We start from the raw sequence: 230,686 nt of genomic DNA, 5'->3' as shown, positions 1-230,686 counted from the left end.
TAGGTAATATCTTAGTTGAGGAACAACATTTATTAGGAGTAGTTGATAATGCGCAGTATCCTGAACTTTCTGTGGAAATTGAGGTTCTCTTGGGAATACCAAAAACGCAGGATACTATAGCCACTCCCGTGGTAATACAGCTTGGGTTTATTCATTCTCCATTTTACCGGATTCAGGAACCTAAAAGTTATTTTATTTCACCCTTTGAACCTCTTTTCAAACAGCAATTAACGACACAAGGTTGGGGGTATGCCGTGGTTGATGTTAACAGTATACAGGCAGATCATGGAGCAGGGCTTTTGTCAGGCATCATAGGTTTAATAAACCGAGGAAAACGTCGTTCTAGTACTGATTGGGGTGTCCTTAGAGCTTGGGGGTGGGGAGTCAGTTCTTTAATTGATTATTTTGAAACCCGTTCAGCGGTAGATCACAATAGGATTGCGGTAGAGGGCACCTCACGATACGGAAAGGCAGCTCTTGTGGCAATGGCATTTGACACTAGAATTTCCTTAGGTTTTATAGGCTCTGCTGGAGCAGGAGGCTCCTCGATTTTACGTAGGAATTTTGGGGAAACCCTTGAAAATTTGGCCTCACCAGGGGAATATCATTGGTTCAGTGGAAATTTTTTAAAATATGCTTCTATAATGACCGTCAATGATCTTCCCTTTGATGCACATTCAGTAATAGCACTTTGTGCACCCCGACCTGTCTTTATAAGTGCTGGTTCTTCAAATATAGAAGGGCACTGGGTTGATGCTAAAGGAATGTTTCTTGGAGGTAAGTTTGCGAGTCCAGTATACGAACTTTATGGTCTTCAAGGTTATGCCAATGAAGAGTTCCCAGTAATGGGAAAAGCGATAACCGATGGCGAAATTGCATTTCGACAACACAGTGGCGGGCATTCTACAGGCCCTAACTGGAGTACTTGGATTGCTTGGGCACGTAAGTATTGGGATAAATGACGAGTTCACTACTCGTCCGATTATTGTCAATGCAGTAGCTCTGAATTAGTACTCTATGATAATTTGCTTCACTATTTCAAATGTTTATCTTGAAATTTTTTAGGCGATTCTCCGTGAAGATTTTTAAAATTAGTAGAAAACGTGGATAAATTTGAAAATCCTACTGCATATGCTACTTCAGATACACTTATTTGTTTTGATTTTAATAAATCAGCTGCTTGCTGAAGCCGTATATTTTTTATCAGATCACTTGCACTTTGATTGGTAAGATCCTTGAGCTTTCGATATAAATGAACCCTACTAATCCCAACCGCATTTGCAATCATTTCAACATTAAGATCGGAATTACTCAAATTTTCATTGATAAAGGATATTATTTTTTTTAGTAGAATTTCATCCGATGATTCAAGTGCTACCTGTTTGACCTTATCTTTTTGTAGTTGACTTCCATCAAACGTATTTTTTAATAGTTTTCGATTCTGAATTAGATTTAAAGCGGTTTTTTGAAGGATAGTAATATCGAAAGGTTTAGGGATATAGGCATCAGCACCGAGATTTAAACTTTCCATATTACGTTCAGGAGTTGATTTAGCAGTTAACAGGATAATAGGAATGTGATTGATATTGATATTTTTCTTTATTCTTCGACACAGTTCTAAACCATCCATCTCCGGCATCATAATATCACTGATAACGAGGTTGAAATTCTTTTTCAAAATGAGTTCCAATGCTTCTCTTCCATTGCCAGCTAGGGTGACATTAAATTTTGGAGAAAATTCTTTTTTGATATAGTTGCGGATTTCAAGATCATCATCCACTACTAGTATCTGCCTACCTGAAGAACTAAGATCTATTTCATTTGCACGATTTTCAATCTGATTCTTACCGCTATTGTGAGACAATGAAGTTTCATCATGTGATGCTATATTCAAATCTTGTGCAGTTAGATGTTCGCAACCTAAAGGGATTCGAATTATAAATGTGCAACCTTTCCCATTTGCGTTATTTTGAGCATAGATAGTCCCGTGATGTAACTCAGCAATAGAGCGCGTGAGATTCAACCCTATACCAGTTCCTTCAATATGATATGGAGTGCTTTTGTCTTGATAAAATCGCTCGAAAATCAATTGCTCCATTCCAGGCTCAATCCCTATACCGTTATCAATCACACTTATTTGAAAATAAGGACGATCATAGGCTTGTGTTTGCGGATCCAATTGTTCTAATACTAATGTAACAGCGCCTCCCTTTGGCACGAATTTTAGCGAATTGGCTACAAGATTTTGAATGATTTTATCAAAATAGTTTGGATCAACCCAAGCATGAAGTACGTCGTTTGAATGCTTGAAATTAAATTTAATTTCTTTAGCCTCTATTTGATCCTCAAAAAGTGCACAAATCGATTCGATATAAGAAATCAACTCAATTTCTTCAAATTTTAATTCTAATTGACCTTTATCTATTTTTCTTACATCAAGTAATTGGTTAGTCAGATGTAGAATACGATCAGTATTTCGCATCATTATCTGGTAAGATTTTGATCGCAAGGGATTTGTATCGGTGCTTAGAAGTTTTTTTAAGGGATTGATTATTAAAGTTAATGGTGTGCGAATATCATGCGATATATTTGTTAGGAATTGAAGTTTGGCTTCGTTGATTAGCCTTACTTTAGAATATTCTTGAAGACGCTTTTGATTATTATGGCGTTGTCTGAGATGATAACTGATTAGAAGAATAAAAAATAGTATCAAGAGTATATAAATTATCTTGGCTATTTTTGATAGATACCACAACGGATGGATAATTACTGTAAAGGCTTTTATACTAGAATATTTATCATAATCTTTCGAACGCAACTCAAAATTATAAGTCCCAGCTTCTAAATTCTCAAACGCTATACTATTGACACCAGGACTAAGGTCAATCCATGGACCTTCATTGACGGCATAAGAATAAGAGATTCGCTTAGGGTTACGGTATTCTAAGGATGAAAACTCTAAACTAAATGAATTATCTTGATAAGAAAGATTAATGGAATCGGCCTCAATTATTGGTTTATTCAGTATATTATAATTACCACTAACCATACCTTGACGAATAGGTGTGTTTTGTAAATATACATCCGTAATAAGGATTTTAGGTTTTGTATCATCATCTATGATTTCGGAGGGGTTGAAATAGGTAATTCCGTTCATACCTCCAAAATAAAGTTCATTTCCAGCATAAAGAAATGAGGCGTTTTTGCTGAACTCATTTCCTTGTAGTCCATCATTGAAATAGTAATTTAGAAAACTTTCGCTTTCCGGAATAAATTCAGATAAGCCATGATTAGTAGCGATCCATAATTGACGGCGTGGAGTCTCCTCAATAGAATAGATCGTATTACTTGGTAAACCATTATTTATAGTGTATTTGGCCAATTGCTTAAAATCAGTATCAATTTTAATAAGGCCATTAGCAGTACCCATCCATAAGTGATCATCGTTATCACTATGAATTGTATAAACAATTTCGCCGCCAAAATGTCTAATTCCCTGAGGAAAACTTTGAAATTTTTCTTGTTTGAGGTTGTAACGACTAATACCATCATATGAGGCAACATAGAGCCATTCTTCTGAAGCGTCGAGCAAAAGTTTATTAATCCATTTGTTGTTGAAGAATGTAGGGCCTTTTGGAGCATCTGAAATTTGTATGTTACAAGATTTAATATTCTCTGAGGGGAGATGAAGTTTAAAAAGTCCAGAACCCATTGATCCTAACCAGAGATTTTTGTTAGAATCCTCTACAATGCTATAAATACTTTTAACAGGATTGTTTTGCTCATCCACAAGCTTGTTCAAAAAGCTCATTTTAAGCGATTTTCGATCAATTTTAGCAAGGCCATTTAAATAAGTACCTATCCACAAATTATGATTACTGTCTTCAAAAATTGAAACTACTGTATTGAGCTGCTTACCTGACGATTTTTCGTTTTTATAATGCTTTAAAACTGTCTGATCTGGACCGATGCTATAAAGACCATCACCATCTGTTCCTACCCATAAAATACCTTCGGAATCTTTGAAGACAGACATAACACAATTTGACCCAATAATGTCAAGCGTGTTCGATTCATAACCGATATAATTAAAATTATTTTTTTTTTCAGGAATTATGACCACACCCTTTTGATAAAGTCCAAGCCAGATATTGTGGCTATTGTCTTCAATGATTTCGTGCACTTTGGATTTGGAAGCATCAAAACGGGCTATTGTTATTTGATAAGGCGCTAACACCTCTTCCTTGGGATTATAAATATATAAGCCATCGCCATCTGTTCCGACAAGTAATTCACCACGAGAATTAATAAAAAGGCTATGAATAACGTATTTCTGTGTGTTTGGTATTGATCGAAATGTTGATGTTTGAGTATCATACTTAAATAACCCTTTAGTATAACTGCCAACATAGATCGTACCTTCATCATCCTGTACAACAGCTGAAAGGGTCGAGCGCAGTTCTGCATTTTGAAAAAAAGCAGAGGCTTTATTTTTAGCATTGATTCTGTATAAGCCTGATTCTGGAGTTAACACCCATAAATGACCATTTTTATCTTGATAGATGTCATTTATAAATGCAGTTGGTACAAAATCTGGCAAATGCTCAGTATAGAAGCTTTGAGATTTTCTTTTTAAGCTGAAAACTCCGCGACCTGAGGTCCCAATTAAGATTTCTCCTGAATTTCGTTGAATAATTTTAGTGACATGGGCATCATAGGTATAAGATTCATCGATTGAAAGATGTATCTGTTGAAAGGAATCTCTACCGTGATCATAAATTTGAAGACCATTAAAAAAGCCAAAGTATAGATTGTGCTCTTTGTCTTCGTAAATACTTTTTACATAATTATTCAGGATTGAAGTAGAATCCTTTTCACTGTGTTTGTAGGTTACAAATTTAGCTCCGTCGTATTTATTTAGACCATCCTCAGTAGCAATCCACACATACCCTTTTTGATCCTGAAAAATAGCATTGATTAAGCTACTAGATAATTCAGAATCTGCAGAAAAAATTTTTCCATTTTGCCCATAACTTAAGGAAGTGAATATGAGTTGGAATAGAATGAAGGTTTTAATGTAGTTTACCAAAATTAAGGAATTATCAATATTAAATTTTATTAGGCATTAGCATTAAATCATTAAAATTTCTTTTAATGAACTTTATAAAATTACTTGTGCATCAGTATTTGTATTCGTAAAATTAAAAGCGCTCTATTTTTAATATTTAAATGATTTTGATTAATAAGATTACTCTTCTATTAAATTTGCAGCATTTGGGACAAGATAACTCTCTTGTAGGTTTTCATTGGATTGAATCAAAATTTGTTGCAATACTATTCCTGGATCTTCGCCTATAATTTTAAGAGAATGAGCTCCTTGAGACAAGTGAATACTAGCCTGTACTCGAGTAGCATTATTACTTACAGAGGTTCCCCAGTCATCCTTTGTATCCTTATGTATATTCACATGCTTTATAGGTCCATTATCAATTTGATATTTGAAAACCAAACCACCTTGATTTTTAAAATCAAGAGTAGGGGATACATAGAAAGTAATTGTTCCTTGTAGTTCTTGCCCGGTATACATTTGATATACCAATTTAGTATTGTCATAATTGATGTGCTCCGAGAATTTGTGTTCTGGTCTTAAGGCAGAATTTTGTCTGCCCAAATGCGCTATTTCTTCCCAACCTACATTCTCTTGAAAATTATCAGAAGGTATAGCAATTATTCCGTTGTATTCCCTATTACTAAATAATTGATCATCTTTTAGAATATAATTCACTTCTATTTTAGCGGCCTTACCATTAGACCCTATTTTAAACATTGCAGATGTACTCTCTAGGGGTAATTTTATAGGGTTTAATTTAATCTCAATGGTATGTTCTTGATTAAAGCTACCTCGACTTGTATCTACCAATAACCAATCCGGTAAGTTCTCAATGCGAAATTCGCGTTGATCCAAGCCGGTATTAAATAATTCAACCTTTTGAGTTTGATGATTATCATCAAAAGGCAAAAGTTTTAAAGTTGATACTTTAGGGAAATAATCATCCGTACCCTCAATGGCAATTCCTAAATTCCCTTTTTGGGGAATTTCTATCTTTTCAGTTAGCGGTTGAATATTTTTTTTAGGTTCTTGCCAAGAGGTATACCCAATATGTGTCTGATCCATAAAATGATTCCACTTAGAATTATTCAAACTATGATACGTATCCGTTAGTGTTTGATCCATTTCAAACAACTCAGAAACTTTGTTAGCGTAATCATTCGTAGTATTTCTTCCTTGATTTGCAAATTGTCTGTTCTTTGCTGTAGCGATATATAGCCGATTTAAGTTGGCTAAAGCCTTAATGGGGTATAACACTAATTGATAAAATGCCGATTTATAAGATTTGGATAGTTTTTTTTCTATCGCGGTAGCTTGCAATTCAAGGTTCTTATATTCCTTTAAAACCCTATTAGCTTCGTTAAAATGATTTAAACTCCAAGTTTCAGGCCCAAGTAATTCTGGTTTCCTGCGGCTAACCATAGTTGAATAAGATTGCATTAAGGCTGCAACTTCAACTGCATGGGCATTACCAAATTGTTTTTTTACCCAGTTGATGGTATAGCTTTCAAGATTACTAAGATTAAAATTTTCAGGATCCCAAGCATAGTCTAGAAAAAAACTTATTGGAAATTCCATAGGCTTTATATCCCCAACATTTACGATCCAAATTTTCTTGGCATTATAAGCATAAGCAAGAGACATTTGTTCATAAACCCTTGCGATTTGAGTGGTATTTAACCATTTATAATTTCTAGGACCCCCCACATAATCAAAATGATAATATATACCATACCCACCAGTACGCGTGAAGTCTTTTGGGTCTGGAAGCTTTCTTATATTTCCCCAATTGTCATCAGCAAGTAACAAAGTTACATCATCAGGAACACGCATACCTTGATCATAATAATCTTGAACTTCTTTATATAATGCCCAAATCTGTGGGGTTTCTTCAGCGGGTTTTCGAGTAATGTCTTGGATAATTTTGCGCTGATCTTTAACAACCGTTTCAAGTAATTCAATAGCAGTACCTTCAGTCATTGGCTCGTCACCATCACCGCGCATACCGATGGTGACTATACTTTCATTAGTTCCCATACGCTTAATTCCTTCACCCCAAAATTTACGCAGTGTTTTTGCATTAGTGGTATAATTCCAAGGACCATTTCCATATTTTCCCCATTCCGAATGAGCACGCATTAAGGGTTCATGATGAGAGGTGCCAATTACAACACCATAGGTATCGGCTAATTTTGGATTGAGTGGATCGTCATCATAAAATGCACGACCCCACATCGCAGGCCAGAGGTAATTACCTTTTAAGCGTAATATTAATTCAAAGACGTGCTCATAGAACTGGTGATTAAAAGATCCAAATTTTTCTCCGACCCAACCTGATAATGCTGGAGCTTCATCATTAATAAAAATTCCTCGATACTGAACTTTAGGGCCGGGATTAATCACATTGTTAGCTGTTATATACAGTTTATTAGATTGCTCTACAGGAACATCTGCCCACCAATACCAAGGAGAAACACCTATAAGTTCCGACAGGGTATAAATTCCATAGATAGTACCTCGTTTATCACTTCCAGCGATTACTAAATTGCCGTCAATCTGCTGAATCGTATAAGCCTCCCATTTGTTTTCAATGCTATCGAGGTTTATTTTGTCAGCAATTATCAATTCCTCGAGATATTTACTTTTACCTAATGTGCCAATAATAACATTTCCACCATTTTTAATTACTTGGTCATATTCAGGCTTTACGGCACTAACACGCTCAATATCATTCCTCAAGTTTTCAGCAGCAATGTGAACACCCTCATAATCTTGATTGTCAATTATAAATTTTGCAACATTAGTGTTATCTACCAATCTAAAAGCTTGATTCTTAAACTTTTTGTAAACTGCTATATTTTGTCCACGCAGGGCTATTGTATTAGATAGCAAAATAATAATGAAAAAACAGAGATTCAGTTTAAATGAAATTGAGGTATTGCGCATAATTTTGATTTATTGGAAATTGGATTTAAAAATCGTGCAGACCTAGTTCAAGACCGGTTAGTTCTGCTAGCCCTTTTAGGCGTCCTATAAAGGAGTACCCCGCATAGTAATTCTTATGTTCTTCTAAGCTATGGAGATAACCATGGTCAGGTCGCATAGGTATTTTAATACCAGTATGTGAAGTGTAATCAATTATACATTGCATAATACTTTTCATAGGAACATCACCTTCTAAATGATCTGCCTCTAAAAAAGTTCCATCCTCAAATTTTTTTACATTTCTTAAGTGTAAGAAATGTATCCGCTCTTTGAATTTATCATATATCTCTATCAATTGATTTTCTGAATGAGAACCCAAGGATCCTGTGCAATAGCAAAGTCCACAGGCCATAGATTCTATGGATGAAAAAATAAATTCTAAGTCAGTAAGGTTACTGACAATTCTGGGGAGTCCTAAAACGGAAAATGGCGGATCATCGGGGTGGATGGCTAATTTCGATCCTACATCATCGGCGGTAGGTGTAATGGCCTTTAAAAAGGAAATTAAGTGTTCTCTAAGTTTGGTTTTATCTATGGTTTTATAGTCCTCTAATTGCATTAATAACTCTTGAGTAGTAAAATCTTCAGTACTACCAGGAAGACCTAACAAAACATTTTTTTTTAATTGAACTATTTCTTTGTCCGTGTAGTTTTCGAAGCTTTGTTTTGCTTGCGTTATTTGTAAGACACTATAATCCAATTCCGCATTAGGCCTTTTCAAAATGTACAAATCAAAAATGCGAAGTTTTATTGGATCAAATTTTAAAACTGATGCTCCAGTATTGGTTAGATGACGATGATCGGTGCGTACCCAATCCAAAATTGGCATAAAGTTGAAAGTGATAGTATGAATACCTTGTTTAGCAAGATTCTCTATACTTAACTTGTAATTTTCAATGAGCTCTTGGAAGTTTCCGGTACGTTTTTTAATATTTTCATGAACGGGTAGACTTTCAACAACTTCCCAAACTAATCCTGCACCTTCAATACGATCCTTTGTCTCTTTGATGGCTTCAGAAGTCCAAATATCGCCTACGGGAATATGATGTAATGCTGTAACAATGCCAGTGATACCTGCTTGTTTTAAGTCCGCTAAACTTAAAAGATCTCGCTCACCATACCAGCGCATCGTTTTGATAATAAAACTTTCCATTTAAAATCCAATTGAGTTGCCACCATCTACACATAGTATAGTGCCGGTGGTAAATTTTGACATATTTGAGGCATAATAAAAGACAGTATCAGCAATGTCTTCAGGATCACCTAGTTTGGCCATCGGTGTTCTATTCAATACTTTGTTTTTTCGCTCAGGATCGCTATCCAAAGCTTTACTTGACATTTTTGTTTTGATAAAACCAGGAGCTACACAATTCACACGTATACCATACGGGGCAAGGTCAACCGCCATAGATCGCGTCATTCCTTCGATGGCAGCTTTGCTAGCAGTATACGCCACAACCTTAGGAATTCCATATTTTGCTGCCATGGAACTGATGTTAATAATACTGCCTGAGTTTTGCTCTTTCATCACTTTGGTCACCTCTCTCGTTATTACAAAAACACTGGTTAGGTTGGTATGAATGATACTCTGAAATTCCTGATCTTCTACTTCTAGAAAATTTTTTTTCATATTTATTCCTGCATTGTTTACTAAAATATCAATGCCACCTGCTTCCTCGGCAATTTGCTTGACAGCAGAAGGAATTTTTTCCAGCTCAGACAGGTCTAAAATATAAGATCTGGCATTAGGGCCTAATTGCGTTTGTGCTTTTTCAGTTTTATCATAGGTTCTACCGATGATATAGGTAATGATATTTTCGTCACAGAATTTTTTTGCAGTAGCAAAACCAAGTCCGGAATTTCCTCCAGTAATAAGTGCTATTTTTTTTCTCATATTAGTCCCACGAAGGTTTAATGCCAGGAGCATAAGGTCTCTGGATAGATTTATAATAATCAAGAGCGTGTTTTGCATGAGGAATAAATGCGGGCATCTCCATATTTGAAAATTGTTGAAAATATAACAAACAAGCATCTCGCCACCATTTAGACTCTTTCAATTGTATGTTTAAAAGCATTTGCGTTTGACGAAAAACGTATTCATCAACATAAGGTTGCATTTGCTCCCAAGTACTAATCATATCCTCAACTTTCAGAACCCCATCCTGATAATGTCTAGCAAGATTATACCAGAGAGAATGTCCATTCTTTAATTTATAATCCCAAGGGACGTGATGAAACCAAAGCAAATATTTTTCTGGTGTTGTTTCTATTTTTGAATAGGCTTTCTCAATCTCAGTCCCATATTGAGATAAAGCATCACTTCCTGATGCTGTACGATCAAATCCTAGTCCCAAGCTGTCTGCTTTGTGATAATAAACAGAGGTCCAATCTTCTCGTGCTAAACCATCAACCCAAGGCCCTGGGCCCTGATGATGCCCTTCGGCCATAATATGATGCAATCCTAAAGGAGTCATATAATTTACAACCGCCTCTCTAGAATTTAAGAGTAACGTGCTCATTGGTTCAACAAAATCAGGGTCGGTTGAAAAAGTCATTTTTAACCATTCTTCAGCAATAGCTTTGGCTGATAGATCAGGGTTCCAAGCTAGGCGGCCAAAACCAAACCAATTGGCTTGTGCAAAGGGGTGTCCCGTCCAATTACGTGCGGTGCCAATATTGGATACCCCTGCAATTCCTGTTACTTTTTGGCCGCTTAAGTCACCAACTAATACTTTCGAAACCGTACTGTTTTTACCTTTTATAAAAGTGTCGGACTGTAATGTTTCTTCAAATAATTGAGGTAAAAAAACCAAATGCGACATACCTCCTAAATATTCTTGAGTAATTTGGAATTCCATCATTAATGGTGTCTTTTGCATACCACTGAACAAAGGATGAAATGGCTCTCTTGGCTGAAAATCAATAGGACCATTTTTTACCTGAAGGAGTACATTGTCTTTAAATTCGCCGTCAAATGGAATAAACTCAGTATAAGCCTGTTTTGCCCTGTCCTCAGGTTTTTCGTCTGAATAGACAAAAGCCCGCCACATAACAACGCCCTGGTGTGGTGCTAGCGCATCAGCCAACATATTCGCTCCTTCTACGTGAGATCGCCCATAATTATTCGGACCAGGTTGACCTTCTGAATTTGCTTTGACTAAAAATCCTCCAAAATCTGGAATTAAATTGTAAATTTCATCTGCTTTGTCTTTCCACCAACGCTGAACTTCACTTGATAATGGATCTGCAGTATCTAAGCCTCCTATTTCTATAGGTGCAGAAAACCTTGCTGTTAAATACACTTTGATACCGTATGGTCTAAACACATCAGCTAGTGCCTTAACTTTGTCTAAATATTCATCTTGTAAGATATATGCGCTTGCATTTACATTGTTTAAGACGGTTCCGTTCAGACCTATTGAAGCATTCGCGCGAGCGTATTCAATATATTCTTTTTTGATTAAACCAGGTAAATGATGCCAATCCCAAATGGAGAACCCAGCGTAGCCTCGCTCAACAGTACGATCCAAATTATCCCAATGATTTAATATCCTTATACTAAGCTTTGGATTTTCAACTAAGTCTAAATCGCTTAAGGATTCGTGCAGTTGAAGCAACCTAAGAAAATGAAAAGTTCCATATAATAATGAATTATCAGATAGGCCCGAGATAAGAATTACATCCTTAGAGCCTTTAGGAATAGTTTTTATAATATAGCCATCAGATTCTAATTTAGGAGTTTTAGATACTTGCTGTTTTTCATTAGCGTCTAAATCTTTAAGCTTTGCAATTACCACTTCAGCATTAGAAGAAGTAAATGATAGATGCTTACCAAGCATAGATAAGATTCCCGTTTGTAATTCATCCTGAATTACTTGCTTATTTAGTGCGGCTGATCTTATGTCTACAGCATTTAACTGTTCTTTGTAAGTTCTCAGTACTACAGGGTCTGTAACTAGGTCATATTGCAACCATAAATTCCTTGTATTTTGTGCGTTTCCTAGATTAAAAAGCAATAATAATAGAAGAAAACTGAATTTTGGCATAGGTTTTAAGATTAGGTGAGTAACGAGCGATAACGATTTCGTTTTTATAATAATGTTTTCTGCAAATTGTTTTAATTCTGTCAAATTTAGTTATTTTTGATAACATATAGTACAATAGACCATAACTATATTAGACAAAATGCATCTTGATCTTGGATTAAGTCAATGGTATTAAAATATCCTTAGTATCTAAACATTACTATTATGACAACAGAACAACAGAAGACTAAACAACTCTATGTTATTTTAATATTTTTCTTTATAGTAACCCTACAAGGACTTGAGGCCAATATTAGATTGCCTAAGCTCATAAGCGACGGAATGATTTTACAGCGTAATACCAATGTTGCCATTTGGGGATATTCCGATACGAATACCTTGATAAGTATTACTTTTCTAAATAGTACAAAAACGGTGACTACAGGAGATAAAGGAATTTGGATAGCAAATTTTAATACACCGAATGATCCTGGTCCATATCAGATATCTATAACTTCTAAAGATGAGCAAATTATAATTAAAGACATTCTTTTGGGGGATGTGTATTTATGTTCTGGTCAGTCTAATATGGAATTACCTATGCGCCGAGTAGCACCGCTTTATCAAGATGAAATTCAAAATGCCAACTATCCCAACATTCGTTATTTTGAAGTACCAAAGGAATATGAATTTTCAGCTCCTCGTGATACCTTATCTGGAGGTCAATGGTTAAAGTTGGATGAAAATTCTATTGATGAAATTGCCGCAGTGTCCTATTTTTTTTCGAAGGAAATTCATCAAGACCAAAACGTTCCTGTAGGTATTATAAACTCTAGTCTAGGAGGCTCTCCAATTGAATCTTGGTTAAGTTTAGATGATCTAGCTCCATACCCTTTGGCATTTGAAGAGGCTAAAAATTATCAAAATCAAGAATTTAGAGATAGTATTATTCAAAGTGATCAAAACCGCATTCAGAATTGGTATGCTGATTTAAATCAAAAAGATCTTGGAATAAAACAAAATTGGAAATTAGGAAACATTGATTCGACCCAATGGAATACTATCAATATACCTGACTATTGGTCCAATACTTCTTTAGGCAATAAAAACGGAGTAGTATGGTTCCACAAGCGATTTAAACTGGACAATAATCATAAAGGACAAAAAGCTACGTTAAATCTAGGCCGTATTGTGGATGCAGACTCAGTATTTGTAAATGGGCGTTTTATCGGTAATACGACATATCAATATCCCCCAAGAATTTATACTATTCCTGAGGATGTACTAGAATCTACAAATACTATTATAATTAAGGTTATAAATGAAAGGGGACAAGGAGGATTTGTTGACGATAAGCAATATAATCTACAATTTGCTGATGGAAATGAAGTCGACTTAGTGGGAGCATGGCGCTATAAACTGGGAGCTGAATTACACCCATTAAGACCTCAGACTTTTATACGCTGGAAGGCTAGTGGTCTATACAATGCTATGATACATCCATTGATTCGGTACAGATTTTCAGGTGTATTGTGGTATCAAGGAGAATCCAATGTTGATAATGCTGATGAGTACGATACATTGATAAAAACACTTATAGCAAAATGGAGAGAGGACTGGAATGATGATAATTTACCATTTTTTGTGGTGCAACTTGCAAATTACCTTCAATCCAATGATGAACCAACAGAAAGTGATTGGGCCGTCATGCGCGAAGCACAACAATCGGTTTTGGATCTCGATCATACGGCCATTGCAGTAACTATTGATATAGGAGAATGGAATGATATTCATCCGCTTAATAAAAAAGATGTAGGCCATAGGTTAGCCTTGGCAGCAAAAAACATCGTTTATAAGGAAGACGTTATCTATCAAAGCCCTAGGATTGATTCTGTTATAGTGGAGAAGGATCAAATTCAGGTTCATTTCAACACATTTGGCTCTAATTTAGTGATTCAAGGAGAACATCCAAGAGGCTTTGCGATCGCAGGTAAGGACCGCAAATTTTACTGGGCAAAGGCTGAATTAGTTAAGGATTGCGTTATTTTAAAAAGTCCTAAAGTGATTCATCCACAATTTATTCGTTATGCCTGGGCAGACAACCCGGATACTGCTAATATATTTAATGAAGAAGGACTACCGGCTGCACCTTTCAGAAATGATTCTGATTAACAAATATCTTAATACACGAATTTCAAACCTTTAAAAATTCATCAAGCTTTTGGCTTCTGATATTGTTTTAACTGGAAACTTACAACTGCGCTGTTCACATATGTATATTAGCGTTTCCTTTGGTTGCCACCTATCTTCAAATATAGGAACCTCATTTTGAGTGTTGTTGAAAACAATCAAAGAATTGGGAATGTTTAAGTTTATCATTTCAAAACTCAGGTTTTCGCTGTTTTCGCCCGATATAGCAATATCATAATATGGATAAACGTGATTTTGATATAATGATAACCACAGGGGATAGGATCCAGGCTCTGAAATTATATGCTCATTCATCCCTTCAAGCATCTTTTTAGCTTGATGTTCAAATTCATCTTGATAGAAGAGGTGAGATAATATGAAAAGATTATGAGCCATAACAGAATTTCCAGAAGGGAGTACATCATCATTAGTCTTTATAATTGGTGCTATCAATTCATCAGAGCTGGAATATTTAAAAAAGGGAGAATCTGCACTACTAAAAATTTCATTAACCCGATTGGTGAGATGCAATGCTTGGACTGCATATTCTTGAGATCCTGTTGCCTTATATAGTTTTAAGCAAGCCGCAATCATAAAACTATAGTCGTCTAAAAAGCCTCTAATCTTACTGCTATTTTTTTTATAGGAATGTATTAGATCTTCATTGAAATAAGCCGTTCGCATTAAAGTCTTGAAAGTTGATTCGGCTTGTTGCAAATAATGCTGATTCTTGCTAGCTAAATACGCATCAACAAAAGCCTCTATAGTTAGCGCATTCCACGATATAATGATTTTATCATCTTTAGCAGGCTGTTCATTTTGAGCTCTGAGTTTTAATATGTTTTGTCGCCATTGATCTTTAAGTTCAGTTAATTTTCTCAACTCCATTTTATGGCTTACAATAAATAGAGAATCGGGTTGATCTTGGTATAGATGAAATCTGATAGAACCGTTTCTCTTCTGATTATTGATTTGGAAATAGTCCATAAAAAGATCAGGTCTAACAGTTACATATTTCTTGATTTGGTCATCAGTAATCGTGTAGTATAAACCTTCTATTCCATCAGTTTCTGCATCGATTGAAGATTGAAATACATCTTCTTGAGTTTTTAACTTAGTTGTAAGAAAATTTAAGGTCTGTTCCAGAACATCTTTATATTGAGGCTTGCGAAAGTATTGATATGCTTTAGCATAAACACTTACCATTTGAGCATTGTCATACAACATCTTTTCAAAATGTGGTGTGATCCAATGTTTGTCAGTCGAATACCTGTAAAATCCTCCATCTATATGGTCATTTACACCTTTCGACATTATTTGATCTAAAGTCAATTCAACGAAATCTAAAATATTTTGATCCTTAGTGAGTATGCCGTGATCCAATAAAAAATTTAAGTTAACAGGTAACATAAATTTTTGACTCCCTTGAATTCCGCCATTATAAAAATCCCATTTCACTTGCCATTTGCTTATAAGCTCATTGAAAACCTCAGGAGAATAATTCGATGTTAAGGTATTGCGGATAGCATACTGATTAAGTTCTTTGATTCTTGCGGTTACTTGTCGAGCATAGTTATTAGCGTTGATCGGATCTTTTTTATACAAACTGTCAATTAGCTTAAGAGAGCTTAGCCAATTTTCTTTGGTGTGATACGTTCCACCATATAGAGGTTGGCCGTTAGGTAATACTATAATATTTAAAGGCCAGCCCCCTGAACCATTCATCAATTGTAACGCAGTCATATAGAGTTGATCGATATCTGGACGCTCCTCTCGATCTACCTTTACATTCACAAAGTTAGCATTCATAAAATCAGCTATGGAATCATCAGAAAATGTTTCTTCTTCCATTACTGAACACCAGTGACACGATGAATAGCCGATACTGATTATGATAAGTTTATTTTCCAATTTGGCCTGATCAAATATCGAATCATTCCAAGGTTGCCAATCAACAGGATTATGCGCATGTTTTAAGAGGTATGGACTGGTTTCTCCAACTAAAGAATTGGTGTGTTTAAATGTTTTAGTTTGTTGAGCGTGATCTATACATCCACCAAAGAGTAGTAGGGAGAAAAAATAGAATACAAACGATTTTAGGAAAGGTATCATAGCAATGAAATTGCGAATAAATTTTAAAAATATTCAAAAATTATTCTGTTTATATTAGATAAGCAAAATTAATCTATCTAAAAATTCAATTATCTTCAATAATTGAATGTACATATTGCTATTTGCAACAATAATGATATAGGTTGCTTCATTTGTTGTAGGGTAATGTGCTGAACACCAAATACATTTGTGATATTAAGTCAAATTTGATTCACTCACGAAATCGATGTATTTATGCTTAGTCTCATTTTAAAACCAGCTTTTAATTCAAAATTTTTGCAATATGAATAAAATTAGATTCATTTATTTAACCCTGTTAATCCTTTTTGTAGGTTATTCTGGATATAGCCAAACGATGACTGTAACAGGAGTTGTTAAAGATCCAACAGGTTTGCCTTTGCCGGGAGCCTCAGTGGCAGTTATAGGTACCACAAAAGGTGCTTCAACTGACTTTGACGGCCAATTCGCTATTGATGGAGTTAGTGCTTCAGATGTACTACTAATTAGTTATGTTGGATTCGAAGAACAGCAAATTACAGTGGGTAGCCAAACTACCTTTAATATAACGCTTCAAGAGTCGGCACAAGCTTTAGAGGATGTCGTAGTAGTTGCCTATGGTTCTCAAAGTAGAACTAAAGTTACTGGAGCTATCTCAACGGTGGGATCTGAAGCCGTTGAAGCTTTACCTGTAACAAATGCAGAACAGGCCCTGCAAGGTAGAGCACCTGGGGTTACTGTGACAAATGCTGGTGCTCCAGGTACCACCCCTAATGTACGTATTAGAGGTTTAGGCACCTTTGGTAATAATGACCCTTTATATGTTGTAGATGGGGTTATTGTAGGGAACCTTTCCGGTATTAGTCCATCAGACATTGAATCATATTCCATTTTAAAGGATGCCTCAACTACTGCATTATATGGATCTTTGGGATCTAACGGGGTTGTTTTGGTAACTACTAAAAAAGGTAAGTCAGGTCGCGGAACCCTCAGTGTAAGTGCATACTCAGGATTTCAAACAATTTATAAGCGCTATAATACACTAAATACCGAGCAATATTTACAATTTGCTAATGAAATAGGTACAACCATTGATAGGCCGGCAGATTTCTTAAACAATTATACCGACTTTCAAGACGCTATTTTTGAATCAGGTCTCATTCAAAATTATAACGTAGCGTATGCTGGAGGTAATGAACACGGTACTTATCGTTTTTCTGCAAACTATCAGGATCAGGAAGGAGCTGTGATTAATTCAGGTTTTGAAAGATTGGCTTTTAGAGCTAATTCTGAATACAAGGCAGGTAAATTCAAAATTGGAGAAACCATGTCTGTTGCTTTTAGCAAAACCAAGCCTATTTTAGAAAGTGGTGGTCGCTCACTTATTGAACACGCCATCAAGGTTGCTCCATATTTAAATATTTACAATCCGAATAACTTGGGAGGTTTCCAAGGGCCGAATAGCGCTGCTGATGGCCAGGACGCCGAAAACCCTGTTCGAGTACAAACACTCAGTGATTTTGAAACTAGAAATGTCTCTGTAATTGGAAATATATATGCCGAATATGAAATATTGGATGGGCTAAGCTTCAGATCTCAGGTAGGTCTTGACTTTTTTGACGGATTAACTAACCAATTTACACCTGCTTATAACGATGATAATATCGGCGCGACGCATTTCCAAAATTTCGCCTTTGCATTAAGAGGAAGTACTCGAGGTCAAGCCATTACTTTTGATAACAGTATTACTTATAATAAGACCTTTGATGATGTCCATAATCTTGAAGTTTTGGCGTTGGCAGAACGATATACTAGTAAAACTGAAAATTTTAGTGCTGAAGCCCGTAATACCATATCAAATGATATCAAAGAATTAGGTAGTGAGCAGCAATCGGCTGGGAGTTCAACTTTTGAAAATAACCGTTTAAGTTACCTCGCACGCGTAAATTATGATTATGATAATAGATACATTTTATCAGCATCTTTTAGACGTGATGCTTCCTCCCGATTTGGAGCCAATAATCGATGGGGAAATTTTCCTGCTTTTTCGGCAGGCTGGAATATAGCGGGTGAAGAGTTTATGAGCGACAGTGAAATAGGCACATTAAAACTTAGAGGTAGTTATGGTATAACTGGTAGTGACCGCATAGCCGATTATAGATATTCAACAACATTATTTAGTGATTTCGTGTATCCAATTGATGGTCAGGCAGCAATTGGAACTACCCCAAATGGTCTTGCTAATCCAGATTTAAAATGGGAGGAAACCAGTATGTTGAATGTAGGTCTAGATTTTGGGGCTTTTAATAATCAATTTACAGCATCACTTGAATACTATAAAAACCGAAGTGATGAATTATTGGTAGATATACAGCTACCGCTTTCTTTTGGATACAGCTCTTCTACCTTTGCTTCGAATGCCGGTTCTGTTGAAACACAAGGAGTAGAATTGGCATTAGGATATAATGATTATGAGGGGGATTTTACTTGGTCTGTAAATTTAAACCTGGGAACCAGTTCCAATAAAGTATTAAATCTTGGAGGGAGCTCTGAACAATTTTTCTTTGATGGTTTTGAAGGAGAGCGAATTATAAGAGCTGAACCCGGTGAACCTTTATTCCATTTTTATGGTCTTGTAACTGATGGTATTTACCAGAATCAAGCTGAAGTTGATGCTGTTTTTACAGCTAATCCAGAACAGAACGTTGTACAACCTGGTGATATACGTTATATAGACACCAATAATGATGGTACTATCAACTCTGCTGATCGACAGATTATAGGTAACCCTTATCCTGATTTAACCTACGGTTTAAATTTTGATGCACGTTACAAAAACTTTGACTTCAATTTATTTATAAATGGGGTTACAGGTAATGATATATACAATACAAATATCTACGATTTACAAGGTATGACCCGATTATTTAATGCTGGGGTGGAGGTTTTAGATCGTTGGACTCCAACAAATCCATCGAATTCTATACCACGTTATGATGGGGCACCACAGAATGTAGTAGCCTCGGATAGGTTTGTTGAAGATGGTTCTTTCATGCGTCTGAAAAACATCAGTGTTGGGTATACATTTGAAGAAGGAACTATTGACTTTATTCAGAGATTGAGAGTCTATCTAAGTGGCCAAAACTTGATAACACTAACAAATTATTCTGGTCTAGATCCTGAGGTAGTAAGTAGAGCAGGAGAAGTTGGTTTTGATCGCGGAGACTATCCTCAACCTGTATCGATGCTATTAGGTTTGGACGTATCATTTTAAAAAAAAAGAAATTATGAAAAACTATAAAATTTACGCACTTTTTGCCCTTGTATTTGTGATGACACAGTCTTGCGATGAGAGTAACTTGGAACTTGTAAATCCCAACGCCTTGAGTCCTGAAACATTTTTTACAAATGAAGAACAATTAAGGTCTGCAGTAAACGCCTCCTATGCTCAGAATCAAACCAATGCTCTTTACAGTAGGCTTTTATTTTACATGTATGATAATATGGGGCAAGATAATAGCCCTAACCCACAGCAGGAAGCTAATAAATTGACCTATAGCAGATTTACATTTGATTCTAGTAATACGGAAATTGCTGACTTTTGGGACAGCTGTTTTAAAGGAATAAACAAAGCAAATTTTGTAATCTCAAATATAGAACGCATAAATGAAATACCAGAATCCATAATGTCAGAGCGACTGAAAAACAAGTATATCGCCGAGGCTCGTTTTTTAAGAGGCCACTATTACTATTTACTGGCGACCCGTTTTGGCGGAGTTCCATTGTTTTCCGGACTACCTGAAAGTTCAGAAGGCATACCACGAGCTACACGTGACGAAGTTTTTGCTCAGATCATTGAAGATTTTCGTTTTGCAGCAGAAAATTTGTTTGAGAGAGGCGAGGAGTTAAATGGACGCGCAACTAAAGGTGCTGCTTTAGCCTATCTAGGTAAGGCTCTACTGTTTCAAAAACAATACGATCTTGCATATGATGCGTTTGATGATATTGTCGGTTATGATCTAGAAGATAATTATTTTGATAATTTCAAAGAAGAAACTGAACATGGTATTGAGTCTCTTTTTGAAATTGAATTTGATCGGGCTATAGGTACAGCCAATAAATGGGATTCCAATGTGAGCGCTCAAGGCTTTAATGAATCTACATTTAGAGGTCAAGATTACGGTGTCTTAGACTGGTTTAATGTCTATCCGTCTCTGGATTTATTAGAAGAATATGAAGAAGGAGATATTCGATTAGAAGAAAACTTTTATTTTGAAGGGGATACTTATAATAATGGAGAGGGTGTTATTGTAGCAAGTGATTTATCGACGACTGCAGGAATTCGTCCTGCTGGATGGAGAAAGTATCAAAACTACTACCGACGTACTGCCGAAGAGCAGGAATCTGGGATTAATTTCAAAGTGATTCGTTATGCAGATGTATTATTGATGAAAGCTGAGGCAGCAAATGAAACTAGCCGTACTCCAGAAGCTATTACTCTTATCAACCGTGTAAGAGAGCGTGCAGAACTCAATCCTATAGCTGATAACCTTAGTCAGCAACAAGTTTTTGATGCCATTGTTCACGAGCGAAAAGTAGAACTAGCGGGCGAACAGGTTCGATTTGATGATATTATTAGATGGGGTATCGCAAGTACGGAACTTGCAGGAACCGGTTTCCAACAAGGTAAACATGAACTTTGGCCTATTCCTGATCGGGAAATTAGTGCCAATGATGCAATTAATCAGGAAGATCAGAATCCTGGTTATTAATTTGAATTGGTTTTCCATTGAAGCAACACTATCTCTTAGTGTTGCTTCTTTGTTTATATAAATTATATTTTTTTGACCCCTTAGACGTATGATTATTAGAATACAGATTATATCAAAGATTTTGATTATCGGCCTAGTGGCCCAGTTTATATGTTCTTGTGCAGAGACTGAGAAAAATCAAACTCCGGAGTTTGATACCGATTTTAAAGTCTTTGAAAGCCTCAGTGCAGAAACTACTGGAATCTCATTTATAAACGCCTTGACCGAAAATGATTCGCTTAACTATTTCACCTACAATTATATTTATATGGGAGGTGGCGTTGCAGCTGGAGACATCAATAATGATGGACTTATAGATCTGTATTTTACCGGAAATCAGGTGCAGAATAAACTGTATCTGAATAAAGGTAATTTACACTTTGAAGATATTACGATCCCTGCAGGAATAGCCGGGGATGAACGCTGGTACACGGGTGTGACTATGGCAGATGTCAATGGTGATGGTTATCTTGATATATACTGCTCTGTAAGCGGAAAGTTTGAACCGCGCACCAACCAGTTATTCATCAATAATCAGGATAATACCTTTACAGAAAGTGCTGCTGAATATGGTTTGGCTGATAAAGGTAGTAGTATACAGGCCACCTTTTTTGACTACGATAAAGACGGCGATTTAGATATGTATCAGGCTAATTATCCGCCTACTAAATTCAGTTCACCAACTTGGGTTTATGAGCAGTATATGCGCGATCCTTCAGACCTGCAGACAGATCACCTCTACGAAAATACTACCAATGGCTTTGTAGATGTAACCGATAAAGCCGGTCTGAGATCCTATAGTCTTTCCCTTAGTGCCACTATAGGAGATTTAAACAATGATGGCTGGCCTGATATTTATGTATCAAGCGATTTCAACTCACCCGATATGATGTTTCTCAATAAAGGCGACGGCACATTTACTGAAGTCATTAAAGAGGCTACCGCACAAACCGCCTTTTACGGTATGGGAGTTGATATTGCCGATTTCAATAATGATGGTCTGCTGGATTTCTTTCAGGCGGATATGGATGCTAAGATAAACCGGCGCAAAAAGGCCAATATGGCTAGTATGAATATTGATTTATTCTGGAGCGTGGTGGATGCAGGATTTCACTATCAGTACATGCATAATTGTATGCAAATGAATAACGGAGTTTTTAATGCGGAAGGTATACCTGATTTTTCCAACATATCTCGTATTACCGGAACTTCATCTACTGACTGGAGCTGGGGACCTTTATTTGCTGATTTTGACAACGATGGTCTTAAAGATTTGTTTATTACAAACGGTACACGTCGCGAAATTAATGATAACGACTATTTCAACCGTATTGAAGAGCAGGGAGGAATCGCTCAGGATAGTTTATTATTTTGGAGCCAAAATATTCCTGAAGAAAAGCTCGACAATTTTATGTTTAAAAATAAAGGAGATTACGCTTTCGAAAAGGCCAATGATTCCTGGAATATAAGTTTTAATGGATTTTCAAACGGTGGCATTTACGCTGACCTTGATAATGATGGCGATCTAGAACTGGTCACCAATAACATTGACGATCCGGCTTCGATATTTAAGAATAAATCTTCAGAGCGCTCAAACCATTTAAGAATTAAATTTAAAGGTGAAACTGCTAATGCTATGGGTATTGGTAATCGTGTTTATCTTAAAACAGGGGATTTGACTCAGATGCAGGAACTTACTCTTACCAGAGGTTTTCAATCTTCGGTAGCACCTGTGCTGTATTTTGGCCTTGACAATACAGAGACCATTGATGAGATCCGTGTGATTTGGACTGGTGGTAAAGAAGAAGTACTCCAGAATGTTGCAGTAAATCAGGAGTTGATTTTTGATGAAAAGAATGCTTCAGAATCAGATACGAGCACTCAAAAATCGAATGAAAACAGACTTTTTGCTCAGGCCGATGGTGAGCTGTTTCCAATCTATTTACATACAGAAAATAGCTATGATGACTTTAAAAATCAGGTTTTATTACCTCATAAAATGTCTGAATTTGGTCCTGCACTTGCTGTGGGTGATGTTAATAATGATGGGTTACAGGACTATTTTGTAGGAGCTGCTAAAGATCAAACAGCATCCCTTTTTATTCAGAATTCTCAGGGAATAAGTCAAAAAAACCTAGCCGCTTTTACCGAGGACAAAAGCTACGAAGACATTGATGCTACATTTTTTGATGCCGACGGCGATGGGGATCAGGATTTATATGTGGTTAGCGGCGGGTACGAATTTTTTAAAAATTCTAATTTGCTCAATGATCGGCTGTACCTCAATGACGGCAAGGGGAATTTTACAGTAGCAGGAAACGCTTTGCCTGATTTACAAATTAGCGGCGCTAAAGTGTATGCCGAAGATTTTGATGGTGACGGAAAGCAAGATCTACTTGTTCTGGGACGTCAGACACCGGGAAAATATCCGCTTCCGGCCTCCTCATTTCTCCTGAAAAATAATGGAACTCCCGGTAACCCTAAATTTGAAGTAGCTAAAGATTTGCAACCCAAAGAATTCAAAGACTTAGGCATGGCGACGGCTGCTGCGGTTTCTGACTTCAATGGAGATAACAGACCGGACATCATTGTTGTAGGGGAGTGGATGCCGATTCGTTTTTTTGAAAATACTACAAAGGGCTTTGTTGAGGTTACCCAGATGATTCTATCAAATCAGGATACTACGGGCTGGTGGTGGAGTATCGCTTCGGGCGATTTTGATGGCGATGGCGATACCGATTATATGCTGGGCAATAATGGCTTGAATTACAAATACAAAGCCTCTGAAGACGAGCCTTTCGATATGTATGCAGGAGACTTTGACGACAATGAAAATGAAGATATCGTATTGGGCTATTACAACGATGGTAAGCAATACCCCTTACGCGGTAGACAATGCTCATCACAGCAAATTCCGGGTATCAAGCAAAAATTTAAAGATTACGCGAGTTTTTCGGAAGCAACGCTGGGAGAGGTGTATTCTGAAAAATTATTAAACAGTTCGTTGCATTATCAGGTAAAATCATTTGCAAGTATTTATCTGGAAAATAGAAATGGTAAGATGGTGATACATGAATTGCCTAGAGCAGCACAACTTTCTAGTGTAAATGGAATTGTAGTAAATGATTTTAATAATGACGGTTTTCTGGATGCAGTATTTGCGGGTAATCTCTACCAGTCCGAAATTGAAACCCCACGTAATGATGCATCGCGAGGAATTTTTCTTGCGGGCGATGGTAAGGGGAATTTCAAAGCACTCAGTGCTGCAAAAAGTGGGGTTTTTATACCGGGGGATGTAAAGAACCTTAGGACCTTTCAATTTGGGAAGACGTCCTATATTTTGGCGGCGAAGAACTCAGATTATTTGCAGGTTTTAAAACTGAATGAGGCTGATCAAAAAAATTAAATGTGTTTGATTCACACTAAGTATATTATTTCCTTACATTCTCTTTATTAAGATTATAGTATGAATATTTCAAATTGCAAAACGGGTTTTTTAATGCTTGTTTTATTGGTTTATAGCGTTCCTTTTTATGCGCAGGAATACGTTCCGGTAATGAAAGTTGAAGACCGTCTGGAAGCTATTAAAGATCAAAATGTAGCCTATCAATGGTCTGAAATGGCAATACTTGGTACCGCAAACGATACTGACCGTATTGCCCCGAGACCCACGGTTACCTCCAGATTTTTGGCTTTGGTTTTTGTGGCTGTTTTTGATGCGTGGTCGGCCTTTAATGATGCAGCCATTCCGGTTTATATGGAAGCCTATGATAAATTTCCTGGTGACAAACAAACTCGGGCAAATAAAGAAAAGGCGATTAGTTATGCGGCGTATCACACCTTGCGGGAATACTATCCTTATGACAGCCTTCAGTTTAAAAAATTTATGCTGCATCTGGGGTATGACCCAAATGATGATTCTTTAGACTCAACTACACCCGCGGGAATAGGCAATCTGGCGGCACAGGCTACGATTAAGGCGCGGTATAATGATGGTTCTAATCAATATGGGGAAGTAGAAGGATTTTCGAAACCTTATTCAGATTATACAAACTATAAACCGGTAAATACGGTAGATCAGCTAAACGATTACGATCGCTGGCAACCAAAATATTTTACTAGTGATACCGGGGAAAAATTTGCGCCGGCATGCTTAACTCCCTATTGGCAACTGGTCAAACCCATTGCGCTAAGCAGTGCAGACCAATTTAGACCGGGACCACCGCCCAAAGTAGGATCAAAACGACTTCAAAAGGAAGTTGAAGAGGTCGTGGAATTACAGGCAAATCTGACGGATGAACAACGCGCTTTGATTGAGTTTATGCGGGACGGACCGCAGTCTGTACAGCAGGCAGGGCACTGGCTTAAGTTTGCTCAGCAAGTATCTCAACGCGATAATCATATACTTGATGAAGATGTAAAAATGTTTTTTGCCAATCAGGTCACTGCTATGGACGCATTTATAGCTTCCTGGGATTCCAAAATGTTCTACGACTCCGCCAGACCTTTTGCTTTGGTACATCACTATTTTAAAGATAAAGAAATCAAAGGCTGGAAAGGCCCCGGTTTAGGTACCGGAACCATTAACGGTGAAGACTGGAGACCTTATTCCCCATCAGCATTTCTTTGCCCTCCCTTTCCTAGTTACACATCCGGTCATAGTACCATTAGCGGAGCCTGCGCTGAGCTTTTAAAATTATGGACAGGGAATGATTATCTCGATGTACAAGTAGAAATAATGCCGGGCGCTTTGACAGAGCCTCAGGCGTTAGGAGAACCGATTGTACTTGATTTCCCCACATTTACCCAAGCAGCAGAAATGGCAGGAATCTCACGAGTTATGGGTGGATATCATATTCAGTCCGATAATATCGCAGGTCTCGAACTAGGGCGCAACGTAGCACATAAGGTTTGGGATTTTTATAACTATCACATTGGAAAAAATAACTAATAACAAAAATATTGAGCAATGCAGAATACCATCCAAATGATTAAAACATTACTCTTTTTAATTCTTGCACTATTAACTGGTTGTGTTTCAAAACCATTAGATGATAAGGGACTCAAAGAAATTGCTTCCTTTCCTATTGGCGGAGCTATCGAGATCAGTCAGGTAACAAAAGATAGTGCTTTGCGGAATATTATTATTAGAAACTTTAATAGTATTACGGCTACCTCAGATATGAAGATGTATGCTATTGCTCCCACAGATAGTGTTTACAACTGGGAGAAGGCAGATAGTTTGGTAGATTTTAGCCAAAGGAATGATTTACGCCTTTTTGGTCACACGCTGGTCTGGCATTCGGGAACTCCACGTTGGGTTTTTCAGAAAGCTTCGCAAGACAGTGTATGGCTGAGCAACTTCCTCAAAATTTATATTCAGGATTATGTAGGGCGTTATAAAGGAAAGGTTGCTGCCTGGGATGTGGTCAATGAAGGTTTAGAAACTCAGGGCGGTGCATATAGAGAAACGCTTTGGTACAACAAATTAGGAAAGGAATATATCGCGAACGCATTTAGGTACGCTCACGAGGCAGATCCTGATGCAGACTTATTTTACAATGATTTTAATCTGGAGCGGGATACAGCAAAATTAAACGGAGTTCTTAGAATGATCGAAGAACTAAAAGCTGATGAAGTACCCATTACAGGTTTAGGTGTACAAATGCATTTACGAATGGATATACCAGAAAAACTCATTCGTGAGAGTGTTCGTAAAATGGCCGCAACAGGACTTAAAATTCATTTTTCCGAATTGGATATAATTTTTAATACTCACGATGATTCCCGCGGCGGTGGCGAGCAAATATATAGCGTGGTAACTTCGGAAATGTTAGAACAACAAGCGCAGAAATATGAAATCGTAGCAAAAATCTATCGAGAAGAAGTTCCCAAAGAGCAGCAATTTGGTATCACATTTTGGGATTTTACAGACCGTGATACTTGGATCAATCCATTTTTTGGTCTGAATGATTGGCCGACTATTTTTAATAAAGAGCTCAAGCCTAAGCCTGCGTATTATGGCTTTCAAAAGGGATTGGCTGAATGATATTACTTCACCTCTGTAGGCAGTTTTCCAAATTCGGCCTTAAAGCATCGTGTAAAGTAAGATGGAGTTGAGAATCCAACCTTATATCCAACTTCACTCACAGATGCTACTCCTTGTTCAAGTAGTTCCTTAGCTTTTTCAAGACGGATTTTGCGAATAAACTCATTAGCTGTTTGACCGGTGAGTGCTTTTATTTTACGATACAATTGGCTCCGACTCAAGTGGAGTTCATCTGCAAGATTCTCAACATTTAATTTTGGGTCATCTATATTGTCATAAATATAGGTGATCACCCTCGAAATAAACCTTTTATCAACTGAAGTACTGTTAGATTTAAATTTAGTATTACTGAGCTCATTAAAGTATTTATTAAAAAGTTTTTGCCTACTTTCAATAAGTTGTTTTAATTGGGAGCGTACAATCTTAATGTTAAAGGGTTTATTGATATATACATCCGCTCCAGCATCAAGACCTGCCAGCCAATCATCAGTTTGAGCCTTCGCGGTAAGCATCAAAACAGGTATGTGGCTGGTTTTTAAATCATTTTTAAGTTTTTTACAAAAAGTAACTCCATCCATAGCAGGCATCAATACATCGGTGAGAATAACATCAGGAATCGTTTTTGAAGCGAGGTCCAATCCCTCTTGACCATTAACGGCTTCGATTATCCGATACTGGTCTTTTAGTTCCTCCTTGAGATATTTCCGTAATTCAAAATTATCCTCTACTATAAGCAAAGTAAAATTATGAGCTGAGGAATCGCTTGATAATTTGTTTTGTTCTTTACCCATTGAGGTAAAAGAGCGTTGGTGTTCTGGTTTTTCTAGCTTAGGAAGAATAGTAACAGTATCAGCCAATTCTTCAGCTGTAAAATGTGAATTGCCTAAAGCTAGATATATTTTAAAAGTAGTACCTAGATTTACTTCGCTCTCCACCTCAATTTTACCCTTATTCATTATTAAGAAACTACGAACGACCTCAAGGCCAATTCCTGTACCTCCATAATATTGCTTATTCATACCTTCCACTTGATAAAAAGGATCGAATACTTTATTAATTTCTGTTTTAGGTATTCCAATACCACTATCCTGAACTTGAATTTCAACTGCGTTTACAGGAGTTTGGGTAGAAATCTCCGGAAGAATTATAGGAACTTCGGTAGTTTTTAAATAAATCGAAACTATACCCTCATCTGGTGTGGCTTTAAATGCATTAGATAGTAAATTAAAAATGATTTTTTCAAGCATACCAGGATCTGCATAGACATAGAAGTCCTCGCGTTCTGCCGTTACATTAAGTGTAATATTTCGCTGATGCGCCTCCTCTTCAAAGTGTGAAACAATTTGTTCACAAAAAGCATTGATTGCAATTTTTTCAACCTTTAAACGGGTTTTATTAAACTGAAGTTTTCTAAAATCCATCAGTTCGTTGATCAACCGTATAAGTCGCTCCGTATTTCTAAAAATACTCTTGTGCTTTTCTTCAATGGCCTGAGGAAAAGAGAAGGCCTTATTGGTAATTAGGTCTTCAATGGGATTTTTTATCAATGTTAGCGGAGTTCTAAATTCGTGAGAGATGTTTGTAAAGAACTGTAGTTTTCTATTGTTTAACTCTTCTTCTTGCTGACGCTTATCACGCTCATATTGAATAAGCCGCTTCTCAGCAAGTCTTTTTTGGGTGATCTTATAAGTGATAAATGTCAATATTAAACCTAAAACTACATATATTACGATCGCCCAGCCTTGTTTATACCATGGATATAGTATATTGATCTTTAAGCTAATAGGGCTTTGAGTCCAAACGCCCTCATTATTAGCAGCTCGTACTTTAAAGGTATACTTACCCGGAGGGATGTTGGTATACGTCGCACTTTTAGAAGTTCCTACATAATTCCAGGAATTATCAAATCCTTCTAATAGGTAAGCATAATTAATATCTGAGGGTCTAGTGAAATCAATAGCTGCATATTCAATAGTGAAAACAGATTGATCGGATTTTAAAGTAAGTTCATCAGTTGAAAATAAAATTTCCTTTAATGGAGAGTTTTCCTTTTTTGGTAATACTTTTTCATTGAAAAGGCGAAGCTCTGAAAAATACAATAAAGGTTGTTGCAGATTAAGATTTAAGCTTGTTGGATCGAAGAAATTAATTCCATTATAACTTCCAAAATATAATAGGTTATCACCACTATTTAATACAGCATTGTTGTGAAAATCATTGGCTAGCAAACCATCATTTACTGTATAATTAATTACCTCATTATTTTTAGGATTAAATTTGGTTATGCCGTTATTTCCCGCTAACCACAAGATACCCTCCGAATCACTTATAATAGAAGATATGGTCTGTTTTGAAATCTTTTCTTCAAACCATTGATAGGTGTTTGAACTAACATCATACTTACATAACCCTCCACCATCAGTTCCTATCCATAAATTGTTTTGTGCATCCATGTATAAGGACAATATATAGTACAGTAAACTATTGCTTTGCCTGGTGGCATACATCGCTTTATTCTTTGATTTTACCTCATATACATCTCCTCTTTTTTTTACGGTAAATAAACCTTTAGTAGTGCCTACCCAAAGAACATCATTTTTATCAATTAGTATTTTGCGCACATCACAATTTGCAATTCCGGCATTTCTAAATACTTCACTGTCTAATCGCGTAAATTTGGAAGTCTTAGGATTATAGCTTTGTAATCCGGCATTAAATGTTCCTATATAAATAGTGCCTTGAGAATCTTCGGCAAAACAAATTGTACTTCTAGACGCTAACCCATCATTTGAAGTATAATTAATGAATTTGGAGGCTCCTTTCTCAAGATAAAATATGCCTGAATTCCAAGAACTTGCCCATAGGTTATTTTTACTGTCAAAAAATATGTTTTGAATATCACTACTGGTTAATCCGCTTGCAACAGAATTATTGGGATCAATTAAGTGCGTATATTCTTGATTCTTTGGATTAAGGACATCTATTCCCCCACCATCCATGCTTATCCACAAGTTAGACTCTGGATCCTCTAAAATGCCGGTAACTGATGAATTTTGTAGGGATTCATTTTTATAAGGAATACTCTCAATATCTCTGAATTTATCATAATTAGCGTCATAAAAGCTAATACCGTCACTATAATAACCTATCCATATACGTTGTTCTGAATCAACATATAAACTCCAAATAGAATTTGACTGTATTCTATTATCACCAAATTTATTGTAAGTATAGTTAGCTAAGGTCTTACCAGCGCTATCTAATATAAACAGGCCATCATTTTCAGTTCCAATTAAAAGTTTGTTGTGCTCAATTTCAGCAATGGATAAAATCCGCTTGTCAGTAATATGTAGTGCTCGGGAATCCGCTTGATGATTCCGTACATTAAGTCTAATAAGACCATCACTATAAGTTCCAATCCAAAGGGTACCTTTAGAAACAGTAAATAATTTACTCACGTGGGCCTTAATTGTAAATTCTTTATTGTTAACTAAGAATTTACTCCGATTAATAATTGCTCCATTTTTGTTCAATTCAAATAGGCCAGAGGAAGTACCAATGTAAAGTTTGTCATCAACAACACTCATACTATTGAATCGTAACCAATCACGATCTAATGAATGATCAAATGGAATAGTACTTAATCTATTAGTTGTTGTATTTAATTTATAAACCCCATTATTATGTGATCCCAAGATTAAGGTAGAATCATCAAGTCTAGCAATACTATGTATGGCTAATGGTTTAAAATTATCGCTGGAGGATAAATTTATATTTTCAAAATCATCAGTTTCCGGTCTATAACGATTTAGACCTTTCTCTGTACCGATCCAAATTGTGCCATCCTGATCTTTGTAAATAACGTGTACTAAGGAACTATTTAAGGAGTGCTTATTACTCCAAGATTCTTTATAAGTACTAAACGTACTACCGTCATATTTATAAAGTCCAGAACCATAGGTGCTAAACCATAGAAAACCATAATTATCTTGGGTAATCGCCGTTATAGCTCGTTTAACTGGTACATCTTTAACCTCTGTAAATCGATAATCACTAGTGCTTGGTTGCGCCTTAAGGGAGATTGATGCTAAGACCGCAATTATAAAGGATCCATATTTTAAATAATCTATCATATTTATGACCGACTTGTTATGACTACTACTTATTACCACGCTTGATTAAAGATAGCAAGGAGTATATACCAAAATTTTATACTGTTAGAGAAAATCGTTATTCGTTTTTTAAAAATTCATATTAAGAACTGTGCTTAGTTGTGTTTTGCATACTATGGAAGACAAACAGTTTGGAAATACTAAATCACACGAAATTTGATTTTTTTAAAATAATTTAAATGTAATCTCAACACTTTTTGTAAATTCATCCCATCTATACTTATAGTCTTTTTAACTATTTGGTAAATATAACCGCTAATTTTTAGAAATAAAACTAATACCTCCTTTTAATGAAATCTTTAATATATGTTTCCGTATTTCTATTAGTGTTTATAGCAAGGGCTCAGAATAAGACAATTGCAAGCCCTAACGGTAATTTAAAAGTGATAATAGATGTTATTGATGGGGGGGTAATTTATACAGTAAAATTCGATAATACTATTATAATAGAAAATGCTCCTTTAGGATTCAGAACAAAGAAAGCAGACTTCACAAAAAATCTCACTTTCGTAAATGCCGAAAGCAGAAAGGTTTCTAAAACCTATGAGCAGGATAAAATCAAACAATCTCAGATTACTTATAATGCAAACACCCTTCGTTATACGGTAAAGGATTCTAAAGATCGCCAGTTTTCTGTTTTAGTTCAGGTGAGCGATAACGATATCGCTTTCCGATATGAGATTGATAAATGGGGCGAGACCCGCGCTATAGTTGTAGAAAAGGAACTTACCGGTTTTAGCTTTCCGCAGGAAACTTCTTCTTTTTTATCAAATGCGATGCGGCCTATGACCGGTTTTGCGCGTACCGCTCCCAGTTATGAGTCTGCCTACACGGCAGACAAGCCCATAGCCGAACAAACCGCAGGGGGTGGTTATGTTTTTCCCGCACTCTATAAAGTAAAAGATGAATATTGGGTTTTGCTTTCCGAAACCGGTGTACGCAGTTTATACCCGGCTTCGCACTTAAGCGCGTATCAGGATGGTACTTTTTATATTGAATACCCCAATGAAAAGGAAAACAACGGTTTTGGCAGCAGTGGCGCACAATTAGGCCTCCCTGGTGTAACGCCCTGGCGTACAATTACCATCGGTAAGAGCTTAAAACCTGTGGTAGAAACCACTATCCCCTGGGATGTGGTTGAGCCACTTTACGAGCCTTCGCAGGAATATGAATACGGTAAAGGCAGTTGGAGCTGGATCATCTGGCAGGATGCCAGTATGAATTATAAGGATCAAAAAGCTTATATCGATTTGGCCGCAACGATGGATTTTAAATACATCCTCATCGATGCCTGGTGGGATGAGCGCATCGGTTACGATCGAATGAAAGTACTTATTGACTATGCTGCTTCTAAAGATGTAGGTGTCTTTCTCTGGTACAACTCCAATGGGATTGTAAACGACGCTTTCCAGACTCCGCTTAATAAAATGAATACGTCTATTGAGCGTAAAAAAGAGATGAAATGGCTTCAGGAAGCCGGCGTTAAAGGCCTCAAAGTAGACTTTTTTGGAGGGGATAAGCAGGAAACCATACGCCTGTATGAAGATATTCTTTCAGACGCTAACGATTATGGATTGATGATCATTTTTCACGGCACCACTCTGCCTCGTGGATGGGAGCGGATGTATCCCAATTTTGTAGGGAGTGAAGCAGTTGTAGCTTCAGAAATGCTGGTTTTTGTAGAAGATGTGCGTAAAAAGGAGGCCTATAACGCTACTTTGCATCCCTTCATTCGCAACGCTGTTGCCAGTATGGAATTTGGCGGCGTGGTGCTCAACGACTACTTAAATAGAGGCAACAAATCCGGACAAAGACGGCTGACTACAGACGCCTTCCAATTGGCAACAGGAGTATTGTTTCAAAACCCGGTACAAATGTTTGCGCTTACGCCGAATAACCTGGACGACGCACCGAAGTTTGAGCTCGATTTTCTGAAAGAATTACCTACAACCTGGGATGAAACCCGCTTTATTGATGGTTATCCCGGAAAGTTTTCGGTACTGGCAAGGCGAAATGGAAACATATGGTATGTTGCGGGAGTTAGTGCCGAATCAGAACCTAAGAAACTGGAGTTGGATCTTTCTTTTTTGGGTGGTAGGATCGCGACCCTTATTAATGATGATAAAAACGCAGAAACTTTTACCAAAGAAATAAAGATTCCTAAAAACGGAAAACTAAACCTGACCATTCAGTCAGGAGGCGGTTTTGTAATTGTAAATGAATAAAACGATGAACCAAAAAAATCTTTTCCAACTGTTTGGCTTACTAGTTTTTTCTACGGTTTTTGCCCAGAATCCCATTATACAAACCAATTACACGGCAGATCCTGCACCTATGGTTTATAACGGAAAGGTATATTTATACACTTCGCACGACGAAGACGATTCTACCTGGTTTACCATGGATGACTGGCGCCTGTATACCACAGAAGATATGGTAAACTGGACCGATCACGGTACTGTGCTGAGCTATAAGGATTTTGACTGGGCGCAGCGCAATGCCTGGGCTCCGGTCGCTACAGAACGTGACGGTAAGTTTTATATGTATGTGCCTATCACAGACCGAAATGGCCAAAACGGAATTGGTGTTGCGGTGAGCGATAGTCCGTACGGCCCATTTATTGACCCTTTAGGCAAACCACTCGTTCAGGAAAGTCAGGCAGATATTGATCCCGCGGTTTTTGTAGATGATGACGGGCAGGCTTATTTGTTCTGGGGAAATCCGGTGTGTTATTACGCAAAGCTTAACGAAGATATGATCACACTGGGAAGCGAAATTCAGCAAATTCCCAATACGATAGAAGCATTTGGGAAGCGGGAAGGGGAACCTAATGAAAGACGTCCTACGACCTATGAAGAAGGGCCCTGGGTGTATAAACGCAACGGGTTATACTATCTTATTTTCGCAGCAGGGCCATTACCAGAGCACCTTAGCTATTCTACAAGCAAAAACATAACCGGACCGTATACCTACCAGGGCAAAGTGATGCCCAGACAGGGCGGGGCATTTACAAACCATCCTGGGGTGATAGATTATAAAGGGAAAACCTATCTGTTTTATCACAATGCGGCACTTCCCGGAGGTAGCGGCTTTACACGTTCGGTGGCTGTTGAAGAATTGAAATTTGATAAAGATGGAAACATCCCCGAGCTTCAAATGACCGAGGGGATTGAGAAAAGTTTGCAGGTTTTAAATCCCTTTATCAAAACCGAAGCGGAAACCATAGCCTGGTCTGAAGGCGTCAAAGCTCACGAAAATGACAACGTTGGTGTTTTTGTGACTGCGATGAAGAATGATGCTTACATCAAAGTAAAAGATGTTGATTTCAGAGCCGAAGGAGCAACCCGTTTTACGGCTCGTGTGGGAACCACCCACAACAGCGATGTAAGTATGGAAGTTCACCTCGACAGCAAAGAGGGGCCGCTGGTAACCGCTTTTAAGGTGCCGATGACCGGAGGTAATGATCGCTGGGCTTTGGTTTCTAAGGAGATTGAAAAAGTAAGCGGCGTGCACGACCTCTATTTCGTTTTTAAAGGAAAAGCAGCAACTAAAATTATGTTCTTCGATTACTGGATGTTTTCAGAAAACTAAATTCAATTAATACTATGAACATCAAGAGCAGCATTTTACTGATTTTTCTAAGCTTATCGGCTTTTGCCCAACAGCCCGATATGACCCTGCGTTATGATGAGCCGGCTAAGCTTTGGGTGGAAGCGCTTCCGGTTGGGAACGGCCGTTTGGGCGCTATGATTTATGGAGATCCGGAGCACGAGATTCTTCAGTTGAATGAAAATACGCTTTGGGCCGGGCAGCCGCATCGAAATGACAACCCAAATGCTAAAGAGGCCCTGCCTCAGGTACGCCAACTTATTTTTGACGGAAACTATGCGGAAGCTCAGGATTTAGTCAATCAAAAATTCTTTAGCGGTAAAAGCGGAATGCCCTATCAAACGTTCGGGAAACTTCATTTAGACTTTAAAAATACAGGAGTGGTAACCGATTACGAGCGCACCTTAGACCTGGAAACGGCTGTGGCAACCACGCAATGGTCGCGAGATGGTGTTGCTTATACAATGGAAGTTTTTTCATCTTTCCCCGATCAGGTTATTGTGGTTCAACTTACCGCAAGTGAATCAGGAAAACTCAATTTTGCAGCTTCTATAACCAGGGAGGAGCGAGCCACTTCTTTTGTTGATGATGAACATATACTTCGCTTACAGGGAACTTCGAGCGATCACGAGGGTATTGCAGGTGCCGTAAAATTTGAAGCTCAGGTAAAAGCAAAAACCAGTGGCGGAAGCCTTTCGCAAAGCGAAAACCAACTGGAAATTACCAACGCAGATGCTGCGACTTTATATATCTCGATGGCTACCAACTTTAAAAGCTATAACGATATCGGCGGGGATGCGGCAGCTAAAGCGAGGACTTTTTTAGACGCCGCTTCTCAAAAGAAATTTGATGGTTTGAAGCGCGCACATATAGCAGATTATCAATCCTATTTTAATCGGGTTCAATTCAGTTTGGAAGAAACCAATTCCAACTCGGAAACTACCGATGTGCGCGTCGCTAATTTTAAGGACGGAAATGATCTTGATCTGGTACCATTGTATTTTCAGTTTGGTCGGTATCTGTTGATTTCGTCTTCACGCCCCGGGACGCAGCCGGCCAATTTGCAGGGGATTTGGGCTGAAGGTTTAAAACCGGCCTGGGACAGCAAGTACACGATAAACATCAATACGGAGATGAATTACTGGCCTTCAGAAAGCACCAACCTTTCAGAACTGCACGAGCCCTTGATTCAAATGATCCGGGAACTTTCAGAAACAGGTAAGCAAACCGCTCGCGATATGTACGGAGCTTCGGGTTGGGTTGCGCATCACAATACAGACATTTGGCGTATTACTGGTCCTGTAGATGGAGCTTTTTGGGGAATGTGGCCTATGGGCGGTGCCTGGCTTTCGCAGCATTTATTTGACAAGTATGAATATACCGGCGATACACAATTTTTAGATTCAGTTTACCCCATTTTGGAAGGTTCAGCGCGCTTTTTAAATGATTTTCTGGTAGAAGAGCCTAAGCATAATTGGTTGGTGATCGCGCCTTCCATATCTCCTGAAAATGCACCCTATAGCGATCATCCCGAGTCGGTTGCTGCTGGAGCTACAATGGACAATCAGTTGGTTTACGATGTGTTTACCAAAACACTTAAAGCAGCAAAAATTTTAAATAAAGAAAGCGAACTCTTAACGCAGATCGAAGCCAGTCTCGAGCGTTTGCCACCGATGCAAATCGGCAAATGGGGGCAGTTGCAGGAGTGGATGTACGATTGGGATAACCCCAAAGACAACCACCGCCATGTATCGCATTTATACGGCTTATATCCTTCCAATCAAATTTCACCCTATCGCACCCCTCAGCTTTTTGAGGCGGCTAAAACTTCGTTAGTGGCACGTGGTGATGAGTCTACCGGCTGGTCAATGGGCTGGAAAGTGAATCTCTGGGCGCGCCTGCTTGACGGAAACCACGCGTATAAACTCATTCAGGATCAGCTCACACCATCCATTCAGCCTGATGGTAAGCAACGCGGTGGTACCTATCCCAATTTATTCGATGCGCACCCGCCCTTTCAGATAGACGGAAATTTTGGTTGCACCGCAGGAATTGCTGAAATGCTGGTGCAAAGTCACGATGGGGCCATTCACATCTTACCGGCCTTGCCCGATGCCTGGGAAACAGGCTCCATTACCGGTCTCAAGACCCGTGGAGGTTTTGAGGTAGATATCGAATGGGAACGCAATAAAGCCAAAACAATCAACATTACTTCCGAATTGGGAGGACTTTGCCGCATCCGTTCCTATGAACCTTTAAAAGGCGAAGGTTTATCAGAATTTAAAGGAGAAGTTGAAAATGGATTTTTCCAAACACCGGAAATCCCTGAACCCCTGAACGCTAATCCGCAGGAATTGACAAAGTCGGAACTCAAACCTGTTTTTGAATACGAATTGAATACGCAACCCGGTAAAACCTATACATTGACAGCCCGATAAAATGAAAAATTTTAAATCTCAAACAAGGATCAAACAAGGTCTTAGCTTCGTGCTTTTCCATTTGGTGTTTGCGTTTATCAGCGCCCAGGATCATCCCTATCAAAATCCGGCGCTTTCGCCCGAAGAACGAGCAGCCGATTTGGTAAACAGGCTCACGATTGAAGAAAAGGCAACCTTGATGTGTGACGTTTCTGAGGCGATACCGCGTTTGGGCATCAAAAAATTCAACTGGTGGAGCGAGGCGCTGCATGGTTTTGCCAATACCAATGATGTTACCGTATTTCCGGAACCGGTAGGGATGGCGGCTTCTTTTGATGATGAGCTCGTCTACAAAATTTTTGACGCTACCTCTGATGAGGTTCGTGCCAAATACCATCAGGCGATGCGCAATGGCGAAGAAAACAGACGCTTTATGAGCCTTTCGGTGTGGACGCCTAATGTGAATATTTTCCGGGATCCGCGTTGGGGTCGTGGCCAAGAAACTTATGGTGAAGACCCATACCTCACTTCACGAATGGGTATACAGGTCGTCAAAGGACTTCAGGGCCCTGAAGATGCCAAATACCGAAAATTACTGGCCTGCGCCAAGCACTATGCAGTACACTCGGGGCCGGAATGGAGCCGTCACGAACTCAACCTAAACACCATTTCACAGCGGGATTTATGGGAAACCTATTTGCCTGCGTTTAAGTCTTTGGTACAGGATGCCGATGTGCGTCAGGTGATGTGCGCTTATCAGCGACTGGATGACGAACCCTGTTGTGGCAGTGACCGTCTTTTGCAACAAATCCTACGCGATCAGTGGGGTTTTGAGCATCTGGTGGTATCGGATTGTGGGGCTATTCAGGATTTTTTTACCTCGCACGGGGTGTCTTCTGATGCCGTTCACGCTGCCGCGAAAGGGGTACTTGCCGGGACCGATGTAGAATGCCAGTGGAACAACCACAACTATAAACTCTTGCCCGAAGCCGTAAAACGTGGTCTGGTGCAGGAAGAAGAAATAGACATCCGCGTTAAGCGGGTCCTGAAAGGCCGTTTTGAGTTGGGCGAAATGGATCCCGATTCCATCGTGCCCTGGGCGCAGATTCCTGCTTCGGTGATCAATAGCGAAAAGCACCGCCAGCTCGCACTGGAGATGGCCCGGAAATCGATGACCTTACTTCAGAATAAGAAAAAGGTACTTCCGCTTAATAAAACCCTAGATAAAATCGCGGTGTTGGGTCCTAATGCTGATGATGAGCCCATGCTTTGGGGAAATTACAACGGTACTCCCGTGCGCACCATTACTATCCTGGACGGAATAAAATCTAAAGTAGGCGAGGAGCGTATCGTGTACGATCAGGCTTGTGACTTAGTGGAAGATAAGGTAACCGAAAGCTATTTTTCGAAAATTGGTATTGATGGTAAAAAGGGCTTTAAAGCCACCTATTGGAATACGCCCGATTACAGCGGACCGGTAATCGCCGAAACTTACATTACCAATCCGCTTAAACTCACCACGGCAGGTCAGCACGAATTTGCTTCAGGTGTAAATCTTGAAGGTTTTTCAGCCAGTTACGCAACCGAATATTCAGCAGATAAAGATGAGGAACTCGCGTTTAAATTTGGTGCTACCGGGCATTTTGAACTGTTTGTCAACGGCAAATCATTAAGACAAACCAACAACTGGCGAACGCTTCCTTCGACGCTGCCATTTCCGGTAGAAAAAGGAAAAACCTATAACATTGAAATCAAGTACGCCCAATTGAATAACTGGGAGGCCAATCTGGAATTTAATTTTGGGAAAGAAATCCCGGTAGACTTTACCGGTCTGATTGCCAAATTAGAGGGTATTAAAACAGTAATTTTCGTAGGCGGACTCTCCACCTTACTGGAAGGGGAGGAGATGCCGGTAAATTATCCCGGTTTTAAAGGTGGTGACCGTACCGATATTGAGCTTCCTGCAGTGCAACGTAACTGTCTAAAGGCTTTAAAAGAGGCCGGTAAAACCGTGGTTTTCGTAAACAATTCGGGTTCTGCTATTGGTTTGGTCCCCGAGACCCAAACCTGTGACGCTATTCTTCAATCCTGGTACGGCGGTGAATCGGGTGGGCAGGCCGTAGCCGATGTACTTTTTGGCGATTACAATCCTTCCGGAAAATTACCGGTTACCTTTTACCGCGATACCACCCAGCTTACAGATTTTGAAGATTATGCTATGGATGGCCGTACCTATAGGTATATGAAGGAAGACCCGCTGTTCAAGTTTGGTTTCGGCTTAAGCTACACCACGTTTGAAATTGGCGAAGCAGCAATTCCAAAAACGGAAATCACAAAAAGTCAGTCTTTGAAATTTACGGTTCCGGTTAAAAATACCGGGGATCGAAGCGGGACCGAAATCCTTCAGGTATACCTGAGAAAAGTAGATGATGCAGATGGACCTATTAAAACTCTGAAGCAGTTTAAACGTGTAGAACTTAAACCTGGCGAGCAGCAACAGGTCGCCCTCGAAATCGTACCGGAATCGTTTCAATTTTACAGTGAAGAAAAGCTCGAAATGGCTGCAGAACCGGGAGAATACCAGATCTTTTACGGCAACAGCTCAGACGAAGCCAACTTAAAAACATTCATCATTAACTTAAAACCGCAAATATGAAAAAACTCGCAGTACTTTTTTTGTGCCTGAATTTCTTATGGTCTTTTGGACAAGAAGATGTCAAGGAAGATTTTAAACCTTCCACCTTAAACCAGCCCGGGCAGGAATACCCGATGGTCAACTCACAGGGCTATGTGCGCTTTAAGATTAAAGCTCCGGCTGCCGATAGCGTTTCGGTAAGTTTAGGTTTGGGAGGCCGTGGCGGTACCAAACTCACTAAAAATGAAGAAGGTTTCTGGACCGGCACCACCGAAGGTCCTATGGATGAAGGCTTTCATTATTACCATCTCACTGTCGATGGCGGTACGTTTAACGATCCCGGAGCAAAAAACTACTACGGTTCGGTACGCTGGGAAAGTGGGATCGAAATTCCCGCACACGATGAAGAATTTTATGCGTTAAAAGATGTACCTCACGGTGCGGTTCAGCAGATTTTGTTTCCTTCTCCCAGCACAAAGACCTCGCGTCGCGCTTTTGTATACACTCCGCCGGACTATCACTTGAATACCGCTACGGAATATCCAGTACTGTACCTGCAACACGGTTGGGGTGAGAATGAAACCGCCTGGATGAATCAGGGGCGTGCCAATTTAATTATGGACAATCTGATTGCAGAAGGAAAAATCGAACCCTTTATCATTGTGAATACCTATGGTATGACCAACGAAATTAAATGGGGAGGCATTCGCGATTTTGACATTAAATACTTTCAAACCGTTCTTACCGAAGAACTGATTCCCTACATAGACTCACACTTCCGTACGCTCGACAATCCTAAAAACCGAGCGATGGCCGGCCTCTCTATGGGTGGAATGGAAACCCGAATGATTACGATGAACAAGCCCGGCCTGTTTCAGTATTACGGTCTCTTAAGCGGCGGAACTTACAGCCCGGAAGATTTAAAAGAGCACGAAGATTTGAAGCTTGTTTTTCTGAGTGCCGGAAGCAAAGAAAATCCGGATCGGGTAAAGCAGGCTGCAAAAGCCCTGAACGATGCCGGAATCAAGGCAGTTTCTTATGTTTCTGAGGGTACCGCGCACGAATTTTTAACCTGGAGACGCAGCCTGTATCAAATGGCTCCGCTTTTATTCAACGAATAACGTATGAAAACACTACAACATATTACCTGTCTTTTTTGGCTTGCCGGTCTCAGTTTAGTTCAGGCTCAGGATTACAAACCATCTACATCCAATCAGGCCGGGAAAGCCTTTCCGCAGGTGAATGCCGAAGGCCAGGTGCGCGCGCAAATTTCAGCTCCCGAAGCAACTTCGGTAAAACTCGATATTGGCGGTGTCAAATACGAGATGACCAAAGACGCAGAAGGCGTCTGGACGGGCGAATCGGCGCCTCAGGATGTGGGCTTCCATTATTACCAGCTTAATATAGACGGGGCTTCGGTACCTGATCCCGGAACCAAATACTTTTACGGTGCAGGCCGTTGGGGTAGCGGTATCGAGATCCCGGCTCAGGACGATGCTATTTTCGCCTTGAGAAAAGTTCCTCACGGAAAAGTGGTGGAAAACCTGTATTTCTCTGAAATCACCCAGCAGTGGAGACGCAATTTTATCTACCTCCCGCCGGGTTATACCACTTCAGATAAAAGTTATCCTGTGCTCTATTTGCAGCACGGAAGCTATGAAGATGAAACCGGCTGGTCTTCACAGGGTCACGCCAATCTTATTTTAGACAACCTGATTGCTGATGGTGAGGCCGAGCCGATGATTATCGTGATGGATAACGGCTACGCGTATAAGCCTGATGCACCCAAAGAAGGCAGACCCGAATCGTTTTTTGAGGAGGTAATGCTTAAAGAAATCATCCCGATGACTGATGCGGAGTTTAGAACACTTGCAGACCGTGAGCATCGCGCCATTGCCGGACTTTCCATGGGAGCTAATCAAACGATGCGCATCATTATGAACAACTTGGATACTTTTTCGTATTACGGTGGGTTTAGTGGTACGGCAAACTTCGGTATGGAAGGCGCCATTGATGTAGATACTTTCTTAAATGCTGCCTTTAGTGATGGTACACAGGTGGATGAGCAGCTTAACCTGTTATGGCTGGGACTGGGCACCAAAGAACCGGAACGTTTTCCGAAGACGATCAATGCTTTTGTTGATATGCTCAAGGCTCAAAAAATAACGTACACGCTTTACGAATCACCGGAAACCGCCCACGAGTGGCACACATGGAGACGCTGTTTACATCAATTTGCTCAACAATTATTTAAAGACTAACCGAAAACCAATTCTATTATGAAAAAACACCTTTTACTATTCGGTTTACTTATTTTGTCTTGCAGCACCGGTTGGTCGCAGGATGAAAACTTTCACATCTATCTGGCTTTTGGTCAGTCTAATATGGAAGGTCACGCTCGTTTTGAACCCAGAGATACCATAGTGGACGAGCGCTTTAAACTGATGCAGGCGGTAGATTGCCCCGATCTGGGTCGTGAAAAAGGCAACTGGTACACCGCCAAACCGCCTCTATGCCGGTGTAAAACCGGCTTAACACCTACAGATTATTTTGGTCGTGAACTCCTTGAAAACCTACCCCAAAAGGTAAATGTAGGGGTGATCAATGTTTCAGTAGGCGGTTGTAAGATTGAATTGTTTGACAAAGACAACTTTGAGTCTTACGTAGAGACTTCGCCAGACTGGCTGAAGAATATGGTGAAAGAATACGATGGGAATCCCTATGCGCGCCTTGTGGAAATGGCTAAACTGGCTCAAAAGGATGGCGTAATCAAAGGTATTTTGTTGCATCAGGGAGAGTCAAACACCGGAGACAGTCTTTGGCCTCAAAAGGTAAAAGGCGTTTACGATAACCTGATCAAAGACCTGCAACTCGATCCTAAAAAGGTTCCGCTTATTGCCGGCGAACTCGTGAGTGAAGAGCAGGGTGGGGCTTGCGCCAGTATGAATCCCATCATCCGGACGCTGCCGGATGTGATACCGAATTCCTATGTAGTTTCTTCAGAAGACTGTGAGGCGATTGCAGATCATTTGCATTTTTCCGCCGCAGGCTACAGAAAACTGGGCAGACGTTACGGCGAACAGATGCTCGAGCATTTGGGCTATCCCAAACTTGTCAAGGAAGCACCCAAAGGTTTTGATGTGCGTCAAAGCGAGATCAAACACGGAACTATAGATACGATTCAGTATCCTTCTAAAACGGTGGGAACAAACCGAAAGGCTTTGGTGTATACGCCTCCCGGCTATGCAAAAGGTAAAAAATTTCCGGTGCTTTATCTGCTGCACGGAATTGGTGGAGATCATTTGGAATGGCTGAAAGGCGGACATCCTGAAGTTATTTTAGATAATTTATACGCAAATGGCGAGGCCGAACCGATGATTGTCGTGATGCCAAACGGACGCGCGATGAAAGACGATCGTGCCGTAGGTAACATTATGGCACCTGATAAGGTGGAAGCTTTTGCCATATTTGAGCAGGATTTACTAAATGATTTGATTCCGTATATCGAAAAGAATTATCCGGTAAAAATAGACCGGGAGCATCGCGCCATCGCCGGTTTATCAATGGGTGGCGGCCAGTCGCTTAACTTCGGTCTAGGTAATCTCGACACATTCTCGTATGTGGGCGGATTTTCTTCGGCGCCTAATACTAAAGCTCCAGAAGTTTTGGTTCCTGACCCAAAAGCAGCTCGTGAAAAACTGAACCTGCTCTGGATTTCCTGTGGAGATGCAGACCGTCTGTTGCGCTTTAGCGAACGCACCCACGAGTATCTGGTTGAAAATGATGTGCCTCACGTGTACTACATCGAGCCGGGTGATCACAATTTTAAGGTTTGGAAAAACGGACTCTACATGTTTGCCAAACTCATTTTCAAACCGGTAGATGAATCGCTTATTACGAAGTATAGTCTGCTGGGTACGCCCGCTTCAACCAATATGCGCAATGCAAAATATCCCCAGTTGATGCCGGATGGTAGCGCGATTTTTAGGCTGAAAGCTCCCGACGCCAAACGCGTGCAGCTTGATCTAGCCAAAAAATACGATATGGATAAGAATACCGAAGGCGTGTGGGAAGTGCGCACCGATTCGCTAACGGAAGGATTACACTACTACTCCCTGTTGATTGATGGGGTTGCCGTTGCAGATCCTGCCAGCAAGACGTTTTACGGCATGGGTCGAATGGCCAGCGGGATTGAAGTGCCGTTTAAAGGCGATGATTATTACGCTTTAAAAGATGTTCCACACGGAGACATCCGAATAAAACAATACTATTCGCCGGTGCTGAACAGCTGGCGCCAGTTTTATATGTATACGCCTCCGGGGTACGAAAGCAGTGATGAAAAATACCCCGTTTTATACATTATGCACGGTGGAGGTGAGGACGAAAGCGGCTGGGCAATGCAGGGTAAAACCAATTTGATCTTTGATAATTTAATTGCTGAAGGCAAAGCAAAATCCATGATCGTAATAATGCCCGATGGTAATATGCCTGCTTCAGCCTTTACGGAAATGGGCCTGCAAATGTTTACAAACGAACTTAAAGACGGTTTAATCCCATTCGTAGAAAAAAACTATAGGATTAAAGAAGGTTCTGAAAATCGTGCATTAGCAGGTCTGAGTATGGGCGGGATCCAAACGCTATTTACAGGTGTGCAAAATACCGATCTGTTTGATTACCTAGGCGTTTTCAGCTCGGGTTGGTTTGCTAATGACGATTCCATTTCTGGGAAGCAATATGAGTTTATGCAAGAAAACGTTGACCAGATCAATGAGAATCTCAAAGAATTCTGGGTTGCTATGGGAGGACAGGAGGATATCGCTTACACCAATTGCAAAGTGATGCTGCAAAAATTTGACGAGATGGGAATAGAGTACACCTATTCAGAATATCCCGGCGGGCATACGTGGCCCGTATGGCGCAATAACCTGTATACTTTTGCGCCTTTACTTTTTCGATAATTAAATGGTTATTAAAACTCGCCCTTCCAAAAATTAGTTTTTATCGTTATCAAATTGAAAATATGAAAAACGTTTTTCTAAATAACTATATCTTTATTTCGGCACTACTCCTCCTGATGTACAGCTGCAAAATACCATCAGTAAATATTGATGATGATATTAGCGCTAGACAATCTACATCCATAGATTCAGGGTGGAAATTTTACAAATATGAGAAGCTCCAAGATGCCGATTCTTTAATATATGACACTAGGCCTGATTATGTAGACACCAAGCAGGTTGTTCCAGCAGATGCTAAACCTACTGAAGCTGTTTTAAAAAAAAATAATAGCAACGCCTTAAAACCTTGGATAATGCCTACAGGAAATGATTTTATTTCCAATCCTAAAAAAAGATTTAAGAGACCAAAAGGTAATCCGGGAAATGATTTTGCATTCGTTCAGAAGGATTTTAAGGATAGTGCTTGGACTACTGTTAGCTTGCCTCACGATTGGGCTATAAGTGAGCCTTTTTTGGAAGGTTGGGATGCCAATGTGGGCGGGGGAATGGGACGACTTCCCAGTCCAGGTATAGCTTGGTATAGAAAGAAAATCTTTATCCCTAAATCAGATCAAGACAAATCGATTTTCTTAGATATTGATGGAATTATGTCTTATGCAATGGTTTGGGTAAATGGTAATCTTGCTGGTGGTTGGCCTTATGGCTATACGTCTTGGAGATTAGATATAACACCTTATATTTCTCCAGGCGAGTATATGCAATTAGCGATACGTGTTGATAACCCGCCTAATTCCTCGAGATGGTATCCTGGCGGTGGTATATATCGTAGTATTAAGTTGACTAAAACAAATTCTGTGCACGTTGCCCATTGGGGAACATTCATAAACACCCCTGAAGTATCAACTAAAAATGCTAAAATTAGTTTTGAGTTAACACTTCAAAACGATTTAAAAGAAAAGGCTAGGGTAAAGGTGAAAACCCAAATTTTTGAATTAGATGCTCGGGGTAATATGCAAGGTACCTCTCTTGCAGAAATGGTTTCAGATCAGTTAATACTGCCTGCAGGTTCAAAAATGACTTGGAAGGATACTACTCATCTTACTAATCCTAAATTGTGGGGACCACCTCCAGCTCAAGTACCAAATCGTTATATGGCTGTTTCAAAAGTTTATAGTGATGAAACAATTATTGATATATATAAAACGCCTTTTGGAATACGATCTTTAAATTTTGACCCTGAGCACGGATTACTTGTAAATGATAAAAAGGTTTATCTAAAAGGCGTTAATCAACATCACGATTTAGGTGCTTTAGGAGCTGCTTTTAACCTAAGTGCTGCAAAAAGGCAATTGGAAGTACTTAAAGAACTAGGGGCGAATGCTATAAGAATGGCACATAACCCTCCTGATCCTAAACTCTTGGAATTAACTGATGAAATGGGCTTTTTAGTCATCGATGAACTATATGATTCTTGGGAGCGTAAAAAAAATCCATTAGACTTTCATTTAATATTTTCTGACTGGAGTGAACAAGATATAAGAGCAATGGTGAGGCGTGATCGTAATCATCCATCAATTATTATGTGGAGTACAGGCAATGAAGTTGGTGAACAATATACAGGGGAAGATGGTGCCGCAATAGCAAAGCGATTGAGAAAATATGTTCTCGATGAAGATCCAACGCGTCCCATCACAGCGTCGATGAATTATGCAAAACCAAATATGCCGTTACCTAAGACAATGGAAGTTTTGAGTTTAAATTATCAAGGGGAGGGTATACGTAACTCTCCAGGATATTCTCATTTACCGGGTATTAATACCCCTCCTTTATATCCTGACTTTCATAAAGCGTTTCCAGATAAAATGATAATAAGCAGTGAAAATGCGGCAGCCTTAAGTACAAGAGGTACTTATATATTTCCTGTAACCAAAGAAATAAGTGCCCCTGTGAGTGATACTACAGGTGGTGATTCTAGGTCTAATTATGTAAGTTCCTATGAGTTATATACAGCACCCTTTGGTTCATCTGCAGATAAGGTTTTTGAATCACTAGATAAGCATCCTTACGTTGCTGGTAGTTTTGTTTGGAGTGGATGGGATTATTTGGGCGAACCTACACCTTATTATTTGGCTCGAAGCTCGTACTTCGGACTCATAGATTTGGCCGGATTCAAAAAAGATAGATTTTATTTGTATCAATCCAGATGGCGACCAAACCTACCTATGGCACACATATTACCACACTGGAATTGGAAAGATCGTCTAGGTAAAATAACTCCAGTTCATGTTTTTACTTCCGGAGATGAGGCTGAACTGTTTTTAAATGGTAAATCTCTAGGAAAAAAATCTAAGAAGGATTTTCAATACCGATTAAGGTGGGATGATGTTCTTTATACTCCAGGGGAATTGAAAGTTGTCACTTATAAAAATGGCCAATTTTGGGCAGAAAATATTGTAGAAACTACTGGAGAACCGTATAAGCTAGAACTTATTCCTGAGCAAAAATCCATCAAAGCAGACGGTAAACAGCTTGCCTTTGTACAGGTTAAAATTGTTGATTCAAATGGTCGCACAGTACCCAATGCAAATAATCTATTGCATTTTAAGCTCAATGGTAGCGCTCAAATTGTAGCTACAGACAATGGAGATCCAACGGATATGACAAGTTTTGTTTCCCATAGTCGTAACGCTTTTAATGGTTCTGCACTGGTTATTTTAAAATCGCGCAACGAAGGTAATTTCAAGCTTACAGTGTCTTCACAAGGACTACAAGAGGGGTCAATGCTACTTGTAGCAAAAAATTAAATTTTAAAGTAATGCTCTTTAAATATTTCAATACATACTAATAATCTCAAGACGTGGTAACTAAAATTGATTGTAAGATGCTCCACTAAAGTTCATTTTGTCAACCAATATAAGTATGCAGGTTGGCTCAATTCTATTTATTAACGCAAGATGCTCTAAGGATATTAAGCTTAGCTAATTAGTTAAAAGGTAAGTTTCCTTGTCAAAGATTCATCATCATAATTATTAAATAATATTACTATAAAAAAATGAAAAACTTTCAATCTATCTGTTCGTATACTCTGAGTTTTTTCCTAATTCTCTTTTTAATTAACGAAGTTCAAGCTCAAGATTCTGTTTCTGATATAGGTGTGTCTAACAATTCTATTTCGTATAAGGCTATGGGAAATCCATATTTACCGCTTTGGGAACATCTACCTGATGGAGAGCCAAGAGTATTTGAAGACCCCGATAATCCCGGAAAGTATCGGGCTTACATCATAGGTTCGCATGATGTGCGATATACTAGTTATTGCGGGCCTGATATTAGAATTTGGTCAGCACCAGTGGAAAATCTATCAGAGTGGAAAGACGAAGGCCCTGTATTTACTTATCAGGTTGATGGAAAATGGGATGTCATGTATGCCCCAGATTTGGTTGAGGTAAAAGATAAAGAGGGTACTAAAACCTATTACTTATATCCCCATAGCCGGGGTTCTAACCGGGAAGCAATGGTGGCCAAAGGGAGTCGTCCCGATGGTCCGTTTACACCTATTAATCTTAGCGAAGATGGAAAAAAAACTGTTCCCGGAAGTATTTTAGGATTTGATCCTGCTATTTATATAGAATATATTGACGACCCTACTGATCCGGATTACGAAATAGGGTATAGAGCTTATGGTTACTGGGGCTTTCAGAAATCATCTGCAGCACAATTGGATCAAAACACGATGTATTCCTTAAGACCTGGTACCGAAGTAATAGAGCGTTTGTTACCGGCCAGCCGCAGATACGGGGTTATTCGTGATCCCGAAGGCACAATATTTCCTAAAATCTATGAGGGAGAGGATTTGGGCAGCTTTAATTTTTTTGAAGCTTCATCCATACGTAAAGTGGGTAATAAATATGTTACTGTTTTTAGCGGGTATTCAGGACCAGACTACGGTGTTGGAAGTTCTAACTCAACTTTACGCTATGCAGTTGCCGATTCGCCCTTAGGTCCTTGGAGAAGTGGTGGTGTTCTTGTTGATTCTCGAGCTCCGGTATTGAATGAGAATGGTACGGCTATAGAGACCACCTATTCCGGTCACAATACCCACGGAAGTATTGAAGAGATAAATAATCAATGGTATGTTTTTTATCACCGTCCACCGCGAGGTTTCGGCTTTGCCCGTCAAGCAATGGTAGCGCCCATCACGGTCTCTTGGGATGAAAAATCAGTAGAAGATGGCGGCTCAGTTTACCTTCGAGGGTATGATCCGTATGCATCAGATGAGATTTGGACAGCAAAAGCTTCAAATGGGTTGGAGTATAATGGTGCTGAAGTTACTTCTGAAGGATTTCATATTTATGGACTGGATCCCTATCAATACTATTCTGCCGGTTATGCATGTTACCTTTCTGATATTGGGATACAACAAGACGCCTGGGATATATGGAATAACCATATGCCGATCTCCGATTTGAAAAACGGTCACATAATTGGCTATAAATACTTTGGATTTGGTGGAGTATCGGAAGACCAGAAAGGAGTAACTGCTTTTGAAGGCACCAAAGAAGGTAATGAAACCAAGTTCAACCTTTTCCTAAAGCCACAATCACAAGAATCATTCAAGGTACAGGTTTGGTTAGATGGTCCATGGGATAACGCTACCTGGAACGGAAAGCGAATAGGAGATATAACGGTTCCCGCTCAAGCTAAAAACGAGATTACTCAATTTACACTTGATGTATCTGAATTTGTGGACAAGCTGGATAAAAAACATGCGATATTTCTCAAAATAGTAGGTGCTGAAGTAGAATCGCTCGGTGAGCTTGTCGGGCTTGGTTTTAGCTCTAAAGATAAGCCGATTAACCGTCCGGTGGTTCCTGAGATATTCATTTCTGCAAATGGTAAAGCTCTTGACCTACCAGAAACACCGGTGAGATCTACCGATGAAAACGGTATCACTGGCTATGCTATTTATGAGACAACTTATAATGTAGAAGATGCTGCTTCTGTACCTGTATTAACTGCAAAATCAGATAATCCTGATGTGAATGTTAATATCACGCAGGCATCATCTCCATCAGAAGAAGCTATTGTTGAGTTTGACTACAAAGGCAAAGTGAAAACCTATCACGTCGCTTTTAAATAGTCTGGACTCAAATAAATTTTAAACACCTTAAACTAAATATTCCTATAATGAAAAAACAAAATTTAATTTTGGTCCCGGCTCTGGCGCTAATTTTGAGCTTAACAAGCTTCGATATAATTAAGGAGCGCATAGACCCTCCAAAAAAAGGCGTACCGGTATTCTCCAATGTAGTTTATGAGGGTAATGATGCGGTATATAATGAAAATCCGTTAGAAGCCAATGAATTTTACAACCCTATTCTTCAGGGGTGTTATCCTGACCCTGCTATAACGCGTAAAGGGGATGACTACTATTTAGTAGTATCATCTTTTGCAATGTTTCCGGGTGTGCCTATTTTCCATTCTAAAGATTTAGTAAACTGGAAGCAAATCGGTCACGTTTTAGATCGCGTATCGCAATTGGATGTGCATGATACCGGGATCAGTCAGGGTGTTTACGCACCGGGAATTACCTACAATGAAAACAACGATACCTTTTATATGATAACGACCGCTTTTGCCGGTGGTTTGGGTAATATCGTGGTCAAAACCAAAGACCCGATGCAGGGCTGGAGTGAACCTATTAAACTTGATTTTCAAGGAATTGATCCGTCTATCTTTTTTGACGATGATGGTAAAGCCTATGTGGTACACAATGATGCGCCTAACGAAGGAGAAGAATTGTATCAGGGGCACCGGGTGATTAAAGTTTGGGAATATGATGTTGAAAAGGATCAGATCATCAAAGGGACCGATAAGATCATCGTAAACGGAGGTGTTGATTTGGCTGATAATCCTATCTGGATTGAAGCACCACATCTCTACAAGAAAGATGGCAAATACTTTTTAATGTGTGCTGAAGGAGGAACCGGTGACTGGCACAGTGAGGTAATCTTTATGAGCGATAATCCAAAAGGGCCATTTGTTCCTGCACCAAGCAATCCCATTTTGACACAACGTTATTTCCCGAAAGATCGCGAAAACAATGTGGACTGGGCAGGACACGCAGACATCATTGAAGGTCCTAACGGTCAATGGTATGGCGTTTTTCTGGGCATAAGACCGAATGCAGCCGGTCAGGTAAATACAGGAAGAGAAACCTTTATTCTGCCGGTTGACTGGTCTGGGACCTATCCGGTTTTTGAAAATGGTTTAGTACCTATAGAACCTACTTTAGAACTTCCGGAAGGAGTAATGAATAAGACTGGTGAAGACGGGAATTTTCCTAATGGGAACTTTACGTTTAAAGAAGATTTCAGCGCAGACAAATTAGATTATCGCTGGATTGGTCTTCGCGGACCTCGTGAGGCTTTTATAAAGCACACCAAAAAAGGTCTGGAAATTGAACCTTTTGAAACAGAAATTACCGAATTGAAACCCACTTCAACGTTATTTCACCGTCAAATGCATAGGACGTTTAGTTTTAAAACTGATTTAACTTATACGCCTAAATCGGATGAAGATTTTGCAGGTATAACAGTTTTACAAAATGAGCGATTTAATTATGCTTTCGGGGTGACAAAAAAAGGCAAGGAGTACTATGTTGTATTGCAGCGCACCGAAAAAGGGAAGTCAACGATTATTGCCAGTGAAAAAATTGATTTAGATGTTAAACTATCATTGAAAGTAGAGGGGGATAGCGCAGACTATAAATTCAGTTATGCCACAGATGGCAATAATTATAAAATTTTAGGTGGAACTGTAAGCGGAGATATTCTATCTACCAATGTAGCCGGTGGTTTTACTGGAGCTTTGATTGGGCTATATGCTACCTCTAATAATTCCATCGAACCTTAAATTTATTTCAATGAATAACTCAATACTTCAGAGATTTTACTTACAGAAGTATTGTGGTTAAATATTATGAGAAAAAATTTTACTATCCATGAATGAGCTATGACCTCAACCCATATTTAGGGACTGGTCATAACAAAATAATCTGGGCTCTTTTCATTGATTTCATTATACTCGTTGGGAGACAAGTTCAGATTGAGTTTCTCATTTTTGAATGCTTATCGATATGCTCGTGATGAAATTTGATATTAATCAAGTTTTATGTATTAAAAGTTTAAATTTGCAGTTAGAAAGCTAAAACCGCTTTCTGTGATGTCTAAATTGATGTCCTTTTTTAAATTTATAAATGTAAATTACTGTATACGAGTGGTTTGATTAGTGTAATTCAATCCTGCCACCCCGATATTTTTTTAAAGCCTTGCATTTTTGCAAGGCTTTTTTGTTTTCTGCCTTTTTCGATATTCAACTAGCGCTTAAAGTACTATTCTACAAGTACTTTTACTATTTATCTACACTAAACTACCATTCGTCTATACTTCGTATTGCGTTCACCGCTTTTAAATATATTTTTTGGGCATTATTGAGACTTTTGTACAGATCATTAATTTTCAGAGTTATGCTTTGGAATTTTTTAGAAGTAAAATGTTTTAGGTCTAGTGAACCTAAAGGGTTTTTCTTGTAAAATAAAATTAATAGGTAATTACCCAATTCAAATAAGATTGAAATGAAAGGAAGAGTCTTAACCATTTTGTTAATCGAAGACGACCGCATTGAGATTATGAAACTCAAACGCGTGCTCGCACAGAGTGCCCTGAAGCATCATTTGATAGAAGCAAAAAATGGCGAAGAAGCATTACATATTTTAGAAGATAAAAGCGCCTTGCCAGATATTATTCTACTAGACCTCAATATGCCTAAAATTAATGGGATCGAGTTCTTAAAGATCTTGAAAGCAGATGCAATGCTTAAATACATTCCTACGATCATTTTGACCACTTCTAGCAATCATAATGATGTAAAGCAATGTTATGAAATAGGAATCGCGGGTTATGTGCTTAAACCTTTAAAATATGAAGATTATGTGAGTAAAATTACTAATCTGCTAAATTACTGGAGTCTTAACGAATTAATTCATACGTGATGAAAGGTGTTGTGTTTACTGAATTTTTAGAGCTTGTAGAAGATAAATTTGGTCTTGAGATGGTTGATGCGATCATTCAGGCGTCTGACCTTGAATCTGGCGGAGCTTATACTGCGGTAGGCACTTATAAATTCGTCGAGATGGTGAGCTTATTAACCGCTTTAAGTGAACGCACACAGCTGAGTATAGACGAACTTTTATATGTTTATGCACAGCATTTTTTTAAAGTCATCGAGACGAGCTATGCGGCGCTTTTAAACAGTTACACAGATCCTTTAGAATTATTGGCTTCCATTGAAGATCACATTCACGTAGAAGTACGCAAAATTTATCCGGACTCCCAGTTACCCACCTTTAAAACCATAAATAAAACAAACCAATCTTTAATTTTAGACTACCATTCTAGTAGAGCTATGTATAGCTTTGGTCTTTGCCTTATGCACGAGACGTTTACTTATTTTGGTTTTGATTCTAAAGTGCGTTTTCAAAAGTTAAAATCAGATGGTACGCACGTACGGTTTTTTATAGAAAAAGGTCATGGAAACAGAAAACGTAGCGCTATATAAAAGACTTATCGCTCGCGAGCGTAGTGCACGTAAAGCTGCAGAGGCTATTTTAGAGCAAAAGTCTACTGAGCTATACGCGCTTTCTGAAGAATTAAAAAAATCTAATGATCAACTTCAATCATTAATTTATCAGAAGAATTCTGAGTTACAAGGCGTTTTTGAAAATCTGGCTGATGCCTATGTCGTCATTGATATTGATGGTCGGGTATTAAAGATGAACGATGCTGCCGTTACATTAATGGGCTATGATGCCACCAAAGAACCCGTTTTTTTACCCTATTTAGTATTAGAGGAAGAACAAAAATCTGTTGAAACGGCCTTTAAAAAATTGCTTAAACAAGGCAGTATCACAGATTTTAAAGTGAGTATACGCACCAAATCTGGTGAGATCAGGCGTGTTCATATAAATGCCAGTACCATTCTTGATGAGAATAATAAAGCAATTGTCGCGCAGGGCATTGTGCGCGATATAACTTTAGAAGAGAGCAAAGCCACAATCATTGAGGAGCAAAAACAACAGCTTGAATTTATTGTAAACAACTCACCTTTAGGCATAGCGCTTGCCATAGATGGTAAGATTCAAAAGTGTAACACAAGCTTTAAAAATATTCTCGCTTTTACCGAGGATCAAATCTTAGGAAAAGACCTAAAAGCCCTAACCTTTGCTGCTGAAAAATCGGATTATAAAGAGCAGCTAGAGGCTTTGCAAGAAGGAGCGGTTAATGCTTTTGTAAGTACTCAAAAGTACATCACAAAAAGCGGCCAGATCATTACTACTAAGATCAATGGCACAGCGATAAAAAATCCTGAAAACGGGATGCAGATTCAAGAGGTGATCACTGTTGAAGATGTGACTAAAGAACTGCTGGCGCGCGAGCAATTGGTAGAATCTGAAAACCGACTTTCTGCCCTTATTTCCCGACTACAAAACGGAATTTTATTAGAAGATGAACAGCGCGACATTGTGCTTACCAATCAGATGTTTTGCGATATGTTTGGTATTTCGGCAAAGCCGGAAGCTTTAAAAGGCCTAAGCTGTATTAATGCGGCGGAAGAAAATAAACCACTATTTAAAGATCCGGAAGCATTTGTGGCGCGTATAAAGGAAATCATTTCTGCGCGCGAACTCGTTACCGGTGATGAGCTTGAACTGAAAGATGGTCGAATTTTGGAACGGGATTTTGTGCCTATTTTCACTAACGGTAACTACAAAGGGCATTTATGGAGCTACACAGATGTTACGCTTCAACGCCGCTATAAGAACGATTTGCAGCAGCAAAAAGAGAAATACAGCAGTATTATCGCTAATATGAATTTAGGCTTGCTCGAAGTAGATAATGAGGATCGTATTCTACTAGCCAATCAGAGTTTTTGTGAAATTAGTGGTTTCAGTAAAGAAGAGCTTATAGGTAAAAAAGCTGCAGCACTTTTTATGAAGCCTAAAAGTCAAGAGATCATTCACAGCAAAACTAAAGTTAGAGCACAAGGTGTTTCTGATTCTTATGAAGTTGAGGTGCTCAACAAAACCGGGCAAAAGCGTAATTGGTTAATTAGTGGAGCTCCCAATTTTGACATCAACGGAAAGCTTGTTGGTTCTATAGGGATTCATCTGGATATTACCGAAATTAAAAATTTAGAAGCTCAAAAAGATTTGCTTTTTGCCAATCTAGAAAAGAGTAACCGCGAATTGCAAGAATACGCTCACGTGGTTTCTCACGATTTAAAAAGTCCGTTGAGAAGTATTAATGCATTGGCCAATTGGATTAAGGAAGATAATTTGCAGCATCTTGACGATCAAAGTCTTGAGAATTTTGAAAATCTAGAAAATACCTTAGAAAAGATGGAAGCTTTAATCACAGGTATTTTAAATTACAGCAGTATTCAGCGCGATCATACTCAGGATGACGCAACAGATATAGGTAGTGTGATAGATGGCGTTACAGAGCTTATTCACATTCCTGATCATATTAAAATTAAGAAAGGCCCTATGCCTGTCATACCTATTGATCGTATACGCATTCAGCAGGTGTTTCAGAATTTGATCAGCAACGCAGTACGCTATTGTGATAAAGCAGAAGGCTGGGTGGAGATCAGGTATACCGAAGAAGCGCATCGCCACGTTTTTGCTGTTGAGGATAATGGGATGGGGATCGAACCGGCATATCACAATAAAATATTTAAAATCTTTCAGTCTTTGACAGATCACGAAGATTCAACAGGTATTGGCCTATCAATTGTAAAGAAAATAATTGATCTTTATCATGGCGATATTTGGTTAGAAAGTACGCCGGGTGATGGAACCACGTTTTATTTCAGTCTAAAAAAGTAAAAAAATGAAAATACAACAAGGCACACGCGATGCATCGGGCAAGTGGCAACATACTGATGTAGCATCGTCTCTCAAAGCCCCGCTTGTACTGGTGTTTTCAAACCGGTTTTTACTTGAAGATGAATCGATTTTCACACAATTGAGAGCGCAGTTTCCTGACGGGCATCTTGTTTTAGGATCCACTGCTGGCGAAATTACAGGGACTAATGTGCTTAGTGATGGTTTGGCGTATACCGCTATAGAATTTGAAAAGTCTGCTTTTGAGATCGTAAGCGCATCCATTTTAGAACAGAATAAAGAAAGTTTTGCTACCGGAAAAGTTCTTGCAGAGCGTATTAATAAAAACGGACTCAAACATGTTTTTGTTCTTTCTGAAGGAAGTTTTGTAAACGGGAGCGAACTCATTAACGGCTTATCATCGGTTTTAGATACTGATATTGCAATTACTGGAGGTTTATGTGGAGATGATGCTCGTTTTGAGAAAACCCTTTGTGGGTATAATCAGCCGGCTAAGGAAGGCGAAGTAGTGCTTATAGGCCTTTATGGCGACTCGCTAGAGATCAGTTTTGCCAATTATGGGGGTTGGTTTTCTTTTGGCCCAGAGCGGCTTATTACAAAATCTTCGGGTAATGTGTTGTACGAGCTTGATCACAGACCTGCGCTGGATCTCTACAAAAAGTATTTAGGCGATAAAGCTTCAGAATTGCCTCAGGCGGCATTGCTTTATCCGCTAAGCGTTCAGTTTGAACATAAAAAAAATCCGTTAGTACGTACGATTCTCAACATAGATGAAGACACCAATGCGATGGTTTTAGCGGGTGACGCTCCAGAAGGTTCACGGGTAAATCTTATGATGGCTACCGTAGACGGTATTGTAGACGGAGCTTCTGAAGCGGCGAAGCGCGCAGTAGAACACCGAAATTCACCCCCTGAATTGGCCATTTTAGTAAGCTGTGTAGGCCGAAAGTTAGTCATGCATCAGCGGGTAGAGGAAGAGTTAGAAGAAGTATGCGAAGTGCTCGGAAAAAATACCACGCTCACAGGATTTTACAGTTATGGAGAGCTCGCTCCATTTGCCGATGATCGCATCTGCGAATTGCACAATCAAACGATGACACTAACGCTAATAAGTGAATAGATGAATAGGCTTTTACAACGACAGATACGGAAGCATTTATTAGAAAAAGGTGTTGAGCTTGACGAGCAACTTCAGGTATTTTTAGATGCTGTGAGCAGTTCGTATACTAATTACGAAGAGCAGTTGACTATGGTGCAGCGTGCCATGTCCTTAAGCTCTGATGAGTTGTTTGAGGCCAATAAAAACTTGCAGAAAGAAACCTCGCAGCAGAAAAACATAATCGAGAGTTTAACACAGACCATTGCGGCACTCTATAAGTATAATAATCAGCTTGAGACGCCTAAAAAAGACAGTATCAATCTGGATGCGCTAGAACTTGCTCGTGTGATTGATAACCAGACACGCGAAATTATAGCTACCAATAAACATCGTGACGAATTACTCGCACAACTGGAAAAGCAAAATGAGGAACTCAATGACTATGCGCATATCGTTTCGCACGATCTAAAATCGCCTCTCAATAATATCAATGCACTTACTAATTTTATTATTGAAGATGACCGCTTATCTGAGGAGAGTATAGAAAATCTAGATCTTATTTTAGAACACGTTGAGCATATGCATAACCTGATTCAGGGGATTTTAGAATATTCGGCTATTGATAAGGCGGTAGATGACAAACACGCTATTGATCTCAATCGGTTAGTGACAGATCTGCTGGCGACAATGCATACACCTAAACATATAGAAATTAGTGTGCTAAAGCACTTGCCTAAAGTTTATGGAAATTCGTTTAGGTTTCAGCAGTTGTTTCAAAATTTAATTCAGAATGCGATTAATTATAATGATAAAGCGCAAGGCGTCGTACGTGTAACTTTTGAAGAGCGTGATGAATGCTATGAATTTAGTATTGCTGATAACGGTAGAGGTATTGATCCTGCCTATCACGATAAGATTTTTCAAGTTTTTCAAACTTTAGAACAAGACGCTAAACACAAGGGAATTGGACTTTCAATTGTATTAAAGATCATAAAATTCTATGGTGGAAAGATTTGGTTAAGTTCAAAACCTAAAGAGGGAACTACCTTTTATTTTACCTTGCCCAAACACTAAAATGACAAAGCCAAATTTAGATAAGATCAAAGAGATCGCCGGCGGAACTGCTAGCTTTGAGCAGGAAATGATCAGTATCATTAAAGAAGAGCTTCCTGCTGAGCTTGAACAGTATCAATTTCATTTAGAGCAAAATAATTTTAAACAAACTGCCGAAAGTGTTCATAAGCTAAAACATAAAATTAGTATCTTGAATATGGAAGAAGCTTATGCAACCGCAGCGGCTTATGAAAATGAGCTTAGAGCCGAAAACCCAACTTCTGCTCCAGCTTTTAAAAAAATCATTGATGAACTTAACGCTTTTGTCAAGAAGCTTTAAAACCTACTTATGAATTGCATTATAATCGACGATGAAGCTTTAGCACGTTCTATAATTCGCAACCACTGTGATAAAACCGCAGATGTTGAAGTGGTAGCTCAATTTGAGAATGCGATTAGTGCGATAAAATACCTGAATCAAAACGAGGTAGACCTTATCTTTCTTGACATTCATATGCCTGATTTTACAGGATTTGATTTTATTCAGACTTTAAAAAATCCGCCTAGAATTGTCTTGACTTCGTCTGATCGCAATTTTGCTATCGAGGCTTTTGAATATGAGTGCATCGTAGATTATTTAGTAAAACCTGTGGCGCTTCCGCGTTTTTTGAAGGCCGTTCAAAAGGCGCAACAATTTGTAGCAAGCACAGAGCCTATTCAGGATACTTCGGTACAAAGTCAGCCGCAACAAGAGACTGAGAACGACCTGTATATCAACATCGATCGTCGTTTGATCAAATTGAATTTTGATAGCATTTTGATCATCGAAGCTAAAGGTGATTACATCTTGATTAAAACCGAAGGTAAAAATTACACCGTCCATTCTACGCTCAAGAAAATAGAAGAAAAACTGCCTGAAAGTAAGTTCTTAAAAATACACCGTTCGTATGTGATCAATTATCATAAGATCATTGATATAGAAGACAATAGTGTATTGATCGCAAAAGATGTGATTCCTATCAGCAGATCCAATAGACCTATTTTAATGAAGCGACTTAACTTGCTTTAACGCAACAGTTTTTCCATTTAACTATACTTAAAACCCATCTACCGAAAATGGATACATTGGGTTCAAGGTTAAAGCCAATTTCAATAGCGATCTTATTTTATTACTTATCTTAAACCCTCCGTATAATCGCAAGCAGCCTCAATACTCAACTTTAGGTTTATATTTTGATAGTTGAGTAACTGCCATTGCGTATCCTTTCGATCATAATAATCTATAAAGTACTTCCGGTAGAAGATTCTGTTAGGGAGGTTTTGCGTGGCTTTCCATTCTTCAAAAGCGGTAGCTTGGGTCAACAGCGGCAAATGAAATGAAGTTTTAGGAGCAATAATGTAAAGTAATGTTCCGGTTTTTTTCTTCTTAGCCCTTCTGGGATTGTTTGCGGCTAGCGTGTAATATTGATATTGAAGACCATCGATCAAGGTATCTTTTGCACGGCTAAAATCATAATGTTTAGTCTGATAGGTATACGCATTGCGATAGCTGCGAACAAATTTACACGGAATCTTAATCGCAATTGCCTGATCAAATTCCGCCTTAAGAAAACTCACCACAAACTGAAGTCCGTTCTCGTCTTTAAAATTTAACAGGTAGTGTAAACTGTCAGGTGCTGTAAGCACTGTGTGATAGCTGTTGTCTTTAGAGTTGGTTAGGTACGTAACCGTGGCAATGCTGTCCTGCGTATAAAAAGCACGGTTTTTTATAGGGATCGAATCTTTAAAAAAAGTTTGCTGGTATTCCAGGCGATAGTCAAAAGTGTAGGCTTTCTGTCCAAAACAAAGGCCGGTACACAGTAAAAGGAAAAATAGCGTATAGTGCATTGAAAGTAAATCGTTTACTTTCTCAATATACACATTAAGAATAAATTTGAATTTATTTATTCTGAAAAGCCTGCGCTATTTGCAGGATCTTTCAAGCACTGCATTTTGTTAAAATATATTCTATATTCCTAAATTAAATTTCATCTGAGCAAATAATTCACTTATCGAAGGCAACTGTTGTTTTATCGAATCAATTTTATTTAAGCTATTTAAAATCAGTAATTTAAAATGAATTTAAAATATAATTATTATGGTTAGTATAGCATCCTACAGACGTATTGAGATTAATGAAACCATCGATTGCATTAATGTTTCAGAAATGCAACGCAAAATTGAATTTGAACTGAATGAATATAAAACAATTATTATCAGTTTAAAAAAGCTAAAACGAATAGACTTATCGGGTCTATATATGATCTATCTACTTAAGCAAAAATCACCCGCTAATACAATAATTCTCGAAGGATTAGAAAATAGTGCTTTTTTAAAGGCAATAGAGAAAACGGGAACAGCTCATCTGCTTTACAAGATACGAGCCTAGTTGTTTGATCTGACCCTGTAATTGGTTCTTCTAAAAAAAGCTTGGGAGGCTAAAATATTTTTGACAAAAAATTAGCATCTTACTAATGAGTAAGACGCTAATTTTTTTATATCCAATAAAAACCGTCACCAATTATTTAAAGGAGGTTCATTTAAGAGTGTAATTATTGTATGCGCTTACCTCTTACGGTATAAATGATTTCAATATTGTTAGTGCTGAGTGCTGGAATATAGGTTGCACTTGAAGCCTTGATTCTAATGTCTAAACTCATGTCTTGTCGGCATCCCACAAACTCATATAATAAATTTGCTTGGGAGCCATCGTTAGGAAGGGCATGAAAACCATCATTACCACCGGGCCGTGAATAAGCATCTCGAGGAATAACTGCTCCAGAAAGATCTGTAATCATAGAGGAAGGAATACCTATACCTCTATTATTTAAACGAGCTTCTAAAGTCACACCTTGTGGTAAACCAATAACATAAGCATAAACCCCATACCTATAAATATTTGCTTCGCAATTAACGGTAGTATAACTTAGAATATTTCCCTCATAAATAATAAAACCTTTGGAGGCATCGTCGCCACCAGCTTCTTGAACTACATCTCCAATTGTTTGATTGAAGTTGAGCGAATTTTCTATGGTTAAGGTGCCTGGAAACATATTGCTTTGCGAAAAACAATTGAATCCAAATACAAAAAGCATCAGTGTAAAAATGTGGTAAATTCTTTCCATAAGCTTATAGAATTTCAAAGTAAATTTCGAATCCATCAGGTAAGCTTGACGGATTTTGAACATCAAATTTGATATGATAACCTTTTCCAAAACCATCACCAGTATAACCATTTTGAAAATCGTAAAGTAATCGACTGGCAGGGTTGCTACCTTGGTTTGTTACGTTGACAGATGAATAAAAGGATGCCGTGTTATAACTTCCATCTGCTAAATTACTTGATACAATATTTACGGTCACTTGCATGCCATCAGGCAGGGGTAGATTAGAATATACATATAAGTTTCCATTAGAGTAATCCACAGATCGAAAAGTAAAATTTAACCATAATTCATCATCAAAAATGGTACTCGCGGCTGTTTGAAGTGATGCTCCGGCTTCTAAGGCTGACAAGTCTATAGTTTGTGCGGTTTGATCCCCTTCTATATCCACTAGATTAATGGGTAGTATTCCTATTTGTATTGGAATTGATCGTTGATCACCCTCTGGTTTTAATACGGTTGTCAAACCTAAAGAAGTTGTAGATTCAGCGGCATAAGAATTAGGATCATATGCATTTATAGTAGTTGGTTCAAAATCGGCTTCGGCCTGTGCTGTTAAACCGGAACTTACTAAACAAAAGATAACGATATATAGGCTTAGTTTTTTCATTTTTAATTGCTGATATACAGTTTCTTGCTCTTAAAAATTACTTGTCTTACTTTTTTTTCAATATCTATCGTAATAGATTTTGTTGAAGTGGCATTTAAAGTAATTTGTTTAGAGGGTATAGCTTTGTAATCCATATTAGTGCCTAGAAATTGAAAATTCAAATCATATGATCCTGGAATTATTTCTTTAAAATGAAAGGTGCCATCAGGATTGCTACGAAGTGTGTAAGCGTTTTTTTCATTTTTCAAATGTATAAGTATCTTAGGTACAATTGAATCTTTTGGTGCTTTATTAAGATTACCACGTAATGAAGCAGCCTCAACCAAAGGTATTATGATATCTTGTGATTGATTTTTAACAATGTCAAGTTCAATAGGGTTTTTAATACCAAGTATAAGATGCTTAGGTAATTTAGATTGATCTATAAATAGAAATTGTTTACCTACCGATACATTATTAATCTCAAAGTAACCATTTTTATCAGCAATTACAGTTTTGCCATTAATACTCAATTGAATTCCTTCTTTCAGCTGATAATTTTTTGGGACTTGAATATACCCTTTTATACCACCGGCACTAATGGTTCGTTTTAAAGGAATACCAAATCGATAAGTATACTTAGCTGATGCAAGAACCTCCTTCGCATTTTGGAATCCAGGATTTTCATAGTAATTAGCCCTAATTTCAAAATGATGATGATTGTTTATGCTATAAAATATACTAGCGTTCAGATAATCTCTTTTAAGATGAAAATATTCTGGGGTAAATCCACTGGTGTAAAGTAAGTTAAACCGTAATGCATTTATTGAAGTCGACAATCCTAATGAGTATCTATAATTATGAGAAGTTTTACCATCTAACGAATACCTACTAGTATAACTATGATTAAAACCTCCACGCACAGAAAATGCCTTGAGAAGGTTATAGTTAATGTTAACCCCATGAAAGTAGTTGTTTAAATAATAGCTTTGGGTTAGGAGCATATTTTTCGTTTTAGCGATTCTACCATTAAAATTTAGGTTTAATCGCGGTAAATTAAGTGAGTATTGATAGTCCATACCCATTTCTTTATAAAAATAGTTTCTTGGCATGAGTCGATCTTCTCGCAGGCGATGATCTAGCCGGATACTTAACAAACTAGCTTGATCAATTTTAAACCCAAGACGTGCGAAATAATTTTTGAAGTACGGTGTAGCACTAGAAAATCTGGGATCTATATTTTGTATAATTTTAGATAAGCTCTGACCTAAAGAAAGATTCCATTTATTTTTAGCATAGGTTATGTTAGTATTTAGCTGTAGTCCATTGCTTACGGTACCAAAATAATTTTTAGCTGCAACCGTAAAATTCCCATTAAATCTAAAATTTCCCAACCTTGTACCGGCATTGAGCATTTGAGTATATTGAATATCTCCTTTAAAATTACTTAAGGAAGTTTCACTGTATAAAAAATGTCTAGCGTTTTGGTAATCAAAATTAATAGTTGCAATTTGACCGAAGTCATTATTGTTAGTCTTCTTTTGACTAAATGATCTATAAACAGATTCTTTAGATTGACTTATTGAAATTCCAGCGCCAAAAGAAGGGCTGAGTAGGTATTGTGCTTTTACACCATAAAAGGATGAATTATTAGAAGTATACAACCTAGGTTTTACATAGAGAGCTGAGAATGTTAATCTAGAATTAATAGAATGATCTAAACTAAAACCAATTCCAAACCTTGACCCAAACCCTAGTCTATTTAATTGATAACCGTGATCACCAGCTTTAACTGTCGTCGCATCTTTATAGCGATATATTAAGCTATACTGATCAGTAATACCAAACCGTCTAACATTAATTTTCTGAGGACCTCTCACAATAAAGCTTAGAAAATGCTCTTTTGGTATATCAAGAAAGCCATTTCCCTTTACCTCTGCTGTCATAATGGAAAAATGATCATTAGAATTCGTAAAGGAATTATAATAAACAGAAGCATCTATCATATATCTAAAAAAAGGATCTTTTTGCTTTATTTTAGAAGGATATATTGTTGTACTGTTGTAAGCGTATTTTTTTACTTGCGTATTGACGTTTTCTACTTCTAAATCGTTAATGACCTTAAGAGGAGCATGAACTAATTTTGGTGTACTTTGCTGAACAACGATAATGGTATCTGCATCAGATTTGAGTTGAATCTCTTTGAATCCATCAATAAACGTACTTGAATTAATTTTTAGAGCAGCTGTTTGGTTTCCCATATTCTTGATTTCAAAAGAACTTTTAAACAAAGTGCCTCCCTCTAGATTTGGTGCAGCAGGAAGTGGCTCAACGCGAATATCTTGGTGCGTAGCGACGTTTATGGTATAATTTTCTGACCTTATGAGCTCATTTTGTGTATTAAGGTTAACAGTAATTGGTGCTTGGCCTGCCGCCTGATATGAAGGAATAAAAAATTGTACAAGAACAAGTTTTTTCTCTGCGGGTGCAAGGTGATTTATAGCGGAAACTGATAGGAGTTGCCAACTTGTAGGAAGGATGGGTAGCACTTTAATTTGTTTTGAAGCTTTACTTTGATTATAAACTTCAAAAACTAAAGTATGTCTTGAATTTGGGTCAAAGCTTTTTTGCGTTGTTTTAAGGGTTAACACTAATTCAGCTTCAGGCTCAGTGTTTAATGACTGTTGGTGTAAATTAAGTAGGCTCAAACTACTGTAGTAACGTTCAACATTAGAGACTAAAGTGCTACTACTTTCAATGAAAGCACCCAAAGATGTTTCTTTTGCAAAGCTCAGAGTTTGACTAAGCAAAATTATGCATATCAGTATTTTATAATTTGAGTGTTGCATTAGTGTAATTTTCAACGCTCTTTTAGGAGCTATTCAATGGTAAGAGACATTTGCGTACCTACATATTCATTTCTTGATTCAGCAATGATTAGACATTCATATTTACCATTAGGAAGGTTAGAAATGTCAAAAAGATATTTGGAACAACTCTCAGGAAAAAGCTTTTGTCTTGAACTGTTTTTAGATAGCATAAGCTTTCCTTCCATATCATATATTTCTAAAGCTACGTTTGGTTCTTCCAAAAAAAATGAAGTATTGATCAAGGCTAGATTTAATTTGGTTTGTTCCTTTTTTGTATCCAGAACCGCTTTCTCAAAATCAATAGCTACTTGTTCAGCTTGACCAATTTGAGTGATTAGGCCTATCCCATAACGAATTTTAGAATCGACCCCTAAGGTTGACGCTAATTTATTTTGTCGCATAGGCTTATCTATTTCAATCATTAGTATATTCCAATAACTGCCCTTGATTGTTTGGTTTCGAGGAATCACTATTTCAAACTGATAAACAAATTTTTCTTTAGGTGCCAATTCATAGTCAGTGAGGTTACCGTTAAACCAGGTTTTGGAGGATCTGGGATGTGTTGTATTTTGTGTAAAATAGCGTGAGCTTTCACAAGAGTAGTGCACATCCTGTAGTTCAAACTTTATAAGCTGTTTGGCATCGGTGGGATTATACAATATAATTTCACCTTGTATAGTTTCCCCTTGATTACCACTATACCGATGTGTTAGACCGTTTAAAACTATTACGCCAGCAGCACTCGATTGAACGAATGCTAAAGCCAATAGTATTATTATAAATATTTTTAATCGCATCAATTCTATTCTGTTTGGTTAGACAATTCACAATATTTTAGCAAGTAAGCTAAGAGTAGATATAGGACGTAACTATGGAGTGCTCTTCAAAGACTTAAAAAGGCTAGGGTATAAGAGGTCTTTTGAGGTAGTACTAAAGACCTCCTATTTTGCCTTTTCACAACTTACATATTGGTCATAGTATAGGTTATGGTAGAATTATAGGTTCCCGCTTCAAAATCGGTGAAACTCCCATTTTGCTGAAGAGAATAATTCATCAGAATTCCATTTTGAGCACCACTTCCTGTAAAAACACTAGCAATATCATCCACGAGGGTGGCGGTAGTATTAGTGGCATTAAATGCCATCGAACTTAACCGAATAGTGCCCGGAGTTCCATTGTTTGATGGGGCATTTTGAAAAGAAGGATCAACGTTCAAAACTAAATCTACACCTGCTGGAATATTACCAGCAAAGGATACATCTATTTTATTGCGATCAGAAGTGTTATCAGTAACAATACTTGTATACTGCAAATATATCGGGTCCGAAACAATTTCATCAAAATTAATTTGTCCAGCTTCCAATTCCGCAGTCATTTTTCTAAAATCAAACTGAAGTTGATTAATCTCTTGGCCCGTCCCATCTTCTAAATCAATGACAATTACTTCTGGAACTACCATTTCTACATTTAAAACTTCTACATTACTATCATAGTCATTAGCCGTAGTACTAAATGAAGTAACGTCAGCTCTTTGCGCTTGTGCCGAAAATAGGATTGCAGCTAAAAAGAGTGTTGAGAATAAAGTTGCTTTTTTCATAATAACATATTTAGGATTAACATTTTACAATGCTAAAATTAGAACCCGTGTTAAATATTAAAAGCTATGATTCGATAGAAGACCTTAATCCTACGGCGGATTGCCATTATTGTACTATAAACAATGTCCTCCATAATGCTAACTTGCTCTGGAGTTTGAAATTCTTAAAAAAATTAAATCAGTGTCTCAATACTAAAATGACTTAGATGTACACTATTTTAAAATATTTTAATAAATAATATTAAACTTTATTTAAAGTCATATTTGGAGTGATGTAGAATGGTTTTCATCTACTAATTTTAAAATAAAAACGATATCATGAAAACTTCTCCAAACAGTCATTTTGCTAATTTAATAGCAACAATTCTAAAACGTTATCGCTGCACTGAGTCAGAAAAACAATGGTTATCTACTTTGTCGATAGATCAAATCATACAGATCTCACAGACAGAGTTTGGCGGCTTTGATAAAGTGACCGGTCAGTTTAATCCTGAAATCAAAAGTGGGACGTACAAGGTTAAGATAGATTACAACGATATGAATGAGGGGCGATGTAAACGGGAATACTTGGTTTCTAATCAGATCAATTAAATCCTATAAAATACTAAGTTGTGAAGGGTAATCATCAGCATATTACTAATTATAAAACAGTGCTCTGGGTGTATCGTTTAGACATTGCTGAATATTATGCTTTAGCACTTAGTGCAACTGATTGCTATCACAAACATATTTATAAGCGTTTAGGAGCACTAAAAACAGCAGTTATAGCTAGTATTTGTCATCAAGAGAAAGATATATCCAGTACTAATGAACATTCTGATGTGAATCTTAAAAATCAACTGTATTTTCCAAAACCTACTACAACCAACCACCTACGAAGCTTTGAGGCAAAACAGTTTAATAAAGTAATCCAATTGCTTGAAGGATGCAGTAAAGCTTCAAGAGATACAAGTCCACAATTGCGATCAAATATGCAGCGATTGCAAGGCTTTTTAAATGCTATGAACTAATTGTGTTCTTGTTGATACCAGTAGGATACGGTAAAGCATGGTCGCTTAAAGATCAATTATACGGTAGCTGCTAGGATTTAGATAAAAACAAACTAAAATTTTTCAATTATGAGTGATAAAAGTAAAAATGATAAAAAAGAGGATAAAAAGGATATAGACAAAGGTCCTATTAAAGATGATCACAAAAACCAATACGGAAGTACTAAAGACCGTAAAAAAAAGAGAAGAGCGTAGATACGCAACTTGCTTATACTCTACGGTAATAAGCAGGCTTTTTCCAATTAAACATTGCTATACAACTAACCAATCAATCTATAAAAATGACAAAGCCCAATCAATTTCCAGAACAAAGTCAAGAACTTCCAGGAAGTGAAGCTCAAATGAATCCGCAGCCTGAAATAGTTAGAGAAAGCTATAAAGGTTCAGAAAAATTAGTGAATAAAATTGCATTGATCACAGGGGGTGATAGTGGAATAGGACGAAGCGTAGCGGTCCATTTTGCAAAAGAAGGTGCTGATGTGGCTATAGTCTATAAATCAGAAACCGAAGATGCTCGATATACTCAAGAACTCGTAGAAAAAGAAGGTAGAACATGTCTTCTTTTAGAAGGAGATGTACGATCCCAAAAATTTTGCGAACAGGTTGTAGATCGAGTAGCGCGAGAATTGGGACCGATCAATATATTAGTGAATAATGCTGCAGTTCAATTTCCTAAAGACCACATTAGCGAAATAGATCAAGATCAACTTGCAGAAACATTTGAAACAAATATTTATCCTTACTTCTACTTTGCCAAGTATTTAGAAAACAAATTGGTTAAAGGGGATTGTATTATTAACTCGACCTCCGTAACTGCTTATAGAGGGTCATCACATTTAATTGATTATAGCAGCACTAAAGGCGCTATTACTACTTTTACACGCTCATTGAGTAAAGCCTGGGCAGAGAAAGGAATTCGAGTAAATGGTGTTGCTCCGGGACCTATTTGGACTCCCTTAATTCCGGCGACCTTTGATGAGGTGGCTCAATTTGGACAAGACGTACCCTTAGGCAGAGCAGGCCAGCCGAGTGAAGTGGCTCCTGCTTATGTATTTTTAGCATCGCAGGATGCTAGCTACATCACCGGGCAAATCATACATGTGAACGGGGGAGAGGTAGTGGGTGCATAATACGCCTCCAAAAATATCTAAATAAAAAGGCTGTCAATGACAGCCTTTTTTTATGGAATAATTGGATAAGCTAAACGGCAATACCTTCAACCTTATCTTTACGCTCCCAGTTTCTGTGTTGCGCTATTGCATCGATAAATGCTTTTGGCTTAGCATCTATGAATACGGCTTTATCTTTTTCATAGTGCTTATATGCACTGTGTTTTAGAAGTGCTTCGCCTTCGCCCAAAGCAGCAACAGCTTTACAATGTTTCAAAGCTTCATTGACAAACTTTTGAAATTTAGCTTTTGCTTGCAAGCTTTTTACTGCTTTTTGACCTCCGGCAATTAATACGGCGTCAAAAAGCACACTTTCTGTTGTTAAAATGGCCGCATCGACCTCGTGTTTCATACCTTGATCACAAGTTATTGAACCTCCGTGCGGTGCTATTATTTTAACCATTGCTCCAGCTTGCTCTAAAGCAGTTTTGTAAGGTTCAAAACGTTTCATATCGAACTGGTCTGCAGCTAAAAATGCTATTTGTCGTGTTGCAATACTGTCAAATTTAGTATTGGCTTGACTTAAACTTGAATCTTTATCTACATATTGTTTTTTAGAATTAGGTTGAAATTTTTCAATTTCTGCATCTGCACCAATCGCTTGATTGACGGGTTCATCTATTTTCTTCGGTACGGTCAATCCAAGGCCGTCAGCAACTTTCTTGGCCAATTCTTGGTCAATCTGGTTGATGATCCATAACATACGCTCTTGAATATGTTTATGATTGCATTTACCAAGTTCAAAAGTATAGGCATCAGCTACGTGTTGTTGCTCCCAAGAAGATAAACTGCGGTAGAAAAGAGCAGGTTGAGAGTAGTGATCGCTAAAGCTAGCACTGCGTCCTCGTATCTTGTGCGCATCAATACGCTCTTGGTGGTGTGTGTATCCGCCTTCAGCCATTTTAGCCAAATGCGGACAACCCATACTTAGGGAATTAGGGAAGTACGCAGTTTGACCTTTAGGGATTTCGGTTTGCATATGTCCATCCCTTTGATTGTTATGATGTGGTGCTACCGAACGATTGATGGGAATTTGATGAAAATTAGGACTTCCGAGTCGCGATAATTGGGTGTCTCTGTATGAGAACAAACGTCCTTGTAATAACGGATCATTAGTAAAATCTATACCCGGAATTATATGACCAGGAAGAAAAGCTACTTGCTCGGTTTCTGCAAAGAAATTTTCAGGATTTTTATTTAAAGTCATTTTCCCAATTATTTCTACCGGAACCAATTCTTCTGGAATCAATTTGGTAGGGTCGAGCAGGTCAAAATCATATTTGTGCTCATCTTCTTCCGGAACCACTTGAATTCCAAACTCCCATTCAGGATATTGACCGGCCTCGATAGCTTCCCAAAGATCTCGACGGTGAAAATCTGAATCAGCACCATTAATTTTAACGGCTTCATCCCAAGTTACGGAATGAACTCCTAGCACTGGTTTCCAATGAAACTTCACAAAATGAGATTTACCGTCTTTATTAATAAATCTAAACGTATGAATACCAAAACCTTCCATCATACGATAACTTCGAGGAATGGCCCGATCACTCATTACCCAAATATGATTGTGTAAGGTTTCAGTCGCCCTAGAAACAAAATCATAAAACGTATCGTGAGCCGAAGCTGCTTGAGGAATTTCATTATTGGGTTCTGGTTTTACCGAATGAATTAAGTCAGGAAATTTCATCGCATCCTGAATAAAGAAAATGGGCATATTATTTCCAACTAAATCCCAAGTTCCTTCATCAGTATAAAATTTTACAGCAAAACCTCGTACATCGCGAGCTAAGTCTGGAGAACCCTTAGAGCCTGCGACGGTAGAGAATCTTACAAATACTGGAGTTTTGCGTTTAGTATCGGTAAAAAGTCCGGCCTTGGTATACTTCTCTATGCTTTTATAGAGTTCAAAATACCCGTGAGCTCCGCTACCGCGTGCATGAACAATTCGTTCTGGAATTCGCTCATGATCAAAACTGGTGATTTTTTCGCGTAATAAGAAATCTTCCAGTAGCGTAGGGCCACGTTCTCCGGCCTTTAGTGAATTGTTTGTGTCATTGACTTTAAGCCCTTGGTTGGTGGTCATGACCTGATCTTGATAATCCTTGGTGGATTGCTCGAGTTGATCAATTTTTTTTGATTTAAACTCGCTAGTTTGCTTTTTACTCATAGCATCAATATTGGTTAGTAACTGTTTAAAATTAGACAGTTGCTTCAAAACATATGCTATCTAAAAGGTTAAAGTATGCCTTTTAATTAATTAAAATTATCTTAAATCATAAGCTTGCAATCGTATTTATAAAAGTGCTAAGGCAGTAGCTGCGAAAAAAATATGTGCGATCAATAAATTGAGGTAATAACGTTGTCTGTCAAAAGTTTCTGAAGGCTTGGAAAACCAAAAAAGAAGTATCCACATCAAGATTCCTAAACCACCTTCTAACCCTCCGAATATTAAAATTTCTAAATACTGAGGAAACGAAAAATAGTTCCTAAGCAGATCGATTAAGTATAGAAAACCAATTCCGGTAATATAATGGGTGATCCATCCGTAAGGGGAACGCCAGCCCTCTCTTTTAAAAAGCAGTCGGTTTAGCCAATAAGGTTCCACTAAATTTTGATGCACTAAACAACTAAAGCCATAGCTGAATAAAGTCATTACTGTAGTACTTGCTAAGGTGATCAAAAATAAGGAGACGATATTCATAACTAGGTTTGTTTTTCTTCTTCTTCAATTTCCTCCTCAGATATCAGGTAATGATCCTTACCCAAACCTACAATCGTTATAATATTGGTGACAGTGGTATAGAGTAGGAGCACAACAGTAACCATCATACCGCTTAATAAAGAGGATGAAAAGAGTGTTGCCCAATAAATATATTTAAACCAAAAGGTGGGTACTTGTTCAGATTCAGTAATTGGAATATTAAAAATCTGAAAAAGCACTAAGGCAAAAATAAATAGTACAGTATCTAATTTTGCAATATTCGCAACCTGCTTATAATGTGCTTTCTTTAATGTAGATCTTGAACTTGTGCTGATACCCAAGAGCGTGAGCAATAAGGTTAAAATGGTAGCTGAGCCCAAAACGATGGTATTGCACAGCATATTAATACCAGAAAGAGAGGCTTCAATAAGCACTTTACCTTCATAACCGCTGATGTTTCCTAATACAAAAACTGCCACTAAAAGAAATACAAAGGTGATCAAACCACCCATTAGAGCACGTTTGTTTGTGCTGATAAAGTTTTTCATCTTGTATACGATTTATCATATTTCAATTTGGTGTAAACCATCATTCCATTAAATAGAAAAGAAAGCCCATTGGTAATAATAATAGGCCAATCTTCTTTGAGAATGCCATAAATGGTCCAAGACCCTACACCTATTAATAGGCACATAAACATTGGTAAGGATATGTCTTTGGCAGATTTAGTGCGTAACACTTTATACACCTGAGGGAGTACTGCTATTGTCGTAAAAATGCTAGCTGTCGTTCCTACAATTGTTTCCATGTCCATGTCTAATATTCCTGATCAAAATTCTCAAATTGATAATCCTCTTGGTACTCAGCAATGCTTAAATTTTGAGCACGCTCAAACAAATGGGCTTCAGTTTCAAAGAAATGCATCATATAACCAGCGGTATTCACAAATAGGACTGCATCTCCAATTTCCGGAAGCTGTGGTAACATGATTTTGCGTTTCAATAAAATATCCCGCTCCAGACAATAGGCTCCTGTAAAATATACAGGAACAGGTTCAGCATTAGATTTTTGATGTTTATAGCTTACAAAAGGATCTAAAAGAAAATCGGCACTTGAACTTTTTAATTGGGACATATTCATTTCTAAACCTATAAGGTGATTTCCTTCTGCATCTATTTTGCGATGCGCTACACGGGCTACGGTAATTCCTACTTGATCCAGTAAACTACGCCCCGGTTCTAGACGTAATTCAATACTATTGGCTTGTAGTCGTTGAACAACAGTTTTATTATTTTGATTAGGCGTTTCCAAAATTTCTTTGAGAAAATTAGCCTTAGTATTCTCATTGTAATAGGGGTACGTTTGCAAATGTCCTTCAAGTTCCCCGTTGCGCATAGTAAAACCTAGACCGTCGTTATTGTAAGTAATTGAAGGATGCTGTTCTAAGACTGCTTGTTTTAGTACGTGTTGAAATGAGTCCCATTCTTGTTGAGATTGCAGGTAGTTCATCAATATTCCTCCACCTATATCAATAAAAGAAATAGGTAATTCAAGAGGTTTCAATATTTCGATAAGATCTAAGGTTTGATGAAGCGCTGTTCCACGTTGAGCGGTACTATAACCATCTAAATGAAAATGAAAACCTTCTAAACGAATTTTGCTTAAAACTGTAGCATCTTTAAAGTAACGTTCTATAAATTGAGTAACGGCTGTGATATCAAACCCGAAACGACTTTTTAATTGAGAACCTTGAAAATCAAATCCTGAAATGCGAATACCAATTTTTACTTTTTTATTAAATTGAGTAGAGAGCGCCAGAACTTGATCGAATTCATCTTGATTATCTATGATAAGTAAAACCTCTTGCTCAATAGCAGTTTGTAACAATTTTTTGTTTTTAATGGCAGCTGTAGAAATAAGTTTGTCTGAGCTGATATTAAGATCTAAACATTGTTGAAGTTCGGGGTAGCTGGCGGTATCAATACCTATATTCATTTGGGCTGCGGCAGGGATGAGATTCTTAAATTTATTTGCTTTTCTGGCAAAAAACAATTGATACTTGATCTGATAGGTATCTAAAATTTTCTGATACTCTTCTATATTTTCTTGAAATGCTTTTAAATGATGCAGATTTATTGGCGAACCATATGCCTCTAAGAGGTGCTCTAGAAGGTCAAAATTGCCTATAAGTTGATGCATCCATTGAGAAGTAATAGGAGTTAGTGCAGGTAAATTAGGATTCATAAGTAAGGTTGTAATTTTTGATTTCTTGAACGTTTTTTACAGTGTTACGCGCCCAGGCACTTGACGTATCGTTATGTGCTCTAGAAAGCGAGTCATTATCAAATAGTATATGTTCTGTGGGTGTACCATATAAAACGATGTTTTTTTCTATGGCTCCGGTAGATGAAATTGGGTGCCCTTCAATGGTACAGTGTAAATTTATCCAATCTTGCTCTTGAGGGGAAGAGAACAAAGAGGTCGTGCTATTTCCGTTAAAAAGTATTGCGGATGATTTGGAGAATTTCCGCGGTATTCGTGCATCAATCATAAAGTCTGCATCCTGCTTACGATCATTTAATATAACCGTCCACCCACGTTTGGTAAATACTGTACTCGGATGTCTTGCAAATGAAAAATTGAGAATTCCGGCCTGATGCAGGGCGAGCATTTTTTTAATATTTTCAATTGGAGGCCCATATGCAATCCGGTTGAAAAGTCCGAAATAAGTATCTTGAAACCGTTTTCTTGATTTAGAAGTTAGAAGCGCTGTTTGGTAAAGTCTATTGAACTCTTTAGAAAGACTCCTCCACGCACTTGCTGCAGCTACCCACGGACTTTGCGCATGATTTAATTCTTCAATCCAAAAATTCCAATAGTTTTCAGGTGAATTAGCGTAGTCTAGATTGGTATGTGCATCGGGGTAGAGGAGTTCATCTGCCTTAAAGGGAGCTATGGCCAAATTCAATCTATGAAAATCAGTTTTTGCTGTGTTAAAGTGTGCTACATCAGAAGGTGTATACTCAAACCCATACATTTTAAAAAGCATCTGATAATACGCTGATTCAATGTCTAGTTTGATCCAAGGCAGTATGTCCCTCTCAAAATCAACACGAGTATGCGAATTTAAAATTGAATCGATCTTATTTTTTAGAAAATGACTAGTTGAATTTAGCATATCTGCTTGATCCCCTCTTGGTACAATAGGAATACCAGAACGTGAATATGCAATTATCAATGCCGGCTCATGTCCAGATTTTAAATAATCGAAAGCCCCTGATGTATTTTTTTTAAATACCCCTCGACGCCCTTCAGTCAACTCAAGAATGGCATCTATGGCTGTAAGTCCCATACCCTTACACAACACGGTGGATTGAGGGGGAATAGGATTAAGGTTTTCGCAAAGTGGATAGACAAAGGGGATATAGCATTGTGATTCTTTCTTTTGCTGCTTACAGCTTTGAATTGCAGGGCTGTGGCCTGTTGTAATTAAAAGCGATTGAAAATGTATATCCCTGCAACAAGTGTTTTCTGTCAGCAATTTATAACCCTCTGTTTCTTTCAGGATATCAGTGACACAAGTAGTGTGTAGTTGAATATTAATTTTAATACGTGCAGCGCTAAGAATACGTTCAAAATAATACTGTAAATACCTTCCCACTACTGCTCTAGGAGCTACCTGTGAATCAACTTGCTCTTTAGGGAGATTATACGTTGAACTTAACCAATCACTAAAAGATTGAATAGGGATAAGCGGTTGCAAGGCATTTGATGGACTACAAGAAATATATTTGTTGGGATAGTTCATCAAAAGATATTCGGGCTGATTAGGATCATAGATCCACCCACTTGCAAAATTTTCAGTTTCGTTGAACATATGAATAGTTATAGCACTACAATTATCGCAACGATCAAGTTCAGCTACGAGCCTTTCAAATCCATAAAAGCCTTTAGGTCCTAAACCTATGATTCCTATGTGAAAATCAGCGAACTCCATTATTTTAGATGACTTTGAACCCAGTTTTGATTATAAAGCGTATCAAGATAACGCTCTCCTCGATCGCAAAGAATTAATACGCTTTTACTATTCTCAGGCAGTTGCTGCTGTAATTTTAAAAAGGCACTTAAGACTGCTCCTGAAGAACCGCCGGCAAGAATGCCTTCGGTATCTAAAAGCTTATGACATCCTTCAACACATTCCATATCTGAGATATGACACGCACTTTCAATAGCTTCTCTTCTCAAAAAATGGGAGGGTAGTCCTGCACCATGGCCTGGAATATGACGTTCTTGAGGTTTATGACCAAAAAGAACGCTTCCGACCGCATCTACCGCAATCATCTTTGTATTCAGTCCGTGCGCTTGAATGTAATTGGCACACCCCATCAGGGTACCGCAAGTGCTGGTTGCGGCGAAAACATAATCTACTTCCGGTAGCTCTTGATATATTTCTCGCATCGTACGATGATGCGCTTTCGGATTGGATTCATTTTGATATTGATTCGTCCATACCGAATTCGGGATTTCCAGAAGTAACTCCTGAATTCGAGCAAGTCGTGCCCCCAGATAGCCGCCATTAGCAATAGGTTTTTGTACATTATTAATTTTAGCCCCATACGCGTTTAATATCTTCAATGTATGCGGATTGGCTTTTGGATCTACTACGATAATTAGAGGAATGTTATAATAACAGCATACTTGTGCCAAACCTACAGCCATATTTCCGCTACTACTCTCAATCAAGGTAGTATCTTTTGTAAAATGACCTTTGCGAATTCCTTCTTCAACTATTGCTAAACTAGTACGATCTTTAATACTGCCACCAGGATTGGCCATTTCCATTTTAGCGTAAACTTCACGACCTGTAATAGAAGACAGTCGCTTGAGATGTATGAGTGGAGTGTTTCCGATAGTATCAAGCACTGAGGATTTTTCAATTCGACGTAGGGGCGGTGTGGGCAATTGCGTGTACATAGAGATTATGGTTAGTTATAGGATTGTTTACTTAAAATTATATTTCGCATCTTGTGTGAACTAGCAGAATAACAAATATTAACAGTAGCCCGTTAAAATGCTCTAAAATCTAGAATTAGTCACTATTAAGAACTTTAATGTTTATAATTTTTAGCAATAACTATTAAAATAGAATGAATATGGAAAATTGGCTTGTTGTTTCAGAGACTACAATAATCAAAGTGGTACTGTCAGTAATTTCTATTTTTACTGTGATGATTGTGATTACGCGTATCAATGGACTGCGTACATTTGCCAAAATGTCGAGTTTTGATTTTGCTGCGACCATAGCAATTGGTTCTGTACTCGCCTCAATTGTTTTAAATACAAATCAATCACTAGTTAAGGGGACAATTGCGCTCGCTTGTATTGTGGCTTTTCAGAGTATTTTTTCGTGGATAAGGCGAAAATCGAAAGCGATGCAACATTTAATATCTAACGATCCTGTGGTATTAATGTATCAAGGAGAGATTTTCTACGAAAATTTAAAGAAAACCAATGTTGGTGAAGATGACCTTATTGCTAAATTGAGAGAGGCCAACGCATTAAATTTTAAAGAAGTGTATGCCGTGATTTTAGAAACTACAGGTGATATGTCTGTATTACACGGACCCGATCATCAAAGCATCGATAAAAAAATTTTAAAGGGAATAAAAGGTTGGCCTACTTCTAGTTCTGATGATACTGTAGCTAAGCCAAATAAAAATTCAAATTTGTAGGAAGCCTTATAAGTTACCGATTAAGTCCCTCACTGTTTTATTAGTTGACGAAAAGTCAAACTTATACGAGGGGTTGTTACCTTTTTAGTTTTGGAAATGTTGTGTTTCCAAAACTGTTGTGTTTCATCTTTCATCACTAACAGACTCCCAGCGTGCAGCTCAATACTCACTTTGTTTTTGGTTTCATTATGCTTCAGATTGAATTTACGTGTAGCTCCAAAACTTAAGGTTGCAATAGTACCCTTGGCAACCAAATCACGCTCATCATCACTATGCCATCCCATAGCGGTAGCACCATCAGGGTAATAGTTTAAAAGGCAACTGTTAAATGTTTCGTGAAGCTGATCTTCCAATTTGGCTTTCAAATTCAGCAAATCTTGATTCCATATTTCGCACTGGCGCTTAGTACCTGAATAGGTATAGGTTAAGTCTGAATCTCCAAATAAAGCAGTTTTTCTTTGGGTGTAAATTGTCTTACCAAAAATTACAATTCGATCAGATTGCCAAGGAATTGTATTGGAGAAAACATCCATATAATATGCTTGCATTGTGACGTCAATGAATGAAGGATCAAATGCCACGCAACCATCATAAGGCAATAGGTTTTCTGTTTTATTTCTTGGAAGCATATTGGAATCTTATTTTGGCAGTATAAGATTTCAAGTTTAGGAAATAGTGGTGAATTATGGTTTTAAAAGTATCTTAAGATTAGTAAACCTTTAATTAACCTCTCCATATTTATGTACTACTCATAACTAGAGCATCTGGGCTATTGACCTCCTCCCATATTTAGGTACTGGTCATAACTAGAGAATCTGGGCTATTTTCATTGATTTTAATGTACTCATTGGGTGACATGTCACCCAATGAGTTGTGTGGTCTAAACCCGTTATAGTCTTCCCTCCAAATATCGAACTTTTCTTGAGCATCTTCCAAAGAGAAGAACCAGTTCGTATTTAAACATTCATCTCTGAAAGATCCATTGAAGCTTTCTATAAAGGGATTATCAGTAGGCTTTTCTGGTCTTGAGAAGTATAATTCCACATTACTTTCATAAGCCCATTTATCCAATACTTTACTGATAAATTCACTTCCATTATCTACTTTTATGCATTTAGGATAAACTCTTGCGCCAGAAACTAAATTATCCATCACCCTAACAACATCAATTCCTTTAAGAGATTTTCCTCTATATTGCTAAACATTTACGACTAGAATTATCCACTACAGTTAAGGCTCTAAAAACGGCTTCCATCGTAGAGCTGATCTGTTACAATCCCGAAAGCTTTCGGGACCATACGCCAGCACTCATGTAAACTAGAGGCATCACTGGGAACAGTTGTCTATGGGCTCCACACCGACTTCTTTTAGACCTCTTAGACCTGAGATTTAAACCTTCTTCGCAATACACGCTATAAACGCGTTTATTATTATCCATAAAGCCTTCCCAGCGAAGTAGGATATAGATCCTCAAATACCCATAGCGTACCCGTGTTGCTGCTATTTCTTTCATTCTCATGCGCATCAATTCATCCCCACGTTCTTTAGGGATATAATAAAAAACGCTTTTGTGCAACAATATTAGGCGTACACAACGGTTGATGGAAATATTATATTCCATTCGAATAGTGCTGATCATCTCCCGTTTTCGAGACGGCCTCAGAACTTTTTTTAATACATCCTGAAGAATCTGCTTGTCAAGACTTAAATCGGCTACAAGCTTTTTAAGCTGAGCATTCTCCTCCTCCAAGTTTTGAGCCTTCTCAGTTCAGAGACACCTAGACCATCGTATTTTTTATTCCAATTGTAAAAGGTAGCCTCGCTGATTCCAATCTTGCGACGGATCTCAGAAAGACGTGTTCCAGTCTCAACCTGTTAGATCGCAAATACAATCGGCGACTCGGTAAATTTTGATCGTTTAATAAACAAATAATCTATTTAAAGTTAACATTTATTTGCCCGAAATACTCTAGTTTTTATCAGTCCGATTTAATGGGGGGAGGTCAGGAGGAGGTCATTTTTAATGAAGCCTACAAATCAGAATAATAAATTACTCTATAATACTTTTCTAGCCAATAAAATTCATGACTGAATTTGAGCTAAAGGCTTGAAACACTCAAAACCGCAGCATTTTTGCTAGCGGTTTTTGTTTTAGAACTCAAATATTTGTTTATCGCACAAGTTATGCAAAGGGTTCATTTGTCACTCTATATTTTTCGATGCTATGATCATCTGGTAAATGGGTTATAGAATAAGTATTTGTACTGGTATCAAACGTAATAAATCCTGCATTATCAAAAGCTTTCAGAGCTTTTTCCATAGGCCAGATATCCCATTTTTTATGAAAGTAATTTGCATTATTAACTATTCCTTCAATTTTGTCTAATGGTGGTCGTACAAAACTATGTTGTTGGTGAAATGCGATAGCTGGTGATAAGCAAAATTTCATCCCAGCAGCTTTTGCTTTAAAAGCAAAGTCTGTATCCTCTGCTCCATATCCTTTGTATTCTTCATCAAAACCTTGAAGCGCTTTAAAATCTTGTTTAGTCATCGCAAAACATAAACTCCAGAATAGTTCATAATGGTCTATAAGAGTAACCTTAGAATATGCTGGACGTCGTGGATGCAATGTGCTTTTATCAATTAAATCTATTGTTTCAACCCGAGTTACTGGCTTCTTTAGATATCTTGGAGTTGCCATTATTAAACCTTTATATATATCCAATTGATCATTGAGGTTTTGGATATAATTATCCTCTGGTATACAATCTACATCTAGAAATAATAAATGATTAGTTTCGGCTAATTCAGCCCCTAGATTACGCGCATTAGCTATGGGTAATAAATTAGCTCTATCACTTAGTATATTATTTAAATTGATAGTCAGCGGGCCATTATAATCAAGTTTTAACTTGGGATCCATATTAATAATTATAAGCTCTTTGGGATGTATTGAATTGCGTTCAATACCAAGTATTAAATTATTAAGATGCTCTTGTCGGCCATAATGAATTGTTATTATACTACATTCTGCTATTGGTTTCATATTCTTTTTCTTTTGAAGCATTAATAACGGTTTTAAAAAAAACCTCAACTTGACCTGTCAGTTTGTTAACTGTAGTAAAATAATGCTCGGGTGTTTTATAAGGTTGAAAAGTTTTGGCCACCTTTATAAGATGATTTAAGTTATGTACATCAACTTTTTGGGCTATATTCAGTTTTTCAAGTATTCCAGCTGTAGTTTTTTGTTCTAAATAAGGGCGTTCTTCTGGAAATGCTAAAAATCTTTTTCCAAGACTTATCATCTTTAAAACCATATTTGTTCCACAACTTGCGATAACAATAGTTTTCTCGTGAATAAAATCTTCTACTCGATCTACAACACCTTGATAGGTTACATTTTCATTCTGAATACTATTTTCTACAGGTCCTAATACTTGTACACTGTAATCTGGATATTGGTTCAATAGTACTGGTAATAAATTTGTTATAGTTGTACCGCCAAAACCGGTAACAATAGTTATGTCGTAATAGGGTTTTACCGCTTGTATAGATTGAATTCCGGGTTTATTAATAAAACCTAAATAACATGTTTTAGCCACTATCCAGGCAGGTGTATCAATACTTTCAAAATCTCTAGGATAGTATGCCAGTAAAAAGAGCGCTCCCCGGTATGCTTCAACATGCGCAAGATCTGAGCGATTCCCGGGCATTCTTCGATATACATAAGGGACAGAAGATACTCGGGCTAATGCTGCAATTTCTACGCTTACATCAACAATTAGAAAATCTATTGAGAATTTTTGTAGTGCCTGTAGAATATACATGTTGCGTTTTAAAATCTTAGACAGACCTACAGGGGAATGATGTAAATAGCTCGGTTTATTGTAAGAATTTGGCATTAGCTCAGTGCCATCAAGATCCTCATTTGGTAATTGCTGCACCTCAGCATGATCCGGGAAATTATAATCAGAATCTGTAAGTATTAGACAATTTGAACCATAACCGTCGGCAAACCTACTTGCATAACGAGAATGCCCACTCCCGTGACTATGTGCGTAATACGCTATTCTGTGTGTCATATAAAAATTGGCTTATTTCTAAAATATGGTCATACAAGGCTATATAATCATCTACCATACGCTCATAAGACATATGCCCTTCTGCATAAGCTCTACAAATACTTGGATCTATATCCTTTACTTTATCTAGTGCTTTTGCAAGCTGATTGACATTTCCCTTTTCTACAATTACCGCTACTTTTTCACTTAAAATTTCGTTGACTGCTCCGGTATCAAAAGCGATTAATGGTGTTCCGGTTGCAAGAGTTTCTGCTAATACAAGACCATAAGGTTCATCCCATAAACTGGTAAATAAACAACATTCACTTTTCAATAATTCTTTATTTAATTCAGATTGACTTAAATGCCCTAAGAACGTCACAAGAGGATTATTTATATATTTTTTTATATAAGTATCATAATACTCTTGGGCTTCCTGATCTATAGGTCCTGCAATCCTAATTTCTTTGTTTTTTAATAGGGCAGCTTCAATAGCTAGATGTGGCGCCTTTTCTTTACATATACGTCCATACCAGAATACAAAAGAAGAAGACTTCTGAGTAACATACTCCCAGCGACTAACATCAATACCATTCCGAATAGTTGTACACGAGGGGATAAATTTTTTCCATTGCTTACAAAGACTATTACTCACTGAGGTATAATATTGATTGTGTAGATCTTTTAAAATAAGGTTTGCTACTTTTAAATCGGTTAAAGGTGGTGTATGCAAAGAGGTTATCACTTGTTGTGGTAGCATATTACCAAGCAATAAAGCCTGTATATTCAATGAATGATTGTGTACAATATCGTACTCCTTAGATTTAATTTGATTAAATACGCGACTATAGTTTATAAGATGTCCCAATTGTAAATTATTAAATATGGGATAATCTTCACTATTTAAATCTTCTATTACATCTCCTTTAAAATGATCTATCGCAATCAAGTTTGCTTTCGTCTGACTTTTATGATGTGCATATAAATCTACCTGATGACCACGATCTACTAATGCATCTACCAGAAGGTGAGTAATCATTTCTAATCCACCAGCATAAGGTTCTGCAATAGGAAATTTAGCGTGGGCAATTATTGCTATTTTCATAAATTTATTGATATAGTGTTAGCTAGTTGATTGTAAGAGTTTTTATACAGTTTTATATTAAAAAAATACATTCCGTAAGTCAGTAGTAAGCTGTAGCATAAAATTGAAAGTCCTAATAACTGCAGTTGATGATCAATAAATATCAATGCAATACACTGTATGGGTATTATTAGATAAAGACTATCATAAACAGGTTTGAAACGAGATTGAACTTTTGAAGTTCTTCTAAAAGGAAGTCTTGTATCTATAAAATAGGTGAGCCAGTATATACTTGACTGAAATGCTAAGCCTTGGTGCAATAAAAAAGCTTTTACTGCTAAGTAAAAAGTGGCTGTAGATTGTAAAAAACTATAAAATTTAGAAAGATGACTTGTAAGAAGTGAGACAATTGTTATGGGAACAATATAAAGCACTGATGCAGCGGTAACCAGATTAAAAGAAATTGATATCGCACTAGTTAAAAGAATTAAATACGAAAAGAAATTAAAATTAAACCAGCAGGTGAGTTGAGGTATAAGCTTTGCCTTTATCGCTAAGGGAAGCTTCTTAGACTTCAGTAAATAAATTAGATTTTGAAAATTTCCATAAATCCAACGTTCGCGTTGTTTAATAAACTCTGCAGGTGCATTTGGTGCTGTTCCAGCACCAATAACACGATCTATATATATAGCACTAAAGTTATTTTCAAATAATTGAATGCCAAGTTGAGCATCTTCTGTTATAGAAACAGTTGGCCAACCACCCAGTTTTTCTAATGATTTTTTATCTATTGCAGATAACGTTCCGGTAGGAAGACTTAGACTTTCGTTGGCTGCAAATTTTGAGTAAAACTCAAAATAATGATTAAATTCTGCATTGACAGGACAGTCTGTATCTAAGTTGTTGTAGTGTTGGGGGTATTGTATTAAATTATGCTTATTATGAATAAAATCACTATTTACAAATTTTAAAGCGTTTCTGCTAAGCTCATAATCTGCGTCTACAGTAAGTATCAAATCTGTCTGTGGTTGTATATACGGTAATGCTTTATTTAATGCCCCGGCTTTATAATCTTTTACATTTAAAAAATTTAAAAATTTAACCTGCTCTGAAAACTGCTCACAAAAGTTTTGTACAGGTTTCCAGTAATTAATATCTGGAGTATTGTTATATATAACTAAAACTTCAAAGTTTGAATAATTTTGATTTATAGCCGCTTGTATAGTTTTTAAAACAGTAGATACGGGTTCTTTATATATAGGAATGTGAATACTTATAAAGAGATCGTCTTCCACTACTTTTTTTTGCTCTAGACTTGAATTTGATCTCTTATTTCTAGTTTTGATAAATGCCAGTAGTGCAATAAATACAAAATTCAGGATTGCAAATATGTACAGATAAACTACACTAAAAAGCATCAAAATGATTATCCCTATTAAAAGGCTTATTAGTATTAATAGTTTGAAATACCGTAAAGTCATGGCTCAAGATTTTTGACCAATTTAGACTTAAATGGTTTATAATTATTAATAATTAAAGGTTAAAACATTGTAATACTTTCCCAATTATTATTTCATTAAGAATCATATTATTTTGACTTACCTATCAAAATAATGGTAATGTAACTGTATAATACCTCAATTTGTTTAGACCACTTTTGATTGATTCTTAATCTAATTTAAGCTGCATTCTGGTATTTTTCTATAGGTTTTTATTCTATTAATTCCTTGGGATCCCTATGGTGATATCTGTTTATCATGGCTTTATTCCTTTATAAAGCGTGATTCCGTTTTCTTCTATATTTTGGCAAATGTGCTAATATTTAATATACTTCTAGCAACGTTCAAAATAGATATTGTCAAGCGCCCATCCTTTTGCATCTATACTGAACTTTATTCTATTCTTTTTTAAATAGGATATATTCTAAACAGGTGAACTGGCTCCCTTGATCTGAATTAAGAATTTTTGACTACCCGTGCTATGACAATGCTTATTTCACTATTCCCAAACTACTATTGCTATCTAGTGTGTTGAATAGTTCCCAGCCAATATTTACTCGGCTAAAAACATCGATCACAGCCGTAAGATATATAAATCCCTATTGCAATGGGATATAAGTAATGTCAACTTCTCATACCTGATGGGTGCATACAATCTCTAAATTCTTTAAAAGCTAAGGGAAGATAATTTTTATCGCCTAGACAGGTCAGGTGACGCCTTGGATAGATGGAACTTATATTGGCTTTACGCATTATTCGCCTTACCTGTTTGTATCAGGCGTTATACCGTTTATCCTTAAGCATTGATTGTATAGTTACAACACCCGTAGTAGGCTCTTCTAGAATATGTTTATCCAGGAGTTTCATCATTTCAAGGCTCTCTAGTTTTTCTCCTTTTGGGTTATAGTAAAATGTGCTACGGTTAATTGCTACAAGCTTACACTATTCTTTGATACGTCAGCCTGTCTTTCCTTTGGTTGAAATAAGGCTAGGCCTTATTTCATCAGATCCAGTTTATTCAAGTTTTTTTAAGTCACGCTCGATCTCAAGCTTCCCTATTTTGCACAAAGCTTATTAAGATCAACGTCTTTTTCAGCAGGTATGTCTGTCTTTTTTCTTATCAAAAACATCGCTTGATTTCTCTAGAAATTCTTGTTTCCACAGGCTAAACTAATTAGGGTGAAGTTCAAACCGTTAGACAAGTTCAAAAAGGCTATAGCGCTCCTTTAAAGCTTCGATAGCTGCTATTAACTAGAGCTCAGAACTGAAATTTCTATGCATATTTCTTATTAAAGTTATTATTTAAAGTTATTAATTTTTCAACTAAAACACTGGTTCAGTTTTGTCGAGGTGATATATACCAATATAGTTATCAATACTTAAGGTTATGGTTTTTCCTGATAATTTGATTTTAGCAGAAATAACTGATTTACCACTACTGTTCTGTATGTTTGCTATGAGGTAGCAATAAGTTCTAATTATAGTTTTACTAATTAATTGGTTGACGAAATTATATGTAAACGTTAGCTGTAGCTAGGGATTCCACATTAATCCCTAAGAATTTGTTACCCTGAAAATATCCAATTACAGGGGGTAACCAATAGGGTAACTGTATTTTGACCTTTAAAGTGTATTTTGCTACAGGTTTAAAACAAAAAAACCCTCTAAACACTGAGTTTAAAGGGTTTTAACTTTTAAAGTGTCATTTGACATCTTCATCAGCGGAGAAAGAGGGATTCGAACCCCCGGAGGTGTGACCCTCAACGGTTTTCAAGACCGCCGCATTCGACCACTCTGCCATTTCTCCTTGAGTGTCTCATCAGCTATTTGCTGATTGCGGGTGCAAATATAGAAACATTTTTCTATTTGACAATGCACTTTTTTAAGGATTTTTTCGCTTAATTGTTTTTTCCGGTAATGGGAATTTTATCTCCCTTAAAATGAGGCTCTTTATTGATCAAAAGTTCGAGCCAGGCTTTTACATTTGCTGCAACTTCTCTAAATCTATTGCGGGATTCCAACTCATATTCGCGGCGATCACCGTTGTAACCATAAAAATTAAGGCCCATACGACGGGCAATGTAAACAGCTCGCGGCAGGTGAAAACGCTGCGAAACAACAATTGCATTATCTACCTCAAAAATATACGATGCGCGGTACACCGAATCATAGGTGTCAAACCCTGCAAAATCCATAAAAATATCTTCTTCGGGAACGCCGCGATCTAAAAGATAGTTCTTCATAGCAACGGGTTCATTGTAATTGGTTGTTCGGTTGTCACCGGAAACCAGAAAGCGTTTTATTTTTCCGCGTTTGTACAGTAGTAGGGCAGACTCAACACGGTCTCTAAGCATTGTAGATAGTTCGCCATTACGTCGCACGCTGGCGCCCAAAACAAGACCGGTATAGGTCTCAGGCAATGCATCTACCGAATCATAAATATAGGCTTCGGTTTCGTCATTGATATGATAGGCGAGAAAAGAGGTGAGCAGTAAGATCAATAATCCGAATAGGACTAAATAGCGCAACACACGTAAAGCAAGTAATTTCTTAATCGGCATAAATAAAAAGCATAGCAACTTCTAAACTGTAAACTTATCATTTGTTTTAATGCAAACGTAATCTAGAGGTAACAACGTATGTAATAAATGAGGTAAAGTCTCTTAAATAGTTGAGATTTTTAATGGTTAGATAAGAATTCCTTAGCTTTTTATAAGCCAAGAGCAAAAGTAAGACAGTATCTTTACATAAAATTGTACCCAAATGAATGTGATCTCCAGTCTAAAATGGCGCTACGCAACTAAAAAATTCAATGATTCTAAAATCCTTTCGGAGGATAAGCTTGATATCTTAAAGGAAGCATTTAACCTTACAGCGACGTCTTACGGATTGCAACCGGTGCGTTTGGTAGTAATTTCAAATAAAACACTTCAGCAGCGCTTAAAAGAAGCCGCAATGAATCAAAGTCAGGTGCTAGATGCCTCTCACGTATTAGTAATTTGCGTTGAGCGTAAAGTTGAAGCACCTTTTGTAACTAACTATTTTGACAGGGTGAAAGAAGTGCGGGAAACTCCCGATGCCATTCTCAAACCCTTTAGAGAAATGCTAGAGCAAAAATTTGATAAACAGCCTAAGGCTGATACTCGGGAATGGGCTATTCGTCAGGCTTATTTAACTTTAGGGAACTTACTCACCGTTTGTGCATTAGAAAAGATAGATGCCTGCCCTATGGAAGGCTTTGAACCAGAAAAATTTGACGAAATCCTCGAACTCAAAAAACACAATCTTGCTTCTGCTTTAGTGTTGCCGGTGGGATACCGCGCCACTGACGATATGTTTGCCGACTTTAAAAAAGTGCGCCGTCCTCAAAAGGAAACTATAATCCACTTATGATTGATAAAACCTGTTAATCATAATTGGTTCTAAAATGGGCATATTGTATTGATAGGGATCTTCGTGATCTAAATAGCGCATTTTGTATTCAAAAGAATCGTCAGGCTTTAAAATGGGCATTAATGGTTTAAATCCGTTGGGTTTTTGCTGAAGGAATTCAAAAGTTTCAAACCGGTCTTCAAAATCATTTAAATCAGAAATTGAAAAATCCTGTTCATTAAGATTTAAAGGTTGATTAGTGACCAAAGAATCAGGCTCGGTCAGATGCATTTGAGATGCTATCTGGGCTTGCATGAGACTTCCGAAGCCAAAAATGAGTAAAACCGAAGCGTAACGTTGTGTGCTCATAAAATCGTTTTTTGAATGCTTGTATTCAAAATACGAAAAAAGAGAAGCAGCGTGACAGTTCTTTCTGAAAATTAAGCGTTTAATAATGTACGCGATCAGCAATTTCAAGTCCGTAGCCTATCATACCTACGCGTTTGTGCTCCTCGCTGTTGGATAATAATTTGATCTTAGAAATACCTAAATCGTGTAAAATCTGCGCACCAATACCAAAATCCTTCAAATCCATTTTAGGATGTGGATTGGGTTGGCGTCCTGATTCTTGACGTTCTTTAAGATCAGCAAGACGATACAAAAGTTTACTTGCAAAGTTTTCCTGATTGATGAACACCACAGCGCCCTTTCCTTCCTTATTGATCACTTCAAAAATCTGATCTAGTTTGGTATCCGGTTGTTCGGTAAGTGTGCTTAGGATGTCATTGTTCACAAAAGTTGAATTTACGCGTACAAGCACCGGCTCATCATTAACCCAAGTGCCTTTGGTAAGCGCAATATGAATTTGGTCATTTGTGGTTTGCTGGTACGCACGCAGTCTAAATTCACCATAATGCGTTTGAATCGTAAAATCTTCTTTCTTAACAATCAGCGAATCGTGCTGCATGCGATAGGCAACAAGATCAGCAATAGAAACGATTTTTAGATCAAATTTTTTAGCGATCTCAGCAAGTTGAGGCAATCTAGCCATCGTCCCGTCTTCATTCATTACTTCGACGATCACCCCGGCAGGAGCAAATCCTGCTAAACGGGCAAAGTCAATTGCAGCCTCGGTATGACCGGTTCTGCGTAAAACTCCACCTTCTTTGGCTTTTAATGGAAAAATATGTCCGGGTTTTGTGAAATCCCAAGGTTTCATTTCAGGATTGGTAAAGGCTTTAACTGCTTTTGCCCGATCTAAAGCACTTATACCTGTGGTAACGCCGTGACCTTTTAAATCAACCGAAACCGTAAATGCAGTTTCCATAGGGTCGCTATTGGTGCCTACCATCATTTCGAGTTTCAGTTCTTTACAACGTTCTTCGGTGATAGGCGCACATATAAGGCCGCGGCCGTGCGTCGCCATAAAGTTTATAGTTTCGGCAGTAACCATTTCAGAGGCAGCTAGAAAATCACCTTCATTTTCCCGATCTTCATCGTCAACAACAATGATTACTTTTCCCTTTTTGATATCTTCTATCGCTTCAGGAATGGTATTTAATTGTATTTCTTTGGTAAGCGTTTGCGCTGCCATAATTGAATTTTTAATGGTAAAAGAATGCTAACTCTATATTTAAAAATCGAAGCATTTCTTATCAATTTTCACATCGTTAGGCGCTAACTTAACGATAACGTAAAGGTACGATTTAGGCAGCTTTTAATTGGCACCGCCAAAGGCTTTAATACTTCGTCCCGATAGCTATCGGGATGCCTCAAAATTGAAAATATGTTTCCAACTAATGTCTCACGGCCTAACCCTGAGGTAGTTTACTGAAAATCTTAAGCAAAATTAATACTGCTTAAATGTTTTTGTGTAAGGTTTCTGCTGCTTCTTTAAAAGTGGAAGAGTAGCCGTATGCTTTGTAGTTAGCGATAATATCTTCTAATTCCCGTTTTGTTTTTGTTTTAAGAATCGCTTTTTCTGAATTGCTTAGATTGAAATCAGCCAGCGGTTGCTCAGGATCAACTTTTTGATCTTTTTTCTTTTGGAATAATTTTTTAACCGGATCTAAAAATCCGTCAAGGTCAAAGAGTCCTTGGTCAGTTGTAGCTCTATAGGTTAAATAAACGCCTAACGGAAATAGAATTAAGGTGCTTAACCAACTTGCCAACCAAGCGGCAACGCTGCCGTCTTCGGCGCTGTTTTTGGCGAAAATTCCTATGAAATGATACGTGAGGAAGAGCACCACTCCCACAACAATAGGAAGTCCAAGACCACCTTTTCTGATGATTGCACCTAACGGAGCCCCCACAAAAAATAAGATTACGCAACCAAAGGCTAGCACAAACTTTTCGTGCAGTGCGATCTCATATTTGCTCAAGGTTTTCACTTTAACCGAATTATCGGTTTTTCGATTTTTAATAGAAGTGATGGTGTTCTTAACCGTGGTTTTTGCATAATCTAACACTTGAATTTGCTCAGAAAACTCAAAATTTTCAATAAGATCAAGATTGAGCGTTCGCGTAGTATCTCGCGGAATATTTTTAAGATATGAAGTGTCTAGTTTGCGCAACTGCATTTCGCGTACCTGAGCTTTTCCTAAGGAAGCTAGATAGGTGTTGTAATTTTTTGAAATATCAACCAGAGTATCATTTAGCTGCCTCACTGTAAGCATAGTGTAGGCATTGTCTATACTCTTTTCATCCATATCTACATTATCAATCTCAGAGAGGTCAATATTGATCGTGTAGGTCTCAAAATAACTTTTGACGAAAGGTTCGCGTTTTTGTTTTCTAAAATCTTTTTGCTCGACCTCGTCATAGTAATTTCCGTCAATCAGTTTTAACGAAAGCACGTTGTCGCCTTCAGCACTAATGAGTTCGCCTTCACGCGCTTTGATCACCGTGTAATTACCCACGCGGCTGGGATCTTTTTGATAGATGATCACATCTTTTAAAAACTGACCTTTGTCTCCTTGTTTATCGGCGACTTTCATCACATAATCTTCACCAATCGTGGTGTATTGCCCTTTTGTGATCGCCATCGCAGGTTTTACCTGAGCGATGTTTCGGCGGAGGTTAAGCGACTCAAACTCTGCAGCAGGAATCACATAGTTTGCAAACAAAAAGGAGATTCCTGCCAGAGCTAAAATGAAAATTGTGAGACTGCGCATAGCGCGCTGTAACGAGATTCCGGTAGATTTCATCGCGGCAAACTCATAATTCTCAGCAAAGTTTCCGAAGGTCATAATACTGGTAAGCAAAACCGTTAACGGCAGTACCAATGTAACCAGGCGGGGAGAGAAATAGAGCAGGAATTTTACGATGATCACGAGATCAAGATCTTTGCCGGCCAGCTCTTTTATATAAAGCCATACCGTCTGAAGCACAAATATGAACATCAAAATGATGAACGTGCTTAAAAAATTCTTGATAAAAGTGAGTAGTATGTACCGGTCAAGGATCTTCAAGAGGAAACTAGTCTAAATTATTGATGTAATAATCTCCGTATTTTGAAGCGTCAAAGGTAAAAAGATTACCCGGTAAAGGTTGGTCTGTCTTAAACGAGTTGACCGTAATGGTGATCTTACTTCCGTTGTTTTGGGTCATAATCAAGCGATAAATGTGCTTGGTTTGTGCGTCAACGCCCAATAAAGCCGATTTTAATTCGCTGTTAGAATCCATAGGCGTAAGCTTCACATATTGAATTTTACGACCATTTACATTTTGCTCAATATCCCATTTATAGGTGTAGCCCTCGTTAAAAAATGTAAGCATTTTAGAAGGCGTAATGGCATCGTCATCTCCCGGATCTTGAGTAGAAATGGTGATCTCTTCATCTTCAGGAACGATAGTGTATAATTTTTTACCATCATACATTTGTGTAGTTCCCATCAGATTTAATTTGTATTTATCACCATCTAAGGTCACATCACCACGCGTTTCCTGATTGATTCCGGCGGCATCATTAGACAAACCGTACTTAAAATCAATAAACATATTGTCATAGGTTTTTACCTTAGCAGAAACCTGATCTAGAAGTTTTTTGGCTTTAGCATCCTGTGCAGATGCACTGCTTACAGAAACCAATGCAATTAGGGCAAGCGTAAAAATCTTTATTTTAGAAAAATTCATGTTATTCATTGTTTAATTGTTGATGTAATGCATTCATATCAGACACGAGTACCTGTCTTGCTTTACTACCTTCAAACGGACCAACAATACCGGCAGCTTCTAGCTGATCTATAATTCTTCCGGCACGGTTATATCCTAATTTTAATTTCCGTTGTAATAAAGACGCACTTCCTTGTTGCGCTGTTACAATAACTTCGGCAGCTTCCATAAACAAGGCATCCCGGTCGCTTGCATCTATATCAAGACTTGTGCCACCTTCTTCACCTACATATTCAGGAAGTTGATGAGCCTCAGGATACGCTTTCTGCGAGCCGATAAAATCTGTGATTTTTTCAACTTCAGGAGTGTCTACAAATGCGCACTGCACACGTATTAAACTATTTCCTTGGGTAAACAACATATCACCTCGACCTATTAACTGATCTGCACCCTGACTGTCAAGAATGGTACGCGAGTCAATCTTTGATGTCACTCTAAAGGCAATTCTGGCAGGGAAATTGGCTTTAATAATCCCCGTGATCACATTCACCGAAGGTCTTTGGGTGGCTACGATCAAGTGAATGCCAATAGCCCGTGCCAGCTGTGCAAGACGTGCAATAGGTGTTTCAACTTCTTTACCGGCGGTCATAATTAAATCGGCAAACTCGTCAATTACCAAAACGATATACGGCAGAAATTTATGTCCGTCGTTAGGATTGAGTTTGCGCCGCTTAAACTTGGCGTTGTATTCCTTAATGTTACGCGCCATCGCATCTTTGAGCAGGTCGTAACGTTTATCCATCTCAATACACAACGAGTTGAGCGTATTGATCACTTTAGTATTATCAGTGATGATCGCGTCTTCAGAATCTGGTAATTTCGCCAGATAATGGCGTTCAATTTTATTAAATAGAGTAAGTTCAACTTTCTTGGGATCAACCAATACAAATTTGACTTCCGCAGGATGCTTTTTGTACAGTAACGAAGTAAGAATCGCATTCAATCCTACCGATTTACCCTGACCGGTAGCACCCGCCATAAGTAAGTGCGGCATTTTTGCCAGATCGACCACAAAGGTTTCGTTAGAAATGGTTTTACCTAATGTAAGCGGGAGTTCCATTTCTGCATTTTGAAACTTTGGCGAGGCGATGGCTGAACGCATAGAAACAATACGCGCATTCTTATTAGGAACTTCAATACCAATGGTACCTTTTCCGGGGATAGGAGCAATGATACGAATACCCAATGCAGCTAACGAAAGCGCGATATCATCTTCAAGATTTTTGATTTTTGAAATACGTATTCCGGCCTCCGGAACGATCTCGTATAGCGTTACCGTAGGACCAACGGTCGCTTTAATATGCGCAATATCAATCTTGTAGTTTTTAAGCGTATCTACAATGCGATTTTTATTTTCTTCAAGTTCTTCCTGATCTACGGTAATGCTTTGACCTTTGGTATAATCTTTAAGCAATTCGATCGTAGGGAAGCGGTAATTGCTGAGTTCTAGGGTTGGGTCAAACTCTCCAAAATCCTGTACGAGTTTTGTACTTAAATTTTCAACGACTTCCTCTTCCTCGACAGTTTCTTCAATTTCGATTTCAAAATCTTCGTCTGCATCTTTTGGAGTTTCTTTTTCCTTAACCGGAGTAGGAGCCGGAGCAGGCTGAGCAGGAGTTGTTTTTAACTGTGGTTCTTCAAGTTCTTCCTCTGGAGCTTCTTTTGGTAATTCGATATTATCCTTATCAAACGCCGTATCTACAAACTCATTATCTTCATCGTCTTGAGAATTAAATTCTGAGGCAAAGGCTTGCTTTCGCTTTGCGAAAAAGTGCGCAATATGCTCAGGGGTCAGTTTTAGCCTTACGGCGAAATATACAATCGCAACAAACGCAAGGACCAAAATGGTACCAATCAGCCCGATAAAATCCTGAAGAAAATCATTGAGTTCAAAACCTACCATTCCACCAAGTAACGGACTCGTTTCTGAGAAAAAACCTAAAAAGGTTGCAAACCAAAGCATCACAATGATGCCCCAAAACCAAAAAGATTGAAGTCGTTTTTTAGGCTTGTCAAAAAAGTAATAGAATCCGGTTAAGGTAACCAGAACTGCAATGGTAAACGCGGCAAGCCCGAAGCCTTGATAAATAAAGAAATCTCCTAAGGCTGCACCAAATTTGTTTAGCCAATTTTGAGATTGCAAACTGCGATCGCTTAGATCGTTGAGCGTACTCTGATCTGCCTGCCAGCTGAAAAAATAGGAGATAAAAGAAAACAACAATGCTAGTCCCAGTAGGAATAGAAAACTTCCCAGAACGATCTTTTGTTGTTTAGACAGTACAAAAGAGATTTTTTTGGACTGCTTAGTCGTTTTAGATTTTGCTTTAGTTTTAGTCTTTTTTCTGGCCATTATAAGCGTAAACTCTAGAGTCGCGGTTGGGCTTCAAGAAGCAACTTGAAGCTTCAAAAATTTTTAAAGTATGGTAGCAAAGCCAAAATTTACTCTAAGAGCTTGATTTTGCTACGATTAATAGGTGTAATGCTAGCGCTAACTAATTCATATAAATTGATTAGCGCGTAAAAGTACAAATATCAAACGGTACTAAACTTATAAAATTTTAGAACAGTTTAGGGATATAAATGATACCGCCTATAATTGCCGCGATAACAGCAGCAAAGGTGACCGCTCCCGCAGAAACATCTTTGATCACTCCAATTTTTTTATGGTAATCCGGGTGAATGAAATCGGCTATTTTTTCAATAGCTGTATTGAGTCCCTCAACCGCCAGAACTAAGCCAATGGCCAGTAATTGAATACACCATTCTACCGAAGATATCTCGTAAACAAAGCCTAAAACGGTTACCACTAGCGCACACAAACTCTGCACCTGAATGCTAGGTTCGTTTTTGAGGAGTAACCAAGCGCCCTTAAAAGCATATTTAAAGGCCTTGATTCTATTTACTACAAAATGTTCTTTGGTTTCCGGGTCAGTCATACTTTAGTTGAGAACGCTTAAGGCAGCTTCGTAGTCGGGTTCTTGACCAATTTCGGGCACTTGTTCTTCATAAATGATGTTGTGGTCAGCATCTAAAACAAGCACAACGCGCGAATGCAGTCCGGCAAAAGCACCATCGGCAATTTCTAGCCCGTAGTCTTTACCAAAACTACCATCTTTAAAGTCAGAGAGTGTTTCTACGTTGTCTAGACCTTCGGCACCACAAAAACGTGCTTGAGCAAATGGTAAATCGCGTGAGATACACAGTACCGCGGTATCATCAAGAGCTGCAGCATCTTTATTAAAATGTCGTACTGAAGCAGCGCAAACCCCGGTATCTACACTTGGGAAAATATTCATCACAATGCGTTTGCCTTTGTAATGCTCAAGACTTACTTGAGCAAGGTCTTTTGAAGCAAGTTTAAAGTCAGGAGCAGCGGTGCCCACTTTAGGGAGTTCACCAGAAGTATGCGTAGTATTGCCGCCTAGGGTAATAGTAGCCATAGTTTTTAAATTGAAATTAGATCGCCCAATCTTTGGGACTTCAATTGTGTTAGTAAAGTGGAATCTTTTTAGCAATTAATGCGCCCACAATTGCAACGTAAATGTACTTATAAGCAAATGGACCTACAATTAAAGGAATGCTAAATTGAAGCGGTGAGCACTATTTAAGAGGTAGGAGCGCGCAATTTGGTTTCCGTGCATAAAAAAAGTCCTCAAATCAACAGACTTGAGGACTCTTTTCAATAAAAAAATCTAACCTACATTATTTATTGGCATCGCCAAAGGGTAACATCTTGATGCACAAACTCTAATCAAAATGATTTTGAACCTGTGTCTCGTGAGCCAATCTATTCAGACGGGCGTACCCAATGGCAATTTATCTGTCGATAGAACCTAGAACCTTTTGCGCAAAACCGTTTGCTGCATCACGTTCAGACATTCCATCTGCTATCATTTGGTGCATTTCTACTGCTCCACAAAGGTTGGTGATCAATTCACCTACAACATCCATATCGTTATCTGTACACGAGCGGTGCTCGGTAAAAGATTCTAAAACATCAATGGTGTTTTGTAAAGCTTCAGCACTGTTATTTTTCTGTAAATGTTTAATTACTGGTAACTTCATCTACGAGTTCTTTTAGGTTTTCAAACTTGTTGGTTTGTACCTGATTAACAAAAGTTCCGTTTTTAAACGTGGCAAAAGTGGGTAGGTTGTCTACCGTTGCCAATTTTCGGCTTTCGGGATATTTCTCTGCATCTACTAAGTAAAACTTAGCATTTTCATTTTCTGAAGCCAGCTTTTTGAATTTAGGCTTCATCAATCTGCAGTTTCCACACCAGCTTGCCATATATTGAACCACAACAGTTTCGTTATCGCTAACTAATTCTGAAAGGTTGTCTTGATCAAGTTCTTGAATCATAAGAATTGAATTTTAAGGTGATTAATTTCTTTTATAAATGAAGTTGGGTGAAAGAAATTAATTTGATGCTAGGTAAGAAGCAACACCATCACGGTTAGCATTCATTGCGTCTTTACCTTCTTCCCAGTTTGCAGGACATACTTCACCGTTTTTCTGTACGTGTGCATAGGCGTCAATTAAGCGTAAAAATTCTTTTACGTTACGACCTACCGGCATATGGTTTACACCTTCGTGAAATACAGTACCTTCTTCGTCGATCAAATAGGTAGCTCTATAGGTTACGTTATCACCGTCAACAGTTAATACACCGCTTTCTTCGTCATAACGCTCGTTAGTTACATCAAGAATACCAAGGCGGTTTGCCAAGTTACGGTTAGTGTCTGCAAGAATTGGGTATGTTACACCTTCGATACCACCGTTATCTTTAGGAGTGTTTAACCAAGCAAAGTGTACTTCTGGAGTATCGCAAGAAGCACCAATAACAATAGTATTGCGCTTTTCAAATTCATCCATAGCAGCCTGAAAAGCGTGAAGCTCTGTAGGGCATACGAATGTAAAATCTTTCGGATACCAGAAAAGCAATACTTTTTTGTTTTTGCTCTTTGCTTCTTCAAGGATGTTTACTTTAAAAGTATCTCCCATCTCGTTCATAGCATCAACTGCAAGATTTGGAAATTCTTTACCTACTAATGTCATATTGTTTGTTTTTAATGATTTATTTCTACTGCAAAAATAGCAGGGAAAAACCAGTATTTACAAGATATAAATGCAAACAAATTATTTCAGTATAAGAAATGCTTATGCTTAGTAAAGGAAATCTATTTTTTTAAGATTGTGCTAAATTTTAGTTGTGGAAACTGTCAAAATACTAATATATCTGAAGCTATTTTACGAGGTTGATAACGCAGTGTTTTCAACTAATCTCCGTAGCTATTAAATTTAACAGTTTAGGAAGCTTTAGCCTCTTTTAAACTGCGGATTTTGATACGGAAAGCTGCAAAAATTAAGGTCATAAACGGACTCAGCCAATTGAAGATCGCATACACAAAATAATCAGCTACCGAAACTCCTAAAACACCACTTTGGTAGGCGCCACAAGTATTGTAAGGCACCAAGACCGAAGTTACTGTACCGCTATCTTCTAGGGCTCGGCTTAAATTTTCAGGAGCCAGACCTTTGTCTCTATAGGCTTTTGCATACATTTTTCCGGGAACGACGATCGCAAGATATTGATCACTCGCAGTAGCGTTGAGACCTATACACGTAGCCACCGTACTGGCAAAAAGGCCAAAGGTACTTTCAAAAAGATTCAACATAAATTTACTGATGCGTGCCAAGGCTCCAATGGCATCCATCACGCCTCCAAAGGTCATTGCACAAATGATGAGCCAGATGGTGCCCAGCATACCTGCCATTCCGCTTGCGGCGAACAGATCATTAAGATTTTCGTTAGTGGTTTCTATAGCCGTATCTACAGTAATAGCATTCATTATTCCTTTATATCCGCTTTCTAGACTCAAGGTTTCGCTACCACCAAGGGTAGCGACGATTTCCGGCTGAAAAATAAGAGCGGCAATTCCGCCTAAAAGTGTACCAATCAATAGCGCAATTAGTGGAGCGGTTTTTTTAACGATCATAAAAATGACGATCGCAGGAACTAGAAAAAGCCACGGACTAATAGTAAATGCGTCATCAATAGCTGTCAAAATCACTGAAGTGTCGGCGTCACCGCTAGTCTCTATATTGAAGCCAATGATGATAAATACAATTAATGTTATAGTCACCGTAGGCACAGTGGTATATAACATATATTGAATGTGCGTGAACAAATCTGTGCCTGCCATTGCAGGAGCAAGGTTTGTTGTGTCGCTCAAAGGTGAAAGTTTATCTCCAAAATATGCTCCAGATAAAATAGCTCCGGCAGTCATTCCTAAAGAGATGCCTAAAGCATTAGCAATACCTATTAATGCAATACCTACGGTAGCAGAGGTCGTCCAACTGCTTCCGGTGGCCACCGATATTATTGCGCAGATCACAACACAAGCGGCTAAAAATATAGACGGATTTAAAATTTGGAGTCCGTAATAAATCATTGTAGGGATGATCCCGCTAATGAGCCAGGTTCCAGCAAGGGCACCCACCATTAGGAGGATTAAAATGGCCCCTGCGGTAGATTTAATATTCTGCGCAACTTCTTCCATCATCGTATCAAAAGAAGTTTTATTAAAAATCCCCACTAAGGCAGCTACGGCTGCTCCCAATAGCAAGATGAACTGATTAGAACCGCTGAGCGCATCATCACCAAAAACAAATACATTATAGGCCAGCATCCCAACAAGAGCTATAATAGGAATTAAAGCTTCCCATATTGATAATTCTCTGTTTTCTAAAATCTCTTGATTTTTTGGATCCTGATCCTGATTGCTCATAGGTGTATTTTAAGATGCTTACAATAATAAACATTCTTTGGGATATAACTTTATTGTATAGCATAGTTGAACATAGGAAATACAAAAAACGAAAATAGCATTTTGAAGTAGGCAAAAGACAAGCGGCAGTAGCAGTTTGCAGTTTAGGATTAGCAGTTTTGGTTTCAAATATTCAAGATCCAAAGGTGGTATTAACTAGCAGCTTTTTTACCAATTGGTCATTTCGACCATCGAGTCTAATCCCATCATCATTGACTTTCCTATATTTGGCTGATCCCCAAAGGAAGGGAGTGTTTTCGCTAAACTTGAAGCCTCCCTTTGAAGGGAGGTTTGAAGGGATGTCTTTATGCTTTCTAGTTCAGGTTCAAATCTCATAAACCCAGAATCCCATTACAGTTCATCTCCATTTACCTCTTCAAGCAATTGTGCAAGGTCATCTATAAGTTCCAGCTCTTCTACAGGGATTAATTGTAACGCATGAAGCAGTACTTGCAGCACATTGTATTGCGGATCCGGTAGTTCCTGCGCGGCGACCCCCTCATTTTTTTCTAAAGCCAGGACGGATACTTTAATCAGGTTGGTTACTAAAAACATCAGGTCGCTGTAACTGCTCACCCGGTAGGTGCCTTCATAATAGCGCCCGGTTCTTCCGGTTTTGGGCGTCAGGTGTACCAGCTTTTGGGCTCTAAGTGCATTCAGCCGTTCCCGTATCTGTTTCTTTTTCATAGGAGCTTGTTTTAGAAGGTGTATGGTGTAGTTTCTTTAATTCGCGGAGTTTCTCCTCCGCCCGTTGACGCGCCGCTTTGATAAACCGGTAGGTAAGCTGTTCCGCTTTGTAGGCATCAGTATCTATAGTATCCCTTCCCGTTTTCTCGTGCAGGTTGTAAGATGCATGACACAACAGCGTATAAACCTGATGGGAGCGGAAAGAGCGTTTGGGATAGAGGATTTGGGGCAGATCGCAAAAGTGTTCGCACAGGTGCAACAGGTAAGGAAGCGCAAAGCAGGACGGCTGGTACTCCCAGAACACATAGATGAGGCCTAGACAGGCCTGTTGCACCGCCTGTTGGAGCAAGAGGTATTTCCCGTAATTGCTTTGAGGGTCTTCACAGTCTACCGCCTTCGTTTCAAAATACCTGGCGCGTTGTAGGCGAGTGTTCCAGTGGTTTGCGATACGGATATACACCTGCGGATGCTGCAGGTAGCCTGATGGAAGCTCCAGCCGCTGGTCTTCCCGGTACAGCAGTAGGCATTCCCGGAGCACCCGGTTTAAAAAAGCACTGCCCCAGTGGATACGACTGTTGGCTTCTCGTAGCGTAAGGTGTATGCTAAAGACTTCATAGCGGCCCTGCGTCTTATTCAATAGGCTGTGCTGTATGTGCATAGGGTCGGCTACCTCCTCGTGACTGATCACTAGCAGGCTGAGTACCTCCCGCGTTTCAGGTTTAATCGAGATACTTAAGCCGCCCGTATACGTTTGGGTGCGGTTTGTGCTTACCTGCCGCATCAAATAGACCGTATGTACCCGACTCAGGGAGCAGAGGAGGCGGATAAGGTCGTGGAGCTTAGAATCTGGGGTAAATGCAGTGTTCATAATCCCGGGTTTTAACGAATTGCCTAAAATCCCTTTAGATTAGGGCGGTAGAGCACCTATTAAAGAGAAAAAGTCTTACTTTTGAATAGCTTTTGGCAATACAGGTTTGTGTTATGCATTAAAAGTAATATGCTCGCCTTGCGTATCCTACCCGTATGCTTGGTAACTTACGCTTTACGGCTGGTAGTTTACCCGTATATATACCCGACAGGTTAACTAAAGAATTCTTATTTTTGAGACTATGACCACAACCAAACCCAATCACATCGGTAGAAAGATCGCCCGCATTCGCGAACTGCGCGGGATGAAGCAGGAAGCCTTGGCGCACGAACTCGGCATCAGCCAGCAAAGCGTGTCGCATATGGAGCAAAGCGAAAGCCTGGAAGACAGCAAGCTGGAGGAAGTGGCTAAGGTGTTGGGGGTAACCAAGGAAGGGATTGAGAATTTTTCTGAAGAGGCAATCTTTAATATCATATCAAACACATATCATAATACGAGTAATGATAATTCATCATTAATAGCAAGTTCACTTAATTATCAACCTACTTTTAACACAGTCGAAAAAATTGTGGAATTGTATGAACGTTTGGTACAGGCGGAAAAGGATAAAGTGAGTTATTTGGAGGAATTGCTTAAAAAGAAGTAAACTGCATTTTTTATAATAATTAGATGAAACCTCAGGCTTTAGTGTTTGAGGTTTTTTTTGTTCTTTTTTTAGAACTTACGATACTGTTATGGGCTTTTACAGAATTCTGTAAACTAGTTTAAAGACAAATGGTTACATTTAAAAAATTAACTATAAGGTATTGATATCCTATAAATTTTGAGGGGATATTAATATATTTAGCTTTGATATAACAAGTTGGAGTTAATGCTGAAAAAATAGAATGGCAGAGATTGAGAACATAAAATATTTTGCAATTCTAGAGGAGTTTGAAACTTCTGACAAGTTGATAAAGTTAGGTTTAGGAGAACTGCAAAATATTAATCTCGATAACGATTTCTACTTTCTTCCTTTTCAACTTTTATCTCAAGGATTTGAGAGATTTATGAAGGCCTACATTTGTTTAGGTCACTTTCATAAACACGGTAAACTTCCAAACTTTAAATACCTAAAAAATCTCGGACACGATTTGGAGAAGTTGCTCAATGAAATAGTTGAAAATTATTATATAGATTTTAACAGACCGCAATTTGACTTGGATAATGATTTTATTCAAAATGATTCAGATTTAAAGAGACTCCTATATATTCTGTCGGAATTTGGAAAATTATCAAGATATCACAATTTTGACTTAATTACTGATAACAAGAAGATTGGAGTAAATACAAAGAAACTGTGGCAAGAATTTGAAAACACGATTCTCAATAAAAATGACTATGATAAACTTATGGACTTTAATTTAAGTCAAGAGGTTTATCAAAAAATAACTAATCACATCATAGTAGTATTTGAAAAGTTTGTTTCTGCTTTATCAAGGCAATTTATTTTCAAATGTTTAGGTCAAAAAGGAATACAATTATCAGCGATAACTGCTTTTGATTTTGGCATGCTTTACGATAAGGACTTTGGTAAAAAAGACTACAGAAGTCAAACCACAAGATATAAAGAAACCCCTAAAAAAGTACATAAGCGAACTGTAATTGATGAAGTTCAACGAAAAGTAAACCCGGATTATAAATCGAAGAAAATAAGGAAAAAGGAGTACGAAGGAGATTGGCCTTTTTATGCAGAGGAAATTATTATTGAGAGCAGACAAAAACATTGGTGTACAGTGACAATTGACGGATTTGACTATGCTTTAAATGGTTCTGCTAAAGGAAGATATAAATTGGAAAATCCTCACGATGCAGGAATGGCAATTTTAGGAAAAAGCCTTGCCGATTTTATAAAAATGGCATTGGATTTAAACAAGGATAAAAAGCACTAAAGCGCTACATTGGTTATACTTAATGAGATTTTTAGTGCTAAATTGGAGGTAAATGAACGTAAACAAACATATCGGTAGGCTTAAAGAGTTGTGGTATTTAATCCCGCACCACGCATAGCCGGGCCGTTACCCTTAATGCTGAGAAAAACTTTGAACAATAAAAAATCAAGAAAATAAATGGGAGAATGGTCAAAAAAAATTGGAGAACAAGGAGAGAATATTGTCAAATATTTTTTTGAGGAGCTAATAGGTTTTAAGGACATATATAGAACAGGAATTGAAATTCCTTGCAGTTTTAGTGAACAGCATAAAAAAGAACAAGCAAAAAAAAGATTAACACATGGAATAGATGGGCTAGTCTCATATACTTGTCCACTTGTTGAAGAATTATTGGAGATTGAGCTTGTATCTGTCAAGTATACAGCGGACAAATATCCAACCAACTTGAAAGATAAATTTAAAGATTGGTTTATAGAATTGGCATATACTATGAAATGCTTTAGTAATTCCGAAGTTTATCAAAGTATTAATTCTTCAATTTCAGATGTTTCGGACACGTCGGTTTCAGGTCTTTTATTTTGGTTATCGAATAACGACGAACATAAAGAATATAATATTCTACCTGAAATCGCCAATTCAACATTTTCAGGGAACGAATTGGTTTATGACAAGATTATTGTTGTTGATAATGCGAGAATGAACTTTCTGTTCAATCTCATTCAACCCATAAAGAATATCTTCGGCGAAGACAATTTTGACTTCGTTTATCATAAGACCGGTATGAATAATGCAATTACTCAAAATTTGAGTTTTGGAAAAAAAATGCCTCTTCAATATATATGTTCTGACATTATACCAATTCGATTAACAAAAAGCGATGATGTTATTTTAGTAATAGGCTCAAGAGACAATTTTGAGAAAAACGATTTATTGCGACTAATTGCGCTTTCAAAAGAATTCAACCATTTGGAGGCAACTTCAAAAACTCTGATAAGTTTTCCAGACTATAACAAATTAGAACATCAAGATATTGTTACAAGTGTACTGGCTCAAATTGAAAATTTATCTTACAAAAACCAAATTGAAGTTGTGAGACACGATTTTGATTTCAGAAATTTATAATTATGGGAGTAGAAAAAGATCAGATTAAAGAAATATTACCGATTGGTGACCAACTTAGGGCAATGATTTCACAATCGTTTTTGACAGGGAAACATCTAAGAGACTTACTTAGCAGTAAAGGAATATTTATAGATGAAAACGATAAAAATAAGTCTGTTCCGCTTTTAATGAATTCAATTTTGAGCCCGAAAGAGTTTTTGAGATTAGTGGAAAATCAAAAAACAAAGGAAGAAAAGTTTAAAGTAAACACGTTAACTCTTCCTTGTCAAACCGATAAACCATTGTTAGATATAATTCCTCCAAATTTCTCAATAAATAAAATAATCAAAGAAAATATTGTCTATAAACCAAATTACAAGGTTAAAGCCAATCCACAATTCACTTATTCTAGCAAAGACAAAAAAAGTATCCAGCTCGAATATGAAATTGAGCGTGAAAACAGAACAAAAGATTGGGTAAACACCAAAACAACCCACAAAGCAGTAATAACAATTGAGAAAAAAGCTAATAATGAAATTAGCTTGGTACTTACGAAAAGTTATACATCAAAAGAAACGAACGATATTAATGAGATGGTTTTGCGAAACTTAAAAGGCCATTTTAAAAATGTCAATATCGTAAAAGAAGAAGTTGATTTTGTAAGAATTTTATTTAAGGATTTTACTAATCAAAATAGGATACAATTCTTATACAGTTTTACTTCACCAGCTCTAAGCAGGCATTTGGAATTTGTAGAGATAACAGACTTAAACGTTCATATTGACCCTGATATTGATACGCCGCAAGAAATTAAAGAGTTTATTTCGGGAATTGATAAACTAAAAATAAATGGAAAGGAGCTACAAGAGCATATATTTATTACCAAAAATGACTATCACGAAAAAATCATTTTCTCGTCAATTTCTCTTAAATATAAATTCATTTTTAATGGGATTGAAGGAAACTGCATAATCGAATATTCTTTTCCAGCTTATTTACTTAAACAAAATACAAACGCTGAATTCCAGTTTGATATAGTAATTAACGTTGATAGAAAGGTCAAAGAATTTGCAAACATTAGTGAGTTACATAAGAATATTTCTAAAATAATTGAAAACCAAAAATTGGAACAATTCGAGAAATATAAAAAATAGGGAGTAAGTACTACAGGTAACAATAGCCATTGCACAAGACTGTAAAACATAATACTACTTACTCAAATAAGCCTCCCGAAGCTTGGAGATCGAGCGGAACAATTCATTGTTGCATATCGCTTGCACTTCAACTACTGTTATAACATAAACAGGTAGTTTTGTAGCCTACTGCCGTTAGCAACAATTTGAGAATGAACCTGCGAAAACTATTCGAAATTAAACCAAAAGAGCAAAAGCCATATGAGTTTGCTAACGTATTGCATATGTGGGAAGATGACTATTTAATGATTGAATTACTTCCAAAAGACAATTTGGAATTCATCAACAAGGAGTCGCATAGAATCAACGAATTTGGAAAAGAACATTTTGACGGTTATGGATTTACGGATATAACCGTAATCGGTGAAATACCGATCAAGACGATTGATAAAAAAATTGACTTTAAATCTGTTGCGGAAATTTTTGAGAAAAATGGAATGCAGAGAATTAAAGAAGTGGTTTATCAGAATGTTGGACATTTAACTGGAGAAAAAGTTCCGTTTGGATTTGGCTCAAATAAGTTCGCTATTTTACTGGACGAAGCGCATGGAAAACTAAAATATATTTGGACTACTGGCCGCATAGAAAACGAAGAACTGGAAAGTAAATTCAAAAAAGGACTTTCTGAATTTGTAGAGACTTATAATTTTCTGGCTATCGACTGGTACAAATGCCAATCTTTCGATTTACATTCTGAAAATGGAATTGAGGAATTTATAAAATACAGTTGCTAATAACTAAGTGTTCATGCGGCCGGTACATCCTGTCCCGTTGCATAATGGGAACACAGTATGGACCCCCCGCTCCCGCAAGTCTTTGACTTGTGGTGCAGGTAAACAAAAAAGTTCTCAACTAAGAAAGCTTCTCGATACACCGGTCTCGGTCGCAGACCTCGTCCGGCACTCGAAGTGACAGTATCGATAACCATATGTTTTGTATTATTATGCTTAATGTAAAATGACCTACCATCAAGACATAGCGAATAGTTTGAAGTCATATGTTTGCAACATAGAGAACATTGGTGAAGAAGGAGTCCGACCCCAGAACGTGAACACTTATTTAGATAAAGCCAATACGATTTTACACATAATTGACCGTCAGCGACCAGAAGACTACAGACAACTTATAGAATGGCTAAATCAGCAAGGACGAAATTTCGGTTGGTCATTTCCAAAAAATTCAGATGAAGACACGTTCGAAACTGAATTTTGGAGACTAAAAGATTCGATTAAAAGAATAACACAAGGAATGACGTTAAACGAACGACTTTACTTCTTTGGCTATTTAGATGAGTATGAAAAATTGAGGCCAATTGAGCGATCAGCCCGTGAGGAAATTGAACTGAAATTATTCATGAAATAAAGAGAAAAGACTAAGGTTCCGCTCCCGCAAGTCTTGGACATTTGACGCTACTAAAAAACCACTGTTCGCGCGCGATTGCATCGCGTGCAGGTAGTACTTCTTCTTCTAACTTAAGAACTTTTGATGTTTGAGGTTTACGAGCTCCCGTGAAATAGAAATCACGCGAGTAAAGAAAATGATTAAAACATGATATGGCAACGTAAAACACCTTGCCATATGTTTTATAATTTAAAAACTAAGGCCGTTAAACCTCCCTCCGACTGTAAGGGAGGTCATTAAATTTAAACTTAAAAAGATCACGTCTTAAACACCTTCAGCACCTGCATTGGATTAAAGGCTTTTGAATTCATACCTACTTTGCCCAAACGCATGGCTGCAGTATAATACAGCACCCCCGTCGTGACCAAAACCAAAGCTTCGGGCGGCAGTGCCGTAGCGGTAAAACGGCTAGCAGGGATGCTTCGCGATTTGTGTGGGATAGGGACTTGAAAGAGTTCGTAACTTAAAAGCCGGTACGTCTTCGAATCATAGACGCTCACCCAGTAGCAGAGTTCGGCCTCGGCGGCCGTTGAAGGCCAATAGAGGAGATTATTGTTGGCTTTAAATTCAGGTATGTTGATATTCAGAGTTCCTGCTTCAAGGCTCAACTGCAAGCCGGGCAGCTGTACGTACTGCGGAAACTGATGTTTAAGGTCAGTTTCTAGCCCTTCCAATACGGTGGGTTCTCCCTGCCACAAATCCAGACGGCCCTGAGGCAAGCTATCGTTCATTTTCATCCCCTGATACACCGCTTTGCGAAACCGGTTAAAAAATTGTGGGTCATAATGGGTGCCAATAAAAGGTCGTAATCCTCGCACCAAAGCACTGGTGGTTTGGGAGGCCTTCCCAAAATCGGTCGCCGTTTGCCGCGAACGTCCCGCTGGGAATTTGCCCGTTTTTTCTGGCTTGGCCTGTACGATGGTTTTTCCGTTAACATTTCGAAATACGAGTGGGCCTACACGGCCTACAATACCCAGTTTAGAATCTAAATACGCCATAATCTTTACACTTGAGTTGATAATGCTCCCCCAATACTCCCATACTGACCCACAATAAGTGTGGGAAAGTGTGGATTTAGTGTGGGGTGAGTGTGGACTCACTGTGGGAGCATTATATTGAACTAAGATACAGCTATATCTCCAAAAAGGGTTATTTATAACATTGATAATCAATAATTTATAAAATTTGGTTAAAGGGTACAAGTGAATTGCTGCGCTAACCTAGGTCTTAATGGCAAAAATGCTCCACCTTCAGCTCCTTTGATTTTCCCTTAATGACAGTCGTATAAACCTATTAAATCGTTGAAAAATAAATAAACAAGGCTGAAATGCACATTCATAACGAATGCTTTGTACTTGTGTTAAATAGCTGTTAAGGGGTAATGCAAGTACTTTTAACAAGTACTTTTGCAAGGCCTCAATTATATGATATGAAACAACAAATACTTGCATTATCTTTTCTTATTTTATCTTTTTCTATTCATGCACAAATAGGAATTGGGACAACTTCACCAGAAGCTACTTTAGATGTTCGTGCAACCAATCATTTAGGTGCAGCTACCGCCACCGATGGAATTCTTATACCTCGAATTAACGATTTAAGCGTTAGTGGTTCAGAGGACGGGCAATTAGTATATTTGATTGCAGCATACGGGTCTTATGGTAAGGGTTTTCATTATTGGGATCAGGACGCATCGGCTTGGGTGCCCATAAATTCAACAGTAGAGCCTTGGTATGATGCCGCAGATCAACAACCTGCAACCTCAAATACAGCTACTATTTATACTTTAGGCCAGGTAGGGATAGGAACCAACAACCCGCTGGGTGCCTTACATGTTTCTACAGAGAACTCTCGCGATGTTTTATTCTTAAGATTTATTGATGGATTAGATGATGATTTAGATCTTGATCTTTTTCGCGCTTTAGGAACACTTGAATCTCCAGCGCTATTACCTGATAATACACGTATAGGAGGTTTGAGAGGTCAAGGTCTAATCAATGCCTCTACCTATGCCTTTAAACCGAGTGCAGAAATCTACTTTCAAGCAGACGGAGCCACCTCCTCTTCATCTAGTGCAGGGAAGATCAAATTTGCGACCACACCCTCTGGAGCTACCTCAACTGTAGATCGTATGGTTATTAGAAATGATGGCAAAGTAGGGATTGGAACTAATGATCCTATAGAACATATTGAGATTAAAAGAGCAGGGGATAACGATATGCAATTTACTAGCGCAAGCAATAACCCTCCTAACCTAATTTTTTATAACACAGGAGGGTCTTTAGAGGCACCTGGACCTACCGGTACAAACCAAGAAATCGGTTCCATGATCTTCAAAACTCATGATGGTGTCGCTGTACGCGAAATAGGTGGAATGCGTTTGTATATAGATGGAACACCTACTAATGGCAGTACTCCATCTAAATTTGTAATCACCACCACTCCATCAGGAACTACAAATCAAGCAGAGGTAGTTACCATAGATAATCAAGGATATATGGGGGTTGGAGTCTCTGATCCACAAGCCAGACTAGATATTTCGGGGAATGTAAAAATTGTAGATGGTACTCAAGGTAACGGAAGAGTACTTACCTCCGATGCCAATGGTAATGCAGGTTGGCAAACACCGCCTAGTTCTCAAGCGATGCTTCGAAACAATATTATTTACACGAGTTCAGGGTCAGATTTTCTAATAAACTATAGCAACGAGCTATTTAGTGCTATACCAGGAGCTTCTTATAATGGTACGACATTGACCCTTCCTCAAGGAATATATGAAATTGAATCCAATATATTTTTGACTGATAATGGTATGGTAGAATGGAATATGAGAGTTAATGGCTCTGTGTCTTCTCAAAGTATAGGAGGTTTAGCTGCACCGGTAACTTACAGTGCCAATGTTAGTCCTCATAAACAAGAAGCCATCATACGCGTTTCTGATACCACTGCGGCTATTGATTTTATAATTACAAGTTACACCGGTAGCATTAACGCAGATCCGGCTCAATGCTGGATGAAAATAAAAAGACTGCAATAATTCAATTATTGCTTAAATTTTTAGATTATTTCTTGTTAGGTCGTACCTTTATACTTCTTAAACAGAAATCAGTATTATGAGTACATACGACGTTGCGGTCATTGGTTCCGGTCCCGGAGGTTATGTGGCTGCCATTCGCTGCGCCCAGTTGGGTCTTAAAACAGCAATCATTGAGAAATATGCAACTATGGGCGGTACCTGCCTAAATGTAGGTTGTATTCCATCTAAAGCCTTGTTAGATTCTTCGCACCATTATGAGGATGCGGTTAAGCATTTTGAAGAGCACGGGATCGAGATCCCGGGCGAGGTAAAGATCAATTTAGAAAAAATGATGGGGCGTAAAGCTTCCGTGGTGGAGCAAACTACTAAGGGAATCGAGTTTTTGATGAGCAAGAACAAGATCGATACCTATCAAGGGGTGGGTAGTTTTAAGGATAAAACCCATATTCATATCGCAGTAGCGGAAGGGGATGATGTGGAGATCGAAGCAAAATATACCATCATCGCGACCGGAAGTAAACCTGCAAGTCTTCCATTTATTGAAATCGATAAGGAGCGTATCATAACGTCAACCGAAGCCTTAAAACTTAAAGAAATACCGAAACATCTTATCGTTATTGGCGGTGGTGTAATCGGTCTTGAATTGGGCCAAGTTTATAAACGCTTAGGTTCTGAAGTAACTGTGGTTGAATATTTAGATCGCATCATCCCAACGATGGATGGCGCGCAAAGTAAAGAATTGACCAAAGTGCTTAAGAAGTCAAAAATGACGATCAATACTTCACATAAGGTGAGCGCTGTAGAGCGCAATGGTGACGAGGTGATCGTAAAAGCGACCGATAAAAAAGACAAAGAAGTAGAATTTAAAGGGGATTATGTCTTGGTTTCTGTGGGACGTAAAGCCTATACAGACGGGTTGAATCTTGACGCGGTTGGTCTTAAAACCGACGATCGTGGTCGAGTGGAAGTCAACGAACACTTGCAGACTTCTGTAGCTAATATTTATGCGATCGGTGATGTCGTGCGTGGCGCTATGCTAGCACATAAGGCGGAAGAAGAAGGCGTATTTGTTGCGGAAACATTAGCTGGTCAAAAACCGCATATCGATTATAATTTGATTCCGGGAGTGGTATACACTTGGCCTGAAGTTGCTTCGGTAGGTAAAACTGAAGAGCAATTGAAAGAAACTGGTACGGCTTATAAATCTGGTCAATTCCCTATGCGTGCTTTAGGACGTTCTAGAGCTTCTGGTGATATTGATGGTTTTGTAAAAATTCTTGCAGATAAAGAAACCGATGAGGTGCTTGGGGTTCACATGGTGGGCGCTCGTGTAGCCGATTTGATTGCTGAAGGTGTAACGGCTATGGAATTCCGTGCTAGTGCCGAAGATATAGCGATTATGTCGCACGCACATCCTACGTATGCCGAAGCAGTAAAAGAAGCGGCGCTCGCTGCTACTGAAGATAGAGCATTACATATCTAATACTATTAGAATTCATTAAAACCCTTTTCAACTGAAAAGGGTTTTTTTATTGGCACCGCCAAAGGGTTTACTACTCCGTCCCGAAAGCTTTAGGGATGCCTCCAAATTAAAAATTTGATCTCAACAAATACCTTAAAGAGGTCACTCAAGTTTACTTAAAAACTATGAAAGCGATTTATATAACTCAAGCCGGTGGCCCCGATGTTTTGCAGCTGCAAGATTTGGAGCTTCCTGTACTAGAACCTAATGAGGTGCGTATTGCGGTAAAAGCTTCTGGCGTCAACCGCAGTGATATTCTTACCCGTCAGAATCCTGATGCGTATGGCGGTGATACCCCTAAAGCGCAAATTCCGGGATTAGAGGTTTCAGGGACTATTACCGCAGTAGGTGCTTCGGTTGAAAATTTTAAAATTGGTGATGCGGTTTGCGCTTTGGTTGCCGGTGGTGGCTATGCGACGCACATTCACGTTGATGCTCGTTTATGTCTTCCAATACCTAAAGGCCTGAGTTTTGTAGAAGCAGCAGCACTTCCTGAAGTGATTTTTACAGTTTGGTTTAATGTGTTTCAGCAGGCCAAAGCGGTAAAAGGCGAAGGTTTACTCATTCACGGCGGCACCAGCGGCATTGGAGTTATGGGATTGCAAATCGCCAAAGCTTTAGGTTTACAAACGTATACCACTGTGGGAACTCAGGAGAAAGTGCATTTTATTGAGAAACACGCCTTGGCCAAGGTGATTAATTATAAGGAAACGGACTTTGAACAAGCTTTTAGCGAAGAGAAAATCGATGTGATTCTAGATATGGTTGGCGGTGATTACACCCAGAAAAACCTGAATATACTTCAGAAAAATGGTCGGCTTGTGCATATCAACGGAATGAAAAGCTTAACGCCTACCATCAATTTATGGACGGTGATGAGCAAACAACTCATAATAACCGGGAGCTTATTAAAACCACAGTCTATTTCCGTCAAGAAACAGATTGCAGAAGAGGTTGCGCAGACTGTTTGGCCATTACTAGCTTCAGGCGAAATTAAACCAGAAGTGTATCGTGTGTACCCTCTTGAAGAGGCTGCTCAAGCCCATCAACTTATGGAAGACAGTGACCACATAGGCAAAATTATTCTAGAACCCCAGCATTAAAATATTGCGATGCCCCATACTAATAAACAAACTCATTATGCGATAGATACTTCTAACGCACCCTTAAGTAAACAACAACTTAAAGAATTAAAAGATCAAGCGTGGCTGAAAGAAGAAGCGGGGCCATTTGGTTTGGTGTTTTCTAATCACACACTCGATGCGTATTTAGACGAGGAATACCGTCACGGTAATTCCATACTGACCAAAGATGGAGACCTTCTAAAAACAAAATCCAGCGGAGAACGTAAACGCTTGTTGCTCGCGTACCAACTTGCGCAGAATCCCGACTTTCTAATATTAGACAATCCTTTTGATGCTCTTGATATACAACGCGTGGCATCATTAAAAAAAGAATTACAAGAATTAGCTAAAAGCACCGTATTGCTTCAGCTTTTTCGCAGAAGCGATGAGGTGCTTCCGTGTTGCACGGTAGGCTTAACGTATCAAGAGGGCCAATTTGTAAAGGTAGATTTAATTACAGAACAGCATACTTCGGTTTCCATAAATCACGAACAAAAACTTCCGGAGCCATTAGAGGCTTTTAAGAATGTGCCAGACGAACTTATTTCATTTAGAAATGTTTCCGTTTCTTTTGATGAAAAGCCTGTGTTGAAGGATATCACTTGGACGGTTAAGCGCGGGAGCTCATGGCATTTAAAAGGTCCTAACGGAGCCGGTAAAACTACCTTGCTGTCTATGGTAACCGGTGACAGTACCAAAGGTTATGGCAAAGAATTATACCTTTTTGGAAGGAAAAAAGGAAGTGGAGAAACGGTTTGGGAAATCAAACAGAAAATAGGCTATTTCACTTCGGCAATGACGGAGCGTTTTGACGGTATGCACGATGTGCAAAGTATGATCATTTCGGGATTGTATGATAGCGTTGGTTTGTATCAAAAACCCACAACCTTAGAACAAGCGCGTGCCGAAGAATGGTTGGTACTCCTAGGGTTAAAACAGTTGAGCGGAGCCCGTTTTAGAACGTTAAACGAAGTTCAAAAACGACTGATTTTAATCGCCAGGGCGATGATAAAACATCCGCCGTTATTGATCTTAGATGAACCCACTGCCGCACTAAACGAGACCGGAGCGGCTTTGATCGTTTCCTTAATCAATAAGATTGCAGCTTCCGGTAGTACCAGTGTGCTTTATGTTTCCCATAAAGAGGAAGTTGGTTTAGAACTATTCAATGAGTTGTTACTTGTACAAGATGATTGTGATTTTGCCGGATATACTGCAAAAATTAGAAGTTCATAAAATTATATAAGTAATTTTAAAAATCTGCATTTTGGTGTGCTTAATTCCCGTATTTTTAATGCAGGACGAATGCGCGTAATTTTTGTGCATTAGATCTTCCCAACTCAGTTCAAATGATTACAAATACCGCGTTAGCGCAGAAGTTTCATAAATTATGTTCAGAAAGTTATGAACTTTCCGAATGGCTACACAGTCAACCTAGCCTAGGATTTTTTTATTCAGAACTTCATACTCAAGCTGACTACTTTGTGAGCCCTTCCTTTTGGGCGGCAATGGGTTACACCTCTTCAACAGTCCACGCTCCGATAGATTTATGGGAGTATGTAATACCTCAGGAAAGTTTGCAACTGCTCACTACAATTAGGCAAACAAGCGTTGATCAAGCTAATCATGATTTTTATTTTAGAAATAGTAAAGGAGCGAAGCAGCGAATAACCGGACAACATTTGCGGCATACCGATTCTAATGGTCAGAGGCATCTCCTTATTCGCTTTTTTAATGAAGAGGAGGGCAGAAAAGCTCCAAAGCTAGATTGCGATAAGATCCGTGAGTTACAAAAATTTAATGAGATCTATGAAGAAACTAATAGATTGGCTCTGGTAGGTGGTTGGGAGGTCGATATAGCTTCAAAAACCGTAAAGTGGACTAATGTTACTAAAGCGATACATGATGTGCCAACAGATTATTTTCCTCAATTGGAAACTGCTATAGCCTTCTATAAAGAAGGGTGGAGTAGAGATCGTATTATGGAGGCCTTTGATAAATGTGTGGAGCAAGGCATTTCTAATGATGGAGAGTATATAATAATTACGGCCACAGGTCAGGAAAAATGGGTTCGTGCTTTTATGAAAGCTGAATTCAAAAACGATACTTGTGTGCGGGTATATGGTGCGTTTCAGGATATTACACAGCAAAAGCAACAGGAGCAATCTATCATTACTACAGAACAGCGTTTTCAAAAGGTTTTTGAAAATTCTGCATTGGGAATTATATTAATTGATGGATCCAATACGATACAGCAAACCAATGCAGTTGCTAAAGAAATTTTTGGTTTAACCAAACTCACTGCCGAAGAGGTTAAATCGTATACCATCAAAAATGTAATAAAAAAAGAATATTTAGCTAAAGCTTTATTAGAGCGCGATCGATTACTCACAGGAGAAATAGATAGTTACAATTTTGAGGCTGAATTCTGGCATACATCAGGCCGAAGTTTATGGTGTAATATTACCTGCTCTTTAGTAAAAGAAATAAATTCTGAAAATAGCTTAATCATAACTCAGGTAGAGGATATTACCAAAAAGAAAAAACTAGAACGCAATGCCTTAGAACATGCCTATCGCTTTAAACGTATTTTTGAATACTCTCCTAATGGAATGGCTCTTGTAGATCTTGAGGGAAATTGGAAGAATATCAATAAAAATTTGGCTGAAATTATCGGCTACACCAAGGAAGAGTTTTTACAATTAACCTTTGCCGATTTCACACATCCTGAAGATCTGTTTAAGGATCAGGAGCTTCTTAAAAAACTGGTAGCTAAAGATATTTCTACCTATCAAGTAGATAAACGCTATATACATAAAAATGGGAGCATAGTTGAGTGTGTGCTAACCGTATCTGCGCTTTATGATCGTGAAGGAAACATTTATTCTATTATAGGACAAGTTGTTGATCTAACCGAATCTAAGGCTGATAAAAGAGCTTTAGAAGAAAGTTTACTAGATCATCAAGCTTTACTAGAAGCGACATCTCAGATCATCATTGTGGAAACCGACCGGAACCATCGTATTAAAAGGTTTAATAAAGGAGCTGAAAACCTTTTGGGATACAAAGCAGATGAAGTCATCGGGCATAAGTATCACGAATTGTTTTTCCTGCAACAAGAGCTCTTAACGTATACGGCATTGTTAAGCGAGGAATATGGGGAAGAGATATCAGCGGAAGAGGTGTTTACCTTTAAATTAAATAAAGGGATTATAACCTCAGAAGAATGGAATCTGCTTAAAAAAAATACTAAACTTTTGCCAGTTCAACTCATTGTGACTCCGGTCAAAAATGAAGATGGGGCTGTTAAAGGCTACTTAAAAATAGCCACTGATATTTCGGCTCTAAAGCGTATGGAGCAATCCTTGATTACTGCTAAAGAACGAGCGGAAACAGCCAACAAATTTAAATCGGAATTTTTGGCCAATATGAGTCACGAAATTCGTACACCGCTCAATGGAGTTATAGGTTTCGCAGATATTCTTTTGAAATCACAACTTTCTGAAAGTCAAGCGAAGTATCTAGAGACTATATATTCATCGGCCATATCGCTTTTAGATTTAATTAATGATATTCTCGATTTTTCAAAAATTGAAGCCGGTAAGCTAAGTCTTAATCAAGAGCGCATTAATATTGCGGAGTTATGTGCACGTTCGGTAGAGATGATCAAAAACCAAGCCCACCAAAAAGGCTTGGAGGTGCTTTTAAATTTACCCAATGCAATCAATCAATATATTATTGGCGATGGATTACGACTGCGACAAATTCTAATCAACTTACTTAGTAATGCGGTAAAATTTACACATCGGGGAGAGATTGAGCTGAAAGTGGAAGCCCATAATTCTTTACAAAAGGATGATGAAGTGGTGTATACCTTTTCCCTGCGTGACACTGGCATTGGAATAGCCCCTCACAACATAGAGCATATTTTCAGTGCCTTTGACCAAGGCGACAGATCAACCACTAGAAAATATGGAGGTACAGGACTGGGATTAACTATTAGCAATAGGCTGCTGGCGTTAATGAATAGTTCGTTGCAAGTTGATAGTGAGTTGGGCGTAGGAACTACCTTTTCTTTTACAGTAACCTTCGCTAAAGGCGCAGGAATTAAAAAAGCCTCCTTGCAACTTGTAAGCGTGCACAACGTTTTGATAGTTGATGATAACAAAAATAATCGTTTGATACTTACAGAAATGTTGGAGTCAAGAGATATGAAAGTTTTTCAAGCGGCCAATGGAATTGATGCAATAGAGGTGCTTGAGCAAGGTCCTAATTTTGATTTGGCACTAATTGACTTCAATATGCCCTATTTGAATGGGTTAGATCTTATTAAACATGTGCGACAGGATCTTCATATTTCGCAGAAAGAACTGCCAATTATTCTGTTGCATAGTTCCGCCGAGGATAGTAAGATCAATAAACAAATAAGATTATTAGAGATTTCAGGGCATCTAGTAAAGCCTGTTATACGAAACACACTTTACGAAACTATAGATAACCTTACCCAAAACAAACCTACTGTTTACAACGATGCTTTGCAGCTCCAAGCGATAAAATCTGCTGCTTTGAACATTTTGATCGCTGAGGATAATCCTGTAAATAAATTTTTAGCGCGTACCATTCTAAATAAACTCTTGGATAAGGCTCAGCTTATAGAAGTAGAAAATGGCGAGCAGGCTGTAGCAGCCTTTAAAAAGAATCACATTGATATCATCTTTATGGATATTCAAATGCCGGTTTTAAGTGGTTACGAAGCTACACAACAAATCAGAGCATTAGAGTCTAAAGAAGAGCGCGTACCAATTATTGCGTTAACCGCTCGTGCTTTAAAAGGGGAGCGGGAGCGCTGCTTGGCGTATGGTATGGACGATTATATTTCAAAACCTCTGGTGATGGACGATGTTCAATCTGTACTTAAAGGATTAGTTAAAAAGAAAAGTATACATTTGATTTAAACCAAGTATTTCTTTTTAAGATTAAATTTTTTTGAAAAATTGAATACAACAAAAAAACGTGTAATTCTTGTAGAAGCAGATTTAAATGCACAACTTCAATTTAAGGCGCAGTTTGCGAAAAGTGAAGTGGAGGTTACGGCATTTACTTCTGGTATGGGAGCCATTCAATATATCAAACAAAACGGTATACCAGAACTTTTAGTGCTCGAAGAAGCTGCCAAACCCTTAGGGGCTGTACAAACCTTAAATTATTTAAAAGATCAAATAGGATTTTCAGCTCCGGTAATTGTCGTAGCTAATCACATCCATAGTGGACTGGACAAGCTGCGCGTTCAAAAAATTATTACCAGGCCGTATCGAAATGCAGATATTCAGTTTATTAAGGAGTTACTCATGCTTGATGCAATAATAAAGAACCCATCATCACAAGCATATAATCTTGATTATCTTATGGAGTTGGCCGATGGAGATGATACCTTTATACAGGAAAGTTTAAAAATCTTTTTAACTTCCGTACCCGCTCAAGTTCATGCTTTAGTTGAAAGTTTTGAAGAAAATCGGTTAGAAGCAGTTTGTCAATACGCGCATGCAATTAAGCCGTCTTATGAAATGTTACAAAGCAAACGGGCAGCAAACTTATGCGATACCATCGCTCATTACGCACAACCTCAGGAACTCCCATCACTTGTCAAGGCCTTAAAAAAAGAACACGAAACTATTGAATACGCGCTTCTACAAGATTTTCCGGAACTATTAAATGGAAAGAAATGTAACAATTAAAAAACACCTGTACAGTGAGAAAACGTATCCTAATAGTCGAAGACAATCAACAGGTAGCCGAAGCTATTGTGCTCAGTTTAGAACAAGCCGGATATACTACTTGTGTATGTGCTGATGGGACTACAGCCATTGAGCAGCTGAAAAGCAACACCTTCCACTTAGTGATTATCGACCTATTATTGCCCTTCACATCAGGGATGAACGTCATTAAATGGTCTAAAACCGAATTTCCTACCCTCCCTATCATCGTGTTATCTTCCATAATTGAAGAGAATATAGTGACCCATACCTTTCTTATGGGAGCTTTTGATTACATCTCTAAGCCCTTTAAACCTTCTGATTTGTTACAAAGTATAAATAAAGCGTTACAACAAAAAAATTGACTGCTGTACATTTGCTATTAATTTTATACCTTTGCTATTCAAGATGAAGCAGGTAGCAAAACAAATAATGGCACTAGTTCTGGCATTCGTGGTCGTGTGTACCACAATGTCATTTACTATAAATATGCATTATTGTGGCGAAACTTTAGTTGATTACACGGTGATCAACAAAGCCAGTTCTTGCGGAATGGATCAGATGGCTAGTTCTTTAGGTAACACTGACTGTGAGCAACAAGTCATTCAAAAGTCGTGCTGTCAAGACAAAACGTTTTCTGCAGCCGGCCAGAACGAATTGAAGCCTAGTTTTAGTTCGTTTTCTTTAGAGCAACAGCTTTTTGTAACCACCTTCTGCTATGCTTATGCGGCGCTCTTGGCCCCACAAACCACCGCTTCAACAGACTTCTTTGCGTATACACCTCCTCAACTCGTCAGGGACATTCAGACCTTAGACGAGGTTTACTTGATTTGATAGGTATTGTTTAGACATTCTTCGTCTAAACTTTAAGGTTTTCGCATTCGCGAAAAAACTGCTGTACTTCAGTTATTAACAGATACATTTTAATGGCGTGACCTTAAAAAGCTATGTACTAAAGGCTACGGTAATTTAAAATGTATTTGTTGCGAGTGCCTCACAGGTTTGCCTGGAATCATTTACGTTCACACAATACCTTCATTTTTATGCTCAACAAAAGCATTAAATTTTTTGTCGAAAATAAGCTAGTCGCTTTTTTACTCTTGGCCCTCTTTTTGGGTTGGGGGATAGCCACGGCACCCTTCAATTGGGATGGTGTTTCAGAAATTGCGGGAATTCCGAGAGCTCCGGTTGCGGTTGATGCAATTCCTGATCTTGGGGAAAATCAGCAAATTGTTTTTACCAAATGGCAAGGGCGCTCGCCGCAGGATATTGAAGATCAAATCACATATCCTTTAACTTCTGCGCTTTTAGGAATTCCCGGAGTAAAAACCATCCGAAGTTCTTCCATGTTTGGTTTTTCGAGTATATATCTCATTTTTGAAGAAGATATCGAATTTTACTGGAGCCGAAGCCGCATTCTTGAAAAGCTCAATTCACTTCCTGCAAATCTTCTGCCGGAAGGGGTTAATCCGTCTTTGGGACCTGATGCTACCGGTTTAGGACAAATCTTTTGGTACACCCTTGAAGGGCGCGATGCAGACGGAAACGTCACTGGCGGCTGGGATTTACAAGAACTGCGCAGCATTCAGGATTATTATGTGAAATACAGTCTAGCTTCGGCTGGTGGTGTTGCTGAGGTGGCATCAATAGGAGGATATGTACAGGAATATCAGATTGATGTAAACCCAGAACTGCTAAAACAATACAATATAAGTCTTGATGCACTGGTCAAGGCGGTGAAGTCGAGTAATGAAGAGATTGGCGCCCAAACCCTAGAGATCAATAAAGCAGAGTATCTGGTGCGGGGTTTAGGTTATATCAAGTCTCTTGAAGATATCGAAAATGCCGTAGTGACCTCAGAAGCTTATACGTCGATCCGTATAAAAGATGTAGCTCGCGTTCATATGGGGCCGGCACCACGCCGCGGAATTTTAGATAAAGAAGGCGCTGAGGTGGTAGGCGGAGTAGTAGTGGCGCGCTACGGTGCTAATCCTATGGAGGTCATCACCAATGTAAAGGCACAGATCAAGGAACTTAGCGCGGGCTTACCCTCTAAAACTTTAGCTGATGGCAGAATCTCTCAGCTTACCATTGTACCATTTTACGATCGTACCCAGTTAATTCATGAGACTTTGGGCACACTTGATGAAGCCCTCACCATGGAAATCCTGATTACCATTCTTGTGATCGTCGTAATGCTTTTTAACTTAAGGGCTTCCCTGTTAATTTCCGGATTGCTTCCCGTGGCGGTCTTTATGGTTTTTATCGCTATGAAGCTTTTTGAGGTTGATGCAAATATTGTTGCGCTCTCCGGGATCGCAATCGCAATCGGGACGATGGTAGACGTAGGGGTAATTCTTACCGAAAATATGATTCGGCACCTTGAAGAGGCTGATAAAAATGACTCAAAACTGTCATACAACACCCTGATCTATAATGCCACGGCAGAAGTTTCGGGCGCTATTGTTACCGCTGTGCTCACTACCATTATAAGTTTTATTCCGGTGTTTACATTGATGGGTGCAGAGGGTAAATTGTTCCGCCCCTTGGCGTTTACTAAAACAGCAGCATTAACCGCGTCACTAATCATCGCACTTTTCTTGATTCCGCCTTTTGCAGCTTTAATTTTTAGGAAACGAAAATTTAAATCTACGACACAAAACCTAGTTTATGCACTTCTCATGCTTACAGGAAGCGCCGCAGTGTTTTACGGTGTTTGGCTGGGACTTGTATTGATCGCTTTTGGAACGCTTTACTTTTTACGCAAAGCGAAAGAACTTCCGTTTCAAAACCTTAAACATGCTGAGATCATAATTACCGTTGTAGCGATCGTTTTTTTGTTGGCAACCTATTGGAGGCCTTTAGGTTTCAACCGAAGCATTTTTATAAACCTCGTGTTCGTAACCCTGATTTGTACATCATTTTTTGGCCTGTTCTGGGTTTTACGGCGGTTTTATGACCGTATTTTAAGATGGGCTTTAGCAAACCGACTCTTGTTTCTAACCCTGCCGGCGACCCTGTTGATCAGTGGCGCGTGGATCTATTCAAAAATGGGTAAGGAGTTTATGCCGGCACTCAACGAAGGAACTTTCTTGCTGATGCCTACTTCGCTACCTCACGCAGGTGTGGAAGAAAATAAACGGGTGTTGCAGCAACTCGATATGGCTGTGGCGAGTATTCCCGAAATAGAAACGGTCGTCGGCAAAGCAGGAAGAGCTGAGTCTGCACTTGACCCCGCGCCTTTGTCAATGTATGAGAATATTATTCAGTACAAACCAGAATATATGTTGAACGCAGCCGGAAGTAAGCAACGGTACAAGGTGGATGAGCAAGGTTATTTTTTGCTACATGATGGTAGCAAAGCGTATAATCCCAATATGCAGACCGGAGCGGTTGCACCTGAAATGAGTATGAAATTTCCGGTGACTGCTGAGGATTTAATAGAAGATGAAGCGGGTGCGTACTATCGCAACTGGCGTCCAGAGATTCAATCTCCTGACGCAATCTGGAAGGAGATCGCGCGCGTAACGCAACTTCCCGGAGTTACTTCGGCACCAAAACTTCAGCCTATAGAAACCCGTTTAGTAATGCTGCAAACAGGGATGCGTGCACCTATGGGAATTAAGATCAAAGGTCAGAATTTACAGCAGATCGAAGCGTTTGGCTTTCAGCTGGAAAAGCATTTAAAACAAGTTGAAGGCGTAAAAGCCGAAGCGGTTTTTGCCGATCGAATCGTGGGAAAACCCTATTTGCTTATAGATATTAAACGCGACCGGCTTGCGCGTTATGGTATTTCGATTGCAGATGTGCAGCAAGTGCTTGAAGTTGCCGTAGGCGGAATGCCCATCACTCAAACTGTAGAAGGTCGCGAGCGGTATTCGGTGCGGGTGCGTTATCCTAGAGCGCTTCGGGAACATCCTGAGGATCTTAAAAATATTTATGTTCCGGTGGCGACGGGAAATCCGGTGCCACTCAATGAACTGGTGGAAATACGCTACGAGCAGGGACCGCAAGTCATTAAAAGTGAAGACACTTTTTTAGTGGGGTATGTTTTGTTTGATAAGCTAGATGCTTATGCTGAAGTTGATGTGGTAGAACAGGCACAAGCAGTGCTTCAGTCTAAGATAGACTCCGGAGAGTTGGTGGTTCCGCAGGGCATCAACTATCAATTTACAGGAACGTATGAGAATCAGTTGCGTGCGGAGAAGACCTTGACCGTTGTGGTGCCCATGGCATTGCTCATCATTTTCTTAATTCTTTACTTTCAGTTTAAATCGGTGAGCACTTCATTTATGGTCTTTACAGGGATCGCAGTGGCATTTGCCGGAGGCTTTATAATGCTTTGGCTGTATGGTCAAGCGTGGTTTTTGAATTTTGAAATTTTTGGAGCGAATCTAAGAGATTTGTTCCATATGAAAACCATAAACCTGAGCGTTGCGGTTTGGGTTGGATTTATCGCGCTCTTTGGGATCGCTACCGATGATGGCGTCGTGATGGCCACCTACTTAACGCAGACTTTTAGTAAAGCGAATCCTTCTGATCGGGAGGGAATTCGGCAAGCTACGCTACGTGCTGCTAACAAGCGCATCAGGCCGTGTTTGATGACCACGGTGACCACAATTTTAGCGTTGTTGCCGGTACTCACATCAACCGGAAGAGGTAGTGACATCATGATCCCAATGGCGATCCCCATATTTGGCGGGATGATCATTGATGTCACCTCGTACTTTATTGTGCCGGTGTTATATAGTTGGAAAAAAGAAATAGCCTTGAACTCATGAAAAATAAAATAATCATAGCAAGCATAATCCTACTGGGCACAACAGTTGTTGCGCCCGCTCAGGATTTAAGTGCATATATCGCACAAGCAGAAGCTCAAAACCCCGCGCTTCAAGCCTATGCATTACGATATGACTTGGCCCAAGAACAGGTAAATGAAGTGAATAGCTTACCGGATACTGAATTTGGTGTTGGATATTTTGTTGAAACTCCTGAAACCCGAGTAGGAGCTCAGCGCGCGCGCTTTTCGGTTAAGCAAATGTTGCCATGGTTTGGTACCATCGCTAAGCGGCAGGGATATCAAAATGCTTTAGCAGACAATGAATATCTGGAATATGTGATCGCAAAGCGAAAGCTTAGCCTTGAGGTGGCACAAAGTTATTACCAACTTTATGGCATCCATGCAGAAGAACAAGTAGTGCAGCAAAATCTAGACTTATTAGACCGTTTTAAAGAACTTGCACTAAATGCGGTTGAGGTGGCTGAAGCTTCGGTGGTAGATGTACTCAAGCTAGAAATGCGTCAAAACGAACTCAACGCACAACTCGCCATTTTAGACGAACGTAAACGCGCTGTAGCTGTTCAGTTTAAAAACATCTTAAACGTGGCTCAGGATACTCCGATACAACTAGTGGATAGTTTGACGATTCCGCAATTAGAAACTAGCGATTCAACGGAAGCGCTTGAAACCAATCCGGAGCTGCTGAAATATGATGCGCTGTATAAAAGTATCACCCAGGCCGAATTACTGAACCAGCAAGAGTCGGCTCCTAAATGGGGTGTGGGACTTGATTACATTCCGGTCAGCGAGCGAACAGATCTATTTCCTGCAGATAACGGCAAAGATATCGTGATGCCAATGGTATCGGTTTCGGTGCCCATTTTCAATTCAAAATATAAGTCGGTTACCCGTCAAAATGAGCTTCGGCAACAGCGCATCACAGCAGAAAAAGAGCAACGCTTAAAGTATTTAGAAAATCTTTTAGCAGAAGCTAAACAGTATAGAAATGCTGCGCGCATTAACTTTAATGCACAACAACAGAACATTGCTCAAGCCCAAGATGCTGAAGCTATTTTACTCAAAAGTTATGAGACCGGTACGATTGACTTTAGTGATGTGCTTGATATTCAAGAATTGCAATTGAGCTTTCAACGTAAACAAATACAGGCTGTTCAAGATTTTTATGAGCAGACTGCTTTAATCAATTATTTAACCAATAACTAAAACCATGAAAAAGACCTTAAATTTTATAAGTATAGCCGTAGTAGCCTTAAGCTTAGTTGCCTGCGGAAATGATAAAAAATCAAGCTCAGAGACAGATGTTAAATTAGAAGACCACCAAGAACAACCTATGCAAATGGAAGAGGTTGATGAAATGGGCGAAAAAAATAAAGCTTCGGCAGAAGCACCGGAGAACAAAGTGGATAATGCGCCGCTTGCCTTTGCAGATAACAACGCCAATGCCGTTTGGGAAGCCTATGCCAAAGTTCAGCAAGCTTTAGTTGCTAGTGATTCAGAAAAAGCAAAACAAGAAGCAGCCCAACTTGCTATGATTTTTGACGAAAGAAATGCAAAACTCAAGACTTTGGCTGAAGGAATAGCCACGACTGATGAATTGCCGGCACAGCGCAAGGCGTTTGCAGCATTCGCTACGGGAGCAAAAGCCTATTTTAAAAGTACAATCAAGGCAGGAACGCTGTACGTGCAGCATTGCCCGATGGCTTTTGATGGTAAGGGAGCCGACTGGCTAGCTAAAGATACCGCAGTGACCAATCCGTATTTTGGAGCTAAAATGCTCAATTGCGGTTCGGTAACGGCAACCATAACCCAATAAACTAGCGTTATGACCGATTTTTTAAAACAATGGGGTGAAGCGGCGTATACCACTGCGGGATTCTTCTGGATGGCGCTGTGGGCATTTGCACTGGGCTACCTCATCAGCAGTATGATTCAAATCTTTGTAACCGAAAAGCGGATGCAAAAAACCATGGGTGGCAACGAGACTAAAGGCGTCTTGCTAGGAACCTTTTTTGGGTTTATCAGCAGTTCGTGCAGTTTTGCAGCACTTGCTTCGACCAAATCGTTGTTTAAAAAAGGAGCGAGTTTTGTAGCAAGTATCGCCTTCTTACTGGCTTCGACCAATTTGGTCATCGAACTTGGGATCATTATTTCCATTTTTCTGGGGTGGCAATTTGTGGTAGGTGAGTATGTAGGTGGCGTGTTGCTCATTTTACTCAGTTGGATTTTGATCAGATTGATCAATCCTAAAAAGTTGATTGAGAATGCCCGAAAAAATCTAGGCGAGAAAGAGGATGACACAGATACAGATTCCAAATCTTGGAAGCAGAAAATGAAATCTGAAGAAAGTTGGGCAAAAGTGGCCAAACAGTACGGGATGGAATGGAAAATGGTCTGGAAAGATGTGACTGTAGGCTTTACCATCGCGGGTATCGTGGCTGCCTTTGTACCCGATGCGTGGTTTCAGACACTATTTATAGGTTCGGGTGACGGGAATACTGACTTTAGTTTTCTTGAGATTTTAGAACATATAATTGTGGGGCCGGTCGCGGCATTCATCACCTTTATCGGATCTATGGGTAACATTCCGCTTGCGGCTTTGCTCTTTGGTAAAGGCGTGAGTTTTGCTGGTGTGATGGCGTTTATTTTCAGTGATCTGGTGGTGTTTCCTATTTTGAGAATCAACGCCAAGTATTATGGCTGGAAGATGTCTCTATTCATCCTGTTTTTACTGTTCACTTCCTTAGTGGGCGCATCGTTGCTGTTGCATTACGGTTTTGAAGCTTTTCAATTACTTCCTGATCCCAGTCAGGTAACAGTTCAAGACACCTCTTATTTTAAACTGAATTACACCTTTTTCTTGAATCTGGCTTTTCTGGCAGGTTCGGGTTACCTCCTCTACCTAGGCTTTTTTAAACATAAAAATATGATGCATATGAAAGAAATGGCGCCCAAAAGCAAAACCTTAGAGCGCACCTTAAAATATGCAGCTTTAGGTTGTTATGTGTGGCTAACCGCAGGTTTATTGATCAAGTTTTTTAACTAAAGCCAATGACAAATCTATAATCAAATTTTAATATTCATATAATGACACATACTTATAAAATTACAGGAATGACGTGTGAAGGATGCAGATCTGGCGTTGAAGCTAAACTGAATGCCGTGCCTGATGTAGCTCACGCCGAAGTCGATTTAAATAATGGTGAAGCTCAGATCACGATGCATAAGCATATTGCTACGCAAACCCTTCAGCAAGCCTTGCCTTCAAAATATAAGATCTTAGAAACGGGAAATCATGCACAGCCAAAATCAAATGTGTTTGAAACTTCAACGGCTGAAACATCACAAAGCAAAATTCAGCAACTTAAACCTTTGTTTTTAATTTTTGCATTCTTGATCGCTGCAGCGATTTTATTGCATAAAGACACTTGGGACTGGCAGGCGATGATGCTCGATTTTATGGGATTGTTTTACATCGTATTCAGCTTTTTTAAATTGTTAGATCTTAAAGGTTTTCCGGATAGCTTTAGCATGTATGATCCTTTGGCTAAGGCGATCCCGGCCTACGGTTGGGTGTATCCATTTATCGAATTGGCACTAGGCCTATGCTTTTTAATGCGGTTTCAGATTGCCGTTGCACTTATATTGACTTTAGTCATTTTAGGCATTACCACAATTGGTGTTACACGCACGCTATTGGACAAAAAAGCGATCACCTGCGCTTGTTTAGGTACCGCTTTAAAACTGCCTATGACCGAAGCTACTTTTATCGAAAATGCATTAATGATCATAATGGCTCTGGTGATGCTGTTTATTTAAAACCTACTTATGAAAAAGATAGTAGCATTCAGTTTAACAACATTGGTTCTTGGTTTGGCGCTTGGGTATCTTCTTTTTAATACTTCGGAAGAAGTGAAAGAAGTACCTATGCACGAGCATAGTGAGGATACTGCGTTATGGACCTGCTCTATGCACCCGCAAATCTTGCGAAATGAACCCGGAGATTGTCCCATTTGTGGGATGGATTTGATCCCGGCACAACAAGAAAACGCAGGATTAGCAGTCAATCAATTTAGAATGACTGAGCGTGCGATCGCTCTTGCTGATATTCAGACGACCGTTGTGGGCAATTCAGGAGAAGCAACCTCTGAATTGAAATTATCAGGAACCATAGCCATAAATGATGATCAAGTGGCCACGCAGCCGGCACATTTTGACGGTAGAGTAGAGCGTTTGATGGTTACTTCTGTAGGGCAACAAGTGCGTAGAGGCCAGCAAGTGGCGACCATCTATTCGCCCGAACTGGTCGCTGCACAGCAAGAATTGGTAACCGCGGCCAAACTTAAAAATAAGCAGCCCAAACTCTATAAGGCGGTGCGCAACAAGTTTAAAAACTGGATGATCTCTGATGCACTTTTAGATGAAATTGAAACTACCGGAAATACGGTGACGCGTTTTCCAATCTATGCACACGTTGCGGGAGTCGTGCGTGAATTGATGGTAAGCGAAGGTGCGCATATTATGGACGGCAATCCTATATTTAAAGTAGCCAATCTGAATACGATTTGGGCCGAATTTGACGCGTATGAGCATCAGATCAATCAGCTTAAAATGGGCCAGGATTTAGAGATCACCACAAATGCTTATCCAGATCAGCGATTTAATGCCAAGATCTCTTACATAGATCCTGTGCTCAACACTGCAACGCGAACGGTGACGGTACGGGCTACCTTGACGAATCCCCAAGAAGTATTAAAACCCGGAATGTTTATTGAAACTAAACTGATGGGAAGCACTTCTGAAGCGAGCACGATCACAGTACCGGCTTCGGCGGTGTTGTGGACGGGTGATCGCTCACTGGTGTATGTGAAACCTAAAAGTGACCAATCAGTTTTTGAAATGCGAGAAGTTACCTTAGGAACCAAATCTGGGGATTATTATGAAGTTCTAAACGGATTGTCGCCCGGCACCGAAATTGTTACCAATGGTACGTTTACCGTTGACGCTGCTGCTCAGCTTAGCGGCAAAAAATCAATGATGCATCAAGGTACCGGTTCTGAATTACAAGAAACAGCACCCAACTTTCAGTTATCCGAAGCATTTCAGAAAAACTTAAACGCGGTGTTACCATCCTATTTTGCACTGAAGGATGCTTTTGTAGCATCAGATGCGCAAGAGGTGCAAAAAGCATCAGAGACCTTCAGAGAGGACATCGAAGTCTTAAAAGTAGACGGTATGCAAACTGAAGTTCAAAAGCTTCTGGCTACTGTTTTAGAACAAGCGGCGAAAATTTCAAATAGTTCCGCTTTAGCAGAGCAACGCGAAAACTTTATCAGTTTGAATGTGCATTTTACTCCATTGGTGCAGAACAGTACAGCGATAAAGCCTTATCTGTTTGTGCAGCGCTGCCCAATGGCCAATAATAGTCAAGGAGCCATTTGGTTAAGCAATTCTGATGAAATTAAAAATCCGTATTACGGCGAAGCGATGCTCACCTGTGGAAGCACCATTGATACTCTGGGAGATTAAGAACTAAGTTATTTCCTTTATAATTATTGAAGTTTTTAGCATTTAATTCCTTCAGAACGTATTTTTTAATTTATTGATTTTGAAATAATTATGTGGTCAGAGTTTGGTTTGGATTTTGTAATAATTTGTAGAGAAGCTTAGGTAAAACGAAATAAGATTGTATTTTAACCGCTTTAGCAAAAAAACAACGTTTTAGAAAATCAAAAATATACAGTTTAGACTGCCCCAACTGCACACAGTACTATGACCACATACAGCGTAATTACCGGAACCGGAATTTATTTACCAAAAAAAAAAGTAAGCAATGAGGACTTCTTAAATTTTGCGTTTTACGAAGCTAACGGAACACCCATTGCAAAAGATAATCGGTATGTGGTAGATAAATTTAAAGAGATTACCACGATTGAAGAGCGCCGTTATGTAGCCGATGATTTGGTAGCTTCTGATATTGCTTATTTTGCTGCAAAAGATGCGATTAAAGATGCGCAACTTGACCCGGAGACGCTGGATTATATTATTGTTGCTCATAATTTTGGAGATGTCAAACACGGTTCAAACCGAAGCGATATGGTGCCGGCTCTGGCTGCCAGAGTTAAGCATAAATTAAAAATCAAGAATCCGGAGTGTGTTGCTTATGACGTTCCTTTTGGTTGTCCCGGCTGGTTACAAGGCATAATCCAGGCAGATTATTATATTAAATCAGGCGACGCTAAAAAAATTCTGGTCATTGGGACTGAAACCTTATCTCGGGTTATTGATTTACACGATAGAGACAGTATGATCTATGCTGATGGGGCAGGAGCAACTATTTTAGAAAGCAGAGAAGCTGATCAGCGCACCGGAATTTTAGCACACAAAACCCGTTCAGACACGTATCGTTATGCCGAAATGCTTACGATGGGATGTTCTTATAATATTACCGAAGAAAATAAGCAGGATCTTTATTTAAAAATGAACGGAAGACGTTTATATCAATATGCCTTAGAAACGGTACCGCTTTCCATAAAAGCTTGTTTAGATAAAGCCGAGGTGCCGATCGAAAAGGTGAAGAAAGTGCTGATACATCAAGCAAACGGCAAAATGGACGATGCGATCATAGACCGACTGTATAAACTTTACGGATATGAAGAAGCGCCAGAAAGCATTATGCCGATGATCATTTCGTGGTTAGGGAATTCTTCTGTAGCCACCGTGCCTACTTTACTCGACTTAATCTTAAAAAATAAAGTGGAAGGCCACAGCATTGAAGCCGGAGACCTAGTAGTTTTTGCTTCGGTAGGAGCGGGAATGAATATTAATGCTGCGGTTTACCAATTTTAAAATGTTTTTGCTTGTCGGTGTAAGTGTTTGATTGTTATAATTTTGGGTGCTTTATTGAATTTTCAGATTTAATTAATATTATTACTGATAATACTTTTCATAATTAAATCTTAAACATTAACATTTAATTGCAAATTTTAGGTTAAAAACCTTACTTTTGAGAGACTGGGCTCACGGTTATTATTTTAAGCAATATTGCTTTTGTGAGTGCTTAACCTCTAAAAAGATTTTGTGAATACAAATACAAAAACTAACAAAGCAACTCACGTAATCGTAGGAATAGGAGCAAGTGCAGGTGGCCTGCAAGCGCTCAATGACTTTTTTGATAATGTTCCTACGGCATCACTATACAGTTATATCGTGGTGCAACACCTTTCTCCAGATCATAAAAGCTTGATGGCAGAGCTTTTAGGGAAGAATACTAAAATTCCTATTGAGGTTATTGAAGATGAAGGAGAGATCAAAGCCAATTGTATTTATCTGATTCCGCCTACTAATAATTTGGTGATTAAGGACGGAAAATTCAGACTTTTAGAAAAACCCAAAGATAAATCGCTTAATCTACCTATAGACCTCTTTTTTGAGTCGCTCGCTAATCATTCTAAAGAACATTGCGCCGGGATCATCTTAAGTGGAACCGGAAGCGATGGTTCGCGCGGAATTAGAGCCATAAAAGAGAAAGGTGGCGTGGTTATGGTGCAACAACCTGAGCAGGCCAAATTTGATGGTATGCCGCGTAACGCCATAAAAACTGGCCTAGCAGATTTTATCGTTCCGGTGGAACGTATAAGTGACGAACTTTCCAATTATTTTGAAGCCCAAAGCAGTATTGACTTTGACGCCGAACTTTACCAATACGATGAGCGTCTTTTAAAAGAGATTTTAAAAGTGCTTAAAACTCATACCGCACTCGATTTTAGTCTTTACAAACGTCCCACCCTATTGCGCCGCATTGGTAGACGGGTACGTGTACTCAAGCTCGATTCTCTTGAAGGTTATTTTGAATATTTGAAGACCCATAAAGAAGAGGTTCAAACGCTATACAAAGAATTTTTGATAGGGGTGACCAAGTTTTTTAGAGATTATAAAGTTTGGGAGCTATTGGCAGAAGGTATTATACCTGAACTGGTCGCTTCAAAAGATGATGGCGATGTGATTAAGGTTTGGGATGTGGGGTGCAGCACAGGAGAAGAGCCGTTTTCTTTGGGGATTTTATTTTTAGAGGAAATCGAAAAACAAGACAAAGATGTTTCGCTTAAGATCTTTGCAACAGATATTTCTCAAGATCATTTAGATATTGCCAGTCGCGGAAGCTATTCAGAAAATGTATTGAGCGATCTTTCTAAGGATCGTCTCAAAAAATATTTTAGAAAGCACGGAGACGATTTTGTGGTAAAAGATAATTTAAGAAAATGCATTATTTTTTCTAATCACGATATCACTAATGATCCGCCATTTAAAAATATGGATGTGGTGATGTGTCGTAATCTTTTGATCTATCTTCAAAACGATGTGCAAACTAAAGTCATTCATCTGCTGCATTATGCGTTGAAGCAAGACGGTATTTTGACGTTAGGCTCCAGCGAATCTCTGGGTGTGCATAAAGATAATTTTGAGGAAATCAATAGAAAGTGGAATATCTACAGAAATATAGAAAGTTCTGAGCGTTTAAAAACCGAAATATTGAATTCTACGGCAGAACGTCAAACGTTTAAACGTCACGAAAACGGAATGAAAAACGGAAACGTGCAAAATTACAGCAACACGCAACGCCTGAAAGAAGAGATCAGTAAGGCGATCATTCAGCAGTATGGGGCTGCAAGTGTGTATATTGATGAGAACTTCCAGATTTTGGAAGCAATGGGCGCTTTTAAAAAATATGCGCAATTACCCGAAGAAGGTTTTACAACAAACCTTATTGATATGCTTCCGGAAGAACTCGCCGGCCCCATTAAAAACACCGTGAATAAAGCAAAAAGAAAGCGCTCACAAATCTTGTATAAAGACGTGGAGGTGTATGGGGATGATGAAGAATTACAAACCCGTCTTGATGTCTTAGTTAAGCCTATTAAAAACGGCGTTGCAGAAGGCGATTTTCATTTTATTATAACGCTTATTGAGCAAGACCGTGAGCATAACAAAGCGATTATCGTTGAGCGCGCTGATATTCATAAATCTTCACAAGAACGCATAAGAGATCTTGAGGAAGAGCTAAAAGAGACACAATACGAGCTGAGTAATGCGCTTGAAGAAGCAGAAACCAGCAACGAAGAATTGCAGGCGTCAAACGAAGAACTTCTGGCGTCTAATGAAGAATTGCAAAGCACCAATGAAGAATTGCAAAGTGTAAATGAAGAGTTACACACCGTAAATGCTGAGCATATTGAAAAGATGGAAGATCTGGCGATGCTTAATGCGGATATGGATAATCTTCTGGATAGTACCCGAATTGGTACAGTTTTCTTAGATAAGAATTTGATTATCAGAAAATTCACACCGGCGATCCGGGAGCATTTTCATTTGGTAAAACAAGATATTGGGCGATCCATAGAGAATTTTGTGGCGAATTTTGGCATTCGTAGACGTAAAACCATTGTAGATAACATTAAATCTGTAATGGAAACCGGGCAGGTTTTTGAAAAGCGTATCAAAAGTAAATCCGGGCGCTATTTTTTACAGCGTATTTCTCCGTTCGTTACAGGCCAGGATAAAATTGATGGGGTGGTCATCACCTTTATTGATATTCACAAGGTCGAACAATCACAGGAGCGTTTGCGTAAAAGTGAAGAGAAATTCAAAGCTTTTTATGAGGATGATCCAGTAATGCACGTTACGATCAATTCGCATACTGGTCTGATCTCTGAGTGCAATAAGCTTTTCGTAGAGACTTTGGGCTTCAAAGAGAAAAATGAAATTATTGGTAAATCTATCTTTGAGTTTTATCCGAAGCGTACGAAGGTTAAAGCAATTGCTTTGTTAGACGAACTCGAAAAATCGGGTAGTATCGCCAATGAAGAATTGATGTTGGAATGTGTTGATGGAGATAAAGTAGATGTATTGTTTAATGCAGAGTTGATGACCACAACTTCTGCGAAAGATACCACCCAATGGCGCTGCACGCTGATGGAGATCACAGATCTTAAAAATGCGCAACAAGAGTTACAAAAGCAAAAAGAAGACCTAGAACGCATCAATACAGATCTAGAACAATTTGTTTCGATTTGTTCGCATGACCTTCAAGAACCGCTTTCGACGATTAGATTCAGTAGTGATTTTCTTTCGAAGAAATTCAGTAGTGAATTGAGTGAAAAAGGTAAAGAATATCTAGGTTATATTCACGAAGCTTCCGGGCGAATGGCAGAGCAGATTAAAGCGCTGCTAGAACACAGCCGCATTGGGGAAGACCTTAAAAAAACCAAAGTAGATGTAGCCGAATTGCTTGAGGTGGTAAAATACGATCTCAACCGAAGCATTAGGGAAGCGAACGCAACTGTAACCGTGGGTAAAATGCCACAAATGATGGCCTACGAAACCGAATTGCGTTTATTGTTTCAGAATTTGATCAGTAATGCTTTAAAATACCGAAAGAAAGACACCAACCCAAGTATTCGAATCTCAACGTTCTCTGATGATGAATACCAGACCTTCGCTATTGCAGATAATGGAATAGGAATTAAAGAAGATGATCTTGAGGCGATCTTTAAGATTTTTGGTCGTGTTCCTACCGAAGAAAAATACGACGGCACCGGTGTAGGTTTAGCGCATTGTAAAAAGATCGTAAAACTGCACGAAGGTAAAATCTGGGTAGATTCAGAGTTTGGTCAAGGAAGTACGTTCTATTTCAAAATTAAAAAATAACTATGGCTCACGGTCCGACGTCACTATATCCCAAAGAAGTTACTTTAACCAATTGCGACAGAGAACCCATTCACATTTTAGGTAAAATTCAAAAGCACGGGTATCTTATTGCCTGTGATGCCATCTCACATATCGTAAATTACTGTAGCGATAATATTGCTCAGATTCTTGCTAAAGGCCCCGAAGCGCTTTTAGGTCAACCTTTAAACGCGGTTTTTGATGAGGTGCAAATGAAACAGCTTCTAGAGACTAAAGTTGCTGAGAAGGCCACGCCTATACATACCACCATAGAGGGTCAACACTATGCGATGTTAGCTCACCTTAATGAAGGCAATCTGGTTGTAGAATTTGAGCCTCTGGAAGTTGATGCCAATGCTTTTGAATATCAAAATCAATTGGCAGAGATCGTAAGCAAACTCAACGGAGCGGGCGAGGAGCAGCATATGTGCGATGTCACTGCAGATTTGATCAAAGAGTTTTTTGGGTACGACCGGGTGATGATCTATCGGTTTGATGAGCATTGGGATGGAATCGTGGTTTCAGAAGCCCGGGAATCGCATTTAGAAAGCTGGTTAGGCTTACGATATCCGGCGTCAGATATTCCGCAGCAAGCGCGTAAATTGTTTTTAAAACAAGGGGTGCGCATCATTGCAGATGTAACGAGTACACCGGTACACATACAAGCTTTAGGTGGTAAAGAGCAAGAAAACCCTATTGATTTATCGTTGAGCGAAACCAGAGCCTCGTCACCAATTCATATTGAATATTTAGAAAATATGAACGTTGGAGCTTCGCTAACCGCAGCTATAATCTCAGAAGGAGCCTTGTGGGGCTTGATCGCTTGTCATCATTATTCACCTAAATTCGTTGACTTTTATAAACGCCAATCCTGTAAATTTCTAACACAAATATTTTCTAGTCAGCTGGTGCTGCTTTCTTCAAATATCCTTTTACAAAAGCTAAATGAAGCCTCAAAAACACGTAGTCTTTTGATGGAAAAGATCACCAAAAACTGGAATGTTCATAAAGGCCTGACCAAAGGATCACATACGATGCTTGATCTTACTCAGGCTCAGGGTGCGGCCGTGTTTTTAGACGGTAAGCTTAAAAGAGTAGGCATCACTCCAGATAAAGAACAGATACTAGCACTGATAAACCGACTCAAACCTCTTGAGCAGGATGAGGTAATCACCACACAGTTAACAAAAGACCTTCCGGAATTACAGGATATAAAAGCGAAAGCTTCTGGAGTGATGTGTTTGTTTTTGTCTAATCTTAAAAAGGATGCGATCCTTTGGTTCAAATCAGAAAAAATAGAGACCGTTAATTGGGCCGGAAATCCTGATAAACTAAGTACGCTAGATAGCAACGAACGCTTAACACCGCGAAAATCATTCGAAGCCTGGTCAATACAAGAAGAAGGTAAATCGGCTCCATGGGAAGATTATGAGATCGTTGCTGCTCGAGCGCTAAAGCAGGATATTTCTCAAATAATTCTTGAGAAATATGATGAGATCAAAGGCTTGCACAATCTGCTCCAGATCGCTTATGAAGACCTAGAAACCTTCAGTTATAGTGTAGCACACGATTTGAGAGCGCCTTTACGCGGGATTGATGGTTTTGCACACATCATCAAGGAAGACTATTTTGAGCAGCTTGATGAATTTGGCAAAAGTTCCATTGATACGATCATAGGTTCGGCGACTAAAATGAATCAGTTAATTGATGATATTTTAGCGTTCTCGATGGTGTCACAATCAGAGATGAATAAAGATAAATTCTCGATGAACAAGCTCGTTGACGACGTGCTTGGGATTTTGCCTATTTCGCAAGATTATCCTTCGGTTTCGATTACTGTGGCTCCGCAAATGCCTCAAGCCTATGGAGATCGTAAAATGATCGCTCAAGTGCTTCAGAATTTATTTACGAATGCATTAAAATACACGAGAGCGGTTGAGCAGCCTCAAATAACCATCGGTTTTAAAGAGCATCAGAATAAAGGATTTTATTTTGTACAGGATAATGGGATTGGGTTTGATCAAAGCCACGAGAAGCGTATTTTTAGACTCTTTAACCGGTTGGTAGGAGACGAGTACGAAGGCTCAGGGATAGGTCTCACTATTGCCAAGCGCATTATAAAAAAACATAAGGGTGCTATAGCGGTGATCAGCAAGCCGGGTGAAGGAAGTACATTTTTATTTAATTTAGGTTAAAATTTAATCCGTGGCAGAAGATTATATTTTATCGATAGAAGACAATAACACTGATATTGCTTTGATGAACAGAATATTTCAAAAGAATATTCCGCATTACGGCATCAAACACATCTCAGATGGGCAGGAAGCGGTGGCTTTTTTAGAGTCTGAAGCATTTAGATTGCAGCAACCAAAACTCGTGTTGTTGGATATCAAAGTACCTCGTTTAAACGGATTGCAGATTTTAAAGAAATTTAGAAAGATCGAGGCATATTTAGGGATTCCGGTGGTAATGATGAGTTCGTCAGACCGAAAGGATGAAATAATAAAAGCGTATAAATTGGGTGCGAATAGTTTTATTGAAAAACCACGCAACTATCCCGAATTATCAAAGGCTTTACCGGCTTTGATTAACTATTGGATTGTTTACAATAAATAATATGATCACAGAAGAATTGAAAATTTTAATGGTTGAGGATAATCCCGCCGATGTGACGCTAATGAGACGAGAGATCTTTAAAGTGGCAGAAAATGCTGAGGTGATTGTATGCAACAACCTAACAGATTTTAGACTGAATCTGGTTAATAATCCGCCAGATCTGATTATATCAGATTACAATCTGCCTACGTGTTCTGGTTTAGAGATTTTAGAAGTTGCCCAAAAGTTGACCCCTTCGGTAACCTTTTTGTTCATCACCGGTACCATAAACGATGAGGAGCTTGCCGCTGATACCATTCTCAGTGGAGCATCTGGTTATATGCTGAAAAAGAATATCAGCAAATTGCATATTCGCCTAGAGCCTTACCTCAACGCCATATCTAAAAACGGACCGATGATGCATCCGGTGCGTAAAAAAATAGTAGAGAGTAAAAAACTCGTACGCGATATTGAAGTTTTTCTGGAGAATTTTTCTCGTGAAAATATGTCGCATCGCGAAGGAATGCTCAAAATTCAAGAAGACCTTAAACGCCTAAAATCAGGATATGATTTTAAAACACTTAAAGACCCAAACAGCAACTTTACACCAGAAGACTGAAGAAGATAATCTTGCAAAATTTATTCTCGATCACAGTATTGATGTTGCTACATACACTCAATTACTTCAACAAAATTACCTGGCTTACGCCCGTATAGATCGTATTTTAGAGGCTAATAGCGCTTCCTTAGATGAGAACTTAAAGATGTACGCTGATGCTGTAAAAAGTAAAGCGCTAGCAGAAGATCTAACCGATCTGGGTGCTGAAATTCCACAGGTTGAGTCAACTGAAGAACAGTTTAGTAGTGCTTATCTTTTAGGTTTGATCTACGTGGTTGAAGGTTCAATGATGGGAGGTTTGCTTATTAGAAAAAATCTTGAATCTTGTGAGCATCTTAAAGATAAAACAAAACATCATTTCTTCGGAAAATCAGCACCTGAGGTTATGCAGCGCTGGAAGAATTTTACCGGTGCGGTAGAAGAGAAGACGTACTCTGAGCAAGAACATCAAGACGCGGTAGATGGCGCGCACGCAGCATTTATGATCTTTAAAGATTCTTACAGCTACGCTTAGATTTTTTCGCAGTCAAGCATAAGGCTTTTACCATTTTCTAAAGTAGTAAAGAAAATATAGCGATCACCACCGCTTTTAATTTTGAATTTTTTCCGTAAATCCGCTACAGAAGCTTTAAAATTACGCGTGGTAATATGCGCTTGTTTTCCTTTAAGCAACCGACTAATAGTCTTTTTGGAATACGGAATACTGTCTTTGATTCTAAAACGCCTGCCCGGAAACTCAATCAATTTTTCTGAAGTATAGAGCTGTGTGTTGACAGCCAATTTGTCTAGGGCGTAATGCTCTGAAATCCAATTGAAGGCTCCTAGCTTAAGCAAAGCTGCATTGGGTTCATAAAGGTAGGTTTGTGGTTCATCAAAGGTGGCTTCAGCAAATTGTAATGCGTCGAAATCCAAAGTTACCGGAGCATCAAAATCACTCGAGAGATTTACAGCAAAAAGGCTTAAAGCTTTAGTATCATCTTTTTTGGAAAGTATCCAAAGTAACTCTTTGACCTCATTTTTAACCGCAATGCTGTGAATTTGTAAAACATGTTTCAGTTCACGTAACCCGGCCGTGATATCCAACAACGGACTCGTTTTAACCATTAGAATATCGGTTTTATCTAATAGCAAGTCCAGGTGTTCAGGAATATCGGGTTCGCAATCCTTCAGCATAAAAACCTTTCCTTTCACCTCATTTCTACGTGATGGATCTGTAAAGATCAGATCAAAATGAGAAGAAGTACCTTTTAAAAGGTCAATGCTGTTTTGATTGAGCGTCTGTATATTCTTTGCGCCTAATACTTCAAAATTATGCTGTGCCAGCGCACTGAGTTTAGGATTTAATTCGCAATGGATTACTTCGTCAAATTGCTGACTGAAATAATAATCATCAATACCAAAGCCACCCGTAAGATCTAAAGCTTTCTTTCCGGAAAATAGGTTCGCTTTATACGCTGCGGTTTCTTCTGATGAAGTCTGTTCTAAATTGAGTTTTGGAGGGTATAGTATTTCCAAGTGCTTAAACCACGTGGGAAGTTTACCTTCAGCTTTTTGTAATCCATTAAGTTGCTGAGCCAGTTCAGGACTGCTTATGGCCTCAAAAGGTGAGGAGCTTAATAAAACTTTTGAAACATCCGTTTTATAATGCGCTCTCAGGTATGCTTGAACTTCGAGCTGAAGCAAATTTTTATTAAGGCTCATACAGGTTTTTAGTAAGCTTTTGTACGATCTTATATTCTGAGAGAAACTCTTTTGCGATTACTTTGATCGCTGTGTAGGCAGGAATGGCAACCACCATCCCAAAAATACCAAAGATTAAACCTGCAATGACAATCACCAGAAAAATCTCTAAAGGATGTGACTTTACGCTGCTCCCAAAAATTAAAGGCTGATTGATAAAATTATCGATCAATTGTGCAATACAGTATCCTATAAATACATAGATCATTTTAGGCAGAATCACCGTTTGAAAGTCGGCAGTAAAATTTCCGCTTATCACAAGCAGCATCATTACCACGCCGCCAACAACCGGACCAATATAAGGAACCACATTGAGCATCGCACAAAACAGCGCTATTGCAAAAGCATTAGGTATTTGAAAGCTCACCAGTAAAATAGCATAGATGCTAAAGAGAATCATCAATTGCAGTAAAATTCCTAAGAAATAACGTGATAATAGTTGTTTGGTTTTATGAAAAACTCTTCGAAATCTTTTTTCTTCTCCTGTATTGGCAAACACGAGAAAACTGTCTAAAAGCAGATGACTGTCTTTTAGCAAGAAGAATGAAATGAAGATCACCGAAAGTAAGCCCACTATTAACGAACTGAAATTACCCAGAATGCTATTGATAAATGTAGGAATCACCGAAATATCAAAATTCTTTATAAAGTCAGATTGTTTTAATCCTTCTATCAGCGTTACCTGATCAACACCCATCGCTCGGCTGAATTCTACATTAAGCCGGTTGATATTGTGTTTTACTTCTTCAAAATTGATTTTACTTATATGCTCACTTTGATCAATTAAAATAGGAATAAACAATGCAAGAATCCCCGAAATTACAATGAGCACCATAATGAGTGTTGCTATTGCGGCTGCAACGGCGCTAAAGCGACACTTGTTTTTTAAGAAATTTACCACCGGTCTTCCTATCAACGAAATGACCGCAGCAATACAGATAAATACAAGTACTGCCTGAATTTTATACAAAAACCATAGTATAAATACAATTCCGGCGATAATCCCCAAGGCTCTGAGAATGCCGTATGCAATGACTTTAGATTTATCTTTCATGTTTCGGGGCATTTAATAATTGGTATGCGGCGATGGCGGCAGCTTGGCTCACGTTCATACTGCTGTTTTTGCCGTGCATCGGGATATAGGTTAAATAGTCTAACTGCTCTAAAATACGCTGGTCAATTCCGTGCCGTTCATTGCCTAAAACTAAGGCTATTTTTTCAAACGCTTGGTGTTTAAATGTTTCCAGCGGAATACTTTGTGTGGTCAGTTCGAGACCTATACACGAAAAACCTTCATTTTTTAATTGCAGAAGAAGGGTTTCAACATCTTCAACGGCGGTGTATGCAACCTGCTTTTCACTGGAACGTGCAGTGCGTTTGAGGCGGGTGCTTTCAAAATTGAGACTTGCCTGGCAAAAATAAATATGCTCAATACCTAAAGCATCTGCAAGCCGAAAAAGACTTCCCGCATTTGCCGGACTATTCACGCGATCACAGACCAGTACAAAAGGTAATGGTTGTGGTGCTAATTGCGTCTCTTCGTGATTGAGTTGTTTAGTTTTCAAAGGCGTATTTTATAATATTAGCGCCCATTTTTAAAGCTTTTTCACGAACTTCAGGAGGATCGTTATGAACAGCCGGACTTTCCCAACCATCACCTAAATCACTTTCTTTTGTGTATAGGATGATCAGGCGTCCTTCTTTAAACAACCCGAATGCCTGAGGTCTTAATCCATCGTGTTCGTGAATTTTGGGTAATCCCTGTGGAAAAGCAAAAGCACTTGAAAACACAGGGTGGTCTGCCGGCAACTCGATCAATTCTTCTTGCGGATATAATTTTTTAAGCTGCGGTCTCAAGTATTCATCAATGCCGTAATTATCGTCTATGTGTAAAAAGCCGCCACTGTTTAAGTAGTCTCTTAAATTGCGCAGCGCATCTTCAGAAAAATAAACATTACCGTGCCCGGTCATATGCACAAAAGGATATTGCATAATGGCAGGATCTGTGGCTTTAATTGTTGCTATATTAGGGTCAATGGCTGTATGAATAGAAGTATTGCAAAACTGAGCTAGATTGGGCAATGAGGTAGGATTAGCATACCAGTCGCCGCCGCCTTCGTATTGCAATACCGCTATTTTTTGAGCACAAAGTACATGAGATCCTGTGAATAGCAGTGTTAATAAAGAGCAAAGCCAAAGCTTAATCACGTAGTTTTAGTTTTTTAAATTGAAAACGAAAATACTTATTTTCTAGCCAACGCACTATTTTTTAAAATTTCATTAGGGCTTGGCGAGCATAAAAGTTAAAACGATAATAACCCCTTCCTAAAAATAAGGTTTATGAGTGCCTCTAATACTGATTATCTCGCTCAGATCATACCCATTCTTCCCGTAAAAGATGTACTGGAAGCCCTAGAGTTCTACATCAAAAAACTTGGCTTTGAATTGGTTTTTATTGATGAAGAACGCCAGCCGCGTTATGCGGGTATTCGTCGCAATAACATCGCATTGCATTTGCAATGGCACGAAGCTTCAGAATGGGAGCAGGATAAAAACAGACCTATGTTGCGCATTCAGGTGCAAGGTATTGAAAACCTTTACAAGAAGTACCAGCTTATGGGTGTATTTCATAACCATACTTCGCTTGAAGAAAAGCCTTGGGGTACTTTAGAATTTGCCTTTTACGATCCCTTTAAAAACGGCCTGATTTTTTATGCCGAAGCTTAAGCTTTGACGGTTTCTTTTAAAGGAATTTGATTTTTGATCAAATCATCAAAAGTTTCGCGCTTACGTATAAGATGTGCTTTTCCGTTCAGGAATAATACTTCAGCCGGGCGATATCTTGAGTTGTAATTGCTCGCCATACTGAAACAATAAGCACCGGCATTACTAAAAGCAAGAATATCACCTTCAGCGATTTCTGCAATTCTTCGGTTTGTCGCAAAAGTATCGGTCTCACAGATGTACCCTACAACCGAGTAAAAGCGCTCACGGCCTTTTGGGTTGCTGATATTTGTGATCTCGTGGCGGCTTCCGTAGAACATTGGGCGAATAAGATGGTTAAAACCACTATCTACTTGTGCAAAAACAGTAGAGGTAGTTTGCTTGATCACATTAACCTGAACTAAAAACTTTCCGGCTTCGCTCACAAGGAATTTTCCGGGCTCGAATACTAAGGTTAGTGACTTGCCATAGTCTTTCTCAAAAGCATTAAAACGCTTACTCAATTTATCACCTAGTTCTTCAATATTGGTTTCAATATCACCTTCTTTATAAGGCACTTTAAAACCGCTACCAAAGTCTAAAAATTCAAGATCCTTAAAATCTTTGGCGGTATCAAATAGGATCTCCGCAGCGTGAAGAAATACATCAATATCAAGAATATCACTACCGGTATGCATGTGAATTCCGTTGATGTTCATTCCGGTATTTTTTACGATACGCAGTAAATGTGGAATCTGGTGAATACTGATCCCAAATTTGCTATCAATATGTCCAACAGAAATATTGGTGTTTCCGCCCGCCATCACGTGCGGATTGATACGTACACAAACCGGAGTTTTAGGATGCTTGGTCCCAAATTGTTCCAGAATAGAAAGGTTGTCAATATTGATTTGCACCCCCATCTTAGCGACTTCTTCTAGTTCGTCTAAAGAAACGCCATTAGGAGTAAACATAATTTTTGATGGATCAATGCCTGCTGCAAGAGCAAGACGTACTTCTTGAATACTTACCGTATCCATCCCGGCTCCAAAACCGTGAATCAATTGAAGCACAGCAAGATTAGACAAAGCCTTCACTGCATAATTGATGCGCAGGTTTTTAACCTTTTTAAAAGCACCGGTAAGACGTTTATATTGAGATTCAATTTTTTCAGCATCATAAACATAAACGGGACTTCCGTGTTCTTTTGCGATCGATAGCAAGTTTTGGTGGGTCATAATCTTAAATTTTAAGCCTACAAATCTAGTATAGATTATTTAGTTACAGGCAGTCTTCACCTAAAAAAATAAGCCTTTCGTCATATTTTAAACGCAATCTGGCCTGCGGTTTTTAATTTGATCCTACACGGCTTACGCAAAGGTTTTAAAATTGCCTCAGGAATAGATAAATCAGAAGTAAATTGCTAGCAGGGTTTGCGCTAAATACTTATTTTTGCTCTGCAAATTTCAAATTTATAGAAACGCCTGATTATGAATCTACACGAATATCAAGGAAAAGAAATACTTAGCAGTTTTGGAGTGCGTATACAGCGCGGTAAAGTAGCAACTACTGCTGCAGAGGCAGTTGAAGCTGCAAAAAAACTTACAGAAGAAACCGGTACCGGTTGGCACGTAATTAAAGCGCAAGTACACGCCGGAGGTAGAGGAAAAGGCGGTGGAGTAAAGCTGGCTAAAAACCTTCAAGAGGTTGAGCAAATTGCAGGAGAGATCATCGGTATGAATCTGGTAACTCCTCAAACTTCAGCCGAAGGTAAAAAAGTACATCAAGTATTGGTTGCTGAAGATGTTTACTATCCTGGAGATAGTGAGCCAGAAGAATATTACATGTCTGTTTTATTAAACAGAGCTACCGGTAAGAATATGATTATGTATTCTACCGAAGGTGGAATGGATATCGAAGAAGTTGCAGAAAAAACTCCACATCTAATTTTTACTGAAGAGATTAATCCTGCAACAGGACTGCTTCCTTTTCAAGCGCGCCGCATCGCTTTTAATCTAGGTCTTAGCGGAACTGCTTTTAAAGAGATGACCAAGTTTGTTGCTGCACTTTATAAAGCGTATTCAGCATCTGATTCTTCACTTTTTGAGATCAACCCTGTGCTTAAGACCAGTGATGATAAGATTATGGCTGTAGATGCTAAAGTATCTTTAGATGATAACGCATTATACCGTCATAAAGATTACGCAGCAATGCGTGACAAGCGTGAAGAAAATCCTGTAGAGGTTGAAGCAAAAGAAGTTGGGCTTAACTATGTGGATCTTGATGGAAACGTAGGGTGTATGGTAAACGGTGCCGGTCTTGCAATGGCAACAATGGACCTTATCAAGCAAGCAGGTGGTGAACCGGCTAACTTCTTAGACGTAGGTGGTACAGCTGATGCAGAGCGTGTAGAAACTGCATTTAACCTGATTCTTAAAGATCCTAACGTAAAAGCCATTCTTGTAAATATCTTTGGAGGTATCGTACGTTGTGATCGTGTTGCTCAAGGTATTGTAGATGCCTACAAAAATATGGGAACAATCAATGTACCTATTATTGTTAGACTTCAAGGGACCAATGCAGATATTGCAAAAGAATTGATTGACAATAGTGGTCTTGATGTACAAAGTGCTATTCAATTTAAAGAAGCAGCAGATAAGGTACAGCAAGTATTGGCTTAGTTGAAAATTTATAAATTCGCTTAGGCGAACTGAAAAGCTTCAGATTTTCTGAAGCTTTTTTTATGCTCAAAATTTTATAATCAAATTTTCATAAAAGACTACCATTCAAATTATTAGCGCTGACTTAAAGGATTTAGCTTGCGTTGTAACTCGCTGATTTTCAAAACATAAAAGCGTTAATAATCTGTTAAACTAAAACGTTTGCTGTAACTGTTTGACACCTGTACCGTCTTTATAGTACATCATTCAAAAATCAAACATTATGAAAACGTTTAAAACAATGCTACTTGCAGTTGCGATCAGCTGCGGTACCGCGCTAAGCGCAAACACCACTGAACCAACCGAGCCAACCGCAAAAACTACCAGTGAGGTGGTGAAGCGGGCAATGAACAAAGAAATTGCAAATCTATTGGCCGAACCTAATTTTAATGTTGAGCAAACGACCTCGGTAAAAGTTTCATTTACGGTAAATAAAGACAACGAGGTTGTGGTGCTTAATGTAGAATCAAAAGATGTGTCTATTGAAAAATACATTCAAGGACGTCTTAATTATCAAAAGTTAGATTCTAAAGCTTTAGTGGGGCAAACTTATCACGTGCCTGTAAAATTAGAAAGCACGTTGTAAATGTGATTTAGTTAGTAGGAGAACCCGGCGTAAGCACCGGGTTTTTTTATGCGGTTTTGTGAATATTTTGCCATTTTGACACCTCGCTTCAGTGTTTTTATGACAAAAAGTCTTTGAAAATGTATTGGTATTCAAATTGCTAAATATTAGGTGTACTAGATTAATAACAATAAAATTAAATAGATATGAGCTTAGTGAAAAGAACAAACGAAAATTGGTTACCATCAATCTTTGATGATATGTTTAAAACCGATTGGCTAGGAGGAACTACAAATGTTAATAGCATTGGTGTGAGTATTCCGGCGGTGAATATCATTGAAAAAGATAGCGGATTTGAAGTAGCTGTTGCTGCTCCCGGTAAGACTAAAGAAGATTTCAATATCGAATTAGATAACGATGTGCTTACCATTTCGGCTCAAGAGCAAAAAGAATCAGAAACTAAAGAAGAAGGAAGATTCACCAGACGTGAGTTTAGCTATAGTACGTTTAAACGTGCCTTTAGCTTACCTGATACGGTGAACAGTGCGAAGATTGAAGCTAGCTATGAGAATGGGGTTCTAAATATTGTAATCCCTAAAAAAGAGGAAGCTCAAGTACAAGCAAAACGCTTGATCGAGATTTCCTAAGTATTAAGTAAGTAAGTTTTTTTGGTTAGTGAAGAGTCCCGAGTCATTAAATTGATTCGGGATTTTTTTTGTTTCATATTATTTTCGCGGAAGATACGTATTCAACACCTCTGCCAGATGCGAGCGATCTACGTGCATATAAACTTCAGTAGTTGTTATACTCTCGTGTCCCAACATTTGTTGAATAGCACGCAAGTCGGCACCATTTTGTAATAGATGAGTCGCAAAACTGTGTCTAAACGTATGCGGACTGATTTTCTTCTTGATTCCGGCCTTTTTAGTATGCTGTTTTACGAGCGTAAAGATCATCGCTCGGGTGAGCTGCGCTCCTCGCCGGTTGAGAAATAGGATATTCTTAAATTCTGGTTTTGGAGATTCGTGTATCCTGATTTCATCTCGATAGATCTCGATGTACTTTTGAGTTACCGGCGCAATAGGTACAAAACGTTGTTTATTACCTTTACCGGTAACGAGAATATATCCTTCATCAAAAAATAAGTCAGAAAGTTTTAGATTCAAAACTTCAGAGACCCGCAAGCCGCAACCGTACAAGGTTTCAAAAATAGCTCGATTGCGTTCTCCTTGTGGTGTACTAAGGTCAATCGCATCAATAATCTGATTTACTTCTTCTTCTGAAAGTGTATCCGGAAGTTTTCGGCCAATCTTTGGCGCTTCGATAAGTTCAGTAGGATTGTCTGTGCGTAGCTCTTCAAATACTAAATATTCAAAATAGCCTTTCAGTCCAGAAATTAAACGTGCTTGTGATGATGCAGTCAATTCTTTGGCGTAGGTATAAATGAATTCTTGAAGCTGCTCTTTAGTGATAGAAATAGGAGACGCTTCTACAGCATTTAAATCCAAATACGAGATGAGTTTAGCGATATCCAGGCCATAATTTATAATGGTATTCTCAGAAAGCCCGCGTTCTATCTTTAAGAATAATTTATAGTCTTTTAACGATTGTTGCCAATTCACAAATCAAATAGGGGTTTTTTAGGAATCTTTTAATTATAGTTTATAAAAGCCTTAATAGTTTGGTATTTCTTCTGCTCCTAGCTTTGTTCCAAATCTAAATATAAAAATCATGAAAAAATTATTTTTAGCAGCAATACTAGTATTTGGAGGAACCTCTTTAATGCAAGCGCAAAGCGAATTGGCATTTGGTATCAAAGGTGGAGTTAACTTTTCAAATTTGACCGGCGACGGTTTTGATGAATTTGACGATGATAGTGCCAGAACATCTTTTAATTTAGGTGCTTTAGTTGAAATTCCTGTAACTGAAAAATTTGCAATTCAGCCAGAGGTATTCTACTCAGGACAAGGTTTTGATTTAGTTCAAAGAGACGACGCAGAAGATACAGAGTTTCAATTAGATTACATTAATGTGCCTGTTTTGGCTAAGTTTTACTTAGTGCAGGGATTATATGTAGAAGCCGGCCCACAATTAGGATTTTTAGTAGATAGTGAAATAGAAGGTCCTAACGCAACTTTAGGCTTAAATGAAGACAACTTTAATGATATCGACTTTGCTGGAGCAGTAGGAGTAGGATATAAATTTAATGGCGGTCTTTATTTAAACGCACGCTACACACAAGGGTTTACAGATATCTACGATGGCGAAACCGGAGACAACGCTACTAAAAATGGAGTGTTTGCAGGATCAGTCGGCTTCATTTTTAACTAGAATAACACACAAGCATTTTGTGAAAAGCACCTTTTTAAGGTGCTTTTTTTTTCTAAGTACTAACGGAATAAAACGCTACTGCCTGTTCAATAATTAAATAGGATTTTCGGCTACCGACTTCATAAAATACCAGTTCAACTCCAATTTGAGCTAGTGTATTAAAACTTCAGCTTGTCAAAATTCTTTTATGTTTAGCGTTAACACTATTTAAGAATTTGAAAAATAATACGAGGTAACACAATAAACTAAAAGTATTTCTCTATCAGTATTTTAAAGTGATTTTCAAGAGGTGCCAAATAGCCGTTTTCTATTAAAAGTCAGAATATCAGGAAGTTTCGTAAAAGCTTTTTGTTGGCAATATTTTAGTGAAAACTTAGAGAATCATTAATACTTGTGAAGCCTTGCAGCATCTAGCTTTGTTCAAAATTTAAACAACAAATTATTCTTATGAAAAAGCTATTTTTAATTGCAAGTTTTATGGTTTTGGGTGGTGCAGCAGCACAAGCTCAAGATGCCTTTCACTTTGGTGCAAAAGGTGGTGTGAATTTCGCGAATATCGCAGGTGATGATGCCGCAGATCAAGAATCAAGAACAAGTTTTTATGCAGGTCTAGTTGCTGAGCTTCCTATTTCAGAAATGTTCTCTATTCAGCCTGAGGTTATTTATTCAGCGCAAGGTTCTACGATCGCTGCTATTGATGAAGACAATACATTTGATGTAGATGATAATGTAGAATATCAACTAGATTACATTCAAGTGCCTTTAATGGCCAAGATTTATCTTGCTGACGGTTTCAGCTTACAAGCTGGTCCTTCTTTGAACTTTTTAGTAAGTGAAGAGATCGATTTTCAACCAACATCTGCTTCAGGAGATATTGATATCGAGGATGGCGCTAACAATTTTGAATTTGGTACCGCTGCTGGTTTAGAATACCAGTTTGATAATGGTTTATTCATTCAAGGGCGTTATACCAGAGGTTTTACTAAGATCTATGATGATGTGAGTGCATACAACTATGCAATTCAAGCAGGTGTAGGTTTTGTATTCTAAAACATTGTAAACAACCAACCAAAAAGTATAGCCTCGCATTGCGGGGCTTTTTTTATAGTCCATTTTTAAATTACCTTTACCTAACAATTTAATCTACCAATGGCTCAAGAACTCAAAATACTCATCATAAACGGACCTAACCTCAACTTATTAGGCAAACGCGAACCTGATGTTTACGGAAATCAATCTTTTGAAGATTATTTTTCTAAGCTTCAGTTTCAGTTTAAGGAGACTGAGCTTTCTTATTTTCAGTCGAATAGCGAAGGTGATCTGATCACCAAAATTCAAGAGGCAGACGCTATTTTTGATGGAATAGTACTTAATGCTGCAGCCTACACGCATACTTCGGTAGGCATTGGTGATGCGATCGCAGCGGTTTCAGTACCGGTGATCGAGGTGCATATTTCTAATACGTTCGCACGGGAAGCCTTCCGTCATCAATCTTATATTTCAAAACACGCTAAGGGTATCATCGTAGGTTTTGGCTTGCAGAGCTACGATTTAGCGATACAATCCTTTCTGTAAATATTTTGCAAAAAGCCTATTTCAATTGGAGTAGCGGTAAGGATTCTGCGTTGGCTTTATATAGAATTTTAGCCGAAAAGGAATTTGAGGTCACTAAACTGGTCACGACTATTAACAGTGATGTAGAGCGAGTTTCTATGCACGGTTTGCGCGAAACTTTATTAGATCGTCAGGCGGAAGCACTCGGTTTTCCATTAGAAAAAATTCTACTTCACGGAGCTATCTCGATGACTGAATATTCTGATGTTTTGGGTGCTGCCGCGCAAAAAGCAGTTGACGAAGGCAATACACACAGCATTTTTGGGGATATCTTTTTAGAAGATTTAAAAGCTTATCGCGATGAGCAGTTGACTAAAGTAAGGTTGAAAGGAGTATACCCACTATGGAAAAAAGACACCAAGCGGTTAATTACTGAATTTATTGACCTGGGCTTTAAAGCGATTACTGTTTGTGTGAATGGAAAGCACCTGGACAAATCTTTTGCCGGAAGAATTATAGATCATCAGTTTATAGCCGATTTGCCTCCGGCAGTTGACCCGTGTGGAGAAAACGGCGAATTTCACACCTTCGTTTTTGACGGACCTATTTTTTCAAAGCCAATTCTTTTTGAAGTGGGCGAGATTGTAAAACGCTCTTACAAACCCAAAGCCGATCAAGAAGACAATTGCTTTTCAGAAGATCAAAAATCTTGGGACACCGAATTCTATTTTTGTGATTTGATACCTGTATAGTGTCTCAACTGCGCTTTAATTTGACGTGAGATAATCTTCAAATTCTTAAAATAAAAAACCTCTGAAATTGATTTCAATTTCAGAGGTTTTAATTTTGTCTAAAGTCTAAAGTCTAAAGTCTAAAGTCTAAAGTCTAAAGTCTTACAAGTGAATTACTTCATCATAAGCTGCTGCTACCGCTTCCATCACCGCCTCACTCATCGTTGGGTGGGGGTGAACTGCTTTAAGCACTTCGTGACCGGTAGTTTCTAATTTTCTACCTAACACAGCTTCTGCGATCATATCGGTAACGCCGGCACCAATCATATGGCAACCTAACCACTCACCGTATTTCGCATCAAAAATAACTTTTACAAAACCATCTTTGTTTCCGGCAGCACTTGCTTTACCAGAAGCTGAGAATGGGAATTTACCGATTTTGAGTTCGTAACCTGCTTCTTTAGCTTGCTTTTCAGTCATTCCTACTGAAGCAATTTCAGGAGAAGCATACGTACAGCCAGGAATATTGCCATAGTCTAATTTCTCTACGTGCATTCCGGCAAGTTTTTCAACACAAATGATTCCTTCTGCAGAAGCAACGTGCGCCAATGCAGGACCAGGAGTAACGTCGCCGATCGCGTAGTAGCCGGGCATATTGGTTTGATACCAATCGTTTACGATCACTTTATCTTTATCGGTAATGATACCTACATCTTCAAGACCAATGCCTTCAATGTTGGTTTTAATACCTACCGCCGAAAGTACAATATCAGCTTCTAATTTTTCTTCGCCTTTTTTAGTTTTTACAGTAGCAACAACGCCTTCACCAGAAGTATCTACAGACTCTACAGATGAACCGGTCATAATGTTGATCCCCGCTTTTTTCAAGCTACGCTCAAACTGTTTAGAAACTTCTTCATCCTCTACAGGAACGATGTTTGGCATATATTCTACAATGGTAACTTCTGTTCCCATCGCATTGTAAAAACTACCAAATTCACACCCTATCGCCCCAGATCCTACAACAATCATTTTCTTAGGCTGCTCTTTTAAAGTCATCGCCTCACGATACCCAATGATTTTCTTACCATCTTGCGGTAAGCTTGGTAACTCACGTGAACGCGCACCGGTCGCGATGATGATGTTGTCTGCGCTATATTCGGTACCATCAACGTCAACTTTTTTACCAGGTTTCAGTTTACCAAAACCTTCAATAACGTCGATCTTATTTTTCTTCATCAAGAATTGAACACCTTTGCTCATTCCTTCTGCAACTCCACGGCTACGCTTAACAACCGCATCAAAATCTTTATCTGCACCTTCTACTTTAAGACCGTAATCTTCGGCGTGCTTGAGGTATTCAAAAACCTGCGCACTTTTTAAAAGCGCTTTGGTAGGAATACATCCCCAATTTAAACAAACGCCTCCAAGGCTTTCTTTTTCTACAATAGCGGTTTTAAAACCTAATTGTGAAGCTCTGATAGCCGTTACATAACCACCGGGTCCACTTCCTAAGATAATAATATCGTATTTACTCATAGTTTTCAGTGAAATTTGAAGGCACGAATTTACGCATTAAAAGTCTAAAAAACGAACGCAGAAGTTGTACAGATTTGTAGCCGCCGTCAACGGTTTTATAGCCTAAATCTTGCCGTTAAGTTGAAGGCGCGTTTTTAAAGAAGGTCGTATCGATTGGCTAACAATTTGTTTAGCGGGTTTCCCTATGCTAGGCGTTGTTGAACTACACGTTTTAAAACCGGAAGCACATCGGTTTCAAACCATTTGTTTTTAGCCATCCAAAAGCGATTAACAGGCGAAGGATGTGGAAGTACAAAATGCTGTGGGAGATAGCTTTCAAAAGCTTTGATTCGGGCGGTAAGCGTCAGATTATCGTTTAAATAATACCGCTGGGAGTGATTACCGATTAAAATATACAACGGATCCGCCTCAAAATGATCGGTTACTTTTTTGTGCCAAAGCGGAGCACATTCCGGGCGAGGTGGAAGATCACCGATTTTGCCTTTACCCGGAAAGCAAAATCCTAGAGGTAGTATGGCAAAATTGTCAGAATCGTAAAAGGTGTCTTCATCAACGCCGAGCCAATCTCGCAATCGACGGCCGCTAGGATCATCCCAAGCGATGGACTTCTCGTGGGCAATTTTCCCGGGTGCCTGGCTGGCTAAAACAATTTTGCTTTTTGGCGATGCCGAAATAATAGGGTTAGCGCCTAAAGGTAAAAAAGGCTTACAAACGGAACAGTGTCGTATTTCCGTGAGTAAGCCTTTCATAAATTTTATGCTAAGTGCTTATTGAAGCGTTTGAACATCAGTTTCGTTCAATTCTAAAGCGCTCATAACTTCATTATAGTTAGAGAAGTCACCATTGAATTGCTCAGCAAATTCGGTAGGAATCAAAACATATCTAAATATTTGATTATCTGTATAATCGGTAGAGATATTAGATAAGTCATAATTTCCATCAATCAAGAATTGAACATCGCCTATTGTATGTGTAAAAACATATTGCATCGTACCTTCTGAAAAGAAAAAATTGTGAGGAAGCTGAGTCCATACATCTAGTCCGTTATCAATATATTCCAATCTATAAGCAATAACAGCATCACCGTCTAAAACTTCAACATTGCTAGGGAATTCGATGATAGGAGATTCCCATATTCCAGAATCAGAATTGTAAGATAAGGTGGTTTCAACTTCTACAACTTTTGAGTATTCAGCATCAAGCCCATCTAATCCAGGAGGGCCTTGTGGTCCTGGGTCTCCTTCACAAGCTGTAAATCCTAAGGCTACGATACTAAGTATTGTAAATAATTTTTTCATCGTTTTTTGTCTTTATGTTTATCGCTAAAAGTAAATCAAGAGTCATTCCGAAACTTTTAAAACTATGCTAAAGCTTTAGTTTTAATAAAACATTAACGCCAATGAAATCTTGATGCCTCTTGGTATATAGTTTTAGTTTTTGTCGTAATCTATTGAGGCTGAGTTCACACAGTAGCGCTGACCGGTCTCTGTAGGGCCGTCGTCAAAAACGTGACCTAAGTGGCTGCCGCAATTAGCGCAGAGAATTTCGGTGCGTATCATTCCGAATGTGGTATCGCGTATATATTCTACAGCTCCGGGTATAGATTCATCAAAACTGGGCCAGCCACAACCACTCTCAAATTTACTATTGGCTTCAAAAAGTTTTGCATCACAAGCGCCACAGTGATAAGTGCCATCTTTTTCAAAATGCAAATTGTATTTACCGGTATGCGGGCGCTCAGTGCCCTTACCGCGTAAAATATGGTAACGCTCAGGACCGAGTTCTTCTTTCCATTGCGCTTCGGTTTTTTGTATTGGGTATTCTTTCATAATATTTTTTATCATTTCCGCGAAAGCGGAAATCTCATGTTAAAAAACTAATGTAGGCTAAATCGGAAATCTTAGTTTAGCAATTCAGCATAGGCTTCGATTGTAACCTTATGGTTTTTCGGTTTAACCTTTAGTAGGTACAAAATTTAAGGCAACTCCATTAATACAGTGGCGTTTACCGGTAGGTTTTGGACCGTCGTTAAAAACGTGTCCCAAATGCCCGCCACAATTAGCACAATGCTCTTCAGTACGGGTGTAGCCTAATTTGTTATCTGAAGAAAAAGCAACATTTCCTTCTATATAATCGTAAAAAGAGGGCCAGCCGGTACCGCTATCAAATTTGGTTTTGCTTTTAAAGACCGGGTTTTGACAGGCAGCACATACATAAGTTCCTTCTTCTTTAATGTTGAGAAGTTCACTGGTAAACGCGCGCTCAGTTCCTTCTTTGCGCAAGACCTGAAATTCTGCATCGGTAAGTTCGGCTTTCCATTCTGCTTCGGTTTTAGAAACCGGAAATTGTTCTTTTTTCTCGTTTTGAGCAGTGCCTTTACAGGCATACAGGCTAACGAGTAGCCCAAGTAGCAATAGCTTTTTCATAGTTCTTTTTTCTAAAATTACGCAATGCGCTAAGCACTGGTTTATAATAGTCGCGGTTTTAACAAAAGACTAACGTGTGACATTTCTGTTAAGCCTTTGTCAAATTCTTATTTCGGCTAGGCTTGTAATTAATTATTGTTATTTTTAAGGGTAATCATTTGAACTTAAACTACCTTCGGGCAAGTCTGTGAGGCATTGCTCGAAAACGAATTTTGAATTTTCAGGCATCCCCAAAGCTTTCGGGAAGGAGTATTAAACCTTTTGGCGGTGCCAATAAAAAACTAACACCCTTGACTAGAGAACGTATTGTTATAGAGAATGTAGAGCCCCAGCTTCAAGGTGGGGATTTTTTTATCAAAAGAGTTGTTGGCGAACTCGTTACTGTTACGGCAGATGTTTTAGGAGACGGTCACGACGTGATCGATGCCGAAGTATGCTACAAAAGCGAGCACGACAAGATGTGGAAAACCGTTCGGCTGGAACCTCAAGGCAATGATCATTTTGCGGCAACTTTTAGGGTAGATCAGCAGGGCTTTTATGAATACAAAGTGCGCGGTTGGGTTGATCACGCATTAAACTGGCAGCATGGTACCGAAGCAAAATTAAAAGACGGGCAATACATAAAGAGTGAATTGCTTGACGGGGTACAATATCTTGAGGCGGTTGAAAAAAAGCTTGACAATGACGGCAAGCAATACGTTAATACTCTAAAAAAATTGTTTCAAGACGAAAAGCGCTATGATGAGGCTTGTGCGTATGCTGTTTCTCACGATTTACATCGCATATTTAAGGACCATCCGGAACGGAAATTTGCACACGAGAGCAAAACGCTACAAGTTTATGTAGATCGTGAGAAGGCACGTTTCAGTACGTGGTATGAGTTTTTTCCAAGATCGGCTAGCGAGCAGCCCGGGCAACACGGTACGTTTAAAGATTGTGAGCGTTTGTTGCCAAGAGTGGCTTCGATGGGATTTGATACGTTGTATTTTCCGCCCATTCATCCTATTGGAGAAGTAAACCGAAAAGGAAAGAATAATGCAACCAATGCAGAAGAGGGCGATAGCGGAGTACCTTGGGGAATTGGTTCGCGTTTTGGCGGACATAAAAGTATTCACCCGGAATTAGGCACTGAAGAAGATTTTAAAAACCTGATCAAACACGCCGAAAGTCTGGGGATCGAAGTTGCGATGGATTTAGCATTTCAGGCCGCTCCTGACCATCCGTACTTAAAGGAGCATCCTGAGTGGTTTAGAAAACGACCGGATGGCACGATGCAATATGCTGAGAATCCACCGAAGAAATACCAGGATATTGTCAATTTCCACTGGGAATCTGAAGATTATAAGAAGCTTTGGGAAGAATTACTCAGCGTTGCTTTTCACTGGATCGATTTTGGAGTAAAAGTTTTTCGAGTTGATAATCCGCATACCAAACCCTATTATTTCTGGAATTGGTTTATCGCCGAAATCAAGAAAAAACATCCCGATGTGTTGTTTTTAGCCGAAGCTTTTTCGCGACCTAAAGTGATGCAACAATTAGCCAAACAAGGCTATACCCAATCCTACACCTATTTTACGTGGCGCACCAGTAAGCACGAGTTGGTTGAATATATGATCGAGCTTACTCAGACTAAAATGCGCGAATATTTTAGACCTAATTTTTGGCCGAATACACCAGATATTAATCCGTATCATCTACAAGGCGCAAATGAAGCACAGCATATCATTCGCTATGCTCTTGCAGCAACCTTGAGCTCAAACATGGGTTTATACGGGCCTGTTTATGAATTTATGGTGAGCGATGCCGTTCCGGGTAAGGAGGAGTATTTCAATTCTGAAAAATATCAAATCAGCCATTGGGATTGGAAGCACGAGAACAAGTTGAGTCGCCTCATTACCAAGATGAATATGATTCGCAAACAGCAGCCTGCGTTGCAACAGACTAATAATATTGAGTTTTGCGAGCTACACCACGATGCACTGATGGCTTACTATAAATGGGATCAGGACCGCAATAACGAATTGCTTATCGTGGTAAGTCTGGACCCGTATTATAAACAATCGGGGCACTTGAGACTTCCTTATGAGAAAATGAACCTCGCGCCGGGTTCTCAAGTTGTCGTAAAAGATCTCATCACAGACAGCACCTATACCTGGAATCAAGAATGGAACTACGTCGAATTACATCCCGCACTTCCGGTGCATATTTTTCAGATCTATAAATAGCAAGAATCCACCACAAACTTCAAAAACAACGAACCATGAATCAGGAGCAGGAAATAGACGGACGCATCGTTTTTAAATATGATACCGGTTGGAAGGAGCTGTTGGAATCAGATCGCTTTAAGAAAGAACTTTGCGAGGATATTCTTGAGCCGTACATTCTCAATCAGCGTTGGTATGGTGGTAAAGCCAGCGCGTTAAAGTATATTGAGGTCATTGATAGCTTTCCGATAGAAGATGAAGTAGATACTTTTTATGGGATCGTGCTTGAAGTGAATTTTAGAGAAGCTTTTGTGCACAATTATTTCTTACCCATTGCTTTTGTGACAGATCAGGAGGTGGTTGGCGATAAATTTATTGCACATTTAAAGCTCAACGGAACCTCAGGTTTTCTTGTAGATGCTTTGCTTTTGGAATCTTTCAGAAAGCAAATTTTTGAGAAAATTTTAGAGGGAGAAAAATACCGCTATAAAGAAGTGGCCTATCGTCGAGGTCGCTCTAATCAATCTCAAGGCTATAAAAGCAGCCGCCTGATGGGCGTAGAACAGAGCAACACGTCTATTATTTATAACGATAAATACATTCTAAAGATTTTTAGAAGGGTTTATGTAGATGAAAATCCCGATTACGAGATCAGTAAATATCTTACGGCCAAAGCACTTTTTAACAATACACCAAAATATTTAGGAAGCATCACTTTAAAGTTTAGTGATAAAAATGTGATCACTTTAGGGCTGATGCAAGAATTAGTACCGAATCAAGGCGATGCCTGGGAATATTTTGTGCATAACCTAAAATTGACGTTTGAAGAACTTTCGCGTCAGCAACCTAAATTAGAAACACTAAGAGCTACTAAATACTTGGAGCAAATCTCCATAACTGATGTGCCTGCTTCGATCTTGGCTTGGTGTCCTATCGAGTTTTTTGAAGATGTTTCGCAGCTAGCGCTTCGTACCGCACAAATGCATATTGCTCTAGGACAAGAGCGCATCAATACAGCGTTTACGCCGCAGGCTTTCAGTAATGATTATTCGGTATGGTTAAAAAACAGATTGATCTATCAATTTGAAAATAGAATCAACTTGGTCGAAAATAATTTACACAAGCTTGACGGTCTTCAGCTTGAATTGGCAAACGAGTTATTGAGTAAGAAAAAGATCATACGTAAACAATTTCTTGATTTTGACGAAACGATGCTTAAAAGTGAGCGTTTGCGTATTCACGGCGATTATCATTTGGGCCAAGTTCTGGTGCAAGACCGGGATTTCTTTATCATAGATTTTGAAGGCGAACCGGAAAGTACCATCAGAGACCGAAAAGTCAAACAACCACCAATTAAAGATATTGCCGGGATTTTTAGATCGTTTAATTACGCGATCTACGCAACGGTTTTTAACAATCACGAGTCTTACGATTTTGAACTTGAAGAGCTTTTTGAGGTTGCAGATGTGCTTTACAGCCACATCATTGGTGTGTTTTTAAAAACCTATATTAACGAAGTACAAACCGCCAATTTAAATATTGGTTACATCAAAGAAATCGAATTTTTATTACAATATTGCTTACTGGAGAAAGCCGTTTATGAGTTGGGTTACGAACTCAATGCGCGTCCGCGATGGGCGATCATTCCATTAAAAGGCATCTCTAACATCCTTAACCAACAACATTATGAGTAGCGTATACGTTCACAGCTTATTTTCAGAATTTGACATCGATCTTTTTAAAGCCGGAAAGCACTTTCGCCTGTATGAAAAGTTAGGTTCACACCCAATGACTTTAGAAGGAGAGAAGGGTACATACTTTGCTGTTTGGGCGCCCAGTGCAAAATCAGTTTCTGTGGTGGGTGATTTTAATTATTGGTTAGAGGGTGATCATAAATTAAATGTACGTTGGGATGGCAGCGGAATCTGGGAAGGTTTTATACCGGGAGTTATGCCGGGCGCTATTTATAAATATAAAATTCAGTCTAATCACAATGATGTCAAGACTGAAAAAGCCGATCCGTTTGCACGTCGCGCTGAGCATCCGCCTAAGACCGCTTCGGTCGTCTATGCCGCAGATTATAAATGGAAAGACAAAAAATGGATGTCTAGCCGGGCGAAATATAATGCGCTTGACACTCCTTTTTCAGTATACGAAATGCATTTAGGCTCCTGGAGAAAAACAGGCGAGGAAAACCGAAGCTTGAGCTACACAGAACTAGCAGACGAACTCGTAGCCTATGTAAAAAAAATGGAATTTACCCATGTGGAGTTTATGCCCATTATGGAATATCCTTACGACCCAAGTTGGGGATATCAATTGACCGGCTATTTTGCACCAACTTCACGCTTTGGTTACCCCGAAGAATTTATGCTGCTGGTAGATAAATTACATCAGGCGGGTATAGGCGTGATCCTTGATTGGGTCCCGTCACATTTTCCTGAAGATGCACACGGTTTGGGTAACTTTGACGGTTCTCATTTATATGAACATCCAGATCCACGTAAAGGATGGCATCCCGATTGGAAATCGCTTATTTTCAATTATGGCCGTAACGAAGTGCGTGCTTTTTTAATTAGCAACGCCTTATTCTGGCTAGATCAATACCATATTGACGGGTTGCGGGTAGATGCGGTCGCTTCGATGTTGTACCTTGATTATTCAAGAGAAGACGGGGAGTGGGAGCCTAACCAGTTTGGAGGCAGAGAAAATCTGGACGCTATTTCGTTTTTAGAAGAGTTAAATAAGACGGTTTATAAAAACTATCCGGATGTGCAAACCATTGCTGAAGAGTCTACTAGTTATACCGGAGTTTCTAAACCGGTATTCTTAGGCGGTTTAGGGTTTGGAATGAAATGGATGATGGGGTGGATGCACGATACCTTAGAGTACTTTAAGAAAGAGCCGGTGCATCGTAAATACCATCAAAACGATATTACCTTCAGTTTGACCTATGCGTTTTCAGAAAACTTTATGTTGCCGCTTTCGCACGATGAGGTGGTTTACGGAAAACGCTCGCTTTTTGACCGTATGCCCGGCCCGGAGTGGGAACGATTTGCCAACCTAAGATTGATGTTTGGGTATATGTTCACCCATCCCGGGACTAAGTTGATCTTTCAAGGAGGCGAATTCGGTCAAAGTGCAGAATGGAATTTTCAAGAAAGTTTAGACTGGCATTTATTGCAATATGATTTTCACACAGGAATTCAAAAATGTGTAAAAGACCTGAATAAACTCTATAAGTCGCAACCGGCATTATATGAGCGACAGTTTCGTCCCGAAGGTTTTGAGTGGATCGAATGGGCTGATGGTGAAAATAGCGTTTTGAGCTATCTTAGAAAGGGTTACGATGCCGAAAACGCAGTTTTGGTGATTTGTAATTTTACTCCGGTGCCACGCGAAAACTACAAAGTAGGAGTTCCGGAAGCGTTTACTAAAGCAGGCTCAAAGGTAAAAGAACTCTTTAATAGTAATGAAAAGAAATACGGCGGAAGCGGTGATTTTATCAGCAAAAAAGTCAAGGTCGAAGCAACTCCATGGAATGGTCGCGAGCACTCGATAACTCTAGATTTAGCACCACTTGCGGTTATGGTTTTCGGTCTTAAATAATGCACTTTTTGCGATCTCGCTAAATGTATAAGTATTTATCAATTTCATAAGGCAAGGCTTGAACAAGTATGCTGTTTTCGAGTAGCAACAAAAAGCACGCAGTGTTAACGTTGTAGTTGATATCTTTTAGTTTTGACCCCTAGATTAACTTCGGAAACCTTTAATTTAGTAATCCTAACACCTTACACAGGCTATTATGATTATTAATACTGAGTTAGAACAAAAAGGAAATCAATTTCCAAACGAGATCAAAAGCGTTCGACAAGAAGTCGACACATTATACTTCACCACCCAAAACAATGTAATCTTAGAATTAACCGTATTGCGTGATAGCGTGATCCGGTTTAGGTATGGGACGAGAGGGATTCTCGAGGATGATTTTTCCTATGCGATAGATTCCGAAAATCACATAGGGTACAACCACTTAGAGCTTTCTGAAAACAAGAATTTCTATATTGTAACCACTTCTAAGTTGATCATTAAGATCGAAAAGATCAGCTTGCAATCAAAGATCTTAGACCGGGAAGGCAACTTGATCAATGAAGATGAAATAGGCTTTCATTATGAAGAAAGTTTTACCCTTGGCGGAAATATCGTCAAAATGAGCAAGCGCTCGCATCCGGGGGAAGCTTTTTACGGGATGGGCGATAAACCGGTGCACCTCAATTTACGCGGAAAACGCGTTTCTAATTGGGCGACAGATTCCTATGCTTTTGGTAAAGATACAGATCCCATTTATAAATCGGTGCCTTTTTATATTGGTTTGAAAGATAAACAAGCCTACGGAATCTTCTTTGATAATACCTTTAAATCAAGTTTTGATTTTTGTCACGAGCGCCTTGATGTTACCAGCTTTTGGGCTCCCGGCGGGGAAATGAATTACTATTTTCTTTATGGCCCTGGAATGAATGAAGTCGTTGAGAATTATACACATTTAACCGGAAAACCTGAGCTTCCGCCTCTATGGACTTTAGGCTTTCAGCAGTGTAAATGGAGCTACTATCCGGAAAGTACAGTCAAAGGAATCGCTAAAAAGTTTAGAGACCTAAAAATACCGTGTGACGGAATTTACCTGGATATCGATTATATGGATGGGTTTCGATGCTTCACTTGGAATAAAGAATATTTCCCCGATCCTAAACGCATGGTCAAAGAACTTCTTGATGATGGGTTTAAAACCATTGTGATCATTGATCCGGGAATAAAGATCGATCCGGAATACTGGGTGTATAAAGAAGCTTTAGAAAATGATTACTTCTGTAAGCGTGCCGATGGTCCTGATATGGTAGGTAAGGTATGGCCGGGAGAATGTGCATTTCCTGATTTTACCAACCCGGAAGTACGGGAGTGGTGGGCAGATTTATTCAAAGAACTGGTGCACGACATTGGTGTGCGCGGGGTTTGGAATGATATGAACGAGCCCGCCGTGATGGAAGTCCCCGGAAAAACCTTTCCTGATGATGTACGTCACGATTATGACGGGCATCCTTGCAGCCACCGAAAGGCTCACAATATCTATGGTACTCAAATGGCACGTGCAACCTATGAAGGTGTAAAACGCTACGTGTACCCTAAACGTCCATTGGTAATCACCCGTTCTGCCTACAGTGGTGCGCAACGTTATACTTCGTCCTGGACCGGCGATAACGTCGCGACTTGGGAACACTTATGGATTGCTAATAATCAAGTGCAGCGCATGTGTCTTTCTGGGATGTCTTTTACAGGAACAGACATTGGCGGATTTGCTGAACAACCTACGGGCGAACTCTTCGTGCGCTGGATTCAACTCGGGGTTTTTCACCCGTTTTGTAGAGTGCACTCTAGCGGTCATCACGGGGACCAGGAGCCTTGGTCTTTTGACGATGAGGTTACCAACGTTACCCGAAAATTCATTGAATTACGTTATACCTTACTTCCCTATTTATACACCGCGTTTTATGAGTATGCGACTGAGGGAGTTCCTATGCTGAAACCTTTAGTGTATTGCGATCAAGACGATGTGCATACGCATTATCGTACTGATGAATTTATCTTCGGAAATCATATTCTGGTGTGTCCTATTTTAGAGCCTAATTCTAAAGGGCGTCGCATGTACTTGGCGCGTGGTCGCTGGTATGATTTCTGGAATAATGAAGTTGTAGAAGGTGGGCGCGAACTTTGGGTGGATGCAGATTTTGACACCATCCCAATTTTTGTAAAAGAAGGTGCAATCATTCCGCGTTATCCGGTGCAACAATACGTAGGTGAAAAGAAAATCGAGGAGCTTAAGCTCGATGTGTACTATGCTGAAGATACCGTTGAATCTCGTGTTTATGAAGATGCGCGCGATGGCTATGATTACAAAAAAGGGCGTTACAGTTTAAGAAATTTTAAACTAACCGGAAAGGCAAAGGACTTAAGTATTCAACAGTTTAAAACAGGAACCTTTGAAACCGAATATGAGTATATTAAACTCAATCTCATTGGGCTGCCTTTCAGTATCAAAAAGATCACGGTTGATAATGTGGCTTACGACTTAAATAATCTGGATAAAAGGGAAAAATATTTAAAACTGCCTAAAGAATTTTCGGTAGTGCATATGATAGGATAATTTTCACAACTTGTACTAAAGTTAAGCTAATTGTTAAAATAGAATTTGGCAGAATTTGTAATTTCAACCCGCTAACCTTTAATAGTTTAAAATGAAAACGAAAAAAATACTCGTCGCACTAGCGACTATATTTCTGATTATAAGTTGTAAAACGAGTCCGTTTACCGGAAAGAAAACACTTAATGCGTACAGCAATGAGACCATTTTTCCAATGGCATTTCAGCAGTACAATGAATTTCTTGCGCAAAATACGGTAGTAAAAGGTACTGCCGAAGCACAAATGGTGCAACGTGTAGGAAACAAGATAGCAAAGGCTGCTGAGCGCTATATGACGGCTTTAGGGTACCCCAATTATCTAGATGAATATAAATGGGAGTACAATTTAGTTCAAGATGAAGCGATCAATGCTTTTTGTATGCCGGGAGGTAAGATTGTGGTTTACACCGGGATTTTACCGGTAGCTCAAGATGAGACCGGTTTAGCGATGATTCTTGGCCACGAGTTGGCACACGCATTGGCAAATCACGGTGCGCAGCGTATGACCGCACAACAAGGACAATCAATTGTGGGTGCTGTTGGTGGCGTAGCACTTGGAGATTCTCGTGCTGGGCAATTGTTCAATCAATATTATGGTACTGCAAGTACCGTAGGAGCGATTTTACCTTTTAGCCGTAGCCACGAAAGTGAAGCAGATGAGATCGGGACCATCATTGCCGCAATCGCCGGTTATGACCCTTATGAAGCACCAAAACTTTGGGAGCGTATGAAGGCACAAGGAAGTTCAGGTACTCCGGAAATCTTAAGTACACACCCTTCGCCAGATACGCGTATTGCAGCACTTACGCAAATTGCACCGCGCGCAGAAGCTGAAGCAAAAAAATTCGGGGTTACTACATTTAAGTAGGATAACGCAAAAATAAAAATGAAAAGCCGCTCTATTGAAGCGGCTTTCTTATTTTAGACGCTTCAATAACAACCTTAAGTTTATGGAAGCTTTACCTAAAGGAAGTAAAAAACTTTTGAACGCCTGGGCGTTTTATGACTGGGCAAACTCGGTGTACAGCTTGGTGATCGCCTCTGCTGTTTTTCCTATTTTTTACGGCGCACTCACACTCGTAAAAGATGAAGAAGGAAAAATCCTAGATGACTCGGTAAATTTTCTTGGATACGATTTTAATAATGATACGCTCATCAGCTACGTCACGGCCGCTGCTTTTTTGGTCGTTTCTTTTTTGAGTCCGTTTTTAAGCGGAATCGCAGATTATGTAGGGAATAAGAAGAGCTTTATGAAGTTTTTCTGCTATCTGGGCGCGCTTTCTTGTATAGGTCTTTTTTGGTTTAATATGAACTATCTCTGGTTTGGGCTGTTGTGTTATTTTCTCGCCTTGATAGGATTTTGGGCTAGTTTGGTTTTTTACAATTCGTATTTGCCGGATATCGCTTTTCCTCACCAGCAGGATAAAATAAGTGCAAAAGGCTATTCTTTAGGTTATATAGGCAGCGTGATCTTACTCATCGTTTGTCTAGCGATGATCTTGATGTATGAGACTTTTGGTTTTGAAGACGAAGGTTTGCCAACACGCCTATCTTTTGTGCTTACGGGATTGTGGTGGATAGGCTTCAGTCAGTATACTTACTATTATTTGCCTAAAGGAAACAAGAAAGAGAAGCTAACCAAAAATGTAATGTTCAACGGTTTTAAAGAACTACGCAAAATTTGGAAAAAGCTGAAAGAAGATAAACCGATGCGCACGTACCTCATGGCATTTTTTGTGTACAGTATGGCGGTTCAAACGATTATGCTTATCGCCACTTATTTTGGGATCGAAGAACTCGACTGGGGAACTACAGACAGCACCACCGGACTTATCGTAAGTATTTTATTGATTCAGTTGGTTGCGGTTCTTGGTGCGTGGCTTACCTCAAAAGCTTCGGCTAAGTTTGGTAATATTCAAACCTTGATCGTGATCAATTGCATTTGGATCGCGATTTGTATTTATGCTTATACGATCACCACGCCGTTTCAGTTTTATTTTACCGCTGCTTTTGTCGGTCTTGTGATGGGTGGGATTCAGTCGTTGTCGCGTTCTACGTACTCTAAATTGATTCCGGAAGGAGAGAAGGACACCGCTTCGTATTTCAGTTTTTATGATGTTTCAGAAAAAATAGGGATTGTGATCGGGATGTCTACTTATGGATTTATAGCAGACCAATACAACATACGTAATGCTATTTTATTCTTTATTGTGTTCTTTATCGTAGGTGTAATTCTATTGTTCTTTGTTCCGCGGAAGCGTATTGTAGAACAAGTAGAATAAGAAAATGGCTGCCCTTTTGGGACAGCCATTTTCCAGATTTGATTGATGAAAATTTTCTTAATTGCTCACGCTTCCTGAGCCTACAACTTTAGAATCTACTTTGTCAGGTTTACCGGTATACACGATATCTCCTGATCCTGCTACGGCTGCCTTTAAGGTTCCGCCATTACAGTTTAAGCTGATGTCACCAGAACCTGCGATGCTGGCCTCAGCATCATTGCTTTTCAAATCTGAAGCGTGTAAGTCACCGCTTCCTGCTACTTTTAAATGAGATTTTTGCGTGCTTCCGCTAAGCGAAAGATCTCCGCTTCCTGCTACTGATGCGGTTACATCTTGCACATTAACTTCAAGAATCATATCGCCACTACCAGAAACCGAACATTTAAAATTTTTTGCATTGATGACATCTTTAGAGGTAACGTCACCGCTTCCGGCTAGGTTTACCGCTTCAAGATCTTTAAAGGGAACTGTAATAATGATATCCTTATTGCGGCTGGTTCTCAAGCTAACGCCATCTTCGGTATAGATTTTAAGCTTATCGCCTTTAACTTCGGTAATAATATACTCCTGAAGATTTTCTTCGGCCTCTACAGTGATTTTTCCTTCGGCTCCTGCCACAAGAATTACATCAAATGAGCCTGAAACGCCTACTTCATCGTAATCGCTTAAGTTGCGGGTGTCAGTAGTAGTATTTCCGTTTCCAGTTATTTTTTTGCCGCCCCACCATTGTGCGTTAACCGTTGAAGAAACGAGCGCAATACCTAAGATTAGAATGATTTTTTTCATTTTTTGATTGATTAGTGATTAATTGACTTTATAAAAACTTACACCCCCGTATTCAGAGTTGATGTTCACGTTATTTTTTGCTGAAGCGCTTCCGTAGTAGCCCTCGTAGTATTTATCTGAAGATTCGATCTGGCGTTTGGTGATCTCAAAATCTTCTTCGCCGTTCAGCCCTGCATAATCCAGTTTTATAATAAAATTGAATTGATAAGCAGCATTGTAACCAATTTTTACTCCGGCGTATTCTGAGTTGATTCTCACATTACCGGCGCTGGCGGTAAGCTCGTCAATGCGTATCGAGCCATAATCCATATTGAGGTCAACCGGGCCGCTGATTTTGCCAAGCTTTACGCTTAAATAGTCTGAACTTCCCTTGATGGCTTCTGCGGCATCCAGATTAAGACCACCGTAATCGCAAGAATATTGCAAGTTCTTTATGCTTCCGAAGGTTGACTTGGTATAATCTGCGTTGAGTTCGATATTCCCTCCTTTTTCCAGCGTAAACGCACTGTAATCTGCTCTGATCTTTCCACTTTTCATATAAGCAATATTGGAGTTGTTAGTGTAATCAAAACTCAGCAGGTTATTGTCTGCAAGCAATTCGCCTAAATCTAAATGTCCATAATCACAAGATATTTTTGCCTGGCCTTTGATCTTGTCTATTGAAATCCCACCATAATCGTTGCTAAGATCAACTTTGTTTGTAACAGGAACTTTGATCTTATAATTGATCTCCATATTTACATTGTTTCCTCCTGAGGTCCAGCTGCTCCACCACGAACTACTTGTGCTTTCAATTTCGGTACGTGCAGCAACCATATCTGCAGAGGCTTCAAAGCTTACTTCGATCTGATTAAGCTTTTTGATCACTTTGTCCTCGTCGTTACCGTTGGTTTTAATGTGCACCTCGATAACCACTTGGTTTTGATCCCAAGAAATGACATCAACGTTGCCGTAGCTGTTGTTAATTTTAAGCAACGCATTAGCATTCACATTGTATTGCTTGTTAATCTTCTTTTCTTTTGTATACCTGCCTTTAAAGCGGTCAGGATCATTGCCGTTTGCAAAAGTTACCGCGCTGGTAACTAGAAAAAGAAAAAGATATTTATAGTAATTGGTCTTCATATACGTCGTTTTTAATTTTTTTGATTGATTCGATTTCTTCTAAAACTGTATTGAGCAGATCTATACGTGACTGAAAGTTGGCGATCATAGCATAAATCACACGCTTGTCTTCACCGCTAGTAGCGAGATCTTCGGTAAGCTCTTGGTAATCCTTTTCTAATGCTTCAAGCTGAACAAGAGCATCCTCTACCAGTTCTTGCGTTTCAGGAGTTCGAGCCTCGTTGATATTATACAGTTCTTCTTCAATAGCTTTGGTGAAAAAATCCTGCGTCTTAGCCATTTCAGGGGAAACTGCAGCCAATTCCGCGCCACTATTTGCAGGCTTAAGGGTTGCGTAGCCTGCAAAAACGATCAGTACGATTGCAGCGGCAGAAGCAAGGGGTTTCCACCAGTCTAGCTTTTTGACGGTTTTTTCTTCTACTTGTGTCTCTTTGAGTTTGTTTAAAAAGCGCAGTTCGTGACCATCGCCGGGCTCGGCAATGTCAAAACAGTCGCGCTGTTCTTCAAACCAGTTTTCTAAATTCGGTTTCATAATTATTCGGTGATTAGCTCACTCAATTTTTTTCTTAAACTTTCTTTTGCTCGGGAAACTGTGGTTCTGCAATTGGCATAACTTATTCCCAGAATGTCGCTCATTTCTTCATAATCGTAACCTTCGATCAAATTCAGGGTAAGCGCCATTCTATAATTTTCTTTAAGATGATTCATCGTCTGTAAAACGCGTTGCACCTCGAGATGGTTAGTGTCGCATTCAGTAATGCCTTGATCTTCTTCTAACTTGTAAAGCGTATCATCGAGATCGTCTTCTTTGAGTCGGTTACGTTTGTTATAACTGCTGATGCTGTTATTGACGACAATACGTTTTAACCAACTACCAAAAGTTGCTTCACCGCTGTACGAATCAAGCTTTGTAAAAGCACTTAAAAACGACTCTTGCATTACATCTTCGGCTTCGGCGCTATCTCTTACAATACGTAGCGAAGTATTGTACATAGCTTTATAATACCTTTTGTAAACCGTAAGCTGCGCGTGCTGATTTCCGTTTTTACATTGCTCTAAAAGCAGATCAATATGATGGTTAGTTGTGTTCAATAGGTTAATGCTTCAGTATAAAGATACGTCGGTAAGCAGTTTGTTACAGTTCTGCGGAATTTTTTTCCATCAACCCTAAAAGTTAAGGTGGCATAGGAATTGAATTATAGAAGTAAAGAAAGATACTAAACAGCTTAAAAGCCCATTATTAAAGGGTTTAAATCAAATAAAAAAGATCGCATTGTTTTCAAAAGAATTGAAATCGTGACAATGTGGCGTTAAATAATATGGCTAGAACAAAATTTACAAATCTTGACAATCTGTCATTGCAGGACTTTGAAGGTGATGCTGAGTTAATTCCGTTGATGACTCCTGAGGATGAAGATGAGATCAATAGAGAAGAATTACCTGAAACCTTACCTATACTTCCTTTAAGAAATACCGTGTTATTTCCCGGTGTTGTGATTCCTATCACTGCGGGTCGTGATATGTCAATCGACTTGATCAACGAAGCAAATAAAGGTTCAAAGATCATTGGTGTGGTTTCTCAGAAAGACGGCGATGTAGAAAATCCATCTGCAGACGATATCAATACTACAGGTGTGGTGGCGCGTATTTTACGTGTGTTGAAAATGCCTGACGGAAATGTTACCGTGATCATTCAGGGTAAAAAGCGCTTTAATATTGCTGAAGTTATCACCGAAAAACCATACTTGGTTGCGACGGTACGCGAAGTTGCTGAAACCAAACCCGAAAAAGATTCTGCTGAATTTAAAGCGATTATCGAGTCGATTAAAGAGCAGGCATTGCAGATCATTAAACAATCCCCTAATATTCCTAGTGAAGCAGGTTTTGCGATCAAAAATATTGAGAGCGAATCGTTTCTCATCAATTTTGTGAGTTCTAATATGAACTTGAGTGTTGATGAAAAACAAGGCCTTTTGGAGATCAATGACCTTCAAGAACGTGCGTTACAGACGTTGCGCTATATGAATACCGAAATGCAAAAACTGGAGCTGAAAAATGACATTCAGAGCCGTGTGCATAATGATATGAGTCAGCAGCAGCGTGAGTATTTCTTGCATCAACAAATGAAAACCATTCAAGAGGAATTGGGTGGTGTTTCTCAGGAAGATGAGATTGAAGAAATGCGTCAGCGTGCGAAAAAGAAAAAGTGGGATGAAAAAGTGGGTAAGCAATTCAAAAAAGAGCTTGCCAAAATGCAGCGAATGAATCCGCAGGTTGCAGAGTACAGTATTCAGCGTAACTATCTGGATCTGTTTTTAGACCTTCCTTGGAATAAATTCAGTAAAGATAAATTCGATTTAAAGCGTGCGAAGAAAATTCTTGACCGCGATCATTACGGATTAGATGATGTTAAGAAGCGAATTATTGAATATCTCGCAGTATTAAAACTGCGAAATGACATGAAGTCTCCTATCTTATGTCTGTACGGACCTCCGGGAGTTGGTAAAACTTCTTTAGGGAAATCGGTTGCTGAGGCGCTTGGACGCGAATATGTGCGTATGAGTTTAGGTGGTTTGCGTGACGAGGCCGAAATCCGCGGACACCGTAAAACCTATATTGGTGCGATGCCGGGTAGAATTCTTCAGAATTTGAAAAAGGCAGGAACCAGCAATCCGGTTTTTGTTTTAGATGAGATTGATAAGTTGAGTAATAGCAATCAGGGAGATCCTTCTTCGGCTTTGCTTGAAGTGTTAGATCCTGAGCAAAATGCAGAGTTTCACGATAACTTCCTAGAACTTGGTTTTGACCTTTCTAAAGTGATGTTTATTGCTACGGCAAACAATCTAGGAAGCATTCAGCCGGCATTGCGTGACCGTATGGAGATCATTAACGTTACTGGTTATACCATTGAAGAAAAAGTAGAAATCGGTAAGCGTCATTTGCTTCCAAAGCAATTAAAAGAGCACGGCGTAACCGCAGATCAACTGAAGATCGCGAAACCTCAATTAGAGAAAATCGTGGAAGGCTATACGCGTGAATCTGGTGTACGTGGCTTAGAAAAACAAATCGCAAAAATGGTGCGTTATGCGGCTAAAAATATTGCGATGGAAGAGAACTACAAGATCAAAATAGACAACCAGACGGTTATTGATGTCTTAGGTTCTCCAAAACTGGAGCGCAATAAATATGAAAATAATGAGGTAGCCGGTGTAGTAACCGGACTAGCCTGGACGCAAGTAGGCGGAGATATTCTCTTTATTGAATCTATACTTTCTAAAGGAAAAGGAAATCTAAGCGTTACCGGAAACTTGGGGAAAGTGATGAAGGAGAGTGCTACCCTTGCAATGGAATACATTAAGTCAAACGCCGAATACCTGGAACTTGATCCTAGCGTTTTTGAAAAGTACAATGTACACATTCACGTACCCGAAGGTGCTACGCCTAAAGACGGGCCGAGTGCAGGGATCACAATGTTGACTTCGTTAGTTTCATTATTTACACAGCGAAAGGTAAAGCAAAGCATCGCGATGACCGGCGAGATCACGCTGCGTGGAAAAGTATTGCCTGTAGGCGGTATTAAAGAGAAGATTCTTGCAGCAAAACGCGCGCACATTAAAGAAATCATTATGTGTGCAGAGAATGAGCGTGATGTTAAAGAGATCAATGAAGATTACTTAAAAGGTCTTACATTCCATTATGTGTATGATATGAGCGAAGTACTTGACATTGCTTTGACCAATGAAAAGGTTAAACGTGCCAAGCAACTTTAAACCTCTAGATACATTTTAATCAAACCCGCTAAGTCACTTAGCGGGTTTTTTAATGGGGTAGAAATAAAGTATACTTGTATACGTTTTGCGATACGGGTTGTTTGATGATTTGATATGATAAAAAAGCTACTTTTAATTTTAGCCTTGTTGACGAGCTTCAGTTTTTGGGCGCAATTGGGAGGTCGTGCGACATATCAATTCCTGAATTTAGTTTCTTCGCCAAAACAAGCTGCGCTAGGCGGAAAACTTTTGACTGATTACAGTTACGATCCCACGAGTGGTCTATTCAATCCGGCGACGATCAATCCAGAAATGCATAATCAACTTTCTTTAAACTATGTCAACTATCTGGCCGATGTAAATTATGGGACTGTAGGCTACGCTTATGAATACGATCGGCGGAGTGGCGTTTTTCACGCCGGGGTCACTTATGTAAATTATGGCACTTTTGAAGGCTATGATGAGCGCGGCAATGCCACAGCAGACTTTAGTGGAGGCGAAGTGGCCTTTTCTGCGGGGTATGCTTATAATATTCCGCGAACAGATTTTTTTGTTGGAGCTAATGTTAAATTGATTTCTTCAAAATTGGAGCAGTACACTTCATTGGGTGGCGCTGTAGATCTAGGATTTATCTACGTTAATGATAAACTCGAACTCAATATTGCCGGAGTGGTGCGCAATATTGGTACGCAGTTTACGGCTTACGATTTTACGTATGAAAGGCTTCCGCTAGAAGTGGATCTTGGAATTTCTCAAAAGTTAGAATACGTTCCGGTGCGATGGCATTTAACTTTAGAAAACCTTCAAAATTGGAATTTGGCCTTTGCTAATCCCGCACGTGCAACTTCAGACCTAAATGGAAATTCTATCCCGGAAAATGTCAATTTCTTTGATGAAGCGCTTCGCCATATGATTTTTGCAGCAGAATTATTTCCAGATAAAGGCTTTAATATTCGGTTGGGGTATAGTGTGCGTAGAGCCGAAGAATTGCGCATCGTCGATCAGCGTAGTTTTGCAGGTCTAAGTGCCGGTTTCTCTGTGAAGTTTAATAAATTGCGCCTGAGTTACAGCTACGCGCGTTACAACACTGCTGCCAGCTCAGGATTCTTTGGTTTGAATATAGATTTGAACTAAAGTCATTAAGATACTATTTAATCTTCAAGCATAAACTTTTGAAAAAAATAACCATTGCCATAGACGGCTATTCTTCTACAGGTAAAAGTACAGTAGCCAAAATGCTAGCTAAAGAATTAGGCTACGTATATGTAGATACCGGTGCGATGTATCGTGCCGTAACATTATATGCGATGCGTAAATTATTTATCAAAGCCGGTCATTTTGATAAAGAAGCGTTGATCAGGCATTTATTTATGGTTTCAGTAAAGTTTCAAATGAATGCAGAGACCGGGATTGCCGACGTTTATCTTAACGGCGAAAATGTAGAACGGGAGATTAGAACACTAGAAGTATCCAACTTTGTAAGTCAGATCGCTGCGATTCCCGAAGTACGAAAACTGCTCGTGCAAAAGCAACACGAGATGGGCAAAGAAAAAGGTATCGTGATGGATGGTCGTGACATTGGTACTGTGGTTTTCCCTGATGCTGAGTTGAAAGTATTTATGACCGCATCTGCAGACGAGCGTGCGCGCCGTAGATTTGAAGAGCTTAAAGCTAAAGGCGATGCCGTAAGTTATGAAGCAGTTTTAGAGAATGTTCAGAAGCGTGATAAACTTGATACATCAAGAGCGGATTCTCCGCTTGTGCAGGCAGAAGATGCGATTTTGCTAGACAATACGCATACTAATATTGAAGACCAGTTTCATATTCTTTTACAACTCGCAAAGGACCGTATCTTCGGCAGATGCTAATCTTTTGAAATCCCTTTTTTATTAATGAAAGCTACCCAACTTGATCGTGGGCTACTCTACTTGATGGCTGCAGGAGCGGGTCTGGTTGTGGCCAACAATTATTACAACCAACCGCTTCTTAATTTAATGGCCAAAACCTTCTCGGTAACTGAAGCGCAGGTGAGCAATATTCCGCTCGCAACACAATTAGGATATGCGTTTGGTTTGCTTTTCATCATTCCGTTAGGGGACAAATTTTCTAGAAGAACCATCATTTTGATCGATTTTGTGGCAATTATTGGTTCCCTGTTGGTGACTGCAATGGCGCCTTCTCTTACCGTGCTTACAATTTCTAGTTTTTGTGTGGGTTTTTCATCTGTAGTGCCTCAGCTGTTTGTGCCGATGGCTGCTCAACTCGCTTCCGAAGAAAACCGAGGTAAAGCCATTGGGATCGTGATGAGCGGTTTGCTGATCGGGATTTTAGGAAGCCGTTTTCTCAGCGGATTAGTAGGAGAGTATTTTGGTTGGCGTTTTATGTATTACGTAGCCGCTGTGATAATGCTTGTTTACGCGGCACTGCTTTATTTTAAATTACCGGATGTCGCCACCAATTTTAAAGGAACGTATTCTCAACTCATGCAATCGCTTTGGAAATTATTTAAAACCAAGCCCGAAGTGCGTATTGCCGGTTTACGAGGTGCATTGGGCTTTGCAGGATTTAGCGCATTCTGGACCACGCTAGTATTTTTGATGGAAACCAATTTTGGTTACGGTAGTGGTGCAGCCGGACTCTTTGGCGTTTTGGGAATGATAGGAGCTTTAGGCGCTACTATTTCGGGTAAGTTGAATGATAAATATCCGCCTAAGAAGCTCATCTATATTTTTACAGCTATTCTCATTGTGTCTTGGATCGTTTTTCAATTTAGCGGAAATTCTATTTTTGGTCTGGTGATAGGAGTTTTGTCGGTTGATTTTGGATTGCAATGTTTACATGTAACCAATCAGAATATAATTTTTAATCAAAACCCAGAAGCGCGCAATAGGGTAAACACCATTTATATGGTGCTTTATTTTATAGGCGGAGCCTTAGGTACGGTTACCGGAGCTTACGCCTGGCAGCATTATCAGTGGGCGGGCGTGGCGACTTTAGGGTTAGTATATTCCATACTCATTATCATACTTCAGCTTTTATTTCAGTGGAAGCATAAACACTAATTTCATACTTCAGTCTTTATTTGAAGAATCATATGCTAAATTCCCCATAAGATGTGCTTAAGGCTTTATTAAAACCCCTTGTTTCGGTTAGGCTACTCATTAACTTTAAAATAAAAATTGTGGTTGCTTACTATTTAAGTAATACCGAAAACTATTTAAAAGAACTATTATGAGTACAGACATTTTAGATAAGCCCAATGCCACGCAAAAGGCTACAAGTAAAGATACCATTCAAACTATAAATCCTTCTACCGGTAAACCTCTTGATCGATATAAGATGATGACCGATCAAGAAGCAAGTGATGCGGTTCAAGCGACGCACAATGCTTTTTTAGAGTGGAAGACCTTTCCGTTAGAAAAACGTGCAGCGTTTATTCAGAAAATAGGTAAAAGTCTTGCTAAGCATAAAGAGCAATTGGTCAAATTGATGACTGAAGAAATGGGGAAACTCATCAGTCAGGGAGAACAAGAAGTTGATTTGTGTGTAGGTATTTGCGAATATACTGCGCAAAATGGGCCTAAAGCTTTACAGGATGAAAAGCGTACCCTGCCGCAAGGCGGAAAAGGTGTGATCACATATTCACCACTTGGTGTAATTTACGGCATCCAACCTTGGAATTTCCCTACCTATCAAGTAATGCGTTATACCATCGCTAATTTAATGGCGGGTAATGGGGTTCTACTGAAGCACGCCGAAAATGTGACCGGTTCTGCATTATTGATCGAAAAAATTATTAGTGAAGCAGGGTTACCGGAAAATATATTTACGGTGTTGAGAATTTCGCACAACCAATCTGACGCTATTATTGAAAATGATTTGGTACGCGGAGTTACCTTAACCGGTAGTGGAGCAGCAGGAAAAGTGGTTGGTGAAAAAGCCGGAAAAGCTTTAAAGAAAACCGTATTGGAATTGGGATCTAACGATGCGTATTTAGTATTAGATGACGCTGATGTTGATACCGCAGTAGAATGGAGTATTAAAGGACGAATTTATAATAACGGGGAAACCTGTGTTGCCGCCAAGCGCTTTGTAGTGACGGAGAAAGTCTACGATGAATTCAAGCAAAAATTCGTTGCCGGAATGGAAAAAATCAAATTTGGTGATCCTACTGATGATACTGTGGATATCGGACCAATGGCGCGTAAGGATTTACGAGAGAAATTGCACGATCAGGTTCAAGAAAGTATTGCTAATGGAGCCGAAGTTTTATGCGGTGGTAATTTGCCCAAAGGTGAAGGCTACTTTTATCCAGCAACAGTTTTAGGTAATGTAAAACCCGGTCAACCGGCTTATGATGATGAGTTGTTTGGTCCTGTTGCCTCGCTGATCAAAGCAAAAGATAATGAGGATGCGATGCGTATCGCAAATGACAGCCGCTTTGGTTTAGGTGGTGGTATATTTTCAAAAGACGAAAAGGCAGCTTTTGAACTTGCCAAAAATCATTTTGACACCGGTATGGTATTTATCAACAGTTTTGGTCTCGCACAACCTAATATGCCTTTTGGTGGTGTAAAAGCTTCCGGGTATGGTAGAGAACACGGTGGTTTTGGTATTAAAGAATTTGTAAATGAAAAAGCAATTATGAGTTTAGATAGTTAATTCAAAAATTGCTTAAAGGAAAAATCCCCGTTCACTACTGAACGGGGATTTTTTTTAGTTACCAATAGGTGGTGGTCCATCGGGGATCATCGCTTTGTAAACATCGTCCCCTTTACGTTCTTTAAATTCAGTTTTTACTTCTTCAACAAGTTTTGCATCTTCAAATAAATCATACATAGTCATTGACATGGCTTTTGAAGCCATTACCATTCCTTTATGGCCTATTGACATTCTGCCGCATGCGACAACCGCCCAGGAATGCCAGGGCGTATCTTTAGGAGCAACGGTTACGCCAAGATTGATATTAGGCACATTCCAACTTACGTCACCCACATCTGTAGAGCCGCCGCCGGGATTTTCTCTGGTTTCCTCAAAGGGATAGATCTTGCTGTCCATTCCTACTTGAGGTTTATCGGTCATTTCTTGAATCTTTTTACCAAAAGCGATTTCTTCTTCCGTATATTCTAAAGGGCCTAAAAGCTCCAGATTCTCTTGCATTACGGCTCCGCCGGTTCTGTTTACCAAAGTTTCACGTATACCGGAAACAAGCGAATATTTGTAGTCTACATTTGCCATAATAGCAGCACCTTCTGCCATTTTCTTTACCTGTTCAAAAACCGGAAGCATTCCTTTAGTATCGGTATTGCGCACGCGTACCCACAATTTGCTGTAATCAGGCACCACGTTAACCACTTGACCACCATCTTGAATATGATAATGAATGCGTACGGTAGGTTTGATATGTTCTCGATAATAATTGATTCCCGTGGTATACAACTCTAACGCATCAGAAGCACTGCGCCCATTCCAAGGATCTGCCGCAGCGTGCGCCGCTTGACCGTTAAATTCTACAATAAAGTCAACCATAGCCAGCGAACTTTGTACATCTGCTTTAGTATCTGCAGAAGGGTGCCAGCTTACATTAACATCTACATCATCCCAAACCCCTGCTTCGAGCATCCATAATTTCCCAAAGAATTTTTCTTCAGCAGGAGTACCTATGAATTTTACGGTGCCTTTAATTTTTCCGGCTTCGATCATCTCTTTAACCGCAATAGCTGCACCCAGACTTGCGGTCCCAAAAAGGTTATGACCACATCCGTGACCTGCTGCGCCAGCTTCCAGGGGTTCTTTAGTAGGCTGCGCCTTTTGAGAGATTCCCGGGAGGGCATCAAATTCACCCAGAACACTTATTACCGGCTTGCCTTCTCCATAGGTCGCAATAAATGCGGTAGGAATATCAGCAACTCCGCGTTCTACGGTAAAACCGTTTGCTTCGGCATAATCGGCAAGTAGTTTTGAAGATTCGGTTTCCTGAAAAGCGATTTCGGCATTTGCCCAAATTTGGTCACTTATCGAAATCAATTCTTCTTTGTGATTTTCAACAGAAGCAATAAGCTGCTTTTTGTCTTTAGGAATTTTTTGCCCGAAAGCAACTAGTCCTATCAGCAGAAATAATAATGTAATTTTTGTATTCATCTAGAAACATTTTAGTTAGTGCTTCTAAAGTTAACAAAATCAACTTGAGCTTTTTGTGAAGTAGTTATTTCTAGATAATTCTAAATTATCAGTCTGGAAATTAGTTGATTCTTTAAAAATCTGAATTGAAATTGTTGATAGTGCAATCTGTCTCAAGAATTTAAACTTATTGTGTTCAGTTTATATTTTAATCAATAGTTTTATATAACTTACTGTAATTATGTGATTTAAGTAGATTATGAGAATAGGTGTTTTATGGTTTTTGACTTTATTAAGTGTTTCATTTGGTCTATTTGCACAAAGCACACAGGAGGTGACCGGTTATGTTACCAGTTTAGGAACACCTGTGGTTAGTGCTAAAGTTACTGTGGTGGGTACAGAAGTTATGACCGCAACAGATAGTAGGGGATACTATACCATCGATGTGGCGCCACGTCAAGAATTACAATTTTCTTATGTAGGACTAGAAACCGTAACGATCATAATAGAAGATGTTACTAGAACGCTCAATGTAAAAATGCTGCCCGAGGTTAATGATCTTGATGAGGTAACCGTCACTACCAAAAACAAGAATCAAAGCGATTTTCAAGAAGAATTTGGTCCAAATGGTAAACCTAGAAAAATGCCAACAGCGATGGGGTATATCAGTACTGGTGGTTCTTCGGCATATGTAAAAGGAGCTAGTTTAAATCAAGCTGCGGTAGATTTAGCAAGAGCTATAGATGGTAGAGCAGCAGGATTAGAAGTAAATAGTGAAGGAGAAATTTATATTAGAGCGGGTAATTCTATAAATAATAACATACCTGCTATATGGGATATCGATGGAACAATTTATACAGAACCGCCATTTATCGATATAGCGAATGTACAGGATATTCTTATTTTAAAATCATTGAGTCAGACTAATAGGTACGGGAGTCTGGCTTCAGGTGGCGTAATTGTAGTGCGTACAAAAGGCGCTTATTTTTCACAGCGTAAAGAAAAAGTCAACAAGACCTACGGAAATCAAAGGATTTACTCTGACGACGCTATTGCAATGGAAAGTCTAATCACAGTAACTCCGGAATATCAGAAGGATTTAGAAAGTTCAAATACTCTGGAAGAAGCTTTTAGTATTTATGAAAAATCGCTTGTTAACAATGCACGAGACGTCGCATTTTATGCTGATGTTGCTCAGTACTTTTATGATAAAAATGCCACCGATAAAGCACATTCGGTTTTAAGCGAAATGGAAACCGCTTTTGAAACCAATGCTGAAGCCTTGAAGGTGCTCGCATATACTTATGAAGCAAACGCTGATCGTGAAAAAGCGCTTTCGGTTTATAAGAAGATATTCAGACTGCGACCGCAATATGCGCAATCGTATCGGGATTTAGGCAATTCGTTTGCTGCTGCTGAAAACTATCAGAAAGCTTGGTTGATGTATATGGGCTATATGAATAACACAGATAGTTTGAGCGGCACAGGAATAGACGCGATTGTTTACCGGGAGATGGAAGCTCTGTATTTTCAGCATAAAGACAAGATCGATGCAGATGCTAAATTCTCACTCCCCGAAAATAAAAGCGAACTCGCTTACGACGTTCGTTTAGTGTTTGAATGGAACACTTCTGAAGCCGAATTTGATCTTGAATTTGTGAATCCGCAAAATCAACCTTATGTGGTGAATCATTCCTTAGAGCAAAGTCCCGAACGCATCAGAGATGAAAAACTTAAAGGCTATACTTCAGAAGAGTTTTTGATTGATGATCTAGGTTCTGGTGACTGGCTGGTGAATCTCAAATATTATGGTAATAAGCAGTTTCAGCCTACATTTTTAAAAGTCACTACCTATTATAATTGGCAGCAACCTAATCAACGGGAAATGGTTGAGGTATTCAAATTAACACGACAAAATATAAAAATGCAATTGCTTAAATTGTATAACCGCAATTTTCGCTATTAAGAATTCGCTTGATCTAAAATCCAATTGCTATAAAACTCAAGAACTTCTTCTTTGTTGAGTTCGTTGTGCGTTTCGTGTCGTAAACCTTCCCAAGATTTAAAATCCATTTGATCAGGATGACGCGAAGCCAAAGTTTTTGAAGCTTGGTATTTTGTGATGTTGTCTTCGGTGCCGTGTGCTAGAAGTAATTTGGTTCTAAAATCAAAAGTTTTATCCATCAGGTAAACGCCATTGTCGTTTAGACCAAAAAATAATTTTATTGAAGCCTTACCGTGTACCAGCGGGTCATTTTGGTAAGCTTTTCCTACTTCAGCATCTCTAGAAAGATCCTCAGGGTTGAGTTTAGTTTCCTTCACTGGATTTAAAGCAAAGGTCAAGGCCATTCTTCCCAGAATAATTTGCAATGCTCCGGGATTGTTGACGAGCTTTAGCCAAGGCGAAGTCACGAGGGCTCCTGCCGGTGGATCTGCAGTCATTAATAAATAGCGTAAAACGATACCGCCGCCCATACTGTGACCATATAAAAATACTGGTGTTTCCGGGTTTTCTTGAATGGCTTTCTCATAAAGAAAGTCCACTGCTAAAATAAAATCCTGTAAGGAGCGTACCACGCCACGTTCACCGCTAGAATTTCCGTGGCCGGGCAGATCGATTGCATAGCAGGTTATGTTTTTAGTATTGAAATATTCGGCAACGTGAGTGTACCTTCCTAAATGCTCTCCAAAACCGTGAATGATGCAAACCACAGCTTTTTGATCGGGAGCTTTCCATACCTTTCCAAAGAGTTCATGTCTAGTGGTTTGCCCCGTAAATGTGGTGTTTGATTTTTCTGCTAACATATTTTTTATTTCAGAATAGAAAATTAGAAAAGTTTATGTAATTTTGCACTCCTTTTGACAACGGTTGGAAACCCAAAAGGATGAGGGACTTAAAATGAATCTCTTGAAACCAAACATGTATTTTAAACCTCTTTTACGATTTTGAGTTGTTTAGTTTCCACAAAAGCGTAAAATACAAACTATTAATCAGCAATGGCTGAAGAAAATAAAAAACCAGAAGCTCAGGAAGAAGTTGAGCTTAAGACAAATGTTGCAGCAGCAGAAGAACTTGCTACTCCTGATGCAATTAAAGAACCAAAAGGTTACGAAAGCGCTGCTCAAGCTAATCCTGAGAAATTTCTTAAAGAATTCAACTGGCACAACTACGAAGAAGGAATTGATCCTATCGATGATGACAAGCTAGATGAGTTTGAAAAGCTGGTTGCAGAAAACTTTGTTGACACTCTTGATGACGAAGTTGTTGAAGGTAAAGTAATCAACATCACAGATCGTGATGCTATTATAGACATCAACGCAAAGTCTGAAGGTGTAATCTCTCTTAACGAGTTCCGTTACAACCCAGATCTTAAAGTTGGTGATACTGTTGAGGTATTAATTGACGTGCGTGAAGACGCAACTGGTCAATTAGTATTATCTCACCGTAAAGCGCGTGTGATCAAAGCTTGGGAGCGTGTAAACAAAGCTCACGAAGATGGTACTATTGTTACCGGTTTTGTAAAAGCACGTACTAAAGGTGGTATGATCGTAGACGTATTTGGTATCGAAGCGTTCTTACCAGGTTCTCAGATCGATGTGAAGCCTATTCGTGATTACGATGCTTATGTAAACAAAACAATGGAATTCAAAGTGGTTAAAATTAACCAAGAATTCAAAAACGTTGTTGTTTCTCACAAAGCCCTTATCGAAGCAGATATCGAAGAGCAGAAAAAAGAAATCATCGGGCAGCTTGAAAAAGGTCAGGTTCTTGAAGGTACCGTTAAAAACATTACTTCTTACGGAGTATTCGTTGACCTTGGTGGCGTAGATGGATTGGTACACATTACAGATCTTTCTTGGTCTCGTATCAACCACCCGAATGAGATCGTTGATCTTGATCAGAAACTTAACGTGGTTATCCTTGACTTTGATGAGGATAAAACACGTATCCAACTTGGTCTTAAGCAGCTTAAGAAGCACCCATGGGATGCTCTTAGCGAGACTTTAAGTGTGGGTGATAAAGTAAAAGGAAAAGTTGTAGTAATCGCAGATTACGGTGCTTTTGTTGAAGTAGAAGAAGGAGTAGAAGGTCTTATCCACGTTAGTGAGATGTCTTGGTCTACGCACTTACGTAGCGCTCAGGATTTCGTAAACGTTGGTGACGAAGTAGAAGCTCAAATTCTTACTATGGATCGTGAAGATCGTAAGATGTCTCTTGGTATCAAGCAATTGACTCAAGATCCTTGGACAGATATTACTTCTAAATATCCTGTAGGTTCTCGTCACACCGGAATTGTACGTAACTTCACTAACTTTGGTGTATTCGTAGAATTAGAAGAAGGTATTGACGGTCTTATCTACATCTCAGACCTTTCTTGGACTAAGAAAATCAAGCACCCATCAGAATTTACAAATATCGGTGATAAACTAGAAGTTGTAGTTCTTGAGCTTGACGTAGAAGGACGCAAATTAAGCTTAGGTCACAAGCAGATTGAAGACAATCCTTGGGATAAATATGAAGCTGATTTTGCAGTAGGAACTAAGCACACCGGTACAATTGGAGAAATTGTAGACAAAGGAGCAACTGTTGAATTCAACGAGGACATCGTGGCATTTATTCCAGGACGTCACTTAGAGAAAGAAGACGGAAGCAAACTTGGTAAAGGTGATGAGGCAGAATTCCAAATCATTGAGTTTAATAAAGACTTTAAACGTGTAGTTGCATCGCATACTGCATTGTTTAAAGAAGAGGAAGCTAAGATTGTTAAGCAGGCAGCTAAGAAAGCAGCTGATTCTGCAGCAGCTAGTGCACCTACTTTAGGAGACGCAAATGATGCTCTTGCAGCATTGAAAAAGCAAATGGAAAAAGGCGGTAACTAAGCCCTAACATTTTCTAATATTAGAAAGCCCTTTAGCACTTGCTAAAGGGCTTTTTTTATTGGGGTTGAAAGGTTATCAATTCCCAAGTGTATCATTTTAACCTTGCGCTATTAGATGGAGCAATAGCTTTTCTCTAAAGATAAATGTTTATTTTCGCTTACCCAGAAACACTACACTTATGAACTATATTCTCTTTGACGGTCCTGCGCGTAAAAAGCTCTTACCCTTTACCTATACTAGACCTGTCGCAGATCTCAGAATCGGAATTTTAACCATACGGGAGAAGTGGGAAAAACACCTGGGAAGTACAACTTCTACAATTACTGAAGAGTATTTGTCTGAAAAATTCCCTATGGTGGAGTTTGAAGAGAATGTAATGATCAATGCATCGTATATTCCTACGGAAGTTCTGGTAGAACAAGTACTGGATCTACAGGAAAATCAAGCCCTTTTTGATGGGGATGATATCGTTGCTTTTTACACTAAAGACACCCAGGAAGAAATAGATTTTGATACCTATGAGCAATTAGAAGTTACGGTTGAAGGTATTTTTAAGATTGAAAATAACTGGGATATTTTTAGTAAAAATCACGAAGCCATTCAGCTGGATTATGATTTGATCACCGAAGGAAGAATTTCTGCTGAAATACCTAAAGGAGTACAAACGCTTCACGCAGAAAATATCTTTATTGAAGAAGGTGCCAAAATCAATTTTTGCACGCTTAATGCTTCGGACGGGCCCATTTACATCGGCAAAGATGCTGAAATTATGGAGGGAGCACTCATTCGCGGGCCGTTTGCACTTTGCGAACACGCTGCCGTAAAGATGGGTGCGAAAATCTATACAGGAACTACTATTGGTCCGTATTGCAAAGTTGGAGGAGAGGTTACCAATTCGGTTTTGATGGCGTATTCAAATAAAGGCCATGATGGTTATCTGGGAAATTCTGTGTTAGGAGAATGGTGCAACATTGGTGCAGATTCTAACAACAGTAACCTTAAAAATAATTACGAAGAAGTGCGTCTTTGGGATTACGAGACCGAAGGTTTTGCAAAAACCGGATTGCAATTTTGTGGTTTAATGATGGGAGATCACAGCAAGTGCGGTATTAATACCATGTTCAATACAGGAACTGTTATAGGTGTAAGTGTCAATATCTTTGGAACAGGTTTTCCACGTAATTTTGTTCCTAGTTTCAGTTGGGGTGGGGCCAGTGGTTTTACCACTTATAAAACCAATAAAGCTTTTGAAACCGCTAAACTAGTGATGGAACGCCGCAACATACCTTTTGATGAGCAGGAAGCGGCGATCTTAGAACATATCTTTGAGGAGTCTGCTAAATACAGAAGGTATTAATGCGCTCCTGATGCCGGTTTGCCCGAACCATTCTTCATCATTAAAACGAAGGGAACACAGACTAAAAACAGAATTCCCAAGTATAGAAATACATCCATATACGTGAGTACCGTGCCTTGAAGGCTAATGCTTCCTTCTAATACTTGGTATGCACGGTCTAAGGCTTCATTAAAACTAAAACCTTTCCCTATAAACATTTGCTGCAAACCGTTTACACGCTGTTGCGTTTGCGGATCAATACTGCTTAAGTTAGGAATCAGATCAACCCGATGCTGCTGATTTAAGCGTGAAATCATCGTTGTGATAATCGCAATACCGAACGAACCTCCTAATTGGCGCATCATTCCGGTAAAGGCTGCTCCTTCACCAATCTCAGCTCCTTTTAATGTAGAAAGTGCTAAGGTGGTAATAGGGACAAATAACAGTCCTAGACCCATTCCGCGAAGCACTAAAGGCCAAAACATAGCCTCTGATGAGGTATCTGGAGTAAGCAGGTTATGCATCCATAGGCTATATAAGAAAAACCCAATAAAACCCAGTGCTACTAGATACTTTGCGGGTATTCCGCGTTCTAGGAGCTTCCCTATTATGGGCATCATTAAACCTGTGGTTATCGAACTCGGGATTAGTAATAAGCCGGCATCGGTTGCTGTCCACCCTAAAATGGACTGGGTGTAAATCGGGATCACGAAGGTAGAGCCGTAAAGACCGAATCCTAGAATAAAGGTCATTATAGTTCCCGTCCATAAATTGGTATTGCGCAGCACTCTTAGGTTTACAATAGGAAATTCATAAACCAGTTCGCGCCAAATAAATGCCACAAGACCAAATAAAGAAACCACACTTAAAATTACGATCATATGATCTTCAAACCAGTCGTCTTGTTGACCGTGTTCAAGTACAAATTGTAACGAACCAATAAAGGAAGCAAGAAATACAATACCCCACCAATCTACTTGATTGGCGCTGAGTTTTTCACCATATTTTGGACTTCTAACAAAGAGAATTGTCAAAAAGGTCGCAATGATCCCAATCGGAATATTGATATAGAAAATATAAGGCCACGAGAAATTATCAACTAGATAGCCACCTAAAGGTGGTCCTAGGGTAGGACCAACGATCACACCCATTCCGTAAATGGCTTGCGCCATACCTCGTTTAGCGACCGGGTAACTTTCGGTTATAATAGTTTGTGCAGTAACCAGCAACGCACCACCACCTAGACCTTGAACAAACCTAAAAGCAACGAGCTCCCAAATGTTTGTAGCATTTCCGCAGAGAAAGGAAGAACACGTAAAAATGACAATGGAAACCGCAAAATAATTCCGCCGACCAAACTGTTTTGATAACCAACTGGTCATAGGTATGATGATCACGTTAGCAATGGCATACGCGGTGATTACCCACGCGACATCAGTCAAGGTGGCGCCAAGGCTTCCACGCATATCATTTAATGCTACGTTTACGATAGTGGTATCTACAATCTCTAAAAGTGCGCAAAGAATTGCGGTGATCGTGATGATCACGCGTCTAAAGCCATACTCAACGAGACTGTCTTCTGCTTCTATAGCCTCAGCCATATTATTCTAGTTTAGATGTACGTCTATTTCTGCATTCATTCCTGCGCGTAACAAAGCCAAGCGTTCCTTACTGTTAGCATCAGTAAAATTGATTTTCACAGGTAGGCGTTGTACGGTTTTTACAAAGTTTCCGGTTGCATTATCGGGTGGAAGTAAAGAGAATCGGGCGCCGGTAGCAGGAGAGAAGTTAGCAATGACTCCTTCAAATTCTTCATCTGGATAAGCATCGATAGCAATGCCTACTTTTTGACCGACTTTCATATCGTTTAATTGCGTTTCTTTAAAGTTGGCAACAATCCATTTATCCTGAGTATTTACAAGATAAAAGAGCGATTGACCGGGTTGAACAAATTGCCCTTCTTGAATCTCTATCGAAGAAAGTTGGCCGTCTATAGGAGCGATCACCACCGTGTAATCCAGATTGAGTTGTGCGGCATCAACCTGTGCTTGAGCGCTTTTAATATTAGCTTCGGCAACAGCGACTTGTTTCTCGGTCACTTCGTTTTGAGAGGTCGCCGCACGGCTTTGACTTTGCATTGCTTTTTGTTGATTCTCTAAAACCGAAAGACGCGCTTCAGCTTCTTGCTTAGCCGCTAAAGCTTGCTCATACTGCTGAGTTGTGATGCTCTTATTGTCGTAGAGATTTTTATATCTGGTATAATCATCTGAAGCTCTTCTCAACTGAATTTTGGCCGACTCAATATTGCCGTAAGTTGAAGAAACCTGTGCATAGGACGCGCTGGCATTTGCCTTAGAGGAACCAATAGAAGACTGCGCAACAGCAAGCTGACTTTCGGCGGCGGCTAAACTTGCTTTGGCTTGCTCTAATTGAACTAAGTAATCGCGCTGATCTATAGTGAACAACGTGTCTCCCGCTTTTACAATAGCATTATCTTCAACAAAAATTTGGTCAACATAACCGCCTACGTGCGGTATAATGGCACTCATATTTGCTTCTACCTGCGCATCATCAGTTTCTTCGTGCGAGAGCGAGTGAATGAACTTAATCGTTCCGTAGGTTGCGCCAATGAGCACTAAAACGGCTGTGATAATGATGAATTTTTTATTGGTTTTTTTCTTCTGTTCCATGATTGTAGAAGGGTTAATTTTGAGAAAATTGCTTGGTAAGTACGCCTTCGGCACTTAAAAGTTGATAATAGGTTTGGGTAATGTCTGCCTTAGCGTACGTCAGATTAATGTTGGCTTGCAGTTGCTGCACATCGGCTTCCAAGAGGTCATTAGTATCAGAAAGTCCGTTATCGTATTTGTCTTTTACGATGCGGTAGTTTTCTTCAGCTTGCTCCTTAGAAACTTCATAAACTTCAAAGGTGTTTAAAGCAAGATTATATTCAGCAAAAGCGTTTTGCGCATTTACTTTAGCTTGGGCAGTAGCTTCGTCAATTTGGTAACGTAACTGCTGAGCCTGACTTTCGGCTAATTTAACGTTAGCCTTAGATTTAAAAAGGGATGCGAGGTTATAAGAAACACCTACCCCTACATTCATCGCATTGGTTACGGTGAGTGCATTATTGAGATCCAACGCGATGTAACCACCCACTAAAGCTAGAGACGGATAATAATCAGCCTTAGCTACTTTAATCTGATCTTGAAGTGCTTCTTCTTGAAAATCTAAAGCTTTAAGATCATTTCTATTTTCGGTGGAAGGAAGTCCGTTTGCAACCGGTGTTACTGCATTTACCTCAGTGCTGATCTGTGTTTCTTCGGGTAATTTTAGAAGGGCATTCAGCCTGTAATTCAAAATTTTGGCGTTCTTTTTTGCTTCCGCCAGAGAGAGCTCAACATTTGCTTGTTGCAGCTGCGCTTTTAATAAATCATTACGTGCCAATAAACCATTTGCTTCCATATTGCTGAAATCGGTCACCCGTTGATTGGCGCTTTTGAGATTATCTTCAAACAGTCCAATAGTCGCATTCGCCTTATACAGATTTAGATAGGTTTGTATCGCACGCAACGCCAGTTCTTCTTGATCATTGGCCGCGTTATAAATTGCAGCCTGTAATTTATTTTCACTTGCAGAAATGCTGTTCTTAAGCTTAAAGCCCGAAAAAAGTGGCATACTTACATTTGCAGAACCTAACCACAGTCCGTTGACATCAGGAGAAGCTGTTGCCTGCTCTTCACTGTTTCCGGCACTTGTAGCACTCACGGGAATCTGCAATTTCACATCTGCATTGGTCAGATATCTGTATTGTCCTGAAATATCAACGTCAGGATACTGATTATTTTTTGAGACCTTAAGCGCTTGTTGTGCCTGAGTCACTTGTGCGGCATTAATTTTTGATGCATCACTTGTGGTTAAAGCCATCTGTACAACATCATCAAGCGAAAGATTTTGGATCTTTTGCGCTTGACTTACAAACAGGCTAAAGAATAAGGGGATAGCTGTGATTATAAATCTAGTCTTCATAGGTAATTAAAGCATTAAGCATTTTTTGAATATGCTTAGTAAGGGTGGTTTCAATGAATAATTCTTTGCTTTCTGGCGTGTTTAAACCGTAGCTTTCTTCGTAAAACCTCTGGTTGTAATGAAAGTGAAAATAAGTGCCAAGAATAGACGGGATCAATAAGGGGATTTCAATATGTTTTTTAAACACATGGGCTTTTTGACCTGCCTCGATAAACTTGGTCACCGAATCAAGGTTTTTCTTTTTCTGAGATAAATAATGTTCAAAGGTGAGGCTACGAGCATTGTTGGTGAGCTCGTTATGCACAATTTTATAAATGCGGTTATTTTTATGAATGCGCTTCACATACAACGCCACAATTTCATTTAAACGATCGTGGTAGGAGCGGTCATCCTGAGCGATAATTTCATCAAGATTCACTTTAAATCCAGACATACGATGTACCACCATATGCTCCAGAAGTTTTTCTTTAGAGCCAAAATAGTAGGAGATCATCGCGATGTTAATCCCGGCTTCTTTTGCGATGAGCCGCACCGAAGTACCGTCAAACCCATATTCAGCAAATAGCTTTTCAGCTACTTGAACAATTTCTTTTTGTTTGTCATTGAGTTCCATGAACGAGTAAAAATTGAGCGCACAAAATTAAACGTTTGTTTAATTTAAACAAACGTTTAATTCCATTCTTAAATTTTTTTAACCTAAAACGATTGAGAAAAACGAGCTGTCGCAGCCGCTAATTGTGAAGAATTGGGATTAAACTAGTGGAGTGCCTGAATCTAGAAATAGCCATAGAATAAGCGCTGCTAGCAGAACCAGACTAATGATCGTTAACACAGCAACTTTCTTATTATGAGCGCTTGCCTTTTGTTGAATTTGCTTTTTGACTTCGTATAAATCCTTATCATTTAATTTTTTGAAAACCAATTTAGAGGAAGCGTTCTGGGAAGTCGTATTCGTTCGATGCTTGCTGTCAAAACGCGAGGTTCTTTCACGCTTGTTATTGTTAAGCGTAGCCAACATTGCCGCAACCGAACCTCCAAATCCCATAATCAACAGTTTAAAAGTAGATCCTATAAAAGTGTGTAGTACCTAAGTGTATTATTGGTTGAGATTTATAGCTTTTTGTTACACCATTTATTGCATTTTAGCGGATTTTCTAACCCTTTTCAATACCAGAAAATCTTGCGGATTGGCTTTAAGTCCGGTGACATTTTTATGGACAAATTTGATTACCTGATCATAATACAAGGTTACAAATGGCGCGTTTTCTAAAATAATAGAATCCATTTTTTCATATAAGACTTTTCGTTTTTCAATATCTGAAAATTTAAAGCTTGCCTCATACAAACTATCGAAAGTTTGATTTTTAAAATGGGTATAATTGGGGCCGTTTGGCGTGAAATTTTTACTGTAATACAGCGAAAGGTAATTTTCAGCATCCGGGTAATCTGCAATCCAGCTGGCTCTAAATGCGTCAAGTTTTCCGGTAGATTTTAATTGCCGAAGGGTAGAAGGAGGCATCACATCTATAATAATATTGAGACCAAGTTTGCCTAATTCGCGCTGAATATATTCGCAAATGTCTAAATATTGACTGTTTGTGCCAATGGTAATGCTAGGCGTTCCGTTGCCGGTTTCTTTAATATATTGATTGATTAAATCTCGGGCTTTTGCCGGATCATACTCAAACCCTGAAGTGCCGTAGCCGGGCAAACCTTTTGGTATAAAGCCGGCGTTTGCCGGAGTACCTATGCCATTTCTGAGGTATTTGATCATTTTTACACGATCAAAACCATAGTTAACAGCTTGGCGCAACAATTTAGATCTGACTTCTTCAGATTTGCTGTCTAAAAAGAAACCTAAGTATTCCGTATTTAAAAAAGGGCCGGTTATGGTTTTTACGCGGTCTTTATAATTGTCTTTGAGCTTTCCGGTGGCGGTGAGCAATTCGTCTTTATAAGAAGGGTCAAGACTGTTCAACATATCGAGATTTCCTTGTGCAAACTGAAGAAACTCACTTTGTTTATCAGGAAGAAAAGTGATCGCGACGGCTTCTAAATACGGAAGTTGATTTCCATCGGCATCGTGTTCAAAGTAGAGTTCGTTTTTCCGAAGCACTAATTTCACGCCTTCTTCCCAACGCTTAAACTTAAAAGGGCCGGTACCCACAGGATTTCTACGAAATTCATTGCCGTAAAACGCTACGATTTCCTTGGGAACCACAGAACAGTAGCGCATAGTCAAAAGGCCTAAAAATGCAGGAAATTCTTTTTGTAAGGTGATGCTAAAGGTGGTATCGTTTACCGCACGATACTGCTCAACATTGTTCAGTACCCAACTTCCTGGTGAGGCTACCGTAGCATTCTTTAAGCGGTTAAAACTGTAAACAAAGTCGCCGGCAACCACGCTGCGGGTACTGTCTTTAGTTTTAAACTGTTCGTGTTTATGGAAATAAACATCATCCCGCAGGATAAATGTGTAGGTTTTGGCATCCTCGCTTACCATCCAAGATTTAGCAATGTCTGCAACAATATTTAATGAATCATCCTGTTGCACTAGACCATTAAATAATTGATTTGTAGGCCATATTATTGGTGGATTTCTGGCGAAAGCCGGATCAAGTGTGGCAACATTATAATGCTCATTGTATCTAAAAACGTTTAGGTCATTCTCGGCTTCTGCTTTTGAATTACATGAAACTAGACATAAAAACAATGTTCCGATAATAAAAGAGTGCGTGTGAGCTAAAGATTTTAAAAAAGAATTAAGCTTCATAAAGGTTAAAGTCATAAACGAGCATTTGGCCAAAGGCTCAGAGCTTTTCAATTTTAAGGCGAGCCTTGAAGGTTATGAATTCCTTCGATGCTGCCAATAAATCTATAAACTTGAGCAAGAGCAAAATTGTAGTTAACTTTGCACTTTTAAATAAACAGGGTACTAGGCGTTTTAAGCAAAACAAAAGTAACCAATTGTGAAGAAGATTGTAATGAACGAAGCAGGGAAAAAAGTAGCGTTTTACACGTTAGGATGTAAACTTAATTTTTCAGAGACGGCGACTATTTCACGCAGCTTTAAAAATGAAGGTTTTGATCGTGTCGATTTTAGTGAGTCGGCTGATATATACGTGATCAATACGTGTAGTGTTACCGAAAATGCAGACAAACGTTTTAAAACAATTGTTAAGCAAGCGCAAAAGGTAAATCCTGATGCTTTTGTAGCGGCAGTAGGTTGTTATGCACAATTAAAACCAGAAGAACTTGCTGATGTTGATGGCGTTGACTTGGTACTTGGAGCCACCGAAAAATTTAAGATCACAGACTACCTCAATGACTTATCTAAAAACGATATGGGTGAGGTACATAGCTGTGAGATCGAAGACGCAGATTTTTATGTAGGTTCTTACTCTATTGGCGATCGTACTCGAGCTTTTTTAAAGGTTCAGGATGGTTGTGACTATAAATGTACGTATTGTACAATTCCGCTTGCACGTGGTATTTCGCGAAGTGATACGCTCGAGAATGTCTTAAATAACGCACGTGAGATTTCGGCTAAAGGGATCAGAGAAATTGTATTAACCGGGGTAAACATCGGAGATTACGGAAAGGGTGAATTTGGAAACAAAAAACACGAGCATACGTTTTTAGACCTGGTTAAAGCATTAGATCAGGTTGAAGGTATCGAGCGACTACGTATTTCAAGTATTGAACCCAATTTGCTGAAAAATGAAACCATTGAGGTGGTAGCAAATTCAAGAGCTTTTGTTCCACATTTTCATATTCCACTGCAAAGTGGAAATAATGAGATGCTAGGTAAAATGCGCCGTCGCTATCAACGCGAACTCTATGTAGATCGTGTGGCCCAGATTAAAAAGTTAATGCCTGATGCGTGTATAGGAGTGGATGTTATTGTTGGTTTTCCTGGAGAGACAGATGAACACTTCTTAGATACTTATAACTTCTTAAATGCTTTAGATATTTCTTACCTCCACGTCTTTACGTATTCTGAAAGAGACAATACCTTAGCAGCAGAGATGGACGGAGTTGTTCCTTTAAAAGTAAGAAAAAAGCGCAGTAAAATGTTGAGAGGGCTTTCAGCTAAAAAGAGACGTGCATTTTATGAATCTCAAATAGGTACGCAGCGAACTGTATTATTTGAGGGCGAAAACAAAAAAGGATACATACACGGTTTTACCGAAAATTATGTGAAAGTAAAAGCTCCTTGGGATCCAGCACTTGTAAATACAACTCATAGTATTGAGCTAAAGGAAATAGATGATGATGGCATGGTGCGATTTGAATATTGTACCGAAACTACTGAAGTTCTAGCATAAAGAAAGCCTGTCTAAATAGACAGGCTTTTTACTTTAATGTAGAAGTGACGTTTAGATATTTATACCTACCGGCAATAAATTTTTGTACTTTCTACGGTTAGACCTCATGAATTTTGCAATTTCAGGACTGGTAGGAACTAGCCTAATATTGCGATCTTCGACTTCTTTAAATACAGCAACGATAAAATCATTCATTCGATCTTCAGTGCCCTCAGGCATATGAATCTTGGTTAGAAAAATCTTCCGATCCTGAAGCGAATATTCAATTTTTGCCAACTTCTCATCAAAGGTGGTTTCAAATTGTCTTAAAAACTCGTTATCTGTTAATTCAATCGCTGTCATTACATCCATATAAATTGTTTTATGAAAAATAGTTTACAATGCTCGATAAGGTTGTAGTTGGGGTGAAATAGGGAGCTTTTGTAATAGGCATATCAGTAAATATACAAAAAATAAGCCAAAATTTTTAGCAGTAGTCTGTTAAACCCTTAATTTTGAATGCTATGATACACGTGTATTTAATGCCGGGAATGGCGGCTAATCCTAGTATTTTTGAGCATATAAAACTGCCCGAAAAAAACTATACGCTTCACGCACTTTCTTGGAAGATCCCACAACCTTCAGAAACCTTAGAAGATTACGCTAAGCGAATGCTTGAAGAGGTTAAAGAGGCTAATCCTGTTTTGTTAGGTGTAAGTTTTGGTGGCGTGCTGGTACAGGAAATGGCAAAATTTATTACGTATCGTAAACTTATTATCGTGAGCAGTGTAAAATCTAAGTTAGAACTGCCTAAACGTATGCGCTTCTGTCGTGCTCTGGGACTTTATCGCATTGCGCCTGTGAGTCTGGCGCGCAATGTAGACACGCTTGCTAACTATGCGATAGGAGATCGGTTAAAACACAAAGTAGAGCTTTATCAAAAATACCTTTCAATCACAGATCCTGTTTACCTTACTTGGGCGCTAGAGCAAATGCTGTGTTGGGATCAAGTAAAATGCAAAGAAGATCTTGTTCATATTCACGGTACCAGTGATCCTGTTTTTCCGTATAGATATATAAATAATTGCATCCCTATTCCGGGAGGAACACACGCGATGATAATTACTAAGTGTAAGTGGTTTAACAAAAACTTGCCTAAGATTATCGAGAATTAATTGCTAATTTGCGATCGAACTTCAATACAAAATTTGCTATGATCAATATAAAAAATATACTCGCCGGTGTTGGGCTTGTTGCCACTACTGCAGTGTGTGTACAAGCTGTACAGCAAGATAACACAACAACAAATACAGATCCTGAAATAAAGAAAACAGATAAACTGGTAAATGATTATAACGTGTATGCTATTCCGTTGCCAGATCAGTTAGAGTTTGCAGGTGAGGCAGTACCTCTTGATAACCCAGATATACGAGAGCGCTTAGATCGTGAACTTTTGGTCAATACTTACTGGCAGTCCAATGGGTTGTTGCTGATTAAAAGAGCCGCAAAATATTTCCCGATTATCGAGCCTATTTTAGAAGAAGAAGGTTTGCCTGATGATTTTAAATATTTAGCTGTTATTGAAAGTGGTTTGACACAAGCAGTTTCTCCTGCACGTGCCACCGGATTTTGGCAAATTTTAAGCAGTACCGGAAAAGAACTTGGTCTTGAAGTAAATGATAATGTAGATGAGCGGTATAATGTGGAATTGTCAACGCGCGCTGCTTGTAAATATTTAAAGAAGTCTAAAGCTAGTTTAGGAAGTTGGACGCTTGCAGCAGCGGGTTACAATGCGGGTAATGCCGGAATGAGCAGAAGATTAAACCAGCAGGATGTTAATGGGTATTACGACTTACTATTAGGCGAAGAGACCGGAAGATATGTGTTTCGAATTTTGGCGTTAAAACAGATTTTATCAGATCCAGAGCGCTATGGGTTCAATTATACCCAGGAGGATTTGTACAAAGATGTTCCGTCATATAAGGTGAAAGTAGATACTGTAGTGACCGATTTTGTAAAGTTTGCACAACAGTTTGGGATCAACTATAAAATTTTAAAGCTTCACAATCCTTGGTTGCGTGAGGATCATCTAAATAACGCTTCGCGAAAAGAATATCATATAGAAATCCCTAAGGAAGGTTATTATAATGCTAATATTGGTCAGTAGAAAACCGAAGCGCAGGTGTAATAAAAAAGCGGGAACTTTTTTAAGTTCCCGCTTTTTTATTGGCGCCGCCAAAGGATTTAATATTTCGTTTTGATAGCTGTCAGGGTGCCGCAAAATTATTTTTTTGCAACTAATGCCTCACTTGGTTATTTGGTAGTTTGCTAGTGCCATTAAAGTTTATGACAAACAGCGCATTACTTTAATCTAGCTTAGAAGGTTGCTAAAGATTCTGGTAGCTCATTAATGTTGATGTTGTGATCAATATTAATAGCTGCGATCTGTCGACTTAAAAAGGTGATATTCTGATTGAATAATTGACTCTCCGAAAGATTCATTTTGTTTGGAGGTCTGCGATTAATATCGAGAATTTCGCCATCTGCACCCATCACAAAACTTAGAGAAAGCCCTAAAGCGTGCTTGAGTAAGTTTACGGTTTGCATATGCTTATTTTTGGTTTCATCCACATATACGATGTGTATGTTCTTATCAAAGCTTTTTGCCAGTTTTCGCACAGTATCTTTAGAATCCCAGAAGAGCACAACAAAATCAACAAGATCACTATAGCGTTCAACCATCTTATTTAAAACCGGAATCTCACCCTCACTAGGAATGCACCAAGAAGCATAAGTAAGTAGAATCGTAGGTTTGTCAAACTCTTCGGTTGAAGCGATACCGCTATTAAAACGTTCAAATTCTAAAGCGTCAATGTAGGACCCTTGTAGATGATCTTTGACCAAAGAATCAAATAAAGATTTTGCATAGTCAAATTCGCCCGACGCTAGAGCAGCATCAACTCTAGAATTATACGTGTTGATCGTTGAATTTAAAGCTTCTGAAAAAAGTATTTTCTCATTTTCCTGAGCGTTTAAATTCCATAGCGATATAAAGAGAAGTATAAGTAAAGTTCTTGGCATATAGTTAGTTTGGTATTTTAACAAAATTAGCTTTTGAAAATACCCTGTAAAAAACTTCTCGTTCAAACGGTGTAAATACTAGATGAAAGTCTAAGAGTTTGGTTTGCAACGTCTTTTGGAATTAAAAAAGCTCCTTGATCAGGAGCTTTTTTATGCTTGTGTGTTGATATTAAAATGTATCAACCTATATCATAATGTATCTATAATTAAGTGTAGCAGTTTTTAAAATAATTAGCGACGGCCACCGCGCCCATATTGTTGGCGTGGCATATTTGCAGCCTGCTTCATTTGCTTTTTCATCATTTTAATCTGCTCGTCAAGCATATTGTGCTTGTCTAACTTTTTAGCTTCTGCTAGCAGTTTATCTGCTTCACGTCTTCTGTTTTTGGTCATTGCGATCCCAGCAAGATTTATTTTTGCCATTGCCAGATCAGCATCCATACTTAAGCCTAGTTGTACTGCCTTTTTGAAGTATTTTTCAGACTGAATCATATTAGTCTGCGAAAGCATTAAACCATTTAGATAGTTATAATAGCCATTTTGTTTACGTACCAACGCTGCTTCAGGGTTCTTGATCTTGTCAAGCCACTTTTGAGCACCGGCAAAATCCTGCTTTCTCAGGCGTAAAAATGCCAGAATTAAAATTTCATTTTTGAAGTAAAGCAATACAAAAATAGCCGAAAGTAGAATGAGCATTATGCCATTACCTATTGAACGATCTATGATTTGCCATACTGCTAAACCGAAAACGAGAACGGCAAGTACTAATTTTATATTTTTGTTGAACATATTGTAGATTCTAAAAACGGAATAATACTCCGATAAACAGGGTGAAAATTGATGTTTTAATTGAGCGTGCAAATGTAATAAAAACAATCTAAAATATTTTATACTTTCTGTTTGTTGAATTAGAAAGTGTTTGTATATTTGCGCCCAGCTTTTGAGAAGGCTATTCTCAAAATTTAAACAGAGAAAAGTAAAAGGAAGATTAAAGAAGATATAAAATGAAAAGAACGTTTCAACCTTCAAAAAGAAAAAGAAGAAATAAGCACGGTTTCCGCGAGCGTATGGCTAGCGCAAATGGTCGTAAAGTCCTTGCTCGTAGAAGAGCTAAGGGAAGAAAGAAAATATCTGTATCTTCTGAACTAAGACATAAAAAATAATTGGTGATTTACCATTGTTAAAATATTAAGGTGTTACTTTTATTAGTAACACCTTTTTTTATAAATACCCCAACCGTATTTTTACATAATACTTCTAATCTGAGACTATAATGCCAAAAAACGAAAACCTTAAATCTATTTTAATTATTGGTTCTGGACCTATTGTAATAGGCCAGGCGTGTGAATTTGATTATTCGGGCTCTCAAGCTTTGCGCTCCTTGCGTGAAGACGGGATCGAAACGATTCTTATAAACTCTAACCCTGCAACGATAATGACTGATCCTGTTATGGCGGATCACGTTTACTTATTGCCGCTGACTACAAAATCTCTGGTTAAGATCTTAAAAGAACACCCTCAAATTGACGCAGTACTTCCTACAATGGGAGGTCAAACCGCTTTGAACCTTTGTATTGAAGCTGATGAAAAAGGAATTTGGGAAGATTTTGGAGTTAAAATTATAGGTGTAGATATTGATGCGATCAACATTACTGAAGATCGTGAGAAATTTCGTGAGTTGATGCTTAAAATAGGTGTTGGTATGGCGCCTCAGGCTACAGCAACATCATTTCTTAAAGGAAAAGAGATCGCGCAAGAATTTGGTTTTCCGTTAGTAATTAGAGCATCATACACTTTGGGTGGGGCAGGAGCTTCAATCGTGTACAAGCCTGAAGATTTTGACAGGCAACTTAGTCACGGTCTGGAGATCTCGCCTATACACGAAGTGATGATCGATAAAGCATTAATGGGTTGGAAAGAGTATGAGTTAGAGCTTTTACGTGATAAAAATGATAATGTAGTTATCATTTGTACCATTGAAAATATGGACCCAATGGGAATTCACACCGGTGACTCAATTACCGTGGCTCCGGCTATGACACTAAGTGATAGTACCTTCCAAAGAATGCGTGATATGGCAATCCATATGATGCGATCTATTGGAGATTTTGCAGGTGGATGTAATGTGCAGTTTGCGGTAAGCCCTGATGAGAAAGAAGACATTATCGCGATTGAGATCAATCCACGGGTATCACGTTCTTCTGCGTTGGCGTCTAAAGCAACCGGTTATCCTATTGCAAAAATCGCTTCTAAACTGGCTATTGGCTATACTTTAGATGAGTTAGATAATCAAATTACCAAATCTACTTCGGCTTTATTTGAGCCAACCTTAGATTATGTAATCGTTAAAATCCCACGATGGAATTTTGACAAGTTTGAAGGTAGCGACCGCACTTTAGGTCTTCAGATGAAGTCTGTGGGAGAAGTAATGGGTATTGGTCGTTCTTTTCAGGAAGCGCTTCACAAGGCAACACAATCTCTTGAAATTAAACGTAACGGTCTTGGAGCAGATGGTAAAGGTTATACCAACTACGATAAGATTATTGAAAAGCTTACTAATGCAAGTTGGGATCGTGTATTTACCATTTATGACGCGATACAAATGGGTATCCCTCTAAGCCGTATCCACGAGATTACCAAAATTGATATGTGGTTCTTGAAGCAATTTGAAGAACTAGATGCGCTTGAAAAAGAGATTTCAAAATATAAAATAGATACGCTTACTAGAGATCTATTACTTGAGGCAAAACAAAAAGGTTTTGCAGATCGTCAAATCGCACATATGCTAGATTGTCTAGAGAGCGATGTTTATAATAAGAGAGACGAACTCAAGATCAATAGAGTTTATAAGTTGGTAGACACTTGTGCGGCAGAATTTGTGGCGCAAACGCCTTATTTCTACTCAACTTTTGAAAGTGATATGGAGCTTGCTTCAGGAGAGCGTTTCTCTCAGAATGAAAGCAAAGTTACAGATAAGAAGAAGGTAGTCGTTTTAGGTTCTGGGCCTAACCGAATAGGTCAAGGGATCGAATTTGATTACTGCTGTGTTCACGGGGTTTTAGCTGCCGCTGAATGTGGTTACGAGACCATTATGATCAACTGTAATCCGGAAACTGTTTCAACTGATTTTGATACTGCAGATAAGCTTTACTTTGAGCCGGTATTCTGGGAGCATATTTATGACATTATTCGTCACGAAAAGCCTGAAGGTGTAATCGTTCAGTTGGGTGGGCAGACTGCTCTTAAACTCGCTGAAAAGTTAGATCGCTACGGAATTAAGATCATCGGAACGAGCTACCAAGCTTTAGACTTGGCTGAAGATAGAGGAAGCTTCTCTAGATTGCTAAAAGAGAATAACATTCCTTATCCAGAGTTTGATACTGCTGAGACTGCTGAAGAAGCACTTGCTGTTGCTGATAGATTAGACTTCCCAATTTTGGTGCGCCCTTCGTACGTATTGGGTGGACAAGGTATGAAGATCGTGATCAATAAGGACGAACTAGAAGAAACGGTTGTTGATCTTTTACGTAAAATACCTAATAACAAACTCTTACTTGACCATTATCTTGATGGAGCAATTGAGGCTGAAGCAGATGCGATCTGCGATGGTGAAAATGTGTATATCATAGGAATTATGGAGCATATTGAACCTTGTGGAATTCACTCTGGGGATTCAAATGCTACGTTGCCTCCTTTTAACCTTGGAGACTTAGTGATTCAGCAGATCAAAGATCACACGCATAAGATCGCTTTAGCGCTTAATACCGTAGGGCTTATAAATATTCAGTTTGCAATAAAAGATGATAAAGTATATATCATTGAAGCTAACCCAAGAGCATCTCGTACTGTTCCGTTTATTGCAAAAGCATATGGCGAACCTTATGTAAATTATGCGACCAAAGTAATGCTAGGCGAGAAAAAGGTTACTGACTTTGATTTCAAACCAAAATTAAACGGATACGCGATCAAGCAGCCTGTTTTCTCTTTCAATAAATTCCCTAATGTGAATAAAGCTTTAGGTCCAGAAATGAAGAGTACCGGTGAAAGTATCTTGTTTATAGATAGTTTGAAGGACGATGAGTTCTATGATCTATATGCTAGAAGAAAAATGTATTTAAGTAAATAATTTTTGCAACATTAAACTGCGTTGAACGTCTTTAAGTAAAGAATAGTATAATTATCACATATTTTTAGCATTTTAATGTGAGAGTTGTTATATTTTTACAATGACCTCAAACACAGTGATATGGCATGAAATTTACTTGGTTTTACATTTTTATATTCATAATTGGGACCACAATTTGTGCTCAGGAAACTCACGTAATTCAGTGGGCTTCTGGCTCTCAAGCGTTGCAATCTACACTAGAGGTTGAAGTAGGAGATAAAGTAAAATGGGTTTTTGATGAGCCTATTCCTCAAAATTTATTGAACACATCTCTTAAGGCTTCTTCAGATTTTGGAACGCGTGAATTGTTGGGCAAAGGTTCGGTTTATGAATATATTTTTTCAGATAAAGGAATTTACACGTTTCAGAGTGGAATAAATAAGGAGTTGAAAGGAACCATTCGCGTTACTGATAATGCTTCGATCTTAAGTCAGACAAAAGATGGCTTTAAAATTTATCCAAATCCTGTAAAGGATAGGATCTATTTTAAAAATCCTGACTTGTCAAATTCAGTCGAAATTACATTTTACGATGTGCTTGGCAAAATGGTAAAGCGAGACGCTATAAACTCAGGAATGATTCAAGGTGGAATGGATGTAAGCCGACTTAAACGCGGCGTTTACCTGGTTCAAATAGATAACGGAGAACGCTCATTTACACAGAAACTGATAAAAGATTAAGAATTTATATTTAGATGAAAAAAAGGAGCCTTAATGGCTCCTTTTTTTATTGGTGCTCCGAAGGGTTTAATACGCTGTCTAGATAGCGATAGGTATGCCTTTTATTAGAAAAATTGTTTCCAATTAACGTTTCACGGGCTTGCTCTAAGGTATTTTGCTTTTAATATTCTAGCTGCACTTTATGTGAATTACGCAGAATTTCTAAATCTTCGATACGCAACTCGGTTTTTTTAGAAGTTTCATTGCGATGATTTTTTTTCATTTCCTGCCTGTTCAGGCTTTTAAGAAAGCGTCTTACTTGTTTTTCTGTTTTTAAAATTAGGCCGGGAACAGGTACACTTTTTCCGGAGTCATCTTTGGCGACCATTGTAAAATAACTCGAATTGCAATGTTTAATGGTTCCGCTGTGAATATCTTCGGCTTCTACACGTATGCCAACCACCATAGAGGTGCGTCCCACAAAATTCACTGATGCCTTCATCACAACGAGTTCGCCAACTTCAATAGGTCTTAAAAAATCAACGGTATCTACTGACGCAGTCACACAATAATTACCAGAATGCTTAGAGGCGCACGCAAACGCAATTTGATCCATTAACGATAAAATATAGCCTCCGTGTATCTTTCCGCTGAAATTAGTATGCGAAGGCAACATGAGTTCGCTAATCGTAACCTGCGACGCTTCAATAGTTTTAAATTGATCCAATGCGATGAGTTTTATGAATTTTTAGTTTCGGTTAAAATGTGGCGAATTTTCTTTGGTTACGTCGGTAACAAAGTACTTGGTATCTCCCCAAAAAATGAAGGTCGCATAACGCTCTACATAAGTAAGCTTCACATAATTCCCTTGATAATCTTTCAGTTTCTGAATCACTTCTTCTTCACCATCCATCACTGAAAAATCAAAGATCTGTGCACCGCTAATCCCTTGACTGATCTGGCCTTCCCAAGTTTTTGAAAGTACACCCTTTCTACTGAATTTTATGAGTTCGCCTGCACGCGTACCTTCACTATAGGGTACAAAATAAATAAAGGAATAATAGAGAATTGCGAGTAGCACAATTCCACCTAAAACAAAACCAAGTAATTTTTTCATAATCTTTTGCTAGCCTTCAAATTTAGTCATTAGCTTTTGCAGTAGCATCGTCTTCTTCAGCAGACTTTAATAATTTTTGATCGAGTTGCTTGCTTGTGATCGCGCCTAATTTTCTTAATTTCTCAACGCGATTGATCAGATTCCCCTTACCGGTAAGTTTAACCATGCTTCGGTCGTAAGTGTTGCGTACCGTATCTAGTTGCAGTCCTATTTTAGTCAATTCTTCGGTAAGCAGGGTAAATGAATCATAAAGCCGTCCCGCGTGGGTTGCGATCTCAATTGCATTTTTCTTCTGCCGGTCATTTTGCCATAAATTTTCAACCAGGCGTAATGCAGCCAGAAGGGTAGAAGGCGTCACAATAATTACATTTTTATTAAAAGCCTCTTCATACAACTGCGGGTGATGCGCCGAGGCCAGTGCAAATGCGGGCTCAATGGGGATGAACATAAAAACCGTATCCGGACTTTCTTCAAGCAGCTGTTGATAATTTTTAGCGCTTAATGTAGCAACGTGCTGTTTGACAGAAGCGATGTGCTGTTTGAGGTAAACTGCTTTCTGAGTTTCTTCAGTTTCTGAAACGTAGCGCTCAAAGGCCGTTAAAGACACTTTACTGTCTATTATCATTTTTTTGCCATCGGGAAGGTGAATCAACACATCGGTTTGCAAGCGTTTTCCTTGTTCATCAAGATGACTGTCCTGTATGGTATATTCTCTGTTTTTCTCAAGTCCCGATTTTTCAAGAATGCGTGTAAGAATCAATTCGCCCCAATTTCCTTGCATTTTTGCATCACCTTTTAAGGCTTTGGTCAGGTTATCTGCATCTTTGCTCATTTGCAGATTGAGCTCTGCCAAGCCTTTAATTTGTTGGCGCAATTCACTGTGTCTTCCCAGACTTTCTTTGTTGGTTTCTTCAACTTTCTTTTCAAAACTTGAAATGCGTTCTTGAAGTGGTTTTAAAAGCGTATCAAGGTTTTCTTTATTCTGAAGGGTGAACTTTGAAGATTTTTCATCAAGTATTTTGTTTGCAATGATCTCAAAATCTTTAGTGAATTTTTCTTGCAGCCGCTCAAGTTCGCTCGTCTTCTCTTTAAACTGATGTTGTAAACTTTCAAAAGCTACATTGCGAGCAGTTAATTCGTTCTGAAAAAACTCTTTATCCTCCTGCAGTTGGTCCTGCTTTTTGAGTAAGTCGGTTCTCGTTTGATCAAAAGTATTCCGCTGATCTTGCAATAAATTGATGCGCTCTTGAAGAATGGCGGTGTTTGTTTTTTGTTTTAAGGAAGCAATAAAATAGCCTAGCACTGTTCCGCCAAGAAGTGCCACAAAAGCTATTATAAGAAAGAGAAAACTTTCAGTCATATTTGAATTGATATAGAGGAAATTAAGCTAGAAAATCAGCATCTAGAAGTTACACTTCCATTTGCTCTTAATATCCAAATATACTATTTGAGCAGGTATTAAGTGATGCCAAAGCACATAATCCTTGAAGCTTGAAATGAACTATAAAGTAATGTTCAAATTGATTTTTTGTGAGCCAAAAAAGATTTTTTACTTTATAAAAAAACGTCGAGAATTCTGATCAAAGCCAATGCTATTGCTTGGGAATAGTTGGTTAAAAACGCCATCAGCAATGAGCTGTTGGGGAGTGTTTTGCTGTGCTTTTTCATTTTGAATTACGATCATTTCATCGCAAAGCGAAAGAACCAATTCTATATCGTGCGTAGTGCACAATACCGTTTTATGGTGCTTATGCGCGATCTCACTCAGCAACGTAAATATAGAGGCTTTATGGTGTAAATCTAGATGTGTTGTAGGTTCGTCAAGCATAATGATGGGAGTATCTTGTGCTAAAGCTCTTGCAATCAAAGCGCGTTGAAATTGCCCATCGCTCAAAGCATAGCAAGGAGTGTGCTGAAGCGCTTCAAGCTGTGTGGACGCAATAGCCTGATCTATATGTGTTTTATCGTGTGCTGAAAGTTTCCCTAGCCAATTGGTATAAGGCTGCCTTCCCAGCGCAACTAATTCTAGAACGCTCAGGTTTTTTGAGATCTGCTGCCCGGTGAGCACAACGCTAATGCACTTTGAACGCGCATCGGGTGAAAGTTTGTTAAGCGGGATATCATTCAAAATTACCGAACCAGAGAATGGTTTTTGTAAACCAGCAAGACTACGCAACAAAGTAGACTTTCCGGAACCATTGATACCAACCAGAGTGGTGAACATACCGGGTTTTAATTGAAGATTGGCCTCTTTGACTATTGGTTTTTCTAATGAGGAAGAGGTATAACCCACTGAAAGCGCTTCGCATTTGAGTAAAACTGATTTAGCTTGTTCCATAGGATTAGAATAATAGTTTTTTCTTCCGTACGAGTAGCCAGATTACAATGGGAGCACCTATAAGCGATGTGATTGCGTTGATAGGAAGTGTAAATTCAAACCACGGCATCTGAGCGATAATGTCGCAAAAAAGCATCAGCACAGCGCCTCCCAAAATACAGGCTGGCATTAAAACCCAATGGTTTGAAGCGGTAAACCACTGCCGAATCAAATGCGGAACAGCAAGACCCACAAACGCGATTGGTCCTACAAAAGCAGTTAAACTTCCGGCTAAAATACTTGTAGCGATCAAAATGATAAACCGGCTTTTTTTTAGGGAAACTCCCAAAGTCTGCGCATAATGGTCTCCTAACAATAAACTATTCAGGCTTTTCGTAATGCTCAGCGCGAGTAAAATGCCAATAACATAGCAAACCGAAAGAATGCCCAAAGCGGGCCACGAAATATCTCCTAAGCTACCAAAGGACCAAAACATATAGCGCTGTAAATCTTCAGCCGGACTAAAATAAGCGAGAATACTTACCACTGCCGATGTAAGGCTGCCAAACATCAGCCCGATGATGAGTAGCGCCATCGCATCGCGCACTCGGGCAGCTACGAGAATCACGATACTCAGTACGGCAAAACTGCCTAAACTCGCCGCGAGAATGGTTCCCCAGCCGTTGGGAGCAAGCATCGCCGTTAGACCCAGAGCACTTCCACCCAAAATAAAAAATGCAACACCAAGACTTGCGCCGCTACTGATCCCCAATACAAACGGGCCGGCAAGTGGATTCTTAAAAAGTGTTTGCATCATCAAACCCGCAACGGCTAGTCCGCTACCGGTCATCACTGCTGCCAAAGCTTTAGGAATACGGTAATCAAGAATGATGTATTTCCAGGCTTCTTTTACGTTCGCTGGATCAAAAAATATATCAAAAATCGCCTCTATAGGAATCTTTACAGAACCTAAGGCAATATTTGCTAAAAACAGCAACAGCACCATTGCGGTTAGCAAAGTAAAGCGGGTGCTATGCTTTTTTTTATTAGTCAAGAGGAAAGAAAAAATGAGGTTTACCGACCTGTTTTAATTCCGGATGAAAAATTCCGATTAAATCTTCTAAAACCCAATCAGGGCGGGAAGGAGCGAGCTCATAATACAGCATTCCGCCGGTAGCACCTTTAGCTTTCGCAAAGCTGTAAATGGTTTTGTTCTTGTATGCATCAAACTGGGTGTACACTTCATTAGCTTCTGCAAGCGCCTCATAACTCGCAAAAGCATTGGGAGCGATCCAGAATGCTGCGGTCTGACTCTTATCTAAAACCGATTCAACACTCAGTGCTGCGCTTCCGGTTCCTTCGGAATCTGCATATAAATACGCAGCATTAGCATCGGCAACCAGTTGGGCGGCCCAGCTGTCGCCTTTGGGTAAATACCAGACATCTTTAAACATTGCTCCACTTAACACAGTGGGTTTATTTTTAGCAACTAATGCTTTTTCTTTAAGATCAGTATAGCGGGTTTCTATATGCTTGAAAATAGAGTCTGCTTCTTTTTCTTTCCCATAAAGTGCAGCAAAAAATTTGATCCATTCCGCTTGGCCTAGCGGTTGGTGCTCCGTCCAATCTCCATTGTAAAGCACAGGGATTCTGGCTCTTTGCAACGAACTTAAAGTTTTATTTTCGCCTTCAACGCCAAAACTTACCACCACATCAGGATCAAGATCAATGGCTTTTTCGGTGTTTATAGATTCGTTTTGGCCTAATTCGGTGATTGCGCCAGAATTAATTAAAGCGCGCGTTTTTTCAGAAGAGATGTAATCGAGATTAGGAAAACCTACCAGAGATTGTTCAACGCCTAAAAGTTCTAAAGCCGGAATATGCGTAGTTGACGTTACCACGATAGATCGAATTGGCACGTGAATCACGGCATCGGCTTGAATGCTGTCTGGAGCTGTCTGACCTTCTTTCAATAATAAATAATTAAAAGTCTTGTCACTTTCAGGCCAGGCATTGGTAACGCTTAGAATTGTATAGGTATTATAGGTTTTAAGTGTGAACCCTTGAGCATATTCAATCGTATTTTGAGACGCAGTCTGAAGTGTTTCAACAGATTTTTCGGTATTCTTTTTACAAGACACTACGTTTAAAAACGCAATGCATATGAATATTGAAAGAAGATTTTTGATCAAAATTTAAAGTTTAAAAGGATCTGGTGTCATTTCTATAAAAATTCAAAAGTAAGATTAATAAAAAAAAGGAATGCAAACTAAGCTATTTGATTAACTTCGCACCACGATTTTTGGTGGCCATTTTCATTGATGAGAATGCCTTAAAAGGGAATCAGGTACGCTAATTTTGAATTGAGAATTCTGAATTCAGAATTAATGGAAGCCTGAGCTGTTCCCGCAACTGTAAGCTTAGTTCTTTTTAGAACGGTAAAGATTGCACTTACACCACTGTCCTTTTTGTGATGGGAAGGTTTAATCTTTATACGCAAGCCAGGAGACCTGCCAGAACGCGTAGTAACAAAAGACTTTCGGGTTAAAGGTCTGGAGCAGTATGAACATAAGAGTTTTCTATTTTTTCTTAGCATTAGGGCTATGCGTTAGTTTTACGTATGGGCAAAACACTGCGTTTACCGCCTTAGATTCTGTCTATATCACAGACCTAAAGCTGAAACATTATTCTACCGGGCGCGCAGTTTTACAATTGTCTGATAGCACTACCCGCCTGAACAGACCGCTGCTGACCAATACGTTAAATTTTAATTCCCCCATCTATTTTAAGGAAAACGGACTAGGGATGGTGTCCTCACCATCTTTTAGAGGAACTACTGCATCTCAGACGGCTGTTATCTGGAATGGGATCAACATCAATTCGCAGTTTAATGGGCAATTAGATTTTAATACGGTAAACAGTGGCGCTTATGATGAGATCGCTGTGCGTGGCGGTGGCGGAAGCGTTGTTTATGGAACGGGAGCAATTGGCGGAAGCGTGCACTTGAATACTAAACTGGAGTTTATAAAACAGCAGGAGCATAATTTGTTTTTGCAGTATGGAAGCTTTAATACTCGTGATGCACGCTATCAATTTAAGTTAGGAACACAAGCTTATAGCTTGAGTATTGCTTTAGCACACAACAGTAGTGATAACGACTACGATTATCCGGATGGCGGGACAAATTTGAATGGAGATTTTCAAAACGCAGCACTTAATGTAGGTTTAGGCTTCAAACTTAGTCGTCAACATAGCCTGCGGTTTTTTAGCGAAGTTTTTGACGGCGAGCGGCATTTTTCGCTGATCAGAGCTTCTGAAACCCGAACTAAATACGATGATCTCAACACGAAGAATTTACTAGAGTGGGAGTATGATTTTTCAAATTTCACGTCCATCGCGCGACTGGCCTATTTAGAAGAATATTATAAGTACTTCGGAAATTTAGATTCTGATAATTTTTCCTTCGGAAAGGCAAAAACCACGATTGCTAAATACGATCTTACCTATGCTTTTTATGAAGGACTCTCGATAAATTCGGTATTGACCAATACGTATACATCAGGAGAAGGGTCAAGCTTAGGTGATAACGATCGCAATATTTTTTCGGCAGCAGTATTAATGAAGCATCAGCTAAAAAATGAGCTGGATTATGAATTGGGTTTTAGAAAAGAAATCACCAATAATTACGAAAGTCCGTTTTTGTTCTCGGTGGCTGCCAGCAAAGCATTTTCAAAGCATTTCAGCCTCAATTTAAGCGGTTCGCGCAATTTTAGGATTCCAACTTATAATGACTTGTACTGGTCAGGCGCAGGGAATGCGGAGTTGCTTCCTGAGAAATCGCTACAAGGTCAGTTAGGGGCGAGCCTCACCATAGCCAATTTTAATCTTGATCTCACGGGTTATTACAATTCGGTTACGGATATGATTCGCTGGTTACCCGGCAGCGATGGCGTTTGGCGTCCTCAAAATGAAGAAGAGGTTAGCATTTATGGTATTGAAAGTATTTTAAATTGGTCGCCAAAATTAGGCAGAAAGCAGCATCTGGAACTCTACGGAACCTATGCCTACACGGTTTCTGAAAACGCGCAAACTGGATATCAACTGATCTATGTGCCCTTTCATAAAGCAACTGCCGGAATCAATTATGACTATAAACGCTTTAATGGCACCGTGCAGGCGATCTATGTAGGAGAGGTGTTTACGCGCAGTGATAATAATAGCCGGTATAATCTGGACGCGTATGCTGTGGCTAATTTTAGCTTAGGATATTCTTTAGGTAAAGAGAAAAATTATGAGTTGGGTACACGCGTAAATAACGTGTTTAATGCCGAATATCAAAGTGTGGTAAACCGCTGGATGCCCGGGCGAAACTTTAATATGTATTTAAATTTAAAACTATAAATCAAGCAACTATGAAAATTAATAAACTAGCACTTTTTGCGCTTTTAGGCGTATTTGTACTGAACTCGTGTTCTAATGATGATGACGCGTCAGAACCACTTCCGGAAGGGGATTACACAGATGGTTTTTTTGTGTTGAATGAGGGAGGAATAGGTACGGTTACCTATATCAGTGATGATCTTAGTACCGTGGAGCAAGACATTTTTGCAAGCGTAAATCCAAATGCAGCTGATTTAGGAGCATATACTCAATCCATATTCTTTGATGATAATGATAGAGCATATATTATCTCTAATGGATCAAATCTAATTACTGTGGTAGATCGTTATACTTTTGAGTTAATTGATGTGATAGATGAAGGTTTAACCGTTCCGAAGTACGGGGTTGTATATAATGGTAAAGCCTATGTAACCAATAATAATACGTTTAATGATTATACTTATGACAATGATAATCCTCCAGCTAGTTATGATGATTTCATTGCGGTAATCAACTTAGAAACATTATCTGTAGAATCAACTATTGAGACAGATAGCTATACCGAACAAATTGAAGAAGAAGATGGACTGATCTATGTAAATGGTTCCTCTTTTGGTTACGGAAATACTATAAATGTGATCAACCCTTCTTCTAACGCTGTTGAAAGAACAATTACTACTGCTTTTGGTGTCAATTCTTTTGATATTGAAGACGGTTCTATTTATGCTCTTTCTAGTAATTCTTATGAAGTGTTTAATAAAGATAATGGAGAGCAACTAAGCGTTTTAGAATTTGCAGATTTGAGCGGAGCATCAAATTTAGTCTTAGAAGATGACCAAGCTTATTTCACCATAGATCGATCTGTTTATGTTATGGAACAAAACAGCATAACTGAGCCTGCTACTGCACTTCTTACCTACAGTTCAACATCTGAATATGGCGCAATGTATGGTTTTGCAGTGGAAGATGGTCGTATATATATCGCTGACGGAGGAGATTTTTCTTCTGATAGCTTTGTTGAAATCTATTCAACAAGTGGAAGTTTATTGAAAAATATAACGGTTGGACTAGGTCCCAACGGTTTCTACTTTAACTAAACATATTAAAGTTTAAAACGCATAAAAAAATCCGCTGAATTCATCAGCGGATTTTTTTTATGCTATATACATCAAACTTTATTTCTTGATTTGAGGTACTTCATTAGCATACATTCTTTGGAATGTAGGCTGGTTCATATCAGTCTCACCTACTAATTCATAAGCAGGACCAGCTTTCCTTTTAGAGCTGGTGTGGCTTCTACCTAGAATTTGATCTAAAGCCAGGCTTAGTAATGGTTCGCTTTCTTCACCTAAAGTACCTAGGTTGGCCAAATCTTCTTCTAACTCAAAATCAGGTACGATTCCCGTTGGAGGACCTACGGTTCCGTTAGCATTAGCATAGGTGTAGATCAAAGGTTGAATTGCGTAATTATGATCTGGATTCACGTTTTGTTTAGTAAAGTTATCTCCATCATAAAGTGTTACAGATGCTTGAAACTTACCAACGGTTGTAGTTCCTATCGTTTTTACGTCAATATAAGGACGAAGACCAATAATCGTTAATTCACTCGCAGAAGCGGTACTTTCGGTTCCTATAACATAAAGTCTGGTAAGGTTTAAGCTGTTAATCGCTTCGCCAGTTCTTATTTGACCATCAAAACGGTCAATTAAGCTTTCAGGACTTTCAGACTCAAAATAAGCTTGAGCCTCTGCATTCCATTGTTGTTTAGTAATTACTTCTCCTTCAAATTGTCCGGTGATCATAGAAGTCAAATCAATGGCACTTGCAACAGAACCACCACCGTTGTAGCGAAGATCTAAAACAAGATCTGTGATTCCATCAGCTTTAAAATCAGCAAAAGCTGCGTTGAGTTCGTCATCATAATCGCCTACATAAGAGTTATACATCAAATACCCAATTTTTTGACCATCAATGTCTAACGTCTTTGCAATTAAAATAGGATTTTCTGAAAAACCTTCTTCTTTAGTAAGTGTAACCGAAGTTCCCGTAGCGCTCACTGTATTATTAGCAATAGTTGCCAAACCTAAAGTATAACTATCTTGAGCAAGTAATGTTTGATAGTTGCTGAGGTTCATTTGTGTACCATCAATTGTTAAGAATAAATCTCCTCTTTTGATTGCTGTAGCCGAAGCATTAGAATTGGGTGCAACATAGCGCACGTAACCAAAAATATCATTGGAGTTTGAAAAGCGAACTAAACTGTATTTAAGTCCATTACTTTTGCTCACTCCGGAAAAACTGTTCTCTAGAGCTACATAATCATCCGTCATAAAACTAAAACGATCTTGCTCTGTAACGAGGTCGTCATAGTAAAAATCTTCAGGAACTGTATTCTCTGCAAGGTACTCTACATAGGTATCTACATCAGTGAAGTAATCATCAGCAAGCTCTGGGATATCTGCCTTGTAGAGATAATAGAGATTCATAGCCAGATACATAAAATCCTGTATGGGGTAGTCTGCACGATCAAGCGTTTCTTCCTCCTGTTCAGGTTCTTCTGGTGTGGGTTCTTCAGTTTCAGGTTCTTCAACCACTTCTGCTACATCATCATCGTTAGAACACGCAGAAATAATCAATACACTTAATAGAAATACAAGAAAGTTCTTTTTCATGTTAAGGGGTTTAAATTAAATTATTGCGGAATATAAGATTTATTTTACATAATTAGGCAGGGCTTCAATATACATACGTTGATAGGTCGCCGTTTGGTTTTTACGCTCTCCAAAAGTTTCAAATACTGTACCAGACTTATTCTTAGAAGCATAGCTTCTTCCTAATATCTGATCAAGCGCCAGGCTCAATAGTGGCTCATCTGCTTCTCCTAGAGTACCCAGATTTGAAATGTCTTCTCGCAACTCAAAATCCGGCGTGATTCCGGCAGGCGGTCCTACTACACCATTCGCATTTGCATATGTATACACTAAAGGTTGAATGGCATAAAAATGGCGTGGGTTCAATGTCTCATCGTTTCTGCGGAAAGTCTCAGAGTCGTAAAGCGTTATCGAAGCCTGAAATTTACCCACGGTGGTGGTACCTACGGTTTGCACGTCAATATAAGGTTGCAATCCTATAATGGTCAACTCACTTGCCGAAGCGGTGCTTCCGGTTCCTATGACAAATAAACGGGACAAGTTAAGACTGTTGATCGCGCTTCCGTCAGAGATAGTGTTGTCAAAACGATCGATTAAAGATTCAGGATCATCAGCTTCAAACGCCGCTTGAATTTCCGGATTCCATTGCTGTTGAGTGATAATTTCGCCATTAAACTGACCCGTGATCATTGAAGTCAAATCAATCGCAGTTTCTACCGAACCTCCACCATTATAACGCAAATCTAAAACTAGATCAGTAACACCATCTGCCTGAAATTGTGCAAAGGCCGCATTAAGATCACTATCAAAATTTCGGCGATAGGCATTATACATCAAATATCCTATTTTGCTACCATTAATGTCTAGTGTTTTGGCGATAAACACTGGGTTTTCGGTGTATTCTTCTTGTACAAGATCAATGGAAACACCCGTAGGTTGCAGGTCTTCGTTGCTGTCAAATTCGGCTAAAGCAATCGTGTAACTGTCAAGATTAAGCAATTCGCGCGATCTGGCACTTAATGAATAGGTACCATCACCATTTGCAGTAGTGGTAAGTCGCTCAGCATTGATGGTGTTAAATAACATTCCGCGGGTTACGCCATTTTGAGATGCCGAAGTGTTGGGCATCACATAACGCACGTAAGCAAAGGCAAAATTAGGATCGTTGCGATCAAGAGCTAGTCCATAATCTATTCCTGAAGTTTTAGTCACTCCGGCAAAACTGTTTTCTAAATCACGATAATCGTCACTTAGAAAACTAAAACGGTCAACATCTGCGACCAGACCGTTGTAAAAAAGATCTTCAGGTCCTGCAAAGCCTGACAAATACGTATTAAGGTCAGCAGTGCTTTCAAAAAAAGTATTGCCTAACTGAGGTATTTCAGGTTTATAGAGGTAATACAACTGCATCCCGTTATAGATAAAATTCTCTATTTCGAGTTCAGCTAGTGGAGCGAGTTCGTCATCGCGGTCCTTACTGCAAGAAGTGAGTATAAGTAGGGTAAGCAATGTAAGCGATAGGGTAATTTTTTTCATTTCAGCAATTTACTAATCAACTCTAAATTTAGCGGTATTATTGTATTTATACTTTTTAATGTAACAAAATTTATAGAGGATCGTCATCCTTGTAATTAACCGCTAGTAAGAATGAATCAAAAAGAGTTTTTAGCACAGGTAACTCCTATTCAGGATCGGCTGTATCGCTTGGCAAAGCGTTTGCTGGTGTCTGAAGATGAAGCGCAAGATGCCACTCAAGAGATTCTTATCAAACTGTGGTCTAACCGTATGAAGATAAAAAAGTTGCGCAGTATTGAAGCTTTTGCGGTAACGATGACTAAAAATTATTGTTACGACAAGCTCAAAGCAAAAAGCAGTAGCAATTTGCAGCTGGTCCACAGCAACTATGAAGATCAGCATTACAATACGGTTAAAACCAGTGAAAATAATGACAGTGTAAATTGGGTACTAGAATTGATGAAAGAATTACCCGAGCAACAACGATTAATATTACATATGCGGGATGTTGAACAATATTCTAATAGTGAAATTGCCAAAGAATTAGATTTAAATGAAACAGCGGTACGTGTTACGCTGTCTAGAGCTCGAAAAACAATACGCGAACAATTGTTAAAAAAACACAACTATGGAATTAAATAAAATAGAACAACTGCTTGAGCTTTACTTTGAGGGGGAAACGACCTTAGAGCAAGAAGCACAGTTGCAGGAGTACTTTACTAGTGATAAAGTGGCTCCGCATCTGGCAGAGTACGTGCCCATCTTTGGGGCTTTTGCCAAAGCTAAAGAGGAGGGCTTTAACCGTACGATAGTACTGCCGGAAACAAAAAGATCTTGGCGCTGGGTGCCTGTGGCCGCAAGTATCATCCTGTGTGTAGGTCTCTTTTTAACCTTTAATCAAAGGCAAGCTTCTGAGCACGATTTGGGTACTTATAAAGATCCTGATGTAGCAGCATTAAAAACAAAACAAGCGCTGTTTATGATGGGTAACTTTATGAATAAAAGCACCGGTCAGCTTGATAAGCTAGACACTTTTGAAGAAACGGCCAATGAAATTAAAAAATAATCAAAATCAAAAAACGATGAATAAATTAGTAATTACCCTAATGTTAGTAGGCTTAAGCTTTAGCACTTATGCCCAAAAGAGCTTTGACAGATTTGAAGATATGAAAGACGTGACCTCATTGGTCATGAATCAAAAGATGTTCAAATTGCTAGGAAAGATGGATCTTGATTCTAACGATCCTGAAATGAAAAATTATATCGATATGGTCAATAGCCTTGAAGATATAAAGTTGTTTTCTACTAAAAATACTAACGCAGCAAAAGCGATGAAAGCAGAATTTAGCTCGTATAAAGCTAGCGAAAAGTTAGAGCAACTTATGAGCGTGAAGGACGATGGTAAGAACGTAAATTTTTACTACAAGCCTGGCAAAAGTGATGACTTTGTAAGCGAATTTTTAATGTTTATTGACGGAGAAACTAATGATGACGATACCGTTCTTATCAAGATCACTGGAAATATAGACCTTAAAGAAATCGGGAAAATTGCCAATAGCATCAACTTTAAGGGAAGCGATGAGTTGAAAAACGTAAAAGTCAATTAAGATGAAATTATTCAAATTTAGTTTGCTGTTTGTAGTTGTTGCGACATTGATGAGCTGCAATAACCAGCAGTCTTTGCAAGAATATTATATAGACAGTAAAGAAAACGACGACTTTATTATGGTTGATCTGCCTACAAGTTTGATCAGTCCTAAGAGTGAAACGCTTTCACCTGAACAAAAAAAGGTGATAGCGTCAGTAAAGAAAATTAATTTGTTGGCATATTCCCTTAAGGATACCGCTTTTTATACTTCGGAAACCGGAAAGGTAAAAGCAATTTTAAAAGGAGATCATTACGATGAGTTGATGAAGCTGGGTAGTACCGAACAACGTATGCGTATTTTTATCAAAGGAGACGAGGACGCAATTGACGAGGTGGTGGTTTTTGCTCAGGATAACAATAAAGGTTTTGTTTTAGCTCGTGTTTTAGGAGATGACATGAACGTAGCAGATATGGTACGCTTCGCAGAAACGATGGATACAAGCAGTGCAGGATTAAACACCGGCCAGTTTGAAGGTATAATGGATGTTTTCAATTAGTGAAAATCCAAAGTAGATTGTAAAAAGAGCTCTAAAGGAGCTCTTTTTTTATTTAGAATTAGTTTAAACAATGACTTAAATCAGGTTCTTCTTTGCTTATGAAATCGTAATTTTACACAAACAATTCTCCTCTCCATGAATAAAGGTATTTATATCGCGACACTCGAACCCAATAGCGGGAAATCTATTATTTCACTGGGTTTGATGCGTACGCTTTTAGGTAAAACTGCAAAGGTGGGTTATTTTAGGCCTATCATTGATGATAGCAAAAGCACGGGTAAAGATAATCACATCAGTACTGTACTTTCTTTTTTTGATATCAAGCTTGATTATGAAGATGCCTATGCGTTTACCAGTAGCCAACTGATCAAAAAACGGAATAAAGGGAAGTCTGGTGAAATTCTTGACACCATTATTACGAAGTATAAAAATCTCGAAGATCGTTTTGATTTTGTGTTGGTAGAGGGTTCAGATTTTACAGGAGAAGGAAGCGTTTTTGAATTTGATACGAATGTTCTTATCGCCAAAAATCTTGGATTGCCGGTCATCCTCGTCGGAAGCGGCGTAAATAAAACCGAAGATGAACTTATGGGCAGTTTGCAGATTGCCTATACTTCTTTTTTAGAGCGTGATGTTTCGGTGTTAGCGGTGGTGGCTAACAAGGTTCAAGAGGAAAATTTAATGGTGGCTAAAAATGGCCTTAGCAACTTTTTGCCGGATTCGGTTGAAGTTTTTGCGATTCCATATACCGAAAAATTAGCGCATCCAACTATTAAAGAGATCGTTGAAGAATTAGATGGTGAAGTTTTATTTGGTGCTGAATTTCTTGATAATCAAACCGGAAATTTCGGTGTGGGAGCGATGCAACTGCGCAACTACTTAACGCATCTTAAGCAAGATAGTCTGGTAATTACGCCCGGAGATCGCGCCGATATTATTCTTGGGGCGCTTCAGGCGAATATTTCTACCAATTATCCGCGTATTTCAGGGATCATCTTAACCGGTGGACTCAAGCCGGAAGAACCTATTTTACAACTTATACAAGGGCTGTCGCAAATTGTTCCGATCGTTTCGGTAAATGACGGAACGTTTTCGGTTACCAACAGGGTCGGGAATATTAAATCTAAGATTTACGCCAGCAGTAAACCAAAGATCGAAACCTCGCTAACGGTGTTTTCTAAAGAAGTTTCTTTTGATAAACTCATAGAGCGTTTGATCAATTTGAAACCTAAGGGAATCACGCCAAGAATGTTTCAATACGGACTGATGAAACGCGCGCGTACGGCTAAAAAACATATCGTGATGCCCGAAGGTACTGATGATCGTATTTTAACCGCGGCCATTCAATTGGTAGAGTTAGATATCGTTCAGATCACGTTGCTTGGCGAAATTGAAAAAGTCAAAGAAAAAGCCGTTCAACTCGGTTTAGTCTTAGACTTAGAGAAAATCACAGTAATCAATCCGGTACAATCTGAACATTTTGATGATTACGTAGAAACTTTTTACGAGCTGCGTAAACATAAAAACGTGAATCGCGATATCGCCCGGGATTGGATGGCTGATGTTTCGTACTACGGTACGATGATGATTTATAAAGGCCACGCCGACGGGATGGTAAGTGGTGCGGCGCATACGACGCAGCATACGATCAGACCAGCGCTTCAGTTCATTAAAACCAAGCCGGGTGTTTCGGTGGTTTCTTCGGTGTTTTTTATGTGTCTTGAGGATCGCGTTTCGGTATTTGGCGATTGTGCGATTAACCCGAATCCTTCGGCTACAGAACTGGCTGAGATCGCTATTTCTTCCGCAGAAAGCAGTCTCGCTTTTGGTATAGAACCTAAAATTGCTATGCTCTCGTATTCTTCCGGTACTTCCGGGAAGGGTGCAGATGTTGATCGCGTACGGGAAGCTACCGAAATTGTAAAAAAAGAACGTCCTGATCTTAAAATCGAAGGGCCTATTCAATATGACGCCGCCGTTGATGCAGCTATTGGGAAAAGCAAATTACCTGATTCTGAAGTTGCGGGGCAGGCAAGCGTTTTGATTTTTCCTGACTTGAATACGGGTAACAATACGTATAAAGCGGTACAGCGAGAAACCGGCGCTTTGGCGATTGGTCCAATGTTGCAAGGGCTCAATAAACCGGTAAATGACTTGAGCCGCGGTTGTACCATTGAAGATGTGTTTAACACTGTGATCATCACTGCTATTCAAGCGCAAGGTTTTAACTAATTTCTCACAAAGAACTTTTTAAATGAATATACTCGTAATCAACTCCGGAAGCTCTTCGATCAAGTTTCAGCTTATTCAAATGCCCGAAACGCACGTCTTGGCTAGTGGAGTAGTTGAGCGCATAGGCATCGAAAACGGAAGCATTTCCTATAAAACCAAAACCGCAGATTTTTCTGAAAAGGTAGATATTAAAGATCACGCTGAAGGACTTCAAAAAGTTGCAAGTCTTTTAATGAGTGCAGAAATCGGAGTTATCAAGAGTGCTGATGAAGTGGATGCGGTGGGGCATCGCGTGGTACACGGTGGAAAGCAGTTTACCAAAACCATAAAAGTGAACGATGAGGTTAAAGCTAACATCAAGCGCTTATTTTCACTGGCACCTTTACATAACCCGGCGAATTTAACCGGTATTGAAGTCGCAGAGCATTTATTTAGTAAAGCGCCGCAAGTCTGCGTTTTTGATACTGCATTTTTTGAGAGTATTCCACAGAAGGCGTATCAATATGCGATTCCGCAACATTTGATGGAAGAATCACGCATTCGCGCTTACGGTTTTCACGGAACAAGTCACAAGTATGTGAGTAATAGAGCCCTTGAATATCTTGATAATCCGTACGCTAAGCTGATCACCATTCATTTAGGAAATGGTTGTAGTATGACCGCGATCAAAGACGGTAAGGCCATTGATACCTCGTTGGGTTTTGGCCCCGCAAACGGACTCATTATGGGTACACGGGCCGGAGATATTGATCAAAGTGTGGTGTTCTTTATGCAAGAACACTTAGGCTATTCTGTCAAAGAAGTCAGCGATTTGCTTAACAAAAAAAGTGGAATGCTAGGTCTTACAGGCCATAGCGATTTGCGTGATATTGAGGCTGCAGCAGCTTCTGGAGATCGTACTTGTGCGCTTGCTTTAGATATGAACGCGTATCGAATCAAAAAATACATCGGTGCGTATGCGGCTGCTTTAAATAGTCTGGATGCTATAGTATTCACCGCCGGAATAGGAGAGAATAGTAGTACGATACGCAGCAAAGCTTGTAAGGAGATGGATTATTTAGGAATTGCTTTAGATGAAAGTTTAAATGGCCAGCGTTCTAAAAATTTACGCGAAATTCAGGCTGAAGCATCTAAAGTGAAAGTACTGGTAATCCCCACAAATGAAGAATTAGAGATCGCCAATCAAGTATATGATTTGATCTAAATAAAAACGAGACGCAGCTTATTTGCGTCTCGTTTTTATTAAGTTGATGATCAAAATCAGAAAAATAAGCGCTAAAACTATAAGCACCGGTGTTTTTGTAAGTATTCCGGTGAGTCCTGCGATGAGTATTCCTGCGTAAAGCAGTACTACCAGAACTAGATTTAGCGAAAATTTATACTGCATTAAATACCGGTATAATTAGCCGGAGTAATCGCTTTTAACTCGTCTTTAATTGCGCTACTCACCTCTAAAGTTTCTATAAAAGCATGCATAGAATTCTGGGTAATCGCCTCATTGGTACGTGTAAGTCCTTTTAGAGCCTCATATGGATTTGCGTATCCTTCTCTACGTAAAATAGTCTGAATCGCTTCAGCAACCACCGCCCAATTATCTTCAAGATCTTCAGCAAACTTACTTTCGTTAAGCAATAATTTGTTCAAGCCTTTTAAGGTGCTTTGTAAACCTATCAAAGTATGCCCGTAAGGCACGCCAATATTTCTTAAAACCGTACTATCTGTAAGATCTCGTTGTAATCTTGATATAGGAAGTTTTGCCGAAAGATGTTCTAAGATCGCATTAGCGATTCCTAAGTTTCCTTCGCTATTTTCAAAATCAATAGGATTCACTTTATGCGGCATCGCCGAAGAACCTACTTCACCTTTTTTAATCTTCTGCTTAAAATATTCCATAGAAATATATTGCCAGAAATCGCGGTTTAGGTCAATCAGAATCGTATTTATACGCTTTACCGAATCAAACAAAGCCGCCATATGATCGTAATGCTCAATTTGTGTAGTAGGGAAGGAGTGATGCAACTTTAGTGTCCCGTTTACAAAAGAATGTCCAAAAGCTTTCCAGTCAATTTGCGGATACGCCACGTGGTGCGCGTTGTAGTTTCCGGTTGCGCCACCAAATTTTGCAGCACTTGGTACTGCTTTTAAAAGTTTTATTTGCTCCTCAAGACGCACGATGAATACCTGAATTTCCTTGCCTAAACGGGTAGGAGAAGCTGGCTGCCCGTGGGTACGCGCAAGCATAGAAATACCATCCCACTCATCTGCAAGTTGTTTTAGATGATCTACAACCTCTAAAAGCTGCGGAAGGTAAACGTGATTAGTGGCGTCTTTTAAACTCAGCGGTATAGCCGTATTATTGATATCCTGAGAGGTCAGACCAAAATGAATAAACTCTTTAGATTCGTTAAGCCCTAAGGCATCAAATTTTTCTTTGATAAAATACTCTACGGCCTTTACATCATGGTTGGTAACGCCTTCAATTTCTTTTACTTTAAGCGCATCTTCGGTAGTGAAGTCTTCATAGATCGCACGCAGTTTAGGATACGTTTCTTTAGGAAATTCGCTAAGTTGTGGCAGCGAAATTTCGCAAAGCGCGATAAAATATTCTATTTCAACTTTTATGCGGTACTTTATAAGCGCTTTTTCTGAAAAGTATGCGGAGAGCGCTTCGGTTTTACTGGCATATCTACCATCTATAGGTGATACGGCTTCTAAAGATAAAGACATAATTGCTTTTTGGTTAAAAGCGCAAATATACACAGCTCATTGCTAGCAACAAACGAGAAACTACAAGAATGTAGCCAGAACGCAGCAGCTAGAGTAGCGCCAGGATTTTTGAAGCTCTCGATTTAAAAGCAGCAGTACTGTTTTCAAATTGAAGCGTTAATTGGGCGTTGAGCTCCGGTTTTATCCAAGGTTCGATGTCCACCAAATTATAAATGCTTTGCATCGCAAAAACCTTGACAGCGACTTTTTCGTCGTTTATTAGCCAATCAAAGCATCGGGTAATCAGTTGCTGTTGCTCTTTTTTGTTTAATGCTATAGAATTGTTTTTTGTGTGAGCAGTGGTTAAAAGTTCGCAGCTTTTAGCCAAGATTCTCGAAACCGTTGCGATGGTATTGCGGTCAAGGACCTCAAGAAACTCCTTTAAATAAGGCTTAAGCAAAGTAATATCTTTTCTGAGGGCGATGTCCAGACCATAAGCGGCGTTAGTGGCTATAAGCGGATCTTGTTGTTGAATCAGTTTTAGCGAAAACTCTATGTAGCTGGGATTGTTGAGTATTTTGTTTCCTAAAGCTTCACGCTCTTTCAGTCGAGCAGAAATCAATGCAACTTCATCTTTCCATTGTGTTTCGGTCATAACTTTATAGCCTAATTAGAGTAGCTTAAAAATAACATTATGATTTGGATTAGACATCTGTTAGTTTTCGCCTTGGTTGCTCTTGTATTGATTCAGTTTATTCCAATCGACAAAAATGAAGGAGGATACGAATCGCTAGAACCTTTTTTAAAAGAGACAAAACCAACTACTGAAGTAGCGGTACTTTTAAAAAGTGCGTGTTACGACTGCCATAGCGATCAAACGGCCTATCCCTGGTATGCTCACGTGGCGCCTGCAAGTTTTTATCTTGATGAACATATACAAAATGCTAAACAACAGCTCAATTTTTCAGAATGGGAGCAGTATTCCGCAAAGCGGAAGAACCGGAAATTGAATCAAATTATATAAGCACTAACGCATAAAACGATGCCGCTAGAATCCTATACTTTAATTCACACCGAAGCGCTACTAGATACTGCTCAAACCGAAGTATTGCTCAACTGGGCCACCACGGCCAGACTTAATTATTTAGGAGCTGCGTTACCACAGTAGGAACACCGGTGGAAGCCTTTTCGGCATAGACCTTTAAATTGGATTGTGAGTGAATATTGGGTTTGGGATCTATAAAAAAGATCTGTGCATCAGGCTTGGCATAGTTGATCAAAGATGCAGCAGGGTACACCTGCATTGAAGTTCCTACAATAAGAATATAATCAACTTGAGCCGTTAACGCAGCAGCGGTATCTAAAAGCGGCACCATCTCACCAAACCAAACAATATGCGGCCGCAGCTGACTTTTTTTAGGACAGAGATCCCCTTCCTTGATATCTTCGTGCCAGTCGAGAACCAGATGTTCGTCTTGAGTACTTCGGGCTTTTAGAAGTTCGCCGTGCAAATGAATCACAGACGAGCTTCCGGCGCGTTCGTGTAAATCGTCAACATTTTGAGTAATAATGTCTACTTTAAACGCATGTTCAAGTTTTACTAAAGCGTCATGCGCAGCATTAGGCTGTACTTCTTTTAACTGTCTTCTACGCTGATTGTAAAAGTCAAGTACAAGAGTTCTGTTTTTATGCCAACCTTCTGGACTTGCCACTTCCATAACATCATGGCCTTCCCAAAGTCCGTTTGCATCTCTAAAAGTTCTGAGTCCGCTCTCGGCGCTAATTCCCGCACCAGTAAGTACAACGATTTTTTTCACGATAGCAATTTTTATCAAAAATAATTAACATTTCGGAAAACCCAAAAGTTAAACTATTCGTAATTATTATAGCCTTAAAATGTGTTTTGATAAATTTTAAGGGTAAATAATTAATAAATAATCAAAAAATTCATTTATGAAGAAGTTTTATTTTTTGCTATTTGTCGCGCTAATCGCAGCATCCTGTGATAATGATGACGATAGCCTTGACGTGATTCCCGGAGAATCTACCGGAAACACCACAACCTATGATCTAAGTGCTGTGGCTGACCCAGACGTTAGCGGGACAGTAACGTTTAGTGAGAAAACAGATGGTTCTACAGACATCAGTATTCTGCTCTCAACACCTACCGAAGGTTCACATCCTGCGCATATTCATTTGAATACAGCCGCAGAAGGAGGTGAGATCGCAATCGATTTAGAAGCCGTAGATGGCCCTACCAGAAGAAGCCTTACCAATGTTACACAAACTAATGCGGGTACTGCGGTTTCGTATGATGATCTGATCGACTTTGATGGATACATCAATGTACACGCAAGTGCAGATGATCTGGGTACACTGTTGGCTCAGGGAGATATTGGACAAAATGACCTTACCGGAACTACAAAATCTTATGATCTCGTAACTAAAGATGTCGAAGGAATTAGTGGTACGGCTACATTTTCTGAACGTATAAACGGAGAAGCGCTGTTAGAAGTTATGCTCGATGGAACCCCAGATGGGGGGATGCATCCGGGACATATTCATAACAATTCTGCTGCCGAGTCAGGTGATATAGCACTTACCCTAACGACTCTTAACGGCACCACCGGAATGAGTAAGACTAATATTAGTGCACTGAATGACGGGACACAAATAGGTTATGCGGGGATTTTGGATTACGATGGGTATATCAATTTCCATTTGAGTGCAGATGAGCTGGCGACTTTAGTTGCTCAGGGGGATATTGGTGAAAACGAGTTGACCGGAGATACTAAAGAATACGAACTGATGACTAAAGATGTTGATGGTATTAGTGGTACGGCGACGTTTGCTGCGCGTAAAAGTGGAGCAGCATTGGTAACAGTTATGTTAGACGGAACTCCTGATGGAGGAATGCATCCGGGACATATCCATCTTAATTCTGCTGCGGAAAGTGGAGGAATTGCTAAAACCTTAACCACTCTTGACGGAACTACCGGAATGAGTGTTACGCATATCGAAGCTTTAAACGATGGTACCGAAATTGGCTACGACGGACTCTTAAATTTTGACGGTTATATCAACTTCCATTTGAGTGCTGATGATCTGGCAACTTTGGTGGCTCAGGGCGATATAGGTGCTAACGAGTTGACCGGAGATACTAAAGAATATGAACTGATGACTAAAGATGTTCCTGGAATTAGTGGTACAGCTACGTTTGCTGCGCGTAAAAGTGGAGCGGCCTTAGTTACGGTAATGTTGAATGGAACTCCTGATGGCGGAATGCACCCGGGGCATATTCATTTAAATTCTGCTGCGGAAGGTGGAGGAATCGCCAAAACTTTGACCACGCTTGACGGAACTACCGGAATGAGTGTTACGCATATCGAAGCCTTAAACGATGGCACCGAAATTGGCTATGAAGGTCTATTAGATTTTGATGGATATATCAATTTTCATCTAAGCGCAGATGATTTGGCAACTTTAGTAGCTCAGGGAGATATAGGTGCTAACGAGTTGACCGGAGAAACTAAAGAATATGACCTGGTAACTAAAGATGTTCCCGGAATTAGCGGTACGGCAACTTTTGCTGCGCGTAAAAGTGGAGCAGCTTTGGTAACGGTGATGTTAGACGGAACACCTGACGGTGGAATGCATCCGGGACATATTCATTTTAACTCAGCAGCTGAAACCGGAGGCATTGCTAAAACCTTAACCACGCTAGACGGCACCACCGGAATGAGTGTTACGCATATTGAAGCTTTAAACGATGGTACTGAAATAGGTTATGAAGGTCTTCTAGATTTTGACGGTTATATCAATTTCCATTTAAGTGCAGATAATTTGGCTACGCTAGTGGCTCAAGGTGATATAGGTCAAAATGAACTTACCGGAGAAAGTATGAGTTATGATCTGGGAACAAAAGATGTACCCGGAATTAGCGGTACGGCAACTTTTGAAGAGCGCCTAAGCGGTGAAACACTTGTAACTTTAGATATTGAAGGGACACCCGTTGACGGAATGCATCCTGCGCATATTCACGCAGGTGCTGTAGCAGATGCACCCGGTGATATTCTAATCACTCTGGCTACTGTTGACGGATCATTAGGAATGAGTCAAACTCATGTTGCAGCTTATAACGCAGCAGACGGAACCGCCAATGGTGGTGCCGCGATTACTTACGATGAATTAATTGGTATTGATGGTTATATCAATGTGCATTTAAGTGCAACTGAGTTAGCAACTATTGTTGCTCAAGGTAACGTAGGCGCAAACGCGCAATAAGTAAATTTTTAATTCTTAAATAAAAACCCGGCCATTTATTGGTCGGGTTTTTATATTTTCGGCGGTTATGAGTGAGGATTTAATCAACTATTTAGAAACCTTTTTAACCCCGCGCAGGCAAGACTTGTTTCAGCAGGTTTTAAAAGAACGTACACGCTTTTTAACGGTTGCTATTGAAGATGTTGGGCATCTGCATAATACAAGTGCGGTTATGCGCAGTTGTGATGCTTTTGGTATACAGGATGTGCACGTAATCGAAGAATTAAAAGGTAAGCGTATAGATAGAGAAATCGCGATGGGCGCACAAAAATGGACGAGCGTTAAGCGTTACGATGCTACCAAAGAAGCTTTAGCTCAATTGAAGCGACTAGGATATCGCATTGTAGCAACCACGCCGCATCATACGGCTCATAAACTTGAAGATTTTAAACTAGACCAGCCTACTGCACTTTTCTTCGGAAGTGAAAAAGATGGGCTCACAGAAACGGTGATCGAGGCCGCTGATGAATATATTTATATCCCGACTTACGGCTTTACACAAAGTTTGAATATTTCGGTTTGCGCTGCCATTTTACTTCAGGAGTTAACGCATCGTATGCGCAATTCTACATTAGATTGGCAATTAAAGCCGGAAGATATAAAGGAAATCAAAACACTTTGGCTACAGCGTAATTTAAAGGACTACGAAGCTCTAGTAAAGAACTATAAAGCTGAAAAAGAATGAATCTAGTAGATTGGTTAGGTGCTATAGGAGTTTTTCAGATATTACTTGCATACATTTTAAATGTTACAGGCAAGATCACACCAGAAAGTTGGAGTTTTATTCTGCTTAATTTTATAGGAGCAACCATCGCTTGTACTGCAAGCGTTCTGTTAGATTATTTGCCGTTTGTGATTCTTGAAGGCGTATGGGCGCTCACTTCACTAATAACTTTGATCAAGAAGATCATTTCTCCAAGAAATACAAATCTTGAAGTTTAGCGATCTCTATTAAGCACTTTGTATTCTTCGTAGCAGCTGCTCAATGCATCTAAAATCTGAAGGTCATTGGCGGTTTTTACAAAGCTTTCAGAATAATCACAACGTCCTAAGATCGCTTCAATATCCTCGCGTGGGATTTGAAGTAAAGCAGATAAAGTTTCGCGATCAAATTTAGTAACCAGAAGATCTCTAATATTATCATCTTCTTTCATCTGACGCAATTTTCGCATTTGCGAACCTTTATTTGAAAATACTTTGTTGAGAAAATCAGCCGGATTGAATATTGCACTCATTACCTTGTCAAAAGCTCCGGGTTGCGAGTTCCCCGCTTCATAGGCGCTTTCTAATCCTGAAATACTATATCGCACGTTTTTGTATACCGGTACATTTTTAGCATCGATCTCAAGATATCCTGTAAGCTCAACATCTTTTACAACCACTTCCTCCAGTGCGATACCTGTTTCAGTCATTTTTACTTTTACATCCCCAAAACGCTTCCAGTCATTGGTTACGCGCACTTGAAGACTTTTAAAACCTAAAAACGAAAAATATAAGGTATCTGTTGAAGTTGCTTTGATTCTAAACGTTCCATCAGGTTTGGTGATGGTTCCTTTTACCGTATTTAGGTTAATGATGTTAACGCCTTCCAGTGGTTCTTCGGTAGAAGAGTTTAAAACGGTTCCTTCTATAAATGAGGCTTCTTCCTGTTGCGCTGAGGTAGGGGTGGTTTCCTGAGCAAAAATGTAAACAGGTGCTGCGATTAAAAGCAGTAGAAATAGGATTTTTTTCATAGAGGATGCCAATTTAGAAAAAGAGACGGAAAAATCATACCAAACGTGACAAATCCGTCTCCTTTTTTTCAATTATTATCGGTCTCTTCTTCGGCGTTTGCCAGAAAACGGACTTTTATTCTCTTTTTTGTTCGGTTTGCTTTTTCCGCGACGTTCACCAGAGCTTTTAGACTTACCTCTAAACCCATTATTGCTATCGCCTTTTTTGCTACGACCACCGCTAAAGCCATCATCGTTTCTTCGGCCTTTGCCTTTTCCGCCACGTTTGCGCTTACCGCCGCCACCGCCACCGCGTGTGTCTTTGGTGATCTCTACGTGAATCTGTCTTCCTTGAAGTTTAAAATCTTCAAACAGCGCAAGAATAGTGTCTTTATGTTCAGTATCCGTATTAAAGAAAGAGAACGAATCTTTACAATCTACTTTATAAATTCCGTCACCAAGACCTGTAGTTTCCTTAAGGAAATCTTTCAGATTCATCCAGTCGAAGCCATCCTTGGCGCCCACATTGATGAAATAGCGCGTAGATTCTCCTGATTCTTCTTTAAGGTCTGCCTGAACGGCAACATTAAGATCTTTAGCTTTCTGATAGTAATTGAAGAAACGCGTAAATTCTACCGAAAATACCTTCTTGATAACCTCTTCACGGCTCAATCCTTCTAATACTTCATTGATGCTGTACAAGTACGGATTGATCTCTTCGTTGATCTTCGTACTGCGAATGTCATTCGCCAGGTGCATCAACTGTACTTCGCAAATTTCCATCCCTGTCGGAATTTCTTTCTGCGTAAATTTCTTGTTGATGATCTTTTCTAAAGTTCTGATCTTTCGCATCTCACTTTTAGAAACGATAACCATCGAAATTCCGGTTTTACCCGCACGACCGGTACGACCGCTTCGGTGGGTATAGGTTTCGATCTCGTCAGGCAACTGGTAGTTGATTACGTGAGTTACGTCATCTACGTCAATTCCTCGTGCAGCAACATCCGTAGCAACCAGCATTTGAATTTGACGATTACGGAAACTTTTCATCACAAGATCACGCTGGTTCTGACTAAGATCTCCGTGAAGCGCCGAAGCATTATAGCCGTCTTCTATAAGGTTTTCTGCAACTTTCTGCGTATCTCTTTTGGTACGACAAAAGATCACCGAGAAAATCTCAGGATTCGCATCAGCAAGACGTTTTAAAGCTTGATAGCGATCTCTGGCGTTTACCATATAGTATTCGTGAGAAACATTCTCAGCACCCATATTTTTGGTGCCTACTGTGATCTCAATAGGTTTTTTCATAAACTGCTTAGCGATCGCAGCTACTTCCTTAGGCATAGTTGCTGAAAACAACCACGTCTTTTTATCTTTTGGGGTGTCAGCAAGAATAGTGGTGATGTCTTCATAAAAACCCATATTGAGCATTTCATCAGCTTCATCAAGCACACAATAATCTATACCGGTAATGTCAACCATATTGCGGCGCATCATATCCTGCATACGCCCCGGAGTTGCAACAATAATCTGAGCACCACGACCTATCTGGCGCGCCTGCTCTTGAATGTTAGCTCCACCGTAAACTGCTACGGTATTTAAGCCTTTAACAAACTTAGAATAGTTTTTAAGTTCGTTGGTGATTTGTAAACAAAGTTCGCGGGTAGGCGAGAGGATCAAGCCTTGGGTGTTGCGGTTGTTTACATCAATTCTTTGAATAAGCGGAAAACCAAATGCGGCCGTCTTACCCGTTCCTGTTTGTGCGAGGGCCACGACATCGGTCTCCTCTCTAAGTAGGACCGGGATGGCTTTTTCTTGCACTTCAGAAGGAGCTGTAAAACCCATATCGGTTACAGCTTGCAAGATGGCATCATTAAGTCCTAACGCTTTAAATGTACTCATATAAAAAAATTATCTCAAATCATCGTCGATTTAAGAGGGCGCAAAGATACAGTTAATTGGCGTAAGAATAAGAGATTGACTAAATTGATTTAAATAATTGTAAATCAAAAATTTAGCAACTTGTTTTGGCTTGATTTTAAGAAGTGTTAACTCCTTGTAAATGAGTAAACCGCGAGTTAAGCTTAGTTTTTTAAAAAATTGAGTAAGAGTTGAGTAGCTTTTCCTCGGTGTCCGATCTTATTTTTTTCAGAAAGTGGCATTTGAGCAAAGGTTTGCTCGTAACCCTCAGGTTTGAAAACCGGATCATAACCAAAGCCTCCTATTCCTGTTCTTTGTTGTGTGATTTCACCTTTACAAATGCCTTCAAAATTGTGCTCCTCTCCATTTAAAATCAAGGTGATTACAGTTTTAAAATGCGCTTTTCTTGCGGGCGCATCTGTGAGTGCTTCTAAGAGTTTGTCAATATTGTCATCTGCGTTTTTTTGCGGACCCGCATACCTTGCGCTGTACACTCCGGGTGCACCGTCTAAGGCATCAACCTCTAAACCGGTATCATCAGCAAAACAATCAAAACCATAGTGTTTTTTTACATAGCGCGCTTTGATCTGCGCATTGCCTTCAATAGTTGCGGCATCTTCAATAATATCTTCTGTGCAGCCAATATCAGTTAAACTTTTCAGCTGAATTTCCGAAGGCATAAGCGCTTGAATTTCTTGGAGTTTATTGGCATTATGTGTGGCAAATACTAAAGTCATGGGCTTTGATTTTAAACGAAGCAAGTTAAGTAAATGCTTAAATTTTGAAGAAGTTTTCGTGAGCAACTGAAACGCTACGGTTAAAATAAAGTATTTTAGAACTATGAACATCGCTATTCTAATTCTTGCTGCGGGAGCTGCCTCGCGTATGGGAACTGTAAAACAGAACCTAGAATTTAATGGAACCACCCTGCTAGGAAATGCCATTGATCAGGCGCTGGCTACCGGGATGCAAAATGTATATTGTGTGCTAGGGGCTCATTTTGAAACAGTAGGAAACAGTATTCAAGATAAGGCTGTAACCGTAATTGAAAATAAGAATTGGAAAAACGGACTGGGTAGTAGCATCGCTTGCGGAATAAAAAATATTGAAGTTAATAATCTGGATGCGGTGTTGGTGATGCTTGCTGATCAACCTTTGATTGATGCGGAATATTTAAAGCAGTTAATTCAAACCGCAACTGAACATCCCCACAGCTGTGTAGCTTCAGACTACGGAAAAAAAAATGGAGTTCCTGCCGTTTTTCCGAAGCAGTATTTTAAAGAATTAGAGAGACTTTCTGGTGATCAAGGAGCAAAAGAGCTGCTCAACAGCCCTGCCGCATCTGTGATCAAACTTGATGCTCGTGATCGCGTTTGGGATATAGATACTCCTGAAGAATATGCGCGATTGCTGAAAAAATAACCCTATTTTTAAGCTCAAATTTTCATAAGCTAAAACAATGACTGCTGATCAGGAAAAAAAGCAAGCCGCACTAGAGGCGGTAAAATATATTAAAGATAATATGGTTGTAGGTCTGGGTACCGGCTCTACGGCTAAGCATATGATCGAAGCGGTGGGCAAACTGGTCGCCGATGGAATGAACCTTACTTGTGTACCCTCGTCTGATGCTACCGAAAAACTTGCAAAACAGCTTGGGATCAAAATCGTTGCGCTTGACGAAATAAAAAAAATTGACATTACCATTGATGGAGCCGATGAATTTGACGGCGATTTTCAGCTTATAAAAGGAGGCGGCGGAGCTTTACTACGCGAAAAAATTCTAGCTTGGAATACCAAGTATAATATTATTATCGCAGATAGCAGTAAAGACGTAAAAAAACTAGGAGCCTTTAAACTTCCTGTGGAAGTGATTCCGTTTGCGACGAAGCAAATAGTAAGCTTTTTAGAGGATGAAGGTTTACAGCCTGTTCAGCGTATGAAAGGTAATGACCCATACCGTACTGATGAAAACAATAATATCATTGATATTGATATTCTTGAGGTTGATGATTTAAAAGCCTTAGAAATAAAACTATTGAAAGTTCCCGGGATTGTGGAAACCGGACTTTTTCTTGATACGACTTCCTTAATCATCGTGGGTAAAGAAGGCGGCCCTGAGACTAAAGAGCGCTAGGTTTAATCATTATAAAATAAAAAGAGCTGTCGTTTTTGTGACAGCTCTTTTGGTATAAGTCCGGTCTAAGCGTACACTTCGCTTAGGAAGCTTTTTAAAGTCTGAGGTTTTCTGCCTAGTAATTTTTCAAGATCTTTTCTCTCAGAATCAAATTCGCCTTGAGCGATTCCTAAAGAAAAAGAAAGCATCATACCAATAGCATCTTCGGGAACTCCGTAAGTAGTCATCGTAGTTTTAAACGTCTCAAGATCAGGAGAAACATAACTTATTTCTTCTCTGGTAATCTTGCTCAAGATAGCAGCGATTTTAGTAAAGTCAACTGCTTCTAAACCATCAAGTGTATAGATCTTATTTTGGTGCGCTTTGTGATTTTTTAATACAAACGCACCTGCTTCAGCTAAATCGTTACGAGACGCAAAGGCGGTTTTGCCCTCTCCCGTAGGTAAGAATACCGTTTTACTGTTTAGTAAAGCTTCTTTGTCACCTAAAAACATAGGTACCACCTCTGCGTATAAATTGTGTCGCAAAATGGTATATATCATTTCTGATTCTTGTAACCATTTTTCGGTTTTGATGTGCGCATCCATAACAGCAGCGACAGGAGATTCTTGGCTTTCGTCTTTACGACCTGCGCTTGTGTAAATCACGTGTTTGATGTTAGCCTCTTCAGCAGCTTCGATAACATTCTTATGCTGAGCGTCTCTTGAAAAAATATCATTTGCGGATACAAAATATAGAACTTCGATTCCTTGAAATGCTTTGGTCAAAGCATCGGCATCGTTGTAATTTGCTATACGAAGATCAAAGCCTTGCGCTTTATATTCTTGGGCTTTTTCGCTTTGCGCATCTCTTACTAGAACCGCGATCTCGTTTGGGTTGACATCTTTAGAAAGTACTTTGATAACGCTACTTCCCAAACCTCCGGTTGCTCCGGTTATTAAAAACGTACTCATTATTTTATTTTTTGGTTATTAACTAACTTTTGGTAAGCAAAGATAAAACGTATCTTTGACCAATGGAAGACTTACGCTTGCGTAGTCAACTAACATTGAAGTAAGTAATGCTGAAAATGAACCTGTTATGAGCGAAAAATCTTTAAACTTTTTTGGTGATGCCGAAAATTGCCCGGTACGTAATGTGATGGATCGATTTGGTGATAAGTGGTCTACCTTGGTATTATTGCTGCTTGAAGACCAAGGAGTCATGCGGTTTAATGAATTACATAAAACCATAAAATCAGTTTCTCAAAAAATGCTTTCAGTCACTTTAAAAAGTCTGGAAGCAGATGGACTGATTCTTAGAAAACAATACCCCGAAATTCCACCACGGGTTGAATATAGACTTTCAGAGCGCGGACAATCTCTTATTCCGCATATTCAAAGTTTGGTGGCGTGGGCCAATCAACATATGCCTGAAATAAAAAAATCAAGAGCCTCTTATTCTTCTTAATGGTAATTTGATCTAAAAGATTTCAGCCTTAGAACCGTAACAAAAACGGCTCAAAAGCTATTTGCTTTGAGCCGTTTTATATTATTTATTTTGCTGTTAACAGCTAAAATAAAACGTGATCGTTTACTGATGATTTTTCTCTGTCGCTTTCGTTTCGCTTGATGAAGTCCAATTGAGATAACCACCTTCAAGATCATAAATCGCTTTAAAACCAAGCTCCTGCATAAGCATTGCAGCTTTTCCGCTGCGATTTCCAGAGCGGCAGTAAATGTAAACCGGCTTTGATTTGTCAAGCGTTTCTATTTGCTCTTTAAAGGTTTCAGGTTCCAAGACATTCATATTGACCGCACCTTCGATCTTGCCCGCTTCAAACTCTTCCGGTCTGCGTACATCTACCAACTGAATATCTCTTTTTAAGTTTTCGGAATTAGTCTGAATGCTTGCTTCAAACAATTCTTTACTGAGAATAACGTGATTGCTTTCTTGGGCAAAAACACCAAGACTCATTAAAAACATAGATAGAAAAAGGATGGTTCTCATAACGTTCAGAAATTAGTTGGTTTTAAGTGCTTCTGGGCTCGTCCAGAGGTGATTTATTTCAGCGTTGAAGGACAAACGTAATTGGTTCTTTTCAATTCAGTTTCTTTAATTGCTTTGTAGCCTCCTTTTACATCAATTAAATTATGAATTCCGCGACTTTTTAAAATACTTGCTGCGATCATACTGCGGTAGCCTCCTGCACAATGCACATAAAAAACTTTATCTGAAGGAAACTCAGTCAAGTGCTTGTTGAGAAAATCCAGAGGAGTGCTTAGGGCTACTTCAAGGTGTTCAGACTCAAATTCGCCAGGTTTGCGCACGTCAAAAACCGGAGTAGTAGCATCAGATTGCACTGTTTTTTCAAGATTAGAGGCCTCAACAGAGGTTACAGTATCAATTTCTTTTCCTGAAGTTTTCCAGGCTTCAAAACCACCATTTAAATAGCCTAAGGTTTGATCAAACCCTACACGAGACAAACGGGTGACGGTTTCTTCTTCACGTCCTTCTGGTGCCACCAAAAGTATAGGCTGGGCAGTATCGGCGATCAAAGCACCAACCCAAGGAGCAAAACTTCCATCAATGCCAATAAAAATAGAACGTGGAATGTGACCCTTTGCAAAATCTGCTGCTTTACGTACATCTAAGATCACGGCGCCGGTCTCATTTGCGGCAGCTTCAAACGCTTCGGGAGTTAGTTGTTGTGTGCCGCGTTCCAGTACCTCGTCAATATGATCGTAGCCCTCTTTGTTCATTTTCACGTTGAGCGGAAAATAGGAGGGAGGCGGAAGCAAACCATCAGTCACTTCTGCGATAAATTCGTCCTTGCTCATATCGGCACGCAGCGCATAGTTGGTTTTCTTTTGGTTACCCAAAGTGTCCACCGTTTCTTTGCTCATATTTTTACCGCAAGCCGAACCTGCACCGTGTGCGGGATATACGATAACCTCATCAGCCAGTGGCATAATTTTATTACGAAGGCTGTCGTATAAATAACCGGCAAGATCTTCTTGTGTGAGTTCTTTTGCCTTTTGGGCGAGATCCGGCCGTCCTACATCTCCCAAGAATAAGGTGTCTCCGCTAAAAATTGCGTGATCTTTTCCTTCTTTATCTTTAAGGAGGTAAGTGGTACTTTCCATAGTGTGACCGGGAGTATGAAGTACTTTTATCGTCACTTCACCTAAAGAGAATTCCTGATTGTCTTTAGCGATCAACGCGTCAAAAGCCGGGTTTGCATTAGGCCCGTAAATGATTTTTGCACCGGTCTCTTTAGCGAGTGTTACGTGACCACTCACAAAATCTGCATGAAAATGAGTTTCAAAAATATATTTGATTTTCGCATCTGCGGCTTCAGCTTTGTCAAGATAGGGTTTTACCTCTCTTAACGGATCTATGATCGCAACTTCACCATTACTTTCTATATAGTAAGCACCTTGGGCTAAGCAGCCGGTATATATTTGTTCAATTTTCATGACTTTATAATTTCAATTATAGAGCAAATATAAGACACCCAAAGCAGTGTTAGGGTAACACGTGTTACATTCCTAAAATGCCTGATTTTTGTTATCGTGCCCCGAGTACAATACTAAACTGAAACCTGCCACCTTCACTACCGGTAAAATAGCCAAAACTACTATTTAAAAATCCGCCCATACTTAAATTAAATCCGCCCCCAAAACTGTCATGCCATACTTCAGAAGATTCTTGATTGTACCAAACTCGACCTAAATCGTAGCCTAGAAAAAGATGAGATTGCAGAGGAAAAATTGCTGTTTTAATCGGTTTGATTTTGTAAAGTAAGTCTGCAGAACCTCGCAAGGCTTGATCACCAGAAAATCTATTTAAGCGATAACTTCGCAATCCGGAATTCCCACCTAAAGAAGCCGACTGGTAAAATGGAATTTCATTTCCGAAGCGCAATTGACCTGCAACTTCACTTTTTAAGACTAAATTTCTAGAGGTGTCTATGGCGTTCCAAAAGGTGATTTTTGGATCGGCGGCGACTACGGTTTCCCGATTTTCCAAATTGTCACTATAATAGCCTGAAGCTTCAAAATGCATCCCGCGTGTAGGAAAATTTAAGTCGTCTTTACTTTTGTAGGAATAAATTGATTTTAAAGTGATATAGTTATTGTTATTCAGTGAATTAAATGTATTTATGTAAAGTGATTGTTCGGGTGTAAAATTTTGATATGCTATCGAAGCTTCAAATGAACTACCGTATTCACCGATGTAATACACACCTGTTTCAGCTTCAAATTGCTGTAAGAAAATGCGATTTTCATCTAAATTGTTGGCAGAATTCACCGTTTCATTTCCGAAGCCAAAAAAGTTTCTGGTGTAATTATGCGTAGTTGCAAGACCGCCTATTTTTAAATTCCACTGCGGGAAAAAATTGGCTGTGTGATATGCTGTTTTGAAAATTGCTGCTTGGGTTAGCGAAAAATATTGCGCATCTAAAACAAATTGTGAAGTAAACGGATGACGTTCAAAACCTAAATTTTGACTGGCAAATTTTAGATGAGGAGCGACTCCCCAATCTGGATTATAAGGTAATTCTATATTTATTTTTTTTGCCTTTTCAGGACGACGTTCTGAGTCATAAATATGATTTTCATAAACACTGCTAAAGCGTTTACGTGCGCCTCCTAAATTTTCAATTGTGTTTCCATCCGGCTGATCAAAAATGGTAATTCCTTTTCCGTTTTTAAGATCATATACATCGTCATTTTGACCACCTGCTATGACAATTTTTATATTTCCGGGGCCAGAACCGGTTGCAGTGAAGAT

The 230,686-nt window shown here is 39.0% G+C and carries 186 protein-coding genes, 1 tRNA gene, 2 pseudogenes and 1 riboswitch (2 of these 190 only partly in view); of the genes and pseudogenes, 100 read left to right on the top strand and 89 right to left on the bottom strand.

From position 1 onward, the window contains the following. Window positions 1-962, top strand: partial view of an alpha/beta hydrolase family protein gene (locus BUA96_RS10375; protein WP_072982801.1) — the 3' portion only. Its footprint begins 409 nt before the window's first position; the window shows 962 of its 1,371 coding nt (coding positions 410-1,371); its start codon lies off the left edge, out of view; it ends in the stop codon at window positions 960-962. Window positions 963-1,033: 71 nt separating this feature from the next. Here BUA96_RS10375 and BUA96_RS10370 read toward each other — a convergent pair whose 3' ends face one another. The 5 genes from BUA96_RS10370 to BUA96_RS10350 form a co-directional block, all read right to left on the bottom strand. Continuing rightward, the gene (locus tag BUA96_RS10370) at window positions 1,034-5,089 is read right to left on the bottom strand and encodes a two-component regulator propeller domain-containing protein (RefSeq protein WP_084673119.1); all 4,056 of its coding nucleotides are present in this window, start codon (window positions 5,087-5,089) and stop codon (window positions 1,034-1,036) included. Between the two features lie 159 nt (window positions 5,090-5,248). Next, window positions 5,249-8,056: a glycosyl hydrolase 115 family protein gene (locus BUA96_RS10365; protein WP_072982799.1), complete on the bottom strand. Its 2,808-nt coding sequence runs from the start codon at window positions 8,054-8,056 to the stop codon at window positions 5,249-5,251. Window positions 8,057-8,081: 25 nt separating this feature from the next. After that, window positions 8,082-9,248 carry a mannonate dehydratase gene (uxuA, locus tag BUA96_RS10360; protein WP_072982797.1) on the bottom strand — a complete coding sequence of 389 codons (1,167 nt, stop codon included), beginning with the start codon at window positions 9,246-9,248 and terminating at the stop codon, window positions 8,082-8,084. Beyond that, window positions 9,249-9,989 carry an SDR family NAD(P)-dependent oxidoreductase gene (locus tag BUA96_RS10355; protein WP_072982796.1) on the bottom strand — a complete coding sequence of 247 codons (741 nt, stop codon included), beginning with the start codon at window positions 9,987-9,989 and terminating at the stop codon, window positions 9,249-9,251. Window position 9,990: 1 nt separating this feature from the next. Next, window positions 9,991-12,225 (bottom strand): alpha-glucuronidase family glycosyl hydrolase, encoded by a 2,235-nt coding sequence (locus BUA96_RS10350; RefSeq protein WP_317041299.1) that lies wholly within the window; start codon window positions 12,223-12,225, stop codon window positions 9,991-9,993. 120 nt (window positions 12,226-12,345) lie between these two features. Between BUA96_RS10350 and BUA96_RS10345 the strand changes: the two genes are divergently transcribed. Then, window positions 12,346-14,292: a sialate O-acetylesterase gene (locus BUA96_RS10345; RefSeq protein WP_072982794.1), complete on the top strand. Its 1,947-nt coding sequence runs from the start codon at window positions 12,346-12,348 to the stop codon at window positions 14,290-14,292. Window positions 14,293-14,322: 30 nt separating this feature from the next. Here BUA96_RS10345 and BUA96_RS10340 read toward each other — a convergent pair whose 3' ends face one another. Beyond that, window positions 14,323-16,422: a thioredoxin domain-containing protein gene (locus BUA96_RS10340; RefSeq protein ID WP_084673118.1), complete on the bottom strand. Its 2,100-nt coding sequence runs from the start codon at window positions 16,420-16,422 to the stop codon at window positions 14,323-14,325. Window positions 16,423-16,705: 283 nt separating this feature from the next. Between BUA96_RS10340 and BUA96_RS10335 the strand changes: the two genes are divergently transcribed. The 5 genes from BUA96_RS10335 (at window position 16,706) to BUA96_RS10315 (ending at window position 27,279) form a co-directional block, all read left to right on the top strand. Beyond that, window positions 16,706-19,693: a SusC/RagA family TonB-linked outer membrane protein gene (locus BUA96_RS10335; protein ID WP_072982793.1), complete on the top strand. Its 2,988-nt coding sequence runs from the start codon at window positions 16,706-16,708 to the stop codon at window positions 19,691-19,693. Window positions 19,694-19,706: 13 nt separating this feature from the next. Then, window positions 19,707-21,191, top strand: coding sequence for a RagB/SusD family nutrient uptake outer membrane protein (locus BUA96_RS10330; protein ID WP_072982791.1), 1,485 nt, complete (start codon window positions 19,707-19,709; stop codon window positions 21,189-21,191). A gap of 136 nt (window positions 21,192-21,327) precedes the next feature. Continuing rightward, entirely contained in the window at window positions 21,328-24,636 is a 3,309-nt protein-coding gene (locus BUA96_RS10325; protein WP_233430632.1) for a VCBS repeat-containing protein, read from the top strand. Between the two features lie 93 nt (window positions 24,637-24,729). Further along, window positions 24,730-26,181 carry a vanadium-dependent haloperoxidase gene (locus tag BUA96_RS10320; RefSeq protein WP_084673127.1) on the top strand — a complete coding sequence of 484 codons (1,452 nt, stop codon included), beginning with the start codon at window positions 24,730-24,732 and terminating at the stop codon, window positions 26,179-26,181. 18 nt (window positions 26,182-26,199) lie between these two features. Further along, complete coding sequence (locus tag BUA96_RS10315) at window positions 26,200-27,279, top strand: endo-1,4-beta-xylanase (protein WP_072982788.1); 1,080 nt, start codon at window positions 26,200-26,202, stop codon at window positions 27,277-27,279. Window positions 27,280-27,281: 2 nt separating this feature from the next. On the opposite strand, the gene BUA96_RS10310 is transcribed toward BUA96_RS10315, so the two are convergent. Beyond that, a complete protein-coding gene (locus BUA96_RS10310) occupies window positions 27,282-31,412 on the bottom strand; it encodes a hybrid sensor histidine kinase/response regulator transcription factor (protein ID WP_072982787.1) in 4,131 nt (1,376 codons plus the stop codon). A 329-nt stretch (window positions 31,413-31,741) separates the two neighbouring features. Here BUA96_RS10310 and BUA96_RS10305 point away from each other — a divergent pair, with 329 nt between their 5' ends. From BUA96_RS10305 to BUA96_RS10220, 17 genes are all read left to right on the top strand, one after another. Next, window positions 31,742-33,676, top strand: coding sequence for a glycoside hydrolase family 97 protein (locus BUA96_RS10305; RefSeq protein ID WP_072982786.1), 1,935 nt, complete (start codon window positions 31,742-31,744; stop codon window positions 33,674-33,676). A gap of 4 nt (window positions 33,677-33,680) precedes the next feature. Then, complete coding sequence (locus tag BUA96_RS10300; RefSeq protein WP_206633733.1) at window positions 33,681-35,042, top strand: glycoside hydrolase family 43 protein; 1,362 nt, start codon at window positions 33,681-33,683, stop codon at window positions 35,040-35,042. Window positions 35,043-35,056: 14 nt separating this feature from the next. Further along, window positions 35,057-37,498 carry a glycoside hydrolase family 95 protein gene (locus tag BUA96_RS10295; protein WP_072982783.1) on the top strand — a complete coding sequence of 814 codons (2,442 nt, stop codon included), beginning with the start codon at window positions 35,057-35,059 and terminating at the stop codon, window positions 37,496-37,498. A gap of 1 nt (window position 37,499) precedes the next feature. Then, entirely contained in the window at window positions 37,500-40,133 is a 2,634-nt protein-coding gene (gene xyl3A, locus BUA96_RS10290) for a xylan 1,4-beta-xylosidase (RefSeq protein WP_128755683.1), read from the top strand. Then, window positions 40,130-41,233 (top strand): alpha/beta hydrolase-fold protein, encoded by a 1,104-nt coding sequence (locus BUA96_RS10285; protein ID WP_072982782.1) that lies wholly within the window; start codon window positions 40,130-40,132, stop codon window positions 41,231-41,233. Before xyl3A ends, BUA96_RS10285 begins: the two co-directional genes overlap by 4 nt. Window positions 41,234-41,236: 3 nt before the next feature. Continuing rightward, on the top strand, window positions 41,237-42,373 hold the full coding sequence (locus BUA96_RS10280) for an alpha/beta hydrolase-fold protein (protein WP_072982780.1): 1,137 nt from the start codon (window positions 41,237-41,239) through the stop codon (window positions 42,371-42,373). Between the two features lie 18 nt (window positions 42,374-42,391). Next, window positions 42,392-45,070, top strand: coding sequence for an alpha/beta hydrolase-fold protein (locus BUA96_RS10275; protein WP_072982779.1), 2,679 nt, complete (start codon window positions 42,392-42,394; stop codon window positions 45,068-45,070). A 62-nt stretch (window positions 45,071-45,132) separates the two neighbouring features. Continuing rightward, window positions 45,133-47,874, top strand: a complete 2,742-nt coding sequence (galB, locus tag BUA96_RS10270) for a beta-galactosidase GalB (RefSeq protein WP_072982777.1) — start codon at window positions 45,133-45,135, stop codon at window positions 47,872-47,874. Window positions 47,875-48,122: 248 nt separating this feature from the next. Further along, window positions 48,123-50,210, top strand: a complete 2,088-nt coding sequence (locus BUA96_RS10265; RefSeq protein ID WP_206633732.1) for a glycoside hydrolase family protein — start codon at window positions 48,123-48,125, stop codon at window positions 50,208-50,210. 47 nt (window positions 50,211-50,257) lie between these two features. Then, complete coding sequence (locus BUA96_RS10260; RefSeq protein ID WP_072982776.1) at window positions 50,258-51,985, top strand: glycoside hydrolase family 43 protein; 1,728 nt, start codon at window positions 50,258-50,260, stop codon at window positions 51,983-51,985. A 721-nt stretch (window positions 51,986-52,706) separates the two neighbouring features. Further along, on the top strand, window positions 52,707-53,123 hold the full coding sequence (locus BUA96_RS10250; protein ID WP_072982772.1) for a response regulator: 417 nt from the start codon (window positions 52,707-52,709) through the stop codon (window positions 53,121-53,123). Then, window positions 53,123-53,689, top strand: a complete 567-nt coding sequence (locus BUA96_RS10245) for a heme NO-binding domain-containing protein (protein ID WP_072982770.1) — start codon at window positions 53,123-53,125, stop codon at window positions 53,687-53,689. Before BUA96_RS10250 ends, BUA96_RS10245 begins: the two co-directional genes overlap by 1 nt. Beyond that, a complete protein-coding gene (locus tag BUA96_RS10240) occupies window positions 53,661-56,018 on the top strand; it encodes a PAS domain-containing sensor histidine kinase (protein WP_072982769.1) in 2,358 nt (785 codons plus the stop codon). Before BUA96_RS10245 ends, BUA96_RS10240 begins: the two co-directional genes overlap by 29 nt. Before the next feature lie 4 nt (window positions 56,019-56,022). Next, window positions 56,023-57,156, top strand: a complete 1,134-nt coding sequence (locus BUA96_RS10235) for an FIST signal transduction protein (protein WP_072982767.1) — start codon at window positions 56,023-56,025, stop codon at window positions 57,154-57,156. After that, complete coding sequence (locus BUA96_RS10230) at window positions 57,157-58,209, top strand: sensor histidine kinase (protein WP_072982766.1); 1,053 nt, start codon at window positions 57,157-57,159, stop codon at window positions 58,207-58,209. Between the two features lies 1 nt (window position 58,210). Next, a complete protein-coding gene (locus BUA96_RS10225) occupies window positions 58,211-58,528 on the top strand; it encodes an Hpt domain-containing protein (protein ID WP_072982764.1) in 318 nt (105 codons plus the stop codon). A gap of 9 nt (window positions 58,529-58,537) precedes the next feature. Then, window positions 58,538-59,257 carry a LytR/AlgR family response regulator transcription factor gene (locus BUA96_RS10220; RefSeq protein WP_072982763.1) on the top strand — a complete coding sequence of 240 codons (720 nt, stop codon included), beginning with the start codon at window positions 58,538-58,540 and terminating at the stop codon, window positions 59,255-59,257. A 104-nt stretch (window positions 59,258-59,361) separates the two neighbouring features. Here the strand turns inward: BUA96_RS10220 and BUA96_RS10215 are convergent, their stop codons facing one another. Next, on the bottom strand, window positions 59,362-60,075 hold the full coding sequence (locus BUA96_RS10215; protein WP_128755682.1) for a hypothetical protein: 714 nt from the start codon (window positions 60,073-60,075) through the stop codon (window positions 59,362-59,364). A 250-nt stretch (window positions 60,076-60,325) separates the two neighbouring features. Between BUA96_RS10215 and BUA96_RS10210 the strand changes: the two genes are divergently transcribed. Continuing rightward, complete coding sequence (locus BUA96_RS10210; RefSeq protein WP_072982760.1) at window positions 60,326-60,616, top strand: STAS domain-containing protein; 291 nt, start codon at window positions 60,326-60,328, stop codon at window positions 60,614-60,616. A gap of 163 nt (window positions 60,617-60,779) precedes the next feature. On the opposite strand, the gene BUA96_RS10205 is transcribed toward BUA96_RS10210, so the two are convergent. The 5 genes from BUA96_RS10205 to BUA96_RS10185 form a co-directional block, all read right to left on the bottom strand. Then, on the bottom strand, window positions 60,780-61,280 hold the full coding sequence (locus BUA96_RS10205; RefSeq protein WP_139248996.1) for a hypothetical protein: 501 nt from the start codon (window positions 61,278-61,280) through the stop codon (window positions 60,780-60,782). 76 nt (window positions 61,281-61,356) lie between these two features. Further along, a complete protein-coding gene (locus BUA96_RS10200) occupies window positions 61,357-62,001 on the bottom strand; it encodes a hypothetical protein (protein WP_072982757.1) in 645 nt (214 codons plus the stop codon). A 2-nt stretch (window positions 62,002-62,003) separates the two neighbouring features. Then, complete coding sequence (locus BUA96_RS10195; RefSeq protein WP_128755680.1) at window positions 62,004-64,829, bottom strand: carboxypeptidase-like regulatory domain-containing protein; 2,826 nt, start codon at window positions 64,827-64,829, stop codon at window positions 62,004-62,006. A 29-nt stretch (window positions 64,830-64,858) separates the two neighbouring features. Further along, window positions 64,859-65,647 carry a hypothetical protein gene (locus BUA96_RS10190; protein WP_128755679.1) on the bottom strand — a complete coding sequence of 263 codons (789 nt, stop codon included), beginning with the start codon at window positions 65,645-65,647 and terminating at the stop codon, window positions 64,859-64,861. A 164-nt stretch (window positions 65,648-65,811) separates the two neighbouring features. Then, window positions 65,812-66,447, bottom strand: coding sequence for a hypothetical protein (locus BUA96_RS10185; RefSeq protein ID WP_072982752.1), 636 nt, complete (start codon window positions 66,445-66,447; stop codon window positions 65,812-65,814). A 318-nt stretch (window positions 66,448-66,765) separates the two neighbouring features. On the opposite strand from BUA96_RS10185, the gene BUA96_RS10180 reads away from it, so the two are divergent. The 4 genes from BUA96_RS10180 (at window position 66,766) to BUA96_RS10170 (ending at window position 68,626) form a co-directional block, all read left to right on the top strand. Beyond that, on the top strand, window positions 66,766-67,038 hold the full coding sequence (locus BUA96_RS10180; RefSeq protein WP_072982750.1) for a hypothetical protein: 273 nt from the start codon (window positions 66,766-66,768) through the stop codon (window positions 67,036-67,038). Window positions 67,039-67,058: 20 nt separating this feature from the next. Continuing rightward, window positions 67,059-67,457 carry a hypothetical protein gene (locus tag BUA96_RS10175; protein WP_072982748.1) on the top strand — a complete coding sequence of 133 codons (399 nt, stop codon included), beginning with the start codon at window positions 67,059-67,061 and terminating at the stop codon, window positions 67,455-67,457. Between the two features lie 108 nt (window positions 67,458-67,565). Beyond that, entirely contained in the window at window positions 67,566-67,691 is a 126-nt protein-coding gene (locus BUA96_RS17440) for a hypothetical protein (protein ID WP_262490504.1), read from the top strand. Window positions 67,692-67,777: 86 nt separating this feature from the next. Continuing rightward, the gene (locus BUA96_RS10170) at window positions 67,778-68,626 is read left to right on the top strand and encodes an SDR family oxidoreductase (protein WP_072982746.1); all 849 of its coding nucleotides are present in this window, start codon (window positions 67,778-67,780) and stop codon (window positions 68,624-68,626) included. A gap of 70 nt (window positions 68,627-68,696) precedes the next feature. Here BUA96_RS10170 and BUA96_RS10165 read toward each other — a convergent pair whose 3' ends face one another. From BUA96_RS10165 to sbnA, 7 genes are all read right to left on the bottom strand, one after another. Then, complete coding sequence (locus BUA96_RS10165) at window positions 68,697-70,835, bottom strand: catalase (protein ID WP_072982892.1); 2,139 nt, start codon at window positions 70,833-70,835, stop codon at window positions 68,697-68,699. 126 nt (window positions 70,836-70,961) lie between these two features. Next, the gene (locus BUA96_RS10160) at window positions 70,962-71,369 is read right to left on the bottom strand and encodes a hypothetical protein (protein WP_072982744.1); all 408 of its coding nucleotides are present in this window, start codon (window positions 71,367-71,369) and stop codon (window positions 70,962-70,964) included. Between the two features lie 2 nt (window positions 71,370-71,371). Next, window positions 71,372-71,917: a hypothetical protein gene (locus tag BUA96_RS10155; RefSeq protein ID WP_072982743.1), complete on the bottom strand. Its 546-nt coding sequence runs from the start codon at window positions 71,915-71,917 to the stop codon at window positions 71,372-71,374. Next, entirely contained in the window at window positions 71,914-72,177 is a 264-nt protein-coding gene (locus BUA96_RS10150; RefSeq protein ID WP_167596704.1) for a SemiSWEET family sugar transporter, read from the bottom strand. Before BUA96_RS10150 ends, BUA96_RS10155 begins: the two co-directional genes overlap by 4 nt. Window positions 72,178-72,185: 8 nt before the next feature. Continuing rightward, a complete protein-coding gene (locus BUA96_RS10145) occupies window positions 72,186-73,613 on the bottom strand; it encodes a Y4yA family PLP-dependent enzyme (protein ID WP_072982739.1) in 1,428 nt (475 codons plus the stop codon). Beyond that, window positions 73,603-75,366, bottom strand: coding sequence for an FAD/NAD(P)-binding protein (locus BUA96_RS10140; protein WP_072982737.1), 1,764 nt, complete (start codon window positions 75,364-75,366; stop codon window positions 73,603-73,605). Before BUA96_RS10140 ends, BUA96_RS10145 begins: the two co-directional genes overlap by 11 nt. After that, complete coding sequence (gene sbnA, locus BUA96_RS10135) at window positions 75,366-76,343, bottom strand: 2,3-diaminopropionate biosynthesis protein SbnA (protein ID WP_072982736.1); 978 nt, start codon at window positions 76,341-76,343, stop codon at window positions 75,366-75,368. The genes BUA96_RS10140 and sbnA overlap by 1 nt, the downstream gene beginning before the upstream one ends. 179 nt (window positions 76,344-76,522) lie before the next feature. On the opposite strand from sbnA, the gene BUA96_RS10130 reads away from it, so the two are divergent. Then, window positions 76,523-77,101, top strand: a complete 579-nt coding sequence (locus BUA96_RS10130; RefSeq protein WP_072982734.1) for a DUF421 domain-containing protein — start codon at window positions 76,523-76,525, stop codon at window positions 77,099-77,101. Between the two features lie 29 nt (window positions 77,102-77,130). Here BUA96_RS10130 and BUA96_RS10125 read toward each other — a convergent pair whose 3' ends face one another. The 10 genes and pseudogenes from BUA96_RS10125 to BUA96_RS10080 all read right to left on the bottom strand — a co-directional run bounded on the left by BUA96_RS10125 (window position 77,131) and on the right by BUA96_RS10080 (window position 86,306). Continuing rightward, window positions 77,131-77,730, bottom strand: a complete 600-nt coding sequence (locus BUA96_RS10125; protein ID WP_072982732.1) for an alpha-ketoglutarate-dependent dioxygenase AlkB family protein — start codon at window positions 77,728-77,730, stop codon at window positions 77,131-77,133. A 160-nt stretch (window positions 77,731-77,890) separates the two neighbouring features. Further along, the gene (locus tag BUA96_RS17480) at window positions 77,891-78,253 is read right to left on the bottom strand and encodes an integrase core domain-containing protein (protein ID WP_394365242.1); all 363 of its coding nucleotides are present in this window, start codon (window positions 78,251-78,253) and stop codon (window positions 77,891-77,893) included. Window positions 78,254-78,371: 118 nt separating this feature from the next. Then, window positions 78,372-78,614, bottom strand: coding sequence for an IS3 family transposase (locus tag BUA96_RS17475; protein ID WP_394365243.1), 243 nt, complete (start codon window positions 78,612-78,614; stop codon window positions 78,372-78,374). Window positions 78,615-78,814: 200 nt separating this feature from the next. Continuing rightward, window positions 78,815-78,961: pseudogene (locus BUA96_RS17470) on the bottom strand (transposase); the annotation flags it as partial. A 322-nt stretch (window positions 78,962-79,283) separates the two neighbouring features. Next, the gene (locus tag BUA96_RS10105; protein ID WP_072982729.1) at window positions 79,284-80,168 is read right to left on the bottom strand and encodes a glycosyltransferase family 2 protein; all 885 of its coding nucleotides are present in this window, start codon (window positions 80,166-80,168) and stop codon (window positions 79,284-79,286) included. After that, window positions 80,125-81,183 carry a hypothetical protein gene (locus tag BUA96_RS10100; RefSeq protein WP_072982727.1) on the bottom strand — a complete coding sequence of 353 codons (1,059 nt, stop codon included), beginning with the start codon at window positions 81,181-81,183 and terminating at the stop codon, window positions 80,125-80,127. The genes BUA96_RS10105 and BUA96_RS10100 overlap by 44 nt, the downstream gene beginning before the upstream one ends. Further along, on the bottom strand, window positions 81,152-82,267 hold the full coding sequence (locus BUA96_RS10095) for a glycosyltransferase (RefSeq protein ID WP_072982725.1): 1,116 nt from the start codon (window positions 82,265-82,267) through the stop codon (window positions 81,152-81,154). Before BUA96_RS10095 ends, BUA96_RS10100 begins: the two co-directional genes overlap by 32 nt. Beyond that, window positions 82,264-83,727: a glycosyltransferase gene (locus tag BUA96_RS10090; protein WP_084673116.1), complete on the bottom strand. Its 1,464-nt coding sequence runs from the start codon at window positions 83,725-83,727 to the stop codon at window positions 82,264-82,266. Before BUA96_RS10090 ends, BUA96_RS10095 begins: the two co-directional genes overlap by 4 nt. 1,740 nt (window positions 83,728-85,467) lie before the next feature. Next, window positions 85,468-85,552, bottom strand: a tRNA-Ser gene (locus tag BUA96_RS10085). Between the two features lie 91 nt (window positions 85,553-85,643). Next, window positions 85,644-86,306, bottom strand: coding sequence for a SanA/YdcF family protein (locus BUA96_RS10080; RefSeq protein WP_072982722.1), 663 nt, complete (start codon window positions 86,304-86,306; stop codon window positions 85,644-85,646). 202 nt (window positions 86,307-86,508) lie between these two features. Here BUA96_RS10080 and BUA96_RS10075 point away from each other — a divergent pair, with 202 nt between their 5' ends. Then, window positions 86,509-87,138: an NAD(P)H-dependent oxidoreductase gene (locus tag BUA96_RS10075; RefSeq protein WP_072982720.1), complete on the top strand. Its 630-nt coding sequence runs from the start codon at window positions 86,509-86,511 to the stop codon at window positions 87,136-87,138. On the opposite strand, the gene BUA96_RS10070 is transcribed toward BUA96_RS10075, so the two are convergent. The 13 genes from BUA96_RS10070 to BUA96_RS10010 all read right to left on the bottom strand — a co-directional run bounded on the left by BUA96_RS10070 (window position 87,133) and on the right by BUA96_RS10010 (window position 99,673). Continuing rightward, the gene (locus tag BUA96_RS10070) at window positions 87,133-87,486 is read right to left on the bottom strand and encodes a hypothetical protein (protein WP_128755678.1); all 354 of its coding nucleotides are present in this window, start codon (window positions 87,484-87,486) and stop codon (window positions 87,133-87,135) included. The two genes, BUA96_RS10075 and BUA96_RS10070, sit on opposite strands and share 6 nt — an antisense overlap. Window positions 87,487-87,565: 79 nt before the next feature. Then, window positions 87,566-88,711 (bottom strand): 3,4-dihydroxy-2-butanone-4-phosphate synthase, encoded by a 1,146-nt coding sequence (gene ribB, locus BUA96_RS10065; protein WP_072982717.1) that lies wholly within the window; start codon window positions 88,709-88,711, stop codon window positions 87,566-87,568. A 265-nt stretch (window positions 88,712-88,976) separates the two neighbouring features. Beyond that, window positions 88,977-90,587, bottom strand: a complete 1,611-nt coding sequence (locus BUA96_RS10060; protein WP_233430631.1) for an LptF/LptG family permease — start codon at window positions 90,585-90,587, stop codon at window positions 88,977-88,979. Window positions 90,588-90,594: 7 nt separating this feature from the next. Then, on the bottom strand, window positions 90,595-91,260 hold the full coding sequence (locus BUA96_RS10055; RefSeq protein ID WP_072982715.1) for an outer membrane lipoprotein periplasmic chaperone LolA1: 666 nt from the start codon (window positions 91,258-91,260) through the stop codon (window positions 90,595-90,597). Further along, window positions 91,253-93,640 (bottom strand): DNA translocase FtsK, encoded by a 2,388-nt coding sequence (locus tag BUA96_RS10050; protein ID WP_072982713.1) that lies wholly within the window; start codon window positions 93,638-93,640, stop codon window positions 91,253-91,255. Before BUA96_RS10050 ends, BUA96_RS10055 begins: the two co-directional genes overlap by 8 nt. A 208-nt stretch (window positions 93,641-93,848) precedes the next feature. After that, window positions 93,849-94,226: a diacylglycerol kinase family protein gene (locus tag BUA96_RS10045; RefSeq protein WP_072982712.1), complete on the bottom strand. Its 378-nt coding sequence runs from the start codon at window positions 94,224-94,226 to the stop codon at window positions 93,849-93,851. A gap of 3 nt (window positions 94,227-94,229) precedes the next feature. After that, window positions 94,230-94,730 carry a thiol peroxidase gene (tpx, locus tag BUA96_RS10040; RefSeq protein WP_072982710.1) on the bottom strand — a complete coding sequence of 167 codons (501 nt, stop codon included), beginning with the start codon at window positions 94,728-94,730 and terminating at the stop codon, window positions 94,230-94,232. A 376-nt stretch (window positions 94,731-95,106) separates the two neighbouring features. Further along, window positions 95,107-95,355 carry a DUF6952 family protein gene (locus BUA96_RS10035; RefSeq protein WP_009779762.1) on the bottom strand — a complete coding sequence of 83 codons (249 nt, stop codon included), beginning with the start codon at window positions 95,353-95,355 and terminating at the stop codon, window positions 95,107-95,109. Then, window positions 95,336-95,650: a thioredoxin family protein gene (locus BUA96_RS10030; RefSeq protein ID WP_009779763.1), complete on the bottom strand. Its 315-nt coding sequence runs from the start codon at window positions 95,648-95,650 to the stop codon at window positions 95,336-95,338. Before BUA96_RS10030 ends, BUA96_RS10035 begins: the two co-directional genes overlap by 20 nt. A 57-nt stretch (window positions 95,651-95,707) precedes the next feature. Then, entirely contained in the window at window positions 95,708-96,346 is a 639-nt protein-coding gene (locus BUA96_RS10025; protein WP_072982709.1) for a peroxiredoxin, read from the bottom strand. A gap of 251 nt (window positions 96,347-96,597) precedes the next feature. Then, window positions 96,598-98,079: a Na+/H+ antiporter NhaC gene (gene nhaC / locus BUA96_RS10020; protein WP_072982707.1), complete on the bottom strand. Its 1,482-nt coding sequence runs from the start codon at window positions 98,077-98,079 to the stop codon at window positions 96,598-96,600. A gap of 390 nt (window positions 98,080-98,469) precedes the next feature. Beyond that, window positions 98,470-98,805 carry a hypothetical protein gene (locus BUA96_RS10015; protein WP_072982705.1) on the bottom strand — a complete coding sequence of 112 codons (336 nt, stop codon included), beginning with the start codon at window positions 98,803-98,805 and terminating at the stop codon, window positions 98,470-98,472. Continuing rightward, window positions 98,765-99,673, bottom strand: a complete 909-nt coding sequence (locus BUA96_RS10010; RefSeq protein ID WP_072982704.1) for a hypothetical protein — start codon at window positions 99,671-99,673, stop codon at window positions 98,765-98,767. The genes BUA96_RS10015 and BUA96_RS10010 overlap by 41 nt, the downstream gene beginning before the upstream one ends. A gap of 241 nt (window positions 99,674-99,914) precedes the next feature. Here BUA96_RS10010 and BUA96_RS10005 point away from each other — a divergent pair, with 241 nt between their 5' ends. From BUA96_RS10005 to BUA96_RS09980, 6 genes are all read left to right on the top strand, one after another. Next, on the top strand, window positions 99,915-100,319 hold the full coding sequence (locus tag BUA96_RS10005) for a helix-turn-helix domain-containing protein (protein WP_072982702.1): 405 nt from the start codon (window positions 99,915-99,917) through the stop codon (window positions 100,317-100,319). A gap of 241 nt (window positions 100,320-100,560) precedes the next feature. Beyond that, window positions 100,561-101,604, top strand: a complete 1,044-nt coding sequence (locus tag BUA96_RS10000; RefSeq protein WP_072982700.1) for a hypothetical protein — start codon at window positions 100,561-100,563, stop codon at window positions 101,602-101,604. A 177-nt stretch (window positions 101,605-101,781) separates the two neighbouring features. Beyond that, window positions 101,782-102,726, top strand: a complete 945-nt coding sequence (gapS4a, locus tag BUA96_RS09995; protein ID WP_072982698.1) for a GapS4a family protein — start codon at window positions 101,782-101,784, stop codon at window positions 102,724-102,726. A 2-nt stretch (window positions 102,727-102,728) separates the two neighbouring features. Beyond that, entirely contained in the window at window positions 102,729-103,859 is a 1,131-nt protein-coding gene (gapS4b, locus tag BUA96_RS09990; RefSeq protein ID WP_072982697.1) for a GapS4b family protein, read from the top strand. Window positions 103,860-104,050: 191 nt separating this feature from the next. Then, window positions 104,051-104,632, top strand: coding sequence for a hypothetical protein (locus BUA96_RS09985; protein WP_072982695.1), 582 nt, complete (start codon window positions 104,051-104,053; stop codon window positions 104,630-104,632). Between the two features lie 313 nt (window positions 104,633-104,945). Then, a complete protein-coding gene (locus BUA96_RS09980) occupies window positions 104,946-105,260 on the top strand; it encodes a hypothetical protein (protein WP_128755677.1) in 315 nt (104 codons plus the stop codon). A gap of 296 nt (window positions 105,261-105,556) precedes the next feature. On the opposite strand, the gene BUA96_RS09970 is transcribed toward BUA96_RS09980, so the two are convergent. Beyond that, entirely contained in the window at window positions 105,557-106,297 is a 741-nt protein-coding gene (locus tag BUA96_RS09970; protein WP_072982691.1) for a hypothetical protein, read from the bottom strand. A gap of 431 nt (window positions 106,298-106,728) precedes the next feature. On the opposite strand from BUA96_RS09970, the gene BUA96_RS09965 reads away from it, so the two are divergent. The 20 genes from BUA96_RS09965 (at window position 106,729) to BUA96_RS09870 (ending at window position 135,986) form a co-directional block, all read left to right on the top strand. Next, entirely contained in the window at window positions 106,729-108,336 is a 1,608-nt protein-coding gene (locus BUA96_RS09965) for a hypothetical protein (RefSeq protein WP_128755676.1), read from the top strand. 76 nt (window positions 108,337-108,412) lie between these two features. Next, entirely contained in the window at window positions 108,413-109,819 is a 1,407-nt protein-coding gene (gene lpdA / locus BUA96_RS09960) for a dihydrolipoyl dehydrogenase (RefSeq protein ID WP_072982688.1), read from the top strand. Window positions 109,820-109,983: 164 nt separating this feature from the next. Continuing rightward, window positions 109,984-110,961 (top strand): NAD(P)H-quinone oxidoreductase, encoded by a 978-nt coding sequence (locus BUA96_RS09955; protein ID WP_072982686.1) that lies wholly within the window; start codon window positions 109,984-109,986, stop codon window positions 110,959-110,961. A 9-nt stretch (window positions 110,962-110,970) separates the two neighbouring features. Then, window positions 110,971-112,218, top strand: a complete 1,248-nt coding sequence (locus BUA96_RS09950) for an ATP-binding cassette domain-containing protein (protein WP_072982685.1) — start codon at window positions 110,971-110,973, stop codon at window positions 112,216-112,218. A gap of 113 nt (window positions 112,219-112,331) precedes the next feature. Next, window positions 112,332-115,937, top strand: a complete 3,606-nt coding sequence (locus BUA96_RS09945) for a PAS domain S-box protein (RefSeq protein ID WP_072982683.1) — start codon at window positions 112,332-112,334, stop codon at window positions 115,935-115,937. A 39-nt stretch (window positions 115,938-115,976) separates the two neighbouring features. After that, complete coding sequence (locus BUA96_RS09940) at window positions 115,977-116,717, top strand: Hpt domain-containing protein (protein ID WP_072982682.1); 741 nt, start codon at window positions 115,977-115,979, stop codon at window positions 116,715-116,717. A gap of 14 nt (window positions 116,718-116,731) precedes the next feature. Further along, the gene (locus BUA96_RS09935; protein WP_072982680.1) at window positions 116,732-117,100 is read left to right on the top strand and encodes a response regulator; all 369 of its coding nucleotides are present in this window, start codon (window positions 116,732-116,734) and stop codon (window positions 117,098-117,100) included. Window positions 117,101-117,167: 67 nt separating this feature from the next. Further along, on the top strand, window positions 117,168-117,569 hold the full coding sequence (locus tag BUA96_RS09930) for an HYC_CC_PP family protein (protein ID WP_084673126.1): 402 nt from the start codon (window positions 117,168-117,170) through the stop codon (window positions 117,567-117,569). A gap of 209 nt (window positions 117,570-117,778) precedes the next feature. After that, entirely contained in the window at window positions 117,779-121,516 is a 3,738-nt protein-coding gene (locus BUA96_RS09925; RefSeq protein WP_072982889.1) for an efflux RND transporter permease subunit, read from the top strand. Next, a complete protein-coding gene (locus BUA96_RS09920; RefSeq protein WP_072982677.1) occupies window positions 121,513-122,739 on the top strand; it encodes a TolC family protein in 1,227 nt (408 codons plus the stop codon). Before BUA96_RS09925 ends, BUA96_RS09920 begins: the two co-directional genes overlap by 4 nt. Window positions 122,740-122,743: 4 nt before the next feature. Next, a complete protein-coding gene (locus BUA96_RS09915; RefSeq protein ID WP_072982675.1) occupies window positions 122,744-123,349 on the top strand; it encodes a DUF3347 domain-containing protein in 606 nt (201 codons plus the stop codon). A 9-nt stretch (window positions 123,350-123,358) separates the two neighbouring features. Next, entirely contained in the window at window positions 123,359-124,579 is a 1,221-nt protein-coding gene (locus BUA96_RS09910) for a permease (protein WP_072982673.1), read from the top strand. A gap of 41 nt (window positions 124,580-124,620) precedes the next feature. After that, window positions 124,621-125,352: a heavy metal translocating P-type ATPase gene (locus tag BUA96_RS09905; protein WP_072982672.1), complete on the top strand. Its 732-nt coding sequence runs from the start codon at window positions 124,621-124,623 to the stop codon at window positions 125,350-125,352. 9 nt (window positions 125,353-125,361) lie between these two features. Continuing rightward, complete coding sequence (locus BUA96_RS09900; RefSeq protein ID WP_072982670.1) at window positions 125,362-127,062, top strand: efflux RND transporter periplasmic adaptor subunit; 1,701 nt, start codon at window positions 125,362-125,364, stop codon at window positions 127,060-127,062. Between the two features lie 243 nt (window positions 127,063-127,305). Then, a complete protein-coding gene (locus BUA96_RS09895; RefSeq protein ID WP_072982668.1) occupies window positions 127,306-128,382 on the top strand; it encodes a 3-oxoacyl-ACP synthase III family protein in 1,077 nt (358 codons plus the stop codon). 231 nt (window positions 128,383-128,613) lie between these two features. Beyond that, window positions 128,614-132,240 (top strand): chemotaxis protein CheB, encoded by a 3,627-nt coding sequence (locus tag BUA96_RS09890; RefSeq protein ID WP_072982667.1) that lies wholly within the window; start codon window positions 128,614-128,616, stop codon window positions 132,238-132,240. A gap of 2 nt (window positions 132,241-132,242) precedes the next feature. After that, entirely contained in the window at window positions 132,243-134,453 is a 2,211-nt protein-coding gene (locus tag BUA96_RS09885; RefSeq protein WP_072982665.1) for an ATP-binding protein, read from the top strand. A 10-nt stretch (window positions 134,454-134,463) separates the two neighbouring features. Then, window positions 134,464-134,874, top strand: coding sequence for a response regulator (locus BUA96_RS09880; protein WP_072982664.1), 411 nt, complete (start codon window positions 134,464-134,466; stop codon window positions 134,872-134,874). 1 nt (window position 134,875) lies between these two features. Further along, window positions 134,876-135,472: a response regulator gene (locus tag BUA96_RS09875; RefSeq protein ID WP_072982662.1), complete on the top strand. Its 597-nt coding sequence runs from the start codon at window positions 134,876-134,878 to the stop codon at window positions 135,470-135,472. After that, window positions 135,420-135,986, top strand: coding sequence for a biliverdin-producing heme oxygenase (locus tag BUA96_RS09870; protein ID WP_072982660.1), 567 nt, complete (start codon window positions 135,420-135,422; stop codon window positions 135,984-135,986). The genes BUA96_RS09875 and BUA96_RS09870 overlap by 53 nt, the downstream gene beginning before the upstream one ends. Here BUA96_RS09870 and BUA96_RS09865 read toward each other — a convergent pair. Genes BUA96_RS09865 through BUA96_RS09850 form a run of 4 tightly spaced genes read right to left on the bottom strand, consistent with a single transcriptional unit; the run spans window position 135,983 to window position 139,417 of the window. Further along, window positions 135,983-137,173 carry a THUMP-like domain-containing protein gene (locus tag BUA96_RS09865; protein WP_072982658.1) on the bottom strand — a complete coding sequence of 397 codons (1,191 nt, stop codon included), beginning with the start codon at window positions 137,171-137,173 and terminating at the stop codon, window positions 135,983-135,985. The genes BUA96_RS09870 and BUA96_RS09865 overlap by 4 nt on opposite strands. Then, window positions 137,163-138,266 carry an AI-2E family transporter gene (locus BUA96_RS09860; RefSeq protein ID WP_072982657.1) on the bottom strand — a complete coding sequence of 368 codons (1,104 nt, stop codon included), beginning with the start codon at window positions 138,264-138,266 and terminating at the stop codon, window positions 137,163-137,165. Before BUA96_RS09860 ends, BUA96_RS09865 begins: the two co-directional genes overlap by 11 nt. Then, window positions 138,256-138,777, bottom strand: a complete 522-nt coding sequence (locus BUA96_RS09855) for a TrmH family RNA methyltransferase (protein ID WP_072982655.1) — start codon at window positions 138,775-138,777, stop codon at window positions 138,256-138,258. Before BUA96_RS09855 ends, BUA96_RS09860 begins: the two co-directional genes overlap by 11 nt. Then, on the bottom strand, window positions 138,767-139,417 hold the full coding sequence (locus tag BUA96_RS09850; protein WP_233430636.1) for a DUF4159 domain-containing protein: 651 nt from the start codon (window positions 139,415-139,417) through the stop codon (window positions 138,767-138,769). Before BUA96_RS09850 ends, BUA96_RS09855 begins: the two co-directional genes overlap by 11 nt. 135 nt (window positions 139,418-139,552) lie before the next feature. On the opposite strand from BUA96_RS09850, the gene BUA96_RS09845 reads away from it, so the two are divergent. Beyond that, complete coding sequence (locus tag BUA96_RS09845) at window positions 139,553-139,939, top strand: glyoxalase superfamily protein (protein ID WP_072982654.1); 387 nt, start codon at window positions 139,553-139,555, stop codon at window positions 139,937-139,939. On the opposite strand, the gene lysA is transcribed toward BUA96_RS09845, so the two are convergent. After that, window positions 139,936-141,153, bottom strand: a complete 1,218-nt coding sequence (gene lysA / locus BUA96_RS09840) for a diaminopimelate decarboxylase (protein ID WP_072982652.1) — start codon at window positions 141,151-141,153, stop codon at window positions 139,936-139,938. The genes BUA96_RS09845 and lysA overlap by 4 nt on opposite strands. A gap of 252 nt (window positions 141,154-141,405) precedes the next feature. Here lysA and sucC point away from each other — a divergent pair, with 252 nt between their 5' ends. The 3 genes from sucC (at window position 141,406) to BUA96_RS09825 (ending at window position 143,847) form a co-directional block, all read left to right on the top strand. After that, window positions 141,406-142,596 carry an ADP-forming succinate--CoA ligase subunit beta gene (gene sucC / locus BUA96_RS09835; protein WP_072982650.1) on the top strand — a complete coding sequence of 397 codons (1,191 nt, stop codon included), beginning with the start codon at window positions 141,406-141,408 and terminating at the stop codon, window positions 142,594-142,596. Window positions 142,597-142,858: 262 nt separating this feature from the next. Continuing rightward, on the top strand, window positions 142,859-143,221 hold the full coding sequence (locus tag BUA96_RS09830; RefSeq protein WP_072982649.1) for a hypothetical protein: 363 nt from the start codon (window positions 142,859-142,861) through the stop codon (window positions 143,219-143,221). A gap of 185 nt (window positions 143,222-143,406) precedes the next feature. Then, window positions 143,407-143,847, top strand: a complete 441-nt coding sequence (locus BUA96_RS09825) for an Hsp20/alpha crystallin family protein (protein ID WP_072982647.1) — start codon at window positions 143,407-143,409, stop codon at window positions 143,845-143,847. A gap of 78 nt (window positions 143,848-143,925) precedes the next feature. Here the strand turns inward: BUA96_RS09825 and xerA are convergent, their stop codons facing one another. After that, entirely contained in the window at window positions 143,926-144,822 is an 897-nt protein-coding gene (xerA, locus tag BUA96_RS09820) for a site-specific tyrosine recombinase/integron integrase (protein WP_072982646.1), read from the bottom strand. Window positions 144,823-144,931: 109 nt separating this feature from the next. Between xerA and BUA96_RS09815 the strand changes: the two genes are divergently transcribed. The 4 genes from BUA96_RS09815 (at window position 144,932) to BUA96_RS09800 (ending at window position 147,837) form a co-directional block, all read left to right on the top strand. Continuing rightward, a complete protein-coding gene (locus BUA96_RS09815; RefSeq protein ID WP_072982644.1) occupies window positions 144,932-145,531 on the top strand; it encodes a porin family protein in 600 nt (199 codons plus the stop codon). A gap of 447 nt (window positions 145,532-145,978) precedes the next feature. Continuing rightward, window positions 145,979-146,581: a porin family protein gene (locus tag BUA96_RS09810; RefSeq protein ID WP_072982643.1), complete on the top strand. Its 603-nt coding sequence runs from the start codon at window positions 145,979-145,981 to the stop codon at window positions 146,579-146,581. Window positions 146,582-146,680: 99 nt separating this feature from the next. Further along, entirely contained in the window at window positions 146,681-147,106 is a 426-nt protein-coding gene (gene aroQ / locus BUA96_RS09805; RefSeq protein WP_072982641.1) for a type II 3-dehydroquinate dehydratase, read from the top strand. A gap of 5 nt (window positions 147,107-147,111) precedes the next feature. Beyond that, window positions 147,112-147,837 carry a Dph6-related ATP pyrophosphatase gene (locus tag BUA96_RS09800; protein WP_072982640.1) on the top strand — a complete coding sequence of 242 codons (726 nt, stop codon included), beginning with the start codon at window positions 147,112-147,114 and terminating at the stop codon, window positions 147,835-147,837. A gap of 141 nt (window positions 147,838-147,978) precedes the next feature. Here the strand turns inward: BUA96_RS09800 and lpdA (BUA96_RS09795) are convergent, their stop codons facing one another. The 5 genes from lpdA (BUA96_RS09795) to msrB (BUA96_RS09775) all read right to left on the bottom strand — a co-directional run bounded on the left by lpdA (BUA96_RS09795) (window position 147,979) and on the right by msrB (BUA96_RS09775) (window position 151,781). After that, the gene (lpdA, locus tag BUA96_RS09795; protein WP_072982638.1) at window positions 147,979-149,355 is read right to left on the bottom strand and encodes a dihydrolipoyl dehydrogenase; all 1,377 of its coding nucleotides are present in this window, start codon (window positions 149,353-149,355) and stop codon (window positions 147,979-147,981) included. 182 nt (window positions 149,356-149,537) lie between these two features. Then, window positions 149,538-150,104 (bottom strand): uracil-DNA glycosylase family protein, encoded by a 567-nt coding sequence (locus tag BUA96_RS09790; RefSeq protein ID WP_072982636.1) that lies wholly within the window; start codon window positions 150,102-150,104, stop codon window positions 149,538-149,540. A gap of 18 nt (window positions 150,105-150,122) precedes the next feature. Next, on the bottom strand, window positions 150,123-150,653 hold the full coding sequence (locus BUA96_RS09785) for a hypothetical protein (RefSeq protein WP_072982635.1): 531 nt from the start codon (window positions 150,651-150,653) through the stop codon (window positions 150,123-150,125). A 132-nt stretch (window positions 150,654-150,785) separates the two neighbouring features. Next, window positions 150,786-151,184, bottom strand: coding sequence for a peptide-methionine (R)-S-oxide reductase MsrB (gene msrB, locus BUA96_RS09780; RefSeq protein ID WP_072982634.1), 399 nt, complete (start codon window positions 151,182-151,184; stop codon window positions 150,786-150,788). A gap of 123 nt (window positions 151,185-151,307) precedes the next feature. Continuing rightward, window positions 151,308-151,781 carry a peptide-methionine (R)-S-oxide reductase MsrB gene (gene msrB / locus BUA96_RS09775; RefSeq protein ID WP_072982632.1) on the bottom strand — a complete coding sequence of 158 codons (474 nt, stop codon included), beginning with the start codon at window positions 151,779-151,781 and terminating at the stop codon, window positions 151,308-151,310. Window positions 151,782-152,071: 290 nt separating this feature from the next. Between msrB (BUA96_RS09775) and BUA96_RS09770 the strand changes: the two genes are divergently transcribed. The 6 genes from BUA96_RS09770 to BUA96_RS09745 all read left to right on the top strand — a co-directional run bounded on the left by BUA96_RS09770 (window position 152,072) and on the right by BUA96_RS09745 (window position 162,502). Continuing rightward, window positions 152,072-154,006, top strand: coding sequence for an alpha-1,4-glucan--maltose-1-phosphate maltosyltransferase (locus tag BUA96_RS09770; RefSeq protein WP_072982886.1), 1,935 nt, complete (start codon window positions 152,072-152,074; stop codon window positions 154,004-154,006). Window positions 154,007-154,041: 35 nt separating this feature from the next. Then, complete coding sequence (locus tag BUA96_RS09765) at window positions 154,042-155,679, top strand: trehalose synthase (RefSeq protein WP_072982630.1); 1,638 nt, start codon at window positions 154,042-154,044, stop codon at window positions 155,677-155,679. Further along, on the top strand, window positions 155,672-157,594 hold the full coding sequence (gene glgB / locus BUA96_RS09760; RefSeq protein ID WP_072982629.1) for a 1,4-alpha-glucan branching protein GlgB: 1,923 nt from the start codon (window positions 155,672-155,674) through the stop codon (window positions 157,592-157,594). Before BUA96_RS09765 ends, glgB begins: the two co-directional genes overlap by 8 nt. Before the next feature lie 196 nt (window positions 157,595-157,790). Next, complete coding sequence (locus BUA96_RS09755; RefSeq protein ID WP_072982627.1) at window positions 157,791-160,184, top strand: glycoside hydrolase family 31 protein; 2,394 nt, start codon at window positions 157,791-157,793, stop codon at window positions 160,182-160,184. 91 nt (window positions 160,185-160,275) lie between these two features. Next, a complete protein-coding gene (locus BUA96_RS09750) occupies window positions 160,276-161,088 on the top strand; it encodes a M48 family metallopeptidase (protein WP_072982625.1) in 813 nt (270 codons plus the stop codon). A gap of 82 nt (window positions 161,089-161,170) precedes the next feature. Next, complete coding sequence (locus tag BUA96_RS09745) at window positions 161,171-162,502, top strand: MFS transporter (RefSeq protein WP_072982623.1); 1,332 nt, start codon at window positions 161,171-161,173, stop codon at window positions 162,500-162,502. A gap of 57 nt (window positions 162,503-162,559) precedes the next feature. On the opposite strand, the gene BUA96_RS09740 is transcribed toward BUA96_RS09745, so the two are convergent. The 4 genes from BUA96_RS09740 to BUA96_RS09725 are packed head-to-tail and all read right to left on the bottom strand — an operon-like array spanning window position 162,560 to window position 165,502. Continuing rightward, window positions 162,560-163,288, bottom strand: a complete 729-nt coding sequence (locus BUA96_RS09740; RefSeq protein ID WP_072982621.1) for a head GIN domain-containing protein — start codon at window positions 163,286-163,288, stop codon at window positions 162,560-162,562. A gap of 18 nt (window positions 163,289-163,306) precedes the next feature. Continuing rightward, window positions 163,307-164,410, bottom strand: coding sequence for a DUF4097 family beta strand repeat-containing protein (locus BUA96_RS09735; RefSeq protein ID WP_072982619.1), 1,104 nt, complete (start codon window positions 164,408-164,410; stop codon window positions 163,307-163,309). Then, complete coding sequence (locus BUA96_RS09730; RefSeq protein ID WP_072982617.1) at window positions 164,391-164,942, bottom strand: hypothetical protein; 552 nt, start codon at window positions 164,940-164,942, stop codon at window positions 164,391-164,393. Before BUA96_RS09730 ends, BUA96_RS09735 begins: the two co-directional genes overlap by 20 nt. Window positions 164,943-164,944: 2 nt before the next feature. Continuing rightward, entirely contained in the window at window positions 164,945-165,502 is a 558-nt protein-coding gene (locus tag BUA96_RS09725; protein ID WP_072982616.1) for an RNA polymerase sigma factor, read from the bottom strand. Window positions 165,503-165,729: 227 nt separating this feature from the next. Between BUA96_RS09725 and lon the strand changes: the two genes are divergently transcribed. From lon to BUA96_RS09700, 5 genes are all read left to right on the top strand, one after another. Continuing rightward, a complete protein-coding gene (lon, locus tag BUA96_RS09720) occupies window positions 165,730-168,180 on the top strand; it encodes an endopeptidase La (RefSeq protein WP_072982614.1) in 2,451 nt (816 codons plus the stop codon). A 114-nt stretch (window positions 168,181-168,294) separates the two neighbouring features. After that, window positions 168,295-169,314, top strand: coding sequence for a type IX secretion system protein PorQ (gene porQ, locus BUA96_RS09715; RefSeq protein WP_072982612.1), 1,020 nt, complete (start codon window positions 168,295-168,297; stop codon window positions 169,312-169,314). Between the two features lie 38 nt (window positions 169,315-169,352). Further along, entirely contained in the window at window positions 169,353-170,048 is a 696-nt protein-coding gene (gene cmk / locus BUA96_RS09710; RefSeq protein ID WP_072982611.1) for a (d)CMP kinase, read from the top strand. 24 nt (window positions 170,049-170,072) lie between these two features. Continuing rightward, complete coding sequence (locus BUA96_RS09705; RefSeq protein ID WP_072982609.1) at window positions 170,073-171,242, top strand: MFS transporter; 1,170 nt, start codon at window positions 170,073-170,075, stop codon at window positions 171,240-171,242. 169 nt (window positions 171,243-171,411) lie between these two features. Continuing rightward, window positions 171,412-172,842: an NAD-dependent succinate-semialdehyde dehydrogenase gene (locus BUA96_RS09700; RefSeq protein ID WP_072982608.1), complete on the top strand. Its 1,431-nt coding sequence runs from the start codon at window positions 171,412-171,414 to the stop codon at window positions 172,840-172,842. 54 nt (window positions 172,843-172,896) lie between these two features. On the opposite strand, the gene BUA96_RS09695 is transcribed toward BUA96_RS09700, so the two are convergent. After that, window positions 172,897-174,321, bottom strand: a complete 1,425-nt coding sequence (locus tag BUA96_RS09695) for an amidohydrolase (RefSeq protein ID WP_072982606.1) — start codon at window positions 174,319-174,321, stop codon at window positions 172,897-172,899. 238 nt (window positions 174,322-174,559) lie between these two features. Here BUA96_RS09695 and BUA96_RS09690 point away from each other — a divergent pair, with 238 nt between their 5' ends. After that, the gene (locus BUA96_RS09690; RefSeq protein ID WP_072982605.1) at window positions 174,560-176,266 is read left to right on the top strand and encodes a carboxypeptidase-like regulatory domain-containing protein; all 1,707 of its coding nucleotides are present in this window, start codon (window positions 174,560-174,562) and stop codon (window positions 176,264-176,266) included. Here BUA96_RS09690 and BUA96_RS09685 read toward each other — a convergent pair. Continuing rightward, window positions 176,263-177,105 (bottom strand): alpha/beta hydrolase, encoded by an 843-nt coding sequence (locus BUA96_RS09685; protein WP_072982603.1) that lies wholly within the window; start codon window positions 177,103-177,105, stop codon window positions 176,263-176,265. The genes BUA96_RS09690 and BUA96_RS09685 overlap by 4 nt on opposite strands. Window positions 177,106-177,297: 192 nt before the next feature. On the opposite strand from BUA96_RS09685, the gene rpsA reads away from it, so the two are divergent. Next, a complete protein-coding gene (gene rpsA, locus BUA96_RS09680; RefSeq protein WP_072982601.1) occupies window positions 177,298-179,181 on the top strand; it encodes a 30S ribosomal protein S1 in 1,884 nt (627 codons plus the stop codon). 178 nt (window positions 179,182-179,359) lie between these two features. After that, window positions 179,360-180,538, top strand: coding sequence for a GlmU family protein (locus BUA96_RS09675; RefSeq protein ID WP_072982600.1), 1,179 nt, complete (start codon window positions 179,360-179,362; stop codon window positions 180,536-180,538). Here the strand turns inward: BUA96_RS09675 and BUA96_RS09670 are convergent. From BUA96_RS09670 to BUA96_RS09645, 6 genes are all read right to left on the bottom strand, one after another. Then, the gene (locus BUA96_RS09670; protein WP_072982598.1) at window positions 180,535-182,118 is read right to left on the bottom strand and encodes a DHA2 family efflux MFS transporter permease subunit; all 1,584 of its coding nucleotides are present in this window, start codon (window positions 182,116-182,118) and stop codon (window positions 180,535-180,537) included. The two genes, BUA96_RS09675 and BUA96_RS09670, sit on opposite strands and share 4 nt — an antisense overlap. A 6-nt stretch (window positions 182,119-182,124) precedes the next feature. Next, window positions 182,125-183,207: an HlyD family secretion protein gene (locus BUA96_RS09665; protein WP_072982596.1), complete on the bottom strand. Its 1,083-nt coding sequence runs from the start codon at window positions 183,205-183,207 to the stop codon at window positions 182,125-182,127. Between the two features lie 13 nt (window positions 183,208-183,220). Beyond that, on the bottom strand, window positions 183,221-184,546 hold the full coding sequence (locus tag BUA96_RS09660) for a TolC family protein (protein ID WP_072982595.1): 1,326 nt from the start codon (window positions 184,544-184,546) through the stop codon (window positions 183,221-183,223). After that, entirely contained in the window at window positions 184,536-185,159 is a 624-nt protein-coding gene (locus BUA96_RS09655) for a TetR family transcriptional regulator (protein ID WP_072982594.1), read from the bottom strand. Before BUA96_RS09655 ends, BUA96_RS09660 begins: the two co-directional genes overlap by 11 nt. 138 nt (window positions 185,160-185,297) lie before the next feature. Next, on the bottom strand, window positions 185,298-185,591 hold the full coding sequence (locus tag BUA96_RS09650) for a hypothetical protein (protein WP_072982592.1): 294 nt from the start codon (window positions 185,589-185,591) through the stop codon (window positions 185,298-185,300). 87 nt (window positions 185,592-185,678) lie between these two features. Continuing rightward, window positions 185,679-187,334 (bottom strand): ABC transporter substrate-binding protein, encoded by a 1,656-nt coding sequence (locus tag BUA96_RS09645; protein WP_233430630.1) that lies wholly within the window; start codon window positions 187,332-187,334, stop codon window positions 185,679-185,681. A 196-nt stretch (window positions 187,335-187,530) separates the two neighbouring features. Here BUA96_RS09645 and mtaB point away from each other — a divergent pair, with 196 nt between their 5' ends. After that, a complete protein-coding gene (mtaB, locus tag BUA96_RS09640) occupies window positions 187,531-188,874 on the top strand; it encodes a tRNA (N(6)-L-threonylcarbamoyladenosine(37)-C(2))-methylthiotransferase MtaB (RefSeq protein ID WP_072982590.1) in 1,344 nt (447 codons plus the stop codon). Window positions 188,875-188,925: 51 nt separating this feature from the next. Here the strand turns inward: mtaB and BUA96_RS09635 are convergent, their stop codons facing one another. Further along, window positions 188,926-189,225: an N-acetyltransferase gene (locus BUA96_RS09635; RefSeq protein ID WP_084673114.1), complete on the bottom strand. Its 300-nt coding sequence runs from the start codon at window positions 189,223-189,225 to the stop codon at window positions 188,926-188,928. A gap of 152 nt (window positions 189,226-189,377) precedes the next feature. Between BUA96_RS09635 and BUA96_RS09630 the strand changes: the two genes are divergently transcribed. Together BUA96_RS09630 and BUA96_RS09625 are read left to right on the top strand one after the other, a co-directional pair. Continuing rightward, a complete protein-coding gene (locus BUA96_RS09630) occupies window positions 189,378-190,028 on the top strand; it encodes an alpha/beta fold hydrolase (protein WP_072982588.1) in 651 nt (216 codons plus the stop codon). A gap of 38 nt (window positions 190,029-190,066) precedes the next feature. After that, a complete protein-coding gene (locus BUA96_RS09625; RefSeq protein ID WP_072982587.1) occupies window positions 190,067-191,020 on the top strand; it encodes a lytic transglycosylase domain-containing protein in 954 nt (317 codons plus the stop codon). A 209-nt stretch (window positions 191,021-191,229) separates the two neighbouring features. Here BUA96_RS09625 and BUA96_RS09620 read toward each other — a convergent pair whose 3' ends face one another. Next, a complete protein-coding gene (locus BUA96_RS09620; RefSeq protein WP_072982585.1) occupies window positions 191,230-191,934 on the bottom strand; it encodes a TlpA family protein disulfide reductase in 705 nt (234 codons plus the stop codon). A gap of 231 nt (window positions 191,935-192,165) precedes the next feature. After that, the gene (locus BUA96_RS09615) at window positions 192,166-192,723 is read right to left on the bottom strand and encodes a hypothetical protein (protein ID WP_072982584.1); all 558 of its coding nucleotides are present in this window, start codon (window positions 192,721-192,723) and stop codon (window positions 192,166-192,168) included. A 215-nt stretch (window positions 192,724-192,938) separates the two neighbouring features. On the opposite strand from BUA96_RS09615, the gene rpmH reads away from it, so the two are divergent. The 3 genes from rpmH to BUA96_RS09600 all read left to right on the top strand — a co-directional run bounded on the left by rpmH (window position 192,939) and on the right by BUA96_RS09600 (window position 196,779). Next, window positions 192,939-193,097 (top strand): 50S ribosomal protein L34, encoded by a 159-nt coding sequence (rpmH, locus tag BUA96_RS09610; protein ID WP_072982582.1) that lies wholly within the window; start codon window positions 192,939-192,941, stop codon window positions 193,095-193,097. A gap of 110 nt (window positions 193,098-193,207) precedes the next feature. Next, window positions 193,208-196,060 carry a carbamoyl-phosphate synthase large subunit gene (gene carB, locus BUA96_RS09605; protein WP_072982581.1) on the top strand — a complete coding sequence of 951 codons (2,853 nt, stop codon included), beginning with the start codon at window positions 193,208-193,210 and terminating at the stop codon, window positions 196,058-196,060. A 125-nt stretch (window positions 196,061-196,185) separates the two neighbouring features. Continuing rightward, window positions 196,186-196,779 carry a T9SS type A sorting domain-containing protein gene (locus BUA96_RS09600; protein ID WP_072982579.1) on the top strand — a complete coding sequence of 198 codons (594 nt, stop codon included), beginning with the start codon at window positions 196,186-196,188 and terminating at the stop codon, window positions 196,777-196,779. A 160-nt stretch (window positions 196,780-196,939) separates the two neighbouring features. Here the strand turns inward: BUA96_RS09600 and BUA96_RS09595 are convergent, their stop codons facing one another. The 6 genes from BUA96_RS09595 to BUA96_RS09570 form a co-directional block, all read right to left on the bottom strand. Then, window positions 196,940-197,434: an acyl-CoA thioesterase gene (locus tag BUA96_RS09595; protein ID WP_072982881.1), complete on the bottom strand. Its 495-nt coding sequence runs from the start codon at window positions 197,432-197,434 to the stop codon at window positions 196,940-196,942. A 72-nt stretch (window positions 197,435-197,506) separates the two neighbouring features. After that, window positions 197,507-197,875, bottom strand: coding sequence for a 6-phosphogluconate dehydrogenase (locus tag BUA96_RS09590; protein ID WP_072982577.1), 369 nt, complete (start codon window positions 197,873-197,875; stop codon window positions 197,507-197,509). Between the two features lie 22 nt (window positions 197,876-197,897). Next, complete coding sequence (locus BUA96_RS09585) at window positions 197,898-199,235, bottom strand: DNA recombination protein RmuC (RefSeq protein ID WP_072982576.1); 1,338 nt, start codon at window positions 199,233-199,235, stop codon at window positions 197,898-197,900. A gap of 189 nt (window positions 199,236-199,424) precedes the next feature. Continuing rightward, window positions 199,425-200,213 (bottom strand): ABC transporter ATP-binding protein, encoded by a 789-nt coding sequence (locus BUA96_RS09580; RefSeq protein WP_072982574.1) that lies wholly within the window; start codon window positions 200,211-200,213, stop codon window positions 199,425-199,427. 4 nt (window positions 200,214-200,217) lie between these two features. Next, window positions 200,218-201,246: a FecCD family ABC transporter permease gene (locus BUA96_RS09575; RefSeq protein ID WP_072982573.1), complete on the bottom strand. Its 1,029-nt coding sequence runs from the start codon at window positions 201,244-201,246 to the stop codon at window positions 200,218-200,220. Next, window positions 201,239-202,384 (bottom strand): ABC transporter substrate-binding protein, encoded by a 1,146-nt coding sequence (locus tag BUA96_RS09570; RefSeq protein ID WP_233430629.1) that lies wholly within the window; start codon window positions 202,382-202,384, stop codon window positions 201,239-201,241. Before BUA96_RS09570 ends, BUA96_RS09575 begins: the two co-directional genes overlap by 8 nt. A gap of 94 nt (window positions 202,385-202,478) precedes the next feature. Next, a riboswitch (cobalamin riboswitch) is annotated at window positions 202,479-202,724 on the top strand. Window positions 202,725-202,754: 30 nt separating this feature from the next. Between BUA96_RS09570 and BUA96_RS09565 the strand changes: the two genes are divergently transcribed. Both BUA96_RS09565 and BUA96_RS09560 read left to right on the top strand, forming a co-directional pair. Continuing rightward, window positions 202,755-204,593, top strand: a complete 1,839-nt coding sequence (locus BUA96_RS09565) for a TonB-dependent receptor plug domain-containing protein (RefSeq protein WP_072982571.1) — start codon at window positions 202,755-202,757, stop codon at window positions 204,591-204,593. An 11-nt stretch (window positions 204,594-204,604) separates the two neighbouring features. Next, window positions 204,605-205,669 carry a YncE family protein gene (locus BUA96_RS09560; RefSeq protein ID WP_072982569.1) on the top strand — a complete coding sequence of 355 codons (1,065 nt, stop codon included), beginning with the start codon at window positions 204,605-204,607 and terminating at the stop codon, window positions 205,667-205,669. Window positions 205,670-205,747: 78 nt separating this feature from the next. Here the strand turns inward: BUA96_RS09560 and BUA96_RS09555 are convergent, their stop codons facing one another. Continuing rightward, window positions 205,748-207,244, bottom strand: coding sequence for a S41 family peptidase (locus tag BUA96_RS09555; RefSeq protein WP_072982568.1), 1,497 nt, complete (start codon window positions 207,242-207,244; stop codon window positions 205,748-205,750). 39 nt (window positions 207,245-207,283) lie between these two features. Continuing rightward, window positions 207,284-208,759: a S41 family peptidase gene (locus tag BUA96_RS09550; protein WP_072982566.1), complete on the bottom strand. Its 1,476-nt coding sequence runs from the start codon at window positions 208,757-208,759 to the stop codon at window positions 207,284-207,286. Window positions 208,760-208,870: 111 nt separating this feature from the next. Here BUA96_RS09550 and BUA96_RS09545 point away from each other — a divergent pair, with 111 nt between their 5' ends. The 6 genes from BUA96_RS09545 (at window position 208,871) to BUA96_RS09520 (ending at window position 214,319) form a co-directional block, all read left to right on the top strand. Further along, complete coding sequence (locus BUA96_RS09545) at window positions 208,871-209,380, top strand: RNA polymerase sigma factor (RefSeq protein WP_072982565.1); 510 nt, start codon at window positions 208,871-208,873, stop codon at window positions 209,378-209,380. After that, complete coding sequence (locus BUA96_RS09540; RefSeq protein WP_072982563.1) at window positions 209,367-209,804, top strand: hypothetical protein; 438 nt, start codon at window positions 209,367-209,369, stop codon at window positions 209,802-209,804. The genes BUA96_RS09545 and BUA96_RS09540 overlap by 14 nt, the downstream gene beginning before the upstream one ends. Window positions 209,805-209,820: 16 nt before the next feature. After that, complete coding sequence (locus BUA96_RS09535; protein ID WP_072982877.1) at window positions 209,821-210,345, top strand: DUF4252 domain-containing protein; 525 nt, start codon at window positions 209,821-209,823, stop codon at window positions 210,343-210,345. Window position 210,346: 1 nt separating this feature from the next. Beyond that, window positions 210,347-210,883, top strand: a complete 537-nt coding sequence (locus BUA96_RS09530) for a DUF4252 domain-containing protein (RefSeq protein WP_072982562.1) — start codon at window positions 210,347-210,349, stop codon at window positions 210,881-210,883. A gap of 135 nt (window positions 210,884-211,018) precedes the next feature. Then, a complete protein-coding gene (pta, locus tag BUA96_RS09525) occupies window positions 211,019-213,115 on the top strand; it encodes a phosphate acetyltransferase (protein ID WP_072982560.1) in 2,097 nt (698 codons plus the stop codon). 22 nt (window positions 213,116-213,137) lie between these two features. Further along, complete coding sequence (locus BUA96_RS09520) at window positions 213,138-214,319, top strand: acetate/propionate family kinase (protein WP_072982558.1); 1,182 nt, start codon at window positions 213,138-213,140, stop codon at window positions 214,317-214,319. A gap of 18 nt (window positions 214,320-214,337) precedes the next feature. Here BUA96_RS09520 and BUA96_RS17290 read toward each other — a convergent pair whose 3' ends face one another. The 3 genes from BUA96_RS17290 to BUA96_RS09510 form a co-directional block, all read right to left on the bottom strand. Next, window positions 214,338-214,502: a hypothetical protein gene (locus BUA96_RS17290; RefSeq protein WP_164916924.1), complete on the bottom strand. Its 165-nt coding sequence runs from the start codon at window positions 214,500-214,502 to the stop codon at window positions 214,338-214,340. Continuing rightward, on the bottom strand, window positions 214,502-215,842 hold the full coding sequence (gene purB / locus BUA96_RS09515) for an adenylosuccinate lyase (RefSeq protein WP_072982557.1): 1,341 nt from the start codon (window positions 215,840-215,842) through the stop codon (window positions 214,502-214,504). Before purB ends, BUA96_RS17290 begins: the two co-directional genes overlap by 1 nt. Before the next feature lie 88 nt (window positions 215,843-215,930). Next, window positions 215,931-216,476: a hypothetical protein gene (locus tag BUA96_RS09510; protein WP_072982555.1), complete on the bottom strand. Its 546-nt coding sequence runs from the start codon at window positions 216,474-216,476 to the stop codon at window positions 215,931-215,933. A 39-nt stretch (window positions 216,477-216,515) separates the two neighbouring features. On the opposite strand from BUA96_RS09510, the pseudogene BUA96_RS09505 reads away from it, so the two are divergent. Continuing rightward, a pseudogene (locus BUA96_RS09505) lies at window positions 216,516-216,989 on the top strand (heme-binding domain-containing protein). Here the strand turns inward: BUA96_RS09505 and BUA96_RS09500 are convergent. Further along, entirely contained in the window at window positions 216,958-217,638 is a 681-nt protein-coding gene (locus tag BUA96_RS09500) for an SIR2 family NAD-dependent protein deacylase (RefSeq protein ID WP_072982553.1), read from the bottom strand. The pseudogene BUA96_RS09505 and the gene BUA96_RS09500 sit on opposite strands and share 32 nt — an antisense overlap. A gap of 136 nt (window positions 217,639-217,774) precedes the next feature. Between BUA96_RS09500 and BUA96_RS17135 the strand changes: the two genes are divergently transcribed. The 3 genes from BUA96_RS17135 (at window position 217,775) to BUA96_RS09485 (ending at window position 221,086) form a co-directional block, all read left to right on the top strand. Next, window positions 217,775-220,105 (top strand): hypothetical protein, encoded by a 2,331-nt coding sequence (locus tag BUA96_RS17135; protein ID WP_072982551.1) that lies wholly within the window; start codon window positions 217,775-217,777, stop codon window positions 220,103-220,105. Between the two features lie 67 nt (window positions 220,106-220,172). Then, window positions 220,173-220,829, top strand: coding sequence for a TrmH family RNA methyltransferase (locus tag BUA96_RS09490; RefSeq protein ID WP_072982549.1), 657 nt, complete (start codon window positions 220,173-220,175; stop codon window positions 220,827-220,829). Next, on the top strand, window positions 220,826-221,086 hold the full coding sequence (locus BUA96_RS09485; RefSeq protein ID WP_072982547.1) for a CBU_0592 family membrane protein: 261 nt from the start codon (window positions 220,826-220,828) through the stop codon (window positions 221,084-221,086). Before BUA96_RS09490 ends, BUA96_RS09485 begins: the two co-directional genes overlap by 4 nt. Here BUA96_RS09485 and BUA96_RS09480 read toward each other — a convergent pair. From BUA96_RS09480 to BUA96_RS09470, 3 genes are all read right to left on the bottom strand, one after another. Beyond that, window positions 221,083-221,877: a carboxypeptidase-like regulatory domain-containing protein gene (locus tag BUA96_RS09480; RefSeq protein ID WP_072982546.1), complete on the bottom strand. Its 795-nt coding sequence runs from the start codon at window positions 221,875-221,877 to the stop codon at window positions 221,083-221,085. The two genes, BUA96_RS09485 and BUA96_RS09480, sit on opposite strands and share 4 nt — an antisense overlap. 75 nt (window positions 221,878-221,952) lie before the next feature. After that, complete coding sequence (locus BUA96_RS09475; RefSeq protein ID WP_072982544.1) at window positions 221,953-223,758, bottom strand: DEAD/DEAH box helicase; 1,806 nt, start codon at window positions 223,756-223,758, stop codon at window positions 221,953-221,955. A gap of 182 nt (window positions 223,759-223,940) precedes the next feature. Beyond that, a complete protein-coding gene (locus tag BUA96_RS09470; RefSeq protein WP_072982876.1) occupies window positions 223,941-224,513 on the bottom strand; it encodes a non-canonical purine NTP diphosphatase in 573 nt (190 codons plus the stop codon). 103 nt (window positions 224,514-224,616) lie between these two features. Between BUA96_RS09470 and BUA96_RS09465 the strand changes: the two genes are divergently transcribed. After that, window positions 224,617-225,198: a nucleotidyltransferase family protein gene (locus tag BUA96_RS09465; protein WP_072982542.1), complete on the top strand. Its 582-nt coding sequence runs from the start codon at window positions 224,617-224,619 to the stop codon at window positions 225,196-225,198. 37 nt (window positions 225,199-225,235) lie between these two features. After that, a complete protein-coding gene (rpiA, locus tag BUA96_RS09460; RefSeq protein WP_072982541.1) occupies window positions 225,236-225,910 on the top strand; it encodes a ribose-5-phosphate isomerase RpiA in 675 nt (224 codons plus the stop codon). 65 nt (window positions 225,911-225,975) lie between these two features. On the opposite strand, the gene BUA96_RS09455 is transcribed toward rpiA, so the two are convergent. After that, window positions 225,976-226,863: an SDR family oxidoreductase gene (locus BUA96_RS09455; RefSeq protein WP_072982539.1), complete on the bottom strand. Its 888-nt coding sequence runs from the start codon at window positions 226,861-226,863 to the stop codon at window positions 225,976-225,978. Between the two features lie 127 nt (window positions 226,864-226,990). Here BUA96_RS09455 and BUA96_RS09450 point away from each other — a divergent pair, with 127 nt between their 5' ends. Next, a complete protein-coding gene (locus BUA96_RS09450; protein WP_072982538.1) occupies window positions 226,991-227,359 on the top strand; it encodes a winged helix-turn-helix transcriptional regulator in 369 nt (122 codons plus the stop codon). 123 nt (window positions 227,360-227,482) lie between these two features. Here BUA96_RS09450 and BUA96_RS09445 read toward each other — a convergent pair whose 3' ends face one another. From BUA96_RS09445 to BUA96_RS09435, 3 genes are all read right to left on the bottom strand, one after another. Then, a complete protein-coding gene (locus BUA96_RS09445; RefSeq protein WP_128755674.1) occupies window positions 227,483-227,899 on the bottom strand; it encodes a rhodanese-like domain-containing protein in 417 nt (138 codons plus the stop codon). Between the two features lie 53 nt (window positions 227,900-227,952). Next, the gene (locus BUA96_RS09440; RefSeq protein ID WP_072982535.1) at window positions 227,953-229,368 is read right to left on the bottom strand and encodes an MBL fold metallo-hydrolase; all 1,416 of its coding nucleotides are present in this window, start codon (window positions 229,366-229,368) and stop codon (window positions 227,953-227,955) included. A gap of 91 nt (window positions 229,369-229,459) precedes the next feature. Beyond that, window positions 229,460-230,686 carry the end of a metallophosphoesterase family protein gene (locus BUA96_RS09435; RefSeq protein ID WP_072982533.1) on the bottom strand. It continues 2,445 nt past the right edge of the window, so the window shows 1,227 of its 3,672 coding nt (coding positions 2,446-3,672); its start codon lies beyond the right edge, outside the window; its stop codon occupies window positions 229,460-229,462.

Origin of the sequence: Leeuwenhoekiella palythoae (genome assembly GCF_900130045.1) — a bacterium.
Classification (GTDB): Bacteria; Bacteroidota; Bacteroidia; order Flavobacteriales; family Flavobacteriaceae; genus Leeuwenhoekiella; species Leeuwenhoekiella palythoae.
The sequence above is the reverse complement of the archived record's forward strand: the minus strand, read 5'-3'. Positions and strand labels throughout refer to the sequence as shown.

What these genes read in the sequence shown, in the direction of transcription:
- tpx (WP_072982710.1), bottom strand. Translation starts at nt 94,730, where the DNA reads ATGGCTACTATTACCCTAGGCGGCAATACTACGCATACTTCTGGTGAA.
- BUA96_RS10145 (WP_072982739.1), bottom strand. Translation starts at nt 73,613, where the DNA reads ATGAATCCTAATTTACCTGCACTAACTCCTATTACTTCTCAATGGATG.
- BUA96_RS09950 (WP_072982685.1), top strand. Translation starts at nt 110,971, where the DNA reads ATGCCCCATACTAATAAACAAACTCATTATGCGATAGATACTTCTAAC.
- BUA96_RS09785 (WP_072982635.1), bottom strand. Translation starts at nt 150,653, where the DNA reads ATGAAAAAATTATTTACAATACTTAGTATCGTAGCCTTAGGATTTACA.
- BUA96_RS09870 (WP_072982660.1), top strand. Translation starts at nt 135,420, where the DNA reads ATGATTTTAAAACACTTAAAGACCCAAACAGCAACTTTACACCAGAAG.
- BUA96_RS10090 (WP_084673116.1), bottom strand. Translation starts at nt 83,727, where the DNA reads ATGACTTTACGGTATTTCAAACTATTAATACTAATAAGCCTTTTAATA.
- BUA96_RS09590 (WP_072982577.1), bottom strand. Translation starts at nt 197,875, where the DNA reads ATGAAAAAATTACTTGGTTTTGTTTTAGGTGGAATTGTGCTACTCGCA.
- BUA96_RS09830 (WP_072982649.1), top strand. Translation starts at nt 142,859, where the DNA reads ATGAAAACGTTTAAAACAATGCTACTTGCAGTTGCGATCAGCTGCGGT.
- BUA96_RS09815 (WP_072982644.1), top strand. Translation starts at nt 144,932, where the DNA reads ATGAAAAAATTATTTTTAGCAGCAATACTAGTATTTGGAGGAACCTCT.
- BUA96_RS09555 (WP_072982568.1), bottom strand. Translation starts at nt 207,244, where the DNA reads ATGAAAAAGAACTTTCTTGTATTTCTATTAAGTGTATTGATTATTTCT.
- BUA96_RS09445 (WP_128755674.1), bottom strand. Translation starts at nt 227,899, where the DNA reads ATGAGAACCATCCTTTTTCTATCTATGTTTTTAATGAGTCTTGGTGTT.
- BUA96_RS09645 (WP_233430630.1), bottom strand. Translation starts at nt 187,334, where the DNA reads ATGACTTTAACCTTTATGAAGCTTAATTCTTTTTTAAAATCTTTAGCT.
- BUA96_RS09755 (WP_072982627.1), top strand. Translation starts at nt 157,791, where the DNA reads ATGATTATTAATACTGAGTTAGAACAAAAAGGAAATCAATTTCCAAAC.
- BUA96_RS09625 (WP_072982587.1), top strand. Translation starts at nt 190,067, where the DNA reads ATGATCAATATAAAAAATATACTCGCCGGTGTTGGGCTTGTTGCCACT.
- BUA96_RS10285 (WP_072982782.1), top strand. Translation starts at nt 40,130, where the DNA reads ATGAAAAAACTCGCAGTACTTTTTTTGTGCCTGAATTTCTTATGGTCT.
- BUA96_RS10185 (WP_072982752.1), bottom strand. Translation starts at nt 66,447, where the DNA reads ATGAAAAAAGCAACTTTATTCTCAACACTCTTTTTAGCTGCAATCCTA.
- BUA96_RS09690 (WP_072982605.1), top strand. Translation starts at nt 174,560, where the DNA reads ATGAGAATAGGTGTTTTATGGTTTTTGACTTTATTAAGTGTTTCATTT.
- BUA96_RS10240 (WP_072982769.1), top strand. Translation starts at nt 53,661, where the DNA reads ATGGAAACAGAAAACGTAGCGCTATATAAAAGACTTATCGCTCGCGAG.
- BUA96_RS17135 (WP_072982551.1), top strand. Translation starts at nt 217,775, where the DNA reads ATGAAGAAGTTTTATTTTTTGCTATTTGTCGCGCTAATCGCAGCATCC.
- pta (WP_072982560.1), top strand. Translation starts at nt 211,019, where the DNA reads ATGAATAAAGGTATTTATATCGCGACACTCGAACCCAATAGCGGGAAA.
- BUA96_RS10195 (WP_128755680.1), bottom strand. Translation starts at nt 64,829, where the DNA reads ATGCAACACTCAAATTATAAAATACTGATATGCATAATTTTGCTTAGT.
- BUA96_RS09900 (WP_072982670.1), top strand. Translation starts at nt 125,362, where the DNA reads ATGAAAAAGATAGTAGCATTCAGTTTAACAACATTGGTTCTTGGTTTG.
- BUA96_RS10140 (WP_072982737.1), bottom strand. Translation starts at nt 75,366, where the DNA reads ATGGAGTTCGCTGATTTTCACATAGGAATCATAGGTTTAGGACCTAAA.
- rpiA (WP_072982541.1), top strand. Translation starts at nt 225,236, where the DNA reads ATGACTGCTGATCAGGAAAAAAAGCAAGCCGCACTAGAGGCGGTAAAA.
- BUA96_RS09920 (WP_072982677.1), top strand. Translation starts at nt 121,513, where the DNA reads ATGAAAAATAAAATAATCATAGCAAGCATAATCCTACTGGGCACAACA.
- BUA96_RS09440 (WP_072982535.1), bottom strand. Translation starts at nt 229,368, where the DNA reads ATGAAAATTGAACAAATATATACCGGCTGCTTAGCCCAAGGTGCTTAC.
- BUA96_RS10105 (WP_072982729.1), bottom strand. Translation starts at nt 80,168, where the DNA reads ATGCTTCAAAAGAAAAAGAATATGAAACCAATAGCAGAATGTAGTATA.
- BUA96_RS09685 (WP_072982603.1), bottom strand. Translation starts at nt 177,105, where the DNA reads ATGTTAGCAGAAAAATCAAACACCACATTTACGGGGCAAACCACTAGA.
- BUA96_RS09740 (WP_072982621.1), bottom strand. Translation starts at nt 163,288, where the DNA reads ATGAAAAAAATCATTCTAATCTTAGGTATTGCGCTCGTTTCTTCAACG.
- BUA96_RS10100 (WP_072982727.1), bottom strand. Translation starts at nt 81,183, where the DNA reads ATGACACACAGAATAGCGTATTACGCACATAGTCACGGGAGTGGGCAT.
- BUA96_RS10225 (WP_072982764.1), top strand. Translation starts at nt 58,211, where the DNA reads ATGACAAAGCCAAATTTAGATAAGATCAAAGAGATCGCCGGCGGAACT.
- BUA96_RS10300 (WP_206633733.1), top strand. Translation starts at nt 33,681, where the DNA reads ATGAACCAAAAAAATCTTTTCCAACTGTTTGGCTTACTAGTTTTTTCT.
- BUA96_RS10305 (WP_072982786.1), top strand. Translation starts at nt 31,742, where the DNA reads ATGAAATCTTTAATATATGTTTCCGTATTTCTATTAGTGTTTATAGCA.
- BUA96_RS10125 (WP_072982732.1), bottom strand. Translation starts at nt 77,730, where the DNA reads ATGCTTCCAAGAAATAAAACAGAAAACCTATTGCCTTATGATGGTTGC.
- BUA96_RS09565 (WP_072982571.1), top strand. Translation starts at nt 202,755, where the DNA reads ATGAACATAAGAGTTTTCTATTTTTTCTTAGCATTAGGGCTATGCGTT.
- BUA96_RS10160 (WP_072982744.1), bottom strand. Translation starts at nt 71,369, where the DNA reads ATGAATATCGTCTCCTTATTTTTGATCACCTTAGCAAGTACTACAGTA.
- sucC (WP_072982650.1), top strand. Translation starts at nt 141,406, where the DNA reads ATGAATCTACACGAATATCAAGGAAAAGAAATACTTAGCAGTTTTGGA.
- BUA96_RS09535 (WP_072982877.1), top strand. Translation starts at nt 209,821, where the DNA reads ATGAATAAATTAGTAATTACCCTAATGTTAGTAGGCTTAAGCTTTAGC.
- ribB (WP_072982717.1), bottom strand. Translation starts at nt 88,711, where the DNA reads ATGGCAGCGCAAACGCTTACCAAAGAAATACAATTAAATACCATTCCT.
- BUA96_RS10200 (WP_072982757.1), bottom strand. Translation starts at nt 62,001, where the DNA reads ATGAAAAAACTAAGCCTATATATCGTTATCTTTTGTTTAGTAAGTTCC.
- BUA96_RS09630 (WP_072982588.1), top strand. Translation starts at nt 189,378, where the DNA reads ATGATACACGTGTATTTAATGCCGGGAATGGCGGCTAATCCTAGTATT.
- BUA96_RS10210 (WP_072982760.1), top strand. Translation starts at nt 60,326, where the DNA reads ATGGTTAGTATAGCATCCTACAGACGTATTGAGATTAATGAAACCATC.
- msrB (WP_072982632.1), bottom strand. Translation starts at nt 151,781, where the DNA reads ATGAAAAAGCTATTGCTACTTGGGCTACTCGTTAGCCTGTATGCCTGT.
- rpmH (WP_072982582.1), top strand. Translation starts at nt 192,939, where the DNA reads ATGAAAAGAACGTTTCAACCTTCAAAAAGAAAAAGAAGAAATAAGCAC.
- BUA96_RS10010 (WP_072982704.1), bottom strand. Translation starts at nt 99,673, where the DNA reads ATGAACACTGCATTTACCCCAGATTCTAAGCTCCACGACCTTATCCGC.
- lpdA (WP_072982638.1), bottom strand. Translation starts at nt 149,355, where the DNA reads ATGAGTAAATACGATATTATTATCTTAGGAAGTGGACCCGGTGGTTAT.
- xyl3A (WP_128755683.1), top strand. Translation starts at nt 37,500, where the DNA reads ATGAAAAATTTTAAATCTCAAACAAGGATCAAACAAGGTCTTAGCTTC.
- BUA96_RS17475 (WP_394365243.1), bottom strand. Translation starts at nt 78,614, where the DNA reads ATGAAAGAAATAGCAGCAACACGGGTACGCTATGGGTATTTGAGGATC.
- BUA96_RS10050 (WP_072982713.1), bottom strand. Translation starts at nt 93,640, where the DNA reads ATGGCCAGAAAAAAGACTAAAACTAAAGCAAAATCTAAAACGACTAAG.
- BUA96_RS10095 (WP_072982725.1), bottom strand. Translation starts at nt 82,267, where the DNA reads ATGAAAATAGCAATAATTGCCCACGCTAAATTTCCTATTGCAGAACCT.
- lpdA (WP_072982688.1), top strand. Translation starts at nt 108,413, where the DNA reads ATGAGTACATACGACGTTGCGGTCATTGGTTCCGGTCCCGGAGGTTAT.
- BUA96_RS10190 (WP_128755679.1), bottom strand. Translation starts at nt 65,647, where the DNA reads ATGCGATTAAAAATATTTATAATAATACTATTGGCTTTAGCATTCGTT.
- BUA96_RS09620 (WP_072982585.1), bottom strand. Translation starts at nt 191,934, where the DNA reads ATGCCAAGAACTTTACTTATACTTCTCTTTATATCGCTATGGAATTTA.
- BUA96_RS09810 (WP_072982643.1), top strand. Translation starts at nt 145,979, where the DNA reads ATGAAAAAGCTATTTTTAATTGCAAGTTTTATGGTTTTGGGTGGTGCA.
- BUA96_RS09585 (WP_072982576.1), bottom strand. Translation starts at nt 199,235, where the DNA reads ATGACTGAAAGTTTTCTCTTTCTTATAATAGCTTTTGTGGCACTTCTT.
- BUA96_RS09665 (WP_072982596.1), bottom strand. Translation starts at nt 183,207, where the DNA reads ATGGAACAGAAGAAAAAAACCAATAAAAAATTCATCATTATCACAGCC.
- BUA96_RS09865 (WP_072982658.1), bottom strand. Translation starts at nt 137,173, where the DNA reads ATGAGCCTTAATAAAAATTTGCTTCAGCTCGAAGTTCAAGCATACCTG.
- BUA96_RS10215 (WP_128755682.1), bottom strand. Translation starts at nt 60,075, where the DNA reads ATGCACTATACGCTATTTTTCCTTTTACTGTGTACCGGCCTTTGTTTT.
- BUA96_RS09790 (WP_072982636.1), bottom strand. Translation starts at nt 150,104, where the DNA reads ATGAAAGGCTTACTCACGGAAATACGACACTGTTCCGTTTGTAAGCCT.
- gapS4a (WP_072982698.1), top strand. Translation starts at nt 101,782, where the DNA reads ATGGGAGAATGGTCAAAAAAAATTGGAGAACAAGGAGAGAATATTGTC.
- BUA96_RS09895 (WP_072982668.1), top strand. Translation starts at nt 127,306, where the DNA reads ATGACCACATACAGCGTAATTACCGGAACCGGAATTTATTTACCAAAA.
- BUA96_RS10265 (WP_206633732.1), top strand. Translation starts at nt 48,123, where the DNA reads ATGAAAAACTTTCAATCTATCTGTTCGTATACTCTGAGTTTTTTCCTA.
- BUA96_RS09885 (WP_072982665.1), top strand. Translation starts at nt 132,243, where the DNA reads ATGGCTCACGGTCCGACGTCACTATATCCCAAAGAAGTTACTTTAACC.
- porQ (WP_072982612.1), top strand. Translation starts at nt 168,295, where the DNA reads ATGATAAAAAAGCTACTTTTAATTTTAGCCTTGTTGACGAGCTTCAGT.
- BUA96_RS10245 (WP_072982770.1), top strand. Translation starts at nt 53,123, where the DNA reads ATGAAAGGTGTTGTGTTTACTGAATTTTTAGAGCTTGTAGAAGATAAA.
- BUA96_RS10075 (WP_072982720.1), top strand. Translation starts at nt 86,509, where the DNA reads ATGAATGTGATCTCCAGTCTAAAATGGCGCTACGCAACTAAAAAATTC.
- BUA96_RS09955 (WP_072982686.1), top strand. Translation starts at nt 109,984, where the DNA reads ATGAAAGCGATTTATATAACTCAAGCCGGTGGCCCCGATGTTTTGCAG.
- BUA96_RS09825 (WP_072982647.1), top strand. Translation starts at nt 143,407, where the DNA reads ATGAGCTTAGTGAAAAGAACAAACGAAAATTGGTTACCATCAATCTTT.
- rpsA (WP_072982601.1), top strand. Translation starts at nt 177,298, where the DNA reads ATGGCTGAAGAAAATAAAAAACCAGAAGCTCAGGAAGAAGTTGAGCTT.
- BUA96_RS17480 (WP_394365242.1), bottom strand. Translation starts at nt 78,253, where the DNA reads ATGGATAATTTAGTTTCTGGCGCAAGAGTTTATCCTAAATGCATAAAA.
- BUA96_RS09520 (WP_072982558.1), top strand. Translation starts at nt 213,138, where the DNA reads ATGAATATACTCGTAATCAACTCCGGAAGCTCTTCGATCAAGTTTCAG.
- mtaB (WP_072982590.1), top strand. Translation starts at nt 187,531, where the DNA reads ATGAACGAAGCAGGGAAAAAAGTAGCGTTTTACACGTTAGGATGTAAA.
- BUA96_RS09930 (WP_084673126.1), top strand. Translation starts at nt 117,168, where the DNA reads ATGGCACTAGTTCTGGCATTCGTGGTCGTGTGTACCACAATGTCATTT.
- BUA96_RS09560 (WP_072982569.1), top strand. Translation starts at nt 204,605, where the DNA reads ATGAAAATTAATAAACTAGCACTTTTTGCGCTTTTAGGCGTATTTGTA.
- BUA96_RS09465 (WP_072982542.1), top strand. Translation starts at nt 224,617, where the DNA reads ATGAACATCGCTATTCTAATTCTTGCTGCGGGAGCTGCCTCGCGTATG.
- BUA96_RS09655 (WP_072982594.1), bottom strand. Translation starts at nt 185,159, where the DNA reads ATGGAACTCAATGACAAACAAAAAGAAATTGTTCAAGTAGCTGAAAAG.
- BUA96_RS10150 (WP_167596704.1), bottom strand. Translation starts at nt 72,177, where the DNA reads ATGGAAACAATTGTAGGAACGACAGCTAGCATTTTTACGACAATAGCA.
- BUA96_RS10365 (WP_072982799.1), bottom strand. Translation starts at nt 8,056, where the DNA reads ATGCGCAATACCTCAATTTCATTTAAACTGAATCTCTGTTTTTTCATT.
- BUA96_RS09530 (WP_072982562.1), top strand. Translation starts at nt 210,347, where the DNA reads ATGAAATTATTCAAATTTAGTTTGCTGTTTGTAGTTGTTGCGACATTG.
- BUA96_RS10070 (WP_128755678.1), bottom strand. Translation starts at nt 87,486, where the DNA reads ATGAGCACACAACGTTACGCTTCGGTTTTACTCATTTTTGGCTTCGGA.
- BUA96_RS09455 (WP_072982539.1), bottom strand. Translation starts at nt 226,863, where the DNA reads ATGAGTACGTTTTTAATAACCGGAGCAACCGGAGGTTTGGGAAGTAGC.
- BUA96_RS09475 (WP_072982544.1), bottom strand. Translation starts at nt 223,758, where the DNA reads ATGAGTACATTTAAAGCGTTAGGACTTAATGATGCCATCTTGCAAGCT.
- BUA96_RS10250 (WP_072982772.1), top strand. Translation starts at nt 52,707, where the DNA reads ATGAAAGGAAGAGTCTTAACCATTTTGTTAATCGAAGACGACCGCATT.
- BUA96_RS09945 (WP_072982683.1), top strand. Translation starts at nt 112,332, where the DNA reads ATGATTACAAATACCGCGTTAGCGCAGAAGTTTCATAAATTATGTTCA.
- BUA96_RS10295 (WP_072982783.1), top strand. Translation starts at nt 35,057, where the DNA reads ATGAACATCAAGAGCAGCATTTTACTGATTTTTCTAAGCTTATCGGCT.
- BUA96_RS10205 (WP_139248996.1), bottom strand. Translation starts at nt 61,280, where the DNA reads ATGTTTCCAGGCACCTTAACCATAGAAAATTCGCTCAACTTCAATCAA.
- galB (WP_072982777.1), top strand. Translation starts at nt 45,133, where the DNA reads ATGAAAAACGTTTTTCTAAATAACTATATCTTTATTTCGGCACTACTC.
- carB (WP_072982581.1), top strand. Translation starts at nt 193,208, where the DNA reads ATGCCAAAAAACGAAAACCTTAAATCTATTTTAATTATTGGTTCTGGA.
- BUA96_RS09470 (WP_072982876.1), bottom strand. Translation starts at nt 224,513, where the DNA reads ATGACTTTAGTATTTGCCACACATAATGCCAATAAACTCCAAGAAATT.
- purB (WP_072982557.1), bottom strand. Translation starts at nt 215,842, where the DNA reads ATGTCTTTATCTTTAGAAGCCGTATCACCTATAGATGGTAGATATGCC.
- BUA96_RS09615 (WP_072982584.1), bottom strand. Translation starts at nt 192,723, where the DNA reads ATGTTCAACAAAAATATAAAATTAGTACTTGCCGTTCTCGTTTTCGGT.
- BUA96_RS10355 (WP_072982796.1), bottom strand. Translation starts at nt 9,989, where the DNA reads ATGAGAAAAAAAATAGCACTTATTACTGGAGGAAATTCCGGACTTGGT.
- BUA96_RS10235 (WP_072982767.1), top strand. Translation starts at nt 56,023, where the DNA reads ATGAAAATACAACAAGGCACACGCGATGCATCGGGCAAGTGGCAACAT.
- BUA96_RS10230 (WP_072982766.1), top strand. Translation starts at nt 57,157, where the DNA reads ATGAATAGGCTTTTACAACGACAGATACGGAAGCATTTATTAGAAAAA.
- BUA96_RS10130 (WP_072982734.1), top strand. Translation starts at nt 76,523, where the DNA reads ATGGAAAATTGGCTTGTTGTTTCAGAGACTACAATAATCAAAGTGGTA.
- BUA96_RS09480 (WP_072982546.1), bottom strand. Translation starts at nt 221,877, where the DNA reads ATGAAAAAAATCCTATTTCTACTGCTTTTAATCGCAGCACCTGTTTAC.
- BUA96_RS10340 (WP_084673118.1), bottom strand. Translation starts at nt 16,422, where the DNA reads ATGATACCTTTCCTAAAATCGTTTGTATTCTATTTTTTCTCCCTACTA.
- BUA96_RS09450 (WP_072982538.1), top strand. Translation starts at nt 226,991, where the DNA reads ATGAGCGAAAAATCTTTAAACTTTTTTGGTGATGCCGAAAATTGCCCG.
- BUA96_RS09510 (WP_072982555.1), bottom strand. Translation starts at nt 216,476, where the DNA reads ATGACCGAAACACAATGGAAAGATGAAGTTGCATTGATTTCTGCTCGA.
- BUA96_RS10045 (WP_072982712.1), bottom strand. Translation starts at nt 94,226, where the DNA reads ATGACTGACCCGGAAACCAAAGAACATTTTGTAGTAAATAGAATCAAG.
- BUA96_RS10275 (WP_072982779.1), top strand. Translation starts at nt 42,392, where the DNA reads ATGAAAAAACACCTTTTACTATTCGGTTTACTTATTTTGTCTTGCAGC.
- BUA96_RS10025 (WP_072982709.1), bottom strand. Translation starts at nt 96,346, where the DNA reads ATGACATTAGTAGGTAAAGAATTTCCAAATCTTGCAGTTGATGCTATG.
- BUA96_RS10030 (WP_009779763.1), bottom strand. Translation starts at nt 95,650, where the DNA reads ATGATTCAAGAACTTGATCAAGACAACCTTTCAGAATTAGTTAGCGAT.
- BUA96_RS09545 (WP_072982565.1), top strand. Translation starts at nt 208,871, where the DNA reads ATGAATCAAAAAGAGTTTTTAGCACAGGTAACTCCTATTCAGGATCGG.
- BUA96_RS09970 (WP_072982691.1), bottom strand. Translation starts at nt 106,297, where the DNA reads ATGGCGTATTTAGATTCTAAACTGGGTATTGTAGGCCGTGTAGGCCCA.
- BUA96_RS09765 (WP_072982630.1), top strand. Translation starts at nt 154,042, where the DNA reads ATGAATCAGGAGCAGGAAATAGACGGACGCATCGTTTTTAAATATGAT.
- BUA96_RS10315 (WP_072982788.1), top strand. Translation starts at nt 26,200, where the DNA reads ATGCAGAATACCATCCAAATGATTAAAACATTACTCTTTTTAATTCTT.
- BUA96_RS10080 (WP_072982722.1), bottom strand. Translation starts at nt 86,306, where the DNA reads ATGCCGATTAAGAAATTACTTGCTTTACGTGTGTTGCGCTATTTAGTC.
- glgB (WP_072982629.1), top strand. Translation starts at nt 155,672, where the DNA reads ATGAGTAGCGTATACGTTCACAGCTTATTTTCAGAATTTGACATCGAT.
- BUA96_RS09925 (WP_072982889.1), top strand. Translation starts at nt 117,779, where the DNA reads ATGCTCAACAAAAGCATTAAATTTTTTGTCGAAAATAAGCTAGTCGCT.
- BUA96_RS09675 (WP_072982600.1), top strand. Translation starts at nt 179,360, where the DNA reads ATGAACTATATTCTCTTTGACGGTCCTGCGCGTAAAAAGCTCTTACCC.
- BUA96_RS09965 (WP_128755676.1), top strand. Translation starts at nt 106,729, where the DNA reads ATGAAACAACAAATACTTGCATTATCTTTTCTTATTTTATCTTTTTCT.
- BUA96_RS10335 (WP_072982793.1), top strand. Translation starts at nt 16,706, where the DNA reads ATGAATAAAATTAGATTCATTTATTTAACCCTGTTAATCCTTTTTGTA.
- BUA96_RS17290 (WP_164916924.1), bottom strand. Translation starts at nt 214,502, where the DNA reads ATGCAGTATAAATTTTCGCTAAATCTAGTTCTGGTAGTACTGCTTTAC.
- BUA96_RS09485 (WP_072982547.1), top strand. Translation starts at nt 220,826, where the DNA reads ATGAATCTAGTAGATTGGTTAGGTGCTATAGGAGTTTTTCAGATATTA.
- BUA96_RS09695 (WP_072982606.1), bottom strand. Translation starts at nt 174,321, where the DNA reads ATGAATACAAAAATTACATTATTATTTCTGCTGATAGGACTAGTTGCT.
- BUA96_RS10280 (WP_072982780.1), top strand. Translation starts at nt 41,237, where the DNA reads ATGAAAACACTACAACATATTACCTGTCTTTTTTGGCTTGCCGGTCTC.
- msrB (WP_072982634.1), bottom strand. Translation starts at nt 151,184, where the DNA reads ATGAAAGAATACCCAATACAAAAAACCGAAGCGCAATGGAAAGAAGAA.
- BUA96_RS09580 (WP_072982574.1), bottom strand. Translation starts at nt 200,213, where the DNA reads ATGGAACAAGCTAAATCAGTTTTACTCAAATGCGAAGCGCTTTCAGTG.
- BUA96_RS10330 (WP_072982791.1), top strand. Translation starts at nt 19,707, where the DNA reads ATGAAAAACTATAAAATTTACGCACTTTTTGCCCTTGTATTTGTGATG.
- BUA96_RS10180 (WP_072982750.1), top strand. Translation starts at nt 66,766, where the DNA reads ATGAAAACTTCTCCAAACAGTCATTTTGCTAATTTAATAGCAACAATT.
- BUA96_RS09550 (WP_072982566.1), bottom strand. Translation starts at nt 208,759, where the DNA reads ATGAAAAAAATTACCCTATCGCTTACATTGCTTACCCTACTTATACTC.
- aroQ (WP_072982641.1), top strand. Translation starts at nt 146,681, where the DNA reads ATGGCTCAAGAACTCAAAATACTCATCATAAACGGACCTAACCTCAAC.
- BUA96_RS10220 (WP_072982763.1), top strand. Translation starts at nt 58,538, where the DNA reads ATGAATTGCATTATAATCGACGATGAAGCTTTAGCACGTTCTATAATT.
- BUA96_RS09595 (WP_072982881.1), bottom strand. Translation starts at nt 197,434, where the DNA reads ATGTTGCCTTCGCATACTAATTTCAGCGGAAAGATACACGGAGGCTAT.
- BUA96_RS09635 (WP_084673114.1), bottom strand. Translation starts at nt 189,225, where the DNA reads ATGGATGTAATGACAGCGATTGAATTAACAGATAACGAGTTTTTAAGA.
- BUA96_RS10170 (WP_072982746.1), top strand. Translation starts at nt 67,778, where the DNA reads ATGACAAAGCCCAATCAATTTCCAGAACAAAGTCAAGAACTTCCAGGA.
- BUA96_RS09750 (WP_072982625.1), top strand. Translation starts at nt 160,276, where the DNA reads ATGAAAACGAAAAAAATACTCGTCGCACTAGCGACTATATTTCTGATT.
- BUA96_RS09745 (WP_072982623.1), top strand. Translation starts at nt 161,171, where the DNA reads ATGGAAGCTTTACCTAAAGGAAGTAAAAAACTTTTGAACGCCTGGGCG.
- lon (WP_072982614.1), top strand. Translation starts at nt 165,730, where the DNA reads ATGGCTAGAACAAAATTTACAAATCTTGACAATCTGTCATTGCAGGAC.
- BUA96_RS09660 (WP_072982595.1), bottom strand. Translation starts at nt 184,546, where the DNA reads ATGAAGACTAGATTTATAATCACAGCTATCCCCTTATTCTTTAGCCTG.
- BUA96_RS09670 (WP_072982598.1), bottom strand. Translation starts at nt 182,118, where the DNA reads ATGGCTGAGGCTATAGAAGCAGAAGACAGTCTCGTTGAGTATGGCTTT.
- lysA (WP_072982652.1), bottom strand. Translation starts at nt 141,153, where the DNA reads ATGACCCACCAAAACTTGCTATCGATCGCAAAAGAACACGGAAGTCCC.
- BUA96_RS09540 (WP_072982563.1), top strand. Translation starts at nt 209,367, where the DNA reads ATGGAATTAAATAAAATAGAACAACTGCTTGAGCTTTACTTTGAGGGG.
- BUA96_RS09730 (WP_072982617.1), bottom strand. Translation starts at nt 164,942, where the DNA reads ATGAAACCGAATTTAGAAAACTGGTTTGAAGAACAGCGCGACTGTTTT.
- BUA96_RS09845 (WP_072982654.1), top strand. Translation starts at nt 139,553, where the DNA reads ATGAGTGCCTCTAATACTGATTATCTCGCTCAGATCATACCCATTCTT.
- BUA96_RS10015 (WP_072982705.1), bottom strand. Translation starts at nt 98,805, where the DNA reads ATGAAAAAGAAACAGATACGGGAACGGCTGAATGCACTTAGAGCCCAA.
- BUA96_RS09915 (WP_072982675.1), top strand. Translation starts at nt 122,744, where the DNA reads ATGAAAAAGACCTTAAATTTTATAAGTATAGCCGTAGTAGCCTTAAGC.
- BUA96_RS09600 (WP_072982579.1), top strand. Translation starts at nt 196,186, where the DNA reads ATGAAATTTACTTGGTTTTACATTTTTATATTCATAATTGGGACCACA.
- BUA96_RS09905 (WP_072982672.1), top strand. Translation starts at nt 124,621, where the DNA reads ATGACACATACTTATAAAATTACAGGAATGACGTGTGAAGGATGCAGA.
- BUA96_RS10155 (WP_072982743.1), bottom strand. Translation starts at nt 71,917, where the DNA reads ATGAAAAACTTTATCAGCACAAACAAACGTGCTCTAATGGGTGGTTTG.
- BUA96_RS10165 (WP_072982892.1), bottom strand. Translation starts at nt 70,835, where the DNA reads ATGAGTAAAAAGCAAACTAGCGAGTTTAAATCAAAAAAAATTGATCAA.
- BUA96_RS09490 (WP_072982549.1), top strand. Translation starts at nt 220,173, where the DNA reads ATGAGTGAGGATTTAATCAACTATTTAGAAACCTTTTTAACCCCGCGC.
- BUA96_RS09705 (WP_072982609.1), top strand. Translation starts at nt 170,073, where the DNA reads ATGAAAGCTACCCAACTTGATCGTGGGCTACTCTACTTGATGGCTGCA.
- BUA96_RS10260 (WP_072982776.1), top strand. Translation starts at nt 50,258, where the DNA reads ATGAAAAAACAAAATTTAATTTTGGTCCCGGCTCTGGCGCTAATTTTG.
- BUA96_RS10000 (WP_072982700.1), top strand. Translation starts at nt 100,561, where the DNA reads ATGGCAGAGATTGAGAACATAAAATATTTTGCAATTCTAGAGGAGTTT.
- BUA96_RS17440 (WP_262490504.1), top strand. Translation starts at nt 67,566, where the DNA reads ATGAGTGATAAAAGTAAAAATGATAAAAAAGAGGATAAAAAGGATATA.
- BUA96_RS09700 (WP_072982608.1), top strand. Translation starts at nt 171,412, where the DNA reads ATGAGTACAGACATTTTAGATAAGCCCAATGCCACGCAAAAGGCTACA.
- BUA96_RS09910 (WP_072982673.1), top strand. Translation starts at nt 123,359, where the DNA reads ATGACCGATTTTTTAAAACAATGGGGTGAAGCGGCGTATACCACTGCG.
- sbnA (WP_072982736.1), bottom strand. Translation starts at nt 76,343, where the DNA reads ATGTACACGCAATTGCCCACACCGCCCCTACGTCGAATTGAAAAATCC.
- BUA96_RS09860 (WP_072982657.1), bottom strand. Translation starts at nt 138,266, where the DNA reads ATGAAAGATAAATCTAAAGTCATTGCATACGGCATTCTCAGAGCCTTG.
- uxuA (WP_072982797.1), bottom strand. Translation starts at nt 9,248, where the DNA reads ATGGAAAGTTTTATTATCAAAACGATGCGCTGGTATGGTGAGCGAGAT.
- BUA96_RS09650 (WP_072982592.1), bottom strand. Translation starts at nt 185,591, where the DNA reads ATGGGATTTGGAGGTTCGGTTGCGGCAATGTTGGCTACGCTTAACAAT.
- BUA96_RS10005 (WP_072982702.1), top strand. Translation starts at nt 99,915, where the DNA reads ATGACCACAACCAAACCCAATCACATCGGTAGAAAGATCGCCCGCATT.
- BUA96_RS10310 (WP_072982787.1), bottom strand. Translation starts at nt 31,412, where the DNA reads ATGATAGATTATTTAAAATATGGATCCTTTATAATTGCGGTCTTAGCA.
- BUA96_RS09875 (WP_072982662.1), top strand. Translation starts at nt 134,876, where the DNA reads ATGATCACAGAAGAATTGAAAATTTTAATGGTTGAGGATAATCCCGCC.
- nhaC (WP_072982707.1), bottom strand. Translation starts at nt 98,079, where the DNA reads ATGAGCAATCAGGATCAGGATCCAAAAAATCAAGAGATTTTAGAAAAC.
- BUA96_RS10055 (WP_072982715.1), bottom strand. Translation starts at nt 91,260, where the DNA reads ATGAATAACATGAATTTTTCTAAAATAAAGATTTTTACGCTTGCCCTA.
- BUA96_RS10320 (WP_084673127.1), top strand. Translation starts at nt 24,730, where the DNA reads ATGCTTGTTTTATTGGTTTATAGCGTTCCTTTTTATGCGCAGGAATAC.
- BUA96_RS09985 (WP_072982695.1), top strand. Translation starts at nt 104,051, where the DNA reads ATGAACCTGCGAAAACTATTCGAAATTAAACCAAAAGAGCAAAAGCCA.
- BUA96_RS10345 (WP_072982794.1), top strand. Translation starts at nt 12,346, where the DNA reads ATGACAACAGAACAACAGAAGACTAAACAACTCTATGTTATTTTAATA.
- BUA96_RS09735 (WP_072982619.1), bottom strand. Translation starts at nt 164,410, where the DNA reads ATGAAGACCAATTACTATAAATATCTTTTTCTTTTTCTAGTTACCAGC.
- gapS4b (WP_072982697.1), top strand. Translation starts at nt 102,729, where the DNA reads ATGGGAGTAGAAAAAGATCAGATTAAAGAAATATTACCGATTGGTGAC.
- BUA96_RS10035 (WP_009779762.1), bottom strand. Translation starts at nt 95,355, where the DNA reads ATGAAGTTACCAGTAATTAAACATTTACAGAAAAATAACAGTGCTGAA.